213 protein-coding genes and 8 pseudogenes (2 of these 221 cut by a window edge) are annotated in these 230686 nt (G+C 54.6%); 126 read left to right on the top strand and 95 right to left on the bottom strand.

Translation table 11 applies throughout. The features are described from left to right. The 4 genes from EPD59_RS11720 to EPD59_RS11735 all read right to left on the bottom strand — a co-directional run. On the bottom strand, positions 1 to 971 hold the start of the coding sequence (locus tag EPD59_RS11720; RefSeq protein WP_133272944.1) for a M16 family metallopeptidase. The gene continues 1882 nt to the left of window position 1, outside the view; only the first 971 of its 2853 coding nucleotides appear in the window; its start codon is at positions 969 to 971; the stop codon falls past the left edge of the window. A gap of 931 nt (positions 972 to 1902) precedes the next feature. Then, the gene (locus EPD59_RS11725; RefSeq protein WP_240731372.1) at positions 1903 to 2292 is read right to left on the bottom strand and encodes a cupin domain-containing protein; all 390 of its coding nucleotides are present in this window, start codon (positions 2290 to 2292) and stop codon (positions 1903 to 1905) included. A 58-nt stretch (positions 2293 to 2350) separates the two neighbouring features. Next, positions 2351 to 2737: a group III truncated hemoglobin gene (locus EPD59_RS11730; RefSeq protein WP_133272946.1), complete on the bottom strand. Its 387-nt coding sequence runs from the start codon at positions 2735 to 2737 to the stop codon at positions 2351 to 2353. A 45-nt stretch (positions 2738 to 2782) separates the two neighbouring features. Next, a complete protein-coding gene (locus EPD59_RS11735; RefSeq protein WP_205703388.1) occupies positions 2783 to 3238 on the bottom strand; it encodes a hypothetical protein in 456 nt (151 codons plus the stop codon). A gap of 217 nt (positions 3239 to 3455) precedes the next feature. Between EPD59_RS11735 and EPD59_RS11740 the strand changes: the two genes are divergently transcribed. From EPD59_RS11740 to EPD59_RS11795, 12 genes are all read left to right on the top strand, one after another. Next, positions 3456 to 5942 (top strand): heavy metal translocating P-type ATPase, encoded by a 2487-nt coding sequence (locus tag EPD59_RS11740; RefSeq protein WP_133272947.1) that lies wholly within the window; start codon positions 3456 to 3458, stop codon positions 5940 to 5942. Between the two features lie 10 nt (positions 5943 to 5952). After that, entirely contained in the window at positions 5953 to 6102 is a 150-nt protein-coding gene (gene ccoS, locus EPD59_RS11745) for a cbb3-type cytochrome oxidase assembly protein CcoS (RefSeq protein WP_133272948.1), read from the top strand. Positions 6103 to 6205: 103 nt separating this feature from the next. Continuing rightward, complete coding sequence (gene ccoN / locus EPD59_RS11750) at positions 6206 to 8416, top strand: cytochrome-c oxidase, cbb3-type subunit I (protein WP_133272949.1); 2211 nt, start codon at positions 6206 to 6208, stop codon at positions 8414 to 8416. Positions 8417 to 8450: 34 nt separating this feature from the next. Then, positions 8451 to 8654 carry a hypothetical protein gene (locus EPD59_RS11755; RefSeq protein WP_133272950.1) on the top strand — a complete coding sequence of 68 codons (204 nt, stop codon included), beginning with the start codon at positions 8451 to 8453 and terminating at the stop codon, positions 8652 to 8654. Then, positions 8648 to 8908 (top strand): hypothetical protein, encoded by a 261-nt coding sequence (locus EPD59_RS11760; RefSeq protein WP_133272951.1) that lies wholly within the window; start codon positions 8648 to 8650, stop codon positions 8906 to 8908. The genes EPD59_RS11755 and EPD59_RS11760 overlap by 7 nt, the downstream gene beginning before the upstream one ends. Positions 8909 to 8919: 11 nt before the next feature. After that, entirely contained in the window at positions 8920 to 9792 is an 873-nt protein-coding gene (locus tag EPD59_RS11765; protein ID WP_165963565.1) for a cbb3-type cytochrome c oxidase N-terminal domain-containing protein, read from the top strand. Positions 9793 to 9858: 66 nt separating this feature from the next. Then, positions 9859 to 11268 (top strand): cytochrome c oxidase accessory protein CcoG, encoded by a 1410-nt coding sequence (ccoG, locus tag EPD59_RS11770; protein ID WP_133272953.1) that lies wholly within the window; start codon positions 9859 to 9861, stop codon positions 11266 to 11268. Between the two features lie 57 nt (positions 11269 to 11325). Further along, positions 11326 to 11787: a FixH family protein gene (locus tag EPD59_RS11775; protein ID WP_133272954.1), complete on the top strand. Its 462-nt coding sequence runs from the start codon at positions 11326 to 11328 to the stop codon at positions 11785 to 11787. A 31-nt stretch (positions 11788 to 11818) separates the two neighbouring features. Next, positions 11819 to 12595: a sulfite exporter TauE/SafE family protein gene (locus EPD59_RS11780; RefSeq protein WP_133272955.1), complete on the top strand. Its 777-nt coding sequence runs from the start codon at positions 11819 to 11821 to the stop codon at positions 12593 to 12595. A gap of 36 nt (positions 12596 to 12631) precedes the next feature. Then, on the top strand, positions 12632 to 13522 hold the full coding sequence (locus EPD59_RS11785) for a universal stress protein (protein WP_133272956.1): 891 nt from the start codon (positions 12632 to 12634) through the stop codon (positions 13520 to 13522). A gap of 38 nt (positions 13523 to 13560) precedes the next feature. Next, a complete protein-coding gene (gene hemF / locus EPD59_RS11790; RefSeq protein WP_133272957.1) occupies positions 13561 to 14487 on the top strand; it encodes an oxygen-dependent coproporphyrinogen oxidase in 927 nt (308 codons plus the stop codon). Between the two features lie 104 nt (positions 14488 to 14591). Then, positions 14592 to 15278: a hypothetical protein gene (locus EPD59_RS11795; protein ID WP_133272958.1), complete on the top strand. Its 687-nt coding sequence runs from the start codon at positions 14592 to 14594 to the stop codon at positions 15276 to 15278. A gap of 120 nt (positions 15279 to 15398) precedes the next feature. On the opposite strand, the gene hemA is transcribed toward EPD59_RS11795, so the two are convergent. Then, positions 15399 to 16673, bottom strand: a complete 1275-nt coding sequence (hemA, locus tag EPD59_RS11800) for a glutamyl-tRNA reductase (protein ID WP_133272959.1) — start codon at positions 16671 to 16673, stop codon at positions 15399 to 15401. A gap of 268 nt (positions 16674 to 16941) precedes the next feature. Between hemA and EPD59_RS11805 the strand changes: the two genes are divergently transcribed. Next, positions 16942 to 18420 carry a L,D-transpeptidase scaffold domain-containing protein gene (locus tag EPD59_RS11805; RefSeq protein ID WP_165963566.1) on the top strand — a complete coding sequence of 493 codons (1479 nt, stop codon included), beginning with the start codon at positions 16942 to 16944 and terminating at the stop codon, positions 18418 to 18420. 567 nt (positions 18421 to 18987) lie between these two features. Here EPD59_RS11805 and EPD59_RS11810 read toward each other — a convergent pair. Next, positions 18988 to 19866, bottom strand: coding sequence for a universal stress protein (locus EPD59_RS11810; RefSeq protein ID WP_133272961.1), 879 nt, complete (start codon positions 19864 to 19866; stop codon positions 18988 to 18990). 274 nt (positions 19867 to 20140) lie between these two features. Here EPD59_RS11810 and EPD59_RS11815 point away from each other — a divergent pair, with 274 nt between their 5' ends. From EPD59_RS11815 to EPD59_RS11840, 6 genes are all read left to right on the top strand, one after another. Further along, entirely contained in the window at positions 20141 to 20863 is a 723-nt protein-coding gene (locus EPD59_RS11815) for a dioxygenase family protein (protein ID WP_133272962.1), read from the top strand. Positions 20864 to 20927: 64 nt separating this feature from the next. Beyond that, positions 20928 to 21371 carry a hypothetical protein gene (locus EPD59_RS11820; protein ID WP_133272963.1) on the top strand — a complete coding sequence of 148 codons (444 nt, stop codon included), beginning with the start codon at positions 20928 to 20930 and terminating at the stop codon, positions 21369 to 21371. A 63-nt stretch (positions 21372 to 21434) separates the two neighbouring features. Further along, a complete protein-coding gene (locus tag EPD59_RS11825; protein WP_133272964.1) occupies positions 21435 to 22163 on the top strand; it encodes a pirin family protein in 729 nt (242 codons plus the stop codon). Between the two features lie 79 nt (positions 22164 to 22242). After that, positions 22243 to 23424, top strand: a complete 1182-nt coding sequence (locus tag EPD59_RS11830; RefSeq protein ID WP_240731373.1) for a sensor histidine kinase — start codon at positions 22243 to 22245, stop codon at positions 23422 to 23424. A 10-nt stretch (positions 23425 to 23434) separates the two neighbouring features. Then, the gene (locus tag EPD59_RS11835; RefSeq protein WP_133272965.1) at positions 23435 to 24202 is read left to right on the top strand and encodes a LytR/AlgR family response regulator transcription factor; all 768 of its coding nucleotides are present in this window, start codon (positions 23435 to 23437) and stop codon (positions 24200 to 24202) included. Positions 24203 to 24459: 257 nt separating this feature from the next. After that, positions 24460 to 25731 (top strand): metallophosphoesterase, encoded by a 1272-nt coding sequence (locus tag EPD59_RS11840; RefSeq protein WP_133272966.1) that lies wholly within the window; start codon positions 24460 to 24462, stop codon positions 25729 to 25731. Here EPD59_RS11840 and EPD59_RS11845 read toward each other — a convergent pair. Then, positions 25688 to 26599, bottom strand: a complete 912-nt coding sequence (locus tag EPD59_RS11845; RefSeq protein WP_165963567.1) for a diacylglycerol/lipid kinase family protein — start codon at positions 26597 to 26599, stop codon at positions 25688 to 25690. The genes EPD59_RS11840 and EPD59_RS11845 overlap by 44 nt on opposite strands. Before the next feature lie 98 nt (positions 26600 to 26697). Further along, entirely contained in the window at positions 26698 to 27456 is a 759-nt protein-coding gene (locus EPD59_RS11850) for a M48 family metalloprotease (RefSeq protein ID WP_240731374.1), read from the bottom strand. A 239-nt stretch (positions 27457 to 27695) separates the two neighbouring features. On the opposite strand from EPD59_RS11850, the gene EPD59_RS11855 reads away from it, so the two are divergent. After that, on the top strand, positions 27696 to 27890 hold the full coding sequence (locus tag EPD59_RS11855; protein WP_133272968.1) for a hypothetical protein: 195 nt from the start codon (positions 27696 to 27698) through the stop codon (positions 27888 to 27890). 87 nt (positions 27891 to 27977) lie between these two features. Here EPD59_RS11855 and EPD59_RS11860 read toward each other — a convergent pair whose 3' ends face one another. After that, entirely contained in the window at positions 27978 to 28745 is a 768-nt protein-coding gene (locus tag EPD59_RS11860) for a murein L,D-transpeptidase catalytic domain family protein (RefSeq protein WP_165963568.1), read from the bottom strand. A 478-nt stretch (positions 28746 to 29223) separates the two neighbouring features. Between EPD59_RS11860 and EPD59_RS11865 the strand changes: the two genes are divergently transcribed. From EPD59_RS11865 to EPD59_RS11875, 3 genes are all read left to right on the top strand, one after another. Next, a complete protein-coding gene (locus tag EPD59_RS11865) occupies positions 29224 to 29553 on the top strand; it encodes a hypothetical protein (RefSeq protein WP_133272970.1) in 330 nt (109 codons plus the stop codon). Positions 29554 to 30061: 508 nt separating this feature from the next. Continuing rightward, a complete protein-coding gene (locus EPD59_RS11870) occupies positions 30062 to 30379 on the top strand; it encodes a hypothetical protein (RefSeq protein WP_133272971.1) in 318 nt (105 codons plus the stop codon). A 109-nt stretch (positions 30380 to 30488) separates the two neighbouring features. After that, complete coding sequence (locus EPD59_RS11875; RefSeq protein WP_133272972.1) at positions 30489 to 30890, top strand: hypothetical protein; 402 nt, start codon at positions 30489 to 30491, stop codon at positions 30888 to 30890. Between the two features lie 205 nt (positions 30891 to 31095). Here the strand turns inward: EPD59_RS11875 and EPD59_RS11880 are convergent, their stop codons facing one another. After that, positions 31096 to 31422 (bottom strand): hypothetical protein, encoded by a 327-nt coding sequence (locus EPD59_RS11880; protein WP_165963569.1) that lies wholly within the window; start codon positions 31420 to 31422, stop codon positions 31096 to 31098. Between the two features lie 278 nt (positions 31423 to 31700). After that, entirely contained in the window at positions 31701 to 32168 is a 468-nt protein-coding gene (locus tag EPD59_RS11885; RefSeq protein ID WP_133272974.1) for a DUF4199 domain-containing protein, read from the bottom strand. A 357-nt stretch (positions 32169 to 32525) separates the two neighbouring features. Between EPD59_RS11885 and EPD59_RS11890 the strand changes: the two genes are divergently transcribed. Together EPD59_RS11890 and EPD59_RS11895 are read left to right on the top strand one after the other, a co-directional pair. Continuing rightward, the gene (locus EPD59_RS11890) at positions 32526 to 34148 is read left to right on the top strand and encodes an ABC-F family ATP-binding cassette domain-containing protein (protein ID WP_133272975.1); all 1623 of its coding nucleotides are present in this window, start codon (positions 32526 to 32528) and stop codon (positions 34146 to 34148) included. 17 nt (positions 34149 to 34165) lie between these two features. Continuing rightward, a complete protein-coding gene (locus tag EPD59_RS11895; RefSeq protein ID WP_133272976.1) occupies positions 34166 to 34984 on the top strand; it encodes a hypothetical protein in 819 nt (272 codons plus the stop codon). A gap of 126 nt (positions 34985 to 35110) precedes the next feature. On the opposite strand, the gene EPD59_RS11900 is transcribed toward EPD59_RS11895, so the two are convergent. Beyond that, positions 35111 to 35272 (bottom strand): lmo0937 family membrane protein, encoded by a 162-nt coding sequence (locus EPD59_RS11900; RefSeq protein ID WP_133272977.1) that lies wholly within the window; start codon positions 35270 to 35272, stop codon positions 35111 to 35113. A 372-nt stretch (positions 35273 to 35644) separates the two neighbouring features. Between EPD59_RS11900 and EPD59_RS11905 the strand changes: the two genes are divergently transcribed. From EPD59_RS11905 to EPD59_RS11915, 3 genes are all read left to right on the top strand, one after another. After that, complete coding sequence (locus EPD59_RS11905; protein WP_133272978.1) at positions 35645 to 36535, top strand: 3-hydroxyacyl-CoA dehydrogenase family protein; 891 nt, start codon at positions 35645 to 35647, stop codon at positions 36533 to 36535. Between the two features lie 234 nt (positions 36536 to 36769). Next, on the top strand, positions 36770 to 37309 hold the full coding sequence (gene msrA / locus EPD59_RS11910; protein ID WP_133272979.1) for a peptide-methionine (S)-S-oxide reductase MsrA: 540 nt from the start codon (positions 36770 to 36772) through the stop codon (positions 37307 to 37309). Between the two features lie 171 nt (positions 37310 to 37480). Beyond that, a complete protein-coding gene (locus tag EPD59_RS11915; RefSeq protein ID WP_240731375.1) occupies positions 37481 to 37891 on the top strand; it encodes a DUF983 domain-containing protein in 411 nt (136 codons plus the stop codon). Positions 37892 to 37904: 13 nt separating this feature from the next. Here EPD59_RS11915 and EPD59_RS11920 read toward each other — a convergent pair whose 3' ends face one another. The 9 genes from EPD59_RS11920 to EPD59_RS11950 all read right to left on the bottom strand — a co-directional run bounded on the left by EPD59_RS11920 (position 37905) and on the right by EPD59_RS11950 (position 50152). Next, on the bottom strand, positions 37905 to 40508 hold the full coding sequence (locus EPD59_RS11920) for a cation-translocating P-type ATPase (RefSeq protein WP_133272980.1): 2604 nt from the start codon (positions 40506 to 40508) through the stop codon (positions 37905 to 37907). Positions 40509 to 40697: 189 nt separating this feature from the next. Further along, complete coding sequence (locus tag EPD59_RS11925; RefSeq protein ID WP_133272981.1) at positions 40698 to 41516, bottom strand: 2,3,4,5-tetrahydropyridine-2,6-dicarboxylate N-succinyltransferase; 819 nt, start codon at positions 41514 to 41516, stop codon at positions 40698 to 40700. Between the two features lie 197 nt (positions 41517 to 41713). After that, a complete protein-coding gene (locus EPD59_RS22550) occupies positions 41714 to 42793 on the bottom strand; it encodes a DUF4350 domain-containing protein (protein WP_240731376.1) in 1080 nt (359 codons plus the stop codon). Between the two features lie 8 nt (positions 42794 to 42801). Then, positions 42802 to 43071, bottom strand: coding sequence for a hypothetical protein (locus EPD59_RS22555; protein ID WP_240731377.1), 270 nt, complete (start codon positions 43069 to 43071; stop codon positions 42802 to 42804). Continuing rightward, on the bottom strand, positions 43041 to 44396 hold the full coding sequence (locus EPD59_RS22560) for a M14 family metallopeptidase (protein ID WP_240731378.1): 1356 nt from the start codon (positions 44394 to 44396) through the stop codon (positions 43041 to 43043). Before EPD59_RS22560 ends, EPD59_RS22555 begins: the two co-directional genes overlap by 31 nt. Before the next feature lie 99 nt (positions 44397 to 44495). Next, positions 44496 to 46175, bottom strand: coding sequence for a PDZ domain-containing protein (locus EPD59_RS11935; RefSeq protein WP_133272982.1), 1680 nt, complete (start codon positions 46173 to 46175; stop codon positions 44496 to 44498). Further along, positions 46172 to 47824: a S41 family peptidase gene (locus tag EPD59_RS11940; protein ID WP_133272983.1), complete on the bottom strand. Its 1653-nt coding sequence runs from the start codon at positions 47822 to 47824 to the stop codon at positions 46172 to 46174. Before EPD59_RS11940 ends, EPD59_RS11935 begins: the two co-directional genes overlap by 4 nt. 130 nt (positions 47825 to 47954) lie before the next feature. After that, positions 47955 to 49502 (bottom strand): sensor histidine kinase, encoded by a 1548-nt coding sequence (locus EPD59_RS11945; RefSeq protein ID WP_240731379.1) that lies wholly within the window; start codon positions 49500 to 49502, stop codon positions 47955 to 47957. 5 nt (positions 49503 to 49507) lie between these two features. Beyond that, entirely contained in the window at positions 49508 to 50152 is a 645-nt protein-coding gene (locus EPD59_RS11950) for a hypothetical protein (protein ID WP_133272984.1), read from the bottom strand. Between the two features lie 268 nt (positions 50153 to 50420). On the opposite strand from EPD59_RS11950, the gene EPD59_RS11955 reads away from it, so the two are divergent. The 7 genes and pseudogenes from EPD59_RS11955 (at position 50421) to EPD59_RS11985 (ending at position 57313) form a co-directional block, all read left to right on the top strand. Beyond that, a complete protein-coding gene (locus tag EPD59_RS11955; protein ID WP_133272985.1) occupies positions 50421 to 51290 on the top strand; it encodes a glycerophosphodiester phosphodiesterase family protein in 870 nt (289 codons plus the stop codon). Next, positions 51290 to 51616, top strand: coding sequence for a hypothetical protein (locus EPD59_RS11960; protein ID WP_133272986.1), 327 nt, complete (start codon positions 51290 to 51292; stop codon positions 51614 to 51616). Before EPD59_RS11955 ends, EPD59_RS11960 begins: the two co-directional genes overlap by 1 nt. Before the next feature lie 26 nt (positions 51617 to 51642). Then, positions 51643 to 52452, top strand: coding sequence for a glycosyltransferase (locus EPD59_RS11965; RefSeq protein WP_165963570.1), 810 nt, complete (start codon positions 51643 to 51645; stop codon positions 52450 to 52452). 94 nt (positions 52453 to 52546) lie between these two features. Further along, entirely contained in the window at positions 52547 to 53557 is a 1011-nt protein-coding gene (locus EPD59_RS11970; protein WP_133272988.1) for a 3-oxoacyl-ACP synthase III family protein, read from the top strand. Between the two features lie 97 nt (positions 53558 to 53654). After that, a complete protein-coding gene (locus EPD59_RS11975; RefSeq protein WP_133272989.1) occupies positions 53655 to 54314 on the top strand; it encodes a metal-dependent transcriptional regulator in 660 nt (219 codons plus the stop codon). A 133-nt stretch (positions 54315 to 54447) separates the two neighbouring features. Continuing rightward, positions 54448 to 55834: pseudogene (gene mnmE / locus EPD59_RS23715) on the top strand (tRNA uridine-5-carboxymethylaminomethyl(34) synthesis GTPase MnmE). Positions 55835 to 56026: 192 nt separating this feature from the next. Next, on the top strand, positions 56027 to 57313 hold the full coding sequence (locus EPD59_RS11985; RefSeq protein ID WP_133272990.1) for a citrate synthase: 1287 nt from the start codon (positions 56027 to 56029) through the stop codon (positions 57311 to 57313). Between the two features lie 86 nt (positions 57314 to 57399). Here EPD59_RS11985 and EPD59_RS11990 read toward each other — a convergent pair whose 3' ends face one another. The 7 genes from EPD59_RS11990 to lepA form a co-directional block, all read right to left on the bottom strand. After that, positions 57400 to 57759, bottom strand: coding sequence for a hypothetical protein (locus EPD59_RS11990; RefSeq protein WP_133272991.1), 360 nt, complete (start codon positions 57757 to 57759; stop codon positions 57400 to 57402). A gap of 322 nt (positions 57760 to 58081) precedes the next feature. Next, a complete protein-coding gene (locus EPD59_RS11995) occupies positions 58082 to 58450 on the bottom strand; it encodes a hypothetical protein (protein ID WP_133272992.1) in 369 nt (122 codons plus the stop codon). Positions 58451 to 58741: 291 nt separating this feature from the next. Then, a complete protein-coding gene (locus EPD59_RS12000; RefSeq protein ID WP_240731381.1) occupies positions 58742 to 60688 on the bottom strand; it encodes an OmpA family protein in 1947 nt (648 codons plus the stop codon). 16 nt (positions 60689 to 60704) lie between these two features. Beyond that, positions 60705 to 61286: a 7-carboxy-7-deazaguanine synthase QueE gene (locus tag EPD59_RS12005; protein WP_133274673.1), complete on the bottom strand. Its 582-nt coding sequence runs from the start codon at positions 61284 to 61286 to the stop codon at positions 60705 to 60707. 220 nt (positions 61287 to 61506) lie between these two features. After that, the gene (locus EPD59_RS12010; RefSeq protein ID WP_133272993.1) at positions 61507 to 62418 is read right to left on the bottom strand and encodes a bifunctional 5,10-methylenetetrahydrofolate dehydrogenase/5,10-methenyltetrahydrofolate cyclohydrolase; all 912 of its coding nucleotides are present in this window, start codon (positions 62416 to 62418) and stop codon (positions 61507 to 61509) included. A gap of 16 nt (positions 62419 to 62434) precedes the next feature. Beyond that, positions 62435 to 62623, bottom strand: a complete 189-nt coding sequence (locus EPD59_RS12015; protein ID WP_133272994.1) for a hypothetical protein — start codon at positions 62621 to 62623, stop codon at positions 62435 to 62437. Positions 62624 to 62728: 105 nt separating this feature from the next. Continuing rightward, positions 62729 to 64516, bottom strand: a complete 1788-nt coding sequence (gene lepA, locus EPD59_RS12020) for a translation elongation factor 4 (protein ID WP_133274674.1) — start codon at positions 64514 to 64516, stop codon at positions 62729 to 62731. Positions 64517 to 64824: 308 nt separating this feature from the next. Here lepA and EPD59_RS12025 point away from each other — a divergent pair, with 308 nt between their 5' ends. From EPD59_RS12025 to EPD59_RS12110, 20 genes are all read left to right on the top strand, one after another. Beyond that, entirely contained in the window at positions 64825 to 65238 is a 414-nt protein-coding gene (locus tag EPD59_RS12025) for a GlcG/HbpS family heme-binding protein (RefSeq protein WP_133272995.1), read from the top strand. Between the two features lie 145 nt (positions 65239 to 65383). Beyond that, entirely contained in the window at positions 65384 to 66577 is a 1194-nt protein-coding gene (gene fdhA / locus EPD59_RS12030; RefSeq protein ID WP_133272996.1) for a formaldehyde dehydrogenase, glutathione-independent, read from the top strand. 159 nt (positions 66578 to 66736) lie between these two features. Further along, the gene (locus EPD59_RS12035; RefSeq protein WP_133272997.1) at positions 66737 to 67618 is read left to right on the top strand and encodes a carboxypeptidase-like regulatory domain-containing protein; all 882 of its coding nucleotides are present in this window, start codon (positions 66737 to 66739) and stop codon (positions 67616 to 67618) included. Between the two features lie 82 nt (positions 67619 to 67700). Continuing rightward, positions 67701 to 68054, top strand: a complete 354-nt coding sequence (locus tag EPD59_RS12040) for a hypothetical protein (RefSeq protein ID WP_133272998.1) — start codon at positions 67701 to 67703, stop codon at positions 68052 to 68054. Between the two features lie 98 nt (positions 68055 to 68152). Beyond that, entirely contained in the window at positions 68153 to 68698 is a 546-nt protein-coding gene (locus EPD59_RS12045) for a Uma2 family endonuclease (protein WP_133272999.1), read from the top strand. A gap of 42 nt (positions 68699 to 68740) precedes the next feature. Further along, positions 68741 to 69115, top strand: coding sequence for an SMI1/KNR4 family protein (locus EPD59_RS12050; protein WP_133273000.1), 375 nt, complete (start codon positions 68741 to 68743; stop codon positions 69113 to 69115). A 73-nt stretch (positions 69116 to 69188) separates the two neighbouring features. Next, a complete protein-coding gene (locus EPD59_RS12055; RefSeq protein WP_133273001.1) occupies positions 69189 to 72686 on the top strand; it encodes a methylmalonyl-CoA mutase family protein in 3498 nt (1165 codons plus the stop codon). Positions 72687 to 72752: 66 nt separating this feature from the next. After that, a complete protein-coding gene (locus tag EPD59_RS12060) occupies positions 72753 to 73280 on the top strand; it encodes a DUF1493 family protein (RefSeq protein WP_133273002.1) in 528 nt (175 codons plus the stop codon). A 238-nt stretch (positions 73281 to 73518) separates the two neighbouring features. After that, positions 73519 to 74067 carry an REP-associated tyrosine transposase gene (locus tag EPD59_RS12065; RefSeq protein WP_133273003.1) on the top strand — a complete coding sequence of 183 codons (549 nt, stop codon included), beginning with the start codon at positions 73519 to 73521 and terminating at the stop codon, positions 74065 to 74067. Positions 74068 to 74097: 30 nt separating this feature from the next. Continuing rightward, positions 74098 to 74502: an MFS transporter gene (locus EPD59_RS23720; protein ID WP_317128360.1), complete on the top strand. Its 405-nt coding sequence runs from the start codon at positions 74098 to 74100 to the stop codon at positions 74500 to 74502. Next, on the top strand, positions 74475 to 74918 hold the full coding sequence (locus EPD59_RS23725) for a hypothetical protein (RefSeq protein WP_317128361.1): 444 nt from the start codon (positions 74475 to 74477) through the stop codon (positions 74916 to 74918). The genes EPD59_RS23720 and EPD59_RS23725 overlap by 28 nt, the downstream gene beginning before the upstream one ends. Next, positions 74870 to 75289, top strand: a complete 420-nt coding sequence (locus EPD59_RS23730) for a hypothetical protein (protein ID WP_317128362.1) — start codon at positions 74870 to 74872, stop codon at positions 75287 to 75289. Before EPD59_RS23725 ends, EPD59_RS23730 begins: the two co-directional genes overlap by 49 nt. A 185-nt stretch (positions 75290 to 75474) precedes the next feature. Further along, complete coding sequence (locus tag EPD59_RS12075; protein WP_205703391.1) at positions 75475 to 76326, top strand: alpha/beta fold hydrolase; 852 nt, start codon at positions 75475 to 75477, stop codon at positions 76324 to 76326. Positions 76327 to 76754: 428 nt separating this feature from the next. Further along, positions 76755 to 78554, top strand: a complete 1800-nt coding sequence (locus tag EPD59_RS12080) for a peptidoglycan D,D-transpeptidase FtsI family protein (RefSeq protein ID WP_165963571.1) — start codon at positions 76755 to 76757, stop codon at positions 78552 to 78554. Positions 78555 to 78674: 120 nt separating this feature from the next. Then, positions 78675 to 79451 (top strand): DUF1349 domain-containing protein, encoded by a 777-nt coding sequence (locus EPD59_RS12085; RefSeq protein WP_205703392.1) that lies wholly within the window; start codon positions 78675 to 78677, stop codon positions 79449 to 79451. Between the two features lie 127 nt (positions 79452 to 79578). Further along, a complete protein-coding gene (locus EPD59_RS12090; RefSeq protein WP_133273005.1) occupies positions 79579 to 79998 on the top strand; it encodes a pyridoxamine 5'-phosphate oxidase family protein in 420 nt (139 codons plus the stop codon). Positions 79999 to 80248: 250 nt separating this feature from the next. Next, positions 80249 to 80653, top strand: a complete 405-nt coding sequence (locus EPD59_RS12095; protein ID WP_133273006.1) for a hypothetical protein — start codon at positions 80249 to 80251, stop codon at positions 80651 to 80653. Positions 80654 to 80728: 75 nt separating this feature from the next. Next, positions 80729 to 82012: a M20/M25/M40 family metallo-hydrolase gene (locus tag EPD59_RS12100; protein ID WP_133273007.1), complete on the top strand. Its 1284-nt coding sequence runs from the start codon at positions 80729 to 80731 to the stop codon at positions 82010 to 82012. A gap of 60 nt (positions 82013 to 82072) precedes the next feature. Then, a complete protein-coding gene (locus EPD59_RS12105) occupies positions 82073 to 83110 on the top strand; it encodes a methyltransferase domain-containing protein (protein ID WP_133273008.1) in 1038 nt (345 codons plus the stop codon). Positions 83111 to 83169: 59 nt separating this feature from the next. Beyond that, the gene (locus tag EPD59_RS12110; protein WP_133273009.1) at positions 83170 to 84039 is read left to right on the top strand and encodes an aldo/keto reductase; all 870 of its coding nucleotides are present in this window, start codon (positions 83170 to 83172) and stop codon (positions 84037 to 84039) included. Between the two features lie 102 nt (positions 84040 to 84141). Here the strand turns inward: EPD59_RS12110 and EPD59_RS12115 are convergent, their stop codons facing one another. Both EPD59_RS12115 and EPD59_RS12120 read right to left on the bottom strand, forming a co-directional pair. Then, complete coding sequence (locus tag EPD59_RS12115; RefSeq protein WP_133273010.1) at positions 84142 to 84918, bottom strand: cupin domain-containing protein; 777 nt, start codon at positions 84916 to 84918, stop codon at positions 84142 to 84144. Between the two features lie 36 nt (positions 84919 to 84954). Beyond that, complete coding sequence (locus tag EPD59_RS12120) at positions 84955 to 86190, bottom strand: DUF6807 domain-containing protein (RefSeq protein ID WP_205703393.1); 1236 nt, start codon at positions 86188 to 86190, stop codon at positions 84955 to 84957. A 218-nt stretch (positions 86191 to 86408) separates the two neighbouring features. Between EPD59_RS12120 and EPD59_RS12125 the strand changes: the two genes are divergently transcribed. The 7 genes from EPD59_RS12125 to EPD59_RS12150 all read left to right on the top strand — a co-directional run bounded on the left by EPD59_RS12125 (position 86409) and on the right by EPD59_RS12150 (position 92221). Beyond that, positions 86409 to 87464 carry an OmpA family protein gene (locus tag EPD59_RS12125; protein WP_165963572.1) on the top strand — a complete coding sequence of 352 codons (1056 nt, stop codon included), beginning with the start codon at positions 86409 to 86411 and terminating at the stop codon, positions 87462 to 87464. A gap of 108 nt (positions 87465 to 87572) precedes the next feature. After that, the gene (locus EPD59_RS12130; protein WP_133273013.1) at positions 87573 to 88400 is read left to right on the top strand and encodes a polysaccharide deacetylase family protein; all 828 of its coding nucleotides are present in this window, start codon (positions 87573 to 87575) and stop codon (positions 88398 to 88400) included. A 142-nt stretch (positions 88401 to 88542) separates the two neighbouring features. After that, positions 88543 to 88680 (top strand): hypothetical protein, encoded by a 138-nt coding sequence (locus EPD59_RS21625; RefSeq protein ID WP_165963573.1) that lies wholly within the window; start codon positions 88543 to 88545, stop codon positions 88678 to 88680. A gap of 280 nt (positions 88681 to 88960) precedes the next feature. Then, positions 88961 to 89605: an FKBP-type peptidyl-prolyl cis-trans isomerase gene (locus tag EPD59_RS12135; protein WP_133273014.1), complete on the top strand. Its 645-nt coding sequence runs from the start codon at positions 88961 to 88963 to the stop codon at positions 89603 to 89605. A 108-nt stretch (positions 89606 to 89713) separates the two neighbouring features. Further along, positions 89714 to 89944, top strand: a complete 231-nt coding sequence (locus tag EPD59_RS12140) for a hypothetical protein (RefSeq protein WP_133273015.1) — start codon at positions 89714 to 89716, stop codon at positions 89942 to 89944. Further along, complete coding sequence (locus tag EPD59_RS12145) at positions 89902 to 90225, top strand: hypothetical protein (RefSeq protein WP_133273016.1); 324 nt, start codon at positions 89902 to 89904, stop codon at positions 90223 to 90225. Before EPD59_RS12140 ends, EPD59_RS12145 begins: the two co-directional genes overlap by 43 nt. 61 nt (positions 90226 to 90286) lie before the next feature. Further along, on the top strand, positions 90287 to 92221 hold the full coding sequence (locus EPD59_RS12150; RefSeq protein WP_133273017.1) for a KUP/HAK/KT family potassium transporter: 1935 nt from the start codon (positions 90287 to 90289) through the stop codon (positions 92219 to 92221). An 80-nt stretch (positions 92222 to 92301) separates the two neighbouring features. On the opposite strand, the gene EPD59_RS12155 is transcribed toward EPD59_RS12150, so the two are convergent. Beyond that, positions 92302 to 94113 carry a M61 family metallopeptidase gene (locus EPD59_RS12155; RefSeq protein ID WP_240731382.1) on the bottom strand — a complete coding sequence of 604 codons (1812 nt, stop codon included), beginning with the start codon at positions 94111 to 94113 and terminating at the stop codon, positions 92302 to 92304. Positions 94114 to 94315: 202 nt separating this feature from the next. Between EPD59_RS12155 and EPD59_RS12160 the strand changes: the two genes are divergently transcribed. The 3 genes from EPD59_RS12160 to EPD59_RS12170 all read left to right on the top strand — a co-directional run bounded on the left by EPD59_RS12160 (position 94316) and on the right by EPD59_RS12170 (position 96653). Further along, positions 94316 to 94897: a C40 family peptidase gene (locus tag EPD59_RS12160; protein WP_133273018.1), complete on the top strand. Its 582-nt coding sequence runs from the start codon at positions 94316 to 94318 to the stop codon at positions 94895 to 94897. 715 nt (positions 94898 to 95612) lie between these two features. After that, a complete protein-coding gene (locus tag EPD59_RS12165; RefSeq protein WP_133273019.1) occupies positions 95613 to 96056 on the top strand; it encodes a DUF2147 domain-containing protein in 444 nt (147 codons plus the stop codon). Positions 96057 to 96182: 126 nt separating this feature from the next. Beyond that, complete coding sequence (locus EPD59_RS12170; protein WP_133273020.1) at positions 96183 to 96653, top strand: DUF2147 domain-containing protein; 471 nt, start codon at positions 96183 to 96185, stop codon at positions 96651 to 96653. Between the two features lie 26 nt (positions 96654 to 96679). Here EPD59_RS12170 and EPD59_RS12175 read toward each other — a convergent pair whose 3' ends face one another. After that, the gene (locus tag EPD59_RS12175) at positions 96680 to 97147 is read right to left on the bottom strand and encodes a hypothetical protein (RefSeq protein WP_133273021.1); all 468 of its coding nucleotides are present in this window, start codon (positions 97145 to 97147) and stop codon (positions 96680 to 96682) included. A 123-nt stretch (positions 97148 to 97270) separates the two neighbouring features. On the opposite strand from EPD59_RS12175, the gene EPD59_RS12180 reads away from it, so the two are divergent. Next, the gene (locus tag EPD59_RS12180; RefSeq protein ID WP_133273022.1) at positions 97271 to 97906 is read left to right on the top strand and encodes a hypothetical protein; all 636 of its coding nucleotides are present in this window, start codon (positions 97271 to 97273) and stop codon (positions 97904 to 97906) included. 65 nt (positions 97907 to 97971) lie between these two features. On the opposite strand, the gene EPD59_RS12185 is transcribed toward EPD59_RS12180, so the two are convergent. Both EPD59_RS12185 and EPD59_RS12190 read right to left on the bottom strand, forming a co-directional pair. Further along, positions 97972 to 98466, bottom strand: coding sequence for a T9SS type A sorting domain-containing protein (locus EPD59_RS12185; RefSeq protein WP_165963574.1), 495 nt, complete (start codon positions 98464 to 98466; stop codon positions 97972 to 97974). Next, on the bottom strand, positions 98427 to 100010 hold the full coding sequence (locus EPD59_RS12190; RefSeq protein WP_133273024.1) for a M1 family metallopeptidase: 1584 nt from the start codon (positions 100008 to 100010) through the stop codon (positions 98427 to 98429). Before EPD59_RS12190 ends, EPD59_RS12185 begins: the two co-directional genes overlap by 40 nt. A 163-nt stretch (positions 100011 to 100173) precedes the next feature. Between EPD59_RS12190 and EPD59_RS12195 the strand changes: the two genes are divergently transcribed. Together EPD59_RS12195 and EPD59_RS12200 are read left to right on the top strand one after the other, a co-directional pair. Next, positions 100174 to 102417: a T9SS type B sorting domain-containing protein gene (locus tag EPD59_RS12195; RefSeq protein WP_133273025.1), complete on the top strand. Its 2244-nt coding sequence runs from the start codon at positions 100174 to 100176 to the stop codon at positions 102415 to 102417. 84 nt (positions 102418 to 102501) lie between these two features. After that, positions 102502 to 102918, top strand: coding sequence for a TonB family protein (locus tag EPD59_RS12200; RefSeq protein WP_133273026.1), 417 nt, complete (start codon positions 102502 to 102504; stop codon positions 102916 to 102918). Between the two features lie 75 nt (positions 102919 to 102993). On the opposite strand, the gene EPD59_RS12205 is transcribed toward EPD59_RS12200, so the two are convergent. From EPD59_RS12205 to EPD59_RS12215, 3 genes are all read right to left on the bottom strand, one after another. After that, positions 102994 to 103638, bottom strand: a complete 645-nt coding sequence (locus EPD59_RS12205) for a cytochrome c oxidase subunit 3 (RefSeq protein ID WP_133273027.1) — start codon at positions 103636 to 103638, stop codon at positions 102994 to 102996. A gap of 175 nt (positions 103639 to 103813) precedes the next feature. Then, positions 103814 to 104338 (bottom strand): GNAT family N-acetyltransferase, encoded by a 525-nt coding sequence (locus EPD59_RS12210; protein ID WP_133273028.1) that lies wholly within the window; start codon positions 104336 to 104338, stop codon positions 103814 to 103816. 3 nt (positions 104339 to 104341) lie between these two features. Continuing rightward, positions 104342 to 104917, bottom strand: a complete 576-nt coding sequence (locus EPD59_RS12215) for a hypothetical protein (RefSeq protein WP_133273029.1) — start codon at positions 104915 to 104917, stop codon at positions 104342 to 104344. 210 nt (positions 104918 to 105127) lie between these two features. Between EPD59_RS12215 and EPD59_RS12220 the strand changes: the two genes are divergently transcribed. From EPD59_RS12220 to EPD59_RS12235, 4 genes are all read left to right on the top strand, one after another. Then, positions 105128 to 105910: a TapB family protein gene (locus EPD59_RS12220; protein WP_133273030.1), complete on the top strand. Its 783-nt coding sequence runs from the start codon at positions 105128 to 105130 to the stop codon at positions 105908 to 105910. Positions 105911 to 105954: 44 nt separating this feature from the next. Then, on the top strand, positions 105955 to 106491 hold the full coding sequence (locus EPD59_RS12225) for a DUF4920 domain-containing protein (protein WP_240731383.1): 537 nt from the start codon (positions 105955 to 105957) through the stop codon (positions 106489 to 106491). Between the two features lie 158 nt (positions 106492 to 106649). Further along, positions 106650 to 108815: an NAD-dependent DNA ligase LigA gene (gene ligA / locus EPD59_RS12230; protein WP_133273031.1), complete on the top strand. Its 2166-nt coding sequence runs from the start codon at positions 106650 to 106652 to the stop codon at positions 108813 to 108815. A 173-nt stretch (positions 108816 to 108988) separates the two neighbouring features. Next, the gene (locus tag EPD59_RS12235) at positions 108989 to 109399 is read left to right on the top strand and encodes a rhodanese-like domain-containing protein (RefSeq protein ID WP_205703394.1); all 411 of its coding nucleotides are present in this window, start codon (positions 108989 to 108991) and stop codon (positions 109397 to 109399) included. A gap of 78 nt (positions 109400 to 109477) precedes the next feature. On the opposite strand, the gene EPD59_RS12240 is transcribed toward EPD59_RS12235, so the two are convergent. Beyond that, positions 109478 to 110590 (bottom strand): glycoside hydrolase family 2 TIM barrel-domain containing protein, encoded by a 1113-nt coding sequence (locus EPD59_RS12240; RefSeq protein WP_133273032.1) that lies wholly within the window; start codon positions 110588 to 110590, stop codon positions 109478 to 109480. A 511-nt stretch (positions 110591 to 111101) separates the two neighbouring features. Here EPD59_RS12240 and EPD59_RS12245 point away from each other — a divergent pair. Then, complete coding sequence (locus EPD59_RS12245; protein ID WP_133273033.1) at positions 111102 to 113579, top strand: glycosyltransferase family 2 protein; 2478 nt, start codon at positions 111102 to 111104, stop codon at positions 113577 to 113579. 96 nt (positions 113580 to 113675) lie between these two features. Here the strand turns inward: EPD59_RS12245 and EPD59_RS12250 are convergent, their stop codons facing one another. Beyond that, a complete protein-coding gene (locus EPD59_RS12250) occupies positions 113676 to 114584 on the bottom strand; it encodes a polysaccharide deacetylase family protein (RefSeq protein ID WP_133273034.1) in 909 nt (302 codons plus the stop codon). 211 nt (positions 114585 to 114795) lie between these two features. Here EPD59_RS12250 and dapA point away from each other — a divergent pair, with 211 nt between their 5' ends. Beyond that, a complete protein-coding gene (dapA, locus tag EPD59_RS12255; RefSeq protein ID WP_317128363.1) occupies positions 114796 to 115599 on the top strand; it encodes a 4-hydroxy-tetrahydrodipicolinate synthase in 804 nt (267 codons plus the stop codon). 78 nt (positions 115600 to 115677) lie between these two features. Here dapA and EPD59_RS12260 read toward each other — a convergent pair whose 3' ends face one another. Together EPD59_RS12260 and EPD59_RS12265 are read right to left on the bottom strand one after the other, a co-directional pair. Continuing rightward, entirely contained in the window at positions 115678 to 116412 is a 735-nt protein-coding gene (locus EPD59_RS12260) for a (Fe-S)-binding protein (RefSeq protein ID WP_133273035.1), read from the bottom strand. 135 nt (positions 116413 to 116547) lie between these two features. Beyond that, the gene (locus EPD59_RS12265; RefSeq protein WP_133273036.1) at positions 116548 to 117405 is read right to left on the bottom strand and encodes a hydroxymethylglutaryl-CoA lyase; all 858 of its coding nucleotides are present in this window, start codon (positions 117403 to 117405) and stop codon (positions 116548 to 116550) included. A 482-nt stretch (positions 117406 to 117887) separates the two neighbouring features. Between EPD59_RS12265 and EPD59_RS12270 the strand changes: the two genes are divergently transcribed. Further along, positions 117888 to 119021 carry a M23 family metallopeptidase gene (locus EPD59_RS12270; RefSeq protein WP_165963575.1) on the top strand — a complete coding sequence of 378 codons (1134 nt, stop codon included), beginning with the start codon at positions 117888 to 117890 and terminating at the stop codon, positions 119019 to 119021. Positions 119022 to 119138: 117 nt separating this feature from the next. Here the strand turns inward: EPD59_RS12270 and EPD59_RS12275 are convergent, their stop codons facing one another. The 3 genes from EPD59_RS12275 to EPD59_RS12285 all read right to left on the bottom strand — a co-directional run bounded on the left by EPD59_RS12275 (position 119139) and on the right by EPD59_RS12285 (position 122397). Beyond that, on the bottom strand, positions 119139 to 119738 hold the full coding sequence (locus tag EPD59_RS12275) for a hypothetical protein (protein WP_133273038.1): 600 nt from the start codon (positions 119736 to 119738) through the stop codon (positions 119139 to 119141). A 155-nt stretch (positions 119739 to 119893) separates the two neighbouring features. Next, positions 119894 to 120625 (bottom strand): hypothetical protein, encoded by a 732-nt coding sequence (locus tag EPD59_RS12280; RefSeq protein ID WP_133273039.1) that lies wholly within the window; start codon positions 120623 to 120625, stop codon positions 119894 to 119896. After that, positions 120622 to 122397 (bottom strand): S8 family serine peptidase, encoded by a 1776-nt coding sequence (locus EPD59_RS12285; protein WP_133273040.1) that lies wholly within the window; start codon positions 122395 to 122397, stop codon positions 120622 to 120624. Before EPD59_RS12285 ends, EPD59_RS12280 begins: the two co-directional genes overlap by 4 nt. Before the next feature lie 255 nt (positions 122398 to 122652). Here EPD59_RS12285 and EPD59_RS12290 point away from each other — a divergent pair, with 255 nt between their 5' ends. Then, the gene (locus EPD59_RS12290) at positions 122653 to 123459 is read left to right on the top strand and encodes an OmpA family protein (protein ID WP_133273041.1); all 807 of its coding nucleotides are present in this window, start codon (positions 122653 to 122655) and stop codon (positions 123457 to 123459) included. Between the two features lie 273 nt (positions 123460 to 123732). On the opposite strand, the gene EPD59_RS21630 is transcribed toward EPD59_RS12290, so the two are convergent. From EPD59_RS21630 to EPD59_RS12300, 3 genes are all read right to left on the bottom strand, one after another. Continuing rightward, positions 123733 to 123873, bottom strand: a complete 141-nt coding sequence (locus EPD59_RS21630) for a hypothetical protein (protein ID WP_165963576.1) — start codon at positions 123871 to 123873, stop codon at positions 123733 to 123735. Next, positions 123870 to 124247, bottom strand: a complete 378-nt coding sequence (locus EPD59_RS12295) for a 2'-5' RNA ligase family protein (RefSeq protein ID WP_133273042.1) — start codon at positions 124245 to 124247, stop codon at positions 123870 to 123872. Before EPD59_RS12295 ends, EPD59_RS21630 begins: the two co-directional genes overlap by 4 nt. Before the next feature lie 233 nt (positions 124248 to 124480). Further along, positions 124481 to 125878: a M20/M25/M40 family metallo-hydrolase gene (locus tag EPD59_RS12300; protein ID WP_133273043.1), complete on the bottom strand. Its 1398-nt coding sequence runs from the start codon at positions 125876 to 125878 to the stop codon at positions 124481 to 124483. A 214-nt stretch (positions 125879 to 126092) separates the two neighbouring features. On the opposite strand from EPD59_RS12300, the gene EPD59_RS12305 reads away from it, so the two are divergent. Continuing rightward, positions 126093 to 126662: a hypothetical protein gene (locus tag EPD59_RS12305; RefSeq protein WP_133273044.1), complete on the top strand. Its 570-nt coding sequence runs from the start codon at positions 126093 to 126095 to the stop codon at positions 126660 to 126662. 145 nt (positions 126663 to 126807) lie between these two features. Here EPD59_RS12305 and EPD59_RS12310 read toward each other — a convergent pair whose 3' ends face one another. Then, the gene (locus tag EPD59_RS12310) at positions 126808 to 127365 is read right to left on the bottom strand and encodes a histidine phosphatase family protein (protein ID WP_133273045.1); all 558 of its coding nucleotides are present in this window, start codon (positions 127363 to 127365) and stop codon (positions 126808 to 126810) included. 52 nt (positions 127366 to 127417) lie between these two features. Next, positions 127418 to 128419: a DUF1028 domain-containing protein gene (locus tag EPD59_RS12315; protein WP_133273046.1), complete on the bottom strand. Its 1002-nt coding sequence runs from the start codon at positions 128417 to 128419 to the stop codon at positions 127418 to 127420. A 181-nt stretch (positions 128420 to 128600) separates the two neighbouring features. On the opposite strand from EPD59_RS12315, the gene EPD59_RS12320 reads away from it, so the two are divergent. The 6 genes from EPD59_RS12320 (at position 128601) to EPD59_RS12335 (ending at position 134993) form a co-directional block, all read left to right on the top strand. Then, positions 128601 to 129431, top strand: a complete 831-nt coding sequence (locus tag EPD59_RS12320) for an ATP-binding cassette domain-containing protein (RefSeq protein ID WP_317128364.1) — start codon at positions 128601 to 128603, stop codon at positions 129429 to 129431. A 98-nt stretch (positions 129432 to 129529) separates the two neighbouring features. Continuing rightward, positions 129530 to 129685 carry a hypothetical protein gene (locus EPD59_RS22565; protein WP_240731786.1) on the top strand — a complete coding sequence of 52 codons (156 nt, stop codon included), beginning with the start codon at positions 129530 to 129532 and terminating at the stop codon, positions 129683 to 129685. Beyond that, positions 129673 to 130479 (top strand): ABC transporter permease, encoded by an 807-nt coding sequence (locus tag EPD59_RS23735; RefSeq protein ID WP_317128365.1) that lies wholly within the window; start codon positions 129673 to 129675, stop codon positions 130477 to 130479. The genes EPD59_RS22565 and EPD59_RS23735 overlap by 13 nt, the downstream gene beginning before the upstream one ends. After that, a complete protein-coding gene (locus EPD59_RS23740) occupies positions 130413 to 131237 on the top strand; it encodes a glycine betaine ABC transporter substrate-binding protein (RefSeq protein ID WP_317128535.1) in 825 nt (274 codons plus the stop codon). Before EPD59_RS23735 ends, EPD59_RS23740 begins: the two co-directional genes overlap by 67 nt. A 395-nt stretch (positions 131238 to 131632) precedes the next feature. Further along, complete coding sequence (locus tag EPD59_RS12330; protein ID WP_133273047.1) at positions 131633 to 133168, top strand: DUF4394 domain-containing protein; 1536 nt, start codon at positions 131633 to 131635, stop codon at positions 133166 to 133168. Positions 133169 to 133391: 223 nt separating this feature from the next. Further along, entirely contained in the window at positions 133392 to 134993 is a 1602-nt protein-coding gene (locus EPD59_RS12335) for a DUF4394 domain-containing protein (RefSeq protein WP_133273048.1), read from the top strand. A gap of 76 nt (positions 134994 to 135069) precedes the next feature. Here EPD59_RS12335 and surE read toward each other — a convergent pair whose 3' ends face one another. Beyond that, the gene (gene surE / locus EPD59_RS12340) at positions 135070 to 135924 is read right to left on the bottom strand and encodes a 5'/3'-nucleotidase SurE (protein WP_133274679.1); all 855 of its coding nucleotides are present in this window, start codon (positions 135922 to 135924) and stop codon (positions 135070 to 135072) included. Positions 135925 to 136295: 371 nt separating this feature from the next. On the opposite strand from surE, the gene EPD59_RS12345 reads away from it, so the two are divergent. The 7 genes from EPD59_RS12345 to EPD59_RS12370 all read left to right on the top strand — a co-directional run bounded on the left by EPD59_RS12345 (position 136296) and on the right by EPD59_RS12370 (position 143190). After that, positions 136296 to 136763, top strand: coding sequence for a hypothetical protein (locus EPD59_RS12345; protein ID WP_133273049.1), 468 nt, complete (start codon positions 136296 to 136298; stop codon positions 136761 to 136763). Positions 136764 to 136877: 114 nt separating this feature from the next. Continuing rightward, entirely contained in the window at positions 136878 to 137315 is a 438-nt protein-coding gene (locus EPD59_RS12350; RefSeq protein ID WP_133273050.1) for a DoxX family protein, read from the top strand. A 298-nt stretch (positions 137316 to 137613) separates the two neighbouring features. Next, complete coding sequence (locus EPD59_RS12355; protein ID WP_133273051.1) at positions 137614 to 139212, top strand: DUF4394 domain-containing protein; 1599 nt, start codon at positions 137614 to 137616, stop codon at positions 139210 to 139212. A 284-nt stretch (positions 139213 to 139496) separates the two neighbouring features. Then, positions 139497 to 141239 carry a M14 family metallopeptidase gene (locus EPD59_RS12360; protein ID WP_165963577.1) on the top strand — a complete coding sequence of 581 codons (1743 nt, stop codon included), beginning with the start codon at positions 139497 to 139499 and terminating at the stop codon, positions 141237 to 141239. Between the two features lie 233 nt (positions 141240 to 141472). After that, on the top strand, positions 141473 to 142204 hold the full coding sequence (locus tag EPD59_RS12365) for an ABC transporter ATP-binding protein (protein WP_205703396.1): 732 nt from the start codon (positions 141473 to 141475) through the stop codon (positions 142202 to 142204). Positions 142205 to 142242: 38 nt separating this feature from the next. Beyond that, positions 142243 to 142368, top strand: coding sequence for a hypothetical protein (locus tag EPD59_RS23260; RefSeq protein WP_262712899.1), 126 nt, complete (start codon positions 142243 to 142245; stop codon positions 142366 to 142368). Between the two features lie 54 nt (positions 142369 to 142422). Then, positions 142423 to 143190, top strand: a complete 768-nt coding sequence (locus EPD59_RS12370) for an ABC transporter permease (protein WP_133273052.1) — start codon at positions 142423 to 142425, stop codon at positions 143188 to 143190. Between the two features lie 87 nt (positions 143191 to 143277). Here the strand turns inward: EPD59_RS12370 and EPD59_RS12375 are convergent, their stop codons facing one another. The 6 genes from EPD59_RS12375 to EPD59_RS12400 form a co-directional block, all read right to left on the bottom strand. After that, entirely contained in the window at positions 143278 to 144096 is an 819-nt protein-coding gene (locus EPD59_RS12375; protein ID WP_133273053.1) for a hypothetical protein, read from the bottom strand. A 44-nt stretch (positions 144097 to 144140) separates the two neighbouring features. Further along, the gene (locus EPD59_RS12380) at positions 144141 to 145385 is read right to left on the bottom strand and encodes a bifunctional 3,4-dihydroxy-2-butanone-4-phosphate synthase/GTP cyclohydrolase II (protein WP_133273054.1); all 1245 of its coding nucleotides are present in this window, start codon (positions 145383 to 145385) and stop codon (positions 144141 to 144143) included. A 187-nt stretch (positions 145386 to 145572) separates the two neighbouring features. Further along, the gene (gene proC / locus EPD59_RS12385) at positions 145573 to 146388 is read right to left on the bottom strand and encodes a pyrroline-5-carboxylate reductase (protein ID WP_133273055.1); all 816 of its coding nucleotides are present in this window, start codon (positions 146386 to 146388) and stop codon (positions 145573 to 145575) included. 119 nt (positions 146389 to 146507) lie between these two features. After that, positions 146508 to 147680 carry a glycosyltransferase gene (locus EPD59_RS12390; protein WP_133273056.1) on the bottom strand — a complete coding sequence of 391 codons (1173 nt, stop codon included), beginning with the start codon at positions 147678 to 147680 and terminating at the stop codon, positions 146508 to 146510. Positions 147681 to 147691: 11 nt separating this feature from the next. Beyond that, on the bottom strand, positions 147692 to 148051 hold the full coding sequence (locus EPD59_RS12395) for a glycosyltransferase (protein WP_133273057.1): 360 nt from the start codon (positions 148049 to 148051) through the stop codon (positions 147692 to 147694). Beyond that, the gene (locus EPD59_RS12400; protein ID WP_133273058.1) at positions 147997 to 148875 is read right to left on the bottom strand and encodes a glycosyltransferase family 4 protein; all 879 of its coding nucleotides are present in this window, start codon (positions 148873 to 148875) and stop codon (positions 147997 to 147999) included. Before EPD59_RS12400 ends, EPD59_RS12395 begins: the two co-directional genes overlap by 55 nt. Positions 148876 to 149111: 236 nt before the next feature. Between EPD59_RS12400 and EPD59_RS12405 the strand changes: the two genes are divergently transcribed. From EPD59_RS12405 to treF, 6 genes are all read left to right on the top strand, one after another. Beyond that, positions 149112 to 149615 (top strand): alpha/beta hydrolase, encoded by a 504-nt coding sequence (locus EPD59_RS12405; protein ID WP_133273059.1) that lies wholly within the window; start codon positions 149112 to 149114, stop codon positions 149613 to 149615. An 11-nt stretch (positions 149616 to 149626) separates the two neighbouring features. Further along, positions 149627 to 149992 (top strand): hypothetical protein, encoded by a 366-nt coding sequence (locus EPD59_RS12410; protein ID WP_133273060.1) that lies wholly within the window; start codon positions 149627 to 149629, stop codon positions 149990 to 149992. Between the two features lie 1082 nt (positions 149993 to 151074). Beyond that, complete coding sequence (locus EPD59_RS12415) at positions 151075 to 154125, top strand: SusC/RagA family TonB-linked outer membrane protein (RefSeq protein WP_133273061.1); 3051 nt, start codon at positions 151075 to 151077, stop codon at positions 154123 to 154125. An 18-nt stretch (positions 154126 to 154143) separates the two neighbouring features. Next, positions 154144 to 155709 carry a RagB/SusD family nutrient uptake outer membrane protein gene (locus EPD59_RS12420; RefSeq protein WP_133273062.1) on the top strand — a complete coding sequence of 522 codons (1566 nt, stop codon included), beginning with the start codon at positions 154144 to 154146 and terminating at the stop codon, positions 155707 to 155709. 461 nt (positions 155710 to 156170) lie between these two features. Next, positions 156171 to 158090, top strand: a complete 1920-nt coding sequence (locus tag EPD59_RS12425) for a glycoside hydrolase family 65 protein (protein WP_317128366.1) — start codon at positions 156171 to 156173, stop codon at positions 158088 to 158090. 185 nt (positions 158091 to 158275) lie between these two features. Next, a complete protein-coding gene (gene treF / locus EPD59_RS12430) occupies positions 158276 to 159760 on the top strand; it encodes an alpha,alpha-trehalase TreF (RefSeq protein ID WP_240731384.1) in 1485 nt (494 codons plus the stop codon). Positions 159761 to 159985: 225 nt separating this feature from the next. Here the strand turns inward: treF and dnaG are convergent, their stop codons facing one another. Beyond that, the gene (gene dnaG, locus EPD59_RS12435; RefSeq protein WP_133273064.1) at positions 159986 to 162040 is read right to left on the bottom strand and encodes a DNA primase; all 2055 of its coding nucleotides are present in this window, start codon (positions 162038 to 162040) and stop codon (positions 159986 to 159988) included. A gap of 253 nt (positions 162041 to 162293) precedes the next feature. Then, a complete protein-coding gene (locus tag EPD59_RS12440) occupies positions 162294 to 163529 on the bottom strand; it encodes a hypothetical protein (protein WP_133273065.1) in 1236 nt (411 codons plus the stop codon). A gap of 235 nt (positions 163530 to 163764) precedes the next feature. On the opposite strand from EPD59_RS12440, the gene EPD59_RS12445 reads away from it, so the two are divergent. Together EPD59_RS12445 and EPD59_RS12450 are read left to right on the top strand one after the other, a co-directional pair. Then, complete coding sequence (locus EPD59_RS12445) at positions 163765 to 164868, top strand: Mrp/NBP35 family ATP-binding protein (protein ID WP_133273066.1); 1104 nt, start codon at positions 163765 to 163767, stop codon at positions 164866 to 164868. A 173-nt stretch (positions 164869 to 165041) separates the two neighbouring features. Beyond that, positions 165042 to 165377 (top strand): NifU family protein, encoded by a 336-nt coding sequence (locus EPD59_RS12450; RefSeq protein WP_133273067.1) that lies wholly within the window; start codon positions 165042 to 165044, stop codon positions 165375 to 165377. A 231-nt stretch (positions 165378 to 165608) separates the two neighbouring features. Here the strand turns inward: EPD59_RS12450 and EPD59_RS12455 are convergent, their stop codons facing one another. The 3 genes from EPD59_RS12455 to EPD59_RS12465 form a co-directional block, all read right to left on the bottom strand. Next, the gene (locus tag EPD59_RS12455; protein WP_133273068.1) at positions 165609 to 166004 is read right to left on the bottom strand and encodes a hypothetical protein; all 396 of its coding nucleotides are present in this window, start codon (positions 166002 to 166004) and stop codon (positions 165609 to 165611) included. Between the two features lie 143 nt (positions 166005 to 166147). Further along, positions 166148 to 167134: a bestrophin family protein gene (locus tag EPD59_RS12460; protein WP_133273069.1), complete on the bottom strand. Its 987-nt coding sequence runs from the start codon at positions 167132 to 167134 to the stop codon at positions 166148 to 166150. A gap of 183 nt (positions 167135 to 167317) precedes the next feature. Continuing rightward, positions 167318 to 167737, bottom strand: a complete 420-nt coding sequence (locus EPD59_RS12465; RefSeq protein WP_133273070.1) for a hypothetical protein — start codon at positions 167735 to 167737, stop codon at positions 167318 to 167320. A 257-nt stretch (positions 167738 to 167994) separates the two neighbouring features. Between EPD59_RS12465 and fahA the strand changes: the two genes are divergently transcribed. The 3 genes from fahA to EPD59_RS12480 all read left to right on the top strand — a co-directional run bounded on the left by fahA (position 167995) and on the right by EPD59_RS12480 (position 171321). Continuing rightward, the gene (gene fahA / locus EPD59_RS12470; RefSeq protein WP_133273071.1) at positions 167995 to 169275 is read left to right on the top strand and encodes a fumarylacetoacetase; all 1281 of its coding nucleotides are present in this window, start codon (positions 167995 to 167997) and stop codon (positions 169273 to 169275) included. A 315-nt stretch (positions 169276 to 169590) separates the two neighbouring features. Further along, a complete protein-coding gene (locus tag EPD59_RS12475) occupies positions 169591 to 170745 on the top strand; it encodes a zinc-dependent alcohol dehydrogenase (RefSeq protein WP_133273072.1) in 1155 nt (384 codons plus the stop codon). A 12-nt stretch (positions 170746 to 170757) separates the two neighbouring features. Then, positions 170758 to 171321, top strand: coding sequence for a hypothetical protein (locus tag EPD59_RS12480; RefSeq protein WP_133273073.1), 564 nt, complete (start codon positions 170758 to 170760; stop codon positions 171319 to 171321). Between the two features lie 89 nt (positions 171322 to 171410). Here the strand turns inward: EPD59_RS12480 and acs are convergent, their stop codons facing one another. From acs to EPD59_RS12525, 11 genes and pseudogenes are all read right to left on the bottom strand, one after another. After that, entirely contained in the window at positions 171411 to 173321 is a 1911-nt protein-coding gene (acs, locus tag EPD59_RS12485) for an acetate--CoA ligase (RefSeq protein ID WP_133273074.1), read from the bottom strand. Between the two features lie 87 nt (positions 173322 to 173408). Next, a complete protein-coding gene (locus EPD59_RS23265) occupies positions 173409 to 173960 on the bottom strand; it encodes an AMP-binding enzyme (protein WP_394347197.1) in 552 nt (183 codons plus the stop codon). After that, positions 173912 to 175413, bottom strand: a pseudogene (locus EPD59_RS24150) (AMP-binding protein). Before EPD59_RS24150 ends, EPD59_RS23265 begins: the two are co-directional and overlap by 49 nt. Positions 175414 to 175494: 81 nt before the next feature. Continuing rightward, a complete protein-coding gene (locus tag EPD59_RS12495; RefSeq protein ID WP_133273075.1) occupies positions 175495 to 175878 on the bottom strand; it encodes a response regulator transcription factor in 384 nt (127 codons plus the stop codon). An 85-nt stretch (positions 175879 to 175963) separates the two neighbouring features. After that, positions 175964 to 178762, bottom strand: coding sequence for a sensor histidine kinase (locus tag EPD59_RS12500; RefSeq protein WP_133273076.1), 2799 nt, complete (start codon positions 178760 to 178762; stop codon positions 175964 to 175966). 64 nt (positions 178763 to 178826) lie between these two features. Continuing rightward, on the bottom strand, positions 178827 to 179048 hold the full coding sequence (locus EPD59_RS12505; RefSeq protein ID WP_240731385.1) for a hypothetical protein: 222 nt from the start codon (positions 179046 to 179048) through the stop codon (positions 178827 to 178829). A 205-nt stretch (positions 179049 to 179253) separates the two neighbouring features. Then, positions 179254 to 180396, bottom strand: a complete 1143-nt coding sequence (locus EPD59_RS12510) for an MFS transporter (protein ID WP_394347230.1) — start codon at positions 180394 to 180396, stop codon at positions 179254 to 179256. 70 nt (positions 180397 to 180466) lie between these two features. Continuing rightward, positions 180467 to 180745 (bottom strand): annotated as a pseudogene (locus EPD59_RS24155) (MFS transporter); the annotation flags it as partial. Positions 180746 to 180832: 87 nt separating this feature from the next. After that, positions 180833 to 182338 (bottom strand): hypothetical protein, encoded by a 1506-nt coding sequence (locus EPD59_RS12515; RefSeq protein WP_240731386.1) that lies wholly within the window; start codon positions 182336 to 182338, stop codon positions 180833 to 180835. 256 nt (positions 182339 to 182594) lie between these two features. Further along, positions 182595 to 182894 carry an IS1/IS1595 family N-terminal zinc-binding domain-containing protein gene (locus EPD59_RS12520; RefSeq protein ID WP_133273077.1) on the bottom strand — a complete coding sequence of 100 codons (300 nt, stop codon included), beginning with the start codon at positions 182892 to 182894 and terminating at the stop codon, positions 182595 to 182597. Positions 182895 to 183051: 157 nt separating this feature from the next. Next, positions 183052 to 183972: a M28 family peptidase gene (locus EPD59_RS12525; protein WP_133273078.1), complete on the bottom strand. Its 921-nt coding sequence runs from the start codon at positions 183970 to 183972 to the stop codon at positions 183052 to 183054. 34 nt (positions 183973 to 184006) lie between these two features. Here EPD59_RS12525 and EPD59_RS12530 point away from each other — a divergent pair, with 34 nt between their 5' ends. Then, on the top strand, positions 184007 to 184549 hold the full coding sequence (locus tag EPD59_RS12530; protein ID WP_133273079.1) for a hypothetical protein: 543 nt from the start codon (positions 184007 to 184009) through the stop codon (positions 184547 to 184549). Positions 184550 to 184574: 25 nt separating this feature from the next. Here the strand turns inward: EPD59_RS12530 and EPD59_RS12535 are convergent, their stop codons facing one another. From EPD59_RS12535 to EPD59_RS12545, 3 genes are all read right to left on the bottom strand, one after another. Further along, positions 184575 to 185501 (bottom strand): NAD(+)/NADH kinase, encoded by a 927-nt coding sequence (locus tag EPD59_RS12535; RefSeq protein ID WP_133273080.1) that lies wholly within the window; start codon positions 185499 to 185501, stop codon positions 184575 to 184577. Continuing rightward, on the bottom strand, positions 185498 to 186520 hold the full coding sequence (locus EPD59_RS12540; protein ID WP_133273081.1) for an SPFH domain-containing protein: 1023 nt from the start codon (positions 186518 to 186520) through the stop codon (positions 185498 to 185500). The genes EPD59_RS12535 and EPD59_RS12540 overlap by 4 nt, the downstream gene beginning before the upstream one ends. 99 nt (positions 186521 to 186619) lie before the next feature. Then, positions 186620 to 187180: an RNA 2'-phosphotransferase gene (locus EPD59_RS12545; protein ID WP_240731387.1), complete on the bottom strand. Its 561-nt coding sequence runs from the start codon at positions 187178 to 187180 to the stop codon at positions 186620 to 186622. Positions 187181 to 187250: 70 nt separating this feature from the next. Here EPD59_RS12545 and EPD59_RS12550 point away from each other — a divergent pair, with 70 nt between their 5' ends. Next, complete coding sequence (locus EPD59_RS12550; RefSeq protein ID WP_133273082.1) at positions 187251 to 188174, top strand: flavin reductase family protein; 924 nt, start codon at positions 187251 to 187253, stop codon at positions 188172 to 188174. Positions 188175 to 188184: 10 nt separating this feature from the next. On the opposite strand, the gene EPD59_RS12555 is transcribed toward EPD59_RS12550, so the two are convergent. From EPD59_RS12555 to EPD59_RS22595, 7 genes and pseudogenes are all read right to left on the bottom strand, one after another. Beyond that, complete coding sequence (locus tag EPD59_RS12555) at positions 188185 to 188487, bottom strand: GNAT family N-acetyltransferase (protein WP_133273083.1); 303 nt, start codon at positions 188485 to 188487, stop codon at positions 188185 to 188187. Positions 188488 to 188543: 56 nt separating this feature from the next. Beyond that, positions 188544 to 189032: a GNAT family N-acetyltransferase gene (locus EPD59_RS12560; protein ID WP_133273084.1), complete on the bottom strand. Its 489-nt coding sequence runs from the start codon at positions 189030 to 189032 to the stop codon at positions 188544 to 188546. A 158-nt stretch (positions 189033 to 189190) separates the two neighbouring features. After that, positions 189191 to 190416: pseudogene (locus tag EPD59_RS12565) on the bottom strand (alanine dehydrogenase). A 101-nt stretch (positions 190417 to 190517) separates the two neighbouring features. Further along, complete coding sequence (gene tsaE / locus EPD59_RS12570) at positions 190518 to 190958, bottom strand: tRNA (adenosine(37)-N6)-threonylcarbamoyltransferase complex ATPase subunit type 1 TsaE (RefSeq protein WP_133273085.1); 441 nt, start codon at positions 190956 to 190958, stop codon at positions 190518 to 190520. A gap of 19 nt (positions 190959 to 190977) precedes the next feature. Continuing rightward, positions 190978 to 191637, bottom strand: a complete 660-nt coding sequence (locus EPD59_RS22585; protein ID WP_240731388.1) for a hypothetical protein — start codon at positions 191635 to 191637, stop codon at positions 190978 to 190980. Continuing rightward, positions 191571 to 192026, bottom strand: a complete 456-nt coding sequence (locus tag EPD59_RS22590) for a hypothetical protein (protein WP_240731389.1) — start codon at positions 192024 to 192026, stop codon at positions 191571 to 191573. The genes EPD59_RS22585 and EPD59_RS22590 overlap by 67 nt, the downstream gene beginning before the upstream one ends. Beyond that, complete coding sequence (locus EPD59_RS22595; protein ID WP_240731390.1) at positions 191966 to 192583, bottom strand: glycosyltransferase family protein; 618 nt, start codon at positions 192581 to 192583, stop codon at positions 191966 to 191968. Before EPD59_RS22595 ends, EPD59_RS22590 begins: the two co-directional genes overlap by 61 nt. A 189-nt stretch (positions 192584 to 192772) precedes the next feature. Here EPD59_RS22595 and EPD59_RS12580 point away from each other — a divergent pair, with 189 nt between their 5' ends. The 8 genes and pseudogenes from EPD59_RS12580 to EPD59_RS12620 all read left to right on the top strand — a co-directional run bounded on the left by EPD59_RS12580 (position 192773) and on the right by EPD59_RS12620 (position 200061). Continuing rightward, positions 192773 to 194029 (top strand): pyridoxal phosphate-dependent aminotransferase, encoded by a 1257-nt coding sequence (locus EPD59_RS12580; RefSeq protein ID WP_133273086.1) that lies wholly within the window; start codon positions 192773 to 192775, stop codon positions 194027 to 194029. Positions 194030 to 194348: 319 nt separating this feature from the next. Continuing rightward, on the top strand, positions 194349 to 194669 hold the full coding sequence (locus EPD59_RS12585) for a hypothetical protein (protein ID WP_133273087.1): 321 nt from the start codon (positions 194349 to 194351) through the stop codon (positions 194667 to 194669). Between the two features lie 125 nt (positions 194670 to 194794). After that, a pseudogene (locus EPD59_RS22600) lies at positions 194795 to 196440 on the top strand (TonB-dependent receptor domain-containing protein). Positions 196441 to 196442: 2 nt separating this feature from the next. Continuing rightward, positions 196443 to 196808: an outer membrane beta-barrel protein gene (locus EPD59_RS23270; RefSeq protein WP_165963578.1), complete on the top strand. Its 366-nt coding sequence runs from the start codon at positions 196443 to 196445 to the stop codon at positions 196806 to 196808. 299 nt (positions 196809 to 197107) lie between these two features. Next, on the top strand, positions 197108 to 197803 hold the full coding sequence (locus EPD59_RS12605; RefSeq protein ID WP_165963579.1) for an HAD family hydrolase: 696 nt from the start codon (positions 197108 to 197110) through the stop codon (positions 197801 to 197803). A gap of 146 nt (positions 197804 to 197949) precedes the next feature. Further along, positions 197950 to 198855 carry a UbiA family prenyltransferase gene (locus EPD59_RS12610; RefSeq protein ID WP_240731391.1) on the top strand — a complete coding sequence of 302 codons (906 nt, stop codon included), beginning with the start codon at positions 197950 to 197952 and terminating at the stop codon, positions 198853 to 198855. 46 nt (positions 198856 to 198901) lie between these two features. Next, positions 198902 to 199483 carry a glycosyltransferase family 39 protein gene (locus tag EPD59_RS12615; protein ID WP_165963580.1) on the top strand — a complete coding sequence of 194 codons (582 nt, stop codon included), beginning with the start codon at positions 198902 to 198904 and terminating at the stop codon, positions 199481 to 199483. Between the two features lie 5 nt (positions 199484 to 199488). Beyond that, complete coding sequence (locus EPD59_RS12620; protein WP_133273094.1) at positions 199489 to 200061, top strand: hypothetical protein; 573 nt, start codon at positions 199489 to 199491, stop codon at positions 200059 to 200061. Positions 200062 to 200650: 589 nt separating this feature from the next. On the opposite strand, the gene porX is transcribed toward EPD59_RS12620, so the two are convergent. Further along, entirely contained in the window at positions 200651 to 202219 is a 1569-nt protein-coding gene (gene porX / locus EPD59_RS12625) for a T9SS response regulator signal transducer PorX (RefSeq protein WP_133273095.1), read from the bottom strand. A 382-nt stretch (positions 202220 to 202601) separates the two neighbouring features. On the opposite strand from porX, the pseudogene EPD59_RS12630 reads away from it, so the two are divergent. The 7 genes and pseudogenes from EPD59_RS12630 to EPD59_RS12655 all read left to right on the top strand — a co-directional run bounded on the left by EPD59_RS12630 (position 202602) and on the right by EPD59_RS12655 (position 208623). Next, positions 202602 to 203831 (top strand): annotated as a pseudogene (locus tag EPD59_RS12630) (HD domain-containing protein). A gap of 95 nt (positions 203832 to 203926) precedes the next feature. Next, positions 203927 to 204133 (top strand): annotated as a pseudogene (locus EPD59_RS23745) (LpxD N-terminal domain-containing protein); the annotation flags it as partial. 196 nt (positions 204134 to 204329) lie between these two features. Next, on the top strand, positions 204330 to 204965 hold the full coding sequence (lpxD, locus tag EPD59_RS23750; RefSeq protein WP_317128367.1) for a UDP-3-O-(3-hydroxymyristoyl)glucosamine N-acyltransferase: 636 nt from the start codon (positions 204330 to 204332) through the stop codon (positions 204963 to 204965). A gap of 138 nt (positions 204966 to 205103) precedes the next feature. Then, positions 205104 to 206498: a bifunctional UDP-3-O-[3-hydroxymyristoyl] N-acetylglucosamine deacetylase/3-hydroxyacyl-ACP dehydratase gene (locus EPD59_RS12640; protein ID WP_133273096.1), complete on the top strand. Its 1395-nt coding sequence runs from the start codon at positions 205104 to 205106 to the stop codon at positions 206496 to 206498. A 21-nt stretch (positions 206499 to 206519) separates the two neighbouring features. After that, a pseudogene (gene lpxA / locus EPD59_RS12645) lies at positions 206520 to 207322 on the top strand (acyl-ACP--UDP-N-acetylglucosamine O-acyltransferase). A 6-nt stretch (positions 207323 to 207328) separates the two neighbouring features. Beyond that, complete coding sequence (locus tag EPD59_RS12650; protein WP_133273098.1) at positions 207329 to 207961, top strand: ABC transporter ATP-binding protein; 633 nt, start codon at positions 207329 to 207331, stop codon at positions 207959 to 207961. A gap of 311 nt (positions 207962 to 208272) precedes the next feature. After that, entirely contained in the window at positions 208273 to 208623 is a 351-nt protein-coding gene (locus EPD59_RS12655) for a hypothetical protein (protein ID WP_133273099.1), read from the top strand. A gap of 64 nt (positions 208624 to 208687) precedes the next feature. Here the strand turns inward: EPD59_RS12655 and EPD59_RS12660 are convergent, their stop codons facing one another. Then, positions 208688 to 209443, bottom strand: coding sequence for a DUF4197 domain-containing protein (locus tag EPD59_RS12660; RefSeq protein WP_133273100.1), 756 nt, complete (start codon positions 209441 to 209443; stop codon positions 208688 to 208690). A gap of 102 nt (positions 209444 to 209545) precedes the next feature. Here EPD59_RS12660 and EPD59_RS12665 point away from each other — a divergent pair, with 102 nt between their 5' ends. The 3 genes from EPD59_RS12665 (at position 209546) to EPD59_RS12675 (ending at position 212736) form a co-directional block, all read left to right on the top strand. After that, positions 209546 to 210796, top strand: coding sequence for a competence/damage-inducible protein A (locus EPD59_RS12665; protein WP_133273101.1), 1251 nt, complete (start codon positions 209546 to 209548; stop codon positions 210794 to 210796). A 221-nt stretch (positions 210797 to 211017) separates the two neighbouring features. Next, a complete protein-coding gene (locus EPD59_RS12670; RefSeq protein WP_133273102.1) occupies positions 211018 to 212457 on the top strand; it encodes a dihydrolipoamide acetyltransferase family protein in 1440 nt (479 codons plus the stop codon). Positions 212458 to 212547: 90 nt separating this feature from the next. Next, positions 212548 to 212736 (top strand): hypothetical protein, encoded by a 189-nt coding sequence (locus EPD59_RS12675; protein WP_133273103.1) that lies wholly within the window; start codon positions 212548 to 212550, stop codon positions 212734 to 212736. Between the two features lie 70 nt (positions 212737 to 212806). On the opposite strand, the gene EPD59_RS12680 is transcribed toward EPD59_RS12675, so the two are convergent. Together EPD59_RS12680 and EPD59_RS12685 are read right to left on the bottom strand one after the other, a co-directional pair. Further along, a complete protein-coding gene (locus tag EPD59_RS12680; protein ID WP_394347198.1) occupies positions 212807 to 214936 on the bottom strand; it encodes a S9 family peptidase in 2130 nt (709 codons plus the stop codon). Between the two features lie 151 nt (positions 214937 to 215087). Then, on the bottom strand, positions 215088 to 217718 hold the full coding sequence (locus tag EPD59_RS12685; protein WP_133273104.1) for a valine--tRNA ligase: 2631 nt from the start codon (positions 217716 to 217718) through the stop codon (positions 215088 to 215090). A 223-nt stretch (positions 217719 to 217941) separates the two neighbouring features. Here EPD59_RS12685 and EPD59_RS12690 point away from each other — a divergent pair, with 223 nt between their 5' ends. Continuing rightward, positions 217942 to 218859, top strand: a complete 918-nt coding sequence (locus tag EPD59_RS12690) for a carbon-nitrogen hydrolase family protein (protein ID WP_133273105.1) — start codon at positions 217942 to 217944, stop codon at positions 218857 to 218859. 84 nt (positions 218860 to 218943) lie between these two features. Further along, positions 218944 to 220188 (top strand): N-acetyl sugar amidotransferase, encoded by a 1245-nt coding sequence (locus EPD59_RS12695; protein WP_133273106.1) that lies wholly within the window; start codon positions 218944 to 218946, stop codon positions 220186 to 220188. 110 nt (positions 220189 to 220298) lie between these two features. Here the strand turns inward: EPD59_RS12695 and EPD59_RS12700 are convergent, their stop codons facing one another. Then, complete coding sequence (locus EPD59_RS12700) at positions 220299 to 220649, bottom strand: 4Fe-4S dicluster domain-containing protein (protein WP_133273107.1); 351 nt, start codon at positions 220647 to 220649, stop codon at positions 220299 to 220301. 277 nt (positions 220650 to 220926) lie between these two features. On the opposite strand from EPD59_RS12700, the gene EPD59_RS12705 reads away from it, so the two are divergent. Further along, positions 220927 to 221940, top strand: coding sequence for an acyl-CoA reductase (locus tag EPD59_RS12705; RefSeq protein ID WP_133273108.1), 1014 nt, complete (start codon positions 220927 to 220929; stop codon positions 221938 to 221940). 108 nt (positions 221941 to 222048) lie between these two features. Continuing rightward, positions 222049 to 222348 (top strand): hypothetical protein, encoded by a 300-nt coding sequence (locus EPD59_RS12710; protein WP_133273109.1) that lies wholly within the window; start codon positions 222049 to 222051, stop codon positions 222346 to 222348. A 54-nt stretch (positions 222349 to 222402) separates the two neighbouring features. Here the strand turns inward: EPD59_RS12710 and EPD59_RS12715 are convergent, their stop codons facing one another. Beyond that, on the bottom strand, positions 222403 to 223275 hold the full coding sequence (locus EPD59_RS12715; RefSeq protein WP_133273110.1) for a nucleoside phosphorylase: 873 nt from the start codon (positions 223273 to 223275) through the stop codon (positions 222403 to 222405). Positions 223276 to 223437: 162 nt separating this feature from the next. Between EPD59_RS12715 and EPD59_RS12720 the strand changes: the two genes are divergently transcribed. Beyond that, entirely contained in the window at positions 223438 to 224862 is a 1425-nt protein-coding gene (locus EPD59_RS12720) for a Glu/Leu/Phe/Val family dehydrogenase (protein WP_133273111.1), read from the top strand. Positions 224863 to 224966: 104 nt separating this feature from the next. On the opposite strand, the gene trhO is transcribed toward EPD59_RS12720, so the two are convergent. The 7 genes from trhO to EPD59_RS22605 all read right to left on the bottom strand — a co-directional run. Beyond that, positions 224967 to 225920 (bottom strand): oxygen-dependent tRNA uridine(34) hydroxylase TrhO, encoded by a 954-nt coding sequence (trhO, locus tag EPD59_RS12725; protein WP_133273112.1) that lies wholly within the window; start codon positions 225918 to 225920, stop codon positions 224967 to 224969. 118 nt (positions 225921 to 226038) lie between these two features. Continuing rightward, positions 226039 to 226671, bottom strand: coding sequence for a NeuD/PglB/VioB family sugar acetyltransferase (locus EPD59_RS12730; protein WP_133273113.1), 633 nt, complete (start codon positions 226669 to 226671; stop codon positions 226039 to 226041). 117 nt (positions 226672 to 226788) lie between these two features. Next, positions 226789 to 228060: a hypothetical protein gene (locus tag EPD59_RS12735; protein ID WP_133273114.1), complete on the bottom strand. Its 1272-nt coding sequence runs from the start codon at positions 228058 to 228060 to the stop codon at positions 226789 to 226791. After that, on the bottom strand, positions 228057 to 228950 hold the full coding sequence (locus EPD59_RS12740) for a DUF2851 family protein (protein WP_165963581.1): 894 nt from the start codon (positions 228948 to 228950) through the stop codon (positions 228057 to 228059). Before EPD59_RS12740 ends, EPD59_RS12735 begins: the two co-directional genes overlap by 4 nt. A gap of 29 nt (positions 228951 to 228979) precedes the next feature. After that, a complete protein-coding gene (locus EPD59_RS23275; protein ID WP_133273116.1) occupies positions 228980 to 229360 on the bottom strand; it encodes a DUF2851 family protein in 381 nt (126 codons plus the stop codon). A gap of 177 nt (positions 229361 to 229537) precedes the next feature. Further along, positions 229538 to 230182: a LolA family protein gene (locus EPD59_RS12750; protein WP_133273117.1), complete on the bottom strand. Its 645-nt coding sequence runs from the start codon at positions 230180 to 230182 to the stop codon at positions 229538 to 229540. 61 nt (positions 230183 to 230243) lie between these two features. Then, positions 230244 to 230686, bottom strand: the end of a protein-coding gene (locus tag EPD59_RS22605) for an FtsK/SpoIIIE family DNA translocase (RefSeq protein WP_133273118.1). The gene runs 2491 nt beyond the window's last position; only the last 443 of its 2934 coding nucleotides appear in the window; its start codon lies beyond the right edge, outside the window; it ends in the stop codon at positions 230244 to 230246.

A 230686-nucleotide genomic window follows, 5' to 3' on the forward strand; every position in this document is an offset into this window, starting at 1 on the left:
TCTTCCACAATCACCTTGTAGAGGGGCGAATTTCGGTTGCCGGCCAGCAACTGGCTCAGCACATCCAGGGCGTAGGTGTCGCGGTGGTACTCGTGGATGCTGGGAAATACCATCTGCAGTTGGGGCAGACGGGCAAAGTTATCTTCTAGATACAGCGACTTCACCTCAGTCAGGGTAACGGGTCTGGGTCCCAGGGGCTTTACCTCCGGTCCTTTTTTAATCTCACCAAACCAGCGCTCCACTTTGGCCTTTGTTTCAGCAATGTTAATGTCGCCGGAAATAACCAGGGTAGCGTTGTTAGGGCCGTAATACTGATGGTAAAACTCCTGTACATCGGCCAGGGTGGCAGCCTGCAAATCGGGCAGCGAGCCAATCACGGTCCAGTTGTAGGGGTGGTCGGCCGGATACAGATTTTTGCGCAGTACTTCGTTGGTAAAGCCATAGGCTACGTTGTCGTAGTTCTGGCGCTTTTCGTTTTTCACCACTTGAATTTCGCGGGCCAAAGCCTCGGCGGTCACCGTCTTAATCATGTAGCCGAGCCGGTCGGAGTCAATCCACATGATTTTGTCGAACGCGTCCTTCGGTACCACTTCGTAGTACTGCGTGCCGTCGTTCCAGGTACTGCCGTTGCGCTGTCCACCCCACTCCTCTATGAGCTTGCGATTGGCACCCACCGGCGCATTTTCCGAGTCATTGAAGGACATATGCTCAAAAAAGTGAGCAAAGCCAGTTTTTCCGGGCTTTTCACGGTTGGAGCCCACGTGCATAATCGTGGCCACAGCCACGATAGGATCTGAGTGGTCTTCGTGCAGCACTACCTCGAGGCCATTGGCCAGCACAAACTTTTCGTAAGGCAAGGAAAACGAACTTGTCTTGGTCGCCGAAGGCTTTTGGGCTGTTTTGCAGGAGGAAGTAGCCGCAAGTGAGGCGGCCGTGAGCAGCAAGGCCGCAAGGGTAGTAGTCTGACGCATCGTCCGGAGTAAATTACCGTTGAGATAAGAACAGTAATATTAGTGGTTTTATCCCAGTGGCGAACAGGATGGCAGCCATTCCTTCTTGAGGGTGACGTTCAGCAGCGGGGCGACAGTGGAGTTGGGGTAGCGATGGCAGTCTTCTTACTTAATGGTGGGTAACTTACCCGTCCAGCGATAGCGCATTCCCCACCACCGTTGCCATAAGAACAACTTAATTCGCCAAGGCCACCGTTGCCAATTGCTGTGGAACGAGCCTTGCCCCAACGCATATGGGGGAACGGGTACAACGACATGAAAGGGTGGATACCCCTCCTGTTGGTGACAGATATCACCGGCCTGTTGACGTAACCGTCGGTCAATGCATAGTTCAAGCGTTGTCTTCCTGGCTCGGGCCAAGTAAACAGACAAGTCGATATATACGGGCACATGCTGTTCCACCCACAATCGCTCCACTACCTCCGAGGCCGTTAATCGTCGGCCAATTTCTAGTTTCCGCTTCTGAAAATGCACCAACTCGAGTGGACTGAGATAGGAGGCATCCTCCGTCATCGTATCGGGCCGAATCACGAAATCCACCGTATCTGCTAAGCGATTCCAGCACACGGTCCGAGTAAAGACCAACGCACTTTTCGTAGCTAACTCCAGATGATAAGCAAAGTCTTCCTTGGTCATGGACTGGTTGCTTGGGCCGTTGGAGGTGACTCTATAGGGCTAAATGTAAGCGTTAAGGCACTGCTCCAACAATCCTGCTTTTTATATAAAGCTTGCAACGATTGAAAAGCAGATTACCGCTTACTCCCAATTCAGTCCGATACGCCAGTGTTAGCGGATGTTATATAGAGTTATAATTATAGGCCACAATTATTGCTGCCAAATGTTCTATAGAGTCGCGAAAACAGACCACGTACAGTCATGTAATCTTTATTCCCTAAGCTGCCGTTACTGCCACGGTCAGCAGGAAAAAGGAATCCTGATGGGCGTACACGCTATGCGGAACACCAGCGGGCAACATCAGTAGCTGACCGGCTGTTAGGATAAACGACTGCTGAGCCGTGCGGAAAGTGATTTGGCCTTCGAGCACCTGCACGGTGATTATGCCGGGAGCAGTATGCGTTTTTAGCTCGGCCCCTTTGTGCAGCCCTAACAATACTAAGCGCAGGCTCTCCGACTTGAAAAGCGTAACGGCGTGCCGGTCGCTGGATGTCCAGCTCTGGGTTTGCTTGGCCTGCACTATCGCATGCTCCAGATCCATTACCTGTGCGGGACTATCGAAGGCAGCGTTTGCTGTTGCTTTCGAAGCAGTGGTTTCGGTGCTCATAGAAAGAGTGGATTTTGTGGCAGTTGTTAGGCTGAGGACAGCGGTATTGAAGCTTAAGTTACAGAATAGAGAGCGGATTGGGACGCAGGCGGCTCTCAAATACATGAGCAATATTCTGAGCCCGCAGCTTGGCTTCCTCCGCTACTGGCCCGGCGAACAGCTCATCCACTGTGCCCAGGAATAGCGTCAGCCAGCGTTGAAAATGCTCCCCAGCAATGGGCAGCGGAATATGCTTGAGGAAAGGCTGCCCGTGGTAGCGCGAAGTGTGCAGCAGCAACCCACTCCAGAAATCGTACATGCGCGGCATGTGCGCTGGCCAATCGACGTGGGCGAAATCATTAAAGACGGGCGCCAGTAAAGCATCCGCATTTACCTTATTGTAGAAGGTGTCGACCAACAGCTTGATGTCGTCCTCAGTTTGGATATCGGAGCGGGAAGTAGGCATGTAACAGTTAATGAGAAAACGCAAAATGGCTTGCGGGGGGCTTTTTTACGCGTGTTGGACGTGTCGACGCTGCGCATTCAACGTCTGCCGATTGAGGGTAAAATAGGCCAGGGCACCGGTGCCTAGCAGCAGCAATAATTTTACCACCTCGGCCACGATATACAGCAGATGCAGGGAATTGGGTGGCGGCGGGTTGCCGCTCAGCAGCGCCTCGGCCCGCACATCAAGCGCCGGCAGCAGCCAGAAGGTTTGCAGAAGCAGCACCAAACTTAGCAGCGCCAGCCCCGCTCCCACGCGCCGGTCGGGCCGCAGGTACAAGACGCTGATAACAGCCAGGGCGCAAAGCCCGATTTCCACCTTGTTCAAGGCATGAAACACGATGCGGCCTATGCCCACACCCAATGGCACTGTAATGTGCGGGGCCGTGAATTTAAGCGGGGCTTCCAGAAAAGAAATGCCCCCCACCATACCAGCCCACAGAAACAGGGCGGCAACAAGCACGAGAGAAAGTAACTTACGCATAGCAACGTAGGAGCCGCGTGCACACCGCAGCCGATTAGAAAATAGAGGCGCGAGCTGCCACAGTCGCGCTACAGCACAAAGGTCGGAGGAGTTCCTTTGGGCAAGTCTAACATCAATCAAGCGGCGGCTTGATTGATGTCATCGTTCCGGCGGGCCACGAGGCGGAGCTTTGTCGCTGAACCTATTGTAGCTGCCAGTGCCTGCCGTTCTCGAACAACCCGCTACTCATCTTGCCTGTGCTCACTGTGGCGATAAATGCCCCCCAGAGCCACTTTTACTCGCCGACAAGCACTTTTGCTGCGCCGGCTGCCGCACCGTGTACGAGCTTCTCGACACGAACAACCTCTGCACGTATTACAAACTCGATGAGCGGCCCGGCCTCAAAGTAAAAGAAGTGGAGCTGCCCGGCCGGTTCGATTACCTCGACTCCGAAACCGTGCAGGCTCAACTGCTGTCATTTCGGTCAGAAGAGCGGGCGCGGCTAACGTTGCAGGTGCCCCAAATGCACTGCACATCGTGTATCTGGCTCTTGGAAAATCTGCCCCGCCTGAACCCTGGCATTGTGGAAGCGCGGGTGCAGTTTCTACGTAAAGAAATTACCGTCACCTACTTACTGGCCGACACCAGCCTGAAAGAAGTAGTACGGCTATTAGCTTCCGTGGGCTACGAGCCGCAGATTACGCTGGCCGAACTTGGTGCGCAGCCACACCGCGCCGGTCGCACCCTTTATTACCAGCTGGGATTAGCAGCTTTTGCCTTCGGCAACGTCATGCTCATGGCCCTCCCCGACTATTTCTCTTTCGTGGAGGATTTACAGGCAGGTTTTGGGCAGTTTTTTGGCTACTTAAGCTTACTGCTAGCCTTGCCCGTGCTGCTGTACAGTGCACGAAGCTTCTTTAGCTCAGCATGGCAAGGACTACGGCAACGCTACATAAACCTCGATTTTCCGATTAGTCTGGGGTTAGCCTCATTGTTCAGCGTCAGCACGTATGAGGTCGTCACCGGCACGGGGCCCGGTTATTTCGACTCGTTTACGGGGCTCATTTTCTTCATGCTGATTGGCAAATGGGTACAGCAGCACACCTACGACGCCCTACGCTTCGACCGCGATTTCACCTCTTACTTCCCCGTTGCCGTGACTCGGCTGACGCCGGAAGGCGACCAGTCCATTTCGGTGAAGGAGTTGAAAGTAGGCCACCGAATTCGGGTGCGACACCAGGAAGTAGTGCCCGCCGATGCCGTGGTGCTGCGCGGTGCCGGCCAGATTGACTATTCCTTCGTGTCGGGTGAGAGCACGCCGGTGGCCCGCGCTTCGGGTGAGCTGGTGTTTGCGGGGGGCCGGCAGTTGGGGGAAGCGTTGGAGTTGGAGGTCGTGCGCGATGTATCGCAGGGCTACCTCACCCAGCTTTGGAACAACCCGGCCTTTGCCAAGCAGGAAAACGACGCCACCTGGGAAACCTACGCCAACCGCGTCGGGCGCTATTTTGTGGCCGTAACGCTGCTGCTGGCTCTGGGCACGCTGCTCTACTGGGGGCCGCGCGACACGTCCATGATGTGGCGGGCCTTTACGTCGGTGCTGGTTATTGCCTGTCCGTGCGCGCTTTCATTAGCTACGCCGTTTACCCTCGGGGCCGCGCTGCGGGCGCTGGGTCGGCATAAATTCTACCTTAAGAATTCTGCCGTAATCGAAACCCTAGGCCGCGCCGATACGCTGATTTTTGACAAAACTGGCACCCTCACCGACACTACTCAGGCGGAGGTGCATTATCATGGCCGTCCGCTGTCTACGCTCGAAAAGCGCCTTGTTGTCACAGCTGCCGCACAATCGACTCACCCACTAAGCCAGCGACTGGCGAAAGAACTGGCTTCGGAGCCACTAACACTTAGTGCTTGTCATGAGCATCCCGGCCTGGGAATCAGCGCTACGGCCGAAACAGGGGATACAGTGCGGTTAGGTTCTGTGGCCTTCGTGCGTGAAAACCAGGTTGTTTCTTCAGACATCGCACAACAAGCTGTTTCTGCTAAAAAAGCCCCCCAGCCACTCGAAATTACCCAAATCGCCCCGCCTGAAGTGCCTGAAACGCGCGTCTACATTGCGCTGAATGGGGAGCAGGTTGGCTATTTCACTTTTCATAATGTGTACCGTCCGGCCTTGGCCAGCGTGCTCGCTACGTTGAGCCGCCGCTACCGTTTGGCCGTGCTATCGGGCGACACCGACGCCGAGCGCACTCGTTTACAAACGCTTTTCGGCGAAGATGCCGAGCTGCATTTCCGTCAATCGCCTACGGACAAGCTGGCGTATATCGCGGCCCAACGCGCCCAAGGCCACACGGTGGTTATGGTAGGTGACGGGCTGAATGATGCGGGTGCGTTGCGCGCCGCCAACGCCGGCATTGCCCTCACCGACACGCTCACCAACTTCTCCCCCGCCTGCGACGCCATTCTGGATGCCAGTGAATTTCAGCGGCTAGCTACTTTTCTGGGCTTCTCGCGGGCTTGTCTGCGCGTGGTTCTGGTCACGTTTGCGCTTTCCTTTTGCTACAATGGCTTCGGGCTGGCGCTGGCTGTGCAGGGCCTTTTCACGCCTATTGTGTCGGCCATCCTGATGCCTATCAGCTCCCTGAGCGTGATGATTGTATCGACGCTACTCGTGCGCTGGGCCGCGCACCGTTACCATTTATAAGCCTCATAACATGACTATTATCTTCTTGCTGATTGGTATCAGCCTACTCGTGGCGCTGGCGTTTCTGGGGGGCTTTTTATGGGCCGTGCGCAGCGGTCAGTACGACGACGAATACACGCCGTCCGTGCGCATGCTCTTCGATGAGGAAGAAGAGAAATAGTATTGAATTGATATCAATCAAGCCCGCGCTTGATATCCGTCATGCGTTACGAAGGAGCCGGCTATGACCTTTGAAGCAGTAAAAACACTTACTGTTTCACTCTATGGAAGTCGCACCCGTTACGCCCCTTATCACCGCTGAGCCGCCCCAGGTTCAGACCCGAGTATCCCGCGCCGTCGACGAGTTTTTCTACGATAACAAGATTGTTCGCGACTTCGGCATTGCCACCGTGTTCTGGGGAATTGCCGGCATGATCGTCGGAATTCTGGCGGCTTTTCAGCTGGCGCTGCCTGAAGCTAACATGAATACGGCCGTCACGACGTTCGGACGCATCCGGCCCTTGCACACCAACGCCGTGATTTTCGCCTTCGTCGGCAATGGTATTTTTATGGGTGTGTACTACTCTTTGCAGCGTCTGTGCAAAGCGGCCATGTACTCCAAAAAGCTCAGCCAGATTCACTTCTGGGGCTGGCAATTAATTATTCTTAGCGCCCTGATTTCCTTGCCTTTGGGCTACACTACCAGCAAGGAATACGCCGAGCTGGAGTGGCCCATCGACATTGCCATTACGCTGGTGTGGGTGGTGTTTGGCTGGAACATGTTCGGCACCATTGCCAAGCGGCGCGAGCGGCACCTATATGTGGGTATCTGGTTCTACATCGCCACTTTCCTCACCGTGGCCGTGCTGCACATCGTCAACTCGGCGGCGTTGCCCGTGAGCTTCATGAAAAGCTACTCGGCCTACGCCGGGGTGCAGGATGCACTGGTGCAGTGGTGGTATGGCCACAACGCGGTAGCCTTCTTCCTGACCACGCCCTACCTGGGTTTGATGTACTACTTCCTGCCCAAAGCAGCTGGCCGGCCCGTGTACTCTTACCGCCTGAGCATCATTCACTTCTGGTCGCTGATCTTCATTTACATCTGGGCCGGTCCTCACCACTTGCTCTATACATCTTTGCCCGACTGGGCTCAAAGCCTGGGGGTTGCGTTCTCCGTCATGCTGATTGCGCCCAGCTGGGGCGGCATGATTAACGGCCTGCTCACCTTGCGCGGCGCCTGGGATAAAGTGCGCGAAGAGCCCGTGCTGAAGTTCATGGTAGTGGCCATTACGGCTTATGGCATGGCCACGTTTGAGGGCCCGATGCTCTCGTTGAAAAACGTAAATGCCATTGCCCACTTCACCGACTGGATAGTAGCTCACGTGCACGTTGGCGCCCTCGGCTGGAACGGCTTCCTCACCTTCGCTATGCTCTACTGGCTGTGGCCCCGCCTCTACCGCACCGAGCTGCACTCCAAGAAACTCGCTAATGCCCACTTCTGGCTGGGCACCATCGGCATCCTGTTTTATGCCCTGCCAATGTACTGGGCAGGCTTTACCCAAGGGTTGATGTGGAAGCAGTTCAATGCCGAAGGCATGCTGCAATACCCCAACTTCCTCGAAACCGTGCTCCAGATCGTGCCCATGTACTACATGCGCGGAATCGGTGGAGTGCTGTACTTAAGCGGCGTGTTTTTGATGATGTATAATCTGATAAAAACGGCCAACGCGGGTACGTTGCTGGCTGCCGAAAAAGCCCACGCTCCTGCCCTGCTGCCCGCCAGCGAAGATCCGCACGCCGACGCCGGCCACTGGCACCGTTGGATTGAGCGCCGCCCTTTGCAGTTAGCTATTGGAGCCACGGTCGCTATCCTAATTGGGGGCATCGTCGAAATGGTGCCTACTTTCCTAGTGAAGTCCAATGTGCCGACCATTGCCTCGGTGAAGCCTTATACTTCCCTGGAATTGCAGGGACGTGACCTCTATATCAAGGAAGGCTGCTCAAACTGCCACACGCAGATGGTCCGCCCCTTCCGCTCCGAAACCGAGCGTTACGGCGAGTATAGCAAAGCGGGCGAGTTTGTGTACGACCGGCCCTTCCTGTGGGGCAGCAAGCGCACTGGCCCCGATTTGCACCGTCTGGGGGGCAAATATCCGCACTCCTGGCACTACAACCACATGATGGACCCCACCAGCATGTCGCCCGGCTCCATCATGCCGCCTTACCCCTGGATGTTCGAAAACGAGATTGACTACTCCACGCTGCCGGCTAAAATCCGGGTGCTGCAACAGCTAGGCACACCTTACCCCGCTGGCTACGACAAGCAAGCCGTAGCTGATGCGCGCCGTCAGGCCGAAGGCATCGTGCAGGAGCTGAAGAAGGAGGACATCGAGGTGAAATCGGAGAAGGAAATTGTGGCGTTGATTGCCTACCTCCAGCGCCTCGGCACCGATATCAAAGTGAAGCCCGAGCAGGTAGCGGCCTCGGCCCAGTAAACAGGTCCAGACCCTCTCTTTAAGTCAAAAACTCATGGATAAGAAAGTATTGCAGTCCATTGCCGGCGTCGAGATCTATCCGCTTATCTCCTTCGCCATCTTCTTCCTCTTCTTTTTGGGCCTGCTGATTTACGTGGTGATAGCCAATCGCCAGCATCTGGATAAGATGAGCAAGCTACCTCTGCTCAGCGACGACGAAACCCTGAAAGCCCACCTCGAACCCGACGCAGTATGTTAATCAAGCGCACTTTTCTACTACTAGCCGCCGGGCTTTCGTCTGGCAACTTGGCCTTGGGGCAAACGCTCGCGCCCACTACTACCGGCTCCGATATGCTGTTCTGGCTGCTGGGGGGCATTTTGATCCTCGTGCTGCTGATGGTGCTGGTTGCCGGCGCCTCCCTGGCTTCGGCCACCCGTCAAGTGCGCCAACATGCAGCGCCAGCCACCAATCAATCTATCACGCAAGCTGAGGAAGGAGCACCCACATGTTAACGCACCGCACAATGAATTTTGGGGCCCTGACCGCTCTGCTGGCGCTGTCCGTTGGCACAACGGTAGCCCAAACAGCGGAAGCCACTACGCCCGCCCCGGCGGCTAGTGGCCAGGATGCGCAGATAATGCTGTTCTGGTTTTTGCTGAGCACGCTGGCCTTGGTCCTGATGGTGTTTCTGCTGCTCTTCACGATGATAATCGTGCGCATGAAGCCGCAGCTGCGCAAGGTGTACGAGTTGCCCACGGTGCACGACACCTGGAGCGGCAAAGTACTCGGCCTACTCATTGGCGACACCCGCCTGGTGACTGGCGGCTACAAAGAGGAGGACATGGGCCACTCCTACGACGGCATCACGGAGTTCGACAACGATTTGCCGCCGTGGTGGAAGTATGGCTTCTATTTCACCATCGTGTTTGCGGTGGCCTACATGGGCTACTATCACGTGGCCAATGCCGGTGAGCTACAGATAGCCGAGTATGAAACCGAAATGCGCCAAGCGGCCCTGCTGGTTTCCAACGAGCCCGACGACCCCAACAAGCTCACCACCTACACGGCCCTGATGGCTCCTGCCGATTTGAGCGCCGGCAAGTCTATCTACACCACTAACTGTGCGCCCTGTCACGGGGCCAACGCCGAGGGCAAAGTAGGGCCCAACCTCACGGATGAGTACTGGCTGCACGGCGGCGAAATAAATCAGGTGTATAAAACCATCAAGTTCGGGGTCACCAGCAAGGGCATGGTTGCCTGGAAAGGCAAGCTCGGCGCCAAGCAGATTTTGCAGGTTTCCTCTTACATCGAGTCGCTGCAAGGGTCAAAGCCAGCCAATGCCAAGGAGCCCCAGGGCGAGAAAGCAACTGCTGGCAAATCCATTGCCGCCAAGTAGCACCCGCCCTCTGCCCACCCCACTTTTCTTCATTTCAGCGCGATTTTACCGTCGGCGCACCAGCCAATGCCACTTACCACGTTCCATCCTAACGACGACTTTCGCGACTCCATCGCTACGGTGGATGCGGCGGGCAAGCGCGTTTGGTTATTTCCCAAGAAGCCTAGCGGAGCCTTTTACCGCGCCCGCAAGTGGATCAGCTACGGTCTGCTCATCGTGCTTTTTGCTGGTCCTTGGCTGCGCATCAACGGCCTGCCGGTGCTGATGCTGAATCTGCCGGCGCGGAAGTTTATCATCTTCGGTCAGATCTTCTGGCCCCAGGATTTCTTTATTCTGCTGCTGGCGGCCCTCACGTTTTTGCTGTTCATCATCCTCTTCACGGTGGTGTACGGGCGGGCGTTTTGCGGGTGGGTGTGTCCACAAACCATTTTCCTGGAAATGGTTTTCCGCCGCATTGAGTACTGGCTGGAAGGCGATGCGCCTCAGCAAAAAGCCTTGGACCGCGCCGAGTGGGACTGGAACAAAATCTGGCGCAAAACCACTAAGCACGCGCTGTTTCTGGTGATTTCCTTTCTAATTGCCAACACGTTTCTGGCCTACATTATCGGCTCCGATGAGCTGGTCAGCATCATCACCGATCCGCCCCGTGAGCACCTTGGCGGCCTAACTTCGATGGTGCTCTTCACGGGCGTTTTCTACGCCGTGTTTGCTCGTTTTCGGGAGCAGGTGTGCACCATCGCCTGTCCCTACGGCCGCCTGCAGGGCGTAATGCTCGATAAAGACAGCCTGGTGGTAGCCTATGACTACCAGCGCGGGGAGCCTCGGGAGAAGCTGCGCAAAAACCAGACGCGCACCGCCGGCGACTGCATCGACTGCCACCAGTGCGTGCAGGTGTGCCCCACCGGCATCGACATCCGCAACGGCGCCCAGCAGCTCGAATGCACCAACTGCACCGCCTGCATTGATGCCTGCAACAACATCATGGACCTGATAAACAAACCGCACGGCCTGATTCGGCACGCTTCCGAAAACAACATCGCCCAAGGCACCAAATTCCAGCTGAGAGGGCGCGTGAAGGTGCTGTCGGGTGTGTTGATGGTGTTGCTGATGGGCCTTACGTTTCTGCTGGTGTCGCGCTCCAACGTGCAGGCAACAGTGCTGCGCACGCCGGGTCAGCTTTTCCAGAAAACCGACCACGGCACCATTACCAACTTGTATAATGTGTCGGTAATCAACAAAACCAATCAGCCTTATCCTATTACGCTCAAGGTGTTGGAGCCGCTGGGGGGCAAAATTTCGCTGGTTGGCAACGAAAAGCTGACGCTGCCGGCCCAAGGCATGACGGAAGGCGTGTTTTTCGCCGAGCTGCCCAAGTCGGCCCTGCTGACTACCAACCAGAAAATCCGCATCGGCATCTTTAGCAAAGGCCAACTGATTGCGGAAACCAACACCAAGTTCCTCGGACCCGCTCAATAGCCTGCCCCGAGTTTCTCATCAGCGGGCTTCACCGTCCGACCTATTTCGCTTGCTTGTATGACCACTTCCCGCTTCAATCTCTGGCCTTACGCCATCATTGCCACCTTCGTGTTGTTTGCCAGCTACATCGGCTACATGGTGCAGCAGGCCATGAGCACCAGCGTCGATCTGGTTAGCGCCGACTATTACCAGCAGGAGCTGGCCTACCAAAAGCGCATCGAGTCGGTGGCCCGCACGGCAGCCCTGCCGGCGCCAGTAGAGGTAGACTACGAGCAAGCGGCGCAGCGCCTGACGCTAAAATTGCCCCCCAGCCTCGCCGGCCAAGCCGTGCAGGGCACCGTGCACTTCTTCCGCCCCTCCGACCAAAAGCTGGATTTCAACCTTCCCTTTGCCCCCACCGGCGAGCCGGCGCAACAGCAGCTGAATACTAGCAAGCTACAGCCCGGCTACTGGCGCCTGCGCATCGATTTTACGGCCGGCAGCCAGCAGTATTACGTCGAACAAGAGCTTTCCATCTGATCAAGCCCTAAGCTTCATAACTCAACACACCATGCTCTGGGCAGGCTTTCTATTTGGGCTTTTGGGTAGCTTCCACTGCGTGGGCATGTGCGGCGCAATTGCGCTGGCGCTGCCCGGCGCGGGTGGCCCCAACTGGCGCTACGTGGCCGGGCGGGTGCTTTACAACCTGGGCCGCGTGACCACTTACGCCTCGCTCGGAGCGGTAGCGGGCTTGCTGGGCCGGGGCCTCCAACTGGCTGGCTGGCAACAAAGCTTGTCGCTGTTGTCTGGGGGGCTTATTTTGGTGCTGGTGGTGGCGCCAGAGCGTTGGCTGAGCCGGGCCGCGGCTTTCCTCAAACTGGATGGCGTGCTGGCTCGGGTGAAAAGTCAGCTGCTGTATTTCTACCGGCAACCCTCGCTTAGCGCCCTCTATATCACGGGGTTGCTCAATGGGTTGCTGCCCTGCGGCATGGTGTATCTGGCCTTGGCCGGGGCGCTGAGCGTGCCCGGTGCAGCGGGCGCGGCCACCTATATGGCCTTGTTCGGGCTGGGTACGCTGCCACTTATGCTGGCGCTTTCCTTATCCGGGCAGTTGGTGCCCAGCGTGTGGCGCGCCCGCATGCGGCGGGCAGTGCCGGTAATGGCCACCTGCCTGGCTCTCTTGTTCATTGTGCGCGGACTGAGTTTAGGCATTCCTTACCTGAGTCCGCAGCTAAATGGCACCGCCAGAGTCACCACGAGAGGCGCCATGCAGCAGCCGGCCACAGTTCACTATTGTCACGGGCCAGCTGCAGTTGCGGAAATCAAGCCTACTCCTTCTTCCAAATAACTCCGGTTTATTCTTCCTTCTTAACGCGTTGTTGCCATGCAAACCATTCTCGTGCCCATCGATTTCTCGGCTGCGTCCGAAAACGCGCTGGTTTATGCCAACAAGCTAGCCCTTCATCTTCCGGCCGAAATCGTGCTGGTGCACTCCAGCCCTGGCGCAACGCTTACTCCGGAGCGGAGAGTAGCCCTGCTCAGTCGTTTGCAAGCCTTGGCCGAACGTCTGCGCTACCAGCACCTCACGCGCCAGAGTGGCCGCCGCATCCACTATCATTTTCATATGGCTACCGCCTCCCTCGCCGATAGCTTGGAAGTGCTGGTGGGAGGCTATCACGCCAGCCTTGTAGTAACGGGCTTGTCGCTAATGGATTGCGCTACTGCCACGGCGGCCGGTAACCCAATTACGCTGCTGCCGGAGCACGTCAGCTGTCCGGTGCTCATCGTGCCGCCGGGCCGCCACGAGCTGGCTAGTCAGGTGGTGGTTTCCGGTGACTTTTCTCGCCTTCATGCTAGCCAGTTGGCGCCACTTACCTCCTTGGCCCGCTCCGCCGATGCGCATTTTGATCTGGTGCAGTTTCACCCACCTACCACTACCGGGCTGGTGCCTCTGAAAAAAGCCTTAATGGCCGCGCGCGCAACCTTATCTAACGCCACCGTGCATTTGCTCCCGGAAGAAGATGCCTTGGAAGACATTAGCGAGTTCTGCGCCCAGCAAAAAGCGCAATTGTTGGTGCTAGCCACCGTCGACGGCTGCCTGACTCGCCGGTTTTTCAACCCGCACTACATCAAAACGGACGCCTACCACCTACACATTCCGGTATTGCTGCTCCCCACCAGCACACTTCCCACCAAAGCCTGCTGCGACCAGTGCTCCCTGCGGCAGGCTGCCGAAAACCGGTTGGCCGCCCGTATTTCCATCGTCACTTTCTAAGCTTTATATACCTAAGAATATCATTTACCTCTCCGCTTATGCTCACCGAAACCACTCCCTCCATCGACATTAAGAATACCCGCGCTACTGTCGAGGCGTGGATGCGCCACTTTCAGGATTGGCTGTGTCAGCAGCTAGAAACGGCTGATGGCGGTGCTTCTTTCCGGGAGGATAAATGGGTGCATGAAGGGGGCGGCGGGGGCCGCACGCGGGTTATTGGCGACGGCGCTATTCTGGAAAAAGGCGGCGTAAACTTCTCGGCCGTGTGGGGAAAGATGAGCGAAACTGCCGCCCGTCAGCTCCTTATGCCCGACCCCAATTACTTCGCCACGGGCGTATCGGTGGTGCAGCACCCGCGCAGCCCCATGGTGCCCATCTCGCACATGAACGTGCGTTACTTTGAAGCGGGCAACGGCGAGGCCTGGTTTGGCGGCGGGCTCGATCTGACGCCGATTTATGTGGATGAAGCCCAGGCCCGCTGGTTTCACGCGCAGATTCTGGAGGCGTGCGACCAACATAATCCGTCCTACTATCCGCGCTTCAAGCAGTGGGCCGATGAGTACTTCTACTTGCCTCACCGCCAGGAAACCCGGGGTGTGGGGGGCATTTTCTTCGACCGCCTTACAGTTGGCAAAGACGGATCATTCGCCGAGTTATTCGCCTTCGTGCAGGCTGTGGGTGAAGTATATGGCCGCACCTATTCCGAGCTTATGCGGGGCAACGCCTCATTGCCCTTCGGCGAGGCCGAAAAGCAGTGGCAGCTAGTGCGCCGCGGGCGCTACGCGGAGTTCAACCTGGCCATCGACCGCGGCACCAAATTCGGCCTTGAAACCGGCGGGCGCACGGAGTCTATTCTGATGAGCTTGCCGCCCTTGGCCGCCTGGCATTACGACTATCAAATCGCGCCCGGTTCGGCTGAAGCGGCAACTCAGGCGTGGCTCCGGCAAGGTATCGAGTGGGTGTAGACCCTAATTAGCACGACCATTCAGCGCAGTGCTGCCACTATCCTCTAGCCTAGAAGCAGCTTCATTCTTAACCTCCACGCAGACTTCAGTACCAACGCTCTACGATGAATCTCAAACCCTTACTTCCTGGCTTGGCCCTGGTGCTGGCCGCCTGTGGCGATGTCAAAAATCCCAATGGCATGCCCGACGAGCCTACCAGCAGCGCCCCAGTCAAGGTGGTAACGGCCAAACCACCCAAGCCCGACTCAGCCGCAGCCAAATCTGAAAACCCCGTAATGCCCGCCGACACGGCTATGACGGGTGCCTGGCTGCTGCTCGATGGTGCTCTCAGAAGCCATGATGCGCAGGTGCTCAACCAATTATTGGATCCAGAGTACGGCCTCTGGATTCTGGAGCAAAACGGGAGTGTGCCGCTCGTAACGCGGGTGGCGGATAGCGAACAATTTCGCGACCAGCAGCAACGACCGCTTTTCGCGCTGAATAAGAAACTCATGACGTGTGCTGCACCACAAACGGTAGCCGCACTGCCCACGCCGAACTGTCCGGGGGGCAAATTTACCCGCGAAGGCTGCTTCGCCGGACCTTCTACTGCGTTTCGTGCGCTGGATTTCTGGGCGCAGGCATCGCTAAAAGGCGGCAACCGCAATCAGGGCCAGGCGGCACAGGGGCGCACCGTTCGCTCGGTACTACAGACGAGCACTGGCTACCAATTTCACTTCGCTAAATCGGCGGGGGCGGGTGGCCGCTGGCGCCTGATTTTTATTGATTTGCGCGGCGCTTGTCCGTCATAGTTCTTGGCCGGGGGGCTTTTTTATGCTAACCCAGCTCTGAGATTACAGCAAAAAGGGTTGCTGGAGTAGGACCGTTTGGTCTTTACTCCAGCAACCCTTTTTGCTGTTGCTGAGTAAGCGCTAAGCTCCAGCCTCAACGAGTTCGTCTTCCAGGGCAAATAGCTCCGTGAGCATTGCCACCAGCTGGTCGGCTTCGCCGCGCTGGCAGGCGGCTTTCAGCTGCAACACGGGCAGCTTCATAAACTTCTGAGTCAGAGACTTGGTGGCGTCGTCGAGGCGGGTTGCTTCCTCGGTGCTCATATTCTTCTTGAAGCGGTTTACCTCTTGTTGGCGCAGCTGCTCCAACGTGGTTTTCAGCTTTTGAATAACCGGCGACACCTGCAAATTGCGGCTCCACTCGTGCAGCTCCGCCATGCATTCGGCAATGATTTCGCGCACGTGGGGCACGGCCGCCACCCGCCGGCCCAGGGCCTCGGAAGCCTTATTCTGGATAGCATCAATATTGTACACCAGCACGCCCGGCACCTGCTCGGCGGCGGCCGCAATGCTGCGCGGCACCGACAGATCGATGAAGAACTTGGGGCTTAGGATGGTTAGTCCGGCCAGCAGCTCGTGGGTGAAAAACGGCGAGGGAGTAGCAATGGCTGAAATAACGATGTCAGCCTCCTGTAAGCCCTGCGTGAGGTGGGCGAAATCAAGTACCTGCAAACCACATTCGGTGGCTAGCGCCTGGGCTGCAGCTGGCGTGCGGTTGCAAATGGTTACTTCCGCGAAGCGCTTGCTCTTGCCAAAATGACGACAGATATCGGCCCCAATCTCGCCCAAACCCACAATAAGAACTCGGGGCTGAGCGATAGTAGCTGTCAATTCCTGCACCAGCTCCAGCGTAGCATAAGACGTGGAAGCGGCGCCGTCGCGAAAGGCGGTTTCCTGTTGCACACGCTTGTTCGCAGCAAATACAGTATGTAGCAGTCGATGTAAAAATGGCCCTGCGACATCGGCTTCCGCCGAGCGCTGATAGGCCCTTTTCACTTGGCTGCTGATCTGCATATCGCCTACCACCTGCGCATCGAGGCCCAAGGCCACTTCAAATAGGTGCTGCACAGCGGCGGCCGCCGAAGTGAGTACGGTGAAGTACTCATAGTAGCTGCTGGCATCCATTTCCTTCAACTCGCCCAGGGCTTGCACAATGGCGGCGCTGTGGTCGGTATCGGCAGCATAGTACACTTCGGTGCGGTTGCAGGTGCTGAGCACCAGCACGTCCGTCAGGCGTAGGTAGTTATGCAGCTGGTGCAGCAAGCGGCTGCACGTTGCCTCATCCAGCGTCAGCAGCTCGCGAATGGCCAGGGGGGCTTTTTTGTAAGAGAGACTGACGGCCTTAAAGGATTGTTTCATAGAGTATTGCTGGAACGGAGGATGCAGCAGAAAGTACGTGTGTACAACTCCAATCTGCTGCTTATACGATACTTGGGGAGTGAGCAGATTGCAGGCTCAAAGTTTCGCTTTGCCGCCGGCACTTTCTATGACTTTACTCAGGGACTACGATGATTGCCGTCATATCAGCGCGGCTGAAGTAGCCCGTATTTTTGAGGCAGTAGTTAGAGCTAGCAGTAGTTAGAGCTACATGAGTGAACACTCTGACTTTTGCTCTTTTCACCGCCCAATGCATTTTCGCCTCCTTTCCCTGACGTCTGCTCTCTTCTTTTTGCTGCTACAATGCGGAAGCCGGCAGCAAGCCGCGACCAACGCGGTAGCCAGTACAGCTAGTATTGTTCCCTTTTTGCCCCCCACCGAAACGCCCGTAGGTGAACTCATTCTGGCGCTGCTCGATACTACTTCTGCGGGCCCGATTGCCGCGGATGAACGCCTCGGATTGCAGGTCGGGGCTCATGTACGGGCATTTTACGGTGCTGCCCCACAGCCTGCCTGGACGCAGCCCAACGACAGCCTTACTACCGAGGCCAAGGAGGTGCTGGCGTTATTTGGCCAAGCTCGCACCTATGGGCTCCGACCCGAAAATTACGCCGCGGCCCAACTGCAAGCCTTGCGCGATTCGCTACGCCGCCCTTCTCCTTCAAAACCGCAGCAACGGGCGCGCTTCGATGTCTATCTGAGCGACGCCGTGTTGCGCTTCATGCTCGATCTGCACCGAGGCCGGCTGCGCACGTACGCCGTTTCTCCGCAGGAGCAAGCCGCCGGGCAGGTTTTTCAGCCAGCCCACATATTGCGGGAAAGCTTGGCGGGGGGCAAATTACAGGCCGGTGTATTAGCGTGTCAGCCCCGCAACCGGGAATATCGGCAGCTGCAACGGGCGCTGGCGCAGTGGCTCAGCACGCCGGTTCCGGCCGACTCGATTGTACCGTACGAAACGCGGTATGAGCAGGTGGCCCTGAATCTGGAGCGCTGGCGGCAAGAAGCTATTTCGGATTCGGAATATCTACTCATAAACCTGCCCGCGTACCGGCTAGAGCTGGTGCGCGGCGACAGTGTAGTGCGCCAGCACCGCGTGATTATCGGTAAGCCCGAAATGCCCTCACCTACCCTGAGCAGCACCATCGACCACTTTACCCTGGCACCCGACTGGCACGTGCCACGCTCCATTGCTACCAGGGAAATTCTGCCCATTCTGAAAAAAGACGTGGGCTACTTGGCCCGCAATAACTTCGCCGTGTACGACGCGCGCGGCCGCCAACTTGATCCGTACCAAATCAACTGGCAGCAGGTCTCGACCAAAAGCTTTGCCTACACTATTCGGCAGTCTGCAGGGTGCGACAACGCCTTGGGCAACATTGTGTTTCGGTTCAAAAACCCCTACTCCGTCTATCTGCACGATACGCCCGTGCGCCAAGCGTTTACCTATCCGATGCGGGCGCTCAGCCACGGCTGCATGCGGCTCCAGAATCCGATGCAGCTGGCTACTTATTTATTAACGCGTGGGGGGCAATTCAGGCGGCTACCAACCGAGGAGGAGTGCGCCCTCCAGTCGAAGCCACAGCAAGTTCGTCTCGCCAAGTCCATGCCGCTGCACGTGCGCTATTTCACCTGCGCCGCCGAGAATGGCCAGCTCCGCTTCTACCCTGATATATACCAGCGTGACAAGGCACTCAGCCGCGCCCTTGCAGCCATGGCGCGCCAGTCGTAGCATCTCTCTAACTGCATGATTTAAAACAGGTTGTTCCATGATTAAAATCATGGCTGCGAGCGGGCGCTTTTCCGAATTTTGTGGTGTTGCCGGGCCGCGCTAGCTGGATTCACGCCCAAAAAAGCCCCCCGAGCGTGTTTTCAGCACTTATGCGGTTACCCCTTTAAATAACTGCATGTCTGGCCCTTGCCGCGCCGCGCTGGCAACCTTTTTTCCGACCTGATAACCAACCTTCTGCTGCTATGAACAAGCCATTCATGTATCCCGCACATCAGTCCACGTATCCGTCGGGGGCGCGCCCAAGCCGCGCGCACGCCGGGTCGCGCGGCCGTTCGCGCTATGTTCCTTCCTATGGCGTTTCAGACCATCGCGAGGTAAATCACCAACTCAACGACACAGTGACGGAACTGGCGGGAATAGCCCGAAACATAAATATCCGGGATTCTTATGCTGGTTCATTCTAAGAGCTAGTACTAAGCAAACAGCACGGCCCCGAAGCATATGCTTCGGGGCCGTGCTGTTTGAATGTAGTGCAATTATCGGCTTCCTGCGCCGGGCTACAGAAGGCTACTTAAACCGACTCATTATACTTCCCATGCTGGACAGGCCCCGGCCAACCCGGTGGGATTCACGCTGGGCGGGCAGCACAAGCACCGGAACCGGGCTGTGCAAAATCATTTCTCCTGTTACGCTGCTACGAAATAGCCTTTCCAGGAATCGATGCTGGCGCGCAATCATCACCAGTATATCGGCCCGCTGCTCCGCCACCGCCTGCAAGATGCCATCGCCAGCATCGGCATGACACACATGACAGGGGTGCACCTGCGGAAGGTCGCGGGTGAGGCCGGTGCGCTCCACCGTCTGGATTGCTTGCCTAGTGGTGTGGCGGGTGGCGGATTCGGTGATGTGAACCACTGTAAGATCAATCTGCAAGGCGTTGAATAAGTCGCGGATGGGGGCCGCATGCTCACTCAGCTCAAACCCGTCGCCATCGGCGGCTAGCACTATCCGCTTTGGCACCCCGACCGACTGCATATGCGGAGGAACAATGAGCAGTGGATAGGGACTCATTTTTAGCAGGTTAAGCGCCGTAGTTGTCACTAGCTCGTCGGGGGTATTTTCATCGGGAGGGCGACTGAGCACAATCATTATCGGATTATGCTGCTTCGTGCTCTCCAGAACGGCTTCTTCCACGCGGCCCGAAGCTACTTCTGCCTCAGCAAATACGGGCAGGTCGCGGATCAAATGGTCTAAGGCCAAATCCGTGTCTTCCTTCGACTGGACAGCCACCTCACCCGTCAGCAGTTCCGGGTCGAGCAGGGAAGTGCGCTCAACGTGCAATAGCACCAACCGGGCGCCGAGCGGCTGCGCAATAGCCGTTGCAAGGGCCAAAGCGCGGTTGGCACCCGCAAAAAAATCGGTCAGGACGAGGATGGCAGGCTTCATAATCGTGTAAGGCTTTGTTGGACAATCAAATGTTGCTTTCCGCTGGGAAAAAAGCCATGTGGCAAATCATAATCAGCCATGATATTTATCAGCTTTAGGAGGCCGCAAGCTCCGCTTTTGCAAGTGTTGGGGGGCTATTTCGAGTTTGCTTTGAGCCCGCCGTGGGTGATCCGTCGATACAAAGGCCCGAACTGTCGATTGTGTGCTATGGCAGAAGGGGGAGCGAACGAAATTCGATCATCCATTCAGCATCTCCTTCCCCGACAGCAACATTATGGAAAGAAAGAACTTCCTCAAAAGCTTATTAGTAGGCGCCATCTCTACTCCTGCGCTGCTCAGCGCCTGCGGCAAAGAATCAGATTCGATTACGCCCTCAACCGGCGGGACGGGCACGGGCACCGGCACCGGTTCGAGCAGTTGCGCCGTGGCACCTACCGAAACGGAAGGCCCCTTTCCCACCAAAGCGCCCGCCTCGTATGTGCGCAGCGACATCACAGACGGCAAAGCTGGCCATAAAATGACCGCCAAGATTACCATCACCAACACTAACAATAGCTGCGCAGCCCTGGCCGGCGCTTTGGTCGATATCTGGCACTGCGACGCGGAGGGCAACTACTCCGAGTACGGCGGCAGCGGCATGCAATCGACTAACTATACCAACGTGCACTTCCTGCGGGGCCGCCAAACCACCGATGCCAACGGACAAGTAACGTTCACCAGCATCTTTCCGGGTTGGTACAACGGTCGGGCCACGCACATTCATGTGCACGTGTACGCCGCCAACGGCACGTCGCTGAAGGTCACGCAGATTGCCTTCCCCGAGGGGAGTGGGTCGGCGGTAGCGGCGGTGAACGGCTACGGCAAGGGCTTGAATGGCTACACTTACAATAGCAGCGACAACGTGTTCAGCGACGGCGTGACGCAGGAACTAGCCACCGTAACGGGCAGCACCACGGCTGGCTTCGAGTTGTCTATCACCTTTGGGGTCGCTGCCTAAAGGGAATCGAAATTTGCCCCCCGGCGCTAGAAACGGGCTTTTGTAACGGTTTAGTTTTCACTATATGTCTAACCGCACCATTACGCTGTGCTACCGCAAAATCATGGATGCCAACGCCAGCCGGCCGTGGCAGAAAATGGTGTTTGACGATACCTACACGGAGTTTCGGATGCAGGCGCAGTTGTTCAATCAGGAGCAGAAATACCGCTCGTTTGGCGAGCTGCTCCACTATGCGCCTGGCGCCAATCAGCTCCACTTTCTGGTAAGCGCGGCGGTTCGGGGCTATGTGCAGCAGCTCAATGGCTTGGTGCCCGACGTGCTCGACAACCTGGGCCGGCATTTCCTGAAGTTCAGCAAGTTTCAGTTCGAGATTATCAACTCGGACCTGCTCGACAAAGCCCGGCATCAAGTAGCTATAAACTTCTACTCGGACCCGCTGGTATGGCACGATACGATTGGTACGCAGCTACTGGTATCGGAGGCGGCAGGTGCGGGGGCGAAATGCTGACAAATCAGCTGGCGCTGCTCCCTTTTTTTTCCATTTATTCCTTGCAAACGCGTGACTAATAGGATGAAGCAGACTCCTGGCAAGATCTTCCTTAGCGACCAGCGTGGCGTAGCCGAAACGCACCAATACCGGCGCTACAGCACCTTGCAGTTTGGCGCCTATGTGCACCAAGACAAGCAAGCATTCGGCAACCTACAGGCCGTGAATGAAGAAACGCTGGGTGGTGGCCAGCAAGTAACCCTGCAGGTTACGGAAGCGGCCCATGTACTCATCATTCCGGTAACCGGCGCTGTCAGGGCGGGGCTACTTCTGGGAACTTCGGCCCTGACCCACGTGGAAGAAATGCACCTGCTGACGGTGCCGGCGGGCAGCACCCTGACCTTTGCCAATCCCTACGACACCGAGCTAATTACGTTCCTGCACCTCTGGATACGAGTACCCCAGACGGCCGCCGGCGCTCTGAACCGCCTATTTACCTTCAACTGCCAGGATCAGCCAAATCTGCTGGTGGAGGTAAAACAGGTAGTTCCTGCTCAGTCAGCAGATGAGCCGGACATGTCGCTGCCGTTTAAGGTAAGTATAGGCCGATTTGCGGGTCGGCGAGAAACGCTGTACACTTTGAAAAATCCTTCGTCGCAGGTCTTCTTTTTTGTACTGGCGGGAGCGTTTGAGGTGGAAGGCCGGCTGTTGCACGAGAAAGACGGCTTGGCCTTGTGGGATACGCAGGAAGTACAGCTGGAAGCCCTGAGCAATGAGGCTGTGCTAGTGGCTATCGAGTTGGAGGCCAGCTGATCGGGTATGCTCACTTGGTGGTTTCGTGAGCACGATTTTGCCCCCCAGCCTCAAAAAATCCTCAGCAAACCTCTGTACTTTGAACACGTTTATTCCTCCTTTGCCGCTTGTCACGAAGCCAAGCGGCGAATCCATGTATTCACCGCAACCATTCTGGATGGCCTTTTTTACACCGCGTCAGGCACAGACTTGGTTGCTACATGCCGTCATTTGGGTGTTGTTGGGCGTATTATTTTTTACCCAACCGGCCGGTCGATTGTCGGGGGCACCCTATTATCTGCTTCAAACGACTCTGTTTATTGCGTCGCTGAGCATCTTCTATCTCAATATCAACTGGGCCGTACCCCGACTATTGTACCACCGCCGCGTGCTGCTCTACATCGGGTTTGTGGTGGTAATTGTTCTTGGCATAGTAGCAACCCACCGCCGCCTTCAGACCTATTTAGAAACTTCGGCGGGCATACCACGCCGAGAAATGCCCCCCCGGTTTGGATCCGGCCCCCGCGACCGTGGGCCGGGTGGTCCGATCAGGCAGCCATCGGGACTTTTAGGCTGGGTCAATCCGGCCGTAGTACTGTCTACGCTGTTGGTGGTGGGGCTGGGCACCAGTGTGGCGGCCGTGCAGCGCGGACAGCGTGAAGCCCAGCTGCGCCAAGCACTGGAGCAGGAAAAGGTGTCCACAGAACTCTCCTGGCTAAAGGCGCAGATCAATCCGCACTTCTTTTTTAACACGCTCAACAATATCTACTCCCTCACGCTGCTGGATGGCGCGCGAGCGCGCGAGGCCATTCACCGCCTCTCGCGCATGATGCGGTACGTGCTCTACGATACCCAGCATGGCACCGCGCAGCTCAGTCAGGAAGTGCAGTTTTTGCAGGATTACATTGACCTCATGCAGCTGCGCCTGACCGATAACGTCCGCATTGAATTCACGCCTCCTCACCCGCTGCAGGAGGCGCCCATTGCTCCCATGATTCTGCTCACCTTCGTGGAAAACGCCTTTAAGCACGGCGTGAGCACTGTGGCTTCCAGCCGCATCCATATTGCTATGCAACAACCCACGCCGGATACGCTGGAAGTGACCGTGCAGAACAGCATATTCGCGGATCGGCCGGTGGCCCTGGATGAAAACAGCGGTATTGGGCTGACAAACACCCGTCGGCGGCTCGAATTACTGTACCCGGGCCGCTACACGCTGACCGTGACCGAGCAAACGCCCGAGCATGAGTATTGGGTACACCTTACGCTGCGCCTCCGCTAACCTCCCCGCTATGACGCTCACCTGCATTGCCGTCGACGACGAACCGCTGGCCCTCAAACTGGTTACTCACTTTATCGAGCAAACGCCGTTTTTGCAGCTTGTGGGCACTTATAGCAGTGCAGTGGCGGCGTTACGCGGCTTGCAGCAGCAATCCACGCCGGTCGACTTGCTCTTTCTGGATATTCAGATGCCTGACCTGAATGGGCTGGAACTGGCTCGCGTGCTGGACCGGGGACCGGGCGGCAACGCGCCGCGGGTGGTGTTTACCACCGCGTTCAATCACTATGCGCTGGAGGGCTACAAGGTGGATGCGCTGGATTATCTGCTGAAGCCCTTCACCTATGAGGAATTTTTGCGGGCTGCCCAAAAAGCACAAACCTACGCCGCGCTCAAGCAGTCGGCTACTTCCTCCGTTCCGAATGCCCCGTCCGTACCGGCGCCCGCGGCGGCGGTGGAGGAAGATTACTTATATCTGAAAGTTGAATATCAGCTGGTGCGGGTTCCCTATCAGGATATTCTGTACGTGGAGGGCCTGAAGGACTACGTGAAAGTACACCGCCGCAGTGAGGCCCGGCCGCTGTTGTCGCTGCTGAGCCTGAAGGCCCTGGAAGAGCGGTTACCGGCGCGGCAGTTCATGCGTATCCACCGCTCGTATATCGTGGGGCTGCAGCATATTACCGCTATTGGGCGCGGCACGGTGCAGATCGGGGCGGAAACAATCCCCGTCAGCGACGGGTACCGTGAGGCCTTCGACCAGTTTATCAGTCGGTGGAAATAATTGAGCAGCATACTTTTCTATTACCCCCCAGCAACTGATCAAACAGTGGTTGGGGGGCTTTTTTAAAGCGTTGATTAGTGAGTATTTGTTAGGGCTCTCAGTCACTATTACGAAAACTGACGTCATGCGCTGGCTTCGAGGCGGTCAGCAGGTGGCTCTGATGCTTAAAACTTGCCTGAAACACTTACTCATACCAGATGCTTCTATACTACGCTGCCAGTGGTGCGTATAAGCCTCTGTACATCTGATTATTCGCTTTGCCAACTCCTACCCTTCTTTTCTACATTCTGCTGGGGATCAACCTAGTGCTGGTGGCGTGGCTGCTGTGGCGCTATTTGCAGGAGCGCCGCTACAGACGCCTGCCCTACGTAGCCCCGGCCGTGCGCGACTGGGAACAGCACCGGCCCGACCCAGCGTCGCCGTTGCGCCACCGCATTGCGCTGGTGGGCGATTTAGGCGCCGTAGCTACCGACGGCCGCGACCCGGTATTGAATCTGCTGCATGGTTGGCTGGAGGAAGCTGGCGAAAATAGCACTGTGGTTATACTAGGCGATAATGTGTACCCCACGGGTTTGCCTGCCGAAGCTTCTAGCGGCCGGGCAGCGGCGGAGCGACGCTTGGATATTCAACTCGATGCCTTGCGCTACCCGGGTCGGGTGGTGTTTTTGAGTGGCAACCACGATTGGAACAAGGGCCGCAGCGACGGTTTCCAATATCTGCTACGCCAAGAGGCCTACGTGCGCGAACACTTGCCCGGAGCCCAGTATTTGCCCCCCGGCGGCTGCCCCGACCCCGTAACCGTGCAGCTGGCCGACAACCTATTGCTCGTGGTGCTGAATACGCAGTGGTGGGTGCAGCACGGCACGCGTCCGCTGGGAGCGGCCTACGGCTGCAAGGCCACGGATAGCCGTATGCCTTTCCAGCAACTACTGCTGCTACTAGAAGCCAACCGCCATCAGCAGATTGTGGTGGCCGGGCACCACCCGCTTTACTCCAATGCCATGCACGGGGGGCAATTCACGACAAAGCAACACGTATTTCCCCTTACGGCTGTGCATAAGCGGGCCTATGTGCCACTGCCGGGCGTAGGCTCCCTGTTTCCAATGTATCGGCGAGTAGTGGGCGCGGAGGAGGATATGGCTCACCCACGCTACCGCAAGATGCGCCGCCGCTTGCTGCGCGTGCTGCATCAATTCCCGAATATCATCTACGCCGCCGGCCACGACCACAACCTGCAATACTTTGCTTACAAGAATGGTCACTACTTAGTTAGTGGCTCGGGCAGCAAAACGGCGTACGTGGGCAAGGGCGGCAAAGCTACCTTCACCCACGAGCACAAGGGGTTCTTTACGCTCGACTTTTACGAGAATGGGGAAGCCTGGCTACGTACGCTGGAGCCCGGCAACGCCGACGGCACTGAGCGCGCGCTCGAACCATTTCGGCGGCGCCTACTAAGCGGACTGGGGGGCATTTCTGGTGTGGCGTCTACGTCAGCGCGGGCGTCAGCACCTGCAAGCTCCGCGGATTAATCTTTACCTCAACGGGCGTATCCAACTCCAGAGGTTCACCGTCTACCTGCACTAGTACGCGCGGCTGCCCTGGCACTTGAATGCTGGCGCGGCGGCAGCGCAATCGGCGAGTGTACACGGAGGTATCGAAGGCGTCGGTGTAGAGATGATACAGAATGCCTAGGGATGCCGTGGCCGGAAATGGCTCAATCAGGCACAGTTCAAACTCACCGTCGTCGAGGTGGCTATCGGGGTTAATTACCACGTTGCTGCCGAAGGTAGTGGCGTTGGCAATAGTGAGCATAAACGCAGGCCCTTCAAACTGCTCGCGGTCAGTTTCGATACGATAGGTAACCGGCTCGTAGCTCAGGTATTCCTGCAGGGCAATCCGAATATAAGCGCCCGGCCCGCGGGTGTCACCGTTGCAAAAGCGCTCTACGACCAGCGCATTAAAGCCCAAATCAGCGAGGTGAACCGAAAAATTTCCTCCTACGTGCAGAGTATCGAGCGCGCGCAGCTTGTGCTGCCAAATCACGTCCAGAGCACCGTTCATATCTTGCGGAATACTCAAGTCTTTGGACAAGCCATTGCCCGAACCCAAGGGCAGGATTCCCAGCGGAATTTTGCCCCCCAGCAATGCCTCGCCCACTAAGTTCACGGTGCCATCGCCACCGGCAGCAAACACGGCATCGTAGGAGTTGGCAGCTAAATGAGCCTTGAGTTTGTCGAGGTCGTTTTCGCCGGAGGTATGGAAAAACTCGGCTTGGCGTCCGCGTTGCGAGCAGAACTCCGTGACGGTGGTTTCTATGTTCTGCTTATCGATGTCGCCGGAAATCGGATTGAGGACAAACAGCAGCGAATGCAGGTGGGGAGTCGATTCAGCAGCCATTGCAATAGATTTTAAGAAAAAAGGAGGAGGCGTGAGGCGTATATTGAGTTTCCTAAACTCCGCCTTCCGTCTCCCCCTTTTCTGTTCGAGTTAAGTGATTATTGCTTCAATCCGCTGGGGACACCGCCGGGGAAGCGCTCCGTGATTTCCTTCTCCAGCACGCCCACGCGGTTGCCCGGATCGGGGTGCGTGCTCATGAACTCAGGGCCGCGGCTTTGGCCACCGCTCTGAGCCAGAATTTCCATTACCTGAATCATAGCGCGGGGATCGTAGCCGGCATCGGCGGTGTATTGCACGGCCAAGCGGTCCGATTCGAGCTCATCTTCACGCCCAAAGCGCAACGATACCACCTTGGCAATAGCCGCCGCTACGGCCGCTTTGCCAATGGAACTACCGGGACTATCGGGGTCGTAGGAGGCAATGGTGGCGGCGCCAGCCAGGCCTTGCGTCAGCTGCGATTTGGCCAATTGCTCGGCGGAATGGCGACCAATTACGTGACCAATTTCATGGGCCAACACGCCGGCCACCTGCCCTTCTGTCTTCATATTTTTCAGCAAGCCGGCCGTGATAAATACTTGTCCGCCAGGCAAGGCAAACGCATTGATGGTCTGCTCATCGGCCAGCAAATGGAAATCGAATTTGTAGGGCGACTGGTCGGCTTTGGACGACTGCACCAGCGCAGCGCCAATGCGCTTTACGGCCGCGCTCGCCTGCTGGTCGGGGTGCAGACCGCCGTATTGCTGGGCCATCTGGGGAGCGGCCTGCAAACCGAGGGCAATTTCTTGCTCCGTAGTCATGTTCACGTGCTGCACTTCACCGGTCACGGGGTTCGTCTGGCGGTTACAGTAATAAGTCACAAAAGAAAAGGCTGCGACGGCCAGGGCAATCAAATAACGAAGGTTTCCTCTCATGGTAGTAGGGAGAATTAAGGGAGGGAAAAGGCGACTTTAAAGTGGGCCGCCGGGCTTCTAACGCGCACTCAGCAGCAGGGTTGCTACCAAGAGGCACCCAATTTGTCCTGATTAGCGTATCAGGCGCAAAACAGGTCCACAACCGGTTCCTGTTGTTCAGTTGTACTCCCTAATCTCCCTCTCTTATGAATCAGAAACGCACCTTCGGCGCCATCCTCACCATCCTGGGTATCATCGGCATTATTTACGCGGCCTTAGGCTTCCTAGGCATAGCTGGCGTGAATCTTAGCAAGATTAATAGCCTAGTACCCTTCATCGTGGGCCTCATTTTCTTCTTTGCTGGCATCAACCTGGTGAAAACTACCAGCGACCGGGCTTAAGCGAAAGACTACTTGTTGAGCGTAATATTTCATAAAAAAGCCCCCCAGAACTAGTTCTGGGGGCTTTTTTATGAAAGAAGTCATTGGCTAGTTTAGCCCTTTCACTTGAGCGAAAGCCTGCAAAGCGGGATCTAATTCGAGCCAGTCAGAATCGTAGCTGACGCCGGACGGCGCGTGGGCAAACAATACAGTGCCATCCTTTATGGTTCTGATAATAGCACTGCTTTCTTTCATGGGCAGCGCGGGGCAACCCTGGCTACGCCCCAGCCGACCATGACGTTGCACAAATTCTTCACATACATAGTCAGCGCCGTGTACCACCACGGCTCGGCTGGCCGCATTTGTATTGTAGCTGGGGTCTACGCCGCGCAAACGTAAGGACAAGCCGTGCTTTCCGGTGTAGGTGTGACTTGTTACGTAAAAACCCAAGCTGCTCATCTCCGAGCCCACCCGATTGGAGAATGCTTGCGCAAACTCCTCGCCCGTGTTTATGCCGTGGGCAACCAGCGTATGATGAACTACCCGCGACTTCTGTAAATCAATAACCCACAGCCGCTTCAACCGGCTGGAACGATTGAAGTCGATAATAGTAAGCGTGTTTTTGGCCGGATTAGCCAAGCCGCGCTTTTGAAGCTGGTAATAGCCCATCAGCGCCTGCCGATACACATCGAGGGGAAGGCTGGACGCCGGGAGGCCAGCTAAAGCGTACGTATGTAGCGTGTGCTGCTCAAAAGCGGCTAAATAAGTAGCACGCCGGTTTTCGCTCAGAGCCGATTCCACGGTGTTGTCGGCGGCGGCATTGGGTTTGGCGGCAGGAATAGCTTCTGGGGGGCAAAAGAGAGATAAGAGACTCAAGGACAGGCAAGCGAAGGCAGTCGGTGTGCGCATTATCGGCTGGAGCTTTTGTTGCGGAAATAGGGTAAAACAGGGCTTAGGCAAAATTCGGGCCCTTCAATCTTAACATCATAAGGCAAAAATTATTGCGTAAAACACTTTTAACTCATTTTATGAGTAAGGTATCAAATAGCAAAAAAGCGTGTTTTTTCCAGCATTGCGTAGCCGAAAGCTTGTTGTCAATACTAGCCAAGCCTTAAAAACGATCAGTTCGCTACTACAAAATTTGGTGAAATACAATACAACTTTCTATTATTTTCTCTGTATTATACAATATAATTAGCCCAGCGTTATAAAATTCTTGCATTCGCCGCCCCTCCCACCTACTGCAACGGATCCGCTTGGGTAAGCGGGTCTATAGTTTACTCTTGTCATACAACTATTTATGACAACGTTTAGCGCTTTATCCAAACAACTGCATTGTGAATTACGGCCTTTAATGCACTCCGCTGAAATTCCGCCTCACATTCAGCAGCAGCTTTTGGCTCGCCTCACATTGTTTCTGCTTTTCACATCTCGTCAGCCTCCTGCTACGCTCAGCGTCCGGGTTCCTCAACCTTTGGAAGGTGCTGAGCTGACGCTTTACTACAGCAACGGTCAACAAATTACGCTGCTAACGCGTCATATCAGGGCCATTGTGCCAGCGACCGAGAAATTGTATGACACAATGATGACCTTACAGCAGCGTGGTCAGCAATTAATGCAAAAAGCGTGTTATAGCTGGGAAATAGGAAGAGTGTTTAATGCATACTGCAACCATAGCACTTAGGACAACTCATTTTGGAGGATTACTATGCATCTCCAAAGCTTCAGTCTGTTTTAGCTGTCACAGCGATGCTATTTGCTTTCATTTGAAATGAAAGTGGGTCATTATCAACACAAGCAAATTTGAATCTGATGAGAACAAAATAATTACATTTTAAAATAACGTCTTTAATAAGCTGGCCTACTTGTTGTTTATGCAGAAATTATCCTTAATTTTAAGCATTAAATTGTCTTTTACTAAGCAATATTAAGTCAATTTGATACTTTAATTCTTCCTTCTTTTAACACCCAAAATCAACTTTCTGCCCTGTATAGGTAGAATTTTAGCAGAATTAAGGGTTAATTTCAGGATATTACGCAGCAGTTGGTTTATCCCTGACTGTTGGTCTTGGCATAACATCTTGTTTTTCATCACAATTTCTGACACGAATTTTTTACAGATTTCGCATACCTAGTACGCTTAACAGTACCACGCCCCGCTCCCTGCTTCCGCCTTTGCATTTCTCTTATTCATGTCTTCCTTGCCGCACTTAATCGCGCGTGCTACGGCTGCCTATTACCGACAGGCCCGTGAGCTTTATCCTACTGAAACTGACTTTAACGACTGGCTTGACACGCTGGACGCAGATAACCGTCGCCGGTACAAGCAGCAAGGCCTCGATATGACATGCCTCCTGCCACAGTTTCAACTCTTTTGCTTGGAGCGGCGTGGTATCTATCTACGCGAATTTATGGCGGCCCGCCTCACCCCCGACCAGCTTGAGTATTGGGAGCAGGAGAAGGCTATTTCCGATTTTAAGCCTTCAGCCCCATCTTCTGACCTGTTCTAACCAACTTATCACCTTCCGTTCGGTTTCTAACAAGTAGCTTAGCGGCATAGCGTCGAAAATCAGCCCATTGATGGCCTGCCTGCCGCTTACTCTTTGCGCTTGTCAGCCTATGCACCTATTCCGTTTTTTTGTGGCCGGAGCAGCCACTTTGCTTGTAAGCGCTTGTGGGCACACATTACCCAAAATGGAAGGCTTTGATGATGCGGCATGGCGTAGCGACCCTTATGCTTGCCTGAACAAGCGAGCTGCGCAATTGCCTGCGCTGAACCGTTACCGGGACCAGCTCTACGGCGCCCGCATTGCCAGCATCGACAAGATTCTCGGCCGCCCCGACGAGGAAGAACTAAGCGCCCAGACTGAGAAAACTTATTACTATTATGTGGAGCCTGGCACCCAGTGTGAGCCGAGCCATCAGCGCTCCACGGCCAATAAGCTCACCCTGCGCTTCGGTCCTTTAGGGGTAGTAACCGAGGTATTGTACGAACGTCCCTTAGCAGTACCACCATCCTAAAGCACTGCGTAAGCATTATCGTGGCAGCAGGCCCAGACTTCTCTGAACTACCAAAAAGCCCCCGGAGTGATTTCCGGGGGCTTTTTGGTAGTTCAGAGAAGTCTTCTTCAGCAGAAAGCGAAAGTAGGTTAGCCTAATCCGCCTTCGTGCGCATCGTTCTTAGTAGGCTGATCTGGTTGTAGGTTTTGCTCGGCGCGAAAGACGCTTAATTGCGAGGGGTTAGGATACGGCTGCACTCAGCTTCGTACTGTGCCTCTAGCTCAGCGGCTTTTTGCCGACGTTGCTCCGCATCGGTGTATTCGTACTCAATCTCATCCAGACGGGCAAGCTTGATCTGATTGACGGAGCGCAACCGGATATACTGAGCTTCATTGAGACGAAGATTGCTACTCATATCGCGGGTGAGGTCATCTACTCGAGCCAAAGAAGGCATCAAGCTACCGGGGCGCTCAGCATATACATCCCGCTTTTGGGCAGTGGCTGAACTGCAAAAACAACCTAAAATAAGTGCGAGTAAAACTATTGATTTCATAGAAAGGGAGAAGGAACGAAAGTGGTAGGCTATTTCGGGAAACTAACGCTGTAACGAATGGACAATAAAAAGGTTTTGTTTGCCCCGCCTTACATATAGTACAAATATATATGCTATTAGTATAACTAACAAAAGATTTTAAATATTTTCTATGTTGGGTCCAATCCACTTCATCTATAAACTGCGTACCGCAAGCGTTTGCTGAATATGACCACACAAAAAAGCCCCCCTGAATGATTCTGGGGGCTTTTTTATATACCTATTTGTATAGCTAGCGACTACTCAATTCCTTTCATGGGCTTATGATCAGGGCTTTTGAAGTACTGCATGGCAATAAGTGAAACGATCATACCACCCATTACACCTTGGAGCACAATGGCCAAAAAAGCGATGGTTACAGACAAATCGAAACCAAAAAGATCCTGCGCTTGCGTCTGCTCCATAAAATCACGATTGATGGAGGAATAGATAATAAAGAATAAGCCAAAGGCGACGGAAGCAACAAGCGCCGTGACGATGCCTGTACCAAAACCTTGCAGATAGGGTAGCTTATCGCCCTTCTCGCGCTTAAGCCTCGCAATGGCTACACAGGCTCCAACGGCCAAGATAGCGGCGTTCAGGAAGCTATATTCGATGCGAACAAAGCCTAGCAAATTGGCGATCAGGAAATAAGCCATCATCGCAACGCCCGTAAACAGACCTACGCGAACTCCATTGTTTTCGGCGGTTAATCGAAACGCACCCATACAGGTAAGGGGAAAAGGTGAAAAGGTGAATCAGTGAGGTAGAGGAACTGCTTGGGCAGCCATAACTGTTAGTTACCCGCCTAAGATTAGCATTTCCAATTGCTTTTTATACTCTTTTATCCGGCGGGATGTTGTGCAAGCCAACTTTTTTTTTGGCTTGTGACACCTTAGGGGGCTTTTTTCAGAGCCAAATTATTGAGTATGAGCACTACACTGTCTTCGCCTGATTGTCTATTTTGACGTTGGTAGTAAGCCAGACAGCGTATGCGCAGGGCATTTTGCGTACTTTTGCGCGCCGAATTGTCCTTATTCCAAGGTTGGCAACAACGATTTTTCGTTTTCAGCATCTACACTTCTATGATTAGTACCTCCAATGTAAGTCTGCGCTACGGTAAGCGCATATTGTTTGAAGATGTTACCATTAAGTTCATGCCCGGCAACGTGTATGGCCTCATTGGCGCCAACGGAGCTGGTAAATCCACGTTTCTAAAGATATTATCCGGCGAGATTGAGCCCAACACTGGCTCGGTGAATATGCCAGCCGGTGCCCGTCTTTCGGTGCTGCGCCAGGATCAGTTTGCCTACGACCAATATCCCGTTCTCCAAACGGTGATTATGGGTCACACGCGCCTGTGGAAGGTAATGGAGGAGAAAGACGCTCTTTACGCTAAAGCTGACTTCTCTGACGCTGACGGCGAGCGGGCCGCGCAGCTGGAAGGCGAATTTGCCGACCTCGAAGGCTGGAATGCGGAGTATGAAGCGGCTGAATTGCTGTCGGGCCTGGGCATTGGTGAAGATAAGCACTACACCATGATGGCGGACCTCGGCGGCTCCGACAAAGTACGGGTGCTGCTCGCGCAAGCCTTGTTCGGTAACCCCGACGTTTTGCTGCTTGACGAGCCAACCAACGGCTTGGATGCCGAGACGGTACTGTGGCTTGAAAACTTCCTCGACTCGTTTCAGAACACGGTGATCGTGGTCAGCCACGACCGCCACTTCCTCGACGCCGTGTGTAACTATATGGCCGACCTCGACTTCTCGAAGCTGACCATGTACCCTGGCAACTATTCCTTCTGGTATGAAAGCTCCCAGCTGGCCATGAAGCAGAAGCAGGACGCCAACAAGAAGACCGACGACAAGCGTAAAGAATTGGAGGAATTTGTGCGCCGCTTCTCGGCTAATGCCAGTAAGAGTAAGCAGGCTACGTCGCGCCAGAAGCTGCTGCAAAAGCTGACGTTGGAAGACATCAAGCCTAGCTCGCGCCGCTACCCGTACATTGCTTTCAAAGCGGAGCGTGAAGCCGGCAACCAACTATTGACGGTTGAAAACCTAAGCAAAAAGGTGGACGGCCAAACGGTATTCCGCAACGTTACCTTCTCGCTCGATAAAAAGGATAAAGTCGCCATCATCAGCCGCGACGACCGGGCTCCTTCCCTCCTATTTGATATCCTGTTCGAGCAGATTCGGCCGGATACGGGCAATTTCAAGTGGGGCACGACTATTACGCCGTCCTACTTCCCACGCGAAAACCATGAGTTCTTCGATACCGACCTGAACTTGGTGGATTGGCTGCGTCAGTACTCTACGGAGAAAGACGAAAGCTTTATCCGGGGCTTCTTGGGCCGTATGCTATTCTCGGGCGAAGAGTCGTTGAAGAAGTCGAACGTACTGAGCGGGGGCGAAAAAGTGCGCTGCATGTTATCGAAGATGATGCTGGAGAGCGGCAACGTACTTGTGCTCGACGACCCAACGAACCACCTTGATCTGGAAAGCATTACGGCGCTTAACAATAGCCTACGCGATTACACCGGTTCGCTGCTGTTCGTATCGCACGACTTACAGTTTATTGAAACGATTGCCAATCGCATTATCGAGCTTACGCCCGACGGCATCATTGACCGGCGCATGAGCTACGAAGAATACCTGGCGGATGAGACCATTAAGGCTCAACGCCAGCGTATGTACCAACTTGTGTCTTAAGCTCGTTGTAGCTATCTATGAAACGCATCCTGCTCCCGTGGGCCCTGGCTGGGGCCGCCCTATTGATGGCTCCGGCCGCTGCTTTGGCCCAAACCGACACTACAGCTCGGCCGGCCCCGGCTAAGCCGCAGCTAAATACAGCCCCTCCGGCCGCACCAGTACCCGCCACGCCCACTCCTGCCCCACAGAAGGAGTATGAGGCGCGGCCCAGCGTGCCAGTGCCGGCGCCCCCCCCCGTAGACCAACCCTTACCAACCCAGACTCGCCCGAACAGAGACAGCCCTTCAGGGTTGGAGTTTCCGGAGGGTAGCCGGGCTTCGGAGCAGCCGAAGCCCCTACGCAAGTACTTTTTGTACGCCAACTTTGGTCTTGGCTATAATGGCAGCTCAGCATACGGCAGTCAGTTCAGCGCCAGCATCGCGCCCGCTATTGGATACCGTATTAACGAGCGGCTAGCAGTGGGGCCGGGCATATCGTATGCTTTCAATAATTACTCAATTCCTGCTCAGTTTCGGGCACCGGGTACGCCTTCTAGCTATCAAACCAACAATATTGGCTTAAAAGGCTTTGCTCAGTTCATCTTTTATAAGGACTTCTTTGTACACGGTGAATATGAAGTAACGCGGGCCGAAGTGCTATTCCAGGACCAGAATACGGGCGTTATTTCTACCGGTAAGATTACCGTGAATACCCCTCTGGCAGGTGTGGGCTACCGCAGCCGCTTCAGCGACCGAGCCGCTGCCGATATTGTGGTGCTCTACAACTTCAACGATGGCCTCGACGATATCTATGGGCAGCCGGTTATTCGCTTCAGCTTCCTGTTTGATTTGAAATAACCAAAAAAGCCCCCCAATCGGGCTGAAACGCAAAAGAGCCGCTATTCCGGGTGGAACAGCGGCTCTTTTCGTTTTAAGACTCTTTGATGCTTGAGCAGCACCTAACAGCTACTCACGCAGGGGCATTTAAACCGTGCCGCCCCGTACCAAACGCAGTACTACGGCAATGATGGCGATGACAAGCAAAATGTGAATCAAGTTGCCTAAGCCAAAGCTATTGAAGCCCAGGAAGCCGAGCAGCCAAATAATAACGAGGATGACGGCAATGATGTACAGGAGATTTCCCATGGTATTAGGGTTGAGGTGTAGGGTGAGGGAAAAACAATTTCGTCGGGAGCTAGTTGATTGTGGTTAGGAAACCAAGTAGCAAGCGATTTGCGGATTTGTACGCGACGCTTTTCAAAAAAGATATATCTCCATAGCGCAATTTATTTATTAGCGCTCCCATATATGACACAAAAGTCCCTCTACGGGCTGCAATGCGCATTTATTAGTTGAGCTTATTTTTTTACGATTGTACATAATTGACCTTTTCGTTCGCGAATAGCCTCGTCTGGGCGGGCCGCTGGGGGTATAGTTGGGGCTGGCTGCTTTTCAGATTAGTTTTGCGCGCCGGCCCGCCGGCCTTCACTTACATCTTCCCACCCACTTCTTTTTTGTATGCTCCACGTCGCCGTTATTGGCTCGGGTACTATGGGCAATGGCATTGCTCACGTTTTTGCCCAGCACGGATTTCCCGTTACGCTTATTGATATTTCGCAGCCGGCCCTGGATAAGGCCCTCGGTACTATTGGCAAAAACTTAGACCGGCAGGTGGCCAAAGGCGGCCTCAGCGAAGATGACAAAACGGCCACCCTAGGTCGCATTACCACGCGCACCAGCATTGCGGAAGGTGTCACCAATGCGCAGCTCGTGGTTGAAGCAGCTACTGAAAACGTAGATTTGAAGCTGCAAATCTTCCGCGACCTCGACCTATACGCGCCTGAGGGGGCTATTTTGGCCTCCAATACGTCCTCTATCTCCATCACACGCATTGCCGCCGCCACGAAGCGCGCCGAGCAGGTAATTGGCATGCACTTTATGAATCCGGTTCCGGTCATGAAGCTCGTGGAGGTTATTCGCGGCTACGTTACCTCCGATGCCGTGACCCAGCAGGTAATGGACATTTCGCGCCAGCTTGGCAAAACGCCCACGGAAGTAAACGACTACCCCGGTTTCGTGGCCAACCGCATTCTGATGCCCATGATCAATGAGGCGATTTATACCCTGTTTGAGGGCGTGGCCGGCGTGGAGGAAATCGACACTGTGATGAAATTGGGCATGGCCCACCCTATGGGCCCGTTGCAGCTCGCCGATTTTATTGGCCTGGATGTATGCCTCGCTATTCTGCGCGTACTGCACGATGGCCTGGGTAACCCCAAGTATGCCCCTTGCCCTCTGTTGGTGAATATGGTAATGGCCGGCCGCCTGGGCGTAAAGTCGGGCGAAGGCTTCTATACGCACACACCGGGCAGCAAAGATCTGGTAGTTGCTTCTCTATTTCAGAAATAGTTTACGGCAAGAAAAAGCCCCCAGACTGGTCTGGGGGGCTTTTTCTTGCCGTAAACTATTGGGAGCCATTGCGTTTTTGTCCATGAAGCCTATACTGCACCTCACGCAAAGGCAGTTTCAAACCTTTCATGACTCTAATGTTGTTACTACGTAAGTAATGAAGCTAGCTGCCGCTGCCTTTTATTGAAAAAGCAGCGCAATTGGCTACCAACTAACCTAGACTAACCTTTGATAATGGAACAAGCAACATTTGGCGCCGGCTGCTTCTGGTGCGTAGAGGCCGTTTTTCAGAATCTGGAAGGCGTGGAGAAAGTCGTGTCGGGCTACACCGGCGGCCGCATCGCCAACCCTACTTACAAAGAAGTTTGCAGCGGCCTGACGGGGCATAACGAAGTGACGCAAATCACCTTCGATCCCCAGAAAATCACCTTTGAGGAGCTGCTTGAAGTGTTCTGGAAAACCCACGATCCAACGACCCTCAATCGCCAGGGCAACGACGTAGGCGACCAGTACCGCTCCGGCATTTACTACCACAACGAGGAGCAGAAGCGCTTGGCCGAGGAGTACAAGCAGAAACTCAATGATGCAGGCGCTTTCCCCAAGCCCATCGTGACGGAGATTCTGCCCTTAAGCACGTTTTATCGCGCCGAAGACTATCACCAGAATTACTTCAACCTGAACGGCAGCCAGCCTTACTGCCAGTTTGTGGTAAAGCCTAAAGTGGATAAGGTGAAAGCGGTATTTGGCGAGAAGCTTAAAAAAGCGACTGCCTAAGTCACAGGTTTTCCTATTAATTCGCAAGCTAAAAAAGCCCCCCAGATACGTTTGGGGGGCTTTTTTGGATAAATATTGTACCATCCCAGCTTTTTGAGGGCTGGCTATTACTTTCAGTGCGAAGACGTTCGTTCTTTGCTGCTTTTCCTCGACCTCCCCTATATTTTCCTTATGGCTACCCACGACTCTACCCTCCTAGCCTTGCTGGCCCAAAAGTGTCCGCGCTGTCATCGTGGCGACCTTTTTACGCACTCGGCTTTCAACCTGAGTAAATTTTCGGATATGCCCGCCAGCTGCCCCGTTTGCGGACTACAGTACGAGCCCGAAACCGGCTTTTACTGGGGTGCTATGTACATCAGCTATGCCTTTTCAACCGGCATCGTAATTATGGTTGGGGTGCTACTCTACAACTTTTTTGGCGACCCGGATACGTGGGTGTATATCGTAACGGTGTCCATTACGGTGCTGGTATTTACGCCCGTATTGCTGCGCTATTCGCGCGCCGTCATGCTGTACTTCTTCGGCGGCACCGGCTACGATCCGGCCGCCGCTAAGCGCACATTTCCTCATTCAAACGACTAAGAGCAGCAGCTACTTACCTCGTATTTACAGTAGCGGTGTAGTTGGTGCCGGTGGTTGGTTGCGCCTCATTAGAAAGAGATCCGCGCTGAGGACTTCGCAAGGCTTTATAAAATTCAAACCAGCCCGTACTCACAACGGCCACGGCGGCGCATAGTAACAGTTGGAGCCAGGTAAGCGATTGGAGCTGAAAAAGCTGCTGGAGAGCAGGCACAGTAAGGCAAAGCACGAGCAAAGTCAGGGTGAGAGCCAGCATAGCAGGCAGCAGCGGATTGTGGTAATAGAGCGTACGGCGCAGCGTGTGGTGGCGTGAGCGGCTGACGAGCGTAAGCAGCACGTTGGCCAGCACCAGAGTCGTGAAAGTAACGGTGCGGGTGAGTGTCTCCGAATATCCTAGCCGCTGGGCATAAAATGCCAGCCCCAGCACGCCAGCCGCAATTACAAGTCCCTGCACAAGGCTGCTACCAAGCTCTTGGAGTTGCAGAAAAGTGGTAGTCACGGGGCGGGGCGGGCGTTGCATCGTATCAGCCTCCATGGGCTCATTCTCGAAGATAATGGAGCAGGTTGGCCCCATAATAAGCTCCAGGAATATGACGTGCACCGGCCCCAGCAGCACCGGATACTGCCAGGCCAGCAACGACGGCACCAGCACGGTGAGAATCAGCGGAATATGAATGGCAATGATATACTGCACCGCCTTTTTGAGGTTGTCATAAATCCGGCGACCGTAGCTGATGGCCGTAACCATCCCCGCCAGATCATCATCCAGCAACACCAGGTCGGCTGCTTGCCGGGCCAACTCCGTGCCCCGGTGGCCCATGGCTACCCCAATGTGGGCCGCCTTAAGCGCTGGCCCGTCGTTCACTCCGTCGCCGGTCATGGCCACCACCTGGCCGTTGGCTTTTAGGGCTTCAATCACGCGCAGCTTGGCTTCCGGAAACATGCGGGCATACAAATCGACGGTGCTTACTCGCTGCTCCAGCGCCGTAGGGTCCAGCGCCATTACTTCAGTACCGGTTAGCACTTGTTCCTTGTGCCGCAGTCCGACCTGTTGGGCGATGGCGGCGGCCGTCAGCGCATTATCACCGGTAATCATTTTCACCTGTAGGCCTGCTTCGTATAGCTGCCCGAGCACGGCCGCCGCCGTGGGCTTGGGTGGATCGGTGAAGGCAACCAGCCCTTTGAACTCCCACGCGAAGTCTGCCTGTGAGGCCGGATATACCTCCGGGATAGTTGTGCAGCGAGCCACGCCCAGCACCCGCAGACCCGCTGTGGCTAGCTGCATAAGCGTAGCCAAGGCCTGAGCCTTCTCGGTTTCGGGTAGCCGGCAGCGGGCAATAATGCCTTCTGGAGCACCCTTGCAGGCGACAATGAGGCGGCCATCATGATGAGCAACTACGTGCGTCATCATGGGGGGCTTTTCTCCGAGCGGGTACTCATGCACCATACGGTAAGCCGGGCGCTCATCGAGCACAGCCGTTTGGGCATAGGCTCGATGCAGGGCCTGCTCCATCGGATCGAAGGGCGTAGGCTCGCTGGCCCACATGGCCGTGGCCAGTAAGTCGGCTAGCGGGGCGGAAATCTCTTTATTTTCCTCAAAAGCAATGGAGCCAAGCTGACCGGGATAATATACCTGACTCAGCGCCATCCGATTCTGAGTGAGCGTGCCGGTTTTATCTACGCAGATAACGGTGGCCGAACCCAGCGTTTCTACCGTTTGCGGCTGCTTGGTCAGCAGCCGCTGCTGCATTAGTCGCCACGCGCCCAAGGCCATAAACGACGACAGCGCAACCGGAATTTCCTCCGGCAAAACGGCCATGGCAATCGTCAGGCCATGCAACAGGCCGTGGGCCAGACTCCCCGACTCCCACCAGTTATAGGCCCACACGACCACAAAAGCCCCGCCGCCCACCATGGCCATGCGGCGCACAAACGAGCTTACCTGCTGCTGAAGTGGCGTAGGTGGCGTCTTCACCTGCGAAATTAGCCCCCCAATGTGGCCCAGCCGCGTATGGCTCCCCACGGCTGTCACCCGCACAACGCCCGTACCACCCACCACCGAAGAGCCAGCAAACAGTTGCTGCTCCCCATCTGCCGCTTTGCTCACCGACAACGACTCGCCCGTCAAAAATGACTCATCGGCCTCCAAGTCGTGGGCTTCCAGCAGTACGCCATCAGCCCCCACCTGCTCCCCTTCCGCCACCAGCAGGATATCGTTTACCACTAAGTCGGCAGCCGGGAGCGCGACATCCTGGCCAGCCCGCCGCACGCGAGCTAGCGGCTGCGCCAGCTGTTGCAAGGCAAGTAGCGCCCGGTCGCTTCGCGCCTCCTGATACAGCGAGATGCCCGCAACAAGCGCGGTGGCAGCCAGCAGAACATAGGCTTCGGAATAGCTACCGATAAGGAGATAAATGCCGGCCGTCACGACCAGCAACATGAACATAGGTTCCGTTGCAATACCGCGCACAATAGCCCAAAACCGGTGGCGAGTGGCGGGTGCCAGCACGTTTTTTCCGAAACGCTGCCTTTGGAGAAGTACCTCCTCAGGACTCAATCCGTAGGGTATTCCTTCGGGCCGGGCAGGCTCCGTAGCGGAAGCAGTATGAAGCGTAGCCAGCATAAGCAAATTCGTAAGAATCGGCTGCTTACTCCGACGAGCAAGCAGCACGAAAGAAAATTACCCCTTCCTGCTCCTGCTGGCTTTGATATAAATCATGGGTTTCTTTGATAGAAAGCACAAAAGCCCCCAGAGCTATTCTGGGGGCTTTTGTGCTTTCTTCTCTACGGAAGTCAGCTGACACTTATTAAGCTAAACGGCTACGTTGTGCTCGCGCAAAGCGTCATTCAGCGAAGTTTTCAAATCGGTGCTAGGCTTGCGCTGACCGATGATCAGGGCGCAGGGCACATGGAACTCGCCGGCCGGAAATTGCTTGGCGTAAGAGCCCGGAATAACCACTGAGCGCGCCGGTACGTGGCCACGGTACTCTTTGGGCTCAGAGCCAGTTACGTCGATGATTTTGGTGCTGCCGGTAATCGTGACACCCGCCCCAATTACGGCTTCCTTCCCAATGTGGCAGCCTTCAACCAAAATGCTACGTGAGCCGATGAAAGCACCATCTTCAATGATAACCGGCGCAGCCTGCACGGGTTCCAAAACGCCCCCCAGGCCTACACCACCGCTCAAATGTACGTGCGCGCCTACCTGCGCACACGAGCCCACCGTCGCCCACGTATCGACCATGGTGCCCTCGCCTATCCAAGCGCCGATATTCACGTAGCTAGGCATCAGAATAACGCCAGGAGCCAAAAAGCTACCGTAGCGAGCCGTAGCGGGCGGCACTACCCGTACCCCCTGGGCTTCGTAGCCAGTTTTGAGGCGCATTTTGTCGCGGTACTCGAAGGGCTTCAGCTCCAGCGTTTCCATCTGCTGAATGGGGAAATACAGGATGACGGCTTTCTTCACCCAGTCATTTACTTGCCACTGGCCATCAGCGACGGGCTGGGCCACGCGCAGGCGGCCTTTGTCCAACTCTTCGATTACGGCGTGAATAGCGTCGGTGGTAGCGGAGTCGCGCAGCAGGTCACGGTTGTCCCAGGCGGCTTCGATAGTGGTTTGTAGGTCGGTCATGTAAATTGGGAAGAAGGATTCTAGCCAGCAAAACTACGCCATAGAGGTGTTTTGCGAAGCATAATGATCAACAAGAGTTGCCTTACAATTTGCAACGAGTTGGGAAGGCTAGGCTAGGCTAGGCGAAAAGATGCATGTCGGATGCCGCACAAGCGCCACAGTGACTAGCCTCAGATCGGCTCATTAGTATTCGGTGCCTATTCATCGCTTGGGGTTGGGCTGCCAGCCCGCATGAATTGCCCAAAAAAGATGCTATTGAGAAATAACTTATTGGTGCCGTACCAGAACGCCCTGAAATTGGGATTATCAACTAAGGAAATAATTCGACCAGCGCCCACGTCCGTAATATCGACGGCGGCCGTGTTGCGCAGCTTCAACTCATTCGCTTTCGATATAAAACCGCTGGCTAACGGCTGAGCCGTGTACATCAGCGGGTTAGCGTACGGGCTCGCCGAGCGTTCCATAAACAGTCTGTTGTCGCGAAACAGGTGCACATCGGGATTCTCATAGCCGTAGCCCAAAGGATGAGTCAAATCGAGGCGAGCATTAAAAATGGCCCCCGATATTTCCTGGGCGCTAGCAGTGTTGCGCATACCCACGTATGGCTGCTGCGGTAGCAGGGCGGGACTAGGGGCGCTGGGGCGCGATGAAGCCGAGGGAGCCGGCGCAGCATTCGGCTGATTAGCTGTTGCCGGAGGGGCTGCCGTTTCTGGGGCTAGCGGCGTGGTTGGGTTTCTAGCCGCCTTAAAGCGAGTGGTCGACAGGCCATTGTCAGCCACCCATTTGGCTCCTCCTCCGATGGCTAACAAGGTATTGCCGCGCTGCACCCAAGCCCGCAGTTTATCTCGACTCGCGGGCGTAATACCGCCATAGCTGCCATCGGACACGACAATGACCGTGTAGCGGTCTATGTTCACCCGGTCTAATGCTTCGGGAGCTACTAAGCTGGGTGTCATATCAAACCGATTATCCAGCAAATGCCACGCCTCCCCTATATCCGTGGGGCTGACGCCCTGACCAGCCAAGAGCATAATCTCGGGCTTTTTCAACGAGACGAAGTTCACGCTGCCCAGCTTCAGACCCTGAGGCGACAAGCCCGTCGTAATGGCTACCACATCAAGCCCATTTTGCACCGCAATCCGCTGCATCAAAGCATATAATGAATCTGGAGCTAGGGTTTGGGCGGCTACGGGCACCATTATGCTGCCATAGTCCATCTTGGTGTCGCCAATATAAAAGGGCTCCGTGGCGACCTTTACGCTTACTTTTCGGGCCAACAGCGTATTCAGCGCTCGGGGGCATAGTAGCCATGCCAGCTAAAGGCATACGCGTAGGCACTTTTGTCCCCCAGAATCTTCCCCGCTGGAAAACTAACGCTGTCGAGACGCTGCCCCAGCAGCCCTGCCTTTGGGTCCTTCGTAACCGCCGCCGTGTTCAAGCCAAATGCGTAGGGCAAGGTCCAGGCAGATATGTCGTAAAAGATACTATCCTGAAACTTCGTGCGCGTCTCGAACATGGCTTGGATTAGTCGGAACTGCGGCTGATCGGTGGGCACGACGTAGGCATTGGTGGGGCTAAATGTACGCCCCCAACCGTGAGCGCGCTTTTGGGGCGATACACTGCAATTTGATGCTGCCGGATTATCCGGGCCAACTCATAGCTGCGAGCAGGGTCTTGGTCGGCGCCAAATACGTAAGCTCGGACGCCCTGGTCACGAGCTTCGCCAGCTACTTTTTGGTAGAAGTCACGCTGATAGGCAAGTAGGTCTTGCCGTAGGGCCTGCACGGCCTCTATCGAAGACAGCGTTGTAACAACCTGATTGCGAATCGTAAAGGGAAAGCGTAAGATTCCGTTCACGGTTTCCTGGGCATGGCCCCGCGAGCTGGCCTGCTCAAACAGAATGCCCACTGCCCCATTCACATCGGGATAAGTAGAGCCCTTGCCGTAGTAGAAATCGTCGTAGTTCTCTTCCGTAAAGTAGAGGGAACCGATTTTGTCCAAGGCTTTGGCGTGGTAATTACCGATGCTCTTGGTTAATTCGAAGTTGCGGGTGGGGGTGAGCGGGTGCTTTCGAGAAGGCACTCCCGGCTGGAAGAAAAACGAGGAATTGCTGCTCATCTCATGGTGATCAGTGAGCAAGTTGGGCTTCCACGCATGGAACTGCTGCAAGCGGCCGCGCGATTCGGGGTGCTGCAGTGGCAGCCAATCGCGATTTAAATCAAACCAATAGTGGTTGAAACGACCTCCTGGCCATACTTCGTTTTGCTCCACGTTGTAGGGGTCCGTAACGAGATTCTTGCCGCGCCGAGAATTTACCCAACCAGCAAAACGACTCATTCCATCGGGGTTGATACTAGGGTCTACCAGAATCACCGTATTGCGAAGCGTCTCGTCAATGGCTGGACCTTGGGCAGCCGCCAGATAATACACGGCGAGCAGAGAGGCATTGGTGCCGCTGGGCTCATTACCATGCACACTGTACCCCATCCAGAGCACGGCTGGCATCTTACTAATATCGAGTCGGCCCGATACAGCAGGGTCCGTTAGTTGGTGGTGCTCCGCCTTGATTTGCGCGATGTTGCGCTGGTTTTCGGGCGAGGTAATCGTCAGGAGTACTAGCGGCCGGTGCTCGTGGGTGCGGGCGTATTCCGTGAGCGTGACGCGGTCGGAAGCTGCGTCCACGGCCCGCATATACATGAGCAACTGGTCGTGGCTCACATGCCACTCCCCCACTTCAAAGCCCAGCACCGAAGCCGGCGTGGGGATGGCTGGGTTGTACGTCACCGTCTGGGGCAGGTAATACGCCAGATTGGATTTGGTTTGAGCCAATGCCGGTAGCGCTGCCAGCAAGAGCAGCAGCAAACTGTAACACTTTTTCATATGCGAGGAGAAAGGAAAGTGAGCGTAAAATCACCAGTGAGTTTGCAAGTAGAGAGTGGGGGGCAAATTTTGCCCCCCACTCTCTACTTGACTCGTTCATTACTCTTTCCCACGTTCGGGATATTGCGCGGGAATGGGTACGGCCTTGAAAGTCTGTTTTTTCAAATCTCCCATGATCACCTCCACGGCTTTCGCAAGCTGCGGGTCGGCACCGTTTTGAGTGGCGTTGGGAAGTATATCTACTTCGATGTCAGGCGCTACCCCTTCGTTTTCAATTTCCCATTTCCCCTCGGGGCTGTAGATGGCAAAGCTGGGCGAAGTCACCGTGCCGCCGTCCATAAGCACCGGGTAGCCCGAAATGCCCACCAGGCCGCCCCAAGTACGCTTGCCCACAATAGTACCGAGCGAGCGGCGCCGGAAAAACGCGGGCAGGGCATCACCACCCGAGCCCGCAAACTCATTCACCAGCATCACTTTAGGCCCATAAATGGACGCACCAGGCGAGGTAAACGCTTTTCCCTCCCGTGGAGCCCAGTAGCTAAGCAGCGGACGATTGAGCAAGTCAAGAATATAGTCGGCCACGAAGCCCCCGCCATTGAAGCGTTCATCTATAATGACAGCCTCTTTATCTAACTGACTGAAGTAGTAACGGTTGAAAAACTCGTAACCCTCAGAGCTGGTATTGGGCAGGTACACATAGGCCACACGCCCGCCTGTCAGCTCGTCTACTTTGCGCCGGTTGCCTTCTACCCAAGCAATGCGGCGCAGGGTGGCTTCGCTGGCCACGGGCACGACCGTTACTTCGCGGGCACCGCGTAGCGTAGGCTTGTCATTTACCGTGAGCGTAATCTGCTTGCCCACCGTATTTTCAAAAAAGCTGTACACGTTATCTGTGCCGCGCAAAGGCCGATTATTGACCGCCAGCAGATAGTCGCCAGCCGCCACGCTTACGCCTGGCCCGGTGAGGGGAGCGCGTAGCCCCGGATTGAAGCTTTCACCGTTAAACACTTTTTTGAAACGGTAGTGGTCATCTACTACTTCGTAGTCGGCCCCGAGCAAACCCACGGGGCTGGCAGTCAGAGCAGGCAGGTCGCCGCCATTTACGTAGTTGTGGCCGACCACCATTTCGCCCATCATCTCGGCAAAGAGGTAGTTGAGGTCGGCGCGGTGCGCTACGTGGGGCAAGAAAACGGCGTACTTTTTCTTCGTCGCGGCCCAGTCCAGACCGTGCATCTTGGGGTCGTAGAAATAGTCGCGTTCCAAGCGCCACACCTCATTAAACATCTGCTGCCATTCGTGGCGCGGGTCGATGTAGGCATCCAAGGCAGTGAGCGTGAGTTTGCCATCCCCAGCCGCAGGTTTGCCAGCCGCTTCCACAATGCCATAGCTATCCTTGGGCCCCAGATAAAGAATCTTTTTGCCGTCGGCGCTCAGGGCGTAGCCTTTCAGGTCGCTAAGAAACACCTCGTCCTTGCGGTCTTTCAGGTCGAAGCGGTGCAGGCGCTGGGTGGGCTCCAGAGCGGTGGTAGCAGGCCCAGCAGCGGCACTGGGGGGCATTTCTTCCAGATAAAACAACTTATCCGCGTCGGCAACCTGTACGTTGCTCAGTTGGCCTACTGCCGAGCCGGGCACCACCAGCACGCGCTGGCTCATCCCGACCGTGTCAATTATAACCTTAACAGCCTCAGGCTTCTTGCCACGCAAATCCTTCACGGCGACTTTCGGGGCGGCGCGGTTGCCGGTGGGCTTTCCCACTGCTACCGAGTCGGGTTTGTTCATCGCCTCCTTTTCCTCGTCGCTCTGGGGGCAAAAGGCGAGTCGTCTTTCTTATTGAGCACGGCCACGTACAGGGTGCGCTTGCTGACGCGGTCGTAAGAGCTCATGTCGAGCCAAGTGGTGCGCAAACCTACATCAGTGCTAGCCGTGAAGAAGAGGTATTTGCCGTTGCGGCTAAACGCGGGCGAGGTCGCATCGCTGCGGCCGTCACTAATGGGGAAGCGCCTACCCGTGGGCAGATGGTACACATATACGGTCCGCAAGTGGTTCGGCATCTGGACGGAGTACGCCAACCACTGCGCATCCGGCGACCAGGCCGGGGCCATTACTGCATCATCGAGTAGCGGCCCGTAGGCGTCGGAAGCCACCCGCACCGGTTTTTTCTTGTCCAGGTCCAGATACCACAGATTCAGCTTTTTGTCGGTATAGGCAATCTTCTTGCTATCGGGCGACCAAAGTGGATGATAGTAGAAGGAAGGCGGACCCAGTGAATAAGATTGCGCCGGCTTAATGCCACGCTGGTCATGGACCTGCAACTCGTACTCGCCCGAAGCATCCGACACATAAGCAATCTGCGTTCCGTCCGGCGACCAGGCGGGGTAGCGCTCGTGCGCACCATCCGAGTGGGTCAGGTTACGACTTTCTCCTTTCTTCGCGGGCACCGTAAAAATGTCGCCGCGGGCCTCTACCACGGCTCGCATGCCGGTAGGGGAAATGGCGGCCGAGCGCACCATCGTTGCCACGTTGCGGTATTGAGGCCGCAAGGCTAATACCTCGGGTGAAATACTGATTTTGATGCTTTTAGCTTCGCCCGAAGCGGTATTGAGCAGGTACAATCGGCCGGCCTGCTCATACACCAGCTCCGAGCCGTAGCCACCCAACGACTTCACATCGTAGTCGGTGTGGCGGGTAAGCTGCTCTACTTTTTTCGCGGCCACATCATACACAAACACGTTGTTGGTGCGCTGTCGGTCACTGAGAAAGTAAACTTTGCCCCCCAGCCAGAGCGGACTGGTATCAGTGGCATTTTCGTGTGGCACTTCCTCCGTAGCCAGCGTTTTCAGGTCCGTGAGCCAGATAGGACCCGTGCGGCCGCCCCGGTAGTGCTTCCAGGTAGCAGTTGCATCCATAATATGGGTGTAGGCCAACCGTTGGCCATCAGCCGAATAGCTGCCCTTTTCGCCCATGAGCAACGGCAAGCGAGTAGGCAATCCACCAGCCACCGGCACCGTAAAGAGCTGCAATGACCGTGCATAGGCCTCCTGCGAGCTGCTGAACAAGATATTCTTACCATCGGGCGTCCAGTCGCGCACCACTTCGGCCGAAGGGTGCCAGGTAAGCCGACGAGGCTGCCCCCCACTGACCGCTACTACATAAATATCCGAGTTGCGGTCGTAGTCGCCGGTGTAGGCAATCTGTTGGCCATCAGGCGAGAAACGCGGACTAGTTTCCACGCCCGGCCCCACCGTTAGCCGCTGTGGGTTGCTCCCGTCGCGGTTCGCCGTCCAGATATCACCGGCGTAACTGAAGGCTAGCTTATCGCGACTTAGCGCAGGTTCGCGCAACAATAGCGTTTCGGCCGGGGAAGTTTGAGCCTGCGCGGAACCGCTGAGCAGCACTGCTACAGACAACAGTTTGTAAGGGTTTGGCATAGAATAGTATTAGGTAACTGAACGAAGTGAGTGGCTAGATCAAGGACTTTAATATAGCAGATTGGTAAATGCACTAGTACCAAAAATGGCGTCTGGGGGCTTGTACACTCAGGTTAGGGCAGCGCACAAGCTAAACGGGCAGGATAATAGTAAACGTCGAGCCTCCACCCTGCTTACTTTCGACGCTGAGCGTACCGCCATGCCCCTGGGCAATAATATCGTAGCTGAGAGAGAGACCCAGGCCGGTACCTTCGCCGGGGGGCTTTGTAGTAAAGAATGGCTGGAAGATTTTCTCGCGCACCACTGGGCTCATACCCGTACCGTTGTCTTGCACCCGAATATGCACCTGCTCCTCCACTCGCTGAGTTGAGACCCGCACCGTGGGCTGGTAGCCGGCCTCGCCCACCTGCTGACGCTCGCGCACAGCATAAAAGGCATTAGTGAACAGATTGAGCAACACACGGCCCACATCCGGGCCCACCATGGTTACGGGCGTTAGCTCGGGTGCGAAGTCCGTGGTCAATTCCACATTGAAGGCTTTGTCTTTGGCCCGCAGCCCCTGGTAAGCCAGACGCAGATACTCCTCAGTTAAGCCGTTCAGGTTGGTAGGCCGACGCTCACCGGCGCTGGTTTGGCTGTGTTCGAGCATGCCCTTGACGATGCCCGCCGCGCGCCGCCCGTGGTGGCTGATTTTATCCAGGTTCTGGGTTAGGTCCTCGAATAGCTCCTGCTGTAAGGCCGCATCCGCGGCTACGCCTTTGGCCTGCTCCTCACGCAGCTCCGCTACCAGCTCGCTGCTCAGGTCCGAGAAATTGGTGACGAAGTTCAAGGGGTTCTGAATCTCGTGGGCGATGCCGGCCGTGAGTTCCCCGAGGCTAGCCATCTTCTCCTTCTGAAGAAGTTGGGCCTGGGTGGCGCGCAAGTCCGTCAGGGAGCGTTGCAGCTGCTCGGTGCGCTGGGTCACCTGCTGCTCTAACGTTTCGTTTTGGGCGGCCAGCAGGGCTTGCTTTTCCTGCTCCTGGGCCAGAGTTTGGGCTGAGAGGCGCTCGACTTCGCTTAGCTTGACTTGCAACAGCTGGCTATCCAGGGCAAACTCGCGGGCCAGGTACAGCGAAATGCCTAGCGCCGGGGACAGGTATAGCAGCAGGTTCACGAACGTTTGAAATCCGCCTTGTGATGCCGATGGTATAGGATTCGGAACCTTTAGCAGCGCACTAACCGCGACTACCCCAAGTGCTATTGCTAAGACTAAAAGGATAACGGCAAACCCGGCCCCGACCATCCAGGCCCCGCGTTGGCGCTGGCGCAGGGCGAGCCAAGTCAGGCGCAGCAGCTCAGCAATGATTGAAATGATTAAAAGTCCCCCTACAAGGCTAGCGTATGTTCTAGCGAAAAGAGTAAGAGTTATGACCGCAAAAAATCCCATCCATAACCCCTTATATAACCAGCCGGGCCGGAAGCCAAACAAGGTGTAGAGCGCCCGCACGGCCCACAGGTAAGCCAAATAATACAAGAGGGTTCGGACAAATTGCAGGGGCAGCATCGCCTCCAGGGTCGGGGACGACAGCGCCCATTGAATGATTATTATCAGACGTTCTAACGCCAGCGCCCCAGCGAAGAAGGCGAAATAGAGGTTGGCCCTCTGGGCCGGATAGTAGCGAAAGAAGGCCAGGTGCAACAGCGTTAGCAAGGTAGATTTCCGGCTACTACGCTACTCCCCAGCACGGTGCGCACCAGCTTGGCCGCCTGCTGCCGCACCTGGCCTTCGCTGCGCAAGAACACGTCCAGCATCTGCGTCTCTGTACCCAGCCGTAGCAGGGGCGACTGCCAAGGTGCGAAGCGGATGGCCAGCACCTGCTCGGCGGGGCCGCCAAATGGCACGACGACCGGCGGCAGGTTATCGGGGTCGGGCACGTGGGTGGGGTTGGCCTGAATCGTACCGTGGCGTTGTAGTAGCCGCCCGTTGAGATAAATCTCCCAGGCCCCGTACCCAACTACTTGGAGCATTACCGCCCGTTGGCGCAGGCTGTCGGCGAGGCAAAAGCGCAGGCGCAGCCAGCTGATGTCGGTACGCAGGCGGGGGGGCAATTCCTGCCGGGGCCGGGCGGGGTTGATGGTGTCCCAGGCGCTATCATCGAAATCGGGCCGCGCCCACTGCGGGTTGTCGCCCACCCGGTAGCGCCAGCCATTTTCGAGGAGCAAGCCGCTTTGGGAACCCTTTGGAGACAAGCTGTTTACGCGTAGCACGGCAGTGTCGGCGGGCAGCGGGGCGGCTGCGGCAGACAGGAACAGCAGCCCGCAGGCCACCAGCAAGAGAAGAAATCGCATAGTAGAGGGAAAACCACGCAGCGAGCTACTTCTCGTGGCTGGAATTAATCCAAGTTATAGTTGGGCTTTAAGGGAGCAAGCTAACCATTTACTTGCTGCTAATCAGTAGAATAAATACCTATTTAAAGCCCTCGAATGTTGCCCAACAATGAATGTATAAGCGGCCTAAAGCGGGCAAAGCGGTACACAATCTCCATATTTGGGCGCGCGTTTAGTAGCTAGGCAGGCTCCCCGTTGGCCGCTTACAGAATTGCATCCCTTATTGATCATGAAAAAATTCAGCCTGTTTGTTTTCGGTCTATCGGCTCTCCTGACTGGTTGCCAACCCAAAGCCGACACCTTCGCCGGCCGCCTATCCGTAGTCGAGACGCCGCAGGTATTCCGGTACCGCCCAGGCCTGCCGGCCCGCGTGAGCGCTCACCGGGGTGGTGGCAACTACCCCGGCTACCCCGAAAATGCGGTGGAGTCGTTTGCTTACTTGGTTGGTCAGACGCCCCTGATTATTGAGTGCGACATCGACCTCACCCGCGACAGTGTGCTGGTGCTTTTGCACGACAAAAAGCTAGACCGCACGACCACCGGCACCGGCCCGCTTATCAATAAAACGTGGGCTGAATGCCAGGAATATCGCCTGGAGGACAACTTCGGCACCGCCACGAATTTCCGCATTCCTACCCTCGAACAAGCCTTGCGCTGGGGCAACGGCAAATGCTTGTTTACCCTGGATGTGAAGCGTGGGGTGCCTTTTACGAAGGTGGTAGACATGATTCATCGGACCAACGCGGCCAGCTATGCCGCCGTTATTACCTACAATGCCCCTGATGCGGCTACTGTGTATCGGCTGGATCCTCAACTGATGATTTCGGTGTCCATTGGCGGCCAGGAGGACTACGAGCGACTACGCGCAGCCGGCGTGCCCGACCAGAACATGATAGCCTTCGTGGGAACCGCCGAGCCCGATCCGGCGCTGTATCAGTTTTTGCATACCAAAGGAATTGCCTGCATTCTGGGCGTTTTGGGCAACCTCGATAAGCAGGCCGAAGCCCGCGGCGACCAACAGTATCGCACCTTCGTACAGAACGGGGCCGATATCCTGGCTACTGACCGCCCTCTCGAAGTTGCCCAGGCGCTGCGCTGATGCCCACATCAACCTCAAGCGGCCGAGTGGTGCTGCTGGCCTCCGTGCTTAAGCCACTGAATGACACCCGAATGCTGGGCAAATTTGCTCGCACCCTGCTCGCCCGCCCCGGCGTAGTGGTGCACGTAGCGGGCCGGCGGGCAACTCCTCCCAAAAAAGCCCCCCACAACCTCCACACCCACGAATTGCTGGATGGTTCGCGCCTGAGCTGGCAACGGTTACTAGCTCAATGGCGTTACTGGCAGCTCCTGCGCCGCCTCCGCCCCAACCTTGTTTTTGTGCACGCCCCGAACTGCTGCCGCTTACGTTGCTATGGCAAAAGCTGACGCCTGGGGGGCTTTTTATCAATGATGTGCGCGAGAACTACGCGCTCAATATCCAAACGCAGGCCGTGTATCCAGCTTGGGTTCGCGATTCGCTGGCTGGCCTCGTGCGGCAGATAGAAACCTGGGCGGCGCAGCAGGCTTCCGCTGTTGTGCTGGCCGAGCGCAGTTACGCGGATGAGCTGCCTTTTGGCCAGTCGGAACGCACCGTTATTCTGGAAAACAAATATCAGCCTGCCCAAGCCGAAGCGTCCAAATTTGCCCCCCAGCCTCTACCGCAGCCTGGCCAAGAGCTCCGACTATTATATTCAGGCACCATTTCGGAGCTGAATGGCGTGTTTGAGGCCTTGGAGCTGGCTCGCCAGCTACGAATCATCTGGTCCCAAACCCAGCTGACGATTATCGGGTTTTGTCAGCAGCCGGAGCTGCTGCGTCGCCTACGGGAGGCTATTGCTGCCAGCGGCGACGGCGTCGTGTTGATTGGTGGCGATACGCTGGTGCCCCACGAGCAAATTGTGGATGCCATTCGCCAAAGCCACCTTGGGCTGCTGCCCTACCGCCCCCATGCCAGCACCTGGCGTTGCCGCCCTACAAAGCTTTTTGAGTATCTGGCTCATGGCCTTCCGGTGCTGATTCCGCCTAATCCACTTTGGGCAGAGCTGGTTAATCAGCACCAAGCCGGTGCGGTAATTGACTTTTCTAAGCTTACTGCCTCAACCGTGACAGATACCATGTATACGATGGCCGGCCACCGGTTTTATCCGAATGGCATTCCGACGGAAGTATTTTGGGACACCGAAGCCCAAAAACTAAATCAGGTGATCGATTCTATTTGGTAACTGCTGACCTTTGCGCCCCGTTTAGGAAACCGGGACCTATTTTTTTTAACTTCGGCCCCTTTTTCTCCGTTCTTCGCCCAAAATCCCCCTTCCTATGAGCACCCTCCGCCAAACCGAAATTGCCGGCGTCGGCCACTACGTACCCGACCGTGTGGTAATGAACGCTGAACTCGAACAACTCATGGAAACCACCGACGCCTGGATTCAAGAGCGCACGGGTATCAAGGAGCGCCGTTGGTTTGAGGAAGGCAAAGATACCACCGCCAACATGGGCGCGCAGGCCTCTCGCCGCGCTTTGGAGCAAGCTGGTCTCCAGCCCGACGACGTGCAGCTCATCATTTTCGCCACGCTCTCCCCCGATTATATCTTCCCCGGCTCCGGCGTGCTTTTGCAGCGCGAATTGGGTATTAAGGATAACATTCCGGCGCTCGACGTGCGGAATCAGTGCTCCGGCTTCGTGTATGCGCTTTCAGTAGGCGACCAGTTTATTCGCACCGGCATGTATGATACCGTGCTCGTGGTGGGTTCCGAGATTCACTCCTCCGGTCTGGATAAAAGCACGCGGGGTCGCGCCGTATCCGTCATTTTCGGCGATGGCGCTGGTGCGGTAGTGCTGCGCCCTTGCACGCGGGAAGGCCACGGCATTCTGAGCACCCACTTGCATGCCCAAGGCGAATTTGCGGAGGAGCTGATTGTGAAAGAGCCCGGCTCGAACCGCGAAGACCGCGTTCGGGTAGCCATGGAAAACCAAGAGGAGATGTATCCTTACATGAACGGCACCAACGTGTTTAAGCACGCTGTAGTCCGTTTTCCCCAGGTCATCAACGAAGCGTTGGTCCAGAATGGCCTCCAGCCCCAGGATATCGACATGCTGATTCCGCACCAAGCCAACTTGCGCATCACGCAGTTTGTGCAGCAGAAAATGCAGCTGCCCGACGAGAAAGTGTACAGCAATATTCAGCGCTACGGCAACACCACCGCCGCTTCTGTGCCTATAGCTTTGAGCGAAGCCGTGGGCGAAGGCAAAATCAAACGCGGCGACCTGGTGTGCCTGGCTGCTTTTGGAAGCGGCTTCACCTGGGCCTCTGCCCTAATTCGCTGGTAAGCTGAGCTACGAACCAGGAAGCGGGAAATGGTTACTTGCCGCTTCCTGCTTGCTCACTTAATATTGAGTTAAACCTTTCATTCTTCAATCGACCAAAGTGCCCAGTCACACCGAGGAAAATTATTTGAAGGCCATTTATAAGCTGTGGGAAGCGCAGCCCGGCGTGGAGGTGAGCACTAACCGCATTGCCGAAGTGCTCCAAACTCGCCCCGCCTCGGTGACCGATATGCTGCGCCGCCTCGGCGAAAAAGGATTGTTGCACTACGAGCGGTACCGTGGCGTGTCGCTTACCCACGACGGGCGGCGCGTAGCCCTGCTTACCATTCGCAAGCACCGACTTTGGGAGGTTTTCCTAGTCAATAAGCTAGGCTTCAATTGGGACGAGGTACACGACGTAGCTGAGGAAATGGAGCACTTACAGTCTCCGCTCCTCATCCGCCGCCTTGATGAGTTTCTGGGCTTTCCCCAATTGGATCCGCACGGTGACCCTATTCCGGCCGAAGACGGTGCGATAGTTCGGCCGCAGCATCGGCTGGTTTCAGACCTCCAACCTGGCGAAGAAGGGACTGTAATGGCTGTTAAAAATACCTCTGTTCCCTTCCTGCAATATCTCGATAAAGCTGGGTTAAGTCTGGGCGCTAGAATTGAAGTACTGGATAAGGTAGCGTTCGATAATTCATTAGAAATCAGAATAAACAGCAACAAGGTTACACTGATCTCTAATGAGATAAGCTGCAATTTATTTGTAGCTGACTAAGCCAGTACTGGCACTTCGTGCAGCCACTTGTGTGTTAGCAGAAACGCCCCTAGTTACCAATGACGCGGCTTGAACTATCCGGCATCAGCCTGCGGAAAGCAGCGCTAAAATTTGCCCCCCAGTACTCCTATTTATGCTGCTTCCCCCTTCCCTTTCCGATACTATTATTGCCTTGTCTACGCCGCCGGGCGCCGGGGCGATTGCAGTCATTCGCCTCTCCGGGCCAGAGGCATTCTCTCTCACCAACGGCTTATTTCGCGGCAAAAATCTCGCTGAGCAGCCCAGTCACACCTTGCACTACGGCACTTTGCGCGAGGCGGATGGCCGCATTCTTGACGAGGTAGTCGTTTCCCTATTCCGGGGGCCAAATTCCTACACCCGCGAAGACGTCATAGAGATAAGCTGCCACGGCTCCGACTACATTGTGCAGCAGGTGCTGGCCGCCTTCACGCGGCGCGGCGCCCGCTTAGCCGAGGCGGGCGAGTTCACCAAGCGGGCCTTCCTGCACGGCGCCTTCGACCTAGCTCAAGCTGAGGCCGTGGCGGACCTGATTGCCGCCGATTCGGCCTTATCGCACCAGGTAGCAATGCAGCAGATGCGGGGGGCTTTTCGCGGGAACTGCGCGACCTACGCGCCCGCCTAGTGCAGTTTGCCGCCCTGCTGGAACTGGAGTTGGACTTCGGTGAAGAGGATGTAGAATTTGCAGATCGTACCGGTTTGGTAGTTCTGCTGCAAGAAGTACAGGCATTGGTTCGCCGCCTTCTCCGTTCATTTGAGTTAGGCAACGTTATCAAAAACGGCGTTATCACCGTCATTGCCGGACGGCCTAATGCGGGCAAATCGACTCTGCTTAATGCCTTGCTGAATGAGGAGCGGGCCATCGTATCGGCGGTAGCTGGCACCACCCGCGACCTCATTGAGGATGAGGTCAGCATTGAGGGAATTCGCTTCCGATTCGTAGATACAGCCGGCCTGCGCGAGACGACGGATGAAGTCGAATCTATCGGAGTAGAGCGTACTCGCCAGCGCGTACGACAGGCTGCTCTTCTACTTTATCTATTTGATTTGACGACTAGTATTCCTAGTGAAGTTCAAGCAGAGATTGAAGCATTAAATCCTGGGGGCAAATTCCGATGCTGGCGGTTGGCAATAAACGCGACGTTGCTTCTGCGGCTCAGTTACAGGCCTTCCGCAATCAGCCTAATACCGTTCTGATTGCGGCTAACACGGGCGAAGGTCTTGAGGAGCTACGCGCTGATTTGTTGGCTCGGGCCCGCGGCACTAGTCTCGATCAAACAGGTGCCTCGACTATTGTCACCAATTTGCGCCATGCCCGCAGCCTCGAAAAAACCAATACCGCTTTAGACGCCGTGTTGGTAGGGCTGGCTACCGGCGCAGGCACTGAGTTAGTGGCTGCTGATTTACGTCAGGCCTTGGCTGCGCTGGGTGAGATTACCGGCGAAATATCCTCCGATGATTTATTAACCAGCATTTTCACCCAGTTCTGTATCGGCAAGTAGCGGCTTATTCCTGCCCTTTTTGGTTTCGAAGCACTAAATTGAATAAAACCGCGTCTGGGGGGCAAATTCCCCTTTTTCACCTGAACAACATAAGTCGCCAAGTTGTAGTATAGTGTTCAAACATCGATTATCCTTTCCGGCTTGCTAGTTATTCTTTAGTTTCGCCCCGCAACCACCCTCTAACCCACGCTTATGGCAGAGTCTGCTGAACTTATCCTCGACGGTAAATCCATTTCCTTACCCGTCATTGAAGGCACCGAGAACGAAAAAGCATTTGATATTGGCAAGCTGCGTGATCAGACGGGTTACGTAACCCTCGATTCAGGCTACAAGAACACCGGCGCCACCAAGAGCGCCATTACCTTCCTCGATGGCGAAGAAGGTATCCTGCGCTACCGCGGCTATCCTATTGAGCAGCTCGCTGAGCGGTCGAACTTCCTGGAAGTGGCGTATTTGCTGATCTACGGCTCTTTGCCTACCCAAACGGAGCTAGACAACTTTGCCCACCAAATCACGACCCACACGCTGGTGCACGAAGATGTGCGCAAGATATTCGACGGTTTCCCATCGGCGGCCCACCCCATGGGCATTCTGTCCAGCCTGATTTGTTCACTGACTGCTTTTTACCCAAAGAGCCTCGACCCCAATCAGAGCCCAGAGGAGACCAACTTGAATATTATTCGCCTAATTGCTAAAATCTCGACGATTGCGGCTTGGTCGTATAAGAACTCGGTGGGTCATCCGCTCAACTACCCTCGCAACGACCTCGACTATTGCTCAAACTTCCTGTACATGATGTTCGCCTTCCCAACGGAGAAGTACGAAATCAATCCAGTGGTTGTAAGCGCTCTGAATAAACTACTGATCCTGCACGCCGACCACGAGCAGAACTGCTCTACCTCTACGGTACGTTTGGTAGGCTCGGCCAATGCTAGCTTGTATGGCTCGGTTTCGGCCGGTGTGAACGCTCTATGGGGTCCACTGCACGGCGGAGCTAACCAAGAGGTGATGGAGATGCTGGAGGCCATTCAGCAGGACGGCGGCAACACCCAGAAATGGGTGGATAAAGCCAAGGATAAGAACGACTCTTTCCGCCTGATGGGTTTTGGCCACCGCGTGTACAAGAATTTCGACCCACGCGCAAAAATCATCAAGAAGGCTGCCGATGACGTACTCAAGGCACTTGGTATTGATGATCCGCTACTCAAAATTGCTCAGGAGTTGGAGCAAGCAGCCCTCACCGATCCGTACTTCGTAGAGCGCAAGCTGTATCCGAACGTTGACTTTTATTCCGGTATTATCTACCGCGCTATCGGTATCCCCACGGAGATGTTCACTGTACTCTTCGCAATGGGTCGCCTGCCCGGCTGGATTGCTCAGTGGAAAGAGATGCGTGAGAACAAGGAGCCTATCGGTCGCCCCCGCCAGATTTACACCGGCGAGTTGGAGCGCGATTATGTTGGCATTGAGCAGCGCTAACTGATTCGAGTTCACTAGTCACAAAAAGCCCCCAGACCTGTCTGGGGGGCTTTTTTGTGGTTGTTTAGTAAGAATAGCTCGTAGCTTTAATTCTTCACAGCCGTCATTGTGGCTTTCGACTGATTGTAAGCTACCATTTGCTTTGGCCACAGGATGGCAGCCAGATCCCACTCATAGTGTGACTGTACCTCCGCCAAATACTGGTCAAGAGCAGCAGGATCAGACGATAGGCGGGTCTTGGCCTCTTCCATTTCAGCGAGCATTTGCAGATTCAAACGTTTGATCTTCACGTACTGACCTTCGTCGAGGCGAACTTTCTGCGCCATCTGACGGGTAAGTTGCGTAGCACGGGCGTTCAGTGACGTTCCATTGTCAGCTAGTGCCGTAACGGACAGCGCGGAAGCTAGGCTGATCATCACACAAACCAGAGTATAGATTCTTTTCATAAAAGGAGAAATTTAGGAGTGAAAAGAGAACTGTTGATTACTACTATTCTACCACGGCCCGAAATGCTATTAAATGCATACCACGCCGACAAGAATTAGAACACCTAAATATAAACTGATTTAGATAAAATTAACACATTTTATTGATTAATTACTATTTAATAAATTTAAATATAAATTTTACTATAAAAACAAATATTTAAGTGAGTGAGTATCACACTTAGCTTAAGTAGCAGACAAGCTCACAAATGCCTCTTAATCCCTAAAATAGCACGGCATAATCAGGCTATTTTAAGGAAATAAGAATAGTCTAAAACCTAGATTAATTAGAGGCATTCATTAGTGCAGTCATAGTACTCCGTGACTGTTGATACATAGCAAACTGATCAGTACGCATCACCCGGGCCAGTGCAACATCATAGTCAATCTGAACTTCCGCCATTTTCTGATCCAAGCTCAATGGATCGGCAGCATAGCGAACTTTCAAATCGTCCATATCCGAAAGCATTTTCACATTGAGCTGCTTCACCTTTAAGTATTGACCTTCGTCCAGTCGTGCTTTATTAGCAATAGCGCGAGTGAGCGTAGTTGCGCGAGCTTGAATAGCTGTAGATCCATCAGCAGCTAATACTGTAGATGAGGCCCCCTGCAAGCACAGAATTAAACAGGCAAAAAAATACACTTTTTTCATAATGGTAGGTAAAAGAAATAGAAGTGGAAAAGAAACATTTGATGGGTTTTGTCAAGTGTCGGCCTCACATGCTTAAGCGGATCACCGTAACATCACGTCTCAAATGTATATGGAAATATTTAAAAAAAACATAATTTTTATCACTATTCTACTTCTATACTTTCACCACAATTCGATAATTATTTCATAAGCAAGCTTTTAATGATTCTATGAGCAAGAAATACTACAACACAAAAAAACCTAGATTTTATAAAACCTAGGGTCATTTTTGAACTATTTATACCTACAGTGCTAGAGTATTCGGAACTCAATCCTTCTATTTTGTTGGCGATGAGTATCGGAATCATTTGGCTGCAATGGTTTGGTTTCGCCATACCCTTTGAAACGAAGTCTGCTTGCTTTCACTTCATTTGCCACCAAATAATTATACACAGCTTTTGCTCGGTTTTGCGACAAAACCATGTTGTCGCTGTCTGCTCCAACATCATCAGTATGTCCTGAAATCTCTACTTCTATATCCTTGTACTGCCGCATAAATTGGATCAGCCGATTTAATTCTGTCCGAGATTTAGGCTTGAGGTCATACTGATTGGTATCAAAAAACAAGTTATTCAGCACAATACTGCGTCCTGCCCGCACAGGCTCCAGATAAATATCTAGGGTCAGCGGGTCGAAGCGTCTCTTGTCAGTGTAGTCAAAGCTTAAGCTCTTCATCAAATACTTGTCCGCGACGGCGTACATCGCGTATTGCCGCCCTTCGTTAAGCACTACGGTATAGTCACCCGATTCGCTATCAGACGTTACGTACTGTACCAATTCATCCGTTTGCAGATCATAGAGCTGCACATCAGCCCGCAACGGCTTTTTGGTTGTCGCATCGAATACACGGCCTTGAGTGTAGGTGCTGGTTTCACGGGCTCGAACCTCTGCGGGAACCTCAAACCCGAATAATTCTACCGGCCGGTCGCGCTCCTGCTTTACACCCGGCTCAGTAGCGCGTGAGCGGGAGCAGAAGCCACGACGATTGTCGGAAGTAATAAAAAGGGATGCTTCATTTTCGAAGGTATTTAGTGGGTAGCCTAGGTTGCGGGGCTCACTCCAACGGCCGGGGGCCTGCATCTCACAGCGGTAGACATCTAAGCCCCCCATGCCAACAAGGCCATCCGTGACATAATACAGTGTGGTTCCGCTAGCATGAATAAAGGGAGCCATATCCTTGCCGGGTGTATTCACAGGCTCTCCTAAGTTGCGAGCAACACTCCACTTATCATCGGGCTGCAGAGTGGTCACGTAGATGTCTTCCTGACCTTGTCCTCCCCGGCGGGTAGAAGTGTAGTAGAGAGTGCGTCCATCAGCCGAAAGAGTAGGTTGTGAGTCCCACTCGGGAGAGTTAACGTTGCGGCCTAAGTTCTGTGGCTTGCTCCAGTTGTTGCCCGTTCGACGCGAGATATACAAATCGCAACTTCCCACGGAACCAGGTCGGTCGCAGGAGGTAAAAACAAGGGTCTTGCCATCACCTGAGATAGTGCTGGCTCCCTCCTTGTACTGTGTATTAATGAGGGGAGAAATAGAAACTGGCTGCCCGAAAGACCCATCATCATTACGCTTAGCAACAAAGAGATTTTCATCGCCTGCATCCTGAATAGTATAAAGCAGAAAGCGGTTGTCAGCCGTCAGAGCAGGAAAATACTGATACCGAAACGTGTTCAGCGGCTCACCCAGCCGCTCTGGAGACATACCCACGGGATTGGCTATGGCCTTGAGGGCAAACTCACAATTCTTGAGTTGGCGCTGGGCCCGACTGACATTGCGTTGGCCTTTGGGGGCCATTTTCACATAATTTTTGTAACCAGTGGAAGCTGTTTTGTAATCACCAAAGGTCATCGCCAGTTCCCCCAAGGTATAATAGTCAGCGTAACGCGTAGCGCTGGGGGGCAATATTGCTAAGCCAGCCCGGTAAGCCTCAAAAGCCGCCTGGTTTTCCCCCATGGCTTTGAGCAGAGAGCCCTTTAAAAGGAAGGGTTCACCCTGGGATGGAAACTTATCATTGAGAATCGAAAGCGTCTCAAGGGCTTTTGTAAAATCGCGCTCTTTGGCCTGCTCCTGAGCTTTCTCAAACAGGTGGCGGGCCTTCGTATTCGTCGTGGAGAGTTTGGCTTGCGCCAGTGCAATGGTCGTAGGGAGGATGGCACCTACTAACAGCATCAACAGCACGAAAACAGGTAGCAAACGGCGCATAAGCAGAAGCTGAAAGCTACGGTATATCGAGATACTTATGCGTCTGTAAAGACACCTGCCACTGCGGATTTTGCTTCACATAGTCCACGATTAATGGGGTCATCTGTGCGGCACGGCTCCATTCAGGCTGCAGATAAAGGCGAGTGTGCGTACCTACTTGCGCGGCGTGCTCTTCAGCCCATGCAAAATCACTCTTGTTGAACACAACTACCTTCAATTCATGGGCCAACTGAAGCACAGAAGGCAGTGGGGCCTTAAATTTCTTGGGCGAAACACAAATCCAGTCCCAATCGCCGGTAAGTGGATACGCACCCGATGTTTCGAGCCAAGTTTGACAGCCGGCATCTTTTAGGTTGGCCGTGAGCTGAGTTAAGTTGTGCATTAAGGGCTCTCCACCCGTCACCACCACGTTGCGGCCCGGATGCTGCTTTATAGCCGCGACCATGTCAGTCAGTGCCACAAGCGGATGTTGACTAGCATCCCAAGATTCCTTTACATCGCACCAATGGCAGCCTACATCGCAGCCGCCTAAGCGCAGAAAATAAGCAGCCCGACCAGTATTATAACCCTCTCCCTGAATGGTATAGAATTGCTCCATTAGGGGCAGCGAGACATTAAGATATGCCGCCGCCGCCGAGCCGGCTATAAGGGGAATTGTGTGCAGCAAAACAGTAGAATATGGTAAAATAAACGGTAAGCGAGGCACACGGCCCGGATCTTCAAACGCTATAGCGCTCAACTTCCGTTCCGCGTACCCACTTTTTAAAAGTAGTCGAACTACCCGGACTTTAAAAGCTTTATTTCGGCTGAATAGGATTCTACCGGGCGTATATGTCTCCTTTAGCGGCGCGCAGTGTATTGAGCAAAAGCATGGCAATAGTCATCGGGCCTACTCCACCGGGCACGGGTGTGATGTAGGAACACTTAGGCGCTACCCCTACAAAATCAACGTCACCCTTCAGTGTAAAACCAGACTTCTTGCTAGCATCGGCTACCCGGGTAGTACCTACATCAATAACGATGGCACCGGGCCGTACCATGTCAGCCGTCACGAATTCGGGTCGGCCAATGGCAGCCACTACTATATCGGCCGTGCGAACAATCTCGGCCAGGTTGCGGGTGCGTGAATGGCACAAAGTAACAGTGCAGTTACCCGTATCTAAGTTCTTGGCAAGCAGAATACTAACCGGAGTACCAACGATGTTGCTGCGGCCAATTACTACGCAGTGCTGCCCGCTGGTTTCAATGCCGTAGCGGCTTAGCAGCTCTACTATACCAGACGGGGTAGCTGGCAATAAAGCAGGTAAACCAGCCACCATGCGCCCCATATTCATTGGGTGAAATCCATCGACATCTTTCTCCGGCTTGATGGTTTCGATAACCTTATCAGCCGAGATGTGAGCCGGCAGTGGCAGCTGCACAATGAAGCCATCTATGCGGTCGTCGTTGTTGAGTTCCTCCACCTTGGCCAGCAACTCAGCTTCGGTGATATCATCCTCGTAGCGCAGCAGGGTTGACTCGAAGCCTACCCGCTCGCAGGCCAGTACCTTGTTACGCACATAGGTTTCAGAGCCACCGTCGTGGCCCACCAGAATGGCGGCCAAGTGGGGAATTTTGCCCCCCGCGGCCTTTATTTTTTCAACCTCGGCGGCAATTTCTACTTTGATGTCTTCGGCAGTTTTCTTGCCGTCGATGAGTTTGTAGCTAGTAGCTTCGGGGGCAGTGGTCATGCGGGTATCAGCGATATTATTCGGAAGAAGTGGTAGTAGTCTTACGTGCCTCATTATGCGCAGCAATAGCAGCGGCGCCAGACTCCTGTAGCTCTTTCTCCATCGTGGGCCAATCGTCGCGCCAACGGAACTTGCGCTCTTGTCCTTTAATGATCTTGTCTAACTGTACTTCGGTCGTACAGTTCTCGGTGAGTTTGTTAGCCATTGGTTTGAGGTAGTCATACAACGGCTTGTCAGGAAGTGTATGAGGTGAAAAAAAATAAGACAAGCATAAAAAAACGCGCCCCAAGAGGCGCGTTTCAATCTTTAATCAATCGAGTTTCAACACTGCCAGGAAGGCTTCCTGTGGAATTTCCACGGAGCCCACTGAGCGCATCCGCTTTTTGCCTTCCTTCTGCTTTTCAAGCAGCTTGCGCTTCCGGCTGATGTCGCCGCCGTAGCACTTGGCAATTACGTTTTTGCGAAGAGCTTTCACTGTTTCGCGGGCGATGATCTTCTGGCCAATACTGGCTTGGATAGCGATGTCGAACATCTGGCGCGGTAAGAGCTCCCGGAGCTTTTCACAGATGCGCTTGCCCCACTCATAGCTTTTGGAACGGTGCACAATGGCCGACAGGGCGTCGACCTTCTCACCATTGAGCATGATGTCGAGCTTTACCATGTCCGACTCGCGAAAGCCAATCAGCTCATAGTCAAGGGAAGCGTAGCCGCGGCTGATGGTTTTGAGCTTGTCGAAGAAATCGAACACGATTTCTGACAGGGGCAGTTCAAAGTTCATCTCTACCCGCTCGGAAGTCAGGTAGCTCTGGCCTTTGATAATGCCACGCTTTTCCATGCACAGAGTGATGATAGGCCCTACATAGTCAGCCGCAGTAATAATCTGCGCTTTAATGAAGGGCTCCTCAATGTGCTTGATCAGGTTCGGCTCCGGCATTTCGGAGGGCGCGTTGATGGTCAGCAACTGATCCTTGGTGCCAGTGGCGTGAAACTGAACGCTGGGCACGGTAGTAATCACCGTCATGTTGAACTCGCGCTCCAGACGCTCCTGCACGATTTCCATGTGGAGCATACCTAGAAAGCCGCACCGGAAGCCGAAGCCCAGCGCCGCTGAGGTTTCGGGCTCCCACACCAGCGAGGCGTCGTTGAGCTGCAGCTTTTCCATGCTGGAGCGTAACTCCTCGTACTCGGTGGTATCGACGGGATAAATACCGGCAAATACCATCGGCTTTACGTCCTCGAAGCCGACAATAGCCTCTTTGGTGGGCCGCGCTACGTGGGTGATCGTGTCGCCTACTTTTACTTCCCGAGCCTCCTTGATGCCTGAAATAAGGTAGCCTACGTTGCCGGCACCCATTTCCTGGCGAGGCTCCTGGTTAAGACCCAGAATACCAATTTCATCGGCGCCGTACTCCTTGCCGGTAGCCATAAAGCGCAGCTTATCGCCCTTGCGCATGGTACCGTTCTTGATGCGGAACAGAACTTCAATGCCGCGGTATGAATTAAAAACGGAGTCGAAAATCAGGGCTTGCAGCGGGGCTTCTGGGTCGCCTTTGGGAGCCGGTATCCGCTCGCAGATGGCGTTCAGAATGGCCTCAATGCCGATACCGGATTTGCCGGAAGCCGGGATAATATCCTCCCGGTCGCAGCCGATGAGGTCCACGATCTCGTCGCTCACCTCCTCGGGCATAGAGTGAGGCAAGTCGATCTTGTTCAGCACTGGAATAATTTCCAGGTCAGCACCAATAGCCAGATACAGGTTAGAAATCGTTTGAGCCTCAATGCCTTGCGAGGAGTCGACAATGAGCAGCGCGCCTTCGCAGGCGGCAATGGAGCGACTTACTTCGTAGCTGAAATCGACGTGGCCGGGAGTATCGATCAGGTTGAGCGTGTACATTTCCCCGTTGTAGGGGTACTGCATCTGGATGGCGTGGCTCTTGATGGTGATGCCCCGCTCCCGCTCCAGATCCATGTTGTCGAGTAGCTGAGCCTGCATGTCGCGCTTGGCCACAGTGCTGGTGAACTCCAACAGGCGGTCGGCCAGGGTGCTTTTACCGTGGTCGATGTGGGCGATGATGCAGAAATTGCGGATATGCTTCACTGGCGAGGGTTTTACAACTACAAAGGTAGGCAACAAGGGGCGGAAAAGCTATCTGAGTGATGCCGCCGCCCTTAACTGAGGCAGAGAATGCGCTGGGGGGCAAATTTTGCTTTAAGCCCAACCGTATGAGGAAATCCGGCTTCTCCGTTTCGCTAGTGCTAATCATACTGGCACGCAAGCAAAAGTCTACCCTGCTATCCTCTCATTTCATACCCGCATCATCTCATTCTAGTTCACTAGGTATGACAAATGGCCGGAAATGCTGTTGTTGAAGTACTCAAACTAATTCTAACCTCAACACCTCTCCCATGAGCATTACCCTCAAGCAAGCCCAACGAGCCCTCACCGCCGCCCACGAAGCAGCCGTGGCGCACAACGTGAAAATGAATATTGCCATTGTAGACAGCGGCGCCAACCTCGTGACGTTTCTGCGCATGGATGACGCCTGGCTTGGCTCCCTGGATATCTCCATTAAGAAGGCTAAAACCGCCCGTTTCTTTGATATGAATACCGGCGAAGTTGGTAAGCTTTCCCAGCCCGGCGGCCCGCTTTATAACATTGAGCACTCCAACGGTGGCCTCATTACCTTCCCCGGCGGCATCCCGATCAGGAATAACCAAGGCGCTGTCATCGGGGCTATTGGCGTATCGGGCGACACCGTGGAGAATGACCACACCGTAGCCCAAGCTGGCGCCGACGCGGTGCAGGCCGTGAAGGAGTAACATTCAACTCGATCTAGTAAGCCAGTAAAAAAGCCCCCCAGAGCATGAAATAGGTACGCTGGGGGCTTTTTTTACTGATTGTTGATGAACCCACACCGGCGCAACGTTTCTGGCGCCTTTCCTCCAACCACAACCTTATCTAACTATGGCAAACAATCGCGGCGTCGTGTACTTGGGGCCAGGCAAAGTAGAAGTGCAAAGCATCGACTTTCCCGAACTGAAGAACCCCAAAGGACGCAACATCACTCACGGAGTGATTCTGAAAGTAGTGTCAACCAACATTTGCGGCTCCGACCAGCACATGGTGCGCGGCCGGACCACGGCCCCCGCCGGCCTCGTGCTAGGCCACGAAATTACGGGCGAGGTTATCGAAGCCGGGGCTGACGTCGAGTTTCTAAAGAAAGGCGACTTGGTATCGGTGCCCTTCAATGTGGCGTGCGGCCGCTGTCGTACTTGTAAGGAGATGAAAACCGGTATCTGCCTGACCGTAAACGAAGGCCGCGCCGGCGGCGCCTACGGCTACGTGGACATGGGCGGCTGGGTAGGTGGCCAGGCCGAGTACGTGATGGTGCCCTACGCTGATTTTAACCTGCTGAAGTTTCCGAATAAGGATCAGGCCATGGAGAAAATCCGTGACCTGACCATGCTGAGCGATATTTTCCCGACGGGTTTTCACGGTGCTGTGAAGGCAGGCGTCGGTCCGGGCGCTACGGTATATATAGCAGGCGCGGGGCCTGTAGGCTTGGCCGCGGCAGCTTCGGCGCAGCTCTTGGGCGCGGCCGTGGTTATCGTGGGCGACATGAACAAGGCTCGTTTAGCTCACGCCCGTTCTTTTGGTTGCGAAACCGTGGACTTAACGCTTGATGCTACCCTGACCGAGCAAATCACCCAGATTCTGGGCGTGCCGGAGATTGACTGCGCCGTTGATTGCGTGGGCTTCGAGGCCAGCGGCCACGGCACCGACTCGAAGAAGGAAGTGCCCGCCGCTGTTCTTAACTCCCTCATGGAAATCACCCGCGCGGGTGGCTCCATCGGCATTCCGGGCCTGTATGTAACCGAAGACCCCGGCGCCGAAGATAAGGCCGCCCAGAAAGGCAGTCTATCTATTCGCTTCGGCTTGGGCTGGGCCAAAAGCCACTCCTTCCACACCGGCCAAACGCCCGTAATGAGCTACAACCGCCAGCTGATGCAGGCAATTCTCTACGATAAAGTGCAGATTGCCAAAGCCGTGAACGTGGAAATTATCAGCCTCGATGACGCTCCCAAAGGCTACGCTGAGTTTGACAGTGGCGTGGCTAAGAAATTCGTCATCAACCCCCACAACATGATTCCGGCATGACCGCCTTTTCTATAAATACAAATACACTGTAATTAGAAGAATGAAAAAAGCCCCCAGGATACTCTGGGGGCTTTTTTGTGCTTGGGAGAATAAGTAATGCAACTATACCCTACTCCACTTCTATCTACAATGTAAATGATACTCAATTTCTAAAAGTTTATGTCCTTTCCCTCTTATCCTCACCTTATTGCGTCCTTATTATTCGTGCTTGTAGCACCTTCTATTGCCTCAGCCCAAAGCGCTGCACCTAGTCGCGTGACCAACGCTGCGGGCGAACCATTACCCTACGCCTCGGTAGGCATGTTAGGTAAGCCTAACGGGACGGTGGCCGATGGCAACGGCTCGTTTTCCCTGGCGCCCTTTGCCTCCGCTGCGGCTTCCGACACAGTTGTCATCTCCTGCGTTGGGTATCTGCCTCAGCGTTTGACCGTGGCTCAGCTTGGCAATTTGGCTGAAGTGAAACTTGTGCCTCAAGCACATACGCTGGGTGAGGTGAAGGTGCGAGCCACTGACCGGAAACGTCACCGCATTGGCAACGAGGGCAACTCCAGTCTGACTGCCTACAATTTTCATCTTCGTCAGGATGAAGACCCGGTGCATAAGCCTGGGCGCGAGGTGGGCACGGTGCTGCGCGTGAAAGCCAATAGCCAACTGGAGGACGCCAATTTTTATATTCGGCACAACCACTTCCGCGACCTGCGCTTTCGGCTCAATGTGCGCACCCTGGACGACAATGACCAACCCACAACTTCTCTGCTTACCCGCGACGTACAGTTTGGCGTAGCCGATGGCGCCACCGGCTGGCAACACATCGACCTGAAACCCTACGATGTGCAGGTGGGCAACAATCAGCGGGTAATCGTAACGCTTGAGTGGTTGCAGGGAAGGCCTGACAGCAAGCGCGACTGGTATTTACTCACCATTCCTGGCCCTATTTCACCCTTGCATCGGAGCATGTACCGGGATAAGTCGGAGGACCGCTGGACCACCATGCCCGCCAACCTGAGCTTGTATGTAACGGCCCTGAGTCCGCGAAGCTGAGCGCTAACCTCGCCGGGTGGCGTGCGTAGGTATTGGGGGGCTTTTTTGGTCTCGCCTTGATATTCTAACTCTCTCCCTAGCTATGAGCCTCACGCTAAATCCAACCGCCGTCGCCTTTGCCAAACATCTCATCGAGGAAGGCAAATTTAAAAACGACCAGGGCCACTGGGGCCAGCACAACCCCAATACCTCCGCCCAAAACAATTACCTCAGCAAGCATGAGATGGAAGAATACGGGCAGTGGCACTTAGGCCTCGATATGACCAAAGCTGAAGACACCAAAGGCCGTTACCACTTCCCTTACGGCGACTTTAAAACCGTGCACCGCGACGGACTGATTGCCGCCAAAGAGCGCGCCGCCCAGCAAGGCTACACCGAAATCGAAGAGGCCGCTGACAAGCTGCTACAGATACTAGAGGAAAAAGCAGCGAGGTAAGCGGGGGGCTTTTTCAGGGCATATTTTGCGTACTTTTAACTTATGCGTAATCCATTCGAATCCGGCGGCATACTTCTGGGGGCTCTTACTTAGAGCGCATGAGCGATGATGAGTTCTTCGACTTCTGCCAGCAGCATCCCAACCTGCGCATCGAGCGCACGGCCAATCATGAAATCATCATTATGTCGCCTACTGGCAGCCGCTCCGGCAAACGCAACGCCCGCCTCATTTTTCAACTTGGCAAATGGTGTGAGCAGCACCAAAATCTAGGTGAATACTTCGATTCCAACACCGGCTTCACTCTCCCCGATGGCTCTGTGCTGTCGCCGGATGCGTCCTGGGTTTCAGCCGGCAAATGGAACGCTCTGACTGTGGAGCAGCAAGATAAGTTTGCGCCAGTCTGCCCGGAGTTTGTGGTCGAATTGAAGTCAGCTACAGACTCGACGAAAACACTGCAAGCCAAGATGCTGGACTGGCTGCGCAATGGCGCGCAACTGGCGTGGCTCATCGTGCCCGAAGACGAAACTGCCTACATCTACCGTCCCGGCCAATCGGAGCCGGACGTCGTGCAAGGCTTTGAGAACGAACTTTCCGGTGAAGCGGTTCTGCCGGGACTTCTACTGCGACTAGCGGAACTGCGGTAAGTTTGCCACCATTGCGTAATTCTCAAGTAGAATCAAAACTAGATGGATGAACCAAATTCGGCTCCTACACCTGAAGTTGTTACTCGCGTACTGGAAACACTAGACTTTAAATTACCAGATTGGTATATAAACGAGCTTTCAAAGACTCATGATCTTGTCTTCGATTTTGAAGATGGAAAGTATTTAAAATTGTGGCCAATCGCTGAGGTACTTGAACTGAATCGGGCTTACAATGCCGATGAATTCTATCCAAACTTTTTTCTGATAGGAACTGATGGAGGTGGCGAAGCTTGTGCAATCGAAAAGCAAAGTGAAAGCGTTTACTTTATTCCTTATATCGGTTGTCTTCCTGATGATGCTATCTATGTAGGAAAGTCGCTTGAGGATCTGATTGAATACTTACAAGTGCCTTGGTAACAAAAGCCCCCGCTAACGCGCCGGGGCTTTTTTCGTACCTTAGCCCCTCTTACCCCACCCCATTCCACCCGCTATGCAAGTTGCTCCCGTAGCTCCCTATAAACCCCAGCATCATATCCGCATTGTGACGGCGGCGGCCCTGTTCGACGGCCACGACGCGGCCATCAACGTTATGCGCCGCATCATTCAGAGCAGCGGCGCCGAAGTTATTCACCTGGGCCACAACCGCTCGGTGCAGGAAATCGTGGACTGCGCCATTCAGGAAGATGCTCAGGCTATTGCCATTACCTCCTACCAAGGCGGGCACAACGAGTACTTTAAGTACATGCACGACCTGCTGAAGGAGCGCGGCGCGGGCCACGTGCGCATCTTCGGTGGCGGTGGCGGCGTGATTCTGCCCAGCGAAATTGCCGAGCTGCAAGCCTACGGAATCGAGCGCCTCTACTCGCCCGACGACGGCCGCGCTATGGGTTTGCAAGGCATGATCAATGACCTGTTGCAGCGCTGCGACTTCCCCACCGGCCAGAACCTGAACGGTGAGGTGAGCCACGTAAAAGAGAAAGACGCTCGCAGCATCGGCCGCCTGATTTCGGCTGCTGAAAACTTCCCCGAGGAGTTCGAGCGCGTGAAGAGCCAGCTCGTGGCGGAGTTTCAGCAGCAGGAAAAAGCCCCCCACAGCGGTAACGGCGCCACGCAGCAAGCTGCCACTGGCGACACAGACGTAGCCACGCGCACCGCTCCTATTCTGGGCATTACAGGTACGGGCGGCGCGGGCAAATCCAGCTTAGTAGATGAGTTGGTGCGGCGCTTTTTAATGGACTTCCCCGAGAAGACCATTGCCATTATTTCCGTGGACCCCAGCAAGCGCAAAACTGGCGGGGCCCTGCTCGGCGACCGGATTCGGATGAACTCCATCAACTCGCCGCGGGTGTACATGCGCAGCCTGGCCACGCGCCAGAGCAACCTGGCCCTGAGCAAGTACGTGCAGGACGCCGTGGACGTGGTACGGGCCGCCAACTACGACCTTATCATCCTCGAAACCAGCGGCATCGGCCAGTCCGACACTGAAATCATCGAGCACTCCGACGCCAGCCTCTATGTAATGACGCCAGAGTACGGCGCGGCCACCCAGCTCGAGAAGATCGACATGCTGGACTTCGCCGACGTTATTGCCCTCAACAAGTTCGACAAGCGCGGCGCCCTCGATGCTCTGCGCGACGTGCGCAAGCAGTACCAGCGCAACCACGGCCTCTGGGACCAACCTTTGGATTCGCTGCCCGTGTTTGGCACCATCGCTTCTCAGTTTAACGACCCCGGCATGAACCGCCTGTACCGGGCCGTCCTGAGTATGTTGGAGAAAAAGACGGGGGCCACTTTTGCCTCCCAGCTCGAAACCACCACGGAGGACTCGGAGAAGATCTACATCATTCCGCCCCACCGCACGCGTTACTTATCTGAAATCGCTGAAACCAACCGCAATTATGATATTTGGGTACAGAAGCAAGCCGAAGTGGCCCAGCAGCTTTACGGCCTCGACCAAAGCCTCAACGCCGTTAGAAGCCTCCAGTCCGGCGGATCTGGTGCCGGCAGCGGGAGCAGCAGCAACGGAACCGACCCCGGATCACTCGTGGCCGGCTTGGAGAGCACATTCCAGGAAATCAAGCTCCGGCTCGATGGTCAGAACTGGAAAATCCTGGAGACCTGGCCGCAGAAGGTAGCCGCCTACAAAGCCCCCGAGTTCGTCTTTAAGGTGCGCGACAAGGAAATCCGCATCCTGACGCACACCCAAAGCCTGTCGGGACAGCAAATTCCAAAAGTGAGCATGCCCCGCTTCACGGCCTGGGGCGACTTGCTGCGCTGGCAGCTCCAGGAAAACGTGCCCGGCGAGTTTCCGTACACGGCCGGCGTGTTTCCGTTTAAGCGCGAAGGCGAAGACCCCACCCGGATGTTTGCGGGCGAAGGTGGCCCCGAGCGCACCAACCGCCGCTTCCACTACGTGAGCATGGGCTTGCCCGCCAAGCGCCTGAGCACGGCCTTCGACTCGGTGACGCTCTACGGCGAAGACCCCGACCACCGACCCGACATTTACGGCAAAATCGGTAACGCTGGGGTGAGCATCTGCTGCCTCGACGACGCCAAGAAGCTCTACTCCGGCTTCAACCTAGCCAACCCGAGCACATCGGTGTCCATGACCATCAATGGTCCGGCCGCGCACTTGGCCGCCTTCTTCATGAATGCCGCCATCGACCAGCAGTGCGAGCTCTATATAAAGGAGCACGGGCTGGAGCAGGAAGTAGAAGCCAAGATCAACCAGATTTATCAGGACAAAGGCGTGGTGCGCCCCAGCTACCAGGGCGAGCTGCCCGCCGGCAACGACGGCCTCGGTCTGATGCTGCTCGGCGTGACCGGCGACCAGGTTTTGCCCCCCGATGTGTACGCCACCATCAAAGCCCGCACGCTGAGCCAGGTGCGCGGCACCGTGCAGGCCGATATTCTGAAAGAAGATCAGGCCCAGAACACCTGCATCTTCAGCACCGAGTTTGCCCTTCGCCTCATGGGCGACGTGCAGGAGTACTTTATTAAGGAGAAGGTCCGCAACTTCTACTCGGTCAGTATTTCGGGCTACCACATTGCTGAGGCCGGCGCCAACCCCATCACCCAGTTGGCCCTCACCCTAAGCAATGGCTTCACCTTCGTGGAGTACTACGTGAGCCGCGGCATGGACGTGAACGACTTCGCGCCCAACCTGAGCTTCTTCTTCTCCAACGGCATCGACCCCGAGTACGCGGTTATTGGCCGCGTGGCACGCCGCATCTGGGCCAAGGCTATGAAGCTGAAGTACAACGCCAACGCCCGGAGCCAGATGTTGAAGTACCACATCCAGACGTCGGGCCGCAGCCTGCACGCCCAGGAAATCGACTTCAACGACATCCGCACCACGTTGCAGGCCCTCTACGCCATCTACGACAACTGCAACTCCCTGCACACCAACGCCTACGATGAGGCCATCACCACGCCCACCGAGGAATCGGTGCGCCGGGCCATGGCTATTCAGCTTATCATCAACCGGGAGTTGGGTTTAGCCAAAAACGAGAACCCGCTGCAAGGCTCCTTCATTATCGAGGAGCTAACCGACCTGGTAGAAGAAGCGGTGTTGCTGGAGTTTGACCGCATCACGGAGCGCGGCGGCGTGCTGGGCGCCATGGAAACCATGTACCAGCGCGGCAAGATTCAGGAGGAAAGCCTGCACTACGAGATGCTCAAGCACACGGGCGAGTACCCCATCATCGGCGTGAACACTTTTCTCTCCTCCAAAGGCTCGCCTACGGTGCTGCCCGCCGAGGTTATCCGCGCCACGGAAGAGGAAAAGCAGTATCAAATCACGATGCTCAACAACCTCCACGCCCGCAACGAAGGCACCACGGAGCAGCGCCTGAAGCAGCTTCAGCAAGTAGCCGTGCAGAATGGCAACCTGTTCGAGGAGCTAATGGAAACGGTGAAATTCTGCTCGCTGGGGCAGATTACGAATGCATTGTTCGAGGTTGGGGGGCAATATCGACGGAATATGTAAGGATATTTTGTTCCTGTATGAAGCGCCTCCGTACATTGTCTGTACGGAGGCGCTTTTTATTGACTTATGGAGACAATACAGGTTTCTTTTACTGAATTACGCAGAACCACTCAACGAGTAATAACCTTTATGCAGGTTGAGTACTGGTTAGAAGCTGATAGTGGTCTAAGAACTGCTATTGAGGATGATTTGGGAATTACAGGTCTAGATGCCGAAGAATTACTAAAAGCATTTTCAAAACAATTTGATACAGACCTCACTGATTTAAACTTCGATCAATACTTTGCATCCGAAGGGATGGAGATTAATAGCCTTAAAGGCGTTTTACTAGCACCGATAGCTATAGCGTTCTGTGCGCTACTTCTGGTCTGGTTTTTTGTGCAATGCCTATTAAGTCTACTAGCACTGCCTTTTGATAAGCAAGAGGCAAGAAAGGTGTTTGAGTTTAGTTTAATAGGTAAATGGGGGCTTTACAGCCGACGTCGGTGGCCTAATACGCATCCAGAGACAACATTTAATATTGGTGATTTAGTAGCATCTGCCGCTGCTGGGCACTTTGTGAAGCGGGAGCGGGTACGCTTTGTCTTAGTATAATCCCCACTGGCGCGAGCTTGTAGCTCGTGCCTAACCTTGAGGTGGAGGTTGTACCTCCACTGCCGCAAAAGCGGCAAACGGTGACCGCGCCGCCTGGGTAATCCGGGCGGCGTTGTCGTTCTGGCGGGGGAAGCGCAGCCTCCCGGCATGGCTGGTCACGAGTTACGCTGCGCTAAACTCGCGCCAGTGGAGAGCCATTGCGTTATGTGGTGTTTGGATAATCCTGCATCTTGCTGGCATGAGTGAGAAGTATAAGATTCAGGATTCGCAGAAGCTCTACTTTGTCTCCTTCGCTACTGTTAGCTGGATTGATGTTTTTACGCGGCGGCTTTACAACGACATCTTCGTGGATAGTCTGCGCTATTGCCAGCAGCACAAAGGGCTGGAGCTTTACGCGTGGTGCCTGATGACTAATCACGCCCACCTGATTATCAGCAGCGCCCACGATAACCTGTCGGCTATTCTTCGTGATTTGAAGCGCCATACTTCCAAGAGTATTCTGAAAGCCATTCAGGAAAACGACCAGGAAAGTCGCCGCGAGTGGATGCTGTGGATGTTTGGCCGGGCTGGGCAGCGCAATGCCCACAATGAGCAGTACCAGTTTTGGCAACAAGACAATCACCCTATCGAGCTACACTCCTATCAGCTCCAACGCCAGCGCCTCGACTACTTGCACCGCAACCCAGTTGTAGCCGGTTTTGTAGACGTGCCGGAAGATTTTCTCTACAGCAGCGCCCGCAGTTATGCCGACCGGCCCGGCTTGCTGGATGTGTTGTTTATTGGTTAAGAAAAGCCCCCAGATTCAACCCACTACCCTATGCCCCGAATTCTACCCGTCATTGTGCTGGCCCAGTTCTTATGCACCTCACTCTGGTTTGCGGGCAATGCCATAGCGGCGGATTTGGCGGCCACCTTGCAGCAGCCTCCCACCTTTGTAGCCCTTCTGACGAGTGCTGTCCAGCTAGGATTTATTTCCGGCACGCTGGTATTTGCCTTGCTTGCCATTGCCGACCGCTTTTCACCGTCGCGGGTGTTCTTCTTCAGCGCTTTGGCGGCCGCGCTGTGCAACCTGGGCATTAACCTCCCCGGTGTGGAAGCCGGCAGTTTGCTCGCCTTCCGCTTTTTGACCGGCTTTTTCCTGGCGGGCATTTACCCGGTGGGGATGAAAATAGCCGCCGATTACGCGCAGGCGGGTTGGGTAAATGGCTGGGATTCTTGGTAGGGGCGCTGGTGCTGGGCACTGCTTTCCCGCATCTACTGAAGAGCATTACGGCGCAGCTGCCGTGGCAATACGTGGCCCTGGCTACCTCGGGCCTGGCAGTGCTCGGCGGCCTGGCCATGCTCCTGCTGGTACCCGACGGCCCGTACCGCCGCACCGGGCAACGCCTGCAGCTCACCACTTTTCTGAGCGGCTTTCGGTTGCCGCGCTTCCGGGCCGCCGCCTTCGGGTATTTCGGCCATATGTGGGAGCTGTACACCTTCTGGGCCTTTCTACCGCTCATGCTGACGACCTACAACAGCGCCCACCCCAACGCCAACTTGCCGGTGTCCTTCTTGTCGTTTCTGCTGATTGGGGCGGGTGGCTTGGCGTGCATGGGCAGCGGGCTACTCTCGCGGATAATTGCCCCCGCACGGTAGCCACCACGGCGCTGGCCTTGTCGGGGCTGTGCTGCTTGGTGTCGCCGCTGGTGCTTCGCAGCCAGTCGGGGGGCTTTTTTCTGAGCTTTTTGTTTGGTTGGGGAATGGTAGTCGCTGCCGATTCGCCCATGTTCTCCAGCCTGGTGGCCCAAAGCGCGCCGGACGCTTCCCGCGGCACCGCCCTAACTATCGTAAACTGTATCGGTTTTGCTATTACTGTAGTCAGTATACAGTTCACGAGTTGGCTTAGTGGCTTTGTGCAGGTCCAGGATCTTTACTTGCTGCTGGCTGTAGGTCCGGCGCTGGGGTTGCTGGCACAGCTGGGCAGCCGGCCGAAGCTAGCTCCGGCTCCAACTGGCCCAAAATCGTAGCACTCAACTATCCTTTTGTAGAGACTACTTCGCCTCTGCTGCACTAGGGGCATAATGAAACGCACCGCTTGAAGCAATCTGAGTATCAGTTATTTTCAGGCAACTATAACGGCGCTACTCCCATCTTGCGCTGTAGTAATTGCTGTGGCTTCCATTGCCTCTGGGGGCTTTTTTACTTGCCTTGTATGAGAGTTTCTTTCCTTATCCGAAGCTTCGCGGGTCTGCTGGTACTGCTGCTTAGCGGAACTACCTCTTTCGGCCAGAGCAGCCCACCCGACCCGTATGCCAAAGCCCACAAGATCATAGCCGACCGGGACTCGATTGTGGCGCCAAACGGGGTGCAGGAGTCGTACGCGGTGCCGGTAGGTGGCGTGCAGCAGTGGGTATACGTGCGGGGGCAGGATAAGCGCAACCCCATCATCCTGTTTGTCCACGGCGGGCCGGCCTCGCCCATGGCCCCGGTGGCGTGGATGTTTCAGCGGCCGTTAGAGGAATATTTCACCATTGTGCAATACGACCAGCGTGCCTCGGGCAAGACTTACGCCACCAACGACACCACCGGCCTTGGCCGCACCATTCGCGTGGAGCAGTACGTGCAGGATGCAATTGCGCTAGCCGAAATTATCCGCAAAAAATACGGTCAGCAGAAGCTCATTCTGATGGGCCACAGCTGGGGCACTATCGTGAGCATGCACGCCGCCCTCAAGCGCCCCGATCTGTTTTACGCCTACGTGGGTATCGGGCAGGTTATCAACTCCCAGGACAACGAGCGGCTGAGTTTTGAGTACGCTCTGCGCGAGGCTACAAAGCAGAAAAACGAAGTGGCCTTGCGGGAGTTGCGCTCTATTGCCCCCTACCCTGGCAACCAGCCCATCACCCGGGAGCGAATTATTATTGCCCGCAAATGGCCACAGTACTACGGGGCTTGTCGGCGTACCGGGCCAATTCTGTGTACTACTTCAACGCCCCGCTCCTTTCTCCAGCTTACACACCAGTTGAGGTTGAGGCCATTGATAAAGGCAGCCTATTTACGCTAAGCCGCCTGCTGCCGGAGTTTCTGCGTGTTGACTTCAAGCCGGTGAAGTCATTTCCTATCCCCGTGTTTATGCTCATGGGTCGCCACGATTATACGACACCCTCGGAGCCCACTGTGAACTGGCTGGCCGCACTAAAAGCCCCACTGAAAAAGGCATTTGGTTTGAGAACTCCGCACACTTACTGCCGCTGGAAGAGCCTGGCAAACTGCTGCTTACATTGGTGAATGAGGTCAGACCGCTAGCCACCTTGCCGGCAAACAGCCGCAAAAAGTAGCTACCGGGCGTAGAACGCATGCCGAGAGCACACCAGAAGGTCGTCGCTTATGAAACCGGCGAGGAGCGCGGCTGTCGCGATAAGCACGTCTAATTGAGGGGAAAATGCGTACATTACCCTGATGCGCAAATCTTTAAATACTTGTATTTGGGAAATGAGTTTACTAGCCATGCTTTTCGTGCTGGCTGCCTGTTCTTCACCCGAACAGCAGACGAGCATACAGACTCAGGAACCAGACACGAGTGCGCGCTACATTCGCCAGCGTGTGGTCTTGCCGGACGTGCCGCAGCGGGGGCGGGTGCTCGACCGTAATGACTCGGTGCTGGTAGCCACGCGCACCCAGTATCTGCTAAAGCTGCCGCGCAAGCCCCCACTCGATACTGTAGCGCTAGGCCAATTGCTCGGCTGGGGGCCAGTGGCTACCCGCAAGCGCATTGCCGATGCCCTGCCCTATGAGGATATGCCGGCCGGCTACCCGGTAGAGCTGAGTCTCACGGCAGGCGAAGCCAAGCGGGTGCGTCGCCAGCGTAAGGACTGGCCCCAGCTGACCCTGACGGATCGCCCACAGCGCACCTATACCACCAGCGTGGGGGCTCACTTTCTGGGCTACATGGGCTCCGAGGCGCAAGCCTTTTACAAACAAGCCAAGCGCTACCGACGAGGTCGCTTCTATGAGCTGCGCAACGGCGGACTCGAAACCTACTATAATGGCCTGCTCAACGGAAACCGGGGCTACCTGCATCCCTTAGTAGATTCGCTGGGCCAGACGCACGGCAATTGGGCTCCCGACACAGCTTTTCAGCAAGGCCAGGACCTGCACCTGACCATTGACGTGAAGCTGCAGGCCTACGCCGAACAGATGATGGGCCGCCGCAAAGGCTACCTTGTTGCGCTCGACCCACGTACCGGCGAAATCTTGTGCTACGTGTCGGGGCCCACTTACAAGCCGGCTACTATCACCGCGCCCGACCAAGCCCTAGTGCGAGGTAAACTGCTGGAGCACGAAAAAATGCCCCTGATCAACCGGCCGGCGACGCTGGCTAATCCGCCCGGCTCGGTATTCAAGCTGGTGAATGCCGCCGTGGCCTTGCAGTTGGGTGCCATCACCCCCGCCACCTCGTTCCGCTGCGACCAGACGCTGCTTAGCTGCGTGCACAAACATCCCCAGCCCAAAAACCTGACTTTGGGCTTGCAATACAGCTGCAATCCTTATTTCTACCAGGTGATGCGGAACGTTATTAACTACGTGCCCGACAGCCTTGCTCAGGATTCGGTGGGCGCCCGCCACGGCAACCTGGCCGAGTGGCGCCGCTACGTTCGGTCCTTTGGGCTAGACTCCGTAATGGGCGTGGACTTGCCGCGCGAAGCTCCCGGCTTTCTGCCCACCCCGGCATATTATGATAAGGCCCGCGGTACGACCAAATGGACCTATCGCTCCATCTATTCCCTCAGTATCGGACAGGGCGAAATCAACCTGACGGGCCTGCAAATGGCGAATATGGCGGCTATCATTGCCAACCAGGGCTGGTACTACACGCCCCACCTGGTGCGTAACGTTGGGGAAAACGGACCGCTGCCGCGCTTCACCGAAAAACACCGCACTCTCGTTGACAGTGTACACTTTGCCGCGCTGCTACCTGGCATGATGGCCGTCATGGAACGCGGGGGTACGGCTGAAACATCCAGCCTAGCCGATGTGGGCATTACGGTAGCCGGCAAAACAGGCACAATTGAAAACGACGGCGACGACGACCACGCCGCCTTCGTGGGCTTTGCGCCCGCCGAAAATCCTGAGATAGTCGTGGCTGTTTACCTCGAAAATGCGGGCTTTGGAGCCACGGCTGCCGCGCCCTATTCAGTGCTCGTGATGGAGAAGTATCTACGCGGCAGCATTGCCCCCAAGCGCAAAAAGTGGGAAACCCGCATCCAGCAACGGGCCCGAAACGGCTATTAAGTAACCTCACTCCTGACGTGCATCGCATCTTGCATTATAGGCAGTTAGCATGCTGACTACTACGTCAGCAGCGACCCAGTTCCGAGTATAGCAATCCAGCCTTTTTGCTAACTAATACACATGAAACACGACCGTTCCGTTTTTCCGGCAATGCTAGGTATGTTTCTGCTTGGAGGTTGCTCCGACAACAAAACGCCGGGTGTTTCGGCTACGGATGCGTCGTCCGCGCCGGCTACAGCGGGTGCCGCGGCTGGGGATTCAGCCCGCGTGAGTGGCGAGCCTTGCGATATGAAGTTGGGTAATATTCACTTTACCAAAGCCGTCAACGGGGCAGATACTTTGACGAAGGTGGATGGAAATGGTAGGATGACCTTTCGCGTCGGGGCAAAAAAGGACTTTTTCAGCGACCCCAACGATAACAAGCTGTCTAATAATACGGCTCCCATTCTGCTGGCCAAGGTGGACAATGCCAAGCCCTTCACGCTGGTATCGAAAGTCATCCCCGGCTTCACAGAGAAAGGACTCTACAATGCCGGGGTGCTTTACATCTACGTGAACGACAACTTTTGGCAAAAACACTGCTTTGAGCAGGATGAGCGCGGCAACCATCGCATCGTGTCGGTGCGCACCGTTGGCACCTCCGATGACAATAACCACGACGTGGTACGCGGCCCTTCGGCGTACATGAAAATATCGTCGGACACGCGCACAGTAGCCAGCTATTATTCGCTCGACAAGAAAACCTGGCAACTGGTCCGGCTCTACAAAAACAACTACCCTGCTGAAATATGGGTGGGCGTGAGCGCGCAGTGTCCAGTTGATACGGGTACCGTAAGCCATTTCGAGGAGATTAGCCTGACCCAAAATAGCGTGAAGGATTTTCGCCTGGGCAATTAAATAAGAGCCTCTTTGTCGGCCACTTGGGCAGACGTGCAGGGCGACTCAGTCGCTACCGATTTGGGGGCGTTCTAACAACTCCTACCCCTGCTGCGCGTACTACTAGCTCAACTATTCCCTTACTTCCATGGCTGATAAAACCCTGAAGGAGATTGCTGCTAAAATGGCGAATCTCGACATTGCCATGCTCACGACCGAAACCAGTCGGGGCCAGCTGAGCAGTCGCCCTATGAGCAACAACGGCGACGTGGAGTATAATGGCAACTCGTACTATTTCACCTTTGAGCAATCGCGCACGGTAAGCGACATTACCGAGAATCCGCACGTGAATCTTGGCTTCAGCGGCCCGAAAGGACTGTACGTGTCCATCGTGGGCACGGCACATCTTATTCGGCACAAGCCCACCCTGCAGCAACATTGGCTACCCAGCCTGAAACAATGGTTTCCGGAAGGAGTAGATACCCCCGGCATCGTGCTGGTGCGCGTGGAGGCCAAACGCATCAAATATTGGCAGCAAGAAGACGAAGGCGAGCTACACGTTAAATAAGCCCCCCACAAGCTTTTGCAAACCGCCCCGGCCAACGTAGTGGCCGGGGCGGTTTCGTTTTGGGGTAGTTACCAATTGGTGTGTGATACCTACACTTTCTCGGATGAACTAAGAGGGACTGCTATTTCAGCCGAGGAACTTGTATTGACTGTCGAAAAAGCCCCCCAGAACTATCCAGCCGTTCCTGCGTTATTTGCAACCTACGGCTCTCAGGAAGCTGGGAGCGGCTTCCCACCCTATCTCATAGTTTATGATTACTACGCTGCGCCGTGGCGACGGCAGCACTTACCTCACGGTGCGCTACGACCAGAGCGAAAACTGGATTCATGCCCATTGGATTGGCCGTCAAACGCTGGGAACTATCATGGACGGCGGCCTGACTTACCTGGAAATGCTGCGCCATCAACCCTGTCCGAAGCTATTGAACGACCACCGCGACCTGGTGGGCACGTTTACGGAAGCCAACGACTGGATTCAGCAGGTTTGGACGCCGCTCATCATGGCCGCCGGGCTGCGTTCCTTCGCGCAGATCGTGTCGCCGGACGTCTTTGGCCAAATATCCATCGAAGACCTTCAGCACCGCATCAGCGACCAGCTCGATATTTATCTGTTCGACGACCTCGATGCGGCCCAGAACTGGCTGCGGGCGCAGTAAGATTTGCCCCCCAGACTTGAGTGGCAGAATCGTTTGCCTCCCTTTGTATGCAACCTCATTCCAAACTTGCTCACCGTGAAAAAACTCCTACTTGCCTCCGCCCTGCTCTGTTGCTTCGCTGCACAAGCCCAAAAGCTTACCAGCACCGAACGTAAGATTGTCACGTCGGTGCAGCGGAATATGCCGCAGAGTGAGAAGCTGCTGGAGCAGGTGGTAAACATCAATAGCGGCACGCTCAATTTGAAAGGTGTGCGGGAAGTAGGCTCGGTCTTTCAGAAGGAATTTGATGCTTTGGGCTTCAAAACTGAATGGATAACCATGCCCGAAGCCATGAATCGCGCAGGTCATCTGGTGGCACAGCGCAAAGGCAAAAAGGGCAAGAAGCTGTTTCTCATCGGCCACCTCGACACGGTGTTTGAGCTGGACATGCCCTTTACTAAGTACACCCGCCTGAACGACTCCACCGCCACTGGGCAAGGGGTAAATGACATGAAAGGCGGCAACGTGGTGATTCTGGCGGCACTCCAAGCCCTGCACGCCAACGGATTGTTGAAAGACGCCACCATCACCGCTTACTTCACCGGCGATGAGGAGCGCGGCGGCAAAGGCCCCGAGAGTCGCGCCGACTTTATTGCTAAAGCCAAAGAGGCCGATGTAGCCTTGGCGTTTGAAACGGCAACCAATCTTCACACCGTTGCCACGGCGCGGCGCGGCAGCAGCACCTGGCAGCTCAAAACCTACGGCACGGCGGCTCACTCCTCGGGCATTTTTAAGCCCACAGTAGGCTATGGCGCCATCTATGAAGCAGCCCGCATTCTGAATTCATTTCGGGAAACCCTGAGCAAGGAGCAATATCTCACCTTCAACCCCGGCTTGATGGTAGGCGGCTCGGAGGTGAACTACGACGAGGCCAAAGCTCGCGGTGAAGTAGTAGGCAAAACCAACATTATAGCTCCCACCGCCTCCGTAACCGGCGATTTACGCTTCCTTACTGAGGAGCAAAAAGAAGCAGCCCGCACGAAGATGCGCGCCATCGTGGCCGATAATCTGCCCCAAACCCGCGCCGAAATAACCTTTACCGATGGTCTGCCAGGCATGGCTCCTACCGCCGGCAACCAGAAGTTAGCGGCCCTCGCCGACCAGGTGAGCCGCGACTTAGGCTTCGGGCCCGTAGCGGCCGGCGACCCTGGGTCCCGCGGCGCCGGCGACATCTCCTACGTGGCCCAGTACGTCGATTGTCTGGATGGCCTGGGCGTGTCGGGCAAGGGCGCGCACGCGGCGGGCGAAACCATCAACTTAAAGGAGTTTCCGATGTTAGTGGAGCGCGCCGCCCTGATGATTTACCGACTCACGCGGTAACCGCCGTCAAATTTGCCCCCCACGGCGTTTGTGAAAGTATTTATCCTATCTACAATTCTCATGGAGCAACAGATTCAGCAGCAGGTTCAGGACTACTATGGTACGCAGTTGCGCACTAATCAGGATTTGAAAACCAACGCCTGCTGCACCGACGACATCCCGACGGCTCACAAAAAGATACTAGCCACGCTGGAGCCGGAGGTGCTCGAGAAATACTACGGCTGCGGTGTATGCGTGCCTGAGGACGTGCAGGGCTGCACCGTGCTCGACTTAGGCTCGGGCAGCGGCCGCGACGCCTTTTTGCTCTCCCATTTGGTAGGTGAACAGGGCCACGTAATCGGGGTGGATATGACGGAGGAACAACTGGCGGTGGCCCGACGGCATGTAGCAGCTCACACCACTCGGTTTGGCTACACCCAGCCCAACGTAGAGTTTCGTCACGGCTACATTGAGGATTTGAGCAGCGCTGGCCTCGCCGACAACAGCATCGATTTGGTGGTAAGTAACTGCGTATTGAACCTGAGCACCGACAAAGCCGCCACCTACCGCGAGATATTCCGGGTACTGAAGCCGGGTGGGGAGTTGTACATCGCGGATGTGTTTGCCGACCGCCGCATCCCCGAAGCGCTGCGCCACGATCCGGTGCTGTACGGCGAATGCCTGAGCGGAGCCATGTATATTGAAGACTTCCGCCGTCTGCTTATGCAGCTTGGCATACGCGACTACCGCCTCACGGCTAAGCGCGTGCTGACCATCGACAACCCCGAAATTCAGCAGAAAACGGGCAATATTGTTTTTTACTCGCTCACTATCCGAGCCTTCAAACTCGACTTAGAAGACCAGTGCGAAGACTACGGACAAGTGGCTACCTACCTGGGCACAGCCGACAACCCACACCGCTTCGTACTCGACGACCACCATGTTTTTGAGGCGGGTCGGCCGCAGCTAGTGTGCGGCAACACCGCCGATATGCTCAGCCACACCCGCTACGGCGCCCATTTTCGCATCGATGGCACCAAGGAGCTGCACTTCGGCCTGTTTCCGTGCGGTCCGGCGCCTGTCGCTACGGTGAATACCACGGCTACCAGTTGCTGCTAAAGGCACAGCTTTCAGTTCAGCACCTTCGGATAGAATAATACTGGTTGAATTTGCCCCCTATGACTATTACCATCGCCCAAAACTCCGCACAGCCGCTCACCGTCAATCGTTTGGGCTATGGCACTATGCGCCTAACTGGGCCCGAGATTTGGGGTGAGCCAGCTAACCGCAGTGAAGCGCTACAGATTCTCAGAACGGCGGTAGAATCGGGCGTAAACTTTCTGGATACGGCTGACTACTACGGCCAAGAAGTGACCAACCGCTTGATTGCGGAAGCGCTGCATCCGTACCCGAGCGACCTGGTAATTTGCACGAAAGTGGGTGCCACCCGCAAGCCCGACAAAAGCTGGATTCCTTACAACACGCCCGAAAACCTGCGCGCTAGCATCGATAATAACCTGCGTACACTACGGCAAGAACAGATTCAGCTGGTTCACCTGCGATTGATGGGCCATAGCTCGGTACCATTGGACGAGCAACTGGGCGCCATGTTTGAGATGCAGCGGGCGGGCAAGATTTTGCACGTCGGATTGAGTAACGTAACCCGTGAGGAATTGGAGGCTGGCCTTCAGCTGGGTGAAATTGCTAGCGTAGAGAATATGTATAGCTACGCTCAGCGCACGACTGTGCAGTTGCCCTACGGTGCTAATCCCGGCGGCGAGGAAGTGCTGGACCTGTGCGAGCGACACGGCATTCCGCTTATTCCCTTCTTTTCGCTGATCCACGCGCTACCCAAAGTAGATTCTAAAATTGCGGAAATTGCGCGCAAGTATAAGGCTTCGGAAGCCCAGATAAACATCGCCTGGCTACTGCACAAGTCGCCCTGGATTCTGCCGATTCCGGGCACTTCGTCGCTGGTGCATCTGCGAGAAAACTTGAAAGCGGCCAATATTCGGCTTAGTGCTGAGGAGTTGGCGGTTTTGGGGTAAGCGTAAGTATCGCTCACCTAGCTACAATTCAGCGCGAGCGGGAAAACACAGTAAAAATGCCCCCCAGCCCGATTTATAGCTAACGGTGAGAACTAAACTCAGCTACTTTTCCGCATTGCTGTGCCATTGAATGGCGAAATAGCCGCAAGGGCCTTTGCCGGTGTTAGTGAAGGCGTGGGGCACATTGGCTTCTAGAAAAACTATGTCGCCCGCCGCGGCTTTGTGCGCTTTCCGATCGATTAAAATTTCGCCGCTGCCTTGGGTCATCAGGATAATTTCTTCGGTGCGGTGCGTGTGCGGCGGATGGCTAGCAATGCCGGGCATAAGCATCGTGGCATGCACATCAAACCGCCGGAACATGGTGGAAGGCCGGTCGAAAACGGGCCGCGTTTCCTTGTTATCGGTTTTTACGACTGTAAACTGGCCCCAATCCTTCATAAACGAGCCGCCACCCGCCCGGGTCCGCTGCCGGTCAATGCCGTCTTTCGACTTGTACCGCAGCACATAATAGGTGGCGGGCGCGCCAGATACGTTGCGGAGGCGTTGTTTGTCGCCGGCCCCAATAAGCATGACGCCGCCGGGCCCGAGCGTTTTAGTTGAATCCTGAATGGTGGCGGCCAGGCTTCCCTCCTTCACTACTATTAACTCTTCCGCATCGGTGGCGGCTGGCTGAACTTGGTTTACTTGTCCGACTTTTAGGGTGAAGGTGTACACCTCTAGCTCCGCTAGGTCGAGGGTGCTGCCTTTCATGAATGGAACCCGCTCTCCGCCTTTTTCCGTGGTTCGGGCAGTGGCTTTATACACCGCAGAAGTCAAGTCAGCAGTTAGAACAGAACTGCCCAGACATAGGGCTCCCATAACAAATAAAGCAGTTTTCATGCGTTAAAATTTAAAATTTGGTCAAGCTCATAACAGCTACTTACCCTTCACGGAAACGGTGGGTGGGTGGCTGAAATACTGCCAGTTGGCTTCCGCTTGCTCCTTCGTGTAGTGGCCATTAAACACGAGCAGCCGATAGCGCAGCGTGTAGGTTTGGCCGGGGCTTAGGAGCCAGTCTTTGTTCTTGGTGGGCGAGTAATTGATGAACACGTCGCCCGTACCATTCTGCGTTTCGGGCCACACGCGCAGCGGCTCGGGGTGGTTGTAGTTGGTGGGAGCTGACAGCATCACCATTCCGCCGTAGTCGCTATCCAATTGGCCCTGCACGATGCACCAGCGAGCAGTGGAGCCGTCGGCATCTTTACGGGATTTGCCCCCCGAAGTAAGCACTTCGCTGTTGTCCTTGTTCCATTTTTCGGTAGCTCGCCAACCAAAACCGCCATACCGATATGTGAGCAGCCGCACTGGGCTGGCACTGGCGCACGTAAGGTTGCTGGTGACATCAGCGATGTAGTAATCGGCATTGCTGGGCTGATACACGCGCACCGATTGCAGTTCGTTTAGGGCTACTTTCTCATTCCCGTCTTTCTTAAACGCGACATGCTGCTGCTTTACCTGGTACTCGCTGAATACGGGGCCATCGGTTTTGGAAACCACGCCGGTGAAGCGCACAGTGCCTTTTCGGTCTTTCAGATTCCAGAAATCAACGGTGTCGCCCTCGAATAGCACGTGCGTCCAGGGGTTCCAGATGCCGTAATGGTGGTAATGGTCGGGAGCCTGAATGCGGGTTAATATCTGTCCGTGGGGCGACCATAACGGATGAATAAAGCCGCTGCGCTTAAAGGCCGGATCGATGCCTGAGGGCGGATACACCGTGCGGTAGTTATACTGAAGTAGTTTCTTATTGCCAGCCTGCACGAGCAAAGCGCCATCTTGATCGGTTGTGCTAATGGTGGGGGGCTTTTTTGTCTTTGCGCTTTTTACCAGCTCATACGTTCGCTTCGCTGGGCCGCTGCTCTCCACGTTCCAGTGAAGAATTCGGGCCTTCGTTTTCTCAATCTGGTGGGACACGAGCGTGCGGGTATTGCCTTGCACTTCCACCAAGCTCAACTCAGTATCTGGCAGGGAAGTAAGAGCATCCAGGCTCGTCTGAACTGGAGTACTTTGCTTATTGGTAGCGCGCTGCAAGGTGACTTCCAGCGTTGCGATACGCTGTGCAAACCCGCTGGTGCTGAGGCAAGTGAAAACCAGTATCAGCCAGAATTTCATCATCTTCATACTGCTGGATTTGGAAGAAGGGTTAAGAAATCAGGCAAAAAAGCCCCCCAGTCAAGGAAGGCCTGACGATTTTTCGGCTATTGATGTCGGGGACGCAGTATACTAAACTTGTGGTAGTGGTGCGTTAGAAGCAACTTATTCATGCTCCTCACCTTCTTATGGAAGCTTCGTATTTAAGCTTAAAAGAACACGCTAAACTCAGGTATACAGGCATGAAACTCAGTTTTTGGTGTGCTATACTCGCCCTGGTGCTTGCCGGACCGGTGCAGGCTCAGTCGCTGGCAGGTGAGTGGCAGGGTGTCGAAACCGACCCCTATGAGGAAGGAAACTGGCCTGCGGTGCTTCGCTTACAGCAAAACAAAGACGAAAAGATATTTGGGGTCCTTTATCAGGAAGTAGGTGGCACGCCCGCCATGACGGTTACGTTTGAAATGCAGGGTGCCCGCACCGAAAACGGGGCAACCCTCACCCATACCCGGAAGCTTAGCGAAACCGGCCAGACGCCTTTCAACTATTGGTGCGACGGCTCCATCACGTTTACCTACGACCCAAATCAGGAAAAGCTAACGGGCAATGCGGCCTACCGCCCCGTGGGCGACTGCGACATGGGCACGTTTACCTTGTACCGCATCAAGCTAAAATCGCCCTCCACGGTGCCGACTAATACGGAAAGCACGATACGGGTATCGGGCCAGGATGTGCGCTGGTACGCCGACCCAGACCTGAAGCAGCGCGTGGCCACCGGCAACACCTACCGCACCAAGCTCAGCAAGACCACCACTTTCTATCTGAAGCAGGGCTATTTTGCAACCAGTGAGAGTTCCGTAGTGCCAATCACTATTAATGTAGGTAATTCTGAAACGCCGAAGCCAGCCGCCGCTCCCGCTCCTGCACGGGTTGATACGGCACGTCCAGCGGCACCCATTCTAGCCCCTTCCGCCAAGCCAATCGTATTGCCCACGGTGTTGTTTAAGCTAGGTACGCCCGATTTGCTGCCCACTGCTATACCGGCCCTCGACCAGCTAGCTGCCGAGCTAAAAGCGCGCCCTACGCTGAAACTGCGGGTATCTGGCCACACCGATAAAATTGGAGAGCCCCAGAAAAACCAGGTATTATCGGTGCAGCGCGCTGAGGCAGTAAAATCTTACCTGGTAAAGTCAGGAATTGCGGCCGAGCGCATCAGTACCACCGGGTATGGCGACAAGCGTCCGCTTTATCGCTCTCCCGACGCGCGCAACCGACGGGTGGAGGTAGAAGCCACCCAATAATTCGCCTAGACGCTCATCCTAAGTCGGTATTTCCGGGCTCGAATGTGCTAAACTTAGGCTTTGGTTGCCCAGGCAATGCGAACACCGTCAACTTTTATTATTCAGTGCATGCGCTTTCTAAAAATTCTCGGCCTAGCCACTTCTATAGGGCTGGCAAGCCAATCGGCGGTTTTCGCCCAGGCGGGTACTAGCTGGAATAACAAGCAGTGCGCGGTGGTGCTGACGTATGACGATGCTATCGACGTTGACTTGGACAACGCTATTCCGGCGCTCGACTCGTTGAAGCTGCGGGGGACATTTTACCTGATTGGCTCTTCGCCAGTAGTAGGTAAACGGCTCAATGAGTGGCGACAAGCGGCCAAACGGGGCCATGAGCTAGGCAACCACGCCCTCATGCACCCCTGCGACGGCAGCCTACCCGGCCGCAGCTTCGTGACGCCCGATAACGACCTGAGCAAGTACACGGTAAGCCGCGCGGTGAGCGAAGTGCGAACAATGAACACGCTCCTGACGGCCATCGACGGTAAAACGGCCCGCACCTTCGCTTACCCCTGTGGCGACCTGCAAATTGGCGGCGTAAAATTCTATGACCAGCTACAAAACGATTTTGTGGCCGCTCGCGGCGTTACTAGTGGGCTGCAAACGGCCGCGCAGGTAGACCTGACCAATATCGACAGCTATATGATTAATGGCCAATCGGGCGACTACTTGATTGACTTGGTGAAGAAAGCCCAGCAGTCGCACACGGTGCTGGTGTTTTTGTTTCACGGCGTGGGCGGCGGCCATAGCCTGAACGTGGATCTGAAGGCGCACCGCCAGCTGCTGCGCTATCTCAAAGCCAATGAGAAGGATATCTGGGTGGCTCCGATGGTGGAGGTAGCGGAAAAGATTAAAGTCAGCCAGCAGGGCGAAACATCTAAGAAGCCTCGCGGATAAAACGGAAGTGGACATCGGAAGCTACAGCTGAGCTTAGGATTGTGGTGGCAACAAATTAGTTATGCAAGCATAACATTTTTGTAACACTTACGTATTACCTTTGTAGTCAACAAACTGATAGAGTACCACATACATCATTTACATGAAAAAGAGCACTGCCACCGTTTCGTCGCTTTTACTGCTGGGAGGCCTAGGTTCCTTGGGCTATCTGGCCGCGCAGGTACGGGAGTTTAACTTGTTTTTCGACCTGCGGGACGAGGAAGAGTGCTATTACTGCTAAGCTTCTCAGCCGCGTATTCCGGCGTCGTTTTTTTATTAGTTGAAACGGGTCCTGCTGCATAGCGGGACCCGTTTTGTTTAGCCCTCGTTAGAAAGCACCAGTCAAAATCAGGGAGTTAGTGGAGAAGAATAAAAAAACCACATCCATTCGAGCCGGTTTTCGGTACTTCACTGTAGCAACGGCCTCCGCCGGGTCGTTCATCTCCCCTTCCACCGCCGGATTGGCATTTCATTTCACCTTGGATCTGTGAAATCTGCTCAATCAGCATAACATGTAATTTATGAACTTAGAAAGCCTCAAGGAGCAAATCAGCTACATTATTGGGCGCGATTTGGCTCGCAACTTCGCCCAGCAAGGCCTTGACCTGGACATTGACGTGCTGGCCAGCAGCATGAAAGAAGGCCTGGCCGGACAACCCAGCCGCCTGACACAGGATCAGATGCGCAATGCCATGGAGCAGCTGCAGAGCCAAATGCAAGACCAAGACGACCAACAAGGTGACGGCAACGGCACCGTAAACGACCCTAATGCTATGAATAACAAACAAGCTGGTGAAGATTTTCTCGCCGCAAACAAGAACAAGCCCGGCGTAACCACCCTGCCCAGCGGCCTGCAATACGAAGTGCTGACGGAAGGCTCGGGCCCAAAGCCCTCGCTCACCAGCAACGTAACCACGCACTACCATGGCACACTCACCAACGGCACCGTATTCGACAGCAGCTACCAGCGCGGACAGCCCGCTTCTTTCCCAGTGAATGGCGTAATTGCTGGCTGGACAGAAGCGCTCCAGCTCATGCCCGAAGGCTCGAAGTGGCGCCTGTACATCCCCTCGGATTTAGCCTACGGAAAGCGTGGCGCCGGTCGCGACATCGGCCCCGACTCGGCGCTGATCTTTGATGTGGAACTACTGAAGGTGAACAAGTAAGCTTGGCTCCCAATTGAAATTGCCCCCCAACTGCTCGTAGTGGCCAGCTGGGGGGCAATTTATATTTGCATCTCCAATACCAATACAGGTCAACCCGGTTCAATAGCTATGCTTCCCTCTGATGAACTTACGCTGCGTAGCGCCAACGGTCGCCTGGTCCTGACGGCTGACGCGCTGGAAGTGGATGGGCAGCGCTTTGCCCTGCTGGAACTGGACGCCGTGGAGCTCAAGCCCATTCGGTGGCTGCTGTGGTTCCTGCTGGGGGCATTACCTTGGCGGGCTTTGCTTTGGCCTTCTTGCAGAACTGGCTGCGCACCGTGCCGGCCGCGCTGGGCCTGACGGCGGGGGCGTTGCTGCTGGCTTACGGCAGCCGTGGTACTAATCGGCTGCGCTTGTACCGGGCTGGTCGGGAGGCGCTTCACTTCGCTTTGGCTGGCGACCCGCTGCCCTGGCAGAAGCTGGCGGCTGAAACCAACCGGCGGATCCGGCGGCGCCACGAAGAAGCGGCAGCCGCAGCCGTGGCCGCCTGGGCCCTAGATTTGCCCCCTACCGAAGCCGACACAAGCACCAGTTCGGGGCTACCGGCTCCTCCACCCGATGTGGTAGAGCCCACGAACTGATTTGCCTTACATTTGGGCGTTTTTTACCTGGCTTTAGCTTTATTACATCCCCCTCACTTTCATGGACGCTAAACACTCGCATACTGCCATTTCTACCGGCGGCTTGCTTATCGCGCTGGGTATTATTTACGGCGACATTGGCACGTCGCCACTATACGTAATGAAGGCCATTGTGCCGGGCAATATTGATCCGCGCCTCGTGTACGGTGGTATTTCCTGCGTCTTCTGGACCCTGACGTTACAGACTTCTATCAAGTATGTGCTGCTCACTCTCAACGCCGATAACAACGGTGAGGGGGGCATTTTTTCGCTCTTTGCCTTAGTGCGTCGGCGGGCAGCCTGGCTTACCGTACCCGCCATTATTGGGGGTGCGGCCCTGCTCGCCGACGGCATTATTACGCCGCCTATTTCCGTCTCATCAGCCATAGAAGGGCTAGAGGCCGTGTATCCGGATATTCCGACGGTGCCGATTGTAATTGCGATTCTGGCGGCGCTTTTTCTAATGCAAAGCTTTGGTACTCAAATAGTGGGCAAGGCATTTGGGCCCATCATGTTTGTGTGGTTCAGCATGCTGGCCATCTTGGGTGTCTCCTGGATTGCGGAGCATCCTGGCATTTTGCAGGCTGTAAACCCCGCCTATGCCTACGATTTGTTGGTGCGCTTTCCGGGCGGATTCTGGCTGCTGGGAGCCGTTTTTTTGTGCACCACCGGAGCCGAGGCCCTGTATTCTGACCTTGGACACTGCGGGAAAGGCAACATTCGTCTCAGCTGGATTTTCGTAAAAATCTGTCTGTTGCTCAACTACTTCGGGCAAGGTGCGTGGCTGATCGAGCATCAGGGACAGAAGCTCAGTGGCCGCAACCCGTTTTATGAGCTGATGCCCGAGTGGTTTTTGCTGATAGGTATCGGCATAGCCACTATGGCAGCTATTATTGCCTCTCAGGCTCTGATTACGGGCTCCTTTACGCTGGTGGCCGAAGCTATTCGGCTGAATATGTGGCCAAAAGTGAAGCTTAACTACCCAACGGATATGAAGGGTCAGCTTTACGTACCCAGCATGAACCGGCTTTTATTACTGGGCTGCATTGGAGTGGTGCTGTATTTTCAGCGTTCCGAAAACATGGAAGCGGCCTACGGTTTGGCCATTACGCTCACTATGCTCATGACGACCACGCTACTGGTAGTATGGCTCCGCTCGCGCCGGGTGGCCATGCCCATCGTGGTGCTGTTTGCAGTGGTATATGGCCTGATTGAAGGAGCTTTTTTGATTGCTAACCTTATCAAGTTTCCGCACGGCGGCTGGGTATCGCTGGCTATCGGACTGGCCCTGATTGGGGTGATGTATGTGTGGCTGAAAGCGTTTTATATCAAGCGTCGCCTCACAGAGTTTGTAAAAATAGAACCTTATATGCAGGCGCTGAAAGACCTCAGTGACGACGATTCTATTCCTAAATACTCGACCCACCTAGTGTTCATGACCTCGGCCGAGCGCAACACGGAAATCGAGTCCAAGATTATCTATTCCATCTTTCAGAAGCGCCCCAAACGAGCTGATATCTACTGGTTTGTGCACGTAGACACCACCGACGAGCCCTACACGATGCAGTACAAAGTGGTAGAGCTGGCCCCGGACGATGCCTTCCGCATCACATTCCGGTTGGGGTTCCGGGTGGAGCAACGCATCAATCTTTACTTCCGCAAAGTGGTGGAAGAGATGGTGCGCAACAAGGAAGTGGACATCACCTCCCGCTACGAATCCTTGAGCAAGCAGCACGTAACCGGCGACTTCCGTTTCGTGGTGCTGGAGAAGTTTCTTTCGGTCGAAAATGAGTTTCCTTTGGTGGAGAAGCTCGTGATGCAGGCCTACTTCTACATCAAGCAGTTTATTGCCTCCGAAGACAAATACTTCGGACTCGATACGAGCTCGGTGAAAGTGGAGAAAGTGCCGCTGGTGATTACGCCCGTTCGGGAAGTGGCGCTAGAGCGTATCCGTTAATACTTGGCTAACCCTAGCTCGTATCAAAAAAGCCCCCAGCCGTAGCTGGGGGCTTTTTTGATACTGTAAAAATAATAAGGCTACTGAGCCGTGCGCAGCCACTTGGCCAGCACGGCCTGTTGGTCAGCGCTGGGGTTTGGCAGCTTTTCCACGCGGAAGCGGCGACCAGCAGCGGCCAGCAGCGGGAAGATCAGTTCTTTCATCTGACCATCGCGAGCGACCAGCAGCTTTACTTGGGTGCCAGCGGCGCGGCCAGTTAGGGCTTTGTTGGGGTCGTCGGAAAGACGGTTACCATCGAGGGCCAGAATTTCGTCGTTCACGTTCAGGCCGCCTTGCCAGGCGCTGCCATCGCGCAGCACGCTACTCACGGTCAATTTGCCCCCCATGGTGCTTACGTTGGCTCCCAGAATGCCCGCGTTGGCGGCAGCCTGCTCAGTGGCCAGCGTCAGGCCGGCGTAGCCTAAGGCCGTGGTGTAGTCGAGGGTTTGCGTGTCGTACACGCGGGTACGGAAAAATTCGTCGAACCGGCGGCCGGCCACTTTTTCCACGGCATCCTGAAACTCCTCGTCGGTGAAGCCACGACGCTGCTGCTCGTAGTAGCGCTGGTACAGGAAGCGCATCACGTCATCGAGGCTTTTCTGCCCTTTAGTTTCGTTGATAATCATCAAATCCAGGACGGTGCAAATCAGCTCGCCCTTGTCGTAATAGCTGATGGTGGAGTTGGACGAGTTCTCGTTGGGCCGATATTGTTTAATCCAGGAATCAAAGCTCGACTCGCTGGCCGATTGCAGCTTATTGCCCGGCTGGTTTTCGACGCGGGTAATGCCATTGCTCAGGCTCGCCAGATAGTCGTTGGGCGTCACGAAGCCGGCCCGCTGCACAATGATGTCGCCGAAGTAGCTGGTGCCACCTTCGCTCAACCAAAGCATACGCGTGTAGTTTTCTTTGTCGTAATCGAACGGCCCCAGCGCCACCGGGCGGATCCGCTTCACATTCCAGAGGTGAAAGTATTCGTGACCAACCAAGCCCAAAAAGCCTTTATAGCCCGCATCGGTGCTATAGGCATTGCGCGACACGGATAAAGTGGTCGAAAACAAATGCTCCAGGCCACCAGTGCCGCGCTCAATGTTGTGAATGATGAATACGTAGCGGTCCAGCGGGTTCTTTCCTACCACGCGGTGCGCCTCCTCGCATACCCGCTTCATATCGGCGAGCAGCTTGGCTTCGTCGTAGCGCGCATTGCCAAACATGGCAATGGTGTGAGGCGTGCCGTTGGCTTCAAACGATAGTACTTTATGCGTGCCCATCTCGATGGGCGAGTCGGCCAGCTCGTCGTAATTGGTGGAGCTAAAAGTGAAAGGTGCGCCGCCAGCCACAGGCTTCAAGCTAGTAGTCACTTGATTCCAGCCAGCGGCGGGCTGCACGGTGATGGTGCTGGCCATAGCCTTGCCTTCGGCTGGATACATGAATACGCTGGTACCGTTGAGGTAGCCGTGGGCGGCGTCCAGAAAGCTGGTGCGCACGCTCAGCTCGTAGGCATACACGCGGTAGCGAACAGAAAAATCTTTGGTGCGCGGATGATACACGCGCCACGTGTTTTTATTAATCTTCTCAGTGCGCAGCTTATTTGTGCCGGCCGTGGCCTCGAAGCCCTCTACGTGCTTGGCAAACTCCCGCACCAAGTAAGAGCCAGGAGCCCACACGGGCATTTTGACATCGGTAAACTGTTTGCCAAAGCCACCCAGCGCCATTTCTACCTCAAAGAAATGGGTCTGTGGGGCTGGCATGGCCAGGGTGTAGCGCAAAGTGGGCGCCGCCAAAACGGAATTGAATTGACAAAAAAACAGCAGAAGTGCGGCAACCAGCACTAAGCGAAAACGATAATGAGGCATGAAGTGGATGGGTGTGAGTGAACAATGTACTATCTGAATGGCTAGACTCAGGAAAGCCTCCAGAGTTGCAAAGTAACGCCGAAATTTGCCCCCAGCCTCCTTTTAGCGCATGCCGGTACTTGGCTCTCCGGAACCCGCGCCCAACCTGCGCCGTTAAGGCGCTCAGGTAGGCCGTTCACCCCACGGCTTGCCAGACTTACTAATGCGCTACGTCTGGATCACCTTTATCGGCTTAGCTGCGCTGATGCTCAGCTTGTTGGTTTGGCAGCGCCAGCCTTCTAAAGCTCCAGCTGAGGCAGCTTCCGTGGGCGCCCCTAATACGCCACTCACCCAGGCTCGGGCCCGGGCCGCCGTGTGGGTCAGCAATAAGCCTGTGCCGCGCGCCGATAGTGTGGTGCGATTTGCCATGGAGCAGCTCGGCACCCCGTATGTGTATGCGGGCGCCACTCCTACCGCCGGCTTCGACTGTTCTGGCTTTGTGATGTACGTGTATGGCCGTTTTGGCATTGATGTTCCTCACTCTACGGCCATGCTTATTAACACTGGTCGCCCCATTCCGCGCAGCCAAGCCCGGCCCGGCGACCTCGTCATCTTTACGGGCACTGCGTCAGACGCCACCGAACCCGGCCACGCGGGCATTATCATCTCCAAACCTGGCGAGCCCATCCGCTTCATTCACTCCTCCTCGGCCCGCCGTCAGTCAGGTGTTAAAATAAGTGCGGTAGACGAAACCGGTTACGCACGCCGCTTTATGGGTGTGCGCCGCGTGTTGGATGCTGAATAAGCTCTTATCGAATTAACAAAAACAAAAAAGCCCCCCAGATACATTTCTGGGGGGCTTTTTTAAGTAAGAAACGCTCTTGCCGCACTTCGTGAACGCAGAGCGAAATGAACCAAAAAAACGATGCCCGGTCGCCTGTGCAGAACCTACTAAAAGGCTGCTGGGCGAACCGGGCATCTAATCCTTCAAATCTTACCAAGCGACGAGTCTGGGGTTCAGCCCCGTCATCCTATGTGTAAGACCTTGCCAGAATGCGGGAAAAAGCTGAGTTAAAGCGTATTTCCGCGCGAAAGCTGTTGTTAAGCGCGTCCGGCGGTGAAGCGGACTACATTCGACAGGCTTGGCAGGACTTGGTTGGGACTACTAGACATTTTGTACCTCCTTTCTTTAGATCCGACATCCCTCAATCGCGTTTCCCAGCACCTTAGGGACCCTTGAAAGAGGTCGTAGCACTCACTACTGGTCGGTAAAGTTAAAAGACCCTCGGATGGTTCAAAATTAAAAAGCCTTTTTTTAGCGCGGGAGCTAATATTATTGGCCAGATGGCTGAGGATCAGGCAGTTTTTTATCCAATAAAATTTGGGCTTTGCTCCTGCCACCTCCCAAAATGTTGCTGGCCTCAAAGTTGCAAAGCCCAGCATTAACAGAACCTCTTGGGTGATTACCATAATTCAGGAGTTTTCTTCTATCTTTTCCCACAAATCCTACCCATTAACACATGAAAAAAACCTTGTTCCTCTGTTTAACCCTCTTGTTGGGTTTCTCTGGATTGGCTTCGGCCCAGACACTCTCGCCCTTGGGCACGTGGACTAACTCTGAAAAGAAGGCCACATTCGAAATCTACAAATGCAACGGTAACAAGCTGTGCGGCAAAATCGTGTCGCTGACTACTCCCAACGATCCGGCCACGGGCAAGCCCAAAACCGACTCAATGAACCCCGATCCGAAGTTGCGCTCCAAGCCTCGCTTGGGTCTCGTGTTCATGCAGGGCTTTGAGTACGATGAAGGCAATAAGTGGGATGATGGCAAGATCTATGACCCCGAGACGGGCAAAACCTACTCCTGCTACATGAAGATGGAAAACGCCAACACCATGGAGGTGAAAGGCTACATCGGCTTCTCCATGATTGGCCGCTCCCAGACCTGGACCCGCGTAAAATAAACTGCACCTGCCCTTCGCACGTACAAGCGACGCTCCCAACCGGGGCGTCGCTCTTTTTTGTACCTTACTGCTTCCAAAACTCAGGTAAGCTATGTGCGGCGGGTTCTTCTTTACACTTCCTTTTTCTTGAAACACCTCTTCCTTACGCTGTTGCTGTGCCTGGCAACCATAGGGGGCGCAGCCGCCCAAACCCACTCTCCGCTGGGCGTGTGGAAAGATGACGCGGGCGAAACCCACGTCGAGATTTATCGGTGCGGTAGCTCGAAGCAGCTCTGCGGGCGGTTGGTATGGCTGAGTGAGCCACAGGATTCGACCACCAACTTGTCTAAAACCGACCGTCGCAATCCCGAACCGGAAAAGCGGGATCAGCCCTTGCTCAATCTGGTGGTGATCCAAAACCTAAGCTATGACCCCGATGATGAGCGTTGGGAAGACGGCCGAATCTATGACCCGATGAATGGGCGCACCTATTCATGCTACCTCAACATGGTCAGCAAAGACCGCATGGAGGTGAAAGGCTACATCGGTTTTTCCCTGATTGGGCGCTCCCATTATTGGTCGCGGGTGAAGCCGCAAACAATAGGGGCCACCAAATAAGTAGCGCCTCTTATCTAACGCCGCTCTTAATAAACCGCCTGCACTTGATACGACTTACCGCGGAAAGAGAAAGCGGCGCCGGGCCGGGCAGTGGTCATTGCTTGGAAGATGGGCGAGAAGGCGGAGATAACGCAGTAAGGCTGCCCTTCCACTTTTATCTCTCCCAGGCTTAGAGCGATAAAAAAGGTTTGCGTATCGGTAACCACTACGGAGCCTAAACTGGGCTTATCCGTAGAAGGACGCACGTCTGACACACGCTGCAACACTTGTAAGCCAGTAAGGGCCTCGTCTAGCTGGCGAGCAAACAGGTCGCGCTGAATGTGGCAGGCCTCCCGAAACGACTCGAACTTATCTTCAATGGCGCCCTGCGATTCATTGGCGCTTTCCTGCACCAGGAGCATAGCTTCACGGGCGGTATCCGCTTTTTGCTGTTGGGCCCGCCGACATTCGGCTAATAATTGCTGACGCAGCGCAGTGCGTTGTTTGGCAGTCATTTGCATAGAATAGCTGAAGGATAAAATGATAAATGATGTTGATTTTGAGCCGCACGTTGCACCTCACCGAAAAAACTATTTCAGACGGGTAATGTTGCTCCCTATAATCCCTCTCTATCGCTCTTGTTTACTTTTTTAAAACAGCTATTAAGTCAAAGCTCGGCTCCTACCCGGACCGACTGGCAGCCGGCCGTGCGCACGCCGGCCCAGGTGAAACGACACGAGCAATGGCTCGCTGATCGGGTTTACTTGAATTGGGCTGGCCCTTACTTTAAAGCGTATCACTTTCGCAAAGCCGGGGTAGGCAGCAGCCAGGGCCTGCGCGTACAGCTGATCACGGATTGCGGTCGACAGGGGGCTATTTTTTTCTTCGACCCCAGCATTGGGCCGGGTAACTTTCGTCACTTTTTCGACTTCACCCGCGACCGGGTGCTGCAACTCGGCTACAACCTCTCCACCTCTGACCTGCGCACCCTGGAGCACCCCACCTACACCGAAACGATTGACAAGCATTTTCTGAAGCCCCAGCCCAACGACTGCTCAGAAACGGGCCGGTGCAATCAGCGCTACGGCAGCATTACCATCGATCTGATCAGTATTAATGGGCAGCCTGGCTTCATTCGGTTCTTCGCCAATCCGTATCACGACGACATTTTCACGCCGGCGCGTTCGTTCGACGAGCTAATCGCGGCCGTGTATCAGCTGCCGCCCGCTGATGAGCAAGTGCAAGCTCGTATTGCAGAGTACGCTCGTCAATAGGTAGTTAATGTCATAAAAAAGCCCCCAGCTACACACTGGGGGGCTTTTTTATGATTATTCAACTGTTATTCACGCACAAACCGTAGCCGTTTTTGCTCGCCCGTACTATTGGTAAGCAGCAGATGATACAGGCCGCTAGCCAATGGGCGCGTATGTAGCTGGCTAGCGGCCGGACTTACCTGTTGGCGCAGCACCTGCCGGCCCACGGCGTCTATCACCAAAGCTTCCACTGGCTCTGACAGATCAGCCAACTCAAGATAGTCGCGGCAGGGATTAGGGAAGGCGCTTACACTTGCCAGGGTGGGTTCCTCACTGCCAATATCGACCAAAGAGGTGTTGCGCAAAATTGGGCCCGTTGCGTTCAGAACCCATTGGTCGGGGTCCAGCTCAATACCCGTGACGGTGCCCGAAACAGGTACGCTAAAGGCCGAAACCAGGTGGCTTTGGCGCAGCCGCACGACTTGGCTACTGCCCGTATTGAAGGTGATTTTATAATCTAGCTCGGTTTCGAAGAAAGGCGTCACGTTGGGCACCGAGGTAGTTTCAGTGGTTTGCAGCAACAAATTGCCCCCCACCTGATTCCAGCGGACGCTGAATATTGGATAGCCTTCGCCGGCGTACCATTGCTGAAAAAAGCCCCCAGCGAGCGGCCGGCCTCCACCTCAAACACGCGCTGTAAATCGGGGGTGCGGGCTGTGCGGCCCGCATACGTTGCCTGAAAAGTGCGCAGGGCCCGAAAGAACTTGGTATCATCGTGGAGCAGGTAGCGGAGCATGTGCACCACCGCCGCGCCTTTCTTGTAGCTCAGGCGCTGATCGAATATGCGGCCGACACTGGTAGTATCGGGTACGCGTAGGCTGCCACCGGGCGTATTAGTGAGCACACCCGTGATCGGATCTATCCGAAACTGCACCTGATCATGTGCCCGATCTATCCATTGGCGAGCAGATTGGGGCGTGGACAAGGCCTGCAACGACAGGTATTCGCCGTAGGACGCAAAGCCTTCGTTCAGCCAGATATCCTCCCAGGAAGCGCAGGTTACGTTGTTGCCAAACCACTGGTGAAACAGTTCGTGGGCGGTGAGCGTGAAGTTGAAGCCATCCTGAGTGGTCATGGTTTGATGCTCCATGCCTCCGCCGATGGGTGCCATGCTATGCCCGTATTTCTCATTGGCAAATGGATACGCCCCTACCAGTGCCGAGAAGTTCTCCAGAAAACCAGGCGTTCGGTCTATTTCCACTCGATTATCATTGAGCGCTGCCTGGTTGTAAACGTAGTTGACAATAGGAACCCGCACGGCGTTGGGCAAATTAGCATAGTTCACATACTCCAGATACGGCGCTACAGCCACTGAAACGAGGTAGTAAGCGATGGGATGGCGCGACTTCCACTCGTAGCGGCTACGATTATCGGGCAGTGGCACCACACGGGTCAGCACCCCATTGGAACCGACTTTATTGGGGTTTTTAGTCGTAATCCAGACGTCGGTGGAGTCAACTTTATCGGTGAGCACCTGCTTGCAGGGCCACCACTCGTAGGCGTGGAAAGGCTCGCTTAGGCTCCAGGTTACGTTCACATCGTAGCGGGAAACGTAGCGCGTGTCGAGGGCATTGCCGATGGCGGCGGAGCTACCGTTGGGAGCCGTGCCGTGGTAGTAGATAATGGCGTCGAATAAGGTGTTGGCCGCGACCGTCTGCGGCAGCGTCACGCTCACGTCGCCGGCCTCGCGGCGGGGCGGGGCAGTGCGGCGCCCGTTCACCAGCACCGAATCAAGCAGCAGCGCCGGGTGCAGTTCAAAAGCCAGCACATCCAGATTTTGCCCCCCAGTGCGCGCCCGCAGCCGCACGGAGCCGCCCACGGTGCGAGCGTTATTCTCCAAGGCAAGGTCCAGCTTATAGTACTTCACATCGTAGCGGTCCATGAGGCGGCGGTGGGCTGGCGTAGTCAGCTCCTGCCTCGTACTGGTCCGCACGTGTGTTTCGGCGCAGCTACGGGCCGCCGAACCATTCAGATCGGCGGCTACCGGGCGGTAGGCAGGGCGTTGAGCCTGGGCATCATGACCCATTAGTAGCAAGCAAACCCAGAAAAGCAGAAGGCGCGTCATGGTGGAAAAGGAAAGACAAAGGGCGCCTAAAATTTGACACCCTTTTCGGAGGACCAAGATAGTGGCGGGTATGCTAAAAACTCTGGGCTGAGAAAGTGGGTTCCAGGGCCGCAAGTTGTATATTTAGAGACAACTCCGCTCTGATTACCAAGCTATTCGACTAATGCTTACACCTCTACGCTTTCTTACTGCTGCTAACCGGCTGCGGCTTGTGCTGCTTTTGGTTTGCAGCTTTATTGCCCACAAGGCCGCAGCTACCCATATTGTTGGCGGTGAGCTGGATTTGCAGTTCCAGGCGGGCAGCACGTATCGCATCACGCTGAACCTGTACTTTGATGCTCTAAACGGCAATCCTGGTGCACTGGACCAGGATCTGACGGTCAGTATTTTTGAGAAAGGCACGAACCGTCGGTTGCAAAATGTAGTGCTGCCACTCACTACCAACACCTTCGTAGCCTATACCAATCCGGCCTGCACCCAGCCTTCATTAAGCACCCGCAGCTTGGTGTATAGCCGCTCGATTGAGTTGCCGGCCAGTATTTACAACAACGCTAGCGGCTATTATGCAGTGGTGGAACGCTGCTGCCGCAACAACGGCATCAACAATATCGTGCTCCCCGGCAATGCGGGTCAAACCTTTTATCTGGAGTTTCCCGCCGTGGTGCGCAATGGGCAGCCCTTTATCAATTCCACGCCCCGCATTTTTCCTCCCCTGAGCGACTACGCCTGCCGCGGCGACTTATTCTACTACAACTTCAGCGGACAGGACACCGACAAAGATTCCTTGGTATATGAGCTAGTAACGCCGCTTAACGGCAGCTCTGACCCCACCGATCCAAAGCCGGCTGTAGCGGCACCAGCGCCGTATGCTTCCATAAATTGGAACCCTGGGCTCGGCACCCTCAACCAGATTCCGGGCACTCCAACGCTGAGTATTGGCCGTTTTACGGGTCGGTTGGAAGTGCGGCCCACCCAAATCGGGCTGTTCGTGTTTGGCATAAAATGCTCCGAGTATCGCAAGGGCGAGAAGATTGGAGAAGTACGCCGCGATTTTCAGCTGAAAGTGCTGAACTGCCCCAGCAATATTCCGCCTGAAATGGTAGTACTCGCGCCCAATAGCCGGCGCACTTATCAGTCCGGCCGCGATACGCTACGCCTACAACCCGACTCAGACCGCTGCGTTGGCCTGCGCTTCACCGACCCCAACCCTACCTCACGGCTAACCTTATCGCTAAATCCCGTAAACTTTACTGGCCCTCTCCCCACTTTCGCGAGTATTACCCAAGGCCTAGTGCGTTCTCCAGGTGCCCCCGATACATTAGTGTCGCGGTTGTGTTTCCCAGCTTGTCTGGACACAAAGGGCAAAGTATTTTTTGTGGATGTCATTGTGGCGGATGATGGTTGTGCCCTCCCCAAGCGCGACACTGTTCGGGTAGCGTTTACGTCGGCGCCGGTGCCCAATGGCGCGCCGCGCATTACTACTACTGCCAGCCAGCTCCCGCTGCGCGCCCGTCCCGGCGACCTGATAACGTTTGATGTAGCCGTCACGGACCCCGAAAACGACCCAATTACGCTTACCATGGCTGGGCGCGGCTTTCAGGCGGCAGCAGTCGGCGCCCAACTTACGCAAGCACTGAGCGGAAATCAGGTGCAAGGCCGATTCAGCTGGCGCGTGCCCTGCCCGACCACTAATCAACGACTTTTCGAGTTTGAGTTGGCCGCGACGGGCTCGCCCTGCGCCGACCGCCAGACCACTTCCGTGGTGATACCTGTGCAGGTGCAATACGATAATCGGCCGCCAACGCTAACCTCCGATTTTCCGGCGGCCCTCAGCGCGGAGCCAATAGTCATTCGTCGGGTGCTGGGGGGCTTTTTTGAGGCGACGCTGGAAGGCCTTGATGCCGATTCGGACCAGCTTACGCTGACAGCGGCGGGCAACAACTTCGACTTGGCGGCTGCGGGCATGAGCTTCGTGCCCACCAATGGGGCGGGGCGGGCCACGGGCATATTCCGTTGGGAGCCCAACTGCGACCAGACCACGCTGGATATTCCATTGGAGGTTACGTTTCAGCTGCGGGAAGCCACCTGCTCGCCCGTGGGGCAACAGCGAACGGTGCGTTTTGAGGTAGCCAGCGCGGATACGCTGACCTTTTTGCCCCCCAACATCTTCACACCCAATACCGACGGCACCAACGACTACTTCGAGCTGCGCGATTTGCCCCCCAACTTCTGCAACGCCGAGTTCTCGGATATCAAGATCTTCAACCGCTGGGGCAAGCAGGTGTACTCGTCCACAAGCCGCACCTTCCGCTGGGACGGCAGCAATATGCCCGCTGGGGCTTACTATTACCTGATTGTGTATACCGACAAGCGGCGCTACAAAGGCAACGTTACCATTGCGAGGTAGCAGCAGCAAAGTGGCCCTGATAGGGTGAGCCGTACTCTAGCATTACTTTTGTACGACTCTACCCGTCTTCCTCTTTGCTTCGATATGATTTTTACCAAGAATGCTGGCCTTGTGCTGGCCCTGCTTTTGGCCGCTACCGTTCCCAGTTTGGCTCAAACCAGTACAAAAGCTGCACCTGCGAAGGCCCAGGCGGCGACACCGGCCCGCAAGGCTACCCCCTTTGATGGCCTGCGGAAGTATATGGCCGAAAATACCCGCTACCCCGAGCAGGCCCGAGCTAAAGGCGTTGCCGGTACGGTGCACGTGCGCTTTGAGCGCAACGATGCCGGCCAAATCATCAATCCGAGCATTGCCAAGTCGTTGGAGCCCAGCTGCGACGCCGAGGCCATCCGCGTGATTAAAACCATGCCGCCGCACTTACTCAATGTGTTTCCGCCCGGCATGAGCATGCTGCTACCAGTCGTTTTCCCGGCCCCCGGCACCGAAGCCCCCAAGCAATAGCCGACCAGCATCAGAATTGAACTAAAAAAGCCCCCGAAGACATTTCTGGGGGCTTTTTTTATCAGAAATTCAAGCCTAATACAAGAACAGGAACAGCGCAAACAGCGCTACCCATAAGCCATCCAAGAAGTGCCAGTAGAGACCCAACATCTGAATTTGGCGGCGGCGGTAAGGATTGCGAATGAACACCAGCGTACGGACGCCGTCGCGGGCGGCGTGCGCGGTGCGCAGAAACAGAATCATCAAAAATAAAACGCCCCCCAGCAGGTGCAGAATGTGCAGCGCCGACAGCAGGTACACATACGTACCGCTGGCTTCACCATTGAAGAACACGCCCTGCGCAATCAGTTCGCGCCATCCCAGCCCCTGCAAACCCACAAAAATGGCCGCCAGCAGCAGCGTAGCACCCAGGCAGCGGGTAAGCATCGACACATCGTCCTGCTGATAAAGCCGACGGGCCTGGCTAATCGTATAACTGCTGACCAGCAACACGATAGTGCTGATGGAGAAATAACGCGGAAATGGGTGCATGCCTTGCGGCATGGCACTGTTGAAGCGCGTTTGGGCATAGGCCGTAGCAAGCACCACAAACAGTACCGTACTGGCTATCATACTCAGATACAGCAGCATCTGCATGGGTGGCATACGCTCCATGCGGGAAAATGTGGATGCTGGCCGGCCCGCGCCCACTTTATTTCTAGGGTCTTTATCGGAATTCATTAGCTGAAGATGACAGCGTGTGCTTGGGCAAACCAATCCGGCGGCCTTTAGTTCCGGGAATACGGGTCAAAAGCTGCTGCTTGGTGTATTCAAGATACGCAAATCAGCCGCTGCCGACCAGCCTTTTTTAGTGCGAATTTATGGTGCTGCCTACTCGTCACTGGACCGAATCTTTTTACCCCGACAACGGCGCATGCCAAGCCATCGGAATGTCGGCCTCGAACTGCCCCGGCACTACGGACACGCGCCCCAGCAAGCGGCCTTCCAGTTGAAAACCAAGCTTTTCGTAGAGGGCAATTGCGCGGCCATTGCTTTCGCGCACCAGCAGCTCTACGCGCCGAACGTGAGGATATTGCTGCTGCGTGTTAGCCAATAACGTACTGAACAAACGGTGCCCAAGCTGCTGCCCCTGAAACTGCGGGTGCACGGCCACGGTCAACTCGCCCAGCACGTGCGAGAATATTTGCAAGCCGCTCGAGTAAGCATGAATTTCACCGGCCAGCCCAGCACCATCCGGCCGCTCCACTACCAAGGCGACACCCGTAGCCAGACTGCGCGTCAGAAAAGTATGCACGTAGTCAGCCGTAATCTCGGCCGGCTGCCGCGCCAAGCCCCCACCCTGCTCCGCTACCCTGATGTAGAGAGCCTGAATGGCGGCCGCATCAGCAGCTATGGCCGAACGAATTTGTAGCTCCGCCATGAATCAGTTCCCCCGGAAGAATGACCCAATTTTGCCGAGCACCGCGTTGAAGTGAATTTTGGGAGCACCGCCAATGCCGAACGTAACGTGGGTTTTGCCGGCTACCCGCAGCTCCAGCACCAAGCCCAGTGTGCGCGCCAGATTGTGGAGTTGCTGCAACGGATCGAAGCCGGGCGGCTTGGGTTTCTTGGGGCCGGGCGGGCCGCTGGTGGCCGCGTCGAGCACGCGCTGATTGGGGAAATTGACAATGAGGTAATTGCCCGTTCCCGCCACCTGCACGTGGTCATCATTATAAGAGATGACCAAGCGTGCGTCTATTTCCAGACCCTTAATCAAGATTGGAAGAGTTGCTGGGGGCAATTGTTGGCCGCTGGCGGGGTTCTCGCCGCGGGTGCGAATGCGCAAAGAGCCATTCAGGCGCCAGGTAGCGGCAGGAGCTGCGGGGTTCTGGGCGTTGGGCACTTGCAGTTCTATCTGGTCGAAAGCGCAGGAAAGCTCAACGCCACCTGAGAGTTTGGAAAGCAGCGAGGCAGCGGTATCGGCCCAGTTTGGGGCGTTTTGCGAGGAAGAGTCAGCCATGAGTTGGTTAGAATAAGGGTAGTAAATACGGCCCGACACGCGAGCCCAGTTGCTAAACGTGCGAGTTGAGGCACGGTTTTGATTGGGTTCGAAAGCTACCACCTGCCAGGGGCAAACGCAATCTTGTGCATTCGGCTAGCATCTGCTATATTCAATATAACGTATGAAAGCTCAGCTGTAGCTGCCCTGGCTATCTAAAACCTTACTCTCATGCCCTATTCCTATTGCTCTTTACTAAGCTCCTGTGCCCTGGTTTTGGCGGGCCTAACCGCCCAGGCGCAGGATTCAATACCTACCCCGGCTTCTTCTTCGCTCGACTGCACCCATCCATTCGGCCTGGCTAGCTACATGGAGCTGGTGTATTCTATCACCGATGACCGCGGTAAGCCTGCGGGCACCATTCGGCAACGCGTGGTAAGCCTGGGAAGTCAGAGCAACAAAAAGAAAACCATCACGACCAATACAGCTTTGGTCAAAAGCGGCTTTTACGATGTTAGAAACCGTCTGATCCGCATGCAGGATCTTACTTACGGCTGCCGCCAGGATACAACTTTCACCGATGGCATGAGTGAGATAGAGTTCAAAAATCTTTCTTCCTTCCGCGACCGTCGTTTTGCCTATACCCCCGTGGGGCTAGCTTGGCCTAATCAGCCTACTGTGGGCACCATGCTGCCCGGTGGCGGCGTGTCGGTGCAAGTCAGCAGTACAGCTGTGAACATTGCGCAGGTAAATACCACAGTGCGCCGCCGTCGTATCGTCAGTGGGCCGGCTCCGTTGGTCACTCCGGCCGGCACCTTTCAGTGCTACAAGGTAGAGTCGGAGCGCGAGGCCAGCACGGCGCCCCGCGAGGATATGGTGATGCGTACCCGAACCCGCGTGGTCGATTATTACTCCCCAGCCGTAGGCATCGTCAAAACGGAAGTTTACAACAAGAACGGTAAGCTAGCCGAGACACGGCTTCTCACCGCCCGCAATGCCGGCAATCAGCCGTAAGCCCTATATTCGGGGGCTGTTCTTGACCTTTAACCCAATCCGTTATGTCTAAGTCCTTTCTGTTGCTAGCCAGCTTAGCGCTACTGGCTGCCTGCCAGTCCTCCCCTACTTCCGATGCCAGCACCGCTGTGTCGGCCCCGGCTACTGGTGAGAAAATGCCCCCCAGCGCCGCAGTTGAGGGTGGCAAGACGTATGGGGCGCCAATTACGGCCGCTAATGCTGTGCCCGTCGCGCAGCTCACCCAACTGCTGGGCACCAAAGATTCGGCGCAGGTGAAGCTGGTTGGCAAGGCTACTGAGGTGTGCCAGGCGAAGGGCTGCTGGATGACCATAGCCATTGCCGACGGCAAGCAAATGCGCGTCCGCTTCAAAGACTATGGCTTTTTTGTGCCGAAAGACATCAGCGGTAAAACAGTGGTCATCAACGGCTGGGCTCACCGCGAAATCGTCCCCGTAAACGATTTGCGCCACTACGCCACCGACGCCGGTAAATCAGAAAAGGAAGTGGCCGCGATTACCAAGCCAGAGCAACAGCTTAATTTTGAGGCCGATGGTGTGTTAGTGATGGAAAAGAGTCTTTAAGTTTTAACTTAAACTAACTGAGGCGGTAAGGTCAGGCATGCCTGACCTTACCGCCTTTTTTTCATGCCGTTGGGTCATCCACAAGAACTCAGGAGCAGTTTAAGAGGAAACGGCATTTGCTCAAATTCGTAGCTTGCAAAGCCAACGCACTACGTTCCATGACTGCTATACAAGACCAAATAAAGGACCTCACTGAGCGCCTCCACCACCTCAATTACCAGTATTATCAGAAGGATATCTCTGAAGTTCCGGATCAGGAATTCGACCAGATGCTGGCCGAATTGCAGCGTTTGGAGCAGCAGCACCCAGAGTTTGCGCTACCTAACTCCCCTACTCAGCGCGTGGGCGGCACCATTACCAAGCAGTTTCCTACTGCTCTGCACCGCTACCCCATGCTTTCGCTGGGCAACACTTACTCGGAAGCCGACCTGCGTGAGTTCGATGAGCGGGTGCGTCGCGGCCTCGGCGGCGACGATTTTACCTACGTCTGCGAGTTGAAGTTCGACGGCGTAGCCATGAGCCTGACTTATACCGATGGTCAGCTTACGCAGGGCGTGACCCGCGGCGACGGCACTCGCGGCGACGTTGTCACCAACAATGTGCGCACCATTAAAAACTTGCCGCTTCACCTGCGCCCTGCCAGTAACCAACCGGCCGAATTTGAAGCTCGTGGGGAGGTATTTATGCCGCTGCCGGTATTCGAGGAGTTGAATAAAGAGCGCGAACAAAACGGCGAAGCATTGCTGGCCAATCCGCGCAACGCGTGCAGCGGCGCCCTTAAACTGCAAGACTCGGCCCTGGTAGCGGCCCGGCGCCTACGGTTTTTTGCCTACGGATTTCTCAGTTCCAACCGGGGGGCTTTTCCGACTCACAGCGCTTCGCTTGAAGCTTTGCAAAGCTGGGGTTTGCCCGTATCGGATAGCTGGCGGCAGTGCCATTCAATCCATGAAGTGCTCGACTTCATACATGAGTGGGAAAAAAAGCGCTTTACCCTTCCCGTTGCTACCGACGGCATTGTAATAAAGGTCGATAATTTTCGGCAGCAGGAAGTGCTGGGCTACACGGCCAAAAGCCCGCGCTGGGCAATTGCTTATAAATACCCCGCGGAGGCTGCCCGCACCCGGCTGCGTGAGGTGCAATATAATGTAGGCCGCACCGGCGCCGTTACGCCCGTAGCCCTCTTGGATCCGGTTCCATTGGCTGGCACCGTGGTCAAACGTGCCTCCGTGCACAATGCCAACCAGATTGCCGCCCTCGACCTACGCCTCGGTGACATGGTCTTCGTGGAGAAAGGCGGCGAAATCATTCCTAAAATAACCGGCGTAGATTTAACTGCCCGCCCCACCGATAGCCAGCCAATCAGCTTTCCGGCTACTTGTCCGGCCTGCAGCACCCCACTTATCAGGCCGGCCGGCGAGGCTCATTTTCGCTGCCCAAATGAACGCGGCTGCCCGCCTCAACTAAAGGCTCGCCTGGAGCACTACGTATCGCGCAAAGCCCTAAACATCGATGGTTTGGGAGCCGAAACTGTGGGACGCTTTTTCGATCTGGGCCTCGTAACGACGCCCGCCGATATTTACGACTTACCCCAGCGTCGCGAGGAATTGGTAAAGCTGGAGCGCATGGGTGAAAAGTCCATTCAAAATCTACTGGCCGGCATTGAAGCTAGCAAGGAGGTTCCCTTCGACCGGGTACTGTTTGGGCTGGGCATCCGCTATGTGGGCGAGACGGTGGCCGACAAGCTGGCCGCCCATTACCGCACCATTGATGCGCTGGCCGTAGCCTCCTCCACAGAGCTGGCCGCGGTGCCCGAAGTAGGCGGTGTAATTGCGGAGTCGGCAGCGGCTTGGTTCCAGGATGATTTTAACCAGCAAATCGTAGTTCGCCTGAAAGCCGCAGGAGTTCAGATGGCGCTGACAGGTGAAGCGCCAAAGGCTGTTAGTGACCGACTCGCTGGCCTGACCTTCGTGCTATCCGGAGTGTTTGAAGACCATAGCCGTGAGGAGTTGCAACAGCTGATTGAGCAGCATGGTGGAAAAGTGACGGGTTCAATTAGCAAAAAGCTCAGCTATCTGGTGGCCGGCGACAAAATGGGCCCGGCCAAGCGGGAAAAGGCAATTGAGTTAAAAGTGCCTATTATCAGTGAAAACGATTTAATAGCCATGTTACCGACTCCGGAAACGATTGCGGAGCCAGACATTTTTGTATCTTTGCCCCTAACCCCGCCGGCCAACGAGCCGGTGGAGCCGCCGACTTATCCCGCCCCTGCTGCGCCTTCATCGGCGACGGGCGGCGGAGCAGGTCAACAGGGTTCGTTGTTTTAGCGCTTGCGCTCACGCACCCAGCCGGCTCCCGGGCCGCCTTGTATTTACTGTGGGTCGCATTGGCCTTCCACCCGGGGCCAGGACCTTCCCACCCTAGCCCACAGTTATACAAGGCGGCCCGGTCGAGCTGGAGTGTGCCGCGGGCCACTCTTCTTCCTTTTTGATTTTACGTTATGAAGATTCTCCCTCGGGTATTTGGCGTGCTGAGCGTTCTAACCTTCACAATGCCTCTTGCATTTGCTCAAAAAGCCCCCCAACAAGTTTCAACGACCGTATTGGGGGCAGTGGATGCCGCTACAGCGGCTAGACTTATTAAGCAGCCAAATGTGGTAGTACTGGACGTTCGCACGCCCGCCGAATACGCAACGGGCCATGTTCGGGGGGCAAAAAACGTCGACTTTCGGGCTCCTGATTTTGCTCAGCAGCTAGCTCAGCTCGATACCACCAAAACGTATATGCTGTACTGCGCTTCTGGCAATCGGAGCGGGCAGGCCAGCAAGCTTATGAAGGAAAAAGGCTTCCCTAAAGTTGTAGATGCAGGCGCGTTCAAGGCTTTACAGGCCGGTGGCTTGAAAACCGAATAACAAAGGCCTGATGTAAGCGCCCGGGATGAGCATCAGCTAACTGCTAGGCTGCCAGTTGTCTTTTTATAATAAAAGCCCCTAGTGTATTCCAGGGGCTTTTTTCTTGAAAGTGCCCTGCGTAATAGCCTCCAAATCGGCCGCGGTAAACTCTCCTACATAAAATGGGTAGCTGTGAGTTGCTACGCTGCCCTGCCCATCATTCGCCGTTACCAGCAATCGATAAGCACCTTTTTTGGACGGCGCTTTGACCAGCGCGCGGGCTCCTTTTGCCTGTAAAATAGCCGCTGGCAATGATTCGCGCGCTGTACGGTGCTGGGGAAGAATAAAGTTCTCGTTGACATCGGGCACCACTTCCCACTTTATATCCAGCGAGTCGCCTTCAGGGTCGGAAGCAACTACGGTAGCCTCGTAAGTATTACCCGCCCGCAGAAAAGTGTTGCGTAAAGGTGACTTGCCGGCCAACCGTAAAGATCTCAGGCTCGGAGCCTTATTCGGCATCGATTTGCCCGTCCACAAATAGTGAATCATGTCTACTACAGCAGTTTTGTCGCCGCTCTGTGTGAATAAGCTAAACCACATGGACGTTTGCTCGAACCGCTGCCCCCAGTACAAAACGTAACCGCCCAGACAGTAGTCCTTGTCGCCTACCATCGTCTTTTCGTAGCGCGTTCGGATATACTCCGCCTTGGTATTACTGCTCTGATCCAGCGGCGCTCGCCATTTGGTTTTGGGCGCTTCGCCTGCCCACCAGCCCCGCGCTCCATACTCACCGAGGATGTAAGGCCCTGTCCAACCATTCCCTACCAAGTGGGACCGGATTCGTCCCATCTGGCTAAACACGTTAACCGTCAGCACATCCAAATCGGGGCAAAAGCGCTCCACTGCTGTCACCATATGCAGGCTACTGGTCATCGTAGTAGTAACGGGATGATAAGGATCCAATTCATGGATCATCTTCACTACATCGTTCAGAATCTGGAAGGCGCGCGGATTATTCGTGTGGTTATCAAGTTCATTTCCCACATTCCACATTAACAGCGCCGGATGGTTGCGAAACCGGAGGACTTGTCGACGAATCTCCTCGTTCTGCAACGCCACCGCTTTGCGATCATAATAATCGAAGTCCTCATACTCAGGCTTCATCCACAACCCTAGCATTACCGTTAGGCCTTGTGCATGAGCCTTGTCCATGATAGCATCGGCATAATTAGTTGTGTAGAGGCGAACAGAATTGCCCCCAGTTCCTTCACACGGTCCAATTGTTGCAAGCCGGCTACTCCTTTGATAAAGTAGGGTTTACCGCCTCGTAATAGCTCGTAGCCTGCTGCCGTTTTCTTTATCTGTACCGGTAAGACTCCGGCCGGTACTTCAGTCAATGCATCTGCCTTATTACTCTCTGAGTGACAGCTTAAGAAGATGACACTGATGCAGCTCAGCCATAAAAAAGTATAAAAACGCTGAGTAAAGGATATCCTCATGGATTTTGTTTCTAATCTCACTTTTTATATAACAAAAGATATTACTTGAAAGTAAAAGGCGCTACGAAGCAATTATCTTTGTACAAAAATAAAGCATAGCAATTGTATTTATTCCGCTACTACTCAGCTTAACAAAGGCTTTTAGCATTAGCAGAATTGATTAGAGTTGATTATTCATGCTCCTAAACACCACCCGCATCACACCTACATCTGTAACGCCTTTAATGTCAAAGCTCGTCCCTATTCCTGAGGACCACAAAGTTAAATACAACTTTGAACGAGGAGTGCGGCAAATGCGCCTTTTAGTTTTGATAGGAGTAATCCTGACAGGCCATTTCCTGTGGTGGTTTGCCGACTCAGACCATATCGGCTACCCACTCCTGTTCTGGCTCCTGACCATATCCTTGGGCTTCAAGCTGCTGCGCATGCTGCACGAGTGGTATCACTATGTGCAAGTCAGCAAGCCGCTTAAGCCAGCGCACACCAACCACCAGTACACCGTTGATGTGCTCACTACGGCTTGCCCCGGCGAGCCGCTCGATATGATTGAGCGTACGCTGCGGGCGATGCAGGCCATCCGCTACCCTCACACCAGCTACCTCTGCGACGAGGGCGACGACCCGTATCTACGCCAGATCTGTCAGGAGTTGGGCATCATTCACGTCACCCGAACCAAAAAAATCAACGCCAAAGCCGGCAATATCAATAATGCGCTCCGCCAGGCTACGGGCGAGCTGTGCGTGGTATTAGATCCCGACCACGAGCCAACACCTGACTTCCTAGATAAGGTGGTCGATTACTTTGCTGACCCAACAGTCGGGTATGTGCAGGTAGTGCAGGCCTATGGCAACCAGCAGGAAAGCCTGATTGCCCGTGGCGCAGCGGAGCAGACTTATCACTTCTATGGCCCCCTGATGATGGGCATGAACGCCTACAACACGGCGCAGGCTATTGGGGCCAACTGCACATTCAGACGGGCCGCCCTGGACAGCATCGGCGGACACGCGGCCGGGCTGACGGAAGATATGCACACGGCAATGCGCTTGCACGCGCAGGGCTGGAAGTCGATATATGCGCCGGTGATTGTGAGCCGCGGCCTGGTACCAGCTTCATTAGCAGCCTACTATGCGCAGCAATTGAAATGGGCTCGGGGAAGCTTCGAGCTGCTTTTTCGGGTTTATCCAACGCTCTTTTCACGCTTAACTTGGCGGCAGCGCCTTCACTATTTCACGCTGCCCCTGTACTTCTTTTCTGGCATTGTTGCTCTCATCGATCTGCTGGTTCCTATCCTGGCGCTGTCACTGGCTGAATTTCCCTGGCATTTGTCGCTCCCACAGTTTGTGCTGCACATGACGCCCATCGTGGCTATATCCATGCTGATTCGCTACAATGCACAACGCTGGCTTCGGGAACCGCACGAGGCCGGATTGCATCTGACGGGGGGCTTTTTGCGAATAGGCACCTGGTGGATTTATTGTCTGGGCCTTCTCTATACACTGCTAAGAGTCCGCGTTCCTTACATTCCTACGCCCAAAGATGGTCATGCCGGCAATGAGTGGCTGCTCAGCCTTCCTAACCTGTTGATGGCTATTATATGCGTAGCCGCCGCCCGTTATGGGCATTATCTCATGCAAACGCCCTATGCGCTGCTCATGATGGCGCTGGCCATGAGTAATGCGGCTATTCTGGGAGTTTCAGTGCTAATGGCTCAGCATAATCTCCTGAAGGGAATGATGCGATTGGCAAACTCATTTAGCCCCATTCGTTGGCTTATAACTAAAAGCGAACAACTGCTTACGGGGCGGGAAAATGAGCTTTTTCCACGCTTACGCACCGCTGCCGTCTACATTGCCTTCTTTGTGTTCACTGCCCACTCTTTTATCAGCCTGGCAGTAGGCTTGTGGCTGGATCGCACCTCTCCTTCCCCTGATCTCATCTGGACACGGTCGGGTGTAGGTGAAGTGCGCATGGGCTACGCCGCTACTTCCTCAGCCACCATGTGGCCAGCATCTACCTCCTTGCCCTCTCATACGGGAGCCGACATAGCTTCTCCCATTCAGGAAATTCGCTTAACCTCGGCACTAGGTCCGCAGATATCGACTGAGGTGCTTAAGAAAACCGCTGCGCAGGGAAGTATTCCGCTGCTAAGTTGGGAAGTAAAAAATGGCTCCTTTGATGATGCGGCCTGGAAGGAAGCCGTAACCGCTATTCGGGAACATAATCACCCCGTAATGCTTCGCCCCCTTATCAGAGCCCGTAATCCCGCGGCGTATCGTCGTACTTGGCAACGGTTGGTTACCCACTTTAGGGCTTCAGGCGATACTAGCGCAGTTTGGGTTTGGACTCCTCCTGCCTCCGATTCAATTGCTGCGTATTTCCCTGGCGCCACGTACCTCGATTGGGTTGCCGCCGACTGTATGACCACGGGGTCGGACGCAACAGCCAAATCGTTGCACAAGTACCGTTCTCTACGCCTACAGCTTGCTGAGCGAGCTGAATTAAACAGTATGCCTATTCTGCTGCTGGCTCCTTTACAATCTGGCCAATCGGTACAGGCTCAATCCCGGCATCTAACCAATACATATCCCGAAATCAAAGCTCTTCTTTTTGGTTCGCCTTCCTCTCACGGCCGCCCCAATTCACTAAAGCTAAGCGCATCATTTCCCCCTCAACAGATGATAAAGCATCTATATCGCTTTTAAAAAGTGCTAACAGATGCCGTAGAAAGCAACACCAATACCTAAAAAAGCCCCCAGATAATCTCTAGGGGGCTTTTTTAGGTATTGCTGTTAAGGCTGCTAGAAGCTGTTTTTCATGCTGTTATGCAGCGTCCGGGGCGACCAATAGCCGCTGGCGATGATACGACGAATAGTAAATAACGGATCCTGTTGGTCACGCTTCTCGGCCAGCACGAAGGCGCTCACAAAACCACGTTTTTTGAGCTCAGGAATGGCCTCGGGGTTCCACAAGCCAAAGGGATAGGCGAAGTAATTGATTTTCTTGCCCGTGATTTCCTCGAGCGTCTTGGTAGGCTTCTCAATCTGCGTTACCCAGTCCTCACCCTGATACTTCTTCACGTTGTGATGATCCCAGGTGTGCGAGCCGATAACGTGGCCTTGGTCGGAAAGCTCCTTTACCTGCGCCTTACTCATGTAGCGAGGGCGGCCCAACGAGACGGTCATAATAAAGAAAACCCCCTTGAAGCCGTGCTTGTCCAACTCGGGCTTGGCCACCGTGAACTGGTCCAGGTCGGTATCGTCGAAGGTGAGCATGACGGGCTTGGACGGCAGCGGAGCGCCAGTCGTCAGGTACGCGTACAGCTGATCAGGCAGAATGGTGTGGTAGCCGCTGTCGGCCAGCATCTTCATCTGGTCGCGAAACTGCGCCACCGGTACGATATAATCCTTGGCACCTTTAGAGTCCTTTGGCTTCCAATCCCGAACCTGATGGTAGCAGAGAATGGGCACCTGCGGGCGCGCTAGAATCTCGGCGGCAGCGGCGATTTTAGCAGCCGGAATGGTCTTGGGGTCGGGAGCCGGGGCGTTCGGGTTGGCTGGGGCAGCAGCGGCTGGTACAGTCTCAATATTCTCAACTGTAGCCAGTTCCTTCGATTCCGAGGCGGCAGCTGATTTGGTTTCGCAGCCGGATAAGGTAAGCGTGGTGGCCAATATGCCGGCCACAAAAAGCGGGGTACGGGTAAGCTTCATTCGGGGAGTAAGCGAAAAAGGAAGTCGATATTTTTAAACGAAAGAAAAGTCTGAATAAAGCATTTGACGGTAGTCACTTACCTTCACGCAACCATTCCAATTACAAAACAACGGCTTATTCCCGCATGGACCAACAAGATTCTCACCTTTCTGCCCTGCGTGGCACTGGGGTCGCTTTAATTACTCCTTTTACCTCCGCCCCGACCATGCCGTGGATGTTGAGGCCCTGCGCCGTCTAGTTGATTTTATGGTTGATGGCGGCGTTGAGTACCTGGTAATCAACGGCACAACAGCCGAGTCGCCGACCGTAACGGCACCTGAGCGCGCTGATATTCTGCGCATTGTGCGCGAGCAAGTGGCTGGTCGGGTGCCGCTCGTGTATGGCATTGGCGGCAACGATACGGCGGGCGTTGAAAACCTGCTCCGCACCACAGACCTGACCGGCGTGATGGCGATTCTCTCAGCCAGCCCCGCTTATAACAAGCCTTCCCAGGCCGGTATCGTAGCCCATTATGAGCGCCTGGCCGATGCCTCTCCCCTGCCAATTATCCTTTACAACGTGCCCGGCCGCACCAGCTCCAATATGACGGCCGCTACGACCTTGCGTCTCGCTCAGCACGCCAATATTATCGGCATCAAAGAAGCTAGCGGCAACCTGGAGCAGTGCATGGCCATTGCCGCCGGCCGGCCCGCCGGCTTCCTGCTCATCAGCGGCGACGATATGCTGACCGTCCCCATGATTTCCTTCGGCGCTGAGGGAGTTATCAGTGTGCTAGGCAATGCTTTTCCCGACCGTATGAGCCGTATGACGCGAGCCGCGCTGGAAGGAAATTATGCCGAAGCCAGTGAGTTGTTGTTTGGCTTTTTAGAGCTGAATCCCTTAATGTATGAGGAAAGCAACCCGGTAGGCGTCAAAGCGGCCCTCGCGGCCCTTGGCCTTTGCTCCGATGCCGTACGCTTGCCGCTCGTTCCTGCTTCAGAAAGCCTGACGGAACGAGTACGGAGATTAATTTAGTGGATCACCAGTACAGAAAATAAACAGCCCCCAGGTAGTATCTGGGGGCTTTTTGCTTAAAATCAAGCGTAGGATTATTTACCAGCCGCTCGCCAGCACATCGGCTACGTGCAGCGTTTGGATTGGCTTTTTCTCTCGCCGAATGTAGGCATCTAGGTGCATCAGGCAGCTTGTATCGGTGCTCACGATATAACGCGCACCGGTGGCTAGAGCGTTTTCAACTTTCTGCTCCGCCATAGCTACCGAAATAGCCTCAAACTTGACAGCAAACGTGCCGCCGAAGCCACAGCAGGTTTCGCTTTCATCCATTTCCAAGCGCTCCAAGCCCTCTACGGCATCGAGCAGCATACGCGGGGCGGCTTTGATGCCGCACTCACGCAGGGCAGAGCACGAATCATGGTAGGTGTATTGGCCAGAAAGCTGGGCGCCCGGAATGGCGGTGATGCCCAGCACATCTACTAGAAACTCGGTCATTTCAAAAATGCGCCGCTGCACGCCGTGATAGCGGGCCTGATCAGCGGAACCTTCAAACAGTTCCGCATAGGCATTGCGCACCATGCCCACACACGACGCCGACGGACTCACGATATACCGATTTTGTCCCCCAGCCGGAAAATCGTCCAGAAACTTGGTGGCCACCTCACAGCTTTCGGATTTGTAGCCAGCATTATAGGCCGGTTGTCCGCAGCAGGTTTGGTTGGTATTGTAATGTACCTCACAGCCCACGGCTTCCAACACCTTCACCATGTTCATGGCGGTTTGGGGAAAAAGCTGGTCTACGAAGCAGGGAATAAATAAATCGACGATGGGCATAGCGAAGGATGAAGCGCAAATCGAGGAGAAAACCAGGCAGCGCTTCGCTCAGGGAGCTGATATGGCGCTGGGGGCTTTTTGCAAAGCCAACGTACCCAATGAAGCGGGTGTTGGCTACAAAACTCTCCGTTCGAATTACTTTTTACCAAAACCGAAGACTTCCCCGGCCGCTACCTGAGCAATCCGGAAGGCCTCCCGATCAAGGTCCAAATCTACGCCAGTCTCATCAAAGTAGGCTACCAGTTTTTCGGTGGGCATGTTGCCGGTAAGCTTATCGGTTGCCATTGGGCAGCCGCCCACGCCACCGATAGCGCCATCGAAGCGGCGGCAGCCAGCGCGGTAAGCCGCATCTACTTTCTCGCGCCAATATACCGGCGCCGTGTGCAGGTGCGCGCCAAACTCAATTTGGGGAAAGGCCGGAATCAGCTCACCAAATAAGGGCGTGATGGTCGCGGGCGTAGACGCGCCAACTGTATCGGAAAGGGCCACGATACGCACGCCCATATCGGCCAGCTTCTCAGTAAAATCGGCTACTACTTCCGGGCTCCAAGGGTCGCCGTATGGATTACCAAAACCCATCGAAAGGTAGGTTACGAGCGTCTTGCCGGCCTTTTCGCACACATTATGCATCTCGGCCAGTTCCGTCAGGGCTTCCGCGATGGTTTTGTTGGTGTTGCGCCGCTGAAAGGTTTCGGACACCGATAACGGGAAGCCGATATAGCTAATCTGAGGATAGGTAGCCGCTGTTTCGGCACCGCGTAGGTTAGCCACAATGGCCAGGAGCTTCGTGCGGGTGTTGCTCAAATCGAGGCCGGCCAGCACTTCTTCCGTATCCCGGAGTTGGGGAATTGCTTTCGGCGATACAAAACTTCCAAAATCCAAAGTGTCGAAACCAACGCGAAGCAGAGTATTGAGATAGGCGATTTTGGCGGAGGTGGAAATAAACTCGGGCAAGCCCTGCATGGCATCACGCGGGCATTCTATAAGCTTCATAAAGGAAAGAGCAGAACTAGGTGGGTGACCTAAGGTGGGCGGGAAACAAAAGTAGGAGGAAATCGGTGGGATTGACGCGAAAATACACGCCTACGCTTTAGCTGATAAGGCTGGTCGAGGCCAATTAGTTGCTAATCTGAACGGAAAAACGCCGCATCTCCATCCTGAACATGCAGTCACCTCTTGATTTCGTGTGCTGAGCCTGCTACCGAACCACTCGGCGAGCAATGGGGTTATTTATATAACTCGTAATTCTAACCTAGTCCGATGCCTATACGCTCCGTGCGCACGCCGTTTTATCTGTTATGCTTTTTACTGTTGCTTTCTGCCTGTAGCAAGCAACAGACTCTTCAGGCAATCTTTCAGAAAACTACCCCCACGAAACCTACGCGCGCCGTCTGCGCCAAAGCGGCCTCGACCAAACGGCCCTAGGCCGCGACTGGCTCGCCGCCGCCGACCGCGCCCTGCGCGACTCGTTGGTGGTGACGTTGCCCTTTCAGGAAACGGGCTTTTTTCGGGCCGACCAAGCCCGGGCAGCCGCTTACCGCTACGCCGTGCGCGAGGGCGAAACCGTGCGCATCAGCTTGACGCTGGATGCCGGCGCCGATGTGCGCGTTTTTCTCGATGCCTTTGAGCTTAGCCCCGACAACGCCCCTCCCCGCCTCATCACCTCTGCCGATACTGCCGCGGCCACGTTTAGCTACGTGGCGGAGGACGACCGCCAACACCTATTGCGTGTGCAGCCTGAATTGCTGCGCACCGGACGCTATACGCTACGTATTCAGCGCGAGCCCTCGCTGGCTTTCCCAGTGCAGGGCAAAAACGATGTGGCCGTAGGTAGCTTCTGGGGCGTAGACCGTGACGCTGGCGCCCGTCGCCACGAAGGCATCGATATTTTTGCCAAGCGCGGCACGCCCGTGGTAGCAGCTGCGCCGGGCCTTATCACTCGGGTAGACGAAACGCCTAGAGGCGGCAAAGTAGTCTGGCTCGCCGACACCGAGCGTGGTCAACACATTTATTACGCCCACCTCGATCAGCAGCTCGTGCAGGCCGGTCAGACGGTGCAGATAGGTGATACCTTGGGCCTCGTGGGCAATACGGGCAATGCCCGCACCACGCCGCCCCATCTGCATTTCGGCATTTACCGTGGAGGCCGCGGAGCCGTTGACCCTTTTCCTTTCGTGCGCCGCGCCGATGCACTGCCGGCGGCCCCTTCTACCAGTGCTGAGCGCCTCGGCCAATGGGTACGCGTGCGGGAGAAGCGCGCGGACCTGCGCCTCAGCCCCGCCGCGAAGGGCGCTACTACTGTAGCAAACTTAGTGCGCGATACCCCACTGCTAGTAGTAGGCAGCCAAGCCGATTATTACCGCGTGGAGCACCCTGGGGGGCAAATTGGTTATATCGCCGCCCGTTCAGTCGTGTCAGCCGCTGCGGAGCCGCTGCGTCGGGAGCTGTTGGCCGCCGCCACCGATTTGATAAAGCTACCTCAAGCCGGGGTCGCTCCGTTCGACACCTTGCCCGCCCGCACCAGCGTTGCCGTTTTAGGTGAAGTGAGTGGGTTTCAGTTGGTGCGCAGCGCAGCGGGCGTGGTAGGCTGGGCCGCCAAAGCGGGGTAATTACTAGGTCGCTTGCTGCTGTATCTCCTGATTCCGCTAAAAACCATCCTTTCGAAAATCAAAAAGCCCCCGGAATATCTCCGGGGGCTTTTTCATACTTGATTTCTAAGGGAAAGCTTACTGAGCTACCACCACTGCACGCTGCAATTCTTTGGCGTAGGCAATACGACGCTCACGGCCACCAGCCCCGATATAATCGAAGCCCACTGCCTTTGTATCGCCCTGAATAGCAGTCCATACCTGTGGCTCTACGCCCTCAGGCTGGTCAGCATTGCGCGGAATAGCAGGCTGCGTGAACCGGTCGCTACTAAAAAAGGTATTCATAGCCTTCAAAATAGCTATTTCTTTATCGCGCACCGTGGCCGCGCTAGGGTTTTCCAGATCCCGGTCGCTGAGCAGCGCTGTGGCAGGCATTACCTCATTGCGGATGGTATCGCCGGTGGCATCAATGATAATAAAGCGCGCCTGCGCGTTCAGAATTTTAGGCCCTTGCAGCAGAAGCACGAAGGTGTCCTTCTGCTTGTTGCTGGTGAAGTTATGGCTGGTCCGGACTGTGTTCAGGATGCTGCGCTCGGTGAGGCGGGCGCGCTGATTAGGAGGCGTTGGGGTAAATATTTTACCATCGCCTTTAGCAGTAGCTGTTTCGCGCTCAGTCGTTATACACGATGCTTGAAACAGTAAAGTAGCCACAGCGGCAGAGAGGAAAAGTTTTTTCATTATAGGCTAAACAAGTATGCAGAGTTAGTTCGACGGCACTACGGAATTGAGGTACATAGCGACCAAGTTTACAGCTAAATTTGTACCAAAGGAGGGTTTTTATAGATTTTACAACATAAAAAAAGCTGGATTTATCTTAGAATCTGAATATTTAGTTAAAACACCCCCAGTTCTACGCCTACCACTAGCCGTGGAAATTCGGGATAACGAGGGGCATCAGCTAGTTCTTTGAAGGTGTCGGCGAGCCGGTACCGCGCCACCAAAGCGTAGCGACCCGAGCCCAGCCGCGCCCCCACCCCGTACGACCAGCGGTTTAGATAGTTCAGCTTACGCTCTGTTACTTCTACCCGCTCGGCGCCATTGGGTCCGGGTTTGTCGACGTAGTGATGCGCTGTGCTGATAATCCACCCACCCCAGCCCGTGAGGTCGAGGTAGCGGCCTACCACATTGCCACGGCGCCCCATGTTCAGGCGGCCATACACTTCAGCCTGTGCCTGAGGCAGGGCTATAGTTTCGCGTTGGTGCTGATCAGGAGTAGGCAGAATTTTTTGGTCATTTTGGGCCAAATGATACACCAGCCGGGCGTAGCGCACATCAAAGCCGACCGCCGTTGCCTGCGACAACCGATATTTCTGTCGCATTCCCACAAACATCTCCCCTGACCGACCATAGCGCAACTCTGCCCCCGGCTCGTCTGCCTTACCTGCCACGGCCGCGTAGCCAAGATAGAAATGAGTGAAAAACGCTCTATTGGGACCAGTATCGGAGCGGAGTGTATCGGCGGCCACATTGCCGCGCAACAGCACATTTTGAGCCTGAGCAGTAGGAATACCCAGGAGCCAAGTCGTTGCACAGGCCCCGATTGTTAGCAAACGCAGAAGCTTCATTGGGCAGAGTAAGTAGAAGTGAACCCCCGATAATGTACCTGCACTATGTCGCCGGCCTGCAGGTTGCGCAGCGATATTTGCAACACGGCGCGCTGCTTCACGTCCAGCACTTCGTAGGTGCGCAACACGCCCCGGCGGTCAGCTACGTGCCAGTACAAGTAGCTGGGTGGGTCGGGCAAAGTAGGAATAGCATCGGCTGGGGGGCTTTTTTCGGCACTTTCAGCTACGGGCGGCGCCAGTTCTTCGCGGCCCACGGCGGGTACGGCGGCAGGCTTATTACTGCTAACAGGCGCCTTCACATCCACCGAATCGGAATAGAGCGGCAATGCCCGGGCGGCCACCTCCCCAACCCCTGGCCGAATAATTACTGCCAGTATACTATCGGGTTGTACTACAAAATCGAAGGTAGCGGCCGTGGGGGGCTTTTTTGAGCTATCTGCCGTAAACCAGGAAGCGCGGGGCATGCCATACCCGTGGGCATAGTCGAAGTAAGGATATAAGTTGGCCGAGGCCTGAAGCTTTTCAAAGAGCTGCATGGCCGTCAGATTGCGATTTTGCTGCCACGCGCAAGCCGCAAAGCCCGCCAGCAGCGGACTAGCAAACGACGTACCTTGGGTGCGCACGTAGCCGCCCGGCGCGGCCGCCAACACCGTTCCGTAGGCAGTCACATTGGGTTTTAGGCGTCGGTCAGCCGTGGGGCCGTAGCTACTGAAGCCGATATGCAGGAAGCTATCTGGGTCGAGACCACCCACAGCCAGCACGGAGTCGCCGTCGGCAGGCGTACCAATGGTGCGCCACTCCGGGTCGAGGCCATCGTTGCCAGCCGCATTTACTACCAGAATGCCCTTACGTACGGCCATGGCTGCCGCGCGGGCCACGAGGCTATTACGGCCATTCATCTGTTCGGGAAAATAGCGGCGGCTGGTGTAGCCCAACGAAGAATTAATAATATCAACTCCCTGCCGGTCAGCCCACTCAGCGGCCGCCAGCCACGCCTCTTCCTCAGCAAACTGCTCGCGGTGCAGCTGCTCGGTGCGGGCCAGCAAAAACTCGGCTTCGGGAGCTAGTCCGAGCGCCGTGCCATCAGGCAACTTGCCTGCTATGCACGAGAGCACCTCCGTACCGTGGCTACCGCCCGCGTATACGTAAGGCTGTTTTTTGAGAAAATCGTAGGTCGCCAGAATACGCTTACCAGCGCGCAAATGCTGAAATGCCGTGTGCTGATCGGCGCCGGAAAAGCCCACATCGAAGATAGCAATGCGCAACCCACGGCCGTCTAGCTTAGCCCGGCGAAAGTCGGCCGCCCCCAGACTGGCGGTTTGACTGAAGGCCAGCTGATGATCGGCGGCGGAGATTTCCGGGGTTCCACGCTCCGGCGCTCCGGGTTGTGCAGCGGGCAGCATAGTAGCAGTGGAGCGGCTTTCTACGCTTCGCACGCCCGGCAGGTGGCGCAATGCGGCCACCTGAGCGGGGGTAGCAAGGCAGGAAACAGCATTAAACCAACGACTTACAAACACGACCGAATCGACTGTAGCCTGCACTTGTTGCAGGTAATCGGGACGCACAGGGAAATCGGTGCTGTCGGCGAGGGGCAGTTGCTGGCGCTGGCGGCGCGCCAGCGCCTGGGGGGCAAAATACGTGGCTGGATTGAAGCGGACGCCGCCTTTATCGCGCAGCACCACCCAATAGCGGGCCGTAGGCGGCGTAGCAGCGTGGGAAGGTTGGCTTATCCCAGTCAGCCCCAGGCCAAACAGCAGAAAAAAAGCCCGCATGAAAAAACAATGAATACGCACGTGATGCGGCCGTAATATGGGTAGCTGAAGCAACCGCGAAGGTACAACTGCGACGCAAGGTGCGTGCTGTCTGGGGGCTTTTTTACTTGCCCAACCGAAACCGATATAAGCCTTTGTGCTGAAAGTAGCGCGAAAAGGATTTCCCGCTACCTTCAACCCCGCAAGCTAAAGGGTCGCGTGTATGACCCGGCAGAGCTAATGCTGGTCTTTGTTCTCTCCTAATCCCATTTTTTTATGAACTCTACCCTTTCTCGGACCGCGCTGGTGACACTTTGGAGCGCTGGCACTCTGCTGCTCGGCGGCTGCAACAAGAAAGAAATAGCGGCGCTACAGCAGCAAAACTCAGAACTACTCAGCTCACGCGACCAGCTGCAAGCCCAAAAAACAGCTTTGGAGCAGGAGAAAGCCAAAACTGAGGAAGATTTGCGCTCCAACCTGCTAAGTAAAAATCAGGAAGTCAATCAGTTGAACCAGAATCTTGGTACCACCAAAGAGCAGCTACAGGATCGTGAGCAGCGCATAGCTGAGCTACAGCGCGTGCTCGACCAGAAGGAGGCCGCCGTAAAGGCCTTGCGCCAGAAAGTGGGCGATGCCCTGTTGGGTTTTAATGCCAACGACCTGACGGTGAATGTAAAGAACGGAAAAGTGTATGTGTCGCTCTCTGAGCAGCTGTTGTTCAAATCAGGTTCAACCGTTGTGGATCCGAAAGGCCAGGAGGCGCTGAAGAAGCTGGCCGCTGCCCTCAAAGGCAATCAGGACGTGAACGTGCTGGTGGAAGGCCACACCGACAATGTGCCCATCGCGCGGGGTACGGCCGGTATGAAAGACAACTGGGATCTGAGCGTGCTGCGGGCCACCGAAATCACGCGCATCCTGACTACAGCCGGGCTCACTCCTGCGCAGGTCACGCCTTCAGGCCGGGCTCAATATCTTCCCATCACAGCCAATGCTACCCCCGCTGAGAAGGCCCAAAATCGTCGCACCGAGATTATCCTGACGCCCAAGCTCGACGAGCTCTTCCAGATTCTGGAAGCCAATTAAGTCGGCAGTTTGCTTCGCATTCAGCCTGCTGGAAATCGACGAAAAGAAGCTGATTTTATCCGTCATTGCACCGATAATCGTTACTACAAAAAGCTTCATAAAAACGGCCGCCCCGAATGAGGCGGCCGTTTTTATGAAGCTTTTTGGTGTTTAGCCAACAGAGTCAGCACAGTTCAAAAGCTATTAATCCCCATTTTTAAAACACCTATAAATCGCTCATTATGAACCGCTTTAAATGCATAACTTAAATATTCAGTTTGAAAGGAAAGTCTTCTATCGGTAGCCAATGTTGACAATCATGGCGGAAGAGCTGTAAGCTGGTGGCGAGGAAGGTTGCTGAATAAGAACGCGCCTGAAAAAGTTGGCGTAGCGCTGGTACCTGGCTGGGGGCAAATCGCGAGTAGCCAGGGTCATGTGCGGGGTAAACGGCCGCGTTTCAAGGGGATATTTTCCAGCCGCGATGCACACCAGCCCATAAGATCTGCGTGGAAAGCCTGCAGGGCCGCAGCCTCCGTCACGCGCACAAATAAGGTGCGATTACCAAACCAATCGAAGCCCTGTAAGCCAACGCTAAAGCCCTCCTCCAAGGCGGCAAAATCCCGTAGCTCAGTGCACAATGTTTCCTCCGCTCTAGCCGCTTGCCGCCACGGCGGAATGAGCGTAATGTGCGCCGGCAAACGCACCGCATTGCGACTGCCCGTCAGCGTGTGCACCTCCTGCTTCATCGCCCATACCTCGGAAGAAATTGGCTCGGGGGGCAAAATGGCGACTAGGTAAAGCGGTTCCATATTCCCCCTACGTATATGGCCATACTACCGATTGAAGTTGAGAGATGGATTCGCTTCTGATTGTAAGATGGTAGTCGTTTACCATTATTCAGTTACCATCCTGAAGCACGAAGGACCTTCTGCCAGTGGAACAAATCGTTCTTCTGATAGAAGGTCCTTCGTGTCTCAGGATGACAACCGGGCGGAAACCGCCGACTCAACGCCTGCGACGATTGAGAAGCGAATACGCGTCTCTACAAACCGTATTTGCTCAGCAAATACACAAGCGCGGCCATGCTGGCCCCACCCAACTCCAACTCGCGACGGTTTACTTTATCAAACGTATCGGCGGCGGTGTGGTGGATGTCGAAGTAGCGCTGGGAGTCGCAGTCGTAGCCGATAAGCACTTTTGCCTGGTCTTTCAGGGGGCCAATATCAGTGCCTCCGTGTCCGACCACAAAGTCGCCGCTGCCGTAGGGGGCAAATAAGGAGCTCCACTGCTGAATCCGAGTCACGGTTGCTGGATTGGTTGTTTCCAAAGCGAAGCCACGGGGAGTAAATCCGCCCCCATCCGATTCCATAGCGGCTAAGTGCTTCTCGTTGGCGGCTTTAGCCAACTCAGCATACTTGATGCCGCCTCGGTTGCCGTTTTCCTCGTTCATAAACATCACGGCCCGAACAGTGCGCTCCGGCTTCAGGCCAGTAGCCTTGAGCAGGCGCAACACTTCCATGCTCTGCACGCAGCCCGTGCCATCGTCGTGGGCGCCTTGGCCGAGATCCCAGGAGTCGAGGTGGCCGCCCACGGTGATAATCTCGTCGGGGTATTTCGAGCCTTTTATTTCGCCGATTACATTGTATGATTTAACGTCGGGCAAGGTCTGGCAGGCCATTTCCAGCTCGAAGGTCAGGCTTTTATCGGCTTTGAGAAGCTGACTAAGGCGGTCGGCGCCATTGGTGCTGAGAGCGGCAGCAGGCACTTTGGCCACGTTATCCTCATAGCGCATGGTGCCGGTGTGCGGAAAGTCGTCGTGGGCCAGACTCAGGGAGCGCACCAAGGCACCCACGGCCCCGCGCTTGGCGGCGGCCGAGGCTCCGGCGCGGCGCTGGTCGCCGGCTTCGCCGTAAGCCTTGCCAGTTTCCACGTAGGTCGGGTTCATGGGGCGATTGAAGAACACGAATTTGCCCTTCACTTTTTCCTCGGGCAAAGCCGCCAGCTCATCTAGGCTCTGCACCTCAATTACCTGAGCGCGCAATTTGCCCCCCGTGCCCACCGAACCGCCCAAAGCGCATACTGGCACGTCTACGCCCTTGCCCTTGGCGGCCCTGATCTGACCTTTCTCCTTGGCCCCACGCACCCAATGTGGCACCATTACTTCCTGCAAATACACGCGGTCCAGGCCCAGCTTTTCCATCGTCACTTTCGTCCAGTCGACTGCCTGTTGGGCCTGGGGCGAGCCAGCCAAACGGCCGCCAATCTGGCCGGTGAGGTGGCGCAGGTTTTCGTAGCTCTCTCCCCGCAATAGCGCTTCATCATACAAGCGACGAATGTTCAACGAATCGGTCTGGGGGGCTTTTTGGGCCAGCGTAGGTGTAGTTAGCAATAAGGAAGCAACGCCCGCCAGCAGCGGGTAGCGAGAAACGAAAGAAGGCATAAAAGGCTAAAATGAGAAGTAAAAGCAGTCTGAGTGGCTAAAGTACAAGGAAACGCTAAACGGGTTGCAACGTCTTGTGTCAGCGCAAATAAACTATCGGGCTATGCTAAGCCTCAGCATATTGTATTTTCATCGAAACCAGACTCAACCTATCTTCTCCTAGCACCAAGTTTGCATAGCTTATCTGCCATATCTCTATTTAAACTTATATCTAGTGAATCTACTATCACCCCAGCACTTAATCTCCTGTGCCATTGGGCTGACTCTGCTGACGAGCAGCTGCCAGAAAGAAGACCCGAACGCCTTACCCAAGGCCACACAGAAAGGCAAGAATACTGCTGGCTTCCTGATCGATGGTCAGGTGTGGCTGCCTAAAGCCACTATCACCAGTGTTCCTTCCTCGGCCGTGGGAGCCACTTGGTCTAAAACACGCTACGGTCGCAGCCTACAATTTGGCTTCGGTCGCGCACAGAATGAGGACAAGGACCGAACCTCCTTCGGCTTTTACCTGCCCGATATCCGGCAGGCCGGCACCTTTCGACTGGAGCAGGAACGTGATTTATTGACGGGTAACCGCAATCCCAGCTACGGCAGCTATCAGATCACCTATCCCAAACCGAGTCGCTTCTTCTCTACGGGTCCCAGCGCGCCTGGTCAACTTGTTATTACACGTTTCGACACGGTCGCCCGAGTGGTGGCGGGCACCTTTGAGATGACAGTGCAAGAGGATGGAGGCTCGGAAAGGCACCAGATTACCCAGGGTCGGTTTGATATTAAATTTTAGTCATTTCTCACCTATGCACAAGTCAGACAAGGGACTAATTGAGGGCCATTCTTGACGATTAATTTTTATCCTTCATTAATAATCTCTAATAAGCAAAAAAAGGACGTTACCAGCCCGGCAACGTCCTTTTTTCAGTTTTCACCAGCTATTGCTCGGCCCCGTATCGATGGGTGACCACCGTGGCGGTACCCGTGGGAGGCACTTTTACTTCGAATAAATAATCATACTCCGCATCCTCCACGGCGGTGATTTCAGAGGTAGCACCCAGCGCCGTTACTAACGGCAGCAGCGTGTTGGAGTGACCAACCACCAGTACGGTTTTGCCTTTGTTTTCCTGCAAGATGCGGGCGGCCAGATCGGTGGGCTTGTCGTACACCTGCGGCGTGCGCTGCAAGGCGGTGGCCAGGGGGGCAGCTGTAGCCCGACTACGCGCAGTGTTAGTGACGTACACGGCCTCCACGTTGCGGCTGCCCAGGGTATCGCGCAGGGTGAGGGCACGCTGCTCGCCGGCGGGCGTAAGCGGCGGGTCCGTCATCGAGGGGTCGGTTTCTTTTTCGGCGTGGCGCACCACGTAAATAGTGGTAACAGCGGCGCTGGGGAGCTTTTCCGCAGTAGAATTTGATGAAGCCGGCCGTTCCGATGAACAGCCGACGACCGCACTCAAAAGCAAAGTCAAGGAGGGAATTAGGTGTAGAATGCGCATAGCGAATGGAGAAAGTGTGAGGCAATAACGCCGAGTTGAGTACCAAGTTGCACTATTTGAGAGCCATAATCTGCTTTAGCTCGGCCTCCGTCACGGTCAGCAGTCCTACTTTGGGCAGACGCCCAGTGAGTGTGCGCCAGTTGGGGTCTTCTTTGAAAACGGGCTGCAGCAGCTTCATCGCGGCGGGCACCTGCTTGTTGTTCGCTAGGGTGATGGCGTGCCAGAAACGCATTTCCAGGTTCTCGGGAAACATCTTCTCGGCGGTTTGGTACTCGCGCATTGCGCCGGGCATGTCGTTTTTCTCCACGGCCAAGTCGCCGGCATTCATGTGGTTATACGCGCGGTGCAGACGCAGCAGGCGGTCCAGCTCCTTGAGTGGGGCGGCGTTGTCGTCCACGCGAAGGTCAATCAGCCGGTCTTCCCAGGGGGCCTTTGTTGCCTGCCCGCGCACCACCAGCAGGGCCGCCGACTGCCTGCCCCGAATGTCGCCACCTTCGGCCTGGGCCGCGTTTAGCGCCGCCAGCACCCGTTCAGCCAAGGGCAGACTGGCGTTTTGCTCAAAGGCTTTCGCCATAGCCGGCCACACGGTTGCTTTGAGCATCATATTGGCTTGCACCGAAAATTCCTTACCCGTAATGTGGCCCGCGTAGTCGATGCATTTGTCGCCAGTGTGGGCAGCCACATTGCCCTTGACATCCAGAATGGCTACTTGGCGCACGGCCTTGCCTTCATCGGTGCTCAATAGTTCGTCGAGGGCTTGCTGGGCGGTTTTGCCACTTTTCAACAAGGCCAGCCCCCGCATTCCGAATGATTTATTGGTGAACGATTGCGTTGCAATAACGCCCACGCCGGCTTCGCCCCAGCTCACCGAGGTACCCACCGAAAACCAGTGCGTTTGCACGGCCACGGCCATTTCACCCGTTTTGGGGTCGCGGGCCACAATGGAAAACGTATGAGCCAGCGGATCGGTGGCCGAATAAACCTGGGCAGAAGTGGCCGGCAACAGGCCCACTAACAGCGGCAGAAGCAGGAAAAGGGTACGTTTGAGGAGCATGAAAAAGTAGTTTTGGGTGATTAGCGGTTCAAGATAAAGATGTGCTGGCTAGATCTGTTTCCTTTAGGAGTTGTGGACACTAACTACCCGGCGGTCGGAGCCCCGATACTTCACGACCCGTACTCAGGATCACCAAATTAACCTAGCTTACACTAGTCAAGCTGGCCTTACTTTCTTTCCCTTGAGCATTGCCCCGCCCGTTATTCGCGTCCGTGACCTGAGTAAGCACTACCCCGGCCACGCCGCTGTGCAGAACATCTCCTTCGACTTAGCGGCGGGCGAAACACTGGTGTTGCTGGGCCCCAGCGGCTGCGGCAAAACGACGCTGCTCAAAATGCTTAACCGCCTCATCGAGCCCACGGCGGGCACGGTCGAAATCAACGGGGTAGCGGTGGGTCGGCAGCAGCCGGAGGTACTGCGCCGCGGTATTGGCTATGTTATTCAGCAAGTGGGCCTGCTGCCGCACTACACCGTAGCTGAAAATGTAGGCGTGGTGCCGCGCCTGCTGGGCCACACTCCTACTGCTATTGCGGAGCGAACCGACACGCTGCTCACGCGCCTGCATTTGCCCCCCAACCGCTTCGCCGGACAGTACCCACACCAGCTCAGCGGCGGCCAGCAGCAGCGCGTCGGGCTGGCCCGCGCCCTGGCCGCCGACCCGCCCATTATGCTTCTCGATGAGCCCTTCGGCGCCCTCGACCCGGTGACGCGGGCGGGCATCCGGCGCGAGTTCAGGGAGCTGGAAGAGCTCCGTAGCAAGACTATGGTGCTCGTCACCCACGACGTGACCGAGGCCTTCGAGCTAGCCGACCGCATTGCCCTACTTGACGGGGGCAAATGCAGCAGTTGGGTACGCCGCATGAGCTACTCTTTCAGCCCGCCAACAACTTCGTTCGTGACTTCTTCGCCGCCGAGCGACTGGCCCTACAGCTACGCACGTTGCGCCTCCGCGACCTGCTGCCATTTTTGCCCCCCAGCACGAAAGCATCTTCATTTAGCAGCATTAGTTTAGAAAAAATAAACAACTCGTTATCAAACGATAAGACCATATCATATCATCACTCAGTTCAGGAGGCGCTGGAGCTACTAACGGAGCCACGAGCAGACGGTGTGCCTTCAAATCGGGAGGCCGCAGAGGACGAAGCACGCTACCTTATCATGGTAGAGTCAGACGAAAAAGCCCCCCAGCATCGGGTTGATTTGCCACAGCTGATGGCCGCTTTTGCCCAGGCTATTCACCAAGCCGAAACCACATGGAAGTCCTGACCGAGCTGCTAGCTTTCTGGCAGGCTCAGGCCGGAAAGCTCGGCCATCAAACCTTGCAACACATCGGCCTGACAGCGGCTTCCCTCCTGCTGGCGGTGCTGGTGGGCGTGCCGCTGGGGCTACTACTCACGCGGCGGCCGAGGCTGGCGCCCGCCGTGCTGGGCTTTACGGGCGTGCTCCAAACCATCCCGAGTATCGCCCTGCTCGGCTTCCTGATTCCGGTGCTCGGCATTGGTCCGCAGCCGGCAATTTTTGCGCTGTTTCTATATTCCCTGCTGCCCATTGTGCGCAACACATTGACCGGGGTGCAGGGCGTAAGCCCGGCCGTGGTGGAGGCCGCCCGCGGTCTGGGCCTTACCGATGGGCAGGTGCTGCGGCGGGTAGAGTTGCCGCTGGCCTTACCGGTGCTGTTTGCAGGTATTCGCACAGCTACCGTTATCAACGTGGGGGTGGCTACGCTAGCGGCCTACATTGCGGCGGGTGGGCTGGGCGAATTTATTTTTGGCGGCATTGCCCTGAATAATCCCGCCATGATTCTGGCTGGTGCCATCCCGGCTGCCGCATTGGCCTTAGGCTTCGATGCGGCGCTGGCCCGCCTCCAACGGCTCAGCGCCCGCCGTCTTACCCGCGTGGGGGCTTCTTACTGGTGTTGCTGCCGTTGCTCTCGGGCTTGTACCTGTTGCCCCGCGCCACGGGCAAGCTGCTGGCCGGCTTCAGTCCGGAGTTCGTGGGGCGGGCCGATGGGCTGCCGGGTTTGCAAACCAAGTATGGGCTACGTCCGCTGCCCAGCGTGATTCTGGCGCCGGCGTTGGTGTATGAGGCCGCCCGCCACCGCGACGTGGATGTTATAGACGGGTACTCCACCGATGGACGCATTAAGGCCTACGACTTACGTGTGCTGCGCGACGACCGGGGGGCTTTTCCGCCCTACTTCGCCGCGCCCGTGGTACGCCAGGCGGTGCTGGCGGCCCACCCGGAGCTGCGCGCCGTATTGGAAAAGCTCGCTGGCCGCATCTCCGACTCCGTGATGACGGAGCTGAACTACCGCGTAGACTACCGCCACGAAACGCCCCGCGCCGTGGCTCACGATTTTCTGCGGCGGGGTGGCCTGTGGCGGGCACCACAACCTGCCACGGGTGCTACCCTGCGGCTGGGCTCCAAGATTTTTGCTGAGCAGTACATTCTAGCGGAGCTTTACGCGGCCCTCATTCGGGGCTACACCAACTTGGATGTTGTTACCAAAACTGGCCTGGGCGGCACCAGCATCTGCTTTGAGGCCCTTCGCACCGGCGAAATCGATTTGTATCCGGAATACACCGGCACGGGCTTGCTGGTGCTGCTCCAGCCCACTCCGGCCACCGTCGATTCGCTGGCGGGCAATCCGCAGGCAGTGTTCGACTACGTGCAAACCCGCTTCAGAACACGCTACGGGCTGGAGTGGCTGAGCCCTCTGGGCTTCAACAACACGTATGCCCTCCTCATGCGGCAGCAGCAAGCTGAGCAGCTGCACATTGCCTCTGTGTCGGAGTTAGGCACCTATCTGCGCCGTTAAAGTAAACGCAGGCATAAAAAGCCCCCCGCAACGTGTATAGCGGCTGTGGGGCTTTTTATGCCTGCAAGGCTAAATGCGTTCGTTTGCCAGCCACTAAACTGATGTAGACAGGTCGATCAAGCAGTAATTCTCGCCCGTAGCTTAACAACCGCGAGTCTGCAATAAGTATACTTTAATCTACTCAACAGCCTAACCCCCTACAATATAATTCGAATCAAACCACTGTTAATCAAAAAACTATGCGTAAACACCAGGCACATTTTTATGCTAAAGGATTAACCCTGGATTAAATAGTGGCGGAATCTGAGATGAGGCAATCCGCTCGAGTTGGCACATCGTAGCTAACCTCAATCAAATACTAGTCTTTCATCTTTTTATCCCAAACACCTACGGAAATGAGAAAACCGTCTTCCCTCGTCAAGCTCAGTGCCTTTGCTCTTGCCTTAGCCTCTCTCACCAGTTGCGAGGATGTGCTGGAGCAGTATTTCCCCAAAAATGGCAATGGCGACGACAAGCCCGTTTCCAGCCAAGATATTCCCTTTTACGCCTTGTCGGGCGGAGTAACTCTGGACCTATACTCTACCAAGAACCCCGCCCGCAGCTCTGCCTCAACCGCTATTTCAGGGTTGCAAAGCGGAGAAAAGCTGCTGGGCATTGACTTCCGCCCCGCCACCGGCCAGCTTTATGGCATCGGCAGCACCAGCCGTCTGTATGTCATTAATCCCGTCACCGGCGCAGCCCGGGCTATCGGCAGCGGACCAATCACGCCCGCGCTGGAGGGTGATATGGTAGCTTTCGACTTTAACCCCACCGTAGACCGCATCCGCGTAGTAACCAGCACGGGCCAAAACCTCCGTCTGAACCCTGAAACCGCGGCCGGCACTATCGTCGACGGGGGCATTAATGGGGTGCCCGGCGCCGGTATTACGGGTGCCGCGTACACGAACAGCGTAGCCGGCGCCAGTGCCACGGTGCTCTACGACCTCGACCCCGCCACGAATACTCTGTATCGTCAGGATCCGCCCAACAACGGCACGCTGGTGGCCGTTGGCGAACTAAAGGTGGACATCAGCGGCAACGGCGGCTTCGATATCGATGCCAAAACGGGTACCGCCCTGGCCCTGTACGATGTGAACGGCAAGCCCACGCTCTTTACTGTTGACCTGGCCACTGGTAGCACCAAAACGCTGGTGAAGTATGATAACAACGCAGCGTATACGGGCCTTGCCATTCCTACCCAGTCGGTAGCCTATGCCGTGAGTGCCAACAACCTGCTGATTTTCAATCCGACTAATCCGTCAGCCGTTGTAACCAAACCGATTACCGGCCTGGCCGCTGGCGACAACGTGTTGGGGCTGGATTTCCGTCCTGTAAACGGTCAATTGTATGCCCTGGGCAGCGGCAGCCGTCTGTACACCATCAATGCCTCTTCGGGCGCGGCCGCTACGGTTGCTACCCTTAGCACTACCCTTGCGGGCACGAGCTTTGGCTTTGACTTCAATCCCGTTGTCGACCGGATTCGCATCATCAGCAACACTGGCCAGAACCTGCGCGTGAACCCCGCCGATGGTGTGGCCATTGTGGATGGCAGTCTGAATCCTGGCTCGCCCAGCGTAAGCGCGGCCGCCTACGAGAACAACTTTGCCGGCACCACCGCCACCAGCCTGTTTGTGATTGACTACACCACCGACAAGCTTTACCTGCAAAACCCACCCAACAACGGCACCCTAGTAGAAATCGGTAACCTGGGAATAAACGCCGAAGCCGCCAATGGCTACGATATCGGCGGCACCAGCAACACCGGCTACGCTATCCTCACGGCCAGTGGCGCCACCAAGCTCTACAGCGTAAATAAGTCCAGCGGCGCAGTTACGGCCCTCGGCGACTTTGGCAGCACTGTCAATGGCTTTACCGTCGGCCTAGGCTTCTAAGGTTTCTTCCCTTATTATAAAAGCCCCCAGAGTTCTTCTGGGGGCTTTTTATTTTACATCACACAAAATATACTTAGAATATATGGTGTAAGATAGCCTAGGTATAACTAGGATAATTTCATTTCGAAAAAATAGAAATAGGAACATCTAAATAGTGAGGAGCTACGTATGGCAAGTAGTCTAGTCCTATTATTTCTTTTTTCCATCCTATCTTCTCGGTTCTATGCTAAAACCCTCTTCCCTCGCCAAGTGGGGCGTGGCTGCGCTGTTATTATCCTCGCTCACGAGTTGCGAGGATATCTTGGAGCAGTACTTCCCCAAACCCAATCCTACCCCACCCACCATCCCCACCTTCCCGCCCCTGGGTCAGGACATCGCCTTCTACGCTTTGTCAGGGGGCACGCGGCTCGATGCGTATAATACGAGCAACGCGGCCAGCCGCACTAGTTCCGTCGCCCTCACGGGCCTGGGCAGCGGCGAGACGCTCCTGGCCATCGACTTCCGCCCCGCCACGGGCCAGCTCTACGGGGTGAGCAGTGCCAGTCGCCTCTATGTGATTAATCAGAATACGGGCGCAGCTAGGGCTATTGGCAGCGGCGCCTTCACGCCGGCCGTAGCGGGCAACTTGGTGGGCTTCGACTTCAACCCCACCGTGGACCGCATTCGCCTGGTCACCTCAACTGGGCAGAACCTGCGCCTGAACCCCGAAACCGGCGCGGTCGCCGCCACCGATGGCAGCCTCAACGGGGCGGGCGGCGCAATGGTAACCGGGGCCGCCTACACCAATAATACAGCCGGGGCCAGTACCACCGCCCTGTACGCCATTAACACCCAGAACCAACAGCTTTACCTAGTCAACCCGCCCAACGACGGCACGCTCGTGCCCGTGGGCAGCTTGAACCTGAACATCAGCGGGGATGGAGGCTTTGACATCGACGCCAAGACGGGCACGGCCCTGGGCTTGTATTCTGTGCAAGGCAAACCGACCTTGTTTACCGTGGATCTAACGACGGGCGCCGCCCGGCCCCTAGCCGAATATGCCACCAATTCTGGATATTCAGGCATTGCTATTCCTACCCGGCCAGTTGCCTACGCGTTGAATCTCGCACAGGGTATAAGAGGAGGAACCCTGAACGATCTGTATATAATCGACCCAACCAATCCATCAACCTCCGTCTATAAGAGCGTGACAGGCTTGAAGGAGAATGAGGGAATCGTGGGTATGGATTTCCGCCCCGCTACGGGCCAGCTCTATGCCCTCACCAATACCAGTGAGCTGTACGTGCTTAACCTCGCCACGGGTGCAGCCACCAAGGTGGCTACGCTAAGTGTTCCCTTAGAGGCAGGTCCGGTAGGCGTAGCCAATGGGAGAGGTTTTGACTTCAACCCCGTTGTTGACCGCATTCGCATCGTGACTGCTTCGGGTCAGAATTTGCGGGTGAATCCTGCGGACGGTATGACCACCGTAGATGGCCGCATTAATCCGGGCACGCCTAGTATTTTGGCGGCGGGGTATGATAATAATTTCGCGGGGACAACGACAACCACCTTGTACGTTCTTGATGGCAATGGTAAATTATACCGGCAGAGCCCACCCAATGACGGTACTTTAGTAGAGATAGGAAACACGGGAATTCCTAACGTATCGAACTTTGATATTGGGGGCAGCACCAATACGGGTTATATATACACGGCCACCGGTGGTGGTGGCACCGCTATCCTTATTTCCACCATTAATGTAACGACGGGAGCGGTTACATCATCCACCCAGGGCTTTAACGCGGGTGGTTTTCCTACGGCCTTTGCCGTTGGATTAGGTTTTTAAATAAATCAAAACACCAAGCATTTTGTTACAAAAAAGCCCCCAGCGCAGCATTGGGGGCTTTTTAATGATGTTTACTTTACGGATTAACTACGCCGTAGTCTTCCGGCTCCACGGGGTGAGCAACCGGGATACTGGTGGGTGCGGGCTGACCGGGCAATTGCATCTCCCAGCCCTGCTGCATCTGCGTGAGGCCGGTGCGGGCGGTGAGGTCGAACTGGCAGGGCACGATGGACACGAAGTTGTGCGCCAGTGCCCACTCGTCGGTATCGTTGCCCTCGTCGAGGTTCACGAAGCTACCGATCAGCCAGTAGTAAGGGCGCTTGTGTGGGTCGTGGCGTAGGTCGAACTCTTCCTGCCACTTAGCGCGGGCCTGACGGCACAATCTGGCCCCCAGAATAGGTGTGTCCGACTTTTTGGGAATGTTCACGTTCAGGGCCGTACCGGCCGGAATACCGTGCTCCAGGGCTTGGCGCGTGACGTGCTCTACCCACTCTTCAGTATGCGAAAAGTCGGCGGAGTGGCCGTAGTCGCACAGCGAGAAACCGATGGCCGGCAGCCCTTCAATGGCCGCCTCAATTGCCGCCGACATAGTACCCGAATACAGCACGTTTACCGACGAGTTAGAGCCATGATTAATACCCGACACCACCAGATCAGGCTGGCGGTCTTTCAATACATGATGCTTGGCCAGTTTCACGCAGTCGGCGGGCGTACCGGAACACTCGTAGGCTTCGATGCCCTCAAAAATGGTGCTCGGGTCGAGCCGCAAGGGGTGACCAATCGTAATAGCATGGCCCATGCCCGACTGGGGCGAATTGGGAGCCACTACCACTACCTCACCGATGCGGCGCATGACGCGCACCAGCGTAGCAATGCCGGGGGCCGTGATGCCATCGTCGTTGGAAATGAGAATCAGGGGTTTGGAAGGTATAGCAGCCACGAGAAACAGAATTTGAAGTGAGTAACCGAGCCGCAAAGGTAGGCAAGCCGGGCGGCTTCCTCCCCCGCGGCCGAGTTAAGTACGCAGGAAGTCAACGAGCAGCGCACCGCTACCGTATGGCATCGGTACTATGTTCTACTTCTCTGCTTCCGCTCGGGCCGCAGCACTGCTCTTGGCCCTGACTGCCGTTAGCGCCTGCGACTCCTCCACGACTCAACCCCCGTGGATTCGGGCGGCGAACAGCCATTTCAACCCTCAGCCCCGCTTACGGCATCGGCTCCGTCGGCCACGTCGCCCCCGCCACCGGGAACCCCGAGAAGCCCGTATCGGCCGCCAACCCCACTACCCCCGATTCCCTGCATTTGCTCAGCTCCGACCGAGTTGGGCGCCTGCGCCTGAATACCAGCGAGCAGGCCGTTCTGCGCCTGATTCCGTCCAGCCGCCGCCGTAAGTCTACCCGCACCGCAGAAGGAATTACGTACCCGGTGTACGAAGTAACCGATGCGCAGCAGCCCACTGCGCCCCCTATCTTATTGGAGATGAACGGCAACGAGCAGGACGGCTTCCGTATCTGGCGCATCCGCGTTACCGATCCGCAGTATCGCACCGCCGATGGTATTGGAGTAGGCTCGCCCTACGGTGCCGCCCGGCAGCAGTACGGCATCACGACCATCGAGAAAACGGACGCGGGCCTAGTAGCCGTATCCGATGCGGTAAAAATGTCATGGGTCTTGGATGAGCAATCTTTGCCCCCCAAGCGTCCCAGCCAACTACGTCCTACCGACGTGCCCACAGCCACGCGCATAATTGGGGTGCTGGTGTCGCGCTAGCGCAGAAAGCGAGTAATTGCATTACGCTATATTTCCTGTACTTTGGCACTGTCGAGCTACCTAATGGTTCCGCTGCTCGTATTCACCCCTGCTTCTATCATCTAGCTATCGTCTATGCTTCTGTTCGAAAACACCTACCGTACACGTGACTTTGGGCTGTTGGTATTACGGGTTGGCTTGGGAATGATGTTCACGATACATGGCTATCCGAAGCTGATGGGTGGTCAGGCCGCCTGGACGGAAGTAGGCGGCGTGATGAAGCTGGTCGGGCTTGATTTTGCTCCTACTGCCTGGGGGCTTCTTGCCGCCGTTGCTGAGGCCGTTGGGGGGCAATTATTAGCCGTAGGGTTGTTCTTTCGAATCACCTGCGCCGCTCTGCTTATCACCATGATTATGGCCGCCATCATGCACATCAGCAAAGGCGACGGTTTTGCCGGTTATTCCCACGCCGTTGAGTCAGCATTCGTGTTTTTGGGTCTGCTATTCATCGGACCCGGCCGGTACAGCCTAGATAGATTGCTATTTCCGGGTCCACGCAGATTGTATCAATAAAATTCTGGAATACAGTTTAACTCCAAAAAGCCTTGGCACTTGCGTCAAGGCTTTTTCTTTTGCCAAAATATCCACTTGAGGGCGTATCCATTTATAGAATGCTATAAATACAAATAATAGACAGTGTACATTTTAATATATAAATCATTGTTTAACAACATTATACAATCCATAATATATGTCTAGCAAAACTTATTTTGATAAAATTAAACTTCTAAACATCTGATTTAGAAAAGGTAACGTAAGTTCAACAATAGAATTATATTCATTCTTCTTTCCATCCTATCATCTCGTTTCTATGCTAAAACTCTCCTCCCTCGCCAAATGGGGCGTGGCTGTACTATTATTGTCTTCGCTGACCAGTTGCGAGGATATTCTGGAGCAGTACTTCCCCAAACCAAAACCTACCCCCACGTTTCCTTCTTTAGGGGTGGATATTCCTTTCTACACCTTATCGGGCGGCACCAAGCTCGACGCCTACTCCACCGCTAACCCGAGCACACCTACAGTTTCGGTCGCCATTACGGGCCTACAGGCTGGGGAGACGCTTTTAGCTATTGACTTCCGGCCCGCTACGGGCCAACTCTACGGCGTGAGCAGCATGAGTCGGATCTATGTTATCAATCAGAATACTGGCAGAGCCCACGCCATTGGTACCGGGCCATTCAATCCTACCGTGCAGGGCAACCTAGTTGGCTTTGATTTTAACCCCACTGTAGACCGCATTCGCTTAGTCACTTCAACAGGGCAGAATTTGCGCCTCAATCCTGAGACGGGCACGGTAGCCAATACGGATGGTAGCATAAATGGAGTCGCTGGGGCAATGCTAACAGGGGCCGCTTACACCAATAATACTGCAGGTGCTTCAATCACGGCTTTGTATGCCATCAACACCCAGAACCAGCAACTCTACTTGGTCAATCCGCCCAACGACGGCACCGTCGTACCGGTGGGCGATTTGAACCTAAACATCAGCGGCGATGGGGGTTTTGATATCGATGCCAAGACCGGCACCGCCCTAGGCTTGTATTCGGTACAAGGTAAGCCCACCCTGTTTACTGTGAACCTCGGTACCGGTACAGCCCGACCTTTAGCTGAGTATGCTACGAACTCCGGGTATTCGGGCATTGCCATCCCGACGCAGCCAGTGCTTTATGTTGCCACCGTTAGCACAGCTGCTAATGGTCAGATAACCAACTCGCTCTTTATTTCTGATCCTACCTCATCAGCGACTGCCGTGCAGAAGCCGATTACGGGAATTACAGCAGGACAAGTGCTTTTAGATATAGATTTTCGGCCTGCTAACGGGCAGCTCTACGCCATTGGTCGGACGCCTGAAGTGGATGGTCAGCCCAGAAACGCCCAGCTTTATACTCTCAATGCGGCTACCGGTGCAGCCACTCCTATTGGTTCCTCGAACGTCACTGGCATAGTGACCACCAATGTTTTTGGTATGGATTTCAATCCCGTCATCGACCAACTCATATTTGCTGATTTTGATAATGTACTTTTTGCCGTAAACCCTACAACCGGCGCTACGACAAGGGGCGTGGGGAATGTCTTTCTCGCTGGGAGGCTTTCGCCAACTGTTGCCGCAATAGCTCATGATAATAACTACGTTGGTGCTACAACAACTAACCTGTATTTCGCAAATATTCAATCAAGTGGCGTATTTGCCAACGTTCCCACCACTAACGGTAGGATCACTGACGTGGGATTTAATACGCTTGATGTAGGTGGTAGAAGTAACCTAGGGTATGGCCTGGACAATAACGATGTAGTTAGGACAGTAAACTTAACTACAGGTGAAACGAAGAATTTAGGTGCGCTACGCCGTCCTGAGGGTAGCGATCCGAATGCCCGAGTTACTGGCGCAACTATTGGCTTAGGCTTCTAAAATGCATTGTTTTAAAGCATAAAGAAGGTCCAGGCTAGGAAGCCTGGACCTTCTTTATGCTTTAAACTCTAGTAATAGGCCTTCGAGCAAGTGTAAGAAAGTGTTTATTGTCACTCCCCAAAAGCATACACTATTATAGACTTTGGGAGCTTAATCTTTAGATTCCCAAGTGACTCAAGCTTTGATGGTAGCTAAACCAATCGTTGCCAAATCATACCCATGCAGCTAGGCTTGTCGGAGTTTTCTTTTTTTGGCGTTGATTGCAGAAAATTCACCGTCCCTGCATGCTCGCTCTTCTCCTCTCTGCCTCCCTGCTTTTCACTGCGCCTGCCGACTGGCGCACGCCTTTCGAGAAAGGCAACGGCAATACCACCGCCACCTACGCCGAGTGCATCGACTACTATAAAAGGCTCGACGCGGCCTACCCTGAAATTACACTGCGCGAGGCCGGCACCACCGACATTGGCCAGCCGCTGCACGAGGTAGTCGTGTCGCTAGACGGGGACGCGGACCCGTCTTCAGTCCGGGCCAAAAACCGCCGCGTCATCTTTATCCAAAACGGTATTCACCCCGGCGAGCCCGAAGGCATTGATGCCAGCATGATGCTCGTGCGCGACTACGTGCAGAAAAAAGAGCTACGGCGCCAACTCGAAAATATCACATTGGTGCTCATCCCGATTTACAACGTAGATGGCTCCCTAAATCGTAACAGCACTACCCGCACCAACCAAAATGGCCCCCAGGAATACGGCTTCCGGGGCAACGCCCGCAACCTCGATTTGAACCGCGACTACATCAAGCAGGACTCGCGCAATGCCCGCAGTTTTGCCCATCTTTTCCAGCGTTGGCAACCGGAAGTATTTGTTGATACACACACATCGAATGGCGCTGATTATCAATACACCATGACGCTGATTGACACGCAGCGCGATAAGCTGCATCCGGCTATGAGCCAATACATGCAACAGCGGTTGCTGCCGGCTTTGTACGCGGGCATGGAAAAGAAGAAATGGCCTTTGACGCCTTATGTCGACTTTGAGGGCCGTACGCCGGAGAGTGGCCTGCGGGGCTTCCTGGAAACGCCGCGCTACTCCACCGGCTACACCACATTGTTCAATACGCTGGGCTTCGTGACCGAGACGCACATGCTCAAGGAATTTGCCCCCCGGGTGCGTGTTACCTACGATTTTCTGGATTTGCTCATTCGTACTGTGCACCAGGATGCCGCCCAAATCAAGCAAGCCCGCGCCACGGCCGACCAGCAAACCCGCACCCAAACTGACTTCCCTCTGACGTGGAAACTAGACACCACGCAGGTAGACAAATTCAGCTTCCGGGGCTATGAAGGCCGTACCAAAACAAGCGAAGTGAGCGGGCAGCCACGCCTTTATTATGACCGTAAAGCTCCTTTCACACGGCCCGTCAACTACTACCACACCTACCGCCCCACTACCACCGTGCGCCGGCCCGTGGCTTACCTTATTCCCCAGGCTTGGGGCGAGGTGCTGGAGCGCCTGCGCCTGAGCGGCGTACAGCTTCAGCAGCTTCGCCGCGACACCACACTCACCACGGAGGTGTACTATGTGGAAGATTATAAAACGTCGCCGCGACCCTACGAAGGCCACTACATCCATTCGCAGGTGAAGTTGCGGCCCGAGCAGCAAGCGTTAGCATTCCGAAAAGGAGACTACGTGGCAGTAGTTGACCAAGCAGCTGCCCGCTACCTTGTTGAAACCCTTGAGCCACAAGCCACGGATTCCTTCTTCAATTGGGGCTTTTTCGACAGTATTCTCCAGCAGAAAGAACACTTCTCCGACTATGTGTTCGAGGATCTTGCCGCCGAGCTACTCCGCCGCGACCCACAGCTCCGTCAACAGCTCGAAGCCCGCAAAAAAGAAGATCCAGCCTTTGCCAAAAGTGCCAGCGCCCAGCTGGACTTCGTTTACCGCCGCTCTCCACATTACGAAAAATCTTACTTGCGCTACCCCGTAGCCCGCTGGATGGGGGGCAAATTGCCGGTTGAATAGTGCTTCTGGATATCAATCTGTACGTCATACAAGGCGAATCTACTGCCCTTAGATTATCAGCTATCAGCCCGTCATGCAGAACGTAGTGAAGCATCTCGCGTGCTGACGTGAGGTTGCTAACCTTACTAAACACGCCACCCGCTTCCCTACCGCTCTGCCTGACAAACGCGGGTATTGAGTTGAGTTTTCAGTATCATTTCAAAGTCCAGTACCTCCAAATCTAAGTCCCCCACATGCCTATCCTTGAAATCGAGAACCTCTCCAAAAGCTATGGAAGTACGCAGGCACTCAAGGGCCTGAACCTGACGGTGGAGGCTGGTAGCGTGTACGGGTTATTGGGGCCAAATGGCAGCGGCAAAACCACTACGCTCGGCATTGCGCTGGGAGTGCTCCAACCATCGGGGGGCAGCGTGCGCTGGTTTGGGGGGCAAATTTCGAGTGCCAGCAAGCGCCGGGTAGGCGCTTTGCTGGAAACTCCCAACTTTTTTCCCTACCTCTCCGCTCGCCAAAACCTGCAGATTGCCGCCGAGGTAAAAGGCGCCGACCCATCCACCATTGCGGAAGCGCTGGAAATAACCGGCCTGGCCGCCCGCCAGCACGATGCCTTTCGGGGCTACTCGCTGGGCATGAAACAACGACTGGCGCTGGCGTCTACGTTGCTGGGTCGGCCGGAGGTTCTGGTTCTCGACGAGCCCACCAATGGCCTTGACCCGCAGGGCATTGCCGAAGTTCGGGCGCTGGTGCTGCGTTTAGCGGCGGAGGGCAAGACGATTATTCTGGCCAGTCATCTGCTCGATGAGATTGAGAAAGTATGCACCCATGTGGCCGTGCTTCAGCGCGGCGAGTTGCGCGCTGCGGGCCCCGTCAGCGACATTCTGGCCGTGGCCGACCGTGTTGTGCTGCGTTTGGCTCCCAATGCCGCGCCGGCTGCACTGCTGGAGGCCCTGGGGGCTTTTTCTGGGTAACGGATATCCGTCCCGAGCCGGGTGGGGCGTTCAGTGCGGTGCTGGGCACTGGCTATCAGCCCGCCGAGCTGAACCAAGCGCTTTTCCTGCAAGGATTGGTGCTCAACAGTCTGGAAGTGCGGCACCGCAGCCTCGAGACGCAGTTTCTGGAGCTCACCAAGTAGCGCCCGTCAGCCTAATTTACCTTCTCAACAACTCCATTTTCTTATTCTTACCTCATGCTCGTACGTGCTGAACTCCGAAAGCTCCTGCCCTACCGCACGGTCTGGATTGTGCTGGCGCTCTTTGTGGGGCTGTTGGCTTTCTTCGTTTCGGTGGGTGGCAACGTGACCATCAATGGGCAGACCATGGGCAGCAGTCTGTACGCGTTCCCAGGCTTATGGACCAAGCTGGCTTACGTCGCCAGCTACTTTCACTTGCTGCTGGGTATTCTGCTTATCATCCTCATCACCGACGAGTTTCAGTTTCGCACCTTCCGCCAACAGCTCATCGATGGCTTATCGCCGGCGGGGCTGATACAGGGAAAAGTAACCGTATCGGGGCTGCTTACGCTGTTTGGGATGCTAGTAGTGCTGTTAGTCGGGCTTTACTTCGGCCTTAGGTATGCCACCGATTCCAGCACTTCCCCCGCAGAAGGATTGTTCGACGCGCTGCTTCGCTACGGTGTGCAGGCGCTGGCCTACCTCAGCTTGGCCGCTCTGTTTGGCTTCCTGATTCGCAAGAGCGGACCCGCCATTCTGCTTTTTCTGCTCTATTCGTGGGTAATTGAGCCCCTGCTGCGCCTGCCCGTCGATGATCAGATTGATCGTTATTTCCCCACCAAAGTATTTTCCAGCCTTACACCCAACCCCTCGCAGGCTGTTCTCGAAACCATGACCGGCCCCACCAGCGCCCTCAGCGCCGCACAGGCCGTGCCGCTTGCCCTCACCTATGCCGCTCTCTTCTGGCTCGGTAGCTACCTATTGCTTCGTTACCGGGATTTGTAGGTCTGAGGCCATCTAACAAAGCTGCCAACACAAAAAAGCCCCCCAGAGATTGTCTGGGGGCTTTTTTCCTAAAGTGTATAGTAGAAACTACGGTTGCTTTTCTTCTGACAGCGAATTGGCGTAGTTCACAATAAAGGCCAGCTCGCGGGCAATAGTAAAGTTCAGGTTGTTCTGCTTGGCATACTTCTCAATCTGGCGGGCCTGCTTTGGGTAAGCAGCCAACAAATCCTTTTTCGGATTGCGCAGCGGAATAATATTGCCCGTGGCCGTACCCAGATAGAAATTGTCTTTTATCTCCGAATACGAGCCCGCATAGCGCGCAGGCCCCGCCGGATACCCACCGTACGCACCGCCATACCCATAAGGGCCGGCGGCGTACACCGGCCGCTCCACCAGGGCTTCACGGCGCAACAACACGGTAGGGCCGCTACTCAACTGCTCAAAAAACGCCGGCGATTTGTAGTCGCTGTAGTCGTTGTCGCGGTTCCAGCGGTAGGTGCGAAATACCCGCACCAAGCTCGTATCAGGCCGCTCCCGGCGCTTGGGTAGCGGTCCGTTGAAGAACGCTGGGCTGCCGTAATAGTAGCCCCGGCGTGCATCGTAAAAGTCGTCGTAGTAATACGCGTCGCGGCGACGGTCGAACTGCTCACCTTTTACCGCAAAACTTTGTACCGCCACTGCCGAGAGCGTACTGATGGTATTATCAGGCATGGTCATGCGCACCACGTCCTCGTTGCGATGCAGCACCAAAGGGCCTTCCAGCGTGTCACCGTTGGCCAGCAGAATAGTGCTGCCCGCAAACTCCTGAACGAAGTTGCTGCGCTGCGCCAAGGCAACCGAAACGGGATACAAGCTGAACACCAGGGCGGCCGCGCCGGCACTCAAAACGGAACGCAGGATTTTCATAGCCAGAGTAATATAGCCAAAAAACGCGTTTTCCGGCCTTTGGGCTACAATTCTTTTTCGGCTTCTACCGTCGTTTTACCGGGGTGCGGCTTACTCAGAATCATGTGGCCGAGCTTATCGCGCTTGGTAGTTAAGTAACTCTGGTTATGTTGGTTGGGTTCAATTTCAATGGCTACGGTTTCCACAATTTCCAGTCCGTAGCCCATCAGGCCGGTGCGCTTGCGCGGGTTGTTGGTCAGTAACCGCATCTTGCTGATTCCTAGGTCGCGCAAAATAGAAGCGCCTACGCCGTAATCACGCTCATCCATGCCAAAACCCAGCTCTACGTTGGCTTCCACCGTGTCGCGGCCCTGCTCCTGCAGCTTGTAAGCCTTCAACTTATTCAGGAGGCCAATTCCCCGGCCCTCCTGGTTCATGTATACCACCACACCCCGACCAGCCTTGTCGATCTGCTCCATGGCGCGGTGCAATTGCGGACCACAATCGCAGCGGCACGAGCCGAAAATATCACCGGTTACGCAAGACGAGTGCACCCGTACTAGCGGTGGCTCAGAGCCAGTTAGGTCACCTTTTACTAAGGCCAAGTGCTGAGCACCATTGGAGCGCTGGGTGAAAGCATACAGGTCGAAATCGCCCCATTGCGTGGGCAATTTGACGGTGATGTCACGCGTAATCAGGCTCTCTTTGGCCAGCCGATACTTGATCAGGTCCTGTACCGAAATCAGCTTTAAATTCCAGCGCTGGGCCACTTCCTCTAGGTCGGGCAGGCGGGCCATTTCACCGTCTTCCTTCAGAATCTCCACCAGCACTCCAGCCGGCTCAAACCCCGCCAAGCGCGCTAAGTCAACAGCGGCCTCGGTGTGACCAGCACGGCGCAACACCCCTTCCTTACGCGCTTTCAGCGGAAAAATATGCCCCGGCTTACCGAGCTCTTCCGGCTTGGTAGCGGGGTCAATGAGGGCCATGATGGTCTTGGAGCGGTCGGAGGCGGAAATACCCGTCGTGACACCGTGGGTCAGCAAGTCAACCGATACCGTGAAAGGAGTCGCGTGCAGGGCCGTATTGCGGCCTACCATTAGCTCCAAACCCAACTCCTCGCAGCGGTCTTCAGTCAGCGGTGCGCACACCAAGCCGCGGCCGTGAGTGGCCATAAAATTTACAATTTCGGGGGTAGCACAGCGGGCAGCACAGATAAAGTCGCCTTCGTTTTCGCGGTCTTCGTCGTCGACCACGATAACTACTTTGCCGGCGCGAATATCGGCAATGGCGTCTTCTATTGAATTAAGCATGAACGTAGGTGAAGCAGATTAAAAAATGTTGCGGGGGGCAAATTTGGTCGCAAAGCTGGCAGAACAACCACCAACAGCGCCACGAAGTTACGACAGGCAAAATTCTCGAATGGCGAACCGCTATATAAGCGAGTTGAGCCAGAGTTTAACCTGTTAAAGGGCGCTGGAGGAACGCGAATGCCGGCCTCTATTCTTTTGCCAACTCGGTAGCGCGTTGCTGAGCCGCTTTTATCCCATCCACCAGTGTTTCGGCTAGGTGACCCGCCCGGAAAGTACGCAACGCTGCTTCCGTGGTGCCGCCTTTGGACGCCACATTGGCAATAAGCTGGTCGATGCTTTGGTCGGAATTGTTCAGCAAATGAAAGGCCCCCAGCATCGTCTGCTTTACCAGCAGCCCCGCCACCGACTCCGAGAACCCCAGCTCCTGCCCAGCTCGCATCATAGCCTGCACGATGTAATAAAAGTACGCCGGCCCACTGCCACTGACGGCCGTAACAGCATCGAGCAGGCTCTCATCTTCCATAAAAATAGACCGCCCCGTAGCATTAAGGAGGTTTTCGACCTGATGTAACCGCGTACGGCTTACCTCTGAAGACGCCGAAAAACCCGTGATTCCCATACCTAGCAACGCTGGCGTATTCGGCATGGCCCGCAATACCTGGCGGTGGTTCAGTTCACGCTGCAGGCGCGCAATCGGGATGCCGGCCATGATGGATACTACCACCTGCTCGGGTTGTAGCACCTGCCGCAGCCCATCAGCTACCCGGCCGAAATCCTGGGGCTTTACCGCAACTAATACTACATCGTAGCTGCCAACCTCGGCGGATAACAAGGCCGTTGGCATACCCAGCTGGCTGGCATTCAGGCGCTCACAATGCGCGTCGTCGCGGCCAAGCAGCAGCATATCGGTGCGCGCCACAAGGTTGTACTGCAGAAACGCTTTCGCAAAAGCCCGCCCCATGTTGCCGCAGCCCAGAATGGCGATGCGTAAGTTCTTATTCATGCGGATAAAGTCAATTCGTGATGAGCAGAGAAGCTCATTTTATTGCTACTCTGATCAGCAACTTCGCCGGCAGTCCCCGTTGCTGTTTAAGCTAAATTCAGCAAAGCTCCGTGCTTATCCTAGGTCTTTTCAAACAGGCGCTCCAATCGGCTGGTAGCCGTGGCCCAGTTGTAGTTTTCGCGCACAAACTCAAGCCCCCGCTGGGCCAATGCTTTCGCCTGTTCAGTCTTCGCGAGCAGGTCGCTGATGTGCGCTGCCAGTTCGGCCGCAGTTTGGCCAACTAACAAATGCTCTCCTACTGTTCCGCGTAAGGCATTATTTGCCAGCGGGGTAGTCACACACGGCAGGCGCATGGCCATGGCTTCGAGCAGCTTGTTCTGCAAGCCCGTGCCCACGCGCATGGGCGCCACAAATACGCCGGCCGCCGCGTACGCCTCCCGAATATCGGAGAGCCAGCCGCTAACTGTGACGGCGGGTGAGGCCAGCGCCAGTACTCGCGGCGCCGGCGTGGTGCCCGCAATCAGCAGACGAGCCTGCGGATGACGCTGCCGTACCAGCGGCAAAATCTCTTCGGCCAGAAATACGGCGGCATCCACATTGGGGTGGTAGTTCATGTTGCCGCAGAATAGAATCTCATACTCTTTTTTGCTCTGCACGGGCCGGAAATAGGTGGTATCAATACCGTTCAGTACCACCTCAATCTCGGCCCGCCGCGGGTGGTCGATAAGCTGACGGTCCTGGTCGGAGATGATGGTGTGGTGGCGAAACCACTCAAATGCTGCCGCCTCGTAAGTGCGCAGGCGTTGGGCTTCGAGCTGAAACACCGGTCGCTGCCACTGGGGGGCTTTTTCGGCCCGCCGCAACATGCCAGCCGAGAATACATCCATATAATCCAGGGTGCAGGGCAATGTCTTCGCGTGCGGGCGCAGGTACTCCGCCATGCGGATGAGCTGGCAGTAGGCGTGGTCAGGCTGAAACTGCGTGATTAGCTGGTCGAGGCAGCGCTGGGCCTTTGCATCATGAAAGTAGCCCACTTGCAATGGCAGCCCACTAGCTAGGGCGCGCGTCATATTCAGGCCGATGCGAGGCCGGCGCAGCTGATAAATATGCAGTCCACCCGCACAGAGTGGCGTTACGGCCGCCAGCGCAGATGGCGACACAGGTTCATCAGTGAGGGCAAACAGGCAAATCTCGTGGCGCTGAGCTAGGTAGCGGAGCTGATGGAAGGCACGCAGCTTGTCGCCTTTGTCAAGCGGATAAGGAAACCGGGACAGCAGGACGAGCAGCTTCATGGGGGGCAAAGTTAGGCGCCGGGGGCAGCCAAGCTGCGGTACAAGTCTACAAAGTGGTTTACAACCTGAAGATTATCGTACGTGCTCAAGATAGTTTTGCGGGCTGCCTGCCCAATTCGAGCCTGATCTAATTCGCCGTTGTAATAGCTTGCAATACGGTTAATCCACTCGCTGGGCTCATCACAAAGCACAATATCGTGGCCGTTGCGCACGCTGATTCCTTCGGAGCCCAAGCCCGTGCTGATGATACACTTGCCCAGCGCCATGCCCTCAATAATCTTGATGCGCATGCCGCCACCGCTCAGCAAGGGCACTATCATGATTTCATAGCGCTGCATAAACTCCGCCGCCGACTCAACGAAGCCGTGCACGAATACATTGCCCCCCGCAGCCGCAAGATGCGCTCAGGCGTATCCTTGCCAGCAATGTGAAGCTCCAGCTCCGGCATCTGCTCGTGCACATAGGGCCACACATTGGTCAGAAACCAGTCGAAGCCTTCCAGATTGGGTAGCCAGTTCAGCGAGCCAATCATAAACAGCGTTCTGGGCTTGGGCTGAATAGCCGCATCTATTTGAAACCGCTTCAAGTCCACGCCAGCCGGAATAAACACCACCGGCTCCGGGCAGCCCATGGTCCGTAGGCGGCGCTGATCAGGCGCCGTAATGGCGGCCACTGCATTAAAACGGGGCAAATACTTTTCCTCGAAACGCTTCAGCCCGTTCGCCAGATGATGCAGATACATGGCTTTGATCGGGTTGCGCTCCCGCTCCGCCAACATTTTCCAGATCGTATGCTCCACATTATGCGCGCGCAGCACTACCGGCAGGTTGGGGACTTCGGCCCGAATAATATCCACATACCACGCCACGAACGTGCCCTCCACCTGCACCACGTCAAAGCGCTCCGTGCGGAGTAGCTGCTTCAGCTCCGCCACCATCTGCGGGCTTATAAACCGCTCAACATTATAGGGCACTTTACCCAAAAGTAGGTTTTTGAGCGCATTTACGGGGTTTAGGCGCGTATCAATGGGCACCGTGAGTAGGCGTACGCCGGGCAAGTGGCTCAATACATCCGCCGCCTGCTCGTGTTTGGGCGTGTTGGCGGCCAGTACAGTTACGCGGTGCCCCGCACGGGCCAGGTCAGCAGCAACGTCGTACATGGCAATGGCGCCTCCGTCATGGGGCGGAAACGGCACGCGCGGACAAAGCTGCAGAATATGCACCGGTAGTATTATAAAAAGTATATATTATTCGGGAGTCGCAAAGCTACAAAGAACACACAGGCGACCAAGCCCTAGCTTTACACGAACTATGGCAGCAGTTAATGAACAGCGCTGCGTTATGTAGGCCTCCGTTTTATAGTTACAAGAGGCACCTTGTGTAACTTCAATCGATACGACTGACTTTTAACCCATCAGACGCAGCTACTCACATGAACCGATTTATTCTTTTCCTGTCGTGCGTTTTGGTGTGCTATCATGGCGCGGCGCAGCCCGGCAACCAAACGGTCCTGGGCCACACGGACAGCCTCCGGTCCACGATACTGAAAGAAAACCGAAAGTTTTATGTCCACGTGCCCGCTGGTGCGGCAGGCCAGGCGGCCACACAACGGTACCCGGTGGTGTACTTATTCGATGCCGACGCCCAATTTGCCGCGGCGACGAGCATGATTCAGTACCTCAGCACCAACTACAACGCGCTGTGTCCGCAAATGATCGTGGTCGGCCTACTACATTCAGATAGACGAAAAGATTTGACCCCCACGCACGTGGTCGCCGACCCACCTTTTTGGGCGCCGGGTGCCAGCAAAACGACTGGAGGGGGCGAACCATTTATTGCGTTTATCGAACAGGAATTGATGCCATATATCGACGCGCACTACCCGACCCAACCCCGCAAAATGCTGATCGGCCACTCTCTTGGGGGCTGGCCGTAATGCAAATTTTTGTGCACCACACCCGTTTGTTTGATTCCTATATCTGCCTTGACCCAAGCATGTGGTGGGACAACCAAGCCCTGTTGAAAGAAACAAAACGGGCACTGGAAACCAGGCGTTTTCACGGAACCTCCCTCTACCTAGGTATTGCCAACACGGCGGACGAGGGCATGGACGTAACTAGGGTGCTAACGGATACCACAACGGCTACCCTGCACATGCGGAGCGCCTTACAATTGCAGCGATATTTTGAGCATAACCAGCAAAATGGGTTGAAGTACCGAGGAAAGTATTACCAAGACGACAGCCACATGTCGGTTCCCTTTATTGCAGAATACGAAGCGCTGCGTTTCCTGTTTGGCGCAGAGCGAAAGTAGCACGACGCCACGCTGCACGTAACCGCGCCAGCACTGCTGTGTCGCTCATTTACGACAGAACCGCGGCCGCGAGAAGTAGAAAGGAACCAACAAAAGCCCCCCGTTATAAAGATCGAGTTTTCAGGTGGAAAGCGACATAGGCAGGTAAGGCACCGACCTACGGCCACGCCTGCTGGAGTCAAGTGCTTGTAAGCCCGATTCAGTTCAGGGGAACGGTGATTTAAGCGGCCACAGTATTTTAGCTAGGGTTTGAGCAGGGCGAGTTATTGCGCTTAGGCAAGTGTCAAAATGGCTTTGGAATCAGTTCTGAGACTTCTGCAACAGCCACGTAGGTTATACTTGAAGAGCTCGTCGCATGTACGCCGGTTGGTGGGCCGAAGCTCCGCTAGTTTTGGTTGCCTCTACAGCATATATATGTCCTTCTCCCTACAGGCCAACGGAGACGGAATTGGCAACCATGCCAAAACATTATAGTGAAATAAATAGATATAGTTAAAAAAAATGAATATACTTCATTCACACCACGCCCTCCAAGTAGCAGCAGGGCAGCGTGAGAATGGATTTACTCACTCAGGCGTATGGAAAAAAAGTTCTACTGGCTTGTTTTTCTGCTTATTAGCGCCCTTACACGCGGTGTACAGATCCTTCTGTCCCGACCTGCCATTACCTTATTCCTGAGTGGGATTGGGACTCGCGGCTTCGCTTTCCTTACTCTCCAGGATTATACCGCTACTTCAGTCCAAGGGAACTACCTGATGAGCTTGGGCATGGATGCCCACATGGGTCTCCTCTACGCAGCTAAGTCCGCCTGCGGAAAGGGGGACTGTCCCTTACTTCCTGTCTTTTTTCGCTTCCCCTATGCCAAGAGCCTTACGTGGTTAAAGGGGTACCAATCAACTGGCTGATGCTATGGGCTGGGGAGCAAATCCTTAGCCCTGCACTAACACCTGTCAACCAGACTACATACACTTCACGCTTACTAGTACATTTTGCCTTACGCTTTTGTCGGGTTTCGTCGCGGTTGTTGCAGCACTTTTCGGAGCCCGGGCCTTTCAAATTCCCACCATTTCACTTTTTCACTTATGAACAACAACTTGTACCAACAGTACACATTGGATGAGCCAGGGGACGCCGTTCCGGCTGGCGCCCATCAGCCGACCTGGCTACGGGTGCTAATCGTAGGCTTCCTCCTCCTGCTGTTTCCGATTCTGAGCCAGGCACAAGCTACTCGGTCCGTTTCGGGCAAGGTGGTAGATGCGCAGTCCGCTGGTCTGCCTGGCGTGACGGTTATCATTCCGGGAACGACCACGGGAACTAGCACAGGCGCGGATGGCACCTTTGAATTGACCGTGCCTGAGGGTACAACGACGCTGTCCTTCTCCTCTATTGGTTACAGCTCCCAGCAGGTTTCTATTGCGGGCAAGTCGACAGTGCAGGTAGCCATGCAGGAGGATACCCAGAAGCTAAATGAAGTAGTTGTAACGGGCTACGGCACGACTCGGAAACAAGATTTGACCGGAGCGGTGGCAGTAATTGGCGAAAAGGAGTTCAACAAGGGAACGTTTACTTCACCGGACCAGCTTCTTCAGGGTCGCGTGTCGGGGGTGCAGGTGAGCAACAACAGCGGCCAGCCCGGTGGGCCGTCCACTATCCGCATTCGGGGCAACTCCGCCGTAACTGGTACTGGCCAGCCCCTGTACGTGATAGACGGCGTGCCGCTTGATGGTCGCACGGCCCGTCCCGGCCTGGTGGCTTCCGCTGACGTGGGGGCCGGAGCCGATAGCAACCCGCTTAACTTCCTCAACCCCGACGACATCGAGACCTTTACCGTACTAAAGGATGCCTCGGCTACGGCTATTTACGGCTCCAGAGCCGCTTATGGGGTGGTTCAGATTACCACTAAAAAAGGCCGCACGGGCGCCCCAATTCTTAGTGTGGGCGCCTCTACAGGCTTCTCGACGCTGCTGCGCCGGCCTGAGTTTCTCGACGCTGGCCAATATCGGGAGGCCTTAACTTACTACGGGGCACCAGCCAGCAACGACAAGGGCGGCGACGTGGACGCGCTGGAGGAGATTCTGCGCACCGGCTACTTACAAAACTACAACGTGGCCATGAGCGGCGGTGGGGAAACCGGCCGCTACCGCATCTCGCTGGGCTACCTCGACCAGGATGGCATTGTGCGCAAAACTGGCTTTAAGAAGTACAGCGCCAACCTATCTACCAACCTGCAATTTCTGCAAAGCAAGAAGCTGGGCGTAGACGTAAACATCGCGACCAGCCAATTCCAAGAAGAGTTGGCCAACATTACAACTGACGCCGGCTTCCGGGGCAGCCTCATCGGTCAGGCGCTGCAGTGGAATCCCACCCAGCCCCTGCGCAACACCGACGGGTCGCTCTTTATTCAGGCTGGCGACGTAGTAAACCCCCTGGCAGCCCAAGAGCTCTACAACGATGCCTCACGGGTGAACACCATCCTGGCCAGCATCGCCCCCTCGTATAAGTTTACCAGCTGGCTCGAATACCGGATGCTGCTGAGCGTAAACTACAACAGCGGCGAGCGGCGCACATCTATTGACCAGCGTCTGATAAACTATCCCGGTATTGAAGGGCAGGGTTTTGCGGCCATCAGCAACAATGAGCTCGTAACCCAGCAGATCGTTCACACGCTTAACTTCAACCGAGAAGTAGCGACTGACCTGAATCTGAACGCAGTACTGGGCTACGAGTACACGAAGTTTAGTAATTCAGGCTCCAACGTGAATGCGTTTGGTAATCGGGATGAAGGAGGCTTCGGCAACTTCGGCCTCGATTACACCAACTACATTCAGTATTCGGCTGCTGGTAACCGCCAGATTTCATCATTCTTTGATCCATCGTCGGAGCTGCAATCGGTGTTTGGCCGGGCCATCTTCAGCTATAAGGACCGCTACGTACTGACCGGTACGTTGCGCCGGGATGAGAGCACTAAGTTCGGTCCTAATAATCGGGTGGGTTATTTCCCCTCCTTTGCTGCCGCCTGGGACCTCAGTCAGGAAGCGTTCTTCCCCGCGGAGAAGCTTACCCAGCTGAAGCTGCGGGCCGGCTACGGCCTCACCGGCAACCAGGAGTTTCCGGCCGGCGCGGCCCAGTTTCGCTATACCCTCGATAACAACGGCGCCCAGTCGCCGCTCAATGACGCGAATGATGATTTGAAGTGGCAGGCCGACGCCCAGTTCAACGTGGGTATTGATATTGGAGCTTTCAACAACCGCCTCACCTTCTCGGCTGATTACTTCAATAAAACTACCACTGACATCCTGTTCCCGACTACCCCCGGCGAGCCTCGTCCATCCGTCGCGGCCATTCGCTGGGACAACCTCGACGCTAAGATTGTAAACAAAGGCGTAGAGATGGCCCTGGGAACCACGTTGGTGAGCAACGAGCAAGTGGAAGTTGGCCTCAACGTCAACGCCACCTTCATTCGTAACGAAGTATCAGACCTAGTGGGGGCCGCCATTCCAACTGGAGCCATCAATGGTCAAGGCTTGTCGGGGGCATTGTCGCAGCTTATTACCAACGGCTACCCCATCAACGCCTTCTTCCTGCCTCAATACAACGGTCTAACCGAAAGCGGCTTATCGAATGATTTTGGGGCAATTGCTTATTCGGGCAGCCCTAATCCACGCACGCTGCTGGGTTTGAGCGCCAACGCTCGCTACGGCAAACTCGCCTTAATTGCGAACATGACGGGGGTATTTGGTCAGTACGTGTACAACAACACGGTTAACGCAGTGGGCAACGTAGGCCAGATTGGAGCCGGAAAAAACATTGCCCTCTCTACGTTTGAAAACCCGATCAAGGAAGCGACCGGCAACCCATCGGCGGCCACCACGCGCTACCTCGAAAAAGGAGATTTTCTCAAAATGTCTAACCTGACGCTTTCCTATTCCTTTGGCGACTTGGGTAGCTTCGTAAAGGGTGCCCGGGTGTATGTCACGGGTCAGAATCTGTTCGTGCTTACCGACTACGACGGGTTTGATCCGGAAGTAAACACCGTGAAGCGCGGAGCCAACCAAGTGCCTTCGGTTGGCATCGATTACCTACCCTACCCCAGCGCCCGCACCTTCACGTTCGGCGTTAATTTCAATCTGTAACTTCTGCTTTTTCCCACCATGAGATATTCCAAGATTGCCTGTGCGGCTGCCGTTCTGGCTTTATTACAGGCGGCTACTAGTTGTGAAATTGACGAAACGCTGGAAGGCCAGCTTACCGAGAGCCAAGTTCGGCGCGGTGAGCTTACCTCCCTGCTCCAGGGCGTGTATAATGCCCAGCGCGAACCCATTCAGGGCCACGTAAGCGTGTTTGCCCTTCAGGAGGTATCCACCGATTCCCGCATTATGCCCACCCGCGGGCCAGACTGGGACGACAATGGTAAGTGGCGACAACTCTACAACCATACCTGGGATGCCAATAATGAGCGGGTGCGCGAAACCTACACCCAACTCAACGGCATCATCTACGCCTCCACTGACTTGCTGCGCTTCTCCCCCTCACCCCAGCAGGAAGCTGAGTCTCGGTTTCTGCGGGCCTGGGCGATGTTTTTGGTGCTCGACCTCTACGACCAGGTGCTGTACCGGGAGCCCGGTGAGAACCTGAGCGAACTGGCGCGGGTGCGCAAGGGCACTGAGGCGCTCGACTACATCGTAAGCGAGCTGAACGCTATTCAAGCCAACCTACCCGATGCTCCTGTTAGTCGTGCCACCAAGGACGCGACCAAGGTGCTGCTCATGAAGTGCTACCTCAACAAGGGCGTATACGCCAATCGGCAGTCCCCAACCTTCGCGGCTGCCGATATGAACCAGGTAATTAGGCTGGCCGACGAGATCATCAACACCGGCAAGTACTCCTTTACGCCCAACTATTTCGACAACTTCGCGCCCAACAATGGGGCTATTGGCCGGGAGAACATCTTCACGCAGGCCAATACCTTCGGCAATAGCGGCCCCGTGCGCGACTTGTGGAAGTTCGTGTCGCACTACAACATGCGGCCCGTGGATGGCTACAACGGTCCGGCCGCCCCGGCGGAGCTCTACGACCTGTTTGAGGCAACCGACAAGCGCCGCGGCGTGGCTTACGACATAGCAGGCGGACCCGCCAACCCCGGTCGGCGGATCAATGTGGGCTTCCTGATTGGTCAGCAGTACAATCTGGCTACCGATGCTCCCCTTACTACTCGGGGCGGGGCTCCGCTGGCGTTCACCAAGGAAATTAACTTGTTTGAAACCGGGGCTGACCTCGAAGCCAAGGGCATCCGGCCCATAAAATACCCCGTGGATTACCCAAGTGAGGCCAAAGGAGGCAACGGCGCTGAAAACGACCATGTATCCTTCCGCCTAGCCGACGTGCTGCTGATGAAGGCCGAAGCCATCCTGCGCGGCGGCACGCCTACCAACGCCGGGGGATTTGGTGGTACGGCGCTAGCCATCGTGAACTCGTTACGCACCCACCCTTCGCGCGGAGCCAGTGCTCTCACCTCGCTTAACCTCGACGCGTTGCTTGCCGAGCGGGGCCGGGAACTGTACAGCGAGTCGTGGCGTCGGCAGGATATGATTCGGTTCGGCAAGTTTCTGCTGGCGCGCAAAGACAAGCCCCAGAGCGACCCGAAATACCTGATCTATCCCGTACCGCAGACCCAGGTGGATGTGAACCGTAACATTACGCAGAACCCAGGCTACTAGCCTTTGGTAGCACACAAACCGGCCGTTGGTTACTGCTGAACGGCAGCAGCCAGCGGCCGACTTGTGTCCGTCGTCTTCCTACCCCATTGCTTAATTTCTACTCCGGCAACCGCAGTTGGGCGCTACCCGCTACTCTAGAGCTAGGCGGTAAGCCTTGGCTGAACAATTACCCGACCTTTACGCCGGCCGCAATCCTGGCACTATTGCCCTGGTAGCATTTAGTGCTACCCCTGCGCTAAGCCTTATTTTGCTTAGTTCATTTACTTCCCGCCTGCCCCACCTCACTCCTCCCGAATGCCGAAATTTGCCCCCCACCCCCCGAAAAAAGCCCCCCGGAATCGGTCCGTTGGTCTAAGTACGCTGGCGTTGTTTTTCATGATGATTTTGCCCCCGCGCTGGCCCAGGCACCCGATCCGTGGCGCATTGCCGCTGATAAAATTGACCCCAGCAAGTACTATGGCGTGACAGTGGCCAACGGCATGATTGGCATTGTATCATCGCCGGCGCCGTTTCAGGTTAAAAACGTAGTGCTGGCCGGCGCTTATGATCAGTACGGTCGGGGGCGGGTTAGCAATTTCTTGAACAGCTTTAACCTGCTGAATATGTACCTGGAAGTGGATGGCCGGCGGCTGGGCCCCCAGGATGCGAGCAACTTTCGTCAGGAGCTGGACATGCGCCGCGCCGCCCTCACCACCACCTTCGACTACCAGGACAAAGCTACCATCAGCTACACTTACTACGCCCTGCGCCACTTGCCCTTCACCGTGCTACTGGATGTGAGTATTGTCGCCAAAAAAGACCTCGCCCTGACGGCGGCCAGCGTGATGGAAACTCCGGACGCGCTGCGCGATGCCCAGAACTACTATAATGAGATTGACCGGCCCCACGTCACGCTCAGCCTGCTCACTTCCTCGGCCCAAAGCCCCACGGGCAAGCTGCAGCTCTGCGCCTCCAACAGCTTTTTGTTTAACGAGGCGCACGGGCAGGAGCCCCGGGTGATCCATGAGATGTGGGATAACAACATGCACCTGATGAAATTCAGCAAAAAGCTACCCGCAGGCCAAACCTACACCTACGCCGTAGCCGGCTCGTCCATCACCTCCGCCCACCATGCCGACCCGCTGAACGAGGCCGAGCGCCTAACCATCTTTGCCCGCCTTGAAGGCAAAGACCGGCTGCTAGCTTTCCACACCAAAGCCTGGAATGAGCTCTGGCAGAGCGATATTCAGATTGAGGGCGACCCGCAGGCCCAACAGGACGTGCGCAGTATGCTCTACCACCTCTACAGCTTTTCGCGGGCCGGCACCGACTATTCTCCCTCGCCCATGGGTTTATCGGGGCTGGGCTATAATGGCCACGTTTTCTGGGATACCGATGTGTGGATGTTTCCGGTGCTAGCGGTTATGCATCCGGAAATCGCCAAATCCTTGATAGAGTACCGTTTCCAGCGCTTGGAAGCGGCCCGGCGCAATGCCTTTGCGCATGGTTACCAGGGTGCCATGTACCCGTGGGAAAGTGCCGATACCGGCGTGGAGGAAACCCCAGTCTGGGCCCTGAGTGGCCCGTTTGAGCACCATATTTCGGCCTGCGTGGCCCTGGCCGCATGGCAGTATTACTGCGTAACTCAGGACAAAGAGTGGCTGCGCGAGAAGGGCTGGCCTATCCTATCCGCTACGGCCGACCTCTGGGCCAGCCGGGTGGAGCGTAATGGCCCCGGCCGCTATGATATCAAGAACGTGGTAGCCGCCGACGAATGGGCCGAAAACGTGGATAACGATGCTTTCACCAACGCCGCTGCCCAGGTAAACCTGCGCAATGCCACGGCCGCCGCTAAGCTGCTCGGGTTGAAGGCCAACGCTGATTGGCTGCACGTGGCCCAGAACATCCCAATCCTGAAAATGGCGGACGGCGTGACCCAGGAGCACGCCACTTACAAGGGCGAAGGCATTAAACAGGGAGACGTGAACCTACTGGCTTACCCGCTTAATGTAATTACGGCGCCAGCTCAGATCCGAAAAGACCTAGCTTACTACGAAACCCGCGTCCCGAATGAGGGCACGCCCGCGATGACCCAAGCCATCTTCGCGCTGCTGTACGCGCGACTCGGCGACGCCAGCAAGGCCAAGCTGTGGTTCAAAGACGCTTACGAACCCAACTTGCTACCACCCTTCCGCGTTATTGCCGAAACCAAGGGCGGCACCAATCCTTATTTCGCCACCGGCGCGGGGGGCGTTTTACAGGCCGTACTAATGGGTTTTGGGGGGCTAAATATTACGCCCACCGGTATCACCCAAAGCAAGACCACCTTACCCACGGGCTGGCAGTCCGTCAAGATTACCGGTGTAGGCCCCCAGCGCAAAACCTACTCCGTTGGCCGCTAAGGCGCTGTACCTCCACGAATACGACAGCCACCCAGCCAATTTAGGCGCGCCGGGCCGGCCAGAATAGTACCAGACACTTTACTCTCCCACCCCATGCGTAAGCTCTTTATCGCCGTCCTCCTGATTCTAGGGGCGCCGCTACCGCTCAATCCATTCCGCCCTCGCCGCGGCAGCTCTATCCTGGCTTGTTCGAGGCCGTGCAGCTAGGCCGCGTGTACCCCGACAACAAAACCTTCGTCGATGCAGTAGCCAAAAGGCCCCCCGCCGATGTAATGCAGGCCTATTTGCAGCAGAAAGGGACCCCAGGCTTCGACCTGAAAGCCTTCGTGGCGGCGCACTTTATTCCCCCGCCCGCAATTGGCGGCGAATACCAAAGCCGGGTGGACGCGGGCCTGCGCCACCATCTCGACACGCTGTGGACTGTGCTACAGCGCCAACCCGACACGCTGGCACGCGGAGCTTCGTCGCTGTTACCGCTCCCGCGCCCCTATATCGTACCTGGGGGGCGTTTTAGGGAAGTGTACTACTGGGACTCCTACTTTACGATGCTGGGGCTGGCCGAAAGCAAGCGCACGTCGGTCATTCGCGACATGGTTGACAACTTCGCTTACCTGCTGGATACGTACGGCTTTATTCCTAACGGCAACCGCACCTACTACCTCACCCGCTCACAGCCGCCATTTTTTGCAAAAATGGTGACCCTGCTAGCCCAAGAGGAAGGCGATGCGAAGACGATTCTGCGCTACCAACCTCAACTGCTACGCGAGTATACTTATTGGATGGCCGGCGCGGAAACCTTGGCTCCGGGTACGGCCCAAGACCGCGTCGTGCGCCTGCCTAAGGGCGAGCTGCTCAACCGCTACTACGACAGCAGCGACCAGCCCCGCGAGGAATCTTACGCTGAAGACGTGGCTGCTGCCAAGCTCAGCTCCCAGCCGCCGGCGCAGTTCTACCGCAACGTGCGCGCCGCCGCCGCTTCGGGCTGGGACTTCAGCACCCGCTGGTTTGGGGCCGATGGCAAGCTAGGCAGCATTCAAACTACTGATATAGTGCCAGTTGATTTGAATTGCTTGCTGTATTACCTCGAAACGACGCTGGCCAACTCTTACCAGCTCCAGGGCAATGCGCCCAAAGCCAACGCGTTTCTTGCCAAGGCCCAAAGCAGGAAAAACGCTATCCTGGCGTATTGCTGGGATGCTAAGGCCGGATGGTTCGTCGATTATAATTTTCGGACCCAGCTACGTTCACCTCAGCATACGCTGGCGGCAGTCTATCCCCTGGAGTTTGGCATAGCTACCGAGCCCCAGGCCAAGCGCATAGCGAAAGGCCTGCAACGGGACTTTCTGGAAGCTGGCGGCCTCATTACTACCCGCCGCGGCGGAGGCCAGCAGTGGGATGCTCCCAATGCGTGGGCACCACTGCAATACATGGCCATCGACGGACTGGAGCGGTACCAGCAAGGGGCCCTGGCCCGCACCGTGGCTACCCGTTGGATTGGCCTGAATAGCGAGGTGTTCGAGCAGACCGGTAAGCTGATGGAGAAGTACAATGTGGTGGATACCAAGCTAAAAGCCGGAGGTGGGGAATATCCCCTCCAGGACGGCTTCGGCTGGACCAACGGTGTGCTCCTCAAGCTGATGAATAAATATACACCCGAAAAATCCTTCTGATGGGGTTATTTGTCGGGCAACGGCGCGTTACCGCGGCCAACCCCGGCGGCCTAGAGTGGCCGGGCGCAGGTGGTAACTATGCTATGGCGCGGGTCTTCCTACTGCCTATACAGCCGATCATAATATCCCTGTAAGGAAGGATCGGGGACCGATAACCGGTTTCTGTATCGCTACTAAGCTAGAATCGTACTTGCCCGTTTTGAACACTGATACTACGCCTACCCTTTACCCGCTTCGTGGAATAACCGTGCCCAGCATACCACCCAGTTGGTTATCCATCTGCTTCAGCAGTTTGATAGCGTGCAGGGTTTCCATCAGGTCAGCCTCGTTCATGGGCTGGCGCAGGGCGTCGAGGCGAGTGGCCAGTTCGCGCTGCACGGTGCACTTGTTGAGGCGAAGCACGGCGTTGTCGCAGGCTTGCTGAAGCAAGTCAATCTCGCGGGGCACATAAATCTGGTGGGTGGTCCAGTTCGGGCTGAGCTCGTATTTCTCAGTAGCCAAGTCGCTCACTAATTGGCGGATGTCGCCGCGGCCGTGCTGAATGAGAGTGCGCACATCGGGCCAGCGCCCCTGCTCCATTTCGGTGCGACAGAGGTGAAGCAAGTCGGCATAAATGGGCGTGAGAAACACGTTTTCTTCGAGCTGGCCAAACAGGTATTGCGCTACGCTCACTTCCGGCGCCAACTGTTGGGGAGCGTAGAGCAGAATTAGTCGCACGATTTCCCGCTCGCAGGCTTGCAACACATCAGGCACGGGCTCTACTTCCTCGGCAGTGCCAGCGTCGGGGGCCTGGGGGGCAAAAGTGTCGGATGGCGCCCCGTACATGGCCGCTTCAGCCTCCTCTTCCAACGAAAGCGGCCGTGAGTTAGCGTAAGGCTTTTGGCTTTGGGAGCGCGAGTCGGGCTGGCTGGTGGGCGATGCGGCAGCCGTCTGGGGGGCATTTTTGCCCCCTGCGTTCTTTACAAGCTTGTTATATTCGGTAATAAGTACTTGCTCATCAATGCCGAACGTACCCGAAGTCTGCTGCAGGAACACCTGCCGCTTGATTGGGTCGGGTACCTTGGCGATGCTCTGGAGCACATCCCGGATGGCTTCGGCTTTCTTCACCGGGTCCTGGGCCGCTTCGCGGGCCACGAGGTCAGTTTTGAAGCTAATGAAGTCCTTGCTGTGGTTTTCGAGGTGCTCGCGGAAGCGCTGGTCGCCTACTTTGCGGATGTAGCTGTCGGGGTCGTCGCCGTCGGGAAAGAGCACCACGCGCACATTCAAGCCGCCTTCCAGAATCAGGTCGATACCGCGCAACGAGGCCCGAATGCCAGCCGCGTCGCCGTCATACAGCACCGTCACATTATCCGTGTAGCGAGCAATAAGGCGTATCTGGCTCTCCGTAAGCGAAGTACCCGAGGAGGCCACCACGTTCTTAATGCCGCCCTGATGCAGACTAAGTACATCGAGGTAGCCTTCCACTAAGTAACAGGTTTCCTCCGCCCGAATCGCTTGCCGTGCCTGATACATCCCATACAGCACATCCGACTTATGGTAAATATCCGACTCGGGCGAGTTCAGGTACTTGGCCGTCTTATCATTAGCCTTCAGCGTGCGCGCCCCAAAACCGATGGTACGGCCGGCCACGTTGTGAATCGGGAACATGACCCGGCCCCGGAAACGGTCGTAACGCCGGCCCGTGTCCTGACCTTGGTCGTCATCTTTCTTAATGACCAGGCCCGTTTTTTCCAGGTATTTCCGCTCGTAGCCGGCTTTTTCAGCTGCTTTCAGCAAATCATCCCACAAATCAAGCGAGTAGCCCAGCTCGAAAGTTTGAATAGTCTGCTGATTCAGACCGCGCTGGCGCAAATAGCTTAGCCCGATACTCTGCCCCTCTTCCGACTCCAGTAGGAGCTTATGGTAGTGGTCTTTGGCCCAGTTGGAGATGATGAACTGAGAGTCTTTCTCATTCTGAACAAGCTGCTGCTCAGGCGTTTTCTCTTCCTCCTGAATTTCAATACCGTACTTTTTCGCCAGATACTTAAGCGCCTCTACATAGCTGCTGCCCTCAATATCCATGATGAACTGCACCACCCCGCCGGCCTTACCACAGCCGAAACACTTATACAGCCCCTTGGCCGGCGCTACCGAGAAAGAGGGCGACTTTTCGTGGTGGAATGGGCAGCAAGCCCACATATTCTGGCCCTTGCGCTTGAGGCTCACAAAGTCGCCAACCACCTCTACGATGTCAGCTAAGTGCAGAATTTGATCAATAGTTTCTTTGGGAATGCGGGCCATAAAGGCAAAGGTAATACCGCTCCGCCCGGAAGTAATACCAAGCTCAAGCTTGGTGCTCTCGTTAGTTAACTGTAGCTGCCGTTGACCGCAATTCTTTATCCTAGGTAGTACCCACCGATTTGAGATTTACCCACTAAGTCCAGCGGCAGTATAAACTGCGCATCCGTCTGCAAAGCGGCAAGGAAATGGTGCAAACTACGCTGGCAATAATCTGGGGGTAGCCGGTTGGGGGGCAAATTATGACTGTAGCGCGTTAATAATTGTGGCTAGCGGTGGTTTCGGGAATAATGACAATGTAATCGTAGCCTAAAATGATGGCTTCCAGCTTCTGGTTAGTTACCTGAAGCTTATCGGTGAGGATAGCGCGGCGCGTAGGGCGCAAGTCGACTACGTTCCAAGCCGCGTTGGTCGCGGGCAGGAAAGGCTTGAGGTAGGCTTCTTCAGCGTAGGAATAAGGAGCAACGTTCTTGCTGAAATCGTCCGGATTTTCTCCTGCCACCTGTGTGCCCTGCTTACCCATAATCATAATGTGCAAAGACTTCTGGTCCTGGGCATCGGCCAAATTAGTAACCAGATTTCCCACGTCGGAAATACCGGCCCAAGGGCTCAGATTACGCGCCATATGGCTGGCTCCGAACTTGAATAGCATTTTGGGCAATGGCTGACTAGGCCGTTGCGAGTAAGCTTGTAGTCCTTGTAGCAGATTACGCTTCATCAAATTGATCCGCTCCTGATGGCCGCCGGTGCGCTGTCGTTGTGCTTGGTAGATAGTATAGCTAGCCACGAAATCCCGCACCATTTTCTGCACTTTTGGACTTTCCATTTTTGTGAAGCTCCGCAAGCTGTCAATGCCGGATTGGCGCAGAAAGCTCATTGTGCCCGTGTTCGTATTCCCTACCATACTAGCCCGGTCGCGGGCTTGATAAGCCACGGCACGTTGCTGCAAATAAAGCTTGGCAGGTTTGCTTTTCACTTCCGCGGCCAGCAGTTCAAAAAGGCGTCCTGAAAAGGCTCCACCCACCTGTTCAATCCCCATCAAGATTACTTGCTGAGAGCGGAGGTAACGAGCCAACTCAAATTCTTCAGCCCAACTGAAAAACGATAATGCTCCTGGGTGCTGCCGCTCAAACGCAGTTGGTAAGGCGGGCTGAGCTGTTAAACGGGTAACCTCCTGCGCCTGATACTCATCAACCTCACTCACGTACACGGCTGGCTTAAGCTCTCGAGCCACTGCCGTAGTAAAAACTGGTATCTGGGCCATACCATGGTCTTCCCCTACCAGCACGAACTGGCTTATCTGGATGTCGTGCTGTAGCTTTTCCCAGCCAGGCCCTGAAAATTGGGGGCCATTTTGTGTGAGAGAATAATGATTTCTCTCTACCAAACGGGTAAGGGTACTATCCTGAGCCTGAGTACGGCTACCAACTAGACCAGCCAGAACCACGAAAATAACGTAACGGAAGCTCCTTTTAGCTTGAAGATGAGGCATAGTAGCAAGAGTAAGTTGGCGGCGCGTCAAAGTGGGCATCAGGAGACGTTGATTTGGATGCCGGAAGCTAGCACAAATTACAATTGAGAGCGTAAGAGCTAATCCCTAAGGTATAGCGCGAGCAGCGAGCAAGTTCCTTCTACACTGGCGCGCACGGAGTGCTACTCTATTCCACTTACTTTTTCAACCTCTGCCTACGTTTCTGGGTTATCTTTGTATCCTGATTCCTGAACTTATGGCTATTACCCAAGAAGACGTACTGCGTGCCCTCAGCTACGTGGAGGAGCCTGACCTAGGCAAAGACCTGGTGACGCTCAACATGATTGAGGACGTGCGCATCGACGGCCTGAACGTTTCGTTCTCCGTCATTCTCACCACTCCCGCCTGCCCGCTCAAAGAGCTGATTCACAACGCCTGCGTGCGCGCCATTCATACCATGGTGGACAAAAACGCGGTAGTGAATGTGAACCTCACTTCCCGTGTAACCACGGCTAGGGCCGCCAACTCGGCTATCCTTAGCGGGGTCAAAAACATCATCGCCATTGCTTCTGGCAAAGGCGGTGTGGGCAAAAGCACGGTGACAGCCAATCTGGCTATTGCGCTTGCTCGCACTGGTGCTAAAGTAGGCCTCATCGACGCCGATATTTCCGGCCCGAGTATGCCCACCATGTTTGGTCTGGAAGATTCTCGCCCCCACGTATTTCAAACGCCAGAAGGCAAAAACCTCATTTTGCCCATCGAAAAATTCGGTGTGAAGCTTATGAGCATTGGCTTTTTGGCCCCCAGCGACAATGCTATTGTGTGGCGCGGTCCCATGGCTTCGTCGGCGCTCAAGCAGTTTATTTCGGAGGTTGATTGGGGTGAGTTGGATTACCTGCTCATCGATATGCCCCCCGGAACCTCCGACATTCACCTGACGCTGGTGCAAACCGTGCCAGTCACTGGCGCCCTCATCGTGACCACGCCCCAGAAAGTGGCGCTGGCCGATGCGCAAAAGGGTTTGCAGATGTTCCGCCAGCCCCAGATCAACGTGCCCGTACTGGGCGTAGTTGAGAACATGGCGTGGTTTACGCCGGCCGAACTACCCGAAAGCAAGTACTTCATTTTCGGAGAAGGCGGCGGTAAAGCCCTCGCCGACAAGCACGAGGTACCGCTCATAGGTCAGATTCCGTTGGTACAGAGCATCCGCGAAACCGGCGACCAGGGCGCACCCGCTATTACGCAGGAAGGAACACCTGCTGCGGCGATTTTTGAGCAGGTTGCTGAAGAGGTAGCCCGCCAGATTTCTATCCGCAACGCTGTTGCCCCGCGCACGCAAGTAGTCGAAATGACGCGCTAATATGAGCCCCAAAGTTGTTTTTTGGTATGCGCAAGGCCTTATCCGAACTTCCGAACCTTCCGATTGGTTGGTTCTTAACCGGCTAAAAGCCTTACTTTTGTCTTGCTAGTTTTTTGTTTGGCTGGTTGTTATTAATCAGTTGAATCAATAAAACCGGCATTAATCTGCGATTCATGACACATTCTGCTGCCGTTGAAGAACATCCGCTGTTATCCCGCGTCGAGCAGGCCCTCGACACGATTCGTCCATACCTGGCTGCCGATGGAGGGAACGTGCGCGTGCTGAATATCACGGACGATATGGTGCTTCAGCTGGAGCTTCTGGGTGCTTGTGGTACCTGTCCCATGTCGCCGATGACGCTGAAAGCTGGCGTAGAAGAATCGGTGAGAAAGGCGGTGCCCGAGATTCGGTCGGTGGAAGCTACCAACGCCACGCCGATGGAAGAGCAGCCCGCCGGCCAAACCGGTCACCCTTTGCCCCCCACGCCCGTACCTACACCCCAGTTCTAGAGTTTATTGCTTGCAATAGACAGCGCCCCGTTTCTGCCAATTTCGGCGGAAGCGGGGCGCTCTGGTTTTGGGAATTTGAGAGTGTCATGTTTAAGACTTTCTGAAAGTGGCTTAAAGAAGTCTTTTTATTGTCGCCTCAGCACCAAATTTTATCAAGTACAAAAAACCAAGAAAACAAAGTCAACTATTATTCTTTTAAAAGCATTTATAGGAATTCTTGATTTTAATATATTAATAATATTTTTCAATTCCCAAATAATCAATTAGGTCAAAAAATAAATTATTGAATAACAAGCCTAATATGCCACTTATTCCGATGCTTATTAGTAGGAGTCGCGACAAATATTTGATCTTTACATTATTACTTGATCTCAATGCAATATAAAGGCCAAAAGGAATAAAAAACATGCAAATAGGAAGTCGAAATGCTGGGCTCAGCCCCCAAGCTCTTCCTTCTATAATATAGGACAAGGAGGTAATCCCGAAGATCATAATACTAATTAAAAAGCCAAATAGAATTTCTTTCAGCGCAATTTCTTTATCCATTATATGTTTTAAAACGTCAATCAAAGCTATTAGCGAAAGCACTAGAGCTCCAAGTAAAAAGGGCAAAATTATTATTCCCATTTTTGTTTAATTATATACAATAAGCTCATCATTATTGATGGTTTCAACTCACATTGACACTAGCTTGTAACTCATTGACGGCGCTGCCTATTAGCATGACTGGTCCCAAGTTATGTTGTGATAAACTCGCGCTAGTTGGAAGGCTACAGCAGAAAGCCATTTTCTACTGGGTAAGGCGCAGGTATATTTTCTTCATCCAACATTTCGCGTAGATCAATCTCTATCGTGCGGGCAATGGAAGAAATAGGCACATCATTATAAGCACCCTCAAAAGGGTTTTCAGAGTAGTCGCCTATTCGGTCCACCAGAAAATACAGCCAGATTATTACGGTCGAGAAAGGAATAGTAAGCCAATAATGCAAAGAGCGTGATTGCTCAAATATGTCGAGCAGTCCAAAAGGAATAAGCGCACAAAAAATATACATGATCCATAGCCCGGTAGAGGCATATTGCCGGGGGAAAGGGAAATTTTTAATGCGCTCGGTCATTCCCTGCGCGTCATACAGATTGCCGATGAGGGTATGGAGCCGCACATGCTTATAGTCAGATAATTGCCCGCTGTTATATAGACGTTCGATTTCCCGGCTTTGGTTTTTTAGAATCTGGCTGGGAATGTTCGTGTACTTTTTGAGTTGGCTAAATTCCTCGGCCGATAAATAGGGGGCTACTTCAGGCTCCATCCCATCTTGGCACTCCTTTCTAAAATTCGGGGTAAAACCTAGCTTTTCAATAGGCTCATTGTGTTCCCACGTTCTCCCTTTTCGCATCGTGTGCTTGAGGGCAAGGAGCCATGCCAAGTGACGGTGAATGGTTCTTTTCTTCCATTCATCGCTACTCTCTGGCCCCGGCATGGTCAGGATGGCCGTAGCTAACGTTCGGCTTTCATTAATAATTCTGCCCCATATTTTTCTCGCCTCCCAGGTACGGTCGTATGAGCTGTTATTTTTAAAGCTCAGGAAAAAGGCCACCGCAATGCCAATCACAGAAATGGGCTGCCAAGGCAAGGCAAAGGGAATATGCGTGGTTTCATACACCACAATAATTGCTGCGGAATAAAGCAACCCATACAGCAGTGATTTTCGCGACCACCGGATTGTCATCCAAAGGCTGTAATAGCGTTTTATGTACATCCTGTTTCCATTTTGGTTGAAGCTAAAACCTGTTAAACATCCCGAATGAAATGGCGAAGGCCGGATAAATATAGGGCTCCCCAGGCTGCTCCTCAACTGGCGCACGCTTGCTAGCTCATGACTTTAAGGGTTGTACCTACACTGCCGTAAAGCGATAAACTGTAGACGCGCCAGTTGAAAAGTTTATTTTGAATTAATTGATAAAATATCCTTTTCCATTTTAGCAAAGGTTTTCTCATTGAGTTTTATTACGGCAACAGGAGGGTCTCCAATGATTAATTCTTTAAAGTCTAAAAAAATGAATTTTTTATCTCGTACTTCTTTTATAGCCTTCCAAGGAATGAGTATTGGGTCATGAAACAAACGAAATAAGATGATGGGTTTTAAATAAAGCCCTTCACTGTTATACTCTAGCAGAAGTGAATTATTGTAGTTAGTTTTATTTATCGAAGCAGAAATCAACCCTATCCGCTTGCCAACAAATTTATCATTTGCTTTATAGTGTGAGACAAGGTCGCTCCAACCGAATTTAGAAATAATACAGGTAACAAATACCCATATGCTAATAAAGAAGATGGGGAAAAGATAAACGAGATATTCCATTGGCTTTTCTAATTATTTTTCTGGTGTTCATTGCAGCCAACATCTATGTTGGCGCTACCGAACATTTACCGAGTAGCGGGTATATTACGGACGGTAGACGAATTGCCACTACCCCTCCCGAAACTGTAGCGGTAATCAGCAGCGGAAGCTGAAACTCAAGGTAGGCGGTTTCACTGGGTTCGCCCAAACTTCTGTTTGGTTTGCAGTCCTTCGGCTGGTGGGTCTACCTTTGCCCCTCCTACTACCAAGCACCTTCTATGGCTAGCCCCAACGACCCCACGCTCCGCTCCTGGATTGACATTCCGCCTACCAGCGACTTCCCCATTCAGAACTTACCGTTTGGCGTGTTTGAAACGCCGGAGCGCGGCACGCGCCTGGGCGTGGCCATCGGCGACTATGTGCTGGATTTGTACGCCGTTTGTCAGTATGGCTTTTTTGAAGATCTGGACTTAGGACCGGCTCAGCCCAAGGTGTTTCGGCGGCGTTCGTTGAACGCGTTTATTGCCATGGGTAGACCTGTATGGCGGGCCGTGCGCCAGCGCGTGAGTGAACTGCTGCGCCACGACAATCCGGCGCTGCGGGAGGAAGAAGCGATGCGCGCCTGTTTGCTGCGCCAAAGCGAGGTGGAAATGCTGCGCCCCGTGAAGCCCAACAACTACACCGACTTCTATTCGAGCATAGAGCACGCGACCAACGTGGGCACCATGTTCCGCGACCCGAATAATGCCTTGTTGCCTAATTGGCGCCACATTCCGATTGGCTACCACGGGCGGGCCAGCAGCATTGTAGTGTCGGGTACCCCTATCCGTCGTCCCAATGGGCAGCGTAAAGCCCCTGATGCCGATGCACCTACGTTTGGCCCGTCGCAGCAGCTGGATTTTGAGCTGGAAGTGGCTTTTGTGAGTGGTCGCACTACCGAGCTTGGTTCGCCAGTGCCCATACAGCATGCCGAAGAACATATTTTTGGGTTGGTGCTGTTTAACGACTGGAGCGCCCGCGACATTCAGGCCTGGGAGTACGTGCCGCTGGGGCCGTTTTTAGGCAAGAGCTTTGGCAGTAGTATTTCGCCCTGGGTGGTAACGCTGGATGCGCTGGAGCCCTTCCGTGTGGCTGGACCTGTCCAAGAGCCGGAGCCACTGTTGTACTTGCGGCAGTTGGATGCGCACAACTTTGATATTAATCTGGAGGTCGTGATTCAGCCTGAAAATGCCCCCCAGACGGTAGTTAGCCAAACCAACTTCCGGCACATGTACTGGAGCATGGCCCAGCAGCTCACCCACCAAACCAGCAATGGCTGCAACCTGCAAGTAGGCGACCTCTACGCCAGCGGTACCATCAGCGGCGCCACACCTGACTCCCTGGGTTCTATGTTGGAGCTGGCCTGGAAAGGCACTCGCCCAGTGCCCTTAGCCGACGGTTCGGAGCGCAAGTTTCTGCTGGATGGCGACACAGTGACAATGCGTGGCTTCGCGCAGAAAGATGGTATTCGGGTTGGATTTGGCGAAGTAAGCGGGATGATTTTGCCCCCCAAGGAGTAATTTATCAGCATGCATACCCGGCGAAATGCTGCTTCCATCGGAGGCGGCATTTTTCGTTTCCATATCTCTCTAGCGAAGAGAAATTTGCGAATGCGCTACGTATAAGCACGACTGCGTAGGTATAGCGCGCAACTGCGTCTGGGTTTTAATACGTATTTCGGTGCCAATTGACCCGATTCCGCAACTTTAGAAATACAGGGTAGTACCATTTACCACCGCTACAATACCCGTAACAGATTCAGAATTTCTGCGAATCTGTGGGCGAGGCACTGTAGCGAACTGAACTCCTACCCACTACCTAAACGCCGGAAACGTATGTTAGCTATGGAATACCGGGGCCCGAAAAGGGTCCGTGCCGTCCAAAAACCAATGCCCGAAATCAAGCACCCTCAGGATGCAATTGTGCGGGTAACCCGAACCTGTATTTGTGGCTCTGACCTGCACTTATACAACGGCAACGTGCCAGACACCCGTGTAGGCTCAACCTTCGGGCACGAGTTTGTGGGAATTGTAGAGGAAGTTGGCCCTGATGTAACCAAGATCAAGGTAGGCGACCAAGTATTGGTGCCCTTCAACGTAGCCTGCGGCGAGTGCCACTTCTGTAAGCAAGGAATGTTTGGCAACTGCCACGAGTCCAACACGATGGCTACAGCGGTGGGGGCTATTTTTGGCTACTCACACACGGCCGGCGGCTTCGACGGCGGACAGGCTGAATATGCCCGCGTACCGTATGCCAACGTCGGCCCGACGGTTATTCCGGCCGGCATGGACCCCGACGATGCTGTACTGCTAACCGACGTGGTGCCTACGGGCTACCAAGCGGCCGAAATGGCGGGTATTCAAACCGGTGATACGGTAGTAGTATTTGGTGCGGGCCCGGTGGGTATTATGGCCGCGCGCTGCTCGTGGCTGTTTGGTGCCGGACGGGTTATCGTGCTCGATAATGTGGACTACCGACTGGAATTTGTGCGCAATTATGCCCCCTGCGAGGTGTATAATTTCGACGAGATCGGGGACCCGGTGCTGTTTATCAAGAAGATAACGGACTGGATGGGTGCCGACTGCGTAATTGACGCCGTAGGTGCTGAAGCGACCGGCAACGCGATGCAAAGCATTACGGGTCGTAAACTTTTGCTGCAAGCGGGTTCGGCCACGGCGCTGCACTGGGCCATTAATTCGGTGAAGAAAGGCGGCGTGGTGTCGATTGTGGGCGTGTATGGCCCAACTGATAACTTGGTGCCCATTGGCAACATGATGAACAAAGGCCTTACCATGCGCGGCAACCAAACGTCGGTAAAGCGCTTGCTGCCGCGTTTGATTGACCACGTGATGAACGGTACGCTCAACCCAAAGGCAATGATTACCCATCGCTTGCCCCTGGAGGAAGTAGCCGATGGCTACCGCATGTTCTCCGCCAAGCTAGATAACTGCATCAAAACCGTTCTGATTCCCCCATCCGCCAACAAGTAAAGCCGACTGATCATGGAAAATTCAATAAAAGACTACAAGCAGATAAAAGGCTGGGGAGTTGACGCGGACCCTAAAAACGACCCAACTTATCCGATGCGTAATCGGATGAACGTGTCGCAGGACCCTGACAGCAAATCGCATCCCTCGCCGATGCAGCATGACGACACGGAGCTGTTGAAATCGAATGAGCGGCCTCGCGTATCGACGGTGTATGGAACTACTGTGCCTCCCAGCGGGCTGAGTGGCATGATTCGGCGCTTGGCCTTCCGCTACAGCGAAAACGAGTATCGCCACTGGCTGCCCCTCCTGGTTGCCGATCGGGTGCAGGTAGTAGAAGGTATCTTGGAGGATCTCGCCAGTGGCACAGTTCCCAATATTTTTGCTGAAAAAGGGTACGCTATGGAGTGGAAACACAACCGCACAGCCTTTATAACCAAGATGGCGGCCATTGCGGCCGTTACGGCTGGTGTCGTGGTTTTGCTCACCTCCGATTCAGATAAAAAGAACAAAAACTCGCGCAAGCGCAAAGGCTATAAAAAGGGCTATCGCGGATATTCTGATACGCACGCCTTGTAGCATCCTAGTTCATTAAAAAAGCCCCCAGATATATTCTGGGGGGCTTTTTTGCTTTAGAATCTACTGCTCAAATAGTGCGTCTCTACACGCTACTTTTTACCGGCGATAATCTCTTCTACGATGCCAGGGTCGAGCAAAGTAGTGGTGTCGCCGAGGTTACTGGTTTCGCCTTCTGCCACCTTGCGCAGGATGCGGCGCATGATTTTGCCGGAGCGCGTTTTGGGCAAACCGGACACAATCTGAATCTTGTCGGGCTTGGCGATTTTGCCAATTTCAGCCACCACGGTTTCGATAATGCTGGCTTCCACGTGTGACATTTCGTTGGGCTTCACAGGCTCGCCGCAAATAACGAACGCATAAATGCCCTGCCCTTTCACATCGTGCGGGTAACCAACCACCGCCGACTCCACCACGTAGGCGTTTTCGTTGATGGCATTCTCAATTTCGGCCGTGCCGAAGCGGTGACCCGATACGTTGATGACATCATCGACGCGGCCAATGATACGGTACATGCCGTCCTTGTCGCGGCGGGCGCCGTCGCCGGTGAAATAGTAACCGGGGTAGGCGCCAAAGTAAGTTTGGCGGCAGCGTTCATGGTCGCCGTAGGTGGTGCGAATAATGCCCGGCCACGGATACTTGATAGCGAGGTAGCCTTCCTCTTCGTTGCCCTCAATTTCTTTGCCTTCTTGGGTAAGCAACACGGGCTGCACGCCGGGCAGCGGCTGGCCGGCGTGGGCTGGTTTGAGCGGAGAAATGCCCCCCAGCGCCGAAATCATGATGCCGCCGGTTTCGGTTTGCCACCACGTATCCACGATGGGGCAGCGCTCCTTGCCTACGTGGGTGTGGTACCAATCCCAGGCTTCCACGTTGATGGGCTCGCCCACAGTACCCAATATGCGGAGGGAATCGAGGGAGTAGCTGAGCACGTTATCAAGAGGCGTAGCCATGAGCGACCGGATAGCGGTTGGAGCCGTGTAGAATATATTAACGCCGTGCTTGTCAATTACTTCCCAGAAGCGCCCGGCGCTAGGATACGTCGGAATGCCTTCGAACATGAGCGTAGTGGCTCCGCTCAGTAGTGGCCCGTAAAGCAGGTAGCTGTGGCCCGTCACCCAGCCAATATCGGCGGTGCACCAGTACACGTCGTTTTCATTTACCTGAAATACATTGCGGAACGTGTAGTCAGCCCATACCATGTAGCCGGCCTGGGTATGTACTACCCCTTTTGGCTTGCCGGTGCTGCCCGACGTGTAGAGGATGAAAAGCATATCCTCCGCGTCCATTTCCTCAGCCGGACACGATTTTTCAGCCTCCAACACTTCCTCATGGTACCACACGTCGCGGCCTTCGTGCATGTGTACCGGCCAGCCCAAGTGCTCCACCACAATCACGCGGCGTACGCTGGGGCAGGTTTCCAGCGCCTCATCCACTACCCGCTTCACCGGAATCTGGCGGGCGCCGCGGTTGAGGCCATCGGAAGTGAGGACGGTACTCGCCTGCGCGTCGTTCACGCGGTCGGCAATGGCGGTGGCGGAAAAGCCAGCAAACACCACCGAATGCACTGCCCCAATGCGGGCGCAGGCCAGCACGGCAATAGCCAGCTGCGGAATCATAGGCATGTAGATGCACACCCGGTCGCCTTTCTCCACGCCGTTATTGTGCAGCACGTTGGCAAATTTGCAAACTTCCTGGTGCAGCTCGCGGTAGGTATAGCGAATCTGACGGACTTTGGGGTCATTGGGCTCCCAGATGAGCGCCAATTTGTTGCCGCGCGTGGCGAGGTGGCGGTCGAGGCAGTTTTCGGTGATATTGAGCTTGGCGCCGCTAAACCATTCATTGTGCCCGCCAACGAGGTCGGCCTTGACTACCGTATCCCACTTGCGGCGCCAGGTAAAGGGCTCGGCCACGTCCGCCCAGAATTGCTCGGGATTCTCGACGCTGCGCTTGTAAGCGTCGGTGTATTCTTCGTAGGTGCGAATGCGCGAATGTTGAGTGGGCATAATAGGGAGAGTAGGTTGTGTGGAAGGTTCGACTAAGTGAGGCAGCAAGGCTACCTCTGTGATAAGTATTGAGTGTTAATGCAGGAGTTATACTTTCTCAAAGGCGGCTCCTATTCCCCGCCGCTCCAGGCCCGCCCGAATTTCATCGAGAATCAGTGGGTCGTCGATGGTTGAAGGGATGCTGAACTGCTCGCCGTCGGCTAGTTGACGCATGGTTTTGCGCAGGATTTTGCCCGAGCGAGTTTTGGGCAATCGTTTTACTATCAGTACTTGTCGGAAGCAGGCGACGGCTCCAATCTGGGAGCGAATTATCTGCACCAATTCCTGTTCTAGCGCCTCTTCGGCTATGGTTTGGCCATCTTTCAGCACAATTAAGCCAATGGGTCGCTGCCCCCGCAGCTCGTCGGCAATGCCCAACACGGCGCACTCGGCCACGGCTGGGTGGGCGGCCAACAGTTCCTCCATCTCGCCCGTGCTGAGGCGGTGCCCGGCCACGTTCATCACGTCATCTACCCGGCCCATAATAAATAGGTAGCCCTCCGCGTCGCGGAAACCGCCGTCGCCGCTGAGGTAGTAGCCAGGAAAGGTGTTCAGGTAGGATTTGCGGAACCGCTCATCATCCAGCCAAAGCGTGGGCAAACAGCCAGGCGGCAACGGCAGACGCACTGCCACCAGCCCGGTAGTACCAGCGGGCACCTCGTGGCCGGCTTCATCCAGAATCCGGACATCATAGCCCGGCACCGGGTGGCCAGCGCTGCCAGCGCGAGCGGGGGCATTTCCGTCAGGCCAACCAGCGTAGCCAGCATCGGCCAGCCCGATTCAGTTTGCCACCAATGGTCAATTACGGGAACGCCCAGGGTTTGGGCGGCCCACTCGTACGTGGCAGGATCGCAGCGCTCTCCGGCCAGAAACAGGTGGCGCAAGCGGCTCAGATCGTACTGCTTCACTAATTCGCCCCCCGGGTCTTCTTTTTTAATGGCACGAATGGCGGTGGGCGCCGTAAAAATCACGTTCGCGCCGTAGTCGGCGGCTAAGCGCCAAAAGGTACCAGCATCGGGCGTACGAACGGGTTTGCCTTCAAACAGTATCGTGGTGCAGCCGTGCAGCAATGGACCGTAAACAATGTAGCTGTGACCGACTGCCCACCCGATATCAGAACCCGAGAACATAGTTTCGCCGGGAGCCAGACCATAAATGGCGCTCATGCTGTACTTCAGCGCTACGGCGTGCCCGCCATTGTCGCGCACTACGCCTTTTGGTTTGCCAGTAGTGCCGGAAGTGTATAGGATGTAAAGCGGGTCGGTGGCCTGCACGGGCACGCACGCCTGCGGTTTGGCTTTCAGCATCTCTTGGTAATCTACGTCACGGCCCGGTTGCAAATCTGCTTGCACGAAATTGCGCTGGAGCACCACCGTGTAATCGGGCTTGTGGGCGGCCAGCGCAATGGCTTCGTCGAGCAGGGGTTTGTAGGGGATAATCTTGTCAATCTCGATTCCGCCCGAAGCCGACACAATAACTTTGGGTTGAGCATGATCGATGCGTATGGCCAGCTCGTGGGGGCAAATCCTCCAAAAACCACGGAGTGCACCGCCCCCAGACGTGCACATGCTAGCATAGCGACTACAGCTTCCGGCACGTTGGGCATATAAATAATGACCCGATCCCCTTTCACCACGCCCAAATCGCGCAGCCCGCCGGCGAAGCGCGCCGTCAAATCTTGCAGCTCCTGATAAGTGTAGCGCTGCTTGGTTTGCGCGACGGGCGAGTCATAGATCAGGGCTACCTGCTGCGCGCGGCCGGTGTCGACATGAAGGTCGAGGGCGAGGTAGCAGGTGTTGAGCATACCACCTTTAAACCAGCGGTAGAAGCCGTTTTCGTCTTGAGAAAGTATTTCCTTGGGTTGGTCGAACCATGTTATTTGCCGGGCCTGCGCCGCCCAGAAGGCGGCGGGGTCGGCGAGGCTGGCGGCATGGGCCGCAGCGTAAGCAGACGGTTGGGGGGCATTTTTCATGAAACTGACAAGTAAGTACTGTCCGATTGGGTGAGAACACTCTTCTAAAACGTCATGCAGCGCAAAGTGAAGCATCTCCATATGTTTAGCAAGGTTAGTACCCTCTCATCAGCACGCCAGATGCTTCACTGCATTCTGCATGCGGGTCAGGTACATTGACTACTAACCTGGCGCGGTGGCGGCAACCAGCTCCTGCACTTTGCTTACCAGCTGGCGGGTGCTGAAGGGCTTGGGAATATAGAGGTCAGCGCCGGCTTCGTAGCCTTTCTGCACGTCGGCTTCCTTGCTCTTGGCGCTCAGAAAAACGACTTTCGTTTCTTGGCGCTCAGGATGGGCGCGCACGTGCCGGCACACCTGATAGCCATCCACGTCGGGCATCATAATATCCAGCAGAATGACGTTAAAAGGCGTTTTATTAATAGCCTCCAGCGCTTCGGTACCATTGCGGGCAATGCTGACATGGTAGCCGTTTTTGCGCATCAAAAACTCCAACGACATCACGATATTAGGCTCATCATCAACGATCAGGATTCGGGGCTGTTTCATAGAAAAAAGGCAGGTCGGAAGCGAAATTCGAGGCACTATGGGAGACTTGCTCCCTCGTGAATTTGTGGAGTTAGAGGTTCTTAGCTTAGGTTTGGGCGCCGGCAGCTGTGTGCTGCGGCTCATTTGTATTCGCTGACACGGGCAGTTCAATGGAAAAGCGGGCACCGTGATCGGGCTCACTTTCAACCCAGATGCGCCCGGCGTGCAACTCCACTATTTTCTTGGTGATGGCCAGGCCCAGCCCAGAACCTTCGGGCTTGCGGGTAGTCTGGTTTTTGGCCTGGAAAAACTTGTCAAAAATCAGCTCGTGGTAAGCTGGGTCGATGCCTTTGCCGTTGTCGAGCACGCTGATGCGTAAGGCCTCCCCGGCTATTTCCGTGAGCACGCTAATTTGCCCCCCGCCATCGGCGCGGCACGTTTTGACCGCATTGGAAAGCAGATTCACCAACACCTGCATCAGCCGGTCGCGGTCGCCAGTGAGCAGCGGCAGATTGGGCGGCACCACAATATTGAGTTGAATGTGCTTGTCGCGAATAAGCTGGCCCACCGACTCGATGGCGTCGTTGATGATCTCGGCCACATCCACGGGTGCATAGTCCAGAGTGGCTTTGCCCGATTCGTACTTTTCCAGGTCCAACACCAGCGTAATCAGCCGGCTTAGGCGCTCCGACTCGCGGGTGATGGTGTGCAGAAACCGGAGGCGTTCTTCCTCCTCTATCTCGGGGTTATCACTCAGGATTTCCGATAGTGCCCGAATGCTGGTGAGCGGCGTGCGCAGCTCGTGCGTAACGGTGTACAAAAACTCGTCCTTGCGCATATCCAACTCCTGGAGTTGAGTGTAGGCATCGCGCAAATCGTCGGTGAGGCGCTGGAGCTGGCGCGACTGCTTCTGGAGCTGGCGGTTGGCTTCCAGCACTTGCTGAGACTCTTTCAAAATGCCCACCACGTTATCAAAACTGATTTCCTCCACTCCTACCGCCGACGACAACAGCAGTCGTGCGGAAGCCGGCCCAATGCTGCCAGCCAGCAGTTTTTCGGCGTAAGCCACCAGGCGCGGATCGGCCTGGGGGGCAATTGTTTCGGCTAGTTGGTTGTCGGCATCGGGAAATCGCTCGGCGAAGGCGTGCAAGGCCTGGGCTGTGCGCTTCTTGCCTAGAAAACCAGTGAGTAAAGCCCGTAGATCGGGCAATGGAGCTGCCGAGCTGGGCCAGCCGCTGGGCCCCTCAAACACGGTGCGGTAGCGGAATACATCCACAAATACGTCGGCCTGCCGTTCTTCCAACGCCGTAGGCTGGCCTGCCAACGAAACCCCAACGTAGAGCCCGACATTGAAAAACCAGCTCCAGAAGAGCCCGTGCGACAGGTAATCTAGGTCGCTGAGACCGAATAGTGCGAACGGCCGCAGCCAGCTTTGACCAAATAAACCATCGGTCAGCAAGCTTTCCGGCAGCAGTCCCGGCCCTACCATCGTGGGCATGACCAGGGTAAAAAACCACACAAAAAAGCCCCCCAAAATGCCCGCTGTTGCGCCCTGATGGGTGCCGCCTTTCCAGTACAAGCTTCCGAGCACTACGGGCAGAAACTGCGCTACCGCCGCAAACGAAACCAGCCCAATATTCACCAGCGGCAGCAAATGCCCCACAAAACTATAATAGCCAAAGGCCAGCAGCAATACCAGCACCACCGCCAGCCGCCGGCTTTGCAGCGCCACCTGACTTAGGTAAGCAAACCAATGCGTGCGCACCTCGGAGCGGGCAGCGGGCACGCGCACCAGCAACGGCATAAGCAAGTTATTGCTCATCATCACGCTCAAGGCAATGGTTTCGACGATAATCATGCTGCTGGCTGCCGACAAGCCACCCAAATAGGTGAGCATAGCCAACCATCGCTGGCCCGCATTCAGCGGCAGAGCCAGCACGAACGTATCGGCGTCGAGGCCCCGGCCACCGTAGAGTAATACGCCGCCAAAAGCAATGGGCAGCACAAACAGATTGATAACAATGAGGTAGAGCGGAAACAGCCACATGGCTTTGCGCAGGTGGTCCTCATTCACGTTTTCGACTACGGACACCTGGAACTGGCGGGGTAGCAGGAGAATAGCTGACACACTGAGCACGAGCAGCGTAAGCCACTGCGTAGCACTGGTGCCGGCCCCGCCCAGCGTAAATAGTCGGTTGAGGGCAGGCTCGGCGGCAGCTTTCTCAAACACATCGCCGAATCCATCGAACAGCCCGAACGTCACAAACAACCCCACGCCCAGAAAGGCGATAAGCTTCACTAAACTCTCTACGGCTACGGCCAGCACCATGCCCTCGTGGCGCTCAGTGGCTTCCACCGAGCGTACACCAAAAATGATAGTGAAAAAAGCCAGCGCTACCGTGGTGTACAGAGCTGAGCTTGCAGCTTCCCCTCCCTCGGCCACAATGGACGTGGCCGCCCCTCCACGGGTCATGATATTAAATGATGCGGCTATAGCCTTGATTTGCAGCGATATATAAGGAATTATCCCCAGCACGCACACTACCGTTACGAGGGCACCCAACGAAGCACTTTTGCCGTAGCGGGCCGATATAAAATCGGCGATGGACGTGAGGCGTTGCAACCGGCAGATGCGAATAATCTTACGCAATACCAGCCACCAGGCCGGCGCCAACAACGTAGGGCCCAGGTAGATGACTACAAACTCCAGCCCGTGACTAGCGGCGTGGCCCACACTGCCGTAATACGTCCAGGCGGTGCAGTACACGGCCATACTTAAGGCGTACACATACGGGTTGCTCACCAGCGAACGGCGTTCGGCGGAGCGGCGCTCCGCCGCGTAGGCCACGCCAAACAGCAAAGCCAGATAGCCGAAAGAGAAGCCGATAATGAGCAGCTGATTCATGTGAATCCCAGATAAAACTGGTTTTGTGAAGCAAAAAGTAGCGGTTGTACTTCTGGATAAAGCGTCAGTTTTTGACTTTGCGAACCAGCCAACCTGTGAGCATAACCAGCACTATCCAGGCCAGCAGCACATAGAGGTACAGCACCGGAATGCCCCCCACCCGACCATTATGATCAAATACTGCTAGCAACGGGTAATTGAGCAGCACGGCAAACAGCAAACCCAGGAACAGCAGACGCTGCCCGCGACGATGCTCAGCTTGCTCCTGTGGCGACATGGAAGCCATAGTAGGCAGTTACTTTCGGGATAATACGCTGTGTCAGACAATCACAGATGGACAGCAATAGGATGCGCGTAGAATGTACGCATTCGCTGCTAAAAGCCCCCCAGACGCCAGTTAGGTCTTCACACATAACCTAAAAAGTCCGCCGTGCCACCGGCCCGACGGACTTTTACAAGTTAACAGTGCTGGGCGGCCTGTTATAGATTCTTTAGTGTGTGCTACCAGATCCCTCCTCCATGAGGCGCACGTTGCGCACATCCTTCATGAGCGCCTGGCCAATAAACCAGCAGATGAGGGCAATACTAACTGGGTAAATCAGGCCAGCAAAGCTGCTGTACTCTTTCCAGAGTGTACCCTCAGGCTTACTAGCGGCCCAAAGCGTGAGCGCCGTAGCGATGAAAGGCACAAAGCCACCAAATACACCGTTGCCAATATGATAAGGCAAGGAAAGTGAAGTATAGCGCACCTTGGTGGGGAACAACTCGACCAAGTAAGCCGCAATCGGACCATAGGCCATTGTCACGAATAGCACGAGGCAGAATGTCAGGGCGGTCATAGCCATCAAGTTGGGGCTGAGCGCCTTCATCACGGCCGGAATGGCTTTCCCAGTGGCATCTACGGTAGCAGCCGTCACTTCCGTGAGGGGGCCGGCAAAGGCTTTAAGACCGTAGAAAATCGGAATGGTGAATAAAGCGCCGCACAGCAGTCCCATCATGATGATTTTCTTACGGCCGATGCGGTCGGAAAGGCTTCCAAAATACACGAAGAATGGCGTAGCGAGCAGCAAGGCCGCGCACAGCACAATACTGGCGTCTACTAGGTCAAGCTTCAACACGTTTTGCATGAAGGAATAGGCGTAGAATTGGCCCGTGTACCATACTACACCTTGGCCCATGGTAGCGCCAAACAGCGAAATGAGCACCAGACGGCGATTTACGGGGTTCACGAACGACTCACGTAAGGGGCTCTTACTAGTTTTGCCTTCGGCTTTGGCCTTCGCAAAAAGCGGCGACTCGTGGAGCTTGCGGCGGATGTAGTAAGAGGCAATTACCAAGGCACCGGAGAGGAGAAACGGAATGCGCCACCCCCACTCTTTGAATGCTTCTTCGCCCAAGCTCTTGCGGGTAATGATAATAACCAGAATGCTCAAAAACAGACCCGCGGTGGCCGTAATCTGGATGAAAGAAGTGAAGTAGCCCCGCCGGTTATCGGGCGAGTGCTCGGCCACATAGGTGGTAGCACCGCCATATTCGCCCCCAGAGCCAAACCTTGCAGCAAGCGCAGCAACGTAACAATAATAGGGGCGGCAACCCCGATCTTGTCGTAGCTCGGAATGAGACCGGTGATGAATGTGGCGCCCCCATGATCAGCAGCGTGAGCAGGAAGGTGTACTTCCGGCCAATCATATCACCAATACGCCCGAAGAATACTGCCCCGAAAGGGCGCACAATAAAGCCTGCTCCAAACACAGCCAGCGTACCCAGAATGGTATCCTCAATCTTACCCGTAGTGCCAAACAGCACCGGGCCGATAATGGCGGCTAGAGAACCGAAAATGTAGAAATCGTACCATTCGATGACGGTGCCTACGGAGGAGGCCGTAATAACCTGCCAGATTTTACTTTCCGATACCGCGTTGTTATCGTGTTCTACAGGCGCATCCGCGACAGCGCCATAGCCGGGATTTACAGTATTTTCCATGCCGATGGGAGTTTTTTATGTTGTGGAGTATGGGGAGGAGTTTTAAGGGCAAGCGCGTGCCGGCCAAGCACCAGGGCAAACCGAGTATTACAAGGATACCTGGGTCTGGAGCGTAATTTCAGGGCGATAATTCAGGTTGTTGATGTCGGTAAAGTCGGGGCGGGCGCGGTAGTTGAGCGTGAACTTGGCATTGTGGCCGTCGATGTAAAAATTGGCCCCCGCATCGAAAATATTGACGTTCCGGGTTTCTCCGTTGTTGCGGCGCAGGCCCTCATAGTTGGCCAGTAAGTGCGAGGCATAAGGCTGCACGCGCAGTTTAGGGCCAAGCAGGCTTTTGGGCAGCAGATAGCCAGCTTGCAGGTAGCCTACATTGCCGGTGCCAGAGTGGGGCACGGCATTGCCACGGCGAGCATCGGTGCCGTAGCCAGGATTAGAAGCTCCAATAAACCGCACATGGTTGGGGCCCATGTTATAGTTGTAGTATACCCCGTAAAGGGTGAAAGCAGTGCCGGTTTCCTTGTTGATGGGGGTATCAAAAAACACATCAGCCGAGAACAGGGCAATATCGCTTTTAGTCGTTTGAATGCTATTAGGATCGGCAATCTGGGCGCCATTTACGATGCTGCTCGTGGGGCGCGATACCATGCCATCATTGTTGTAAAAGAAGCCTGCCCCAATGTTAAATACCCGCTTGGTGCCTAGGTAGGTACCCACGTTGAAAGGCAACAGGTTGGCTTCCTGCTCCAGAAACTCATAGCTAAAATAGCCCTGGTAAACATGGTCGGTACCTTGGGGATTGTACTGGGCGGTGTTGGTGCCGGTATTCACGGCAGTAGCGCCCGTACCTACTGTTGTGCCCAAGCCAAGCGGTGTGCTGAGTGCGCCGGTTTGGTTTGTCAGGAACGACTCGTTCACCGAAAGTACATAGTCGAGCTTACCAATTCGACCCTTGCCATATACCCCAATGCCCCGCACAAATTGATCAATGGCTTCAATCACTGGCCAGTTGGTGAGCGGCGCATCCAGCGTGAGGTAATTGATGGTACTGGAGCGCGTCATGCGCGACAGGCCATTCTGGTAGTGCATGCCGGCCCCCAGATTGAGGTATTTGTTCACCTTATACTCTACTACCGCCTCGTGCACAAATAGCTGCGGTTTTTTACCGTCGGTAGCCGGGGCCACGCCGCCGCTCACGGCTGTTTGGTTGTTGATACCGATGTGGGTGTAGACCAAAAACCGCGGATTCAGCTGCGACAGCACGATAAAGCGTGAGCGGCGAAGAGCAAAGTCAATCTGGTCGCTCTGGGGCTTGTTGGGCGCGCGCAGGGTGCCGGTGTTATTCTCCGTGTAGCGCGTCCAGACTTGGTGCCATGTGATAAAACGCAGGTACTTAGAGCCATCAGGCGATAAGGGCACTTTCATGCCGGCCCCGTAAGGCACAGATTCTGTGGCCGTGGGGGTAGGTGGAGCGGGTGCCGGCGCTGCTGGCGGTGGGGCGGGTTGTCCTCCGACGGGTGGGGGCTGCACCTGAGCTGAAGCTCCAGCGGCGGATAATAGGGCACTGATGGCCAACGCGTAACGGGCGGTTCGCATAGGATCTTGGATGGGTAAGAAGTGTGGGAACATCTACCCGAAACCAGAGCGATTCTCCGGTTCGGCCCAACCAAGTAGGAAAATCCTTGCAGCGAAAGCACACCCTTGCTATACTTCCGCTAACTACTATAGCTTTATACGCTTTTGAACCGCTCCCAGCGGATCATCATATACTTATCACCCAGTTCCGTAACCACTAGCCCCGCTCCTTTCAGCTGCTGCGGATCCTGAAAAAACTCTGCCAGCTCCTTCTGATTCAATATTTTATACGTCGGGTGATAATCGGTCTGGCGGGGGCTTTTACACCGTATTTTTTCACCCAGTTCATCACGCTCACGTGGCTTACACCCAGCAGGCGCTCTATCTCACGGTAGCTGACGCCCTCCACGTACAGTTGAAGCGCTTTTATAACGTAGTACGAATTGATTTCTCGGCCCACCTTAGCCACCGAAAAATGGTAGCCACAGTTCTTGCACTTATAACGCTGTCTGCCACCTACAACGCCACTTTTTGTTGCTTCGGTGGTATCGCACTTGGGACAGGAAGGCTTAGTCATGGGGGGCAATTTTCGAGTGTAAAGCTTTTGAGCTATACCTATTTAGTAAAGATATAGCAGATTAGCTAATTATATAAAAACAGACCTATTCCGGCATATCCGAAATCTGCTCGCAACCGACTCATAACCAGCAAAGCATCATGAAGCAGGGTAGTACTCACGCCTTAAGCAGCGCCGCCAACACGGCATCTACGGCCAAGCTCAGGCGACGAAGATCGAGACGGTCCAGAGTATCGGTAGGCTCGTGGTAATGCTTATTCCGGTAGAACGCGGTGTCAGTGACCAGCACGGCAGAGTAGCCAAACTGCCAGTAGTTGAGGTGGTCAGAAAAATCGATGCCGGGTAGCCAAGCCGGAGCTTTAAACCGCTTGACAGGCAAAGCGGCTTCCTGGCGACATCGCCGCGCAAACTGCCGCCCAAAGCTTCCATTTCCGAATTTCTGGGCTACGGTGAGGTAATTGCCGCGGGTGCCATAGATAAGCCTCAACAGGCCGACAGGGTAATCTTGGGAGCCTTTGCGGTCGTCGTAGTAGCCAAGGGTTTCCAGTGCCACCATCCCGCGTACGGTCACACCCAGATCGTGCAGTGATTTGGCGTGGACATAGCTACCCATGTTTTTGGTGCGGAAAAAGGGCGGCTCCTCCAGGGTATACGCTACCAAATCAACGCGATAGGAAAGCTGCGGCTGCTGACCCAACAGGCGCGCCAGCTCCAATAGCGCAGCTACGCCGGAGCCGTTGTCGTCGGCGCCGGGCTGGTCGCCGAACACATCGTAGTGGGCACCCACAATCACGCGCGGGCCATCAACAGGGCCAAAGGAGCCGATGACGTTGCGGTAAATTTGCCCCCCGACTTCATAGGGCTGGTCGCTGAGGCGAGCCCCGGCACTGTGCAACTGTTGGTTGATATAAGCGGCCACGGTATCGAGCACCGCTACCTGCTGATAATTGCGCGGTTGGGGTGTAGCCGTTAAGTATGTCAGGTGCTGGCGCAGGCGTACGGAGTCGGCGGTATCGAAGCCACTGGCGTACAATGTGCTCAACAATAAATAAGTGAGCAAAGACAATCGTAAATGCATAAACTGCGCAGGTATTAGCTAAACTTTATTCGTTGTGAAGTTATCTATTAGCCGCTCCGCATTGCGGACAACCGGCTTATTTCTAGCAGTCCTTCTTTACTTGCACACCGAGATTAGCGAGCCACTGCTGTTCATACTTCAAGTGCCTATATCAGCAGGACTCTTATTAATCTACGTTATCCTCTGGGGATTTGGGTCTGGCGAAGTGGCGCGCATGTGGCGCCATTATTTAGGCCCAGCTCTCGTAGCTTTTTTGCTCAGCCTTCCTTTGATGCTGCCTATTTACAGGTGGCAGAACACCATAACTAAGCGAAGGGCTGACACAATCATTCATCAGGTATATGCCTACCAAAAACAGTATGGGTGCTACCCCAATTCGCTGGCACAGCTGGTGCCGCGGCATTTAGATAAGATTCCCTCTACAGCTCAAGGATTATTATACACTCGACCTTTTACCTACACCATTTCAGCAGCAAACCCTCCTCTAAATCACAATTTCTGGCTAGGATATTATTCAGGTGCTCTTGTTCAAGTTACCTATAATAGCAAAACCAAACAATGGCATTCCGAAGATTGATTGTGGTATTTACCAACCAAAATCTCTACCCTTTCAGAACCAATCGAGCCTTCTCGGGTGCTACACCAATGGTGGCAATGGCCCCGGCATTGAACTGCAAAAAGTCGCTTTCCACGCCGTCGGAGAAGATAACGCCATTGGTGGGCATGAAGGATTCAACCATTAGCGGAGCTGCCTCATGAAGAATCCCAGCTACGAGGCTCGATTGAGTCCGCTTACTTTGAAATGCCTCTCGCACCACAAATAGCAGTTCCTTATCACCTAAGGCTGGCGGCGACGAGCGTTTTTGATCAGAATCCACAAAGCGCGTCATGCCGGTGGTCATATTGAAAATCGAGCTAAGCCAACCCGTGGAGCCCGATTTAGTTGACACAATTATGCCTGAGGAGGAATGATTTTCTTCTGCTCCTTGGTAAGCTATGCGGTAGCGTGCTGACACATGCGAGGCAGCCCCGATAAATAAGTCGTTGAATGCCAGCAGTCGTTGCCCATCGTTTAGGCGCGCCTCCGCCAGCGATGCTTCCCGCACCCGAAACTGGCTGGACATTACTCGCTCCACGGCGGGCATAAAATCCTGGGGAGTAAAGGGCAGCAACACACCGTCGTAACGCTCCTGATCAGGGTTTATGGCGATGATGGGGATGCCGTCGACGTATTTGGCGGTATTAGCTACTAGCCCATCTTGGCCGACCACCACTACCACTTGCTTCTTATTAAAAAGAAAGGAAGGTAGGTAGGTACGCTCGACAATCTTATTCTTGATAACCGACGACAACTGACGCTGCACCAGCGCAAACGACTCCTGAAAACGGTCATTTTCACTCTCGTATTCCTCAAATTGCCCCCCAAGGCTCGCGATATAGAATTTAGCCTGAGCCTTGGTATTGAACCGCTCAATGAGCAGTTCCAGACGCGTTTTGTTTCTAACCAGAATAGCGTAATCAAAGCTCATCGCCGGCCTTCGGGTTTGTCGGTCAGGATGGAATCCAACAAGTCCGGCGAGATATTCAGATTGCCGATTTTGCCGGCATTCTCGGCCAATTCGCGGAAGGCCAGGGCAATGTTGAACTTCGGGTCGGGATTGTTGCTCAGGGCTACCAGCAGCTTCCAATCCATCTCTTTGTAGGGGCGCAGGGTGGTTTCGAGCACGTAGCCGCGGGTTTCGGCCTCCTTGCGCTGGTTTTCCGCATTTTGCGCGATGAGCAGCTTACGTTGCTCTTCAACTGAAATATCAGCCTGCACTTTCATTTCGCGCAACTTGCGGTTGCTTTCGGCCTTCTGCATTTCGCCTTCAATCTTCTTTTCGGCAATCTGCTTGTTCTTCTCCTCTACTGCTATTTCGGTATTCAGCTCACTTTCCCGGATTTTGCGCTCTTGTTCTACGGCAAAGTTGCGCCGCTCAAAAATCGCCTGATCGGCTTCCTGCTGGAGCTTTTCGCGAGTTTCTGTTTCCAGTGCCCGCCCCATTTCTGGGGTTGCCTTCACCGCCAAGATGTTAATGCTCAGCACTTCTATTCCTAGCAGCAGAATAGCTTTAGAAGCTGCCAGTCCTTCCAGTATGTTTACCTCAATGGCCTTGGCCGCACGCATGGCATCTTTCAGGCCTAAGCTGTGCACAAACGTGGCCGTCGCGGTCTGAGCCTCATTGATGATGCGCTGGTGCAGCTTTTCTAGGTCGTTCTTCTTGTACACGCCTCGGCTATCCACGGTGAAGTCGAGTACTTCGGCTAGCTGTTTTGGGCTGCCCGTTTTATATGTGATTTGCCCCTGGATAGAAACCGTCTGGTAATCGTGGGTAGTCTCGTTGAAAATAAAGGGCAAGTCATTGCTACCCATCGGAATAGCTACGACAGAGCTATTCGGGGCAAAATAATAAAAGGATAAGCCCCGACCCTCCCTAGCTATGCGACCATTCTTGTAATGAATGGCATAGGTCATCGAATCGAATTGAATGTGGTTTATTCCAAACATAGAGGATAAGTTGAAAGGAGACTCGACAGTAAAAGTATCTACACTTCGTCGCCTATCAGCCTTTTTCATGCCTAATATTCATTGTCCGATTTACTCGTTTTAGGCTTGATCAGTGGCATCACTATTCTTCCAACTCCAGAAATGGAGGCGGTACCGCTTCCGTGAGCCAAACCCCATTCGCCGAAAGGTAAAAAAGCCCCCAGCCCGGTGCAACTGGCCCGCCTGCACGATGAGCACCACCGGCTTACCATGCCGGCGCCCGACCGATTCAGCCGTTTCAGCATCCGCGGACAGATGCACGTGCTGACGGCTGCCGCTCCGCAGTCCGTCTTTTCGAATAGAATCCAGAAACCGCGTGGCGGTGCCGTGGTAAAGTAGCTCGGGTGGGGCCACGGCGGCTAGCGCCAAATCTACAGCCACGGAATGCCCTTGATTGGCCCGTATCTTCGTACCATCGGTGGATAAGCTGAACCGTTGCTTATCATTGGTAGCTACCACGTTGTGGAGTTGTTCTAGTGTTGCTTCATGTCCACGGGCGTGTAGCGCACGAAGCAGTTCGGCTACGTCTAGCCAACCTTGGGCATCGAGTTGTAATCCGAATTCTTCCGGCTTATGCCGAAGCACGTAACTCAGCTTCTTACTCAGTTGTTGATTTTGCATAGCACGGGCGATAGATCATCTTCGCGGCTTGAAAGTACAAACACAGCACCTCACGCATTCCCCAATTCTAATGTCGCTTCCCTCCTTTCGCACTATCGACCCAGCTACCATTAAGCCCAGCGAGCTGCACCCGTTTTTGGTGGGGGCCGTGGCCCCACGCCCTGTCGCTTTTGCCAGCACCGTGGATGCGGAAGGAAACGTGAACTTAAGCCCCTACAGCTTTTTCAACTGCTTCGGCTCCAACCCGCCCATCCTGGTGTTCTCTCCAGCCAATCGGGTGCGCGACAACTCGCAGAAGCATACTCTGCAAAACGTGCGCGAGGTGGCCGAGGTCGTGATTCATATTTGCGACTACGCCATGGTCGAGCAGATGTCGCTGGCCAGCACGGAGTATGAAAAGGGCGTGAATGAATTCGTAAAAGCCGGTTTTACGCAGGTGCCGAGCCAGAAAGTGAAGCCGCCGCGCGTGGCCGAAGCGCCGGCAGCTTTCGAGTGCGTGGTAGAGCAGGTGATTGAGCTAGGACAAAACAACGGCGCCGGCAACCTAGTCGTTTGTCGAGTGGTGCTGGCGCATCTCCGGGAGGATATCCTGCTCCCAAGCGGCAGCGGCATCGACCCGTTTAAGCTCGACGCCATTGCCCGCCTCGGCGGCGACTGGTACTGCCGCGCCGCGGGCAGCAGCTTGTTTGAAGTGCCCAAGCCCAACCGCAACATGGGCATCGGCATTGACCAGTTGCCGGAGAATATCCGCAACAGCAACCTGCTAACCGGCAACAATTTGGGCCGTTTGGGCAATATAGAAGCCACTTCGCTGCCTACGGCGGCGGAAATCGAAGCCTTCCGCCACGACCCGTTGGTAGCTTACACGCTCAGCAAATACGAAAAAGCCCCCCAGGAGCAGCGTCAGCAATTGGAGCTGCTGGGGAAAAAATTACTTGAAGAAGGCCGACTAGTGGACGCGTGGAAAACGTTGCTTATTGCTCAATCAGCATAGAATCAGGTATCTATAGTGGCCGAACCATCTCAAACAATGGCAGTGGCATTAGCTCCCACTGCATTGCTTCCAGAAGCGAGTACAACGGCCCGCTAGCCAGCATTGAAATCACCAGCGGTTTTTCTGGAAAAGCAGCTTCTACGGCATGCAACAGTTCACGCGCTCGCCCTTGCCGCCGATACTCAGGCCGTACCAGCACGGTCTGCAATAGTGTACGATCAGCATCCTGGCGCAGCATCACATACCCTTTTTCATCCAGATGAAACGCCCGAGAAGGCGCAGCGACTCCCATCAGCGTCGCAGGCGCGTACATCCATGAGATATTCGGCTCACCTTCCAGCAGTACAAGTCGGGCTACTTCTGCGGGATCTATTTCCTGTAGTTCTCGGCTATCCGCTGGGGGCTTTTTGGATTGGGTACATACCGAAAGCTGAATAACTCGCGCTCATTGCGGAACCCTAGCCGCTCATAGAGGCGGCGTGCCGGCTCGTTGGCCGCGAATACTTCCAGCAGCATTGAACGGTCGCCGCGGGCGGTAGCTTCCTCAATTGCTGCTTGCAGCATCTGCCGGCCGTAGTGTTTGCCCCGGGCTTCCCGCACCAGGCCCATGGCCGCCACGCGGCTCGTCCAGCCACGCCGGGCAATAAATACCACTCCGACTAACTCTTCGCCCTGAAACCACAGCTTGCTGGCTTCGGCATCTAGATGCTCGCCCCGAAAACGCCGCTCGAAGCTAGCCGGTGTGAATACCATGGGCACCATATACTCTTCAAAAGAGCGATTCATGGCGTCGGTTACCTGGATGGGCGTAAACTCAAGCACAGGACGGGCAATGAGTTCTGCTTCAGTAGATTCCATTGGAGGGAACTGTATAGCGATGATGTATGCAATTAATAAATCTGAGCGATTTTGTGCTCAAGGCACCTACTTTTTCTGATAAATAGAACACTAGTATAGACACAAAAAAGGCCATATCGTGTTAGAAATGGCCTTTTATGCAAGCGAAATTCGTACTCTTAGTTACGCACCGCAATCATCAACCCAAGCTCTTTATAGCGCATATTGAATTTCTTCGCGATGGCCGAGTTAGTCAGGGAGCCTTTATAGATGTAGACACCCGCACGGAAATGCTCATTGGCGAACAATACTTCATTCACGCCACCATGCTGGCTGATTTCCTGGAGGATGGGCGTAAAAATGTTGCTCAATGCGCCCGTAGCGGTACGCGGCACGCGGGAGGCCACATTCGGTACGCAATAATGCACGACGTCGTATTTGCGAAAAACCGGCTTGCTGTGGCTGGTCATTTCCGAAGTCTCGAAGCAGCCGCCTTGGTCGATACTGACATCAATAATAACGGAGCCTGGCGCCATGGTAGCCACGACGCTTTCGGGCACCATAAACGGAATGCGGCCCTCTTCAACATTTAGAGCGCCAATCACCACATCGGCGCGGCGAATTTGCTGGTTCAACACGTAAGTATCCAACGTACTGGTATACAGCTGAGTACCCAAGTTTTGCTTTAGGCGGCGCAGCTTGTAGATGTGGTTATCGAACACCTTCACTTCCGCGCCCAGGCCAGTCGCGGCGCGCGCGGCATACTCAGCTACGGTACCCGCGCCCAAAATGACTACCTGTGACGGCGGCACGCCGGTAATGCCCCCAGAATAATGCCTTTGCCTTCGTTGGAGCGAGCCAGGTATTCCGCGGCGATGAGCATGACGGTAGAACCGGCAATTTCGCTCATGGCACGCACTACCGGCCTAGCACCCGATGGGTCTTTTATGAGCTCAAACGCAATAGCATTAATCTTTTTGCGGGTGAGGGAAGTGACGTAATCGCCGGTGAGCGAGCCAAATTGCAGGGCCGAAATCAAGGTTTGGCCGGCCCTCATCAGGTTAATCTCATCGGTGGTGGGCGGAGCTACTTTCAGGATAATGTCGGCCTCATACACCTCCTTTTGAGAGTAGGCGATGGTAGCACCCGCCTCCGAGAATTCATGGTCGGAGTATTTGCTGGGCTCGCCGGCCCCGCTTTCGAGCACGATTTCGTGGCCTTCATTGATAAGGTGCTTCACGGCCTCAGGAGTCAGGCCCAGGCGATTTTCCTGTAACGACGACTCGCGAGGCAAGCCAATAAAGAGCTTGCGGCGCCGCGTTTCCACCGCCAGCATCGATTCCTGCGTGAAATAGGCACGGCTCGTAGCCAGCGACTCGAATCCTGGGGGTACTGCTTCCTGCATTATGGCAAGTAAAAATGTTTACCGAAAGACGATGAAGTAAGGCGGACTGATTGAATAGAACTGACTTAAAAACAGATTGGATTTTGCTTCAATTCTGCTTTTTAACTCATCGTTTTTAATTGAAGAACGCGTGCTTCTTCGCCGGTGACCGTGAGCGTGACGAGTAGATGACGCAAGGGCAAAAGGTCGGCTACTCGGCTTGGCCATTCTATCAGGCAAAGATAGCCAGAATCGAAGTACTCAAGCGCACCCATGGCTAAAGCTTCGGCTGAATTGTCGAGCCTGTAAAAGTCGAAGTGATAGATGGGCTTATCGTGGGCGTCGCGGTATTCGTTTACCAAGGAAAAAGTGGGGCTGCTTACTTCAGCGGCCGGCACGCCCAGGTTTTCGCAAAGTGCCTTAATTAGAGTGGTTTTGCCCGCTCCCATCTCACCCTCAAATAAGATAATAGTGTGGTCGTGGAGGGCTGCTCGCAACTGCGCGGCGGCGGCCGGCAAGTGAGCGAGGGAAGAAACGGCTATTTCGGTTTCGGTAATTGCCATAGCGCAGGACGTGAGCTCTTTATTTCAAAATCTGATAAATCTGCACGTGCTCGTCTTTGTGTACGCGTGGGTTGAGCGCGTGCAACACCTGGTCGTAGGGCGAAGGAGTGATGGTGTGCTCCAGCTTCAGGCGCGGAAACAGCATGCGCAGTCGGTCAAGGCGGCGGTTGATGTCCTTCTCTCCTACCAATAGCAGGTAATTAGGCTGGCGTTGCGTCGTATTCAGCTCGCGGGTGAGCTTCTCCAGTGGCATCTCGTCGTTAAGCGCGTAGGTCATCACGAAGTTAGTCGGTAAGGGGCGCTGCTGATGGTAGCGCCGCCACACACCGCTGGAATCGGGAATGAATGCGCTGGCTTCGGCTCCCATTCGACCCAAATAAAACACGGGGGGCATTTTGGTACCATGGGGCCCAAAATCGAGCACCAAACCGCGCAAATCACTTTTTTGCGACAGATACACCATCGGCTCGACGCGGCTTTTTTTAGAATACGTTAGTGCTAAGGCCAGCGCCACAATTCCATTCAGTACCCAAAAAAACCGCCAGCTATTCGCCAGCAATCGTGGGTGACGGTGCCAGAAACCAGCGCCGGCCACATACCGTTCCCACCCTATTACGCCCAGAATGATGAGCAGCGGAAACAGCGGGAGAATAAACCGTTCCTGCTTATTTGGAAACAAAGAATGGGCGACAAAAAACAGCACTCCCCCCAGAAGAGCAACGGAGCCAGCCGCCGGGTGCGGGCGTAGCCAAACACCAGAAAGACGCTGATTGGCGGCACCAGAAAACCCAGAACCGTAAGGGCAAAGCGGTAAACGGGCCCCGTGCTATACTGGAAGGCGCCTTTCGAATTGAAAAGGAAATAAGCCACCAGCGAGTGCATGGGATAATCAAACAGAACGCCGTCGATGGTGCCCTGAACCAGTCCAACCACGCCGATGAAGCCGAGTGTGAGCCACGCAACCGCTTTCCACTGCTGCCGAAACACCAGCACTGCGCTGGCGCCCATCAGAAATAAAGCCGTGTGATAGCGAAACAGAAACGATACGCCAAATAAAGCGCCAGCCAACAGAAAGTGGCGCGCCTGTAGCCGGTCGCGGTAGCGCACCAGCACATAAAAGCCCCCAGATAAGGCGGAATGCACACCATCTCAACCAGATTGCGCACGCTCATAAAAGGCATAAACCAGAGCACCGCCAGCAACAGACCCGCCCGACGTGCGTAGGTTTCGCCTGCTAGTTGCTCAGTGATTTTATAGCCCAGATACACTGTAAGCAAAGAGTAGACCCCGTGCAGGAGGCGTACAAGAGTCATTTTGGCGTCGGGATTGGTAAAGCCGACTGCGTCGAGAAGCCAAAAAAGACCGTAGTGCAGCCCCGTATAAGTCATGCTGTGACGCGGGGGCAGGGGCTGATGCAGCCAAGTGGTAAGGCCGTATACCCAATCCTGTGCGATGCTGATTACGTCGAAATGGTCATCGTGAAAAGCGTAGCCCTTGGAGAAAAAGGCCGCCAGCACCCGCAGGCCCAGGGCCAGCAATAAGATAGTGCGCAGCGGCGGCAGATACTCTCGGTGCCCGCGAACTTGCGCAGCGGGTTGAGGAGAAAGGGTAAGCGGGTCGGGCATACAACAGACGGACGTTAGGCTGAGGCCCTGACGCGGACCGGCGGGTTGAAACGGGCGCAAGTTCAACAATTCCTATGGGCCAACAGTTAGCTTTAGCGAATTTTGGATGCGGGTTGCGGCGCTGTCGGTAACCGGTTTCAACTTTCCGGCTACCAACCGGCTGTTATATTTAACCAAAAAATGCCCCCCATGACTGTATCCAAAATGGCCGGTAGCTTGATCGGCTCTGAAATCATAAAAATCGGCAACGAGGTAAGCGAGATGATTAAGAAGGGTGCAGCCATCTGCAACCTGACCATTGGCGACTTCGACCCCGCTATTTTCCCCATTCCGGAAGAGCTGCGCGACGAGATCACGCAGGCCTATGCGGACGGGCAAACGAACTACCCGCCGGCCAATGGCGTAGCCAACCTGCGCATCGCCGCCGCCAATTTTGTGCAACAGCGCCTCGGACTGAGCTATTCCCCCGCCGATGTGCTGGTAGCCGGTGGCTCGCGTCCGCTTATCTACGCCACCTATCGGGCGCTGCTGGACCCCGGCGACAAAGTGGTGTTTCCGGTGCCTTCGTGGAATAATAACCACTACTGCCACTTGGTTAGTGCAGAGGCGGTGATGGTGGAAACCAGCCCGGCTCATGATTTTATGCCAACGGCCGCCGAAATTGCCCCCCACCTGCCCGGCGCCACGCTGCTGGCGCTATGCTCACCGCTTAACCCAACCGGAACCGTGTTCGCCCGTGCCGATCTGGAAGCCATCTGCGACTTGGTAATAGCCGAAAATAAGCGCCGGGGCCCCAACGAAAAGCCCCTGTATATTCTGTATGATCAGATTTATTGGATGCTCACCTTCGGCACCGCGCAGCACTTCGACCCCGTAAACCTGCGTTCGGAGCTTCGCGACTATGTGATCTATATTGATGGTATTTCTAAGTGCCTCGCCGCTACGGGCGTGCGGGTAGGGTATGCCTTTGGCCCGAGCGGGGTTATCGACAAGATGAAGTCCATTCTGGGCCATGTGGGTGCGTGGGCTCCTAAGGCTGAACAGGTTGCTACGGCGCACTACTTACCCAACACCGCAGCCGTTGACACTTTTACGGCGGCATTCAAGCAGAAGATTCAGCGCAGCCTCGATACGCTCTACCAAGGATTTCAGGATTTGAAAGCCTCGGGCCTTCCGGTTGATGCCATTGCCCCGGCGGGGGCCATTTATCTTACCGCACGGCTCGATGTGCTCGGCAAGACCACGCCGACGGGACAGTTGCTGGCCACTACCCGCGACCTCACCTCTTATCTGATTGCTGAAGCGGGATTAGCCTTGGTGCCCTTCAGTGCTTTTGGCACCGCCGACACTTCGCCTTGGTTTCGCCTCTCTGTAGGTGGCGCTTCGCTGGAGTCGATTGAGGCTGCGTTACCCCGACTGCGGGCGGCTCTCACAGAATTAAAATAGTCAGCAAAGGGCGGTTTGGAAGCAATAGGTTCACTTTCCAGCGTTTCTCCTGTTTCTCCGATTCCTTAATCGTCCCGCAAATTCTTAGATTGACAAAATTTTTCACTGTTGGTTGCACTTGCGAAAGCGTAATCAATGGTGAAAAATTGTCCTGCTTACGCCACTCTATCCTTTGTGCTGCCCTTCATTCCGGCATACCGCAAAGGTCTGCTCCACTACGGCGCCGCAACAGCGCCGCTCACGATGCCCTCTTAACTACGCTCTAGCCCACATCTATCCCAACCCACAATTTAGCCCTGCTCCCCCTTATATAGTCTTTATGCAAAGTGCTTTACCTACTTCGGCCGCGGGCCGACTAGGTTATTTGCTTATCCTGCTCCTCCTGACCTCTCAATCGGTGCATGCGCAAACCGGGTCTGGCCTGAGTAGCGTTACAGGTCGGGTGCAAAATGCAGTTGGAGGCGTACCCATACAATTCGCCAACGTAACGCTGCACCGGGCGGCCGACTCTGTGGCTGTCAAAACAGAGTTCAGTGATGCCCAGGGGGCTTTCCGGCTGGAGCAGGCAGTTGGGGGGCTTTTTTGGTTTCCGTTACTCAGGTTGGCTTCACCCGTTATTGGAGTCCGACCTTCGAGTTGACTGCCGGGGGGCAAAATTTAGCCGACATCGTCCTGCAAGCCAGTGAAGCTACCCAACTCAAGGAGGTAACCGTTGTAAAGCAAAAGCCTCTGTATGAGCGCTTGGCCGACCGTACAATTGTGAATGTGGAGAGCTCAACGCTGGCAGCCGGCAGTTCTTCGCTGGATGTACTGACGCGCGCTCCGGGCATAACAGTGGGAAGCAATGATAACCTGGCGCTACGCGGCCGGCAGGGCCTGCTGGTCTTGATTGATGGAAAGCGCCAGCCCATGACCGGCTCTGAGCTATCGGACTACCTGCGTGCGTTGCCCGCTGAGCAGCTCAGCAGTATCGAACTGATCACTAATCCTCCTGCCAAATACGATGCCCAGGGTGGAGCCGGTATTATTGCTATCAATCTTAAAAAAGATCAGCGGCAAGGCACAAATGGTACTGCAAATGCCGCCTATGGCCGCGGCCAGTATGGCAAATTCACCACAGGGATCACCCTCAATCATCGGCAAAAGAAAATTAATGCTTTCGGATCGTATGCGTATGCAGATCGGGAAAACTTCCAAAAACTTACTTTCGACCGTTTCTTCTATGACGCAGGAGTACTGCAAAGCAGCAGCATCCAACGCAACAATGGCCGCAGCCACTTGCAGTCGCACACCTGGCGGGGTGGGCTCGATTATTCCATCTCCAAACGCACAGTTGTAGGAGTAGTGGTGGGCGGCTTGGATAGCCGCTTTCCAGGTTTTGCCACCAATAGAACGCTGTTGTTTGACGCCCAAAGTCAGCCACTGCCCACGTACCGCTCCACCATCAATCGGCGACCCTATAACCCGAGCATCACGAGCAATCTGAATTTCAGGCATTCATTTGCCGACTCCAGCGGCGCTCCTACACTCTCGGTTGATATTGACTACGACCGATTTAATCGCTATGCTGATCAGGAACTGACTACCTTCTTCAGCGAGCCCGGTCGATCGGCGGTCATATTGGATGGTGATCAGGCAGGCAACCTGACCATTCAGTCGGTAAAGGCCGACTACACACGCAACCTACGCCGTGCTACTCGCTTGGAAGCAGGCTTTAAAGCCACCCTGATTGAATCTGATAATAACTTGGTATTCGAGGATATTATAGATGGAATACGAACGCCGAATCTGAATTTCAGCAACCATTTTCGCTATGAAGAAAACATCAATGCAGGTTATGTGACTCTGACGCGCACTCTGCCGAATCTTACAATTTCAGCGGGCTTGCGGGGGAGCAAACGAATGTGGAAGGTCAGCAAGCGATAGGCAACGAAGGCTTCGACCGCAACTATTTTCAACTCTTTCCTAGTGCCAGCGTCCAGCGCAAGCTTTCAGACAAGCACGAGTTGAGCCTATCTCTCAGCCGCCGAATCAATCGGCCCACGTACAACCAGCTCAACCCGTTCCGATCTTACGTAGATGCCACCTCTTACCGCACCGGCAACCCCTATTTACGGCCTGAAACCAGTTATAATATTGAACTCACGCATACTTTCAAGGAGAAGTTTAGCGCCGCGCTAACATATAGCATCACCGATCTGCCGATCATTAATGTGGTTCAGCCAGCAGTTGAAGGCGGCTTTTTTGTCGTGAACCGAGATATCAATCTTCGTACGCTCCAGTATTACGCCCTAACCTTGACAGTTCCCTTAGAGCCAACTAAATGGTGGAGCGTCTACAACAACCTCTTATTGTACTACAACCACTTTGAAGGAAAAGTGGCCGAGACAATGCCCCCCGCACTTGGGTGACAGTGAATGTAAGCAGCAACAGCACGTTTAGCTTTGGCCATGGCTGGACGGCTGATCTCAGTGGCACATATCTGGCGCCGGAGCGCTACGGATATGAGCGCCTGCGAGCCCGCGGGCAGATAGGAGTCGGCATCCAGAAGCAGCTTTGGGCCAATAAGGCGACGGTGAAGCTGAGCGCAACCGACCTCCTTTATACGAGCCCCGTTCGCTCCACCTATGCCTACGCCAACTTTGAGGATACCTTCTTCAATCGGCAGGATACACGGGTCGTGACGCTATCGTTTACTTATCGCTTTGGCAACGATAAGCTTGCCCCTATACGGAGGCGGCAGAGTGGGGCCGAAGACGAAAAGCGCCGCGCTCAGTAATTCCCTTATATAAAATCAAGTCCAATACTTTTTGATTAGCGGTCCAATGCAGAGAGATAACCTCTAATTCTGCGTTGGACCTATCTTTTTTATGTGCTATTTGATGGATACTTAAACTTATATAACTATTTTATTATCAGCATCTTACTTTAATAAATCGATATCATTATCAATAAATTTATGTTTTATCAACCTTAACTGCAATCCACCTAAAGAAAAAGTTATAAAAATTTGCCAAAAATTTGGATTGTCAATCGTAGCTATTGTATGTTTGAATGATATTATTGAATATAAATTACATGAAGGAGTATACAATAGTTGATTGGAGTGCTATTAAAGTAGTTATTTTCGATGTCGATGGTACTCTATATACACAGTCGCGGCTCAGGAAGCGAATGTTTTATGCGTTGATTAAGCACTACGCCTTAAGGCCTTGGCAAGCAAAAGATCTGATGATTCTGCAGCGTTTTAGAGTTGAGCGCGAGAAGCGTGCTGGATATGCCGGTGGAAACTTGGAAAAGGCCCAATACGAATGGTGTGTTGAGAAAGGAGGCTACTCACCGTTAAAGGTCAGACAAGTAGTGGAGCAATGGATGTTCACCTTCCCCAATCCATACCTGGCACAATGCACGTATCCTGGAACGCATAGCTTTTTTGCTAAACTCAAGAGTAAAGGAATTAAGGTTGCTATCTACTCCGATTATAAAGCACACGATAAGATGCTCGCGATGGGTCTCGAGGCTGACCTTATCGTTAGCTCAACAGATCCTGAAATAGATCGACTCAAGCCAGACCCAACCGGGCTACTTTACATCGCTAACAAGCTTCAGGTATTACCAGAGCAATGCCTATTTATTGGCGACAGACAAGAAATGGATGGTGAATGCGCCATAAGAGCTGGTATGCCATACCTCATCCTAGATAAGAAACCCTTCAATAAATTTAATTTTTATCAACAGCTCGAACATACCCTCACCGTCCCTATTACTGCCTAGCAACAACCGTTATGAGTAACACACTATCCGTGCCTTCAGAGAGCACCGCTACAAAAGGCCAAGCCACAATTCCTGCAGGCCTAAGGGATTACGTAGCTATAGCCCGTCCCGATAACTGGGCGAAAAACGTTTTCATGGTACCGGGAATGCTTTTCGCGGTAATAGTATTTGCCCCCCAGATCACTACTGCCCTGTTATTGAAAGTAATAATGGGAGTAGCAAGTACATGCCTTATTGCCTCGGCCAATTATGTTATCAACGAGTACCTCGACGCTGAATTTGACAAGTTTCACCCCTTAAAGAAGGCCAGAACTTCGGTAGTCAAGGTGGTAAATCCAGCTATCGTTTACTCCGAGTGGTTTCTACTAGCCGTTGTGGGCTTGAGCCTCGGATACCTCATTTCGATTCCATTTATGGTGGTATCGGCCTTCCTGCTCTTCATGGGTATCATGTACAATGTCCGTCCCATCCGTACGAAAGAGCGTGTTTATCTGGACGTTTTGTCCGAATCAGTAAATAACCCCATCCGATTCGTTCTAGGCTGGTTTATAGTCGCTCCCGCCCTATCGTTACACGATTTCACTCCCCTATCCTTCTTTAGTGCCCTTCCGGCTACCAGTATTATCGTCGCCTACTGGATGGGGGGCGCATTCCTGATGGCTACGAAGCGCTTCGCCGAATATCGCCTCATCGATAATCCTGAGCTAGCTGGCCTTTATCGGAAGTCCTTTAAGTATTATACCGAGCATAGCCTGCTTATTTCTATGTTCTTTTATGCGCTTACGTCAGCGTTCTTCCTTGGTATTTTTCTGGTAAAAAACAGAGTAGAGCTGCTCGTTAGCTTCCCCTTCTTCGCGCTCTTGTTTTCCTGGTACTTACGTATTGGCCTCCTAGAGGACTCCCCGGTTCAGGGCTCAGAAAAGCTTTATACCCGCAAGTGGTTTATGCTCTATGTGGTATTGTTCTGTATTCTGCTAACGGGCTTGATGTTCGTAGATATTCCCTGGCTACACCAGCTTTTACAGGATCATTATAATCTCAACAACCGGTAGATACTCCTCCCTGGTTTATTAGGCCCTCCTAATGTCACTTACCACATTGGCCACGCCTGCTTCGGGGGTGCGTGAGCCTGCGCCTGCCAGCCCCGCTACGGCGGCTCACTACCAGCGCCTTGCCCTGTATTTAGTATTAGCTATAGGCATAGGCTTTCGCCTCTTCCATTTCTTTTACAATCGTTCATTATTCATCGACGAGTTATATCTGAACATTAGCCTTGTCAAGCTTAATTTTTGGGAATTGGCCACCCAACCCTTAGCCTATGAGCAAAAGGCACCTATTGGCTATCTCTGGACCGTTAAGCTATGCGTTCTACTTTTCGGCAAAGGCGAAAAGGCTCTACGGCTTTTCTCTTTGTGCTGCGGTATCAGTGCACTGTTCGCCTTTGTTCCCGTCGCTCGCTTTTATCTAAAGTCCTGGGGTGTGGTACTCGCAGTCGGCTTGCTTTCCCTATCATGGGCAACAATTTACCACTCCGTCGAAGCAAAGCAGTACAGCGCCGAACTCTTGGCGACGGTTCTAGGCCTCCTACTTTATACTAAATATCACAACGCTACTCGCCTGCAACCGCTGTTGCTCTGGGGGCTTGCTGGGGGCTTTTGTTGTGGTTTTCTTTCTCGCTGATCTTCGTGCTTGCTGGCATAGCTTCAGCTCTTAGTCTCAAGGCAATTCTTGAGCGCAACTGGAAACGCTTCTTTACTTATCTCATTTCCTTTTCGCTCTGGCTGTTCAGCTTTAGCTTGCTTTACATCCTGTTTCTGAGCAAATACCATCAGTCCGGCTGGCTCATCGATTTCTTTGAAAAAGCCTACGATGGGTTCACGCCCTTGAAAGTGACCTCTTTTGATGATATTCTTTGGTTTATTAAGAAGTCATACAACATGCTCTACCACCCTCTTGGCGTGTTATTGCACCTTGACGAAAATATTGCTAGCTCCAGCGTTAAATTCATTCTAAAATTAGGCTGGTTAGAAGGGCTGTTTCTTGTATTCGGAATGATTATGCTGTTCCGATCAGATAGATTTAAATTCTTTCTTCTTTTCTTACCTATTCTTATCACCTTCCTTGCATCAGCTTTTAAATTTTACCCTATTTTCGATAGATTCATTTTATTCTTAGCGCCATCATTAATTCTATTCCTTGCTTTTGGGGCAGAAAAGTTTATAGAAATATTTTCTTTAAAATATTGGGGGCTTTATTAACTGTATTTTTCTTAATAAGCCCCGCCTTGGCAAATTCAACTCGGCATATTTTTTATCCAAGCACTTTTCTTAAACTATCAAACTCTACTGAGCGCGAAGGAATTCTATATATCAATGAGCATTTCAAGGAAGGTGATGCTGTCTATGTTTTCTGGAATATGCGCCATGCCTACGATTACTACAAAGAAGCCTATGGCTTGAAATACACTGCCGTTAGGGGAGCTACGTAAAAAGCACATCGACTGATCCGGACGATTATCTACGAAATCTCTCACCTGATTTTAACAATTTTGAAGGCAAAAAAGGCTTTGGTATATATATAACACTAATAACAAAGATGATATAGGAGAATATGTAGGTCAGCCAGCTTGGTATAGTAAAAAAGGCTATGTTGCTCCTTTATCAGTGGAACAAGAATTAGGCAAGTTTGGAAATAAAGCTTTTCGCCATAAAATATTTTATCAGCACATTATCTTGTATGAGTTAAAAAATTAGCTTGTAATAAGCACAGCTAAACTTTAGACATCTCATTATTACTCATAAAAAAAGGCAGGCTAGTATAGCCTGCCTTTTTTTATGAACTAAGTGATTAAGAGCCTTTTGGGCTAAGTGTTACAAATGGAATAATGACTTCTTCCAGCGAAATACCTCCGTGTTGGAACGTGTCTTTATAGTAGTTCACGTAGTAATTATAGTTGTTCGGGTAAGCGAAAAAGTAATCGCCTAGGGTAAATACATAAGCAGTACTCACGTTTTCGCGGGGCAGGAAAATGCGCTCAGGCTTGCGCACCACGTATACGTCTTTCTCCGTAAAGCCCAAGTTTTTGCCGTGTTTGTAGCGCAGATTCGTGTTGGTATTACGGTCGCCTACAATCTTGAAAGGACGCTTCACGCGGATAGTGCCGTGGTCGGTGGTGATGATGAGCTTACCTTTCTTATCCGCGATTTGCTGGAGCATTTCATACAAAGGTGAGTGCAGAAACCACGAGCGGGTGAGTGAGCGATAAGCAGACTCGTCGCCCGCCAGTTCCCGAATCATGGCCATATCGGTGCGGGCATGGGAAAGCATATCTACAAAGTTGTAGACGATGACATTGAGCTTATGATTGTTGTGCAGGTTGCTCATCTTGCCCAGTAAGTCCTTGCCAGCCTGCAGATTAGTTACCTTATTGTAACTAAATTTCTGCTTCTGATTGGCTTTCTGAAACATGATTTCCAGAAACTCGGCCTCGTTTAGGTTCTTGCCCTCGTCGTCATCGTCGGTCACCCACAGATTCGGGTACTTCTTCTGAATATCACCGGGCATCATACCCGAGAAGATGGCATTACGGGCATAGGCCGTAGTGGTAGGCAGAATGCTATAATACATCTCCTCCGTGTCCACGGTGAACATTTCGGCAATGATGGGCTCCAGAATCTTCCACTGGTCGTAGCGCAGGTTATCGATGAGCACAAAGTAAACGGGCGTATCGCCAGTGTCTTTAAGCAACGGAAACACGCGCTTTTGGAATAGCTCATGCGACATGAGCGGCGCATCATCTACTTCCTTATTCACCCACTCCTCGTAGTTCTCCATAATGAACTTAGAGAAATAGGTATTGGCCTCATCCTTCTGCATGTTGAACACGTCGGCCATGCTCTTGCCTTCGGTTTCATCAATTTCTAGCTCCCAGTACACTAGCTTTTTGTACACATCCGCCCATTCCTGGGGCGAAAGACGGTCACCGAGCTGCATGCCCAGTTGACGGAAGTCGCGCTGATAGCCAGTGTTGGTACGCTCACTTACTAGACGCTTATTGTCAAGCACTTTCTTTACAGAGAGTAGAATCTGGTTAGGATTAACCGGCTTGATGAGATAATCGGCTATTTTGGAGCCAATTGCCTCCTCCATGATGTGTTCTTCCTCGCTTTTGGTAATCATAATAACGGGCACCGTAGGGCGCGCCGCCTTAATTTCCGACAAGGTTTCGAGGCCGGTAAGACCGGGCATATTCTCGTCGAGAAAGACAATGTCAAAGTTCTGCTCCCCGACTTGCTCAATGGCATCAGCGCCGCTGTTTACGGGTGTGACATCATAGCCGCGTTCTTTGAGAAAGAGAATATGGGGCTTGAGTAGGTCAATTTCGTCGTCGGCCCAAAGGATGTTGTATCGTTGCATAAGGGTGCTTAGAGGTACGTTTCTTGAATGGTAGATGCAGGGCAGCAGCGTGATAGACTGGCCTGGAGCACAAAGCTCCGCAGTTACTAACGCCCGCAACTGGAGTTTCGTCAGTAGCTTTACTGCCAATCGGTCAATTTTGATCCGAAAAATTCAGATTTCTCTATTTTTTGCGCCTAACTCGTCCGTTAAATAAGGCATAATACGATCATTCTGGTTCCCTGGCTGGTTGCACCTGTCACAGACTAGTCGTTGGGTTTACCGATTGCTGGACTTAATTCCGGGGGGCTTTTTTTGATACTTATCACGAGCCACTAACCCCAATAGTGCTTTTCTTACTAACTGCTCCCACCCATTAAGCTTTGGCTTAAGGCAACTGCCAATGAACAAGAAGAAAATATTCAACGACCCGGTATATGGCTTTGTAACAGTGCCCACCGAGTTGCTATTTGATTTGATAGAACACCCTTATTTTCAACGGCTGCGCCGCATCCAGCAACTCGGCCTTACAGGATTCGTCTACCCGGGGCGTTGCATACACGTTTTCACCACGCGCTGGGGCGATGCACTTGATGAGTATGGCCCTGCGCACCCTTAAAGACAAAGGCGTGCAGATTTCGGCGGCCGAAGGTCAGGCGGCGTTAGCAGCAATTTTGCTGCACGATGTGGGCCACGGCCCCCTCTCCCACGCACTGGAAACGGCCATTTTTGATGAGGTGCCGCACGAGCAGTTGTCGCTTTATCTGATGCAGCGCCTCAATGCCGAACACAATGGCGCCTTGGATCGAGCCATTGCTATTTTTCAGGGGAGCTACGCACGGCCGTTCTTTCATCAGCTAGTAAGCAGTCAGCTGGATATGGACCGGCTCGATTATCTCAACCGCGACTCATTTTATACCGGCGTGCAGGAAGGTCGGCCGGGGGCCGACCGTCTTATCAAAATGTTGACCGTGGTAGATGAGCGCCTAGCGTTGGAGGAAAAAGCCATTTATTCGGTGGAGAATTTCCTGGTAAGTCGGCGGCTTATGTACTGGCAGGTGTATCTGCACAAAACGGTGACCAGCGCCGAGCAAATGATTATCCGCATTGTGCAGCGGGCCCGCGACTTGGTACGCACCGGGCACGAGGTACCAGCCAGTGCCGATCTCCATTTCTTCCTGGCCAGAGCCGTGACAATCCTGGACTTCGAGAAAGATGATACGATTCTGCAACGCTTTGTGCAGCTCGATGACCATGATATCTGGGGTGCTGTGAAAATGTGGGCATCTCACTCCGACCGCGTGCTGAGCTACCTTTCGCGCAGCCTGCTCGACCGGCGCCTGTTCAAAATAATTTTGCAGACTGAACCGTTTGAGGAAGAGATGAAAGCCGGTGTAGTTGAGTTGATTGCTGAGCACTTTAATTTGCCCCCAGCGAGGCGAGCATGCTGATGCTCACTGGCCGCATCAGCAACAATGCCTACGACGCTGATGGCAAGGATACGATTGATGTCCTAACCAAGTCAGGACGAGTAGTAAATGTGGCTGAAGCTTCGGATTTGCCTAATATCCGGGCGCTCGGCCAACGGGTGGAGAAGCATTATATCTGTTATCCGAAGGAAATAGCGCAATGAGGTTGGCAATAGCTTCGGAGCAGTACAAGTAGCCGCTTCTTCCTCTTGGCGCTAACCACGACTATTCACCAATTGATTTTATTTACTTTTGCCCGATGGAATTTACTGTAGGCCAAATAGCCGAAGTACTAAGTGGAACTGTCGAGGGCGACGCGGCAATACGCATCGACCGGCTGGCAAAGATCGAGGAAGCGCAGGCTGGCTCTTTGGCTTTTCTGGCCAATGCCAAATATGAGCCCCACTTATATACAACGGGTGCTTCCGCCATTATTGTTAGCAAGAAGCAAGCGTTGAGGCAACCAGTAACGGCGGCCCTAATCCGCGTCGATGACCCGTATTTGTGCTTTAGCCGCTTGCTGGAGTTTTATCAGCAGACCACGCGCACAGGTCGACGGGGCGTAGAAGAGCCCGCATTTTTGGGGCCAACTCCACTATCGGGGAAGGGCACTTCCGGGGGCTTTTTCCTACATCGGGGAAGGCTGCACCATCGGCCGCGACGTGCTCATCTTCCCCCACGCTACCATTGGCGACCGGTGCCGCATCGGCGACGGCACTATTATTTACGCTGGGGCCAGAATTTATGCGGATACCGTTATTGGAGCGCGCTGTACCGTGCACGCGGGCGCCGTACTAGGCTCTGATGGCTTCGGATTTGCCCCCCAGCCCGACGGTTCTTACCGGGCTATTCCGCAAATCGGTAATGTGGTTCTGGAAGACAACGTCAGCATTGGGGCCAATACGACCATCGACTGCGCTACCATGGGCTCGACTATCATCCGGGAAGGCAGCAAAATTGACAACCTAGTGCAGATAGCCCACAATGTGGAGATTGGACGCCACACGGTGGTGGCCGCGCAAACGGGTATTTCGGGCTCGACCAAGATTGGCGACTACTGTGTGCTGGCGGGCCAAGCCGGCCTGGCGGGCCACCTGACTCTAGCTAACCGCACGACCGTAACGGCGCAGTCGGGAGTTGGCAAATCGATAAAGGAGGAAGGTCAGTTTCTGCAAGGCTCTCCGGCGTTCAATCTGCGCGATAGTTTGCGTGCCAACGCTATTTTCCGGCATCTGCCCGAGCTTGCGCGTCGCCTCGACGCGCTAGAAGGCAACAAAAGCGCAACAGAAAAGCTTTAGCTTTGCCTCTCGGAAAGCCGGAACTCGAAAACTAGGAGTTAGAAGCAAACAACTAGTGGCCGGGCCGGAATTCTTTTTCTTCTTGCTTTTGGTAATGCCATCCTTCCGGCTTCTAGCTTTCAGCTTCTAGCTCCTCTAATGAACGACAAGCAACATACTATCAAGTCGCCGGTTACTGTGAGCGGCATTGGCCTGCACACCGGCGTACAGGCCACCATGACCTTTTGCCCGGCACCAGTCGACCACGGCTATAAGTTTCAACGCATCGATTTGCCCGGTAAGCCCATTGTGGATGCCGACGTTGACAACGTGGTGGACCTGTCCCGCGGTACTACTATCGAGCAGAATGGTGCGCGTGTAAATACCGTGGAGCACACGCTAGCTGCGCTGGTAGGCCTACAGATTGATAATGTACTGATTCAGTTGGATGGCCCCGAGCCGCCCATCATGGATGGCTCCTCGTATGAGTTCATCAAGCCCTTGCAGGAAGCCGGCTTGGAGGAGCAAAACGCGTTGCGCAACTACTTCGAGATTCCGGAGAGCATTCGGTACGTAGACCACGCCCGTCATGTAGAGCTAGCTGTATTGCCTTTGCACGACTACCGCGTAACGGTAATGGTGGATTATAACTCCCCCGTGCTAGGCTCTCAGCACGCCACGCTCACCGACATCACTCATTTCGCTACTGAAATAGCTTCCTCGCGTACTTTTTGCTTTTTGCATGAGTTAGAGGCGCTATACAAGCAAAACCTTATTAAAGGCGGCGACCTGAGCAACGCTATTGTGGTAGTGGACCGCGTGGTAAGCGAGGAAGAGCTACATGATTTGGCCGAAATGCTGGGCAAGCCTAAAGTGGCGGTCAAGAAAGAAGGCATTCTGAATAATGTGGATCTGCGCTACAAAAATGAGCCCGCTCGCCACAAGCTTCTGGACCTAGTAGGTGATTTGGCCTTGGTTGGTCGGCCGCTGAAAGGGCAGATTCTGGCGGCTCGCCCTGGCCATGCCGCTAATGTGGCGTTTGCTAAGAAGATCAAGAAGAAAATGATGGAGGTGGACTCCTCTCCGGTGCCCACCTACGACCCCGGCCGCGAGCCGGTGATGGATATCAACAAGATATCGGCTACCCTACCGCACCGCTACCCTTTCCTGCTCATCGACAAGATCATTCACCTCGACACGACTACGGTGACGAGCGTGAAAAACGTGACGATGAACGAGCAGTTTTTCCAGGGTCACTTTCCTGGCAACCCCGTCATGCCCGGCGTCATTCAGATTGAGGCTATGGCCCAAACTGGCGGCATTTTGGTGCTGAACACAGTGAAAGACCCAGAGAACTACTGGACATACTTCCTTGGAATCGAGAACTGCCGTTTCCGAAAGCGGGTAGTTCCTGGTGACACCATCATCTTCAAATGCCAGTTGCTCGCTCCCGTTAAGCGGGGCATTGCCAAGATGAGCGGCAAGGCTTTTGTGAATGGCAAAGTGGTAATGGAGGCCGAAATGAGTGCTGCCATCGTCCGCAAAGACGCTTAGTTTTTCAATTAACAATACAGAATGAACCAGCCCCTCGCCTATATTCATCCGGAGGCTAAAATTGCGCAAAATGTAGTGGTAGAGCCTTTTACTACTATTGATAAAGACGTAGAAATCGGCGAGGGCACGTGGATTGGGCCCAATGTGACAATCATGCAGGGAGCCCGGATTGGGAAGAACTGCAAGATTTTTCCGGGTGCTGTTATTGCCGCCATGCCCCAGGATTTGAAGTTCGCGGGCGAAAAAACAACGGCTCATATCGGCGACAACACCGTAATTCGGGAGTGCGTGACCGTAAATCGGGGTACCATTGATCGGATGCGAACCGTGGTGGGGGCCAATTGCCTGCTGATGGCTTATGTACACGTAGCCCACGACTGTATAGTTGGTGATAACTGCGTGTTAGCCAATTCTGTACAGTTGGCCGGCCATGTAGAGATTGGCGACTACGCTATTGTGGGAGGCATGTCAGCGGTGCACCAGTTTGTGAAAGTAGGACCGCACACCATGATTTCGGGTGGCTCGCTGGTACGAAAAGATGTACCGCCATTTGTAAAAGCAGGCCGCGAGCCTCTGACTTACAGCGGTATCAACTCAATTGGTTTGCGCCGCCGTGGCTACTCCGACATTAAGATCAGCGAGATTCAGCAGATCTACCGCCTGCTGTTTTTAAGCAAGCTTAATAATGCCGATGCCCTCGATAAGGTTGAGTTGGAATTGCTGCCCTCGCCGGAGCGGGATGAGGTTGTAAACTTCGTGCGAAACTCTGGCGGGGCGTGATAAAAGGCTATTCGCGCAGCAGTAACGGCAGCTCCGACTACTAGTAGTTTATGCAGATTCAGGCTACCGGGCTGGGAAAGCGCTTTAATCGCGACTGGATATTCCGACACCTGACTCACACTTTCCGTCCCGGCACTGCCACGGCTATTCTGGGACCGAATGGCGCGGGCAAAAGCACCCTTTTGAACACGCTTTCCGGGCAGCTGTTGCCCACTGATGGCACGCTTACCTACAGTCTACAAGGCAAACCGATACCGGTAGAGGACATCCCGGCCCAACTGGCTTATTGCGCGCCCTATCTGGAGCTTATTGAGGAGCTGACACTAAGCGAGCTTCTCTCCTTTCATACCCGCTTTAAGCCTCTTCGGCCAGGCCTTAGTACGCGAGGCCTGATCGAGCTACTCTATCTGGAAAAGTCTCGTCATAAGCTCATACGGGATTTTTCGTCGGGCATGAAGCAGCGTCTCAAGCTAGGATTGGCGTTGTACAGCGCTGCCCCTCTCCTGCTTCTCGACGAGCCCACCACCAACCTAGACCGAGCCGGCGTGGCTTGGTATCAGGAGCACGTGCACGCTACGGTAGCTGGCCGCCTAGTATTGGTGAGCTCCAACGTGGCAGAGGAGTATGACTTCTGTCAGGAACAGCTGGACGTAACCAGCTTTGGGGCGACAGCCGCTCGGTAGCTTGGAAAAAGCCCCCCAGTTTCGTAAAATGAATGTTTGGGATAGGTGTGCTTCCTAATTGAATTTTCGCCAAATTGTAGGAGGGTCACAATTTTCTGTTATTCCTGAAGCTCATCTATTTGGGCTGCTCGTGGCGTAGTAAATCAAGCTCTATTGTGCAGATTTAAAGCTGAACACTCACAATCGATTCGTTAAAAAACGACTTTATTTCCAACGCAAAAACCATTCGAACCGTATCTTCGCAACTGCCCCCTGGTAATAGAGTTGATTAAAGTATTCTTCTTTCACCCATCACCTGCCCTCACACGGCCATGAGACAATACGACGACCTCGACGACGATTCGCTCGATGATGACGAGCTAGATAACTTCGCCAAAAGTGGCGGCCGCGCTGGTATCGGCAGCACTGAAGACCGCCTCAGCGCCAAGTACGCCGACTATCTGATGTGGCGCGATACAGGCTCCTCGCACGACGAGGCGCTGGACCTGGCCAGCATGACGGAGGAAGAGTACACCGCCGCCGAAGCCGCCGAGGACCCGGATAGCAGCGGCTTTGCTTCCTTAGATGACGATGACGATTTTGATATTGCTGATGACGACGATGACCTCGGGAGCAGCCGCTCCGGTCGCAGCGGCCGCATTAGCGACGATGATGACTATTAGCCTAACCGCTAACAAAAAAGCCCCCAAGTAGACATTGGGGGGCTTTTTTGTTAGCGGTTGCCTGCTATGACTTCTTACCAAAGACCCTCTTTAGCAGTTCACTTCCACGAGCCATCGGGTTCTCCCGGATATTGGCTTCCTCCTGCGCAATGAGGGTAAAAAGCCCCCCAATGGCTTTCTCCGTGGCATACTGGTTCAGATCAGTATTAACGGGCTGGACCAGTGGAATTCGGTTGTAGCGCGTCGTCAGGTCGGTGTAGTAGCGGGTGGCATTGACCTTGTCAAGCGATTGCTGGATAATCGGCTTGAAGGCGGTGGTGAGTTGCGAGGTAGTTGTACGGCGCAGGTAATTGGTAGCGGCGTCTTTCTCACCAGTCAAAATCCCCCACACATCTTTAAAGGTCAGGCTTTTGATGGCGGCCAGAAATATTGGCTTCGCACTTTTAGCCGCGTCCTCAGCGCCGCGGTTCAACGACAGTTCGAACTTATCGACCTGCGACCCTAAGCCGATGCTACGCAGCGTATTAGCTACGCGCTGGGCATCTGGTGGAAACGGAATGCGAATAAGCTTGTTGAGGTAGAAGCCGTCTTGCTGAGAAGCTTGGTCGGCGCCCTTGCTTATACCTTGCGTAAGGGCTTCTTTCAGGCCACGGGCGGCTTCATCCTGCGTGATACTGCCCGTGGAACCCTGGGTTGGAGTCTTAGTGGTAGGAGTCGTCAAAATGCCCCCCAGCTTAGGTAGGCGAAAAACCTGCGCTGAGGCGGCCACATGCAGACCAAGCAGCGCAGTTATTACGAGTGAATAGCGAATCTTTTTCATAACTCGGGGCAACTAAAGTGTAACGACCCAACGGGCCGGGCGTACTGGCTAAGGCACAAACCGGACCAAACCATCCTATTTTTTCCTTCCTTATTCCCCTTTATGCGGCAGGTACCTAATGCAGAAATCATTACCATCGGCGACGAGCTACTGTATGGCCAAGTTGTAGATACTAACTCCGCGTTTATGGGTCAGGAGTTGGGTAAGCTTGGTATACGAGTGCGACAGATAACGAGTGTCTCCGACCGAGCGGCTGAAATAGTACTAGCCCTGGACGCCGCCCGCGAACGGGCCGATGTGGTGCTAATTACCGGTGGCCTCGGTCCGACGAAGGACGATTTGACCAAGCATATTCTCACGGAATATTTTCGCACCGAGTTGGTGCTGCATGAGCCTTCCCTGCGCGATGTGGAGGGCATTTTTGCTCGTTTTAACCGACCGATGCTGGAAGTGAACCGGCAGCAGGCTTACCTGCCCGCCGCCTGCACGCCCGTTCGCAATGCGGTGGGTACGGCGCCGGGTATGTGGTTCGAAGACCGGGGCGTGGTGTTTGTGTCGATGCCGGGTGTGCCGTTTGAGATGAAGCGTATGATGACGGACATCGTATTGCCAAAGCTGAAAGAGCATTTTCACACGGCACCTATTGAGCACCTGGTTATTCAGACGGTAGGCATTGGCGAGTCGTTTCTGGCGGAGAAAATCTCGGATTGGGAAGACAGTTTGCCTCCCAATTTTAAGCTAGCTTATTTGCCTCACTTAGGGGCCGTACGCCTCCGCCTTACCGCCACCGACGATGGAATACCCGACCTGCGCGGCCGACTGGAAGCGAACTTACCCTTGCTTCAGGAATTAATTGGAGAGTATATCTTTGCCGTTGGGGAAGTGTCGCTGGAGGCGGCCGTCGGCCAGTTATTAGTAGAGCGCAACCTCACTATTGGCACAGCCGAGAGTTGTACGGGCGGCTATCTGGCCCACAAGCTGACCAGTGTGGCGGGCAGCTCTCGCTATTTTCTGGGGGGCATTCTAGCTTATCATAACGATATCAAAATCAAACAGCTGGGCGTTAGCACTGAAACCTTAGCTACACATGGAGCAGCAAGCGAAGCTACCGTGCGTGAGATGGCCGAAGGGGCGCGCAAGCACTTGGGCGTAGACGTGGCGCTGGCAACCAGCGGTATTGCCGGCCCGGGTGGCGGCACCCCCGAAAAGCCCGTCGGTACCGTCTGCATTGCCTACGCCGATGCCCACCAGACCATCAGCAAGCAGTTCACTTTCGACCGGGGGCGCCAGCTCAACATTGAGTACACAACTACAATCATCTTGAACCTGCTGCGGCTGAGCTTGCCGAAGTAACGTAAGCGGCGGAAAGGAAGGGCTTAGATTTTTGGTAAAAGGGCATTGCTGTTTCAGGTTACTCCTGCCTTCTCTCTACCCGAAGCCTGCCACGCTTCCGCTACTCACTAAAACACCTACCTTTGATGCAGCTTAGCTGGCGTCCACCCCGCATACTATGGCGCCGACCAAGCAAGTTTTCTGACCTTCAACACCCAATAACCCCAACCCCCAATAACCGCATGGCACGAGTGGAAATGGTGATGCCCAAAATGGGCGAAAGCATTATGGAAGGCACCGTCCTGAAATGGCTCAAACAAGTAGGCGACGCAATTGAGCAGGACGAATCAGTACTGGAGGTGGCTACCGATAAAGTAGATACCGAGGTACCGGCCATTCATGCCGGCGTTTTGCAAGAAATTCTAGTACAGGAAGGCGAAGTAGTAGCGGTGGGGGCTCCCATTGCAATTGTTGAAACCGACGTGAATAGTGCCAGCGCTACGGCGCCAGCCGCAGCTCCTGCTGCTCCACAGGCAGTTTCGACCGTAGATACTCCAAATGGGCAGGATACGGCGGCCGATGTGCCACACGTACCTCAGCTGCAGGACGCGCAGGCTAGTCAATCATCGGCCCAGCCCCAACAAGGTCGCTTTTATTCGCCCCTGGTATTGAGCATTGCCCGGCAGGAAGGCATTTCGATGGCTGATCTGGAATATTTGCCTGGTACCGGCAAGGAAAACCGCGTCACGAAAAAGGATATTCTGGACTACGTGGAAGGCGGCAAGAAGTCGTTAAGCCAGACGTCTGGCACAGCGGCTCCTGCGCCCGCGCAAACTGCTCCCCAGGCCGCCTCAGCGCCCGCCACGCAGTCGGTGCAGTCGCCACCTACGGCCACGGCTCAGGTGGCGCCAGCCGAAGCGGCAAAGCCAGCCAGCAGCGCGCCGGCCAGCAAGCCGGCCCCATCGGTGAGCGGCAACCAGGAGTTGATCGAAATGGACCGCATGCGCAAGATGATTGCTCAGCGCATGGTAGACAGCAAGCGAATTGCCCCCCACGTTACCTCCTTTGTGGAAGCGGACGTGACTGATCTGGTAAACTGGCGCAACAAGCACAAAGACGCCTACAAGAAGCGCGAGGGCGAAAACCTCACCTTCACGCCTATCCTCATCCAAGCCATTGCCCGCGCCATTCAGGACTTCCCCAATATCAACGTATCGGTGGATGGCGACTACATCATCAAGAAGCGTGACATCAACATTGGCCTAGCGGTGGCGCTGCCTTCCGGCAATCTGATTGTGCCGGTTATTCATAATGCCGATCAGTTGAACCTGAATGGGTTGAGCAAAAAGGTGAATGACCTGGCTAACCGGGCCCGCATCAACAAGCTAACTCCTGGCGACTTGGAAGGCGGTACCTATACTGTATCCAACGTAGGATCTTTCGGTAACGTGATGGGCACGCCCATTATCATGCAGCCGCAGGTAGCCATCATGGCGCTGGGTGCTATCAAAAAGAAGCCGGCTGTTATTGAAACGCCCCAAGGTGATTTGATCGGTATCCGTCACTTCATGTTCCTTTCCCACTCCTACGACCACCGTGTGGTTGATGGCTCGCTAGGCGGTATGTTCGTGCGTAAAGTGGCCGACTATCTGGAGCAATTTGATCCAAATACGGTTATCTAAATCTGCGCTCAACATCGTAAATAGCGGCGCGGCTGCACTTGAATAAGCCCGTCTGGTAGACGGGCTTTTCTTTTTCTAAATCAATTGCTTATGAAGAATATTTTTTCACTGATTGCCCTCGTCATTTCATTAGGGCTAATCATCTTTTTGTACTTCCAGTTATCCTCAACTCAAGAGGCGTTGCGCCAAGCAGAACAACGATATGCCGACTGCGAGAAGGTGACGTTTCAACTGCAAAATCAGCTTACGGCCCAGCAACGCGCGGCTGAAGCGAAGTAAACCCACCGCTGGCGCAGCCATAAAAAAAGCCCCCAGATATTTTCTGGGGGCTTTTTTCGGCTGGATAGTCCTACGACTTAATTCCCAAAAGCATCAGCATAAACGCTTGCTGCCGGGCTACGTCGCGAATGGACTTAAAGCGGCCAGATGCACCGCCGTGGCCCGCTGCCATATCGGTGTGCAGCAGCAATAAGTTGTTATCGGTTTTCATGGTGCGCAGCTTCGCAACCCATTTGGCAGGCTCAAAATACTGTACCTGCGAGTCGTGCAGACCAGTGGTAACGAGCATGTTAGGGTACGGCTGCTTTTTCACGTTGTCGTAGGGCGAGTACGAGAGCATGTAGTCGTAGTACTCTTTCTTGTTAGGATTGCCCCACTCGTCATACTCGCCAGTGGTGAGCGGAATGCTTTCATCCAGCATGGTAGTTACCACATCCACGAACGGTACGCCGGCCAATACGCCTTTGTACAGATCAGGACGCATGTTCACTACGGCACCCATCAGCAGGCCACCGGCGCTGCCGCCTTGAGCAAACAGCTTAGCTGGCGAGGTAAACTTCTGCTGAATTAGGAACTCCGAGCAGTCGATGAAGTCGGTAAAGGTGTTCTTTTTCTTGAGCAATTTGCCATCCTCGTACCACTGTCGGCCCATTTCCTGTCCACCGCGAATGTGGCACAGCGCGTAGGCAAAGCCGCGGTTAAGCAGGCTCAGGCGCGCGGCACTGAAGGTCGCGTTGGAAATAATCCCGTAGGAACCATAGGCGTATTGGAGCACCGGCGCATTGCCGTCTTTCTTGAAGCCCTTCTTGTACACAATCGAAATCGGAATCTTCGTGCCGTCTTTGGCCGTGGCGTACATGCGCTCCGTCACGTAATCTTCCTTATTAAAGCCCCCCAGCACGGCTTGCTCCTTGAGCAGCGTTTTCTGCTTCGTGACCATGTTGTAGTCGTACGTGGAATTGGGCGTGGTAAGCGAGGTGTACGAATAGCGCAGTACTGGCGTATCAAACTCGGGGTTCACACTGATACTAGCCGAGTACGTAGGCTCCCCGAAATTGAGGTAGTGCTCCTCGCCTTTCCAGGGACGCACGCGCAAGCCTAACAAGCCTTCCTTGCGCTCACCCAGCACGAGGAAGTTCTTGAACAGCTCCATGTTCTCCAGAAACACGTCCTTGCGGTGCGGAATAATCTCTTTCCAAGCCGTTTTAGCTGTATTGCTGACGGGTGTTTCGAGCAGACGATAGTTGGGAGCACCGGCATTCGAGCGAATGTAAAATTTGTCCCCCAGGTGCTCTACGTCGTAGAGATGGTCCTTTTCGCGGGCCAAGAATACTTTGGGAGCAGCCGTGGGGTTGCTGGCGTCGATGTAGCGCAACTCGGAGGACATGGTGCTGCCCATGCCGATGAAGATGTACTTCTTCGACTTGGTACGACCTACGCCTAGGTTAAAGGTATTATCCTTCTCCTCGTACACCAGCACGTCCTGCTTGGGGTCAGTGCCCAGCGTGTGCCGGTACACCTGATAAGGCAGCAACGTGGTGGGGTCTTTTTTGGCGTAGAAAAGTGTCTTGTTGTCGGCGGCCCACACGGCATTACCGCTCGTATTCACGATTTTCTCGGGGTACAGCTTGCCTGTTTTCAGGTCCTTAAAGCGCAATGTGTACAAGCGGCGGCTCACTGTATCGGCGCCGTAGGCCATCACCAGGTTGTTGTCGCTAACCTCGTAGCCGCCAATTTGGAAGTACGTTTTATCCTTCCCCAACTCGTTGGCGTTGAGCAGAATTTCCTCCGGCGCCTTCATATCGCCCTTCTTGCGGCAGTAGATGGGGTACTCGCTGCCCGCCTCGTAGCGGGTATAATAATAGTAGCCGTTGTCGCGGTAAGGCACCGATTCGTCCTGCTCTTTGATACGACCTTTTATTTCGTTAAACAGCTTGTCTTCCAGCTCTTTGGCGGGCGCCATCTGCTTGTCGAAGTAAGCATTCTCAGCGTTGAGGTAGCTGATTACCTCGGGGTTTTCGCGCTCATTCAGCCAGTAATAGTTATCAGTGCGCGTGCCAAAGGGCGAGGTGAGCTGCTTGGGCTTGCTGGGCGCGAGAGGCGGAGTGGTCATGGTGTAGGTTGTAGGCTGGGTCTGGGCCTGCGCTACGCCGAGCGTCAGGGCGAAGGCACCAGCCAGCCAGAGTAAGGAATGATTCATAGAGGGTTAGGCTGAGTTGGAGTGTAGAACAAGCTAAAGATACTGAAATGAATTAGCCTAGCTTACAGCGCAAGCTATTTCCAAACAGAAACAGGCATGCGCAAAAAAGCCCCCCAGTATGCGGCTGGGGGCTTTTTTGAAAGGAATAAATCTACAGTGCGGCTAGGCTCTGCTCCAACGCCGTAATTTTTCCCTCGGCGTCGGCCTGCTTCTGTCGCTCCCGCTCCAATACGTCAGGCTTGGCATTCTGCACGAATTTCTCGTTGCTTAGCTTCTTCATTACCGACTCTAGAAAGCCACGGGCGTACTCAATTTCCCTCGTCAGTCGCTCGCGCTCGGCGCCCAGGTCAATGTGGCCTTCCAAGGGAATGAAGAACTCACCCGTACCCAGCACGAAGCTGACAGCCCCGGCCGGAGCAGCCTCCACGAAGCTGATGTCGCTGAGCGCGGCCAGCTTCCTAATTACCCCGTCGTAGTCGCGCAGCAAAACGGCTTCCTCGGTTTTCGCTGCCAGCGTCAGTGGCTTGTTTGGGCCGATGCCTTTCTGATTGCGCACATTCCGAACGCCGGCTACTATTTCCAGTGCTTTGTCCATGCGGCTCAGGATATCGGCAGCGTTTGCCAACGGCTGCGGCTTGGGCCAGGCCGCTACGCAGACGTACTCTTTCTCACCGCGCTCAGCCAGTTCGTGCCATATCTCCTCCGTAATGAAGGGCATGAACGGATGCATAAGCTTGAGCAGAGTTTCGAGGTAAGCCGTGGTCTGGCGTAGCGTCTCCGGGTCGATGGGCGCCTGATAAGCCGGCTTAATCATTTCCAGGTATACCGAGCAGAAGTCATCCCACACAAGCTTGTACACGGTCATGAGTGCGTCTGACATGCGGAACTTGGCAAAATGCTCGTCCAGCTCTGTCTGCGCACTTTGCAGCTTCGCCCCGAACCATTCTACAGCCTTTTCATTCACGAACGGCAGCTCCTGATTTACCTCCCAGCCCTGCGTTAGGCGGAAGGCATTCCAGAGCTTGTTGGTGAAGTTGCGGCCTTGTTCCACGAGGCGAATATCGAACAGCAAATCATTACCAGCCGGCGACGAAAACAGCATACCAGTGCGCACGCCATCGGCGCCGTACTGCGCAATAAGGTCCAGCGGGTCAGGCGAGTTGCCGAGCTGCTTGCTCATCTTACGGCCCTGGTCGTCGCGCACGATGCCCGTCAGGTATACGTTGCGGAATGGCACCTCTTTGCGGTACTCCAAACCGGCCATGATCATGCGAGCTACCCAGAAGAACAGAATCTCGGGGGCAGTTACGAGGTCATCGGTAGGATAGAAATAGTTGATGTCGGGATTGTCGGGATCCTTGAATCCATCGAACACTGAAATGGGCCACAACCAGGAAGAAAACCACGTATCGAGCACGTCTTCTTCCTGCCGTAAGTCACTGATTTGCAAATCAAGGTTCCCGGTCTTTTCACGTGCTGCTTCAAGTGCCTCGTTCTCCGAAAGAGCAACTACAAAAGAGCCATCGGGGAGGTAGTATGCCGGGATGCGCTGCCCCCACCATAGCTGCCGCGAGATGCACCAGTCACGCACGTTCTCCATCCACACCCGGTACATGTTCTTAAACTTGGGCGGGTGCAGTTTGATTTCGTCGTTCTCCACTACGGCCAGCGCTTTGGCAGCCATCTGGTCCATTTTGCAGAACCACTGCATGCTCAGGCGCGGCTCAATCACTGCCCCGGTGCGCTCAGAAGTTTGCAGCACGCTAGCGTAGTCCTCAATCTTATCGAGCAGGCCGGCAGCCTGCAAATCTTTGGCTATCTGCTTGCGGGCAGCAAAACGATCCTGCCCCACGTAGAGCACAGCTTTTTCATTCAGCGAGCCGTCGTCGTTGAGAATATCAATAACGGGCAGATTGTGCTTCACGCCCAACTCGTAGTCGTTCAGATCGTGGGCCGGCGTCACTTTCAGCGCGCCCGTTCCGAAATCGATGGCTACGTACTCATCCAGAATAATGGGCACCTCACGACCCAGCAGCGGAATGCTTACCTGCTGGCTGTGTAGGTGCTTGTAGCGCTCATCATTGGGGTTTACGGCCACGGCTACATCGGCCATAATCGTCTCGGGGCGCGAGGTAGCTACGGTCAAGAACTGGCCCTCCTGCCCTACCACTGGGTAGCGCAGATAATACATTTTGGCCTGGGTATCCTTGGCAATAACTTCCTCATCGGAAATAGCCGTGCGGCTCTGCGGATCCCAGTTTACCATGCGTATCCCACGGTAGATCTGGCCCTTTTGGTATAGGTCCACGAAGACGCGCAGTACAGCGTCGGTCAGTTCGGGCTCCATGGTGAAGCGGGTGCGGTCCCAATCGCAGGAAGCGCCGAGCTTCTTGAGTTGCTCCAGGATAATGCCGCCGTATTTTTCCTTCCATTCCCAAGCGTGAGCCAGAAACTCTTCACGGGTGAGGTCGCGCTTGTCGATGCCTTTTTCCTTCAGTAGGGCCACTACCTTAGCTTCGGTAGCAATAGACGCGTGGTCGGTGCCGGGCACCCAGCAGGCTTCCTTGCCCTGCATGCGGGCCCGGCGCACCAACACATCTTGAATGGTATTATTGAGCATATGGCCCATGTGTAGCACGCCCGTCACGTTGGGCGGCGGAATCACCACGGAGTAGGCAGGCTTGCGCGGGTTGGGCTTGGCTTTAAAAAAGCCCTGCTCCTGCCAACGCGTGTACCATTTGGCTTCTACGTCGGCGGGAGTATAGGTTTTGGCGATAGACATGGGCGCGGGGGGCAAATTCAGTTCTAAACAAAGACAAAAGTAGGCATTTCAACTGGGCAAATGCCCCCCAGAACATCAGATTGGCTAAACTGAAACCGGGACGTCAATTCTTAGCTTCTGGTCCTACCTTTGAGTCCGAAAAGGGATTGACCGATCTACAGAGAGGAGTCAGGTTCGTTTTTTGCTTTATTTTTACTGTTCTGTTCACCGTTTTTCTGTCGGCATGGCCGCTTTGTTCTCTTTTCGAAAAGCACCAAAAGCTACTCCCAGCACTTCTGGACCGGTTAATTTGCCCCCCACTACCTCCGTACGGATCGGGATGGGCCAGCTACTGGTAGAGGGCGGCGAACCACTGCGCAACTTGGAGCGGGCCGCTCGCATGATCGGTGAAGCAGCGCAGCAAGGCTGCGAGTTAATTCTGCTACCCGAAACGCTCGACTTTGCTTGGACGCACCCAAGCGCCCTCACAGAGGCGCAACCTATTCCAGGACCGTTCAGCGACCTGCTTTGCGAGCAGGCAAGCAAGCACAAGATCTACGTGTGCGCGGGCCTTACGGAACGGTTAAATGGTCGGAACTACAACGCCGCAATTCTGATAAATCCGGAAGGCGAAATTATCGTTAAATATCACAAGATAAACCTATTAGGCGTTGAGTTGCCGTTTTACGCAGTGGGTCAGACCCTGAATGTAGTGGACACGCCTTTGGGGAAAATCGGAGTTAATATCTGCGCCGACAACTACCTCGATGGTTTGTCCATTGGTCACACGCTAGCTCGTATGGGCGCTGAGTTCATCATCTCTCCTTCTTCCTGGACCGTCGATTATTCGCTGACGGAAGAGGATGATCCGTACCGCGAAAAATGGGTGAATCCATTCTCCATTCTGGCGCGCCTATATAATGTGGTGGTGGTCGGCACCACGTCGGTGGGCTATATTGTGGGCGGCCCGTATGAGGGCAAGAAAAGCGTAGGCTGTTCTCTGGCAGTCGATGCGAGCGGTGTGCGGGCCCAAGGTACTTTTAACGAGTTTGCGGGTGACTTAGTGGTGGCCGATTTGCCCCGTCCGATTCGTCCGGAGCAGGGAACGGCCATTGGCGAAATGCTCCAACGCAAAGGCTATCAGTTTGATAAGTTGCTTTAAAATAACGCCTATCCATTTATTCACGTTATAAACCTTACTAAGCAAAGCTTCAAATTTCCTAGTCTTTCACTTTTCCTTTGCCGCTTGTCCGCTCCTATTCCTTCTTCTACTAGCTCACCAGTCAGGGCAACAGAGCCTACTGCTGCCGTGGCGTCCGCTTATCAGCCGAAAGCACCCGCCCAGCGCTGCACCCGGTGTATTATGGATAGCACCGTGCCTGGTATTCAGTTTGATACCCGCGGCGAATGCAGCTTCTGTGCTCTGCATGACAAGTTAGATAAAGCTTTTCCGCTCGGTGAAGCCGGTCGCCAGCAAGTGCAAAAGCTCGCCGACGATATTAAGCGCGTGGGCCGGGGCAAGAAATACGACTGCGTACTGGGCGTAAGCGGCGGCCGAGACAGTTCGTTTACGCTCTGGTATTGCGTTACCAAGCTGAAGCTGCGCCCGCTGGCAGTGCACTTCAACGACGGCTTCGGTAACCCCGTAGCGGGCGAAAACATGGTGAAAGCTTGCCGCAAGCTGGGCGTAGAGCTGCGCACCATCACCTCCGACTGGCGCGAATCCAAAGACCTCAAAATTGCCTTTCTCAAAGCCTCCACTCCGGATATGGAGGAAGGTACTGACCTCGGTATTGCTACCGCTTTGTATGGAGTAGCGGCCAAAGAAGGGATTCAGCGCATCGTGATTGGCCAGAGCTTCCGCACCGAAGGCATCTGCCCATTATCCTGGAATTATTTGGATGGCCGCTACCTGAAAGCTGTGCACAAGCGTTTCGGCACGGTGCCGCTGCGGCCTTGGTCGCCCGCTGACCCAGGTTTCAATCTGGATTTGAAGGAGATGTTTTACTACGCCTTCGTGCGGCGCATTAAGACGGTAACCTTGCTTTACCACATCGACTATGTGCGGGCTGATGTAGACGAGTTGATTGCCCGTGAACTGGACTGGGTAAATCCGGGCGCGCATTACTTCGACGACCTCTACCAAAGCGTTATCTACTACCTCAACCGGACCAAATTCAACATTGATCGGCGGCTGTTCAACTATTCAGCGCTGGTGCGCTCAGGTCAGATGTCGCGGGAAGAAGCATTGGAACGCACCGCTCACATCAATTCCATCGAAGACCCGCGCGTAATTGACCTCTGCATCAAGCGTCTTGGCCTGACTCGTGCGGAGTTCGATCAAATTGTGGCCACGCCACCCAAAACTTTCCGCGACTACCCAAACAACTATTCGCTCATTCGGCGGCTGCGCTGGCCGATCAAAGTGCTTAGTCAGCTGAATCTGATTCCAGAGTCAGCTTACGACAAGTATTTTAACTGCGGCGCTTAAGCATTGCTTTTCAGAAGTATACGCATACCAAAAAAGCCCCCCAGAAACTATCTGGGGGGCTTTTTATAGCTACTTTTGGAAAGCAGAGAATGCTTGCAAGCTGCCGGCTGTTAGGCAGTGAGGTGGAGCCACTCTTTCTTCTTAAGCAGTTCTTCCTGCGTTTCGCGCAAATCGGGGTCGTCTACGCAGCAGTCTACGGGGCATACGGCGGCGCACTGAGGCTCTTCATGGAAACCCACGCATTCCGTACACTTATCGGACACGATGTAATAATATTCGTCGGAAACTGGGGTTTGGGGAGCCGTGGCGGATACGACAGCGCCACCGTCAACTTCTACTTGTTTCAAAGAAGTGCCATCGGCCCAACGCCACTGAGCACCACCTTCATAAATCGCATTGTTGGGGCATTCAGGTTCGCAGGCACCGCAGTTGATGCACTCGTCGGTTATCATTATGGCCATAGCCGCAGTCGTCTTGAGTTGGGTACTAGTAATTGAACATATACGCTTACGCAAAGATGCCCCCCAAAAGTTGATCTGGGTACGCAAAAGTAGAAACTAACCTTGTTTTAATTTTGAATGTTCAGCTTTGAGGGACGAATAACTAAAAAATCTCTTTTACTCCTGCTCTGGTTGAACGCCCATTGCGAGCAGACATCAACAACGCTAGTAGTACTGCGAAGCCCTTTAGCCATTCGGAGTACTACCCCGCCACTTCTCTCATTAGAATACTTGCACAATGAATCATTTCGAACGCCTGGCCGCATTTATTAACCTCGGCCAGCGCCTGCGCCACCTCACCGAAGACGACAGAGATGACTTATATCGTCGGGCCCGCAACAATAATTCGTGGTTTGATGCCCCCAACGTAGCCGCAGCTCTGGATGGGATTGCGCGCTTGCTGGAAGAACACAGCCTGCGCACCTGGGCTAGTCGTTACCCAGCGGAGGCTGCTACGCCCCGCGCCGTAGGCGTGGTGATGGCGGGCAATATCCCGCTGGTAGGCTTCCACGATTTGCTGTGCGTGGTGCTCAGCGGCCACAATCTGTTGGCTAAACCCAGTTCCGATGACCGGTATCTGATGCACTGGATTGTGGGTGAGCTGACGCGGATTGAGCCACGCATGGCGGAGCGCATCACCTTCGTGGAGCGCCTGAATGCCGCCGATGCCTTCATTGCTACCGGCTCCGATAACACGGGCCGCTACTTCGAATATTATTTCCGCAACAAGCCCAACCTCATCCGCCGCAACCGCACCAGCCTGGGCATCCTGACGGGCCAGGAAACTCCGGAGGAGCTAGCCGCCTTGGGTGCCGACATTTTTCAGTACTACGGCCTAGGCTGCCGCAATGTGTCGAAACTGTTGGTACCGAAAGACTACCGCTTCGATAAGCTGCTGGATAATTTACAGCCCTGGGAGCGCGTGCTGGAGCAGAACCGCTACCAGAACAACTACGATTACAACAAGAGTATTCTGCTCGTAAACCGCGTGCCGCACTTCGACAATGGCTTCGTGCTGTTCACGGAAAGCGCCCAGCTCGTGTCGCCGATTTCGGTGGTGCATTACGGCACCTACCACGACGAGGCCGACCTTCAGCAGCAACTAGCGCAGGTAGCCAACCAAACGCAGTGCTTAGTATCGGCTGGGGGGCTTTTTCCAGGCAGCTTTGCCTTCGGGCAAGCCCAATGCCCCAGCGTAAGCGACTACGCCGATGGCGTGGATACGATGGCTTTTTTAACGTCGCTCCCGTAGTAGTAAGAGCATAATAGCCCTTCAAGAGAACATTGTGAAGCCCGTTTCTACAGCTTATTACTTGCTCCTAAGCCAGCCATTCCCTGTCGCAACCAACCCTACTGCTTTATGAACTCTGACTTTCCCGACGTCGAAACAATTGAGAAAGAGGCTATTCCCGGCCTGGCATTTCCGCACGATGATGTATTAAGCGACCCAGCACAACAACTCCAACGTCGCCACGATGCCGAACGCGCCTCAAAGCTTGGCAACTCGTATCAGGGTAAAGTGACGATCTATTTTCAAACTCACGAAGGCATCACCAGACGCGTGCAAACCACCATTTGGGCCGTTCACGAGGAATACGTAACCTTAAAAGCCGGCATTACCCTCCCGCTGCGCTCCATCATCCGATTCGATTTTCAATAAGAAAAAAGCCCCCAGAAGACACCTGGGGGGCTTTTTTGCTTTAACAAAGTAGCCTTACACGCGGTCCAATGTTTTAGCAATTAAGTCGTTCATGGTTTGCTCGGCGTTGGTGGCAAATTCGCCAGTAGCCCGGTTCGCCACAATGGCATTCAACGATACAATCTCGTGGCCCAGCATGCGACCAAGTGCATAGTAACCAGCGGTTTCCATCTCGAAGTTTGTCAGGCGAAATTCGCCTTCAGCGCTTTCGTACCGGAAGTTCTGAAACTGCTTAATCAGGTCGGGCTGCCGTAAATCGAGGCGGAGTACGCGGCCCTGCGGGCCGTAGAAGCCAGGGCAAGTGAGCGTGTTGCCAGTCAGCATTCCGGCCCCAATCTGCTCCCGAATAAGGTCGTGGCCCCGCACGCAGTACGGGCGATAATCGAGCTGCAAAGCCTTTTGGATGCCAGTGCCTACTTCTACTTCCAAGCCGGTTTCTACCAGCGGATAAAACTGCATCAGGGCATCGAGGCCCACGCCGTGCTCCGTTACGAGGTGGGCGCCCAAGGGAATATCAGGCTGCAAAGCGCCGCTGGTACCCACCCGAATGATGCGCAGCGTAATGCGCTCTTCCAAGGGCCGCGGCTCGCGGGTTACGAAGTCAATATTCACGAGTGCATCCAGCTCATTCAGCACGATATCAATGTTATCGGTGCCAATGCCAGTAGAAACAACCGCGATGCGCTTGCCCTTGTAGTAGCCTACATGGGTCACGAACTCGCGCTTGTTTACCTGCGTCTCGATGGAGTCGAAGTGCTGGCTCACCAGTGCCACCCGATCCGGGTCGCCAACGGTGATAATGGTTTCGGAAATATGATCAGGCAGCAGGTTAAGGTGATACACGCTGCCGTCGCGGTTCAGGATGAGCTCGGAGTCGAGAATAGGCATAGGAAGTGGGATTAGAAAGTGGCGCGAAGGCGGCAAATTAGTCATAACCTGTTACGCAGCGGCTCAGGCATAGTTTGCGGGCCCCTGCTCTTCCAATTGAGATACAACTGATTTCGAACTTCACTCGTTGGAATTAAGATACATTCACCAACACCCCATCCCATGAGCAACACCCAGATTCAGGGAAAAGACTTTTATAATAGTGTGCTGCAGTTCTATGATCAGGCCGCGCAGTTTTCAAAACTTGATCCTGGCATTCTTTCTCAGATCAAGGCTTGCAACAGCATTTACAAGGTTAATTTCCCGGTAGAAGTTGATGGGCATGTGCAGGTTTTTGAGGGAATACGGGTACAGCACAGCCACCACAAGCTACCCAGCAAAGGTGGTATTCGCTACAGCGTGTATGTAGATGAAGAGGAAGTAATGGCCCTGGCTACGCTCATGACCTTCAAATGCGCCCTCGTCGATGTTCCGTTTGGCGGGGCAAAAGGTGGCGTCAAAATCAACCCCCGCACCAGTTCCGTAGAGACACTGGAGCGCGTGACTCGCCGCTATGCAAGCGAGTTGATCAAGAAAAATCTCATTGGTCCGGGCATGGACGTGCCTGCCCCCGATTACGGTACAGGCAGCCGCGAAATGGCCTGGATTGCCGACACGTATCTAGCGTTCAAATTTGGCGACACCAACGCGCTGGGCTGCGTAACAGGCAAGCCCGTGGGCCAAGGTGGTATCCGCGGCCGGACTGAAGCTACTGGTCTGGGCGTATTCTTCGGCTTGCGCGAGCTGCTAGCCGACAACGAACTCCTGAAAAAACTCGGGATGACGAGCGGTATGGCCGGCAAACGAATTATCGTACAAGGTCTGGGCAATGTAGGCTACCACGCGGCGCACTTCTGCGAGCTGGAGGGCGCCATCATAACGGGGATTGCAGAGCGCGAGGGGGGCATTTTTAACGCCGATGGCCTCGATGTAGCCGCCGTGTTTAAGCACCGCAACGAAAGTGGCTCCATTCTTAATTATCCCGGCGCGCAAAACGTAGCGGAAGCTAGTCAATTGCTGGAGTATGAGTGTGATGTACTCTTGCCCGCCGCGCTGGAAAACCAGATTCACGCTGGTAATGCCGCTCGCATTAAAGCCAAGATAATTGCGGAAGGCGCCAATGGCCCTACTACCAAGGATGCCGAGAAGATTCTGCTCGAACGCGGCGTTGTTATCCTCCCCGACCTTTATCTCAACGCGGGGGGCGTTACGGTTTCGTACTTCGAGTGGCTAAAGAATCTCTCAAATGTGCGCTTTGGTCGCATGGGCAAACGGGCGGAAGAAGCGTCTCTCCGCCGTCTTGTAACCACTATCGAGCAGACCACCGGCAAGAGCATCAGCGCTCAGGAACGGGAGCTAATCATTCAGGGCGCCGATGAGACCAGCCTCGTGCGCTCGGGCCTAGAAGACACTATGATTGTGGCTTATCATGAGATTAGGGAGGTAATGCATCAGATTAAGGGCATTGAAGATCTGCGCACTGCCGCCTTCTATAGTGCCATTGAGAAAGTAGGCGTCAGCTATCAGTCATTGGGTATATTCCCATAAGCCTAGATGCTTTTCGAAAGAACCAAAAACAGAAAAGGTCGCACCATATGGTGCGACCTTTTCTGTTTTTGGTTTGTGTTAAGTGAAATGCCTGTTAGCGCCTCTTAATATGATGGAGCGCGGTAGGAAACCAGGCCTTGTTCGGGACGATAGTTGTTGCTCAGCTTCGGATACGTGCCAGTGCCATCATACGCCCGTTTATCAGGGTGGGCTTGGCAAGTAGTTGAGCAAGCTCCTTCTAGTTCATGACCACAGTTTTCGCAGAGAGCTAGATGGGCGTTGCAGTGCGGATTGGCACAGTTCACCAGCCTGTCGGAAGGCGCATGGCAATGGTGGCAATAAGAGATAATGGTGGGATTGACGCTGTTCACATCTACCGCCACGCGGTTGTCGAAGACATAGCATTTGCCCTCAAAATCTTCGCCGCCCTCTTCAATTCCGTACTTGATGATACCACCGTGGAGTTGGTACACGTTCTCAAAACCCTGCTCCAGTAAGTAGGCGCTGGCTTTTTCGCATTTGACGCCGCCAGTGCAATACGTCAGAATTTTCTTGTCCTTAAATTCCTTCAGCCGCTCTACCCGCTCGGGGAAGTCGCGGAAGTTTTCCATATCCAAGGTGACGGCGTTTTTGAAACGACCTACGTTGTATTCGTAGTCGGAACGCACATCTACCACTACCACATCATCGCGGTCTTTGAGTTCCTTAAACTCCTGCGGTGAAAGATGTTGCCCAGTGCGCAAGTGCGGCCGCACATGACGCAGGCTACTGTGCACAATTTCAGGCTTCACGCGAACATGCAGCTTTTGAAAGGTATGCGCAGGCGCTTCGTCAACCTTAAACTCTAAGGCAGCGAAGCGCGGATCGGCTTTTACAATCTGCATATACTCCTCACAATCAGCCGCCAGCCCCGACACCGTACCATTGAGACCTTCAGCCGCCACAATGATGCGACCTAACAGCTTCAAACGCAGACACAGCCGATGATGCTCCTCGCGGAACGCCTCCGGATTTTCAATCGGTGAATAGCAGTAGTAAAGCAGAACGCGATAATCCATCTCTGAAATGGTGTTTTGTGCTACGAGTGAATGCTAAATTAGGCACGAAGGGTTCCGGGGGGCTTTTTTTCGCGTGGCTAAACACAAGTCACGTTTCACCCTTCCCAAAAGTCAGTCCCTAAACTTTCGCGGCGGGGTTCCCGAATACCGTCTGGTTGGCTGCTACATCAGCTACTACAACCGAGCCAGCACCCACGCGGGCTTTTGCGCCGATCTTGACGCCCCCAACGATTATAGCGCCCGGGCCGATAAACGCCTGCTCAGCCAGCACGGCACCTGCATTAACGATGGCTCCAGCGCCGACCTGCACAAAGTCGGCTAGTTCTACCTGCACGTCAATTACGGCATTGGCCCCGATCAGGCAGCTATTGCCCATTTTGCTATTGCTGGATACGACGGCTCCAGCCCCAACGAGGTTGCCATGACCCAGCCACGCCTGTTCCGAAACGCTAGCGCGGGCATGAATGGCATTCACCGGCACCACCTCATACTCGTCGCGGAGCATATTGGTGAGGCTGCGGCGACTGGCCGTATCCTCGGTGGCCACGAACACTTCGCACTTTTTGCCCAATAGCTTGAGCAATTCGCGGTCGTCGGTGTTGCCCATCACGGGCACGTTGTTTAGCTCGGTATTCTGCAGCTTAGCATCGTCGTCGAGCAGACAATACACGACTACATCGTTGCTTTGAAAGGCATCTAGTGCCGTTGCACCCAGGCTTTGTGCGCCCAAAATGATTACTGGATTTTCCATGCGAAGCGAAAATGCCCCCCAGGGGCGATTTTTTCTAAACTGCAAAGATACATCCTGCTGCGAGCGGGGCCAAGTATTGGGCAATAGTCAGCAAGTATTGCTATCGAAAACCAATACCTACTCAGCCCTAAAGCGAGGAAGCCAGCGGGCCACGTACTCATTCTGGAGCAGCAGAAACACCAGATACGGCAGCAATACCGCCCGATAGCGGTTTAAAGTACCCAGGTTAGGGGTGCTCAGTCCAAGTAAAGCAGCTAAAGCGAGGCAGTATAGTACCAAAACTACGACCAGCGCGAACGGTAGATAACCGGGGACCCGGCGAGCCAATGCCACCAGAGTGACGCTAATTAGTAACAGCAAAGCCAGGTTTTCGAGACCAGCTACTATATATAAAAGCTGTTTATCCTCCCCAAGCCAGGGGCGAGTAATGGTACTTATTATGGCTTTCGGTGCATAGCTAAGCATGCTTTCCAACGTAGGCTTTAAGTCGGCGTACTCAATATGAGGGCGTGTTTGGGAGGCTCTTAGCAATTGGTAATAGTTGTTGCTGAGCTGATTAGTAAACTTATTAACGCGAAGAACGGGGAATATTTCAGCCGCCACCCGCATACCTCCCACCAGCACTACCACGATAACGGCCAACTGCACCAGCCAATGCCGGGCGCGGCCAAAAAGCTGTTGCAGCAGATGCACTACAATAAGACTGCTTAATCCGCCCAAAAGCAGACCGGCAAAGAAAAAGCGCATTTTGAAGTGCAACCAAGCTAGCAGCAGAGCCCCAACAATCCCTGCTAGTCGAATGGGTTGACCACCATACAGCCAACCTACAACCAATGCGGTGAGCCAAGCCCCACTCCCTATTAGCAGGCTCTCTTTTGTGATGCCAGCCGACCAATACACCACTGACGGCCATGCCAGCCATGCTATTGCCGCCGCTGCTAATGGTACTTGAGGCAAATACTTTTCTACCGCCCGCACCAACTGCCAGCTGCCCACGAAACTAAACAGGCTTAAATAAGCTCCATTCACAAACGGATTCCCCAGTGACCCCAGATTCAATACCGACAGAATCTTGATGATAAAGAAGGTATTTGAAAAGCCGTGAAAAATAAGCTTTTCCCCATAGCCATGGAATTCTTCACCCAGCAGTGTATGCAGCCAGGCACCAGGATTATCCCATAGTTGGGCGTTGAGTAGTCTCCCCCAGAACTGAAAGTAATCGGCGTCACCGGTGAGTGCCAGGCACGCAGCGGTACCCGCCAGGAGCCTGAGCCCCAATGCAGGCAGCAGCACCTTGCGCAACGCAGAAACGCGGGCTTGCCGCCGCAGCCAGTAGGCTAGCGCTACCACTAATAGAATATTCAGCCCGATGGCAACTACGATCTTCACCTGGGGGGCAAATTATGCTGTAAAATCCGGCTGCCTACTGCGCATTGCAGGCAGCGGCGTGGTTGGCAGTAACCATGGTGCATAGCTAGCAGGCCTTGCGAATCGGCGGCAGTGCGGTGCTCAAAATGAAGTTTTTCGTAAGGCGCCGTAAGATGATTGCGCTCAGCGGGCAGCTGTTCTAATAAACCTACGGCTTGCTCCACCAACTCGGGCTGGCCCACATGGCGAGCATAGGCTACACGCAGGGGCACCACCACGTTGATTATCAGTAGATGAATGCTACTTTGCCCTAGTGCAGCTACTTTACCGGGGCTGCCCGGCCGGTAGTGCGTTTGCCAATAGGGTGATACCGCCACCCGAAAAAACTGCTCCAAAGCCCCCACGCTAATCGCCGTAAGTAGCGCATCAAACAGGGCCGGACGGGCATGAAGCAAAGCCGCGAGCTGAGCGATACGTACAGTGGGAAAGTTAGCGGGCCGCAGACGCAGAAAATTCCAGGCATGAGCCGGCAGAGCCAGAGCAGCCAAATCATATTTATGGCGCAGAAACTCATACTCCCGACGCAGGTCGGCTAGGTAAGCATCACTGGGGGGCAAATCTGAGGCGGTGGGCAAGAGTCCGGCCTGACCGAAAAGCAACGCTTCCATCTGGAGGGAATCATGGCGGTGACGGCGTAGAATACTCAGCGGCAATGCCTTGGCCAACCGCGCTAAGGGTTCACTATTTTTCTTAAACCCAAATGCTGCCGCCAGTGCATGGTATGCTGTAGCCTCCCAATCGCCGCCCAAGTGCTTGTTCTGGATTTCTATCAAATCAGCCTTTTGCTCTACTCTTTCCAGCAATGCCCTCCCGAGCATCATGGTGCGGGTAATGCTCGGTACCAATGGCAAAAATGGCGCACAGGGCACTGATACTGTATCTAAATTGCCCCCAGAGTGGCATAAGTAGTTAAAAGAGCCGGCGTTAGGCGAGGTGCTAGAGTCAGCGAAGGAATGACAGAGCCATTGGTACGCTGCACGGGTTGATCGGCCGCATACACCACGTGCAATACCACTTGGTCATACTTTGGGTCCGTCTGGTGCTGGTGACGCTGCCAGTCGGAAGCTCGCAAATGGATTTCAACGGCTCCATTCCATTCAACCTCTCCAATCTGAAGACGAGCATTCAGGAAGTCGGGACCGGCATCAGTATTGTGTTGACCAGGACGCAATACAATAAGCTTTTCCCCCTGATCTGTTAGCAAATCTGCTTTATCGAAATACTGGTGCTGCCAGACGTAGTGAAGTAGCTCTTCTTTCATAAGTAATAAGGTGATCTAATATAAGTAGTAGCCGGGCAGGACCGGATAACGCCCTGATTAACTAAAATTTGCTTGAAGGCGGTATACAAAAACCAAGCACTTCTTTCAGATTAGCCACCAAAAAAACGGCCCGCCTCCACCAAAAGTGAAAGCGGGCCGAAATTCTTGAGCCGTGGATTAACGCAGGTCAATCACCTTTACGCCCTTGTACTTCGCCTTATCAAAGTTGAAGGTAGTGGCATCTACCGGCGGATTCGGCTGGAATTTGCGGATAGTTACGGTTGTACGGCTGCCGTTCTTTTTGAACATCTTCCAGCTTTTCAACGATTTATCCGCCTTACTCACGGACAAACGCACTTTAAAAACCTGATTGTTCTTATCCTCTGGGGCTAGCTCAATGATATCAACGGCCTCACCGGCTTCTTTGGCTTCCTGTACATAAGAGTACTTATAGCCCTTTTTATACAAGGTATAAATCTGAGCCGGTGATATCTCGCCTTCTTCAGGCTCGTAGTCAGAGATATTCACCTCGTTTTCGTCCTTCATATAGGTCCACATCGTCTGGCCGTTGTTGATGATTTCCTGACCACTCAACTTCAGCCGAAACTTTTGGCCACTTACCGTTATGTCACCGGTCATGTTCTCCTTCACCTTAGCCGCGTCGTTTTCGAGGGTTTGGGTGAAAGTGGCTTTAAACGCTTTCATTGCCTGGTATTTGGCACTCATCTGGTCGAGAATCTTACCAGCTTTGGGGTCCTGCTGCACGGGAGCAGCAGCAATCAGCGTAACCGAAAACGCCAGTAAAGCGATATACTTTTTCATTGCAAAGGGAAAGGGATAGCTTGGGCGAAACAAGGATTTAGTTGACTTTAATCCTTCATTTCTAACTTTTGTTCAGGTTATTCAATAATTGCTCCAAACTGTACTCGTCCGGAATTAATACCTCACGGGCTTTGCTGCCCTCGAATGGTCCTACGACGCCAGCGTGTTCAAGTTGGTCAATCAGGCGTCCGGCGCGGTTATATCCTAGTTTCAGACGACGTTGGAGCAGCGAGGTACTGCCTTGCTGATGCGTCACGATAACGCGGGCAGCTTCCTCGAACATACTGTCGCGGGAAGCCGGATCAAAGTCTTCGTTGTTACCGCCCGTATCACCTTCGGCACCAGCCACTTCAGGCAGCAAATACGCTTCCGGATAGCCTTGTTGCTCACCCACGAAGTCGCAAAGACGATCTACTTCGGGCGTATCAATAAATGCGCACTGCACCCGAATCAGATCGGAGCCGGCTGAGAACAGCATGTCGCCTTGCCCGACCAACTGATCGG

The organism is Hymenobacter radiodurans (assembly GCF_004355185.1).
Lineage (GTDB): Bacteria > Bacteroidota > Bacteroidia > Cytophagales > Hymenobacteraceae > Hymenobacter > Hymenobacter radiodurans.

Excerpts from the sequence above, each read along its gene's own strand:
- EPD59_RS11725 (WP_240731372.1), bottom strand. The coding sequence starts at position 2,292 with ATGAGCACCGAAACCACTGCTTCGAAAGCAACAGCAAACGCTGCCTTC.
- EPD59_RS11730 (WP_133272946.1), bottom strand. The coding sequence starts at position 2,737 with ATGCCTACTTCCCGCTCCGATATCCAAACTGAGGACGACATCAAGCTG.
- ccoS (WP_133272948.1), top strand. The coding sequence starts at position 5,953 with ATGACTATTATCTTCTTGCTGATTGGTATCAGCCTACTCGTGGCGCTG.
- ccoN (WP_133272949.1), top strand. The coding sequence starts at position 6,206 with ATGGAAGTCGCACCCGTTACGCCCCTTATCACCGCTGAGCCGCCCCAG.
- EPD59_RS11755 (WP_133272950.1), top strand. The coding sequence starts at position 8,451 with ATGGATAAGAAAGTATTGCAGTCCATTGCCGGCGTCGAGATCTATCCG.
- EPD59_RS11760 (WP_133272951.1), top strand. The coding sequence starts at position 8,648 with ATGTTAATCAAGCGCACTTTTCTACTACTAGCCGCCGGGCTTTCGTCT.
- EPD59_RS11765 (WP_165963565.1), top strand. The coding sequence starts at position 8,920 with ATGAATTTTGGGGCCCTGACCGCTCTGCTGGCGCTGTCCGTTGGCACA.
- ccoG (WP_133272953.1), top strand. The coding sequence starts at position 9,859 with ATGCCACTTACCACGTTCCATCCTAACGACGACTTTCGCGACTCCATC.
- EPD59_RS11775 (WP_133272954.1), top strand. The coding sequence starts at position 11,326 with ATGACCACTTCCCGCTTCAATCTCTGGCCTTACGCCATCATTGCCACC.
- EPD59_RS11780 (WP_133272955.1), top strand. The coding sequence starts at position 11,819 with ATGCTCTGGGCAGGCTTTCTATTTGGGCTTTTGGGTAGCTTCCACTGC.
- EPD59_RS11785 (WP_133272956.1), top strand. The coding sequence starts at position 12,632 with ATGCAAACCATTCTCGTGCCCATCGATTTCTCGGCTGCGTCCGAAAAC.
- hemF (WP_133272957.1), top strand. The coding sequence starts at position 13,561 with ATGCTCACCGAAACCACTCCCTCCATCGACATTAAGAATACCCGCGCT.
- EPD59_RS11795 (WP_133272958.1), top strand. The coding sequence starts at position 14,592 with ATGAATCTCAAACCCTTACTTCCTGGCTTGGCCCTGGTGCTGGCCGCC.
- hemA (WP_133272959.1), bottom strand. The coding sequence starts at position 16,673 with ATGAAACAATCCTTTAAGGCCGTCAGTCTCTCTTACAAAAAAGCCCCC.
- EPD59_RS11805 (WP_165963566.1), top strand. The coding sequence starts at position 16,942 with ATGCATTTTCGCCTCCTTTCCCTGACGTCTGCTCTCTTCTTTTTGCTG.
- EPD59_RS11810 (WP_133272961.1), bottom strand. The coding sequence starts at position 19,866 with ATGAAGCCTGCCATCCTCGTCCTGACCGATTTTTTTGCGGGTGCCAAC.
- EPD59_RS11815 (WP_133272962.1), top strand. The coding sequence starts at position 20,141 with ATGGAAAGAAAGAACTTCCTCAAAAGCTTATTAGTAGGCGCCATCTCT.
- EPD59_RS11820 (WP_133272963.1), top strand. The coding sequence starts at position 20,928 with ATGTCTAACCGCACCATTACGCTGTGCTACCGCAAAATCATGGATGCC.
- EPD59_RS11825 (WP_133272964.1), top strand. The coding sequence starts at position 21,435 with ATGAAGCAGACTCCTGGCAAGATCTTCCTTAGCGACCAGCGTGGCGTA.
- EPD59_RS11835 (WP_133272965.1), top strand. The coding sequence starts at position 23,435 with ATGACGCTCACCTGCATTGCCGTCGACGACGAACCGCTGGCCCTCAAA.
- EPD59_RS11845 (WP_165963567.1), bottom strand. The coding sequence starts at position 26,599 with ATGGCTGCTGAATCGACTCCCCACCTGCATTCGCTGCTGTTTGTCCTC.
- EPD59_RS11855 (WP_133272968.1), top strand. The coding sequence starts at position 27,696 with ATGAATCAGAAACGCACCTTCGGCGCCATCCTCACCATCCTGGGTATC.
- EPD59_RS11865 (WP_133272970.1), top strand. The coding sequence starts at position 29,224 with ATGCACTCCGCTGAAATTCCGCCTCACATTCAGCAGCAGCTTTTGGCT.
- EPD59_RS11870 (WP_133272971.1), top strand. The coding sequence starts at position 30,062 with ATGTCTTCCTTGCCGCACTTAATCGCGCGTGCTACGGCTGCCTATTAC.
- EPD59_RS11875 (WP_133272972.1), top strand. The coding sequence starts at position 30,489 with ATGCACCTATTCCGTTTTTTTGTGGCCGGAGCAGCCACTTTGCTTGTA.
- EPD59_RS11880 (WP_165963569.1), bottom strand. The coding sequence starts at position 31,422 with ATGAAATCAATAGTTTTACTCGCACTTATTTTAGGTTGTTTTTGCAGT.
- EPD59_RS11885 (WP_133272974.1), bottom strand. The coding sequence starts at position 32,168 with ATGGGTGCGTTTCGATTAACCGCCGAAAACAATGGAGTTCGCGTAGGT.
- EPD59_RS11890 (WP_133272975.1), top strand. The coding sequence starts at position 32,526 with ATGATTAGTACCTCCAATGTAAGTCTGCGCTACGGTAAGCGCATATTG.
- EPD59_RS11895 (WP_133272976.1), top strand. The coding sequence starts at position 34,166 with ATGAAACGCATCCTGCTCCCGTGGGCCCTGGCTGGGGCCGCCCTATTG.
- EPD59_RS11900 (WP_133272977.1), bottom strand. The coding sequence starts at position 35,272 with ATGGGAAATCTCCTGTACATCATTGCCGTCATCCTCGTTATTATTTGG.
- EPD59_RS11905 (WP_133272978.1), top strand. The coding sequence starts at position 35,645 with ATGCTCCACGTCGCCGTTATTGGCTCGGGTACTATGGGCAATGGCATT.
- msrA (WP_133272979.1), top strand. The coding sequence starts at position 36,770 with ATGGAACAAGCAACATTTGGCGCCGGCTGCTTCTGGTGCGTAGAGGCC.
- EPD59_RS11915 (WP_240731375.1), top strand. The coding sequence starts at position 37,481 with ATGGCTACCCACGACTCTACCCTCCTAGCCTTGCTGGCCCAAAAGTGT.
- EPD59_RS11920 (WP_133272980.1), bottom strand. The coding sequence starts at position 40,508 with ATGCTGGCTACGCTTCATACTGCTTCCGCTACGGAGCCTGCCCGGCCC.
- EPD59_RS11925 (WP_133272981.1), bottom strand. The coding sequence starts at position 41,516 with ATGACCGACCTACAAACCACTATCGAAGCCGCCTGGGACAACCGTGAC.
- EPD59_RS22560 (WP_240731378.1), bottom strand. The coding sequence starts at position 44,396 with ATGAAAAAGTGTTACAGTTTGCTGCTGCTCTTGCTGGCAGCGCTACCG.
- EPD59_RS11935 (WP_133272982.1), bottom strand. The coding sequence starts at position 46,175 with ATGAACAAACCCGACTCGGTAGCAGTGGGAAAGCCCACCGGCAACCGC.
- EPD59_RS11940 (WP_133272983.1), bottom strand. The coding sequence starts at position 47,824 with ATGCCAAACCCTTACAAACTGTTGTCTGTAGCAGTGCTGCTCAGCGGT.
- EPD59_RS11950 (WP_133272984.1), bottom strand. The coding sequence starts at position 50,152 with ATGCGATTTCTTCTCTTGCTGGTGGCCTGCGGGCTGCTGTTCCTGTCT.
- EPD59_RS11955 (WP_133272985.1), top strand. The coding sequence starts at position 50,421 with ATGAAAAAATTCAGCCTGTTTGTTTTCGGTCTATCGGCTCTCCTGACT.
- EPD59_RS11960 (WP_133272986.1), top strand. The coding sequence starts at position 51,290 with ATGCCCACATCAACCTCAAGCGGCCGAGTGGTGCTGCTGGCCTCCGTG.
- EPD59_RS11970 (WP_133272988.1), top strand. The coding sequence starts at position 52,547 with ATGAGCACCCTCCGCCAAACCGAAATTGCCGGCGTCGGCCACTACGTA.
- EPD59_RS11985 (WP_133272990.1), top strand. The coding sequence starts at position 56,027 with ATGGCAGAGTCTGCTGAACTTATCCTCGACGGTAAATCCATTTCCTTA.
- EPD59_RS11990 (WP_133272991.1), bottom strand. The coding sequence starts at position 57,759 with ATGAAAAGAATCTATACTCTGGTTTGTGTGATGATCAGCCTAGCTTCC.
- EPD59_RS11995 (WP_133272992.1), bottom strand. The coding sequence starts at position 58,450 with ATGAAAAAAGTGTATTTTTTTGCCTGTTTAATTCTGTGCTTGCAGGGG.
- EPD59_RS12000 (WP_240731381.1), bottom strand. The coding sequence starts at position 60,688 with ATGCGCCGTTTGCTACCTGTTTTCGTGCTGTTGATGCTGTTAGTAGGT.
- EPD59_RS12005 (WP_133274673.1), bottom strand. The coding sequence starts at position 61,286 with ATGGAGCAATTCTATACCATTCAGGGAGAGGGTTATAATACTGGTCGG.
- EPD59_RS12010 (WP_133272993.1), bottom strand. The coding sequence starts at position 62,418 with ATGACCACTGCCCCCGAAGCTACTAGCTACAAACTCATCGACGGCAAG.
- EPD59_RS12015 (WP_133272994.1), bottom strand. The coding sequence starts at position 62,623 with ATGGCTAACAAACTCACCGAGAACTGTACGACCGAAGTACAGTTAGAC.
- EPD59_RS12025 (WP_133272995.1), top strand. The coding sequence starts at position 64,825 with ATGAGCATTACCCTCAAGCAAGCCCAACGAGCCCTCACCGCCGCCCAC.
- fdhA (WP_133272996.1), top strand. The coding sequence starts at position 65,384 with ATGGCAAACAATCGCGGCGTCGTGTACTTGGGGCCAGGCAAAGTAGAA.
- EPD59_RS12035 (WP_133272997.1), top strand. The coding sequence starts at position 66,737 with ATGTCCTTTCCCTCTTATCCTCACCTTATTGCGTCCTTATTATTCGTG.
- EPD59_RS12040 (WP_133272998.1), top strand. The coding sequence starts at position 67,701 with ATGAGCCTCACGCTAAATCCAACCGCCGTCGCCTTTGCCAAACATCTC.
- EPD59_RS12045 (WP_133272999.1), top strand. The coding sequence starts at position 68,153 with ATGAGCGATGATGAGTTCTTCGACTTCTGCCAGCAGCATCCCAACCTG.
- EPD59_RS12050 (WP_133273000.1), top strand. The coding sequence starts at position 68,741 with ATGGATGAACCAAATTCGGCTCCTACACCTGAAGTTGTTACTCGCGTA.
- EPD59_RS12055 (WP_133273001.1), top strand. The coding sequence starts at position 69,189 with ATGCAAGTTGCTCCCGTAGCTCCCTATAAACCCCAGCATCATATCCGC.
- EPD59_RS12060 (WP_133273002.1), top strand. The coding sequence starts at position 72,753 with ATGGAGACAATACAGGTTTCTTTTACTGAATTACGCAGAACCACTCAA.
- EPD59_RS12065 (WP_133273003.1), top strand. The coding sequence starts at position 73,519 with ATGAGTGAGAAGTATAAGATTCAGGATTCGCAGAAGCTCTACTTTGTC.
- EPD59_RS23720 (WP_317128360.1), top strand. The coding sequence starts at position 74,098 with ATGCCCCGAATTCTACCCGTCATTGTGCTGGCCCAGTTCTTATGCACC.
- EPD59_RS12075 (WP_205703391.1), top strand. The coding sequence starts at position 75,475 with ATGAGAGTTTCTTTCCTTATCCGAAGCTTCGCGGGTCTGCTGGTACTG.
- EPD59_RS12080 (WP_165963571.1), top strand. The coding sequence starts at position 76,755 with ATGAGTTTACTAGCCATGCTTTTCGTGCTGGCTGCCTGTTCTTCACCC.
- EPD59_RS12085 (WP_205703392.1), top strand. The coding sequence starts at position 78,675 with ATGAAACACGACCGTTCCGTTTTTCCGGCAATGCTAGGTATGTTTCTG.
- EPD59_RS12090 (WP_133273005.1), top strand. The coding sequence starts at position 79,579 with ATGGCTGATAAAACCCTGAAGGAGATTGCTGCTAAAATGGCGAATCTC.
- EPD59_RS12095 (WP_133273006.1), top strand. The coding sequence starts at position 80,249 with ATGATTACTACGCTGCGCCGTGGCGACGGCAGCACTTACCTCACGGTG.
- EPD59_RS12105 (WP_133273008.1), top strand. The coding sequence starts at position 82,073 with ATGGAGCAACAGATTCAGCAGCAGGTTCAGGACTACTATGGTACGCAG.
- EPD59_RS12110 (WP_133273009.1), top strand. The coding sequence starts at position 83,170 with ATGACTATTACCATCGCCCAAAACTCCGCACAGCCGCTCACCGTCAAT.
- EPD59_RS12115 (WP_133273010.1), bottom strand. The coding sequence starts at position 84,918 with ATGAAAACTGCTTTATTTGTTATGGGAGCCCTATGTCTGGGCAGTTCT.
- EPD59_RS12120 (WP_205703393.1), bottom strand. The coding sequence starts at position 86,190 with ATGATGAAATTCTGGCTGATACTGGTTTTCACTTGCCTCAGCACCAGC.
- EPD59_RS12125 (WP_165963572.1), top strand. The coding sequence starts at position 86,409 with ATGAAACTCAGTTTTTGGTGTGCTATACTCGCCCTGGTGCTTGCCGGA.
- EPD59_RS12130 (WP_133273013.1), top strand. The coding sequence starts at position 87,573 with ATGCGCTTTCTAAAAATTCTCGGCCTAGCCACTTCTATAGGGCTGGCA.
- EPD59_RS21625 (WP_165963573.1), top strand. The coding sequence starts at position 88,543 with ATGAAAAAGAGCACTGCCACCGTTTCGTCGCTTTTACTGCTGGGAGGC.
- EPD59_RS12135 (WP_133273014.1), top strand. The coding sequence starts at position 88,961 with ATGAACTTAGAAAGCCTCAAGGAGCAAATCAGCTACATTATTGGGCGC.
- EPD59_RS12140 (WP_133273015.1), top strand. The coding sequence starts at position 89,714 with ATGCTTCCCTCTGATGAACTTACGCTGCGTAGCGCCAACGGTCGCCTG.
- EPD59_RS12150 (WP_133273017.1), top strand. The coding sequence starts at position 90,287 with ATGGACGCTAAACACTCGCATACTGCCATTTCTACCGGCGGCTTGCTT.
- EPD59_RS12155 (WP_240731382.1), bottom strand. The coding sequence starts at position 94,113 with ATGCCTCATTATCGTTTTCGCTTAGTGCTGGTTGCCGCACTTCTGCTG.
- EPD59_RS12160 (WP_133273018.1), top strand. The coding sequence starts at position 94,316 with ATGCGCTACGTCTGGATCACCTTTATCGGCTTAGCTGCGCTGATGCTC.
- EPD59_RS12165 (WP_133273019.1), top strand. The coding sequence starts at position 95,613 with ATGAAAAAAACCTTGTTCCTCTGTTTAACCCTCTTGTTGGGTTTCTCT.
- EPD59_RS12175 (WP_133273021.1), bottom strand. The coding sequence starts at position 97,147 with ATGACTGCCAAACAACGCACTGCGCTGCGTCAGCAATTATTAGCCGAA.
- EPD59_RS12190 (WP_133273024.1), bottom strand. The coding sequence starts at position 100,010 with ATGACGCGCCTTCTGCTTTTCTGGGTTTGCTTGCTACTAATGGGTCAT.
- EPD59_RS12195 (WP_133273025.1), top strand. The coding sequence starts at position 100,174 with ATGCTTACACCTCTACGCTTTCTTACTGCTGCTAACCGGCTGCGGCTT.
- EPD59_RS12200 (WP_133273026.1), top strand. The coding sequence starts at position 102,502 with ATGATTTTTACCAAGAATGCTGGCCTTGTGCTGGCCCTGCTTTTGGCC.
- EPD59_RS12205 (WP_133273027.1), bottom strand. The coding sequence starts at position 103,638 with ATGAATTCCGATAAAGACCCTAGAAATAAAGTGGGCGCGGGCCGGCCA.
- EPD59_RS12210 (WP_133273028.1), bottom strand. The coding sequence starts at position 104,338 with ATGGCGGAGCTACAAATTCGTTCGGCCATAGCTGCTGATGCGGCCGCC.
- EPD59_RS12215 (WP_133273029.1), bottom strand. The coding sequence starts at position 104,917 with ATGGCTGACTCTTCCTCGCAAAACGCCCCAAACTGGGCCGATACCGCT.
- EPD59_RS12220 (WP_133273030.1), top strand. The coding sequence starts at position 105,128 with ATGCCCTATTCCTATTGCTCTTTACTAAGCTCCTGTGCCCTGGTTTTG.
- EPD59_RS12225 (WP_240731383.1), top strand. The coding sequence starts at position 105,955 with ATGTCTAAGTCCTTTCTGTTGCTAGCCAGCTTAGCGCTACTGGCTGCC.
- ligA (WP_133273031.1), top strand. The coding sequence starts at position 106,650 with ATGACTGCTATACAAGACCAAATAAAGGACCTCACTGAGCGCCTCCAC.
- EPD59_RS12235 (WP_205703394.1), top strand. The coding sequence starts at position 108,989 with ATGAAGATTCTCCCTCGGGTATTTGGCGTGCTGAGCGTTCTAACCTTC.
- EPD59_RS12240 (WP_133273032.1), bottom strand. The coding sequence starts at position 110,590 with ATGGACAAGGCTCATGCACAAGGCCTAACGGTAATGCTAGGGTTGTGG.
- EPD59_RS12245 (WP_133273033.1), top strand. The coding sequence starts at position 111,102 with ATGTCAAAGCTCGTCCCTATTCCTGAGGACCACAAAGTTAAATACAAC.
- EPD59_RS12250 (WP_133273034.1), bottom strand. The coding sequence starts at position 114,584 with ATGAAGCTTACCCGTACCCCGCTTTTTGTGGCCGGCATATTGGCCACC.
- EPD59_RS12260 (WP_133273035.1), bottom strand. The coding sequence starts at position 116,412 with ATGCCCATCGTCGATTTATTTATTCCCTGCTTCGTAGACCAGCTTTTT.
- EPD59_RS12265 (WP_133273036.1), bottom strand. The coding sequence starts at position 117,405 with ATGAAGCTTATAGAATGCCCGCGTGATGCCATGCAGGGCTTGCCCGAG.
- EPD59_RS12275 (WP_133273038.1), bottom strand. The coding sequence starts at position 119,738 with ATGAAAAAACTTTTCCTCTCTGCCGCTGTGGCTACTTTACTGTTTCAA.
- EPD59_RS12280 (WP_133273039.1), bottom strand. The coding sequence starts at position 120,625 with ATGAAGCTTCTGCGTTTGCTAACAATCGGGGCCTGTGCAACGACTTGG.
- EPD59_RS12285 (WP_133273040.1), bottom strand. The coding sequence starts at position 122,397 with ATGCGGGCTTTTTTTCTGCTGTTTGGCCTGGGGCTGACTGGGATAAGC.
- EPD59_RS12290 (WP_133273041.1), top strand. The coding sequence starts at position 122,653 with ATGAACTCTACCCTTTCTCGGACCGCGCTGGTGACACTTTGGAGCGCT.
- EPD59_RS21630 (WP_165963576.1), bottom strand. The coding sequence starts at position 123,873 with ATGACCCTGGCTACTCGCGATTTGCCCCCAGCCAGGTACCAGCGCTAC.
- EPD59_RS12295 (WP_133273042.1), bottom strand. The coding sequence starts at position 124,247 with ATGGAACCGCTTTACCTAGTCGCCATTTTGCCCCCCGAGCCAATTTCT.
- EPD59_RS12300 (WP_133273043.1), bottom strand. The coding sequence starts at position 125,878 with ATGCCTTCTTTCGTTTCTCGCTACCCGCTGCTGGCGGGCGTTGCTTCC.
- EPD59_RS12310 (WP_133273045.1), bottom strand. The coding sequence starts at position 127,365 with ATGCGCATTCTACACCTAATTCCCTCCTTGACTTTGCTTTTGAGTGCG.
- EPD59_RS12315 (WP_133273046.1), bottom strand. The coding sequence starts at position 128,419 with ATGCTCCTCAAACGTACCCTTTTCCTGCTTCTGCCGCTGTTAGTGGGC.
- EPD59_RS23735 (WP_317128365.1), top strand. The coding sequence starts at position 129,673 with ATGGAAGTCCTGACCGAGCTGCTAGCTTTCTGGCAGGCTCAGGCCGGA.
- EPD59_RS12330 (WP_133273047.1), top strand. The coding sequence starts at position 131,633 with ATGAGAAAACCGTCTTCCCTCGTCAAGCTCAGTGCCTTTGCTCTTGCC.
- EPD59_RS12335 (WP_133273048.1), top strand. The coding sequence starts at position 133,392 with ATGCTAAAACCCTCTTCCCTCGCCAAGTGGGGCGTGGCTGCGCTGTTA.
- EPD59_RS12350 (WP_133273050.1), top strand. The coding sequence starts at position 136,878 with ATGCTTCTGTTCGAAAACACCTACCGTACACGTGACTTTGGGCTGTTG.
- EPD59_RS12355 (WP_133273051.1), top strand. The coding sequence starts at position 137,614 with ATGCTAAAACTCTCCTCCCTCGCCAAATGGGGCGTGGCTGTACTATTA.
- EPD59_RS12360 (WP_165963577.1), top strand. The coding sequence starts at position 139,497 with ATGCTCGCTCTTCTCCTCTCTGCCTCCCTGCTTTTCACTGCGCCTGCC.
- EPD59_RS12365 (WP_205703396.1), top strand. The coding sequence starts at position 141,473 with ATGCCTATCCTTGAAATCGAGAACCTCTCCAAAAGCTATGGAAGTACG.
- EPD59_RS12370 (WP_133273052.1), top strand. The coding sequence starts at position 142,423 with ATGCTCGTACGTGCTGAACTCCGAAAGCTCCTGCCCTACCGCACGGTC.
- EPD59_RS12375 (WP_133273053.1), bottom strand. The coding sequence starts at position 144,096 with ATGAAAATCCTGCGTTCCGTTTTGAGTGCCGGCGCGGCCGCCCTGGTG.
- EPD59_RS12380 (WP_133273054.1), bottom strand. The coding sequence starts at position 145,385 with ATGCTTAATTCAATAGAAGACGCCATTGCCGATATTCGCGCCGGCAAA.
- proC (WP_133273055.1), bottom strand. The coding sequence starts at position 146,388 with ATGAATAAGAACTTACGCATCGCCATTCTGGGCTGCGGCAACATGGGG.
- EPD59_RS12390 (WP_133273056.1), bottom strand. The coding sequence starts at position 147,680 with ATGAAGCTGCTCGTCCTGCTGTCCCGGTTTCCTTATCCGCTTGACAAA.
- EPD59_RS12405 (WP_133273059.1), top strand. The coding sequence starts at position 149,112 with ATGAACCGATTTATTCTTTTCCTGTCGTGCGTTTTGGTGTGCTATCAT.
- EPD59_RS12415 (WP_133273061.1), top strand. The coding sequence starts at position 151,075 with ATGAACAACAACTTGTACCAACAGTACACATTGGATGAGCCAGGGGAC.
- EPD59_RS12420 (WP_133273062.1), top strand. The coding sequence starts at position 154,144 with ATGAGATATTCCAAGATTGCCTGTGCGGCTGCCGTTCTGGCTTTATTA.
- dnaG (WP_133273064.1), bottom strand. The coding sequence starts at position 162,040 with ATGGCCCGCATTCCCAAAGAAACTATTGATCAAATTCTGCACTTAGCT.
- EPD59_RS12440 (WP_133273065.1), bottom strand. The coding sequence starts at position 163,529 with ATGCCTCATCTTCAAGCTAAAAGGAGCTTCCGTTACGTTATTTTCGTG.
- EPD59_RS12445 (WP_133273066.1), top strand. The coding sequence starts at position 163,765 with ATGGCTATTACCCAAGAAGACGTACTGCGTGCCCTCAGCTACGTGGAG.
- EPD59_RS12450 (WP_133273067.1), top strand. The coding sequence starts at position 165,042 with ATGACACATTCTGCTGCCGTTGAAGAACATCCGCTGTTATCCCGCGTC.
- EPD59_RS12455 (WP_133273068.1), bottom strand. The coding sequence starts at position 166,004 with ATGGGAATAATAATTTTGCCCTTTTTACTTGGAGCTCTAGTGCTTTCG.
- EPD59_RS12460 (WP_133273069.1), bottom strand. The coding sequence starts at position 167,134 with ATGTACATAAAACGCTATTACAGCCTTTGGATGACAATCCGGTGGTCG.
- EPD59_RS12465 (WP_133273070.1), bottom strand. The coding sequence starts at position 167,737 with ATGGAATATCTCGTTTATCTTTTCCCCATCTTCTTTATTAGCATATGG.
- fahA (WP_133273071.1), top strand. The coding sequence starts at position 167,995 with ATGGCTAGCCCCAACGACCCCACGCTCCGCTCCTGGATTGACATTCCG.
- EPD59_RS12475 (WP_133273072.1), top strand. The coding sequence starts at position 169,591 with ATGTTAGCTATGGAATACCGGGGCCCGAAAAGGGTCCGTGCCGTCCAA.
- EPD59_RS12480 (WP_133273073.1), top strand. The coding sequence starts at position 170,758 with ATGGAAAATTCAATAAAAGACTACAAGCAGATAAAAGGCTGGGGAGTT.
- acs (WP_133273074.1), bottom strand. The coding sequence starts at position 173,321 with ATGCCCACTCAACATTCGCGCATTCGCACCTACGAAGAATACACCGAC.
- EPD59_RS12495 (WP_133273075.1), bottom strand. The coding sequence starts at position 175,878 with ATGAAACAGCCCCGAATCCTGATCGTTGATGATGAGCCTAATATCGTG.
- EPD59_RS12500 (WP_133273076.1), bottom strand. The coding sequence starts at position 178,762 with ATGAATCAGCTGCTCATTATCGGCTTCTCTTTCGGCTATCTGGCTTTG.
- EPD59_RS12505 (WP_240731385.1), bottom strand. The coding sequence starts at position 179,048 with ATGGCTTCCATGTCGCCACAGGAGCAAGCTGAGCATCGTCGCGGGCAG.
- EPD59_RS12515 (WP_240731386.1), bottom strand. The coding sequence starts at position 182,338 with ATGCGAACCGCCCGTTACGCGTTGGCCATCAGTGCCCTATTATCCGCC.
- EPD59_RS12520 (WP_133273077.1), bottom strand. The coding sequence starts at position 182,894 with ATGACTAAGCCTTCCTGTCCCAAGTGCGATACCACCGAAGCAACAAAA.
- EPD59_RS12525 (WP_133273078.1), bottom strand. The coding sequence starts at position 183,972 with ATGCATTTACGATTGTCTTTGCTCACTTATTTATTGTTGAGCACATTG.
- EPD59_RS12535 (WP_133273080.1), bottom strand. The coding sequence starts at position 185,501 with ATGAGCTTTGATTACGCTATTCTGGTTAGAAACAAAACGCGTCTGGAA.
- EPD59_RS12540 (WP_133273081.1), bottom strand. The coding sequence starts at position 186,520 with ATGTTTGGAATAAACCACATTCAATTCGATTCGATGACCTATGCCATT.
- EPD59_RS12545 (WP_240731387.1), bottom strand. The coding sequence starts at position 187,180 with ATGCAAAATCAACAACTGAGTAAGAAGCTGAGTTACGTGCTTCGGCAT.
- EPD59_RS12550 (WP_133273082.1), top strand. The coding sequence starts at position 187,251 with ATGTCGCTTCCCTCCTTTCGCACTATCGACCCAGCTACCATTAAGCCC.
- EPD59_RS12555 (WP_133273083.1), bottom strand. The coding sequence starts at position 188,487 with ATGTACGCGCCTGCGACGCTGATGGGAGTCGCTGCGCCTTCTCGGGCG.
- EPD59_RS12560 (WP_133273084.1), bottom strand. The coding sequence starts at position 189,032 with ATGGAATCTACTGAAGCAGAACTCATTGCCCGTCCTGTGCTTGAGTTT.
- tsaE (WP_133273085.1), bottom strand. The coding sequence starts at position 190,958 with ATGGCAATTACCGAAACCGAAATAGCCGTTTCTTCCCTCGCTCACTTG.
- EPD59_RS22595 (WP_240731390.1), bottom strand. The coding sequence starts at position 192,583 with ATGCCCGACCCGCTTACCCTTTCTCCTCAACCCGCTGCGCAAGTTCGC.
- EPD59_RS12580 (WP_133273086.1), top strand. The coding sequence starts at position 192,773 with ATGACTGTATCCAAAATGGCCGGTAGCTTGATCGGCTCTGAAATCATA.
- EPD59_RS12585 (WP_133273087.1), top strand. The coding sequence starts at position 194,349 with ATGCAAAGTGCTTTACCTACTTCGGCCGCGGGCCGACTAGGTTATTTG.
- EPD59_RS12605 (WP_165963579.1), top strand. The coding sequence starts at position 197,108 with ATGAAGGAGTATACAATAGTTGATTGGAGTGCTATTAAAGTAGTTATT.
- EPD59_RS12610 (WP_240731391.1), top strand. The coding sequence starts at position 197,950 with ATGCTTTTCGCGGTAATAGTATTTGCCCCCCAGATCACTACTGCCCTG.
- porX (WP_133273095.1), bottom strand. The coding sequence starts at position 202,219 with ATGCAACGATACAACATCCTTTGGGCCGACGACGAAATTGACCTACTC.
- EPD59_RS12640 (WP_133273096.1), top strand. The coding sequence starts at position 205,104 with ATGAACGACAAGCAACATACTATCAAGTCGCCGGTTACTGTGAGCGGC.
- EPD59_RS12650 (WP_133273098.1), top strand. The coding sequence starts at position 207,329 with ATGCAGATTCAGGCTACCGGGCTGGGAAAGCGCTTTAATCGCGACTGG.
- EPD59_RS12655 (WP_133273099.1), top strand. The coding sequence starts at position 208,273 with ATGAGACAATACGACGACCTCGACGACGATTCGCTCGATGATGACGAG.
- EPD59_RS12660 (WP_133273100.1), bottom strand. The coding sequence starts at position 209,443 with ATGAAAAAGATTCGCTATTCACTCGTAATAACTGCGCTGCTTGGTCTG.
- EPD59_RS12665 (WP_133273101.1), top strand. The coding sequence starts at position 209,546 with ATGCGGCAGGTACCTAATGCAGAAATCATTACCATCGGCGACGAGCTA.
- EPD59_RS12670 (WP_133273102.1), top strand. The coding sequence starts at position 211,018 with ATGGCACGAGTGGAAATGGTGATGCCCAAAATGGGCGAAAGCATTATG.
- EPD59_RS12675 (WP_133273103.1), top strand. The coding sequence starts at position 212,548 with ATGAAGAATATTTTTTCACTGATTGCCCTCGTCATTTCATTAGGGCTA.
- EPD59_RS12680 (WP_394347198.1), bottom strand. The coding sequence starts at position 214,936 with ATGAATCATTCCTTACTCTGGCTGGCTGGTGCCTTCGCCCTGACGCTC.
- EPD59_RS12685 (WP_133273104.1), bottom strand. The coding sequence starts at position 217,718 with ATGTCTATCGCCAAAACCTATACTCCCGCCGACGTAGAAGCCAAATGG.
- EPD59_RS12690 (WP_133273105.1), top strand. The coding sequence starts at position 217,942 with ATGGCCGCTTTGTTCTCTTTTCGAAAAGCACCAAAAGCTACTCCCAGC.
- EPD59_RS12700 (WP_133273107.1), bottom strand. The coding sequence starts at position 220,649 with ATGGCCATAATGATAACCGACGAGTGCATCAACTGCGGTGCCTGCGAA.
- EPD59_RS12705 (WP_133273108.1), top strand. The coding sequence starts at position 220,927 with ATGAATCATTTCGAACGCCTGGCCGCATTTATTAACCTCGGCCAGCGC.
- EPD59_RS12710 (WP_133273109.1), top strand. The coding sequence starts at position 222,049 with ATGAACTCTGACTTTCCCGACGTCGAAACAATTGAGAAAGAGGCTATT.
- EPD59_RS12715 (WP_133273110.1), bottom strand. The coding sequence starts at position 223,275 with ATGCCTATTCTCGACTCCGAGCTCATCCTGAACCGCGACGGCAGCGTG.
- EPD59_RS12720 (WP_133273111.1), top strand. The coding sequence starts at position 223,438 with ATGAGCAACACCCAGATTCAGGGAAAAGACTTTTATAATAGTGTGCTG.
- trhO (WP_133273112.1), bottom strand. The coding sequence starts at position 225,920 with ATGGATTATCGCGTTCTGCTTTACTACTGCTATTCACCGATTGAAAAT.
- EPD59_RS12730 (WP_133273113.1), bottom strand. The coding sequence starts at position 226,671 with ATGGAAAATCCAGTAATCATTTTGGGCGCACAAAGCCTGGGTGCAACG.
- EPD59_RS23275 (WP_133273116.1), bottom strand. The coding sequence starts at position 229,360 with ATGAAAGAAGAGCTACTTCACTACGTCTGGCAGCACCAGTATTTCGAT.
- EPD59_RS12750 (WP_133273117.1), bottom strand. The coding sequence starts at position 230,182 with ATGAAAAAGTATATCGCTTTACTGGCGTTTTCGGTTACGCTGATTGCT.